This window comes from Agromyces excoecariae, from assembly GCF_051715505.1.
In the GTDB taxonomy this organism is placed as follows: Bacteria; Actinomycetota; Actinomycetes; order Actinomycetales; family Microbacteriaceae; genus Agromyces.
In genome coordinates this window covers 57672-276519 of the sequence record NZ_JBPSLA010000008.1, presented here as the reverse complement: position 1 = coordinate 276519, position 218848 = coordinate 57672, and the positions used below count along the sequence as shown (strand labels likewise).

Below are 218848 nucleotides of genomic sequence, written 5' to 3'. Positions count from 1 at the left end.
GTCGTCGGGGGGGGGGCCGCCCCCCCCCCCCCCCCCCCCGGGGCCCCCCCCCCCCCCCCCGCGCCCCCCCCCCCCCCCCCCCCCCGCCGGTCTCAGTGGGCGGGTGCTCCGTGCGCGGGCATGTCCGCCGGTCGGCGCACCAACGTCGCGCCGACGATCGCGAACAGCGAGACGATCGCGCCGACGAGGAACGCGCTGCGCACGCCCGCGGCCTGCGCGACGATCGCCTCGGCACCGCCGGCCGACGCGCCCACCGCGGTCGCGGTCATCACCGTGATGAAGAGCGCGGTGCCCGCCGCCCCGGCGACCTGCTGGAGCGTGCCCACGATCGCCGACCCGTGCGAGTACAGGTGCGGCTCGACCGACCCGAGGGCGGTGGTGAACAGCGGCGTGAACATGAAGGCGAGCGAGATCGAGAGCACGACGTGCGCGGCGAGGATCATCCACGGCGGCGTGGTCTCGGTGACGAGCGTGAGCGACCAGAGCACCGCGCTCACGCCGATGCTCGCGGGGACGAGCAGCGGCGTGGGGCCGACCCGGTCGTAGAGCCGACCGACCGTCGGCCCGAGCAGGCCCATGACGAGGCCGCCGGGCAGCACGAGCAGGCCGGTCGCGAGCGGCTCCAGGCCGAGCACGTCCTGGAGGTAGATCGGCAGCAGGATGATCGTGCCGAAGAGCGCGGCCATCATCACCGCCATGAGGGCGATCGAGACGGCGAAGTTCCGCGAGCGGAAGGTGCGGAGGTCGAGGAGTGCCCGATCGCCGCGCTGCAGGAACAGCTGGCGGACGATGAACGCCGCGATGCCGATGGCGCCGACCCCGAGGGCGACCCACATCGCGACGGCGTCGCCGGGCGCTCGGCCGCTCGCGACCTCGCCCACGAGGCTCAGGCCGTACACGAGGCCGCCGAAGCCGAAGGCCGAGAGCACGACCGAGAAGACGTCGATGGGGAAGACGCGCGTCTCGCTGACGTTCTCGACGCGGCGGAGCCCGATGACGAGCATCGTGACCGCGATCGGCAGCACCAGCCAGAACATGTAGCGCCAGCCGAGCGTGTTGAGGATCAGGCCCGAGATCGCGGGACCGACCGCGGGCGCGACCGACATCACGATCGACACCCGACCCATGAACCGGCCCCGGTCGGCCGGGGCGACCACGGTCATGAGCGTGGTCATGAGCAGCGGCATCATGATCGCGGTGCCGGTGGCCTGGATGATGCGACCGCCGAGCAGCACCTCGAACCCCGGTGCGAGCGCGGCGAGCAGCGTGCCCGCGGAGAACAGCGTCATGGCCGCGCCGAAGATCGGCCGGGTGGGGAACCGCTGCAGCAGGAAGCCCGTGATCGGGATCACCACGGCCATGGTCAGCATGAACGCCGTGGTCAGCCACTGCGCGGCGGAGAGCGTCACGCCGAGGTCGTCGACGAGCTCGGGGATCGCGACGCTCATGATGGTCTCGTTGAGGAACACCGTGAACGTGGCCGCGAGCAGCAACCAGATGACGCGGGTGTTGCGTGCGCCGTGCTCGGGGCGCGCCGCGGCGATGTGCTGGTCGATGGCGCGGTCGGCCGCCTCGGCCTCGGCGGCGGACGAGACGTCGGGGTCGGGCACGGCGATCGAATCGGTGTCGGGTGCGGATCGTTCGCTCACGGTGCGTCCTGTCGTCGGTTCGTCTCGTCGTCGTCGTTGCTCGGTTCGCCGGGCACGGCAGTGCCGCCCCCGGCTGGGCGAACGAGGAATGCAACCCGCGGTCGTGCGAGCGCTATTCCCGATCCGACCGTTGCATGCGAATGCATGCACCGTCGCGGACCTCCCCCACGGGCCGGGGGCGTCGCACGAGCCCGATCAGGGGACGATACCGCGGACCGCCGACACCGCCTCGGCGAGGGCGCCCGCCGCGGTCGTGGCATCCGCCTCGGTCACGTCGCCGCCGAACGAGAACCGCACGGCCGTCCGCGCCACGTCGGGTGAGACGCCCATGGCGGTCAGCACGTGCGAGGGGTCGTCGCTGCCCGCGGCGCACGCCGACCCGCTCGAGACGATCACCCCGCGCCGCTCGAGCTCGAGCAGCACCGCCTCGCCGCCGGTGCTGGGGAAGACGTACGAGACCGTGCCCGGCAGGCGACGGTCCGGATGACCCGTCGGAACCGCCTCGGGCACCGCCGTCGCGACGAGTCCGCGGAAGCGCGCCGCCGCCGCGGTCGCGCGAGCCGCGGCATCCGCTCGCTCATCGTCGGCGAGCCGCAGCGCCGTCGCGAAGGCGACCGCGCCGGCGACGTTCTCGGTGCCCGAGCGGCGTCCGCGCTCCTGCCCGCCGCCATGCAGGACCGGCTCGATCGGCAGGCGGCCGCGCACGATCAGCGCACCCGTGCCCTTGGGCGCCCCGACCTTGTGCCCGGCGAGGGAGAGTGCGTCCACGCCGAGGTCGTCGATCGCGAGCGGCAGCCATCCGGCCGCCTGCACGGCGTCGGTGTGCATGAGGGCGCCCGAACCGTGAGCGACCCCGGCGAGCTCCGCGACAGGATTCACCGTGCCGACCTCGTTGTTCGCGAGCTGCACCGAGACGAGCGTCGTGTCCGGGCGGATGACCCGAGCCAGCGCGTCGGGGACGACGGCCCCGGCGGCGTCGACCGCGACCTCGTCGACCTCGAAGCCGTGGAGGCGATGCAGCGCGTCGGCGGACCCGAGGACCGCCTCGTGCTCGACGGGGGAGACGACGACGTGCCGGCCGCGCGGGTTCGCGAGTGCGAGTCCGAGCACGGCGAGGTTGTCGGCCTCCGTGCCGCCCGAGGTGAACACGACGTCGCCCGCGCGGCATCCGATCACCGATGCGACTTCGTCGCGCGCCCGGGCCAGCGCTCGCGCGGCCTCCTCGCCGACGCCGTGGCGGCTCGACGGGTTGCCGAACGCACCCGTGAGGTACGGCCACATCGCCTCGAGCGCCTCGCGGCGGACGGGCGTCGTCGCGGCGTGATCGGCGAAGATCACGTGCGACCCGATTCGATGACGACGTCGAGTCCGAGGTCGAGCGCGCGCGCCGAGTGCGTCAGCGCGCCCACCGAGATGACGTCGACGCCCGTCGCGGCGATGCCGGCGACCGTGTCGAGGTTCACCCCGCCCGAGGCCTCGACGATGGCGCGGCCGTCGATGAGCGCGACGCCCTCGCGCAGGGCGTCGAGGTCGAAGTTGTCGAGCATGATCGTGTCGGCGCCGCCCGCGAGCACGGCGGGGATCTGCTCGACCCGGTCGACCTCGACCTCGAGGTGCGCGGTGTGCGGCATCCGCTTGCGCGCGGCGCGCAGCGCCTCGGCGAGGTCGGTGCCGCCGGCCGTGAGCACCGCGAGGTGGTTGTCCTTGGCCATGATCGCGTCGGAGAGCGAACGCCGGTGGTTGCGGCCGCCGCCGTCGCGCACGGCCTGGCGCTCGAGGCTGCGAAGGCCCGGCGTCGTCTTGCGCGTGTCGACGATGCGCGCGGCGGTCCCCTCGATCGCTGCGACGTACCGGGCGGTGAGGGTGGCCACGCCCGACATCCGCTGCACGAGATTCAGCGCCACGCGCTCGGCGCGCAGGATGCCGCGCGCGGGACCCGCGACGCGCGCGAGCACGTCGCCCGGCCCGAAGCGGTCGCCGTCGGCGGCGAGCACCTCCACCTCGATGCGCGGGTCGACGAGCCGGAACGTCGCCTCGACGACGCGCGCGCCGCTGAAGACGCCGGATTCGCGGGCGACGAGCTCGGCCGTCGCGGTGGCCGACTCGGGGATCAGCGTCTCGCCCGTGAGGTCGCCCCACGGGGCGTCCTCGTCGAGCGCCATCAGCACGATCCGCTCGATCTCGCGGGTCTCGGTCATCAGGCGGCCTGCCTCTCCGTGGTCGGTCGGTGCGTGCTGCGGGCAGCCGCGGGCGCCGACGGTGCGTCGGTTCGCGTGTGGGCGCCGACGCTCTCGGTGCGGGCGAGGGCGGCGGCGACGGTGAGCCGTGCGAGGTCGAGGAGGTTGCGGTCCTCGGCGCTCCGCCGGTCGACGGGATCAGGGGCCTGCCAGCCCTCGAGGCGGGCGGATGCCTCGGCGAGCCCGGCCGCGTCGCGTTCGAGCCCGACGTGCTCCCACATCAATCGCCGCAGCTCATCGCGGTCGACGACCCGCCGTACGGTCGCAGCGGAGGAGATTCCCGCCGACGCGCCGGCCGCGGAGTGGGTCCGCTCGGCGTGTCGGGCGGATTCTCCTCCCGAAGGCCGTGGTGCCGGGGCGAGGCCGGATGCCGCGTGGGCGATCGAGGCGGCGGCGCGCTCGGCGAACACCGCGCCCTCGAGGAGCGAGTTCGAGGCGAGACGGTTCGCGCCGTGCACGCCGGTGCGCGCGGCCTCGCCGACGGCCCAGAGGCCGGGGAGGCTCGAGCGGCCGTCGAGGTCGGTGACGATCCCGCCCATGGCGTAGTGCGCGGCGGGCACGATCGGCACGGGCTCGCGCGACCAGTCGAAGCCCGCGGCCCGGCACGCCCGGTCGAGCGACGGGAAGCGCCGGGCGAGGAACTGCGCACCGAGCGCGGTCGCGTCGAGGTGCACGGGCGTTCCGCCCTGCTCGGCCATCCGCCGCCAGACCGCTCGTGCGACCACGTCGCGCGGTGCGAGCTCGCCCCGCGGATCGACGTCGAGCAGGAACCGGCGGTCGTCAGCATCGCGGATGACCGCACCCTCACCGCGCACGGCCTCGGAGATCAGCGGCGTCCCGGGCACCGCCAGCGCCGTGGGGTGGAACTGGACGAACTCGAGGTCGGCGATCTCAGCGCCCGCGCGGGACGCGGCGGCGACGCCGTCGCCGGTCGCGACGTCGGGGTTGGTCGTGTGGGCGTACAGCATGCCCGCACCGCCCGTCGCGAGCACGACGGCGTCGGCTCGGAGCTCGACGACTCGCGCGGCGTCGGCGGCGGCGCCCGTCGGGTCGGCGGCGCCCGTCGGGTCGGCGGCGTCCGTCGGTTCGGTGCCATCCGCCCCGCCCTGCACGAGCACTCGCGCCCCGACGACGCGGCCGCCCTCGACGACGAGGTCGACGAGCGTCGTGTGCTCGAGCACGCGGATGCCGCGCCGACGGACCGTCGCCACGAGCGCCGCCTCGATCGCCGCACCCGTCGCATCGCCGCCGGCGTGCAGGATGCGGGCGCGCGAGTGCGCCGCCTCGAGGCCTCGTGCGATGCCGGACTCGTCGCGGTCGAATGCGACGCCGAATCGGATCAGGTCGCGGATGCGCGCCGGGCCCTGCGTCGTCAGCACCTCGACCGCCTCGGCGTCGCCGAGTCCGGCGCCCGCGGCGAGCGTGTCGGCGGCGTGGCGTTCCGGCGCATCGCCCGCGAAGACGGCGGCGGCGATGCCGCCCTGCGCCCACGGCGTCGAGCCCTCGTCGACCGCGGCCTTCGTCACGACGGCGACCTCGCAGCCCGCCTCCGCGGCGCGGATCGCCGTCCAGAGCCCGGCGATGCCGGAGCCGACGACGAGCACGGCGGTCATGTCAGGCCCCGGTCGTCGCGGCGGCGGGGGAGGCGGAGACGGCGGAGGAGCGCGCGGCCGCGGCGTCCGTCGCCGCGGCGATCGTCGACCCGGCCGGGACCGGCACCGAGGCCGGGGGCTTCGCCGCCAGCATGCGCTCGAGCGCGAGCCGCGCGGGCACCGCGACCTCCTCGCCGACCGAGATGCGGTTGACGACGCGACCGGCGACGAGCTCCTCGAGCACCCAGGCGAGGTAGCCCGGGTGGATGCGGTACATGGTCGAGCACGGGCAGACCACCGGGTCGAGGCAGAAGATCTCGTGCTCGGGGTGCTCGGCCGCGAGGCGCTGCACGAGGTTGATCTCGGTGCCGATCGCGAACGTCGACCCGGCGGGCGCCGCCTGGATCGCCTTCACGATGAAGTCGGTCGAGCCCGCGGCATCCGCCGCATCGACGACCGGCATCGGGCACTCGGGGTGCACGATGACCTGCACGCCGGGGTGCTCGGCTCGGGCGCGCTCGATCTGGTCGACCGTGAAGCGCTTGTGCACCGAGCAGAAGCCGTGCCAGAGGATCACGCGCGCGTCGGTGAGCTCGTCGGCGGTGTTACCGCCGAGGGCCCTCCGCGGATTCCACATCGGCATGGCCTCGAGCGGAACGCCCATCGCCTTCGCGGTGTTGCGGCCGAGGTGCTGGTCGGGGAAGAACAGCACGCGCTGCCCGCGCGCGAACGCCTGCTCGAGGACGGTCGTCGCGTTCGACGAGGTGCAGACGATCCCGCCGTTCCGGCCGACGAAGCCCTTGAGCGCCGCCGACGAGTTCATGTACGTGACCGGGATGACCGGCACGCGGCCGTCGGCGTCGGTGGCGGTCAGGTCGCCGTACACCTCCTCGAGCTGCTCCCAGCACTCCTCGACGCCCGACTCGTCGGCCATGTCGGCCATCGAGCAGCCCGCGGCGAGGTTCGGCAGGATCACGGCCTGGTCGGGGCGCGAGAGCATGTCGGCGGTCTCGGCCATGAAGTGCACGCCGCAGAACACGATCGCCTCGGCCTCCGGGCGCGTCATGGCGGCGTTCGCGAGCTGGAACGAGTCGCCCGTGAAGTCGGCGTGCTGCACGACCTCGTCGCGCTGGTAGAAGTGGCCGAGGACGACGACCTTCTCGCCGAGCGTCGCCTTCGCCGCACGGATCCGGTCGTGCAGCTCGGCGTCGGACGCCTCGCGGTACTCTGCGGGCAGCGCACCCTGGCGCGGCGACCCGGTCGGGATCACGTCGCCCATCGACGAGCCGGGGCCGTAGCCGGCGGGTCCGGCGTCGAACTCCCACGGTCCCTTGGCGAGGTCGGGCGTGCAGGTCTCCCCTGACGCCCTGCCGGTGGTGATGAGCCGGATGGTGCGATCGACGGATGCCGCGAGGCGGACCTCGCGCTCGGGCGTGGTTGCGATGGTGCTCATTGCGGTTCCTTGCTGTGCGTTCCGGGCCTGGTGGGGGATGCGGTGGCGGATGCCGCGAGCGGCGGCGCCGCCGGCGCCGGTGAGGGCGACGCCACGGGCGAGTGTGCGGGGTCGAAGCGGTAGAGCGCGGGCGGGCGGTGCCGCGTGCCGGCGAGGCGTTCGCCGGTGTCGATGAGGGTCCCGGACGCCTCGATCGTGCGGCGGAAGTTCGCGGGGTCGAGGCGTCGCCGGAGGACGGCCTCGTGCACCCGGCGGAGCTCGGCCATCGTGAAGCGCTCGCCGAGGAGCGCGTGCGCGATGCGCGAGTAGACGAGCTTCGTGCGAAGGCGCCGGAGCGCGTAGTCGATGATCGCGGCGTGGTCGAAGGCGAGCTCGGGCAGCGCGTCTTCATCGAACCAGCGGACGTTCTCGTCGGAGACGGCGCGCTCGACCTCGTCGGAGTGCACGAGCGCCCAGTAGACCACCGACACCACGCGCTCGCCGGGGGAGCGGTCGGGGTCGCCGAACGTGTAGAGCTGCTCGAGGTACTTCGGCGCGAGTCCCGTCGTCTCGTTGAGCGTGCGAGCCGCGGCGCCGTCGAGCGCCTCGCTCACGGGGAGCCAGCCGCCGGGGAGCGCCCAGCGGCCGAGGCCGGGCTCCCTGAGCCGCCGGACGAGCGGGATGCGCAGGCTCCCGGGGCGCTCGCGATCATCGGCGACGCCGTCGGCCTGGTCGGGGGCGAGGGCGAAGATGACCGTCGAGACGGCCAGGCGCGCGTGCGCGTCGTGCTGCGACATCCGCTCCTCCTCCCGATGATGCGACTTAGAGTCACTGTGACGCGAAGTCGATGTGGCCCAGCTTACAGTCACCATGACACGAACGCGAATCGCGTGACGCAGGGAGTGCTGCGCGCACGTGGCGACCGGCCGTAGACTCGCGCCCGGATGGACCTGCTGGAGCGCGAGGGCGATCTCGCCGCGCTGGAACGCGCGGCGAACCCGGCGGTGCGCGCACACGGCGGAGCGGTCGTGCTCGTCGGCGGGGAGGCCGGCATCGGCAAGTCCGCACTCGTCCGGCAGTTCGCCGATCGCCTGCCCGGGCGAGTGGCGTGGGGCTGGAGCGACGCGCTCGAGACGCCGACGCCGCTCGCGGCCGTGCGCGACGTCGCCGCCGCCCTCGGCCTCGACCACGCGCTCCTCGAGACGGGCGATTCCGCGCGGATGTCACTCGCGCTCGCCGAGGCCCTCGGCGGCGCCGGCGCGCCACGGGCCGTGGTCTTCGAGGACGTGCACTGGGCGGATGCCGCGACGCTCGACGTCATCCGATACCTCGCCCGGCGCGCGGCCCTCCTTCGGACCGTGCTGGTGCTCACCTTCCGCGATCAGCCGACGACGCCCGAACTGCGCGGCCTGTTCGGCGACCTGGCGGGCATGCCCGGCGTCGTCGGCATCTCGCCGGCACCGCTCTCGGTGGACGCGGTCGCCGCACTCGCCACCGGAACCGGCCTCGACCCGGAGCGTCTGCACGATCGCACCGCGGGCAATCCGTTCTTCGTGACCGAGCTCGTCGCGGCACGCGCGGACCTCCCGTCGACGGTGCGCGACGCGGTGCTCGCCCGCGTCGGCCGACTCCGGCCCGCCGCACGCAACATCGTCGAGATCGTCGCCGTCGGCGGCATCCGCCTCGAACGCGGAATCGTCGCGACCGCGGCCGGCGCGGAGTTCGACGCGGCGGACGACGCCGTGGCCGCGGGCGTGCTGTCGGTCGACGGGGATTCGCTGGCCTTCCGCCACGAGCTCGCGCGTGCCGCCGTGCGATCGGACATCCCGCCGGCTCGACTCGCCTCCATCCATCGACGACTGCTCGACGCCGTGCGGGTCGCGCCCGCCGGTCACGACCTGGCCCGGCTCGTGGCCCATGCGATCGGCGCGGACGACCATGCCGCGGTGCTCGAGCTCGCACCGCGCGCCGCCGCCGAGGCCATCGCCGCCGGGTCGCACCGCGAGGCCGCGGCCCACCTCCGATCGGCGCTCGCGGTGGCGGGGGGCGAACCCGAGGACCGCCGTGCGGTGCTCCTCGAGGACTACGCCCGCGAGGCCGACCTCACCGACGATCCCGGTGCCGCCCGGTCGGCGATCCTCGATGCGCTCGAGCTGCGCCGCGCGCGGGGCGAGGACCTGCGCGTCGCCGACGACCTGGACCGGCTCGCCGCCATCGACTTCGCACTCGGGCGCACGGGAGAGGCGGATGCCGCGAGCGCCGAAGCCGTCGCGCTCGCCGAACGGCACCCGCCCGGACGCGAGCTCGCGTCGGCATACCGCCGCCGCGCCTCGCTGCGCATGCTCACGCGCGACACCGACGAGGCCATCGAGTGGGGTGAGCGCGCGCTCGCGCTCGCCCGTCGGCTCGGTGACGACGCCCTGCTCGCGGGGGCGCTGAACGCCACCGGGTCGGCGCGGATCGTGCGATCGGAGTTCGAGGCGGGCGTGGCCGAACTGCGTGAGAGCCTCGACGTCGCCAGGCGAGCGGGGCTCGCCTCCGACGTCTGCGCCGCCTTCGCCAACCTCGGCAGCGCCGCCGGTGAGATCGGGCGGTTCCGGTTCGCCGACGCCGTGCTCACCGAGGGCATCGCCGAAGCCGGCACGGCCGACGTCGACCGGTCACGGCACTACATGCAGGCCTGGCGCGCGCTGACCCGGCTGCACCTCGGCGACGCGACCGGCGCCGCCGAGGACGCGCACGCCGTGCTCGCCCTCGACGGGACCGCCGCGATCAGCCGGATCATGGCGCTGCTGGCCCTCGGCCGGATGCGAGCGCGACGGGGCGACCCGGGGGCCGGGGAGGCGCTCGACGAGGCGCTCGCGCTCGCCGAGTCCTCCGAGACGCTCCAGCGCATCGCCCCGGTGCGTGCGGCGCGGGCCGAGGCGGCGTGGCTGGCCGGCGACGACGAGCGCGCAGCCGCCGAGGCCGGATCGGTGCTGCCGCTCGCGATCGCCAAGCGCCACCCCGTCTTCACCGCCGAGCTGTCGTGGTGGCTGCGCGCCGCAGGCGGGGCGCCGACCGTGCCCGACTGGGCCGACGGACCCTACGCGGCCATGGCCGTCGGAGACTGGGCGGCGGCCGAGCGCGGATGGACCGAGCGCGGAGCCGTCTTCGAGGCGCGGTTGGCCGACGGCTTCGCCGACGCCGCCACGGCGATCGAGGCGGTGCGGGCGCTGGAGGCCATGGGCGCGTCGCCGGCGGCGGAGGCCGTGCGCCGCAGGCTCCGCGCAGCCGGGGTCGGCAACCTGCCCCGCGGTCCGCGGGCATCGACCCGCACCGATCCCTTCGGGCTCACCCGTCGGGAGTCGGAGGTGCTCGCGCTGGTCGCGGAGGGTGCGTCCAACCCGGACATCGCGCAGCGGCTCAGCCTGTCCGTCCGGACGGTCGACCACCACGTCTCGTCGATCCTCGCGAAGCTCGGGGTCGCGACCCGCGGGGCCGCGGCGGCGCTCGCGCGAGGCGACGCGCACGGGAGTGCGTAGTCGCCCTCCCAAGATGGGCGATCCCGCCCATGTCCCGTCGCCGCGCCCGACCGTAGCGTTCCGGCATCGGACCTCGGGGCGAACCGCCCCACGGCCGGCCACGAACACGAGGAGATGCTCATGCCCCGATACATCGTCGAACGGACCTTCCCCGACGGGCTGTCCGTGCCGCCCGACGCCGACGGCGCCGCCGCGATGCTGCGGGTGGTCGAACGGAACGCGGAGCGCGGCGTCACGTGGCTGCACTCGTACGTCACGGGCGACACCGTGCACACGTTCTGCGTCTACGACGGACCCGACCCCGAGTCGATCCGGGCGGCGGCGGAGCTCAACAGCTTCCCGGTCGACCGCATCACCGAGGTGCGCGTCCTGGATCCGTACTTCACGTACTGAACGAACCGCCGTGCCCGCCCGACCATCGACGTCGGGCGGGCGCGCGCGTGCCGCCGAGCACCGCGCGCGACGCGCTCGCCGCACGCCGCGCGGATGCGTCGGCGCGCATTGCTAGACTGCCCACGACAACCGCATACCGGGCCATCGACGCATCGCGGGAGAGCCGGAGGTTCCCTCACCGGAACCGGACGGCACCGAAGGAGCAAGCCTCCCCGCCAATCTCTCAGGTCGCATCACCGCGATGACGAGGCCGACTCTGAAAAGCGGATGCCGCAACGGCGGCTTCCCGCCGAAGGTGAAAGCACAGCTCCCCCGGAGCGTCGCGAAGCTCTCAGGCCCATGACAGAGGGGGAGTTCTTCCGCGGCGACCGCCGCGTGATCCGCGCGATCCTGGAGAACTCGTGACCGACGCACCCGGAACCACCGAAACCGGCCCCACCGAGCGCCGCAGCCCCCTCGACGAGGTGCACCGCGCCGCGGGCGCGTCGTTCACCGACTTCGCCGGCTGGCAGATGCCGGTCCGCTATTCCAGCGACCTGGCCGAGCACCACGCGGTGCGCGAGCACGCCGGCCTGTTCGACCTGTCCCACATGGGCGAGATCGTCGTCGTCGGCCCCGAGGCATCCGACGCCCTCGACTACGCGCTCGCCGGCAAGCTCTCGGCGATCGTCGAGGGGCAGGCGAAGTACTCGCTCCTGCTCGGCCGCGACGGCGGGGTCATCGACGACCTCGTGATCTACCGCACCGGCCCCGACCGCTACATGGTCGTCGCGAATGCCGCGAACCGCCACGTCGTCGCCGAGGAGCTCCGCGCGCGCACCGCGCCGTTCGAGGCCGACGTCTTCGACGAGTCCGACGACATCGCGCTCGTCGCACTGCAGGGCCCCGATGCGCTCGAGGTGCTGCAGCAGACCCCCGGCTTCGGCATCGAGGGGCCGGGCAACGACGAAGAGGACTTCGTCGCCGCCGTCGCCGCCCTGAAGTACTACCGCGCGATCGCCGCGACCTGGGAGGGTGCGCCGGTGCTCGTCGCCCGGACCGGCTACACCGGGGAGGACGGCTTCGAGCTGTACGTCGCCCCCGAGCGTGCGAAGGCGCTGTGGGAGGCGCTCCAGGAGACCGGCGGGCCGCGCGTCGTGCCGTGCGGCCTCGCGAGCCGTGACACGCTCCGCCTCGAGGCGGGCATGCCGCTGTACGGCCACGAGCTCTCTCGCGACATCTTCCCCGTGCAGGCCGGCCTCGGCCGCGTCGTCGCGCTCACCAAGGACGGCGACTTCGTCGGCCGCGCCGCGATCGAGGAAGGCCCCGCCGAGGGCGCGCCCGTGCTCGTCGGCCTCACCGCCGATGGGCGTCGGGCGCCGCGGGCCGGCTACGCGGTGTTCGACGGCGCCGGCGAGGACGCGCGCGAGGTCGGCGAGATCACCTCCGGCGCACTCTCGCCCACGCTCGGACACCCCGTCGCCATGGCGTTCGTCGCGCCCGACGTCTCGGAGGTCGGCTCGTCGCTCTTCGTCGACGTCCGCGGCACGCGCGTCGCGGCATCCGTCACCGCACTGCCCTTCTACAAGCGCGGCGCCTGACCCACGATCCCTCCGGCGGAGGCACCGCCGGGCCCGCACCACACCACCACCACGAGGAGCACCCCATGACCGACCGCAGCGACCTGAAGTACACCGCCGAGCACGAATGGGTGCTCGTCGACGGCGACACCGTCACCGTGGGCATCACCGACTACGCCGCCGAGAAGCTCGGCGACGTCGTCTACGTCGACCTGCCCGACGCGGGCAGCACCGTCGTCGCCGGCACGGTCGTCGGCGAGATCGAGTCGACGAAGTCGGTCGGCGAGCTGTTCGCGCCGGTCGACGGCGAGGTCGTCGAGTCGAACCAGGCCGTCGTCGACTCGCCCGAGCTGGTCAACAGCGACCCCTTCGGCGACGGATGGCTCCTGAAGCTCACCACCACGTCGCTGCCCGCCCTGCTCAGCCACGACGAGTACCGCGCCCTGACGGGCGAGTAGTCCCACCCCGAGGAAGACGATGACCACCAGCACCTCAACGGCCTTCGACGTCGACGCCTTCGGGCGCCGGCACATCGGCACGACCCCGCGCGACCACGAGTGGATGCTCGCCGCGCTCGGCTACGACTCGCTCGACGCGCTCATGGACGCCGCCGTGCCGAGCGCCATCCGGATGCACGAGGTGCTCGACTCGGTCATCCCGGCCGCGGCGACCGAGCGCGAGGCGCTCGCCGAGCTCCGCGAGCTCGCCGACGCGAACACGGTGCGCGCGTCGATGATCGGCCTCGGCTACTCGGGCACGATCACGCCGGCCGTGATCCAGCGCAACGTGCTCGAGAACCCGAGCTGGTACACGGCGTACACGCCATACCAGCCGGAGATCTCGCAGGGCCGCCTCGAGGCGCTCATCAACTTCCAGACGATGGTCACCGACCTCACCGGGCTCGACACCGCCAACGCGTCGATGCTCGACGAGGGCACGGCGGTCGTCGAGGGCATGCTGCTCGCGCGCCGCGCCTCGAAGTCGAAGTCGAACCGCTTCGTCGTCGACGCCGACGCACTGCCGCAGACGCACGCGCTGCTCGCCTCGCGTGCGGAAGCCGTCGGCATCGAGCTCATCGTCGCCGATCTCGACGAGTCCACGGACGTCGCCGCGCTCGGCGAGCACTTCGGCGTCTTCGTGCAGTACCCCGGCGCCTCGGGTCGCGTGTGGAACCCGGCTGCGGTCATCGCCGCGTCGAAGGCGCAGGGTGGGCTCGCGGTCGTCGCGGCCGACCTGCTCGCGATGGCGCTGCTCACGAGCCCCGGCGAACTGGGGGCGGATGTCGCGGTCGGCACCTCGCAGCGCTTCGGCGTGCCGATGGGCTTCGGCGGCCCGCACGCCGGCTACATGGCCGTGCGCTCGGGCCTCGAGCGGCAGCTGCCGGGTCGCCTCGTGGGCGTCTCCCAGGATGCCGCGGGACACCCCGCCTATCGGCTCAGCCTGCAGGCGCGCGAGCAGCACATCCGGCGCGAGAAGGCGACGTCGAACATCTGCACCGCGCAGGTGCTGCTCGCCGTGATGGCGTCGATGTACGCGGTGTACCACGGGCCGCGGGGCATCCGGCACATCGCGGTGACGACCGCGGCGAAGGCGAAGGCGCTGGCCGACGCGCTCGCCGGGTACGGCCTGACCCTCGCGCACGAGGCCTACTTCGACACGATCCGCGTGCACGTGCCGGGACTCGCTGCGAACGTCGTGGCGCGCGGCCGCGAGCTCGGGGTGAACCTCTGGGAGGCCGACGAGGCGACCGTGCACGTCGCCGTCGACGAGACGACGACCGAGGCCGAGCTCGCGCTCGTCGTCGAGGCGTTCGGGTTCGACCCTCGCACCGAGGTGCCGGTGATGCTGCGCGAACTGCCGGCGAGCCTGCCCGAGGCGCAGCGGCGCACGTCGTCGTACCTCGAGCACCCGGTGTTCAACACGCACCAGTCCGAGACGCAGATGATGCGGTACCTGAAGACCCTCGCCGACCGCGACTACGCGCTCGACCGCGGCATGATCCCGCTCGGCTCGTGCACCATGAAGCTCAACGCGGCGACCGAGATGCAGGCCGTCACCTGGCCCGAGTTCGCGAACCTGCACCCGTTCGCGCCCGAGGCCGACGTCGTCGGCTCGCTCGGCCTGATCGAGCAGCTCGAGAGCTGGCTCGCCGAGGTCACCGGGTACGACACCGTGTCGCTGCAGCCGAACGCCGGCAGCCAGGGCGAGCTCGCGGGCCTGCTCGCCATCCGCGGCTACCACCTCGCCAACGGCGACGTCGAGCGCGACGTCTGCCTCATCCCCTCGAGCGCGCACGGCACCAACGCGGCGTCGGCGGTGCTCGCGGGGATGAAGGTCGTCGTCGTCGCCACCGACGAGCTCGGCAACGTCGACCTCGACGACCTGCGCGCGAAGATCGCCGCGAACGCCGAGCACATCGCGGCCCTGATGATCACCTACCCGTCGACCCACGGCGTCTACGAGCACGAGGTGAAGTCGATCACGCAGGCCGTGCACGACGCCGGCGGCCAGGTCTACATCGACGGCGCGAACCTCAACGCGCTCCTCGGCTTCGCCCGCTTCGGCGACGTCGGCGGCGACGTCTCGCACCTGAACCTGCACAAGACGTTCTGCATCCCGCACGGCGGCGGCGGCCCGGGCGTCGGCCCGGTCGCGGCGAAGGCGCACCTCGCGCCCTACCTGCCCGGCCACCCGATGGCCCAGCGCGCCGACCACGCCGGCGGCGTCGAGCACGGCGGCGGCCCCGTGTCGGCGGCGCCGTACGGCAGCCCGTCGATCCTGCCGATCTCGTGGGCATACGTGCGCATGATGGGCGCCGAGGGCCTGAAGCAGGCGACCGCGACCGCCGTCCTCGCCGCGAACTACGTCGCCGCGCGCCTGCGCGACCACTTCCCGGTGCTCTACACCGGCGAGAACGGGCTCGTCGCGCACGAGTGCATCCTCGACCTGCGCCCGCTGACCGCGGAGACGGGGGTCACGGTCGACGACGTGGCGAAGCGCCTCATCGACTACGGCTTCCACGCCCCGACCATGTCGTTCCCGGTCGCGGGCACGCTCATGGTCGAGCCGACGGAGTCGGAGGACCTCGCGGAGCTCGACCGGTTCGTCGAGGCGATGATCGCGATCAAGGCCGAGGCCGACGCGGTCGGCCGCGGCGAGTGGCCGGCCGAGGACAACCCGCTCCGCAATGCCCCGCACACCGCCGAGTCGGTCATCGCGGGGGAGTGGACCCACCCCTACACGCGCGAGCAGGCCGTCTACCCGGTGCACTCGCTCGTCCGGAACAAGTACTGGGCTCCGGTGCGCCGCATCGACCAGGCGTACGGCGACCGCAACCTCGTCTGCGCCTGCCCGCCGATCGAGGCATTCGCCTAGGCGGTCGGCCCGGGCACGATGGTCGGGCGGGCACGGTCGTGGTCGACCGTGCCCGCCCGCGTCATCCGAACAGCCCGCTCCAGACCGCCCGCGCTCCCGAATCGCCCGCGAGGACGACGGCGACCACGCTGCCGGTCCCGACGACGGCGACCGCGACGCCCAACGTGATCGACCCCGCCAGGCGCGGGCCGCGACGCTCCGGCAGGGCGGGGACGGCGAACCTGAACCACGCCCATTGCGCAGCGGCGACGACGAACATCGCGGTGGTCCAGACGGGCACCGCACGGCCGAACTGCTCGTGTTGCGCCGTGCCGGAAAGCGGCCCGAGCCGGGCGAGCAGCGCGGCGCCGGCCTGCACCGTCAGGGGCACGAGCACCGCGACCGCGAGCGCCGCGAGCGGGGTGACGATGCCGAGCCGGCGGCGGGCGGCCGGCCACCACTGACCGAGCAGCAGCGCGAGCGCGGTGAGCGGGACGAGCACGACGACGGCGTGGACGAGCAGCGGATGCAGCGGCAGCCCGATCAGTTCGGAGATATCGTCCATATCGAGGGCACGAGACCCGTCGGCCGCCGGTTCACCCCAGCGGTGAACCGATCGGGCTCCGGCCTCGTGGTCCCGGTGGAGGTCCCATGCCGAGCGACGACGACTCCGCGCTGCGGGCGCTGCACGACGCGCACGCGCCGGCGATCCGCCGCTACGTCATGCACCTGACGGGCGGCAGCGCGAGCGTGGACGACGTCGTGCAGGAGACCCTGCTGCGCGCCTGGCGCACACCGCGGATCATGGCCGAGGGCCCCGAGCGCACCCGCGCCTGGATGTTCACGGTCGCGAGGCACCTCGTGGTGGACGAACAGCGCAGCGCACGGCGACGTCATGAGCTCGGCACCCCCGACCCGCCGGAGCTCGCGGTCGACGACCGGACCGACGCGCTCTTCGAGCGGCTGATCGTCGAGGAGGCGCTCGCCTCGCTGAGCGAGGACCACCGCGCCGTCATCGTCGAGGCGTACTACGGCGGTCGCAGCACGGCGGAGCTCGCCGAGCGGTTCGGGATTCCCGAGGGCACGGTCAAGTCGCGGCTCCACTACGGGTTGCGTGCGCTGCGGCTCGCGCTGCAGGAGAAGGGGGTGACCCGGTGAACGACGACCACGAGCGGTACGCCGACTGGGATGCCGCGTACGTGCTGGGCGCGCTGGTGCCCGCCGACCGGCGAGCCTACGAGGGGCACCTCGAGGACTGCGATCGCTGCCGCGCCGCGGTCGCGGAGCTCGCGCCCATGCCTGGCCTGCTCGCGCGGCTCGATGCGGAGTCGGCCGCGGCCGTCGAGGCGACGGATGCCGAGGCGCTCCTCGGCACGGGAGACCTGCCGGCGTCCGCGCCGGACGACTCGGCGCGGCGCGGGACCGCCGCAGCGCGCGGCGCCGAGCACCGCGACCCGGCCGGTCGCGCGGAATCCACCGTTCCGCGACGGCACGCGCCGCGCCGGCCCCGCCGTCTGCGTGTGCTCGCGGCGATCGCCGCTTCCGTGCTGCTCGTGGCGGTCGCGGTCGTCGGGGTCGTGACGGCGACCCTGCAGGGGGACGACGCCGAGGTGGTCGCGATGGAGCCCGTCGGCGACACCCCGCTGACCGCCTCGATCGCGATCTCGAGCGTGCCGTGGGGGACGCGGCTCTCCATCACGTGCCGGTACGGGACCGGCGAGTGGACGGGCGAGGGCGAGACCTGGGAGTACGGCCTCTACGTCACGGACGCCGCGGGGGAGCAGACGCAGGTGTCGACGTGGCACGCGGGCGAGGGCCAGGTCGTGCGACTGGACGCCGGGACCGCGCTGGAGCGCGACGACCTCGTCTCGATCGAGGTGCGCGCGCTCGGCACGGGCGAGGCGCAGCTCGAGGCCGATCTCCCCTGAACGACCGGGAGCGCCCCCGGCGTTCCGGCGCCGATCGCCGCCGCTTCGGGCCCAGGCGGTGAACCGCGGCGGCGCGCGCCTCGTGTCACGGGTGATCGCACCTTGCGATCCTCGAACGGAGGGTTCCCATGGATTCCAGGATCATGCTCGGCGTCGCGGTCGCCGCGGCGGCACTGCTCGGGCTGGCCGGATGCTCCGGCGGAGACGCGTCGACGTCCTCGAGCACCGGCGCGGCCTCGAGCGCGGAGGCGAGCGCGCCGGCGACGGACGACTCGTCGTCGGGGTCGTCCGACGACGGCGGCATCACCGGCCTCGCCACGGCCGAGACCGACCTCGGCACCATCGTCGTCGACTCCGCCGGCAACACCGTGTACCAGTTCGACAGCGACACCCAGGGCGGCGACGCGTCGACCTGCACGGGCCAGTGCGCCGAGAACTGGCCGGCCGTGCACGGCGACGACGGCGCCGTCGAACTCGACGGCGTCACGGGCGAGGTCGGATCCATCACGGGGATCGACGGGCAGCCGCAACTCACGCTCGACGGCTGGCCGCTCTACTACTTCGCCGGCGATGCCGCTGCCGGCGACACCGCGGGCCAGGGCGTCAACGGCGTGTGGTGGGTGCTCACTCCGGCGGGCGAGCCCGTCCGCGGCTGACGGCGATGGCTGCCGCCCGGCCGTCGTGACGGGCCGGCCGGGCGGTCAGGCGGGCCGGGGCGCGACGTGCCGCCCGCGCTCGGCGTAGGCGATCGAGCGTTGCTCGACGGCGGCGGCGCGGCGCCGTGCGACGCGGCGCTCCGCCTCGCGGATCTCGGTCTCGTCCGTGGTGAAGCGATGATCGGTGCGGCGGCCGGCGAGGCCGCCCGCGTTGACGGCGTGTGCGAGGTCCATGCTTCCTTCTCCCGTGGTCCACCGGGCTGATGAGCTCCGGCATCGATGATGTTCCGCGCAGCCGCGAGTGGCGGCATCCGGGCGGCCCCCTCGACCGTCCCCGGGAGTACACTGAGGATCACTCGCACAATGGGGGTGCGCATGATTCCGATGGACGTCGTCGCCCTGCTCGCCACGCTCGGCTTCGCGGGGCTCATGGTCGGCTGCACGCTCGCCGGCGCGCGCGGGCTCGGACTCGAGCAGCGGGCCGGCCTGCTCGATCGACGCAACCCGCAGCTGGCGGATGCGCTGCGTCGGGCCGAGTCCTTCAGCGATCTGTCGCGCGGCGGGTTCTACGGTGGCGCCGAGCAGTTCTCATCGGTCTGCACGCCGGGACGCCGGAGCTGGATCGACGGCGCACTCGTGCGCTCGAACGACTCCGACCTGCGCGTGGAACCGCCGGAGGAGACGCTGCCGCCGATGCCCGTGACCGTCGTCGCGCTCGCCGGGGCACGCCACGTCGCCGACGTGCCGCGCCCGCGGCATCCGTCCGTCCCGCCCGTCAGGCCGGACGCGCCCGTCGGTCAGTCGGCGGGCGGCGCGAAGAGCGCGGGCCACCAGCCCAGCGCGAGCGGATAGGCGACGAACGACACGATGTCGAGGAGCCAGTGCGCGATGACGAGCGGCATCGTGCGGCCCCAGCGCATGTAGGCCCAGCCGAACACGACGCCCATGAGGGCGTTGCCGATGAACCCGCCGAAGCCCTGGTAGAGGTGGTAGCTCCCGCGGAGCAGCGCGCTCGACAGGATCGTCGCCCAGGGGCCGACGCCGAGTTCGCGCAGGCGCGTGAACAGGTACCCGACCGCGATGAGCTCCTCGGTGAGCGCCGCCTTCAGGGCCGCCAGCACGAGGATCGGGATCGTCCACCAGTAGGTGTCGAGCGGTTGCGGCACGACGGCGACGGTGAACCCGAGTGCGCGCCCGGCCGCGTAGAGCGCGAGTCCGGGCACTCCGATGACGGCGGCGAGCAGCAGGCCGGATGCCGCGTCCCGACCCGGTCGCGTCAGGTCGAAGCCGATACGGCGGAAGGGGCTCCGACCCGGCTGCCAGAGCAGGTACAGCACGAGGGCGACGACCGCGAGTCCGAAGACGACGTCGAGGAACTGGTACGTGAAGTCGAGCCATTCGCGAGACGACCGTGACTGGTTCAGCGCGGCGCTCTGCTCGCCCAGGGGCCGCTCAGCGGTGAGGCGAGCGATGATCGCCACGATCGAGTAGACCGCCGACGCCCCGAGCGAGAGCGCGAGCACGATGGCCACCTCGATGCGGAGACGTCGGGCCGCGGGCATGCGGCAATCCTCGCACGCGCGCTCCGGGCGCAAGAATCGTGCGTCGGCGGCTGCTCATCTGCGCACGGACCACTCGCAAGATTGCGCCTCGGTAACGGTTCCGCCGTGAAGTTTGTTCGGCGTTGACCCGCTTATAGTCTCGATTCACCTACCAGCGCCCCCCTGCTCGACCACGAATCGCGCAGTCGTGCGCTCATCTCACAGGAGGAACATTGAAGATCAAGAGAATCGGCGTTGCCGCCATTGCTCTTGCGGCGGCCGGTGCGCTCACGCTCGCCGGTTGCTCGTCCAGCAACGAGCCGACCGCTCCGGCCGGCGACTCGACCGCGATCATCACGACCAACGGCTCTGAGCCCCAGAACCCGCTGATCCCGACCAACACGAACGAGACCGGTGGAGGCAAGATCCTCGACTCGATCTTCGCCGGCCTGGTCTACTACGACGGCGAGGGTGCTCCGCACAACGACATGGCGGAGTCGATCGAGACCGACGACGCGCAGACGTACACCATCACCGTCAAGGACGGCCAGAAGTTCACGAACGGCGAGGACGTCACCGCCGAGTCGTTCGTCAAGGCCTGGAACTACGGCGCTGCGCTCGACAACGCGCAGCTCTCGAGCTACTTCTTCGACTCGATCGAGGGCTTCAGCTACGACGAGAACGTCGACGAGCTGTCGGGCCTCGAGGTCGTTGACGACAAGACCTTCACCGTGACGCTGAAGCAGCCGGAGTCCGACTTCCCGCTGCGACTCGGCTACTCGGCGTTCTTCCCGCTGCCCGAGGCGGCGTGGGAGGACCTCGACGCCTTCGGTGAGAACCCGATCGGCAACGGCCCCTACATGCTCGACGGCGAGGGCGCTTGGAAGCACAACGAGCGCATCGACCTCGTGAAGAACGAGGACTACCAGGGCGACCGCCAGGCCGTCAACGGTGGTCTCTCGATCATCTTCTACGCCACGCAGGACGCGGCCTACGCCGACCTCCAGGGCGGCAACCTCGACGTCCTCGACGCCATCCCGGACAGCGCGCTCTCGACCTTCCAGGACGAGTTCGGCGACCGCTCCGTCACCCAGGGCGCGGCGATCTTCCAGTCGTTCGTCGTTCCGGACCGTCTCGCTCACTTCGGTGGCGAGGAGGGCAAGCTCCGCCGCGCCGCGATCTCGCACGCGATCAACCGCGAAGAGGTCACCGACGTGATCTTCTCGGGCACCCGTACCCCGGCCCACGACTTCACGTCGCCGGTCATCGACGGCTACTCGGAGGACATCCCCGGTAGCGACGTCCTCGAGTACGACCCCGAGGCCGCCAAGGAGCTGTGGGCCGAGGCCGACGCCATCAGCCCGTGGGAGGGTTCGTTCCAGATCGGCTACAACGCCGACGGCGGCCACCAGGGCTGGGTCGACGCTGTGACCAACCAGATCAAGAACGAGCTCGGCATCGACGCCTCGGGTGCTCCGTACCCGACGTTCGCGGAGTTCCGCACCGCCATCACCGACCGCACCATCCAGACCGGCTTCCGTACCGGTTGGCAGGCCGACTACCCGTCGCTCTCCAACTTCCTCGGCCCGATCTACGTGACCGGTGCCGGTTCGAACGACGGTGACTACTCGAACCCCGAGTTCGACGCCCTCATCCAGGAAGGCCTCAGCGAGACCGAGGTCGACGCGGGCATCGAGAAGTTCCAGCAGGCGCAGGAGATCCTCTTCGAGGACCTCCCCGCGATCCCGCTCTGGTACTCCACCGTCAACGGCGCGTGGGGCGAGCAGGTCGAGAACGTCCAGTTCGGCTGGAACTCGGTGCCGCTCTACTACGAGGTCACCAAGAGCGAGTAATTCTCGATCAGGGGTTTCAGGGGGTTAGACTCTCTGACGCCCGTGGGGCGGCGGTCCGGTGGATCGCCGCCCCACTCCCACGTATCCGGGGTGTGCCGAGGCGCGTAACATCGTGTGTGCGCACTCCCATAACGGTGAGGTTTCTTCAACAATGTCAACACACGCAGAACGCGGGGCCTGATCCATGGCCGGCTACATCGCGCGCCGACTGCTCCAGGCGATCCCTGTGCTGCTCGGCACCACCTTCCTGATCTACTTCATGGTCTTCGCCATGCCGGGCGACCCCGTCGTCGCCCTGTTCGGCGACAAGACCCCTCCGCCCCAGGTGCTCGAGGCCGTCCGAGAGCGGTACAACCTCGACAAGCCGTTCATCGTCCAGTACCTGCTGTTCCTGGCCGGCATCTTCCAGGGCGACTTCGGCGTCTCGTTCTCCGGCCAGCCGGTCTCCGAGATCCTCGCCGAGACCTTCCCGGTCACCCTCCGGCTCGCGGTCCTCGCAGTGCTCATCGAGATGGTCTTCGGCATCACGATCGGCCTCGTCTCGGGCCTCCGCAAGGGCGGGATCTTCGACGCGAGCTTCCTCGTCGTCAGCCTGATCCTCATCTCGCTGCCGGTTTTCGTGGTCGCCTTCGTGGCGCAGTACGTGTTCGGCATCCAGCTCGGATGGTTCCGCACCACGGTCGGCCCGGGCGCGCCGATCCAAGACCTCATACTTCCAGCCATCGTGCTGGCGACGATCAGCTTCGCCCAGATCGTTCGACTGACAAGGGCGTCGGTCATCGACACGGGAGGCCAGGACTTCGTTCGCACCGCCGCGAGCAAGGGCCTGTCCAGGAACCGCATCGTCCCCGTCCACATCCTCCGCAACTCGCTGATCCCCGTCGTGACCTACCTCGCCGTCGACTTCGGCGTGCTCATGGTCGGCGCGACCGTCACCGAGGGCATCTTCAACGTCCCCGGCGTGGGACGAACCCTGTACCAGGCCATCATCCGCGGCGAGGGACCGACCGTCGTCTCGTTCGTGACCGTGATGGTGCTGATCTACCTCGTCATCAACCTGCTGGTGGATCTGCTGTACGCCGTTCTCGACCCGAGGATCCGCTATGCCAAGTAACACCCGCCCCACTCAGGCGCACTTCGTCGCGCCGATCGACGAGACTCCGCTCGTCGCGATCGACTCGGTCAAGGCCGAGGGCAAGCCGACCAACCTCTGGACCGACGCGTGGCGCGACGTGCGCAAGCGTCCGATGTTCTGGATCTCGTCGGCGCTGATCGTCCTGATCGTGATCGTGGCCCTGTTCCCGACGCTCTTCACGAGCGTCGACCCGCGGTACTGCCAGCTCTCGCTGAGCAACCAGGGCCCCGGGGACGGCAGCGTGCTCGGCTACAACCGCCAGGGCTGCGACATCTACTCGCGGATCATCCACGGCACGTCGACCTCGTTGTCGGTGGGCCTCATCGTGACGTTCCTCGTCGCCTCGCTCGGCATCCTGTTCGGTGCGCTCGCGGGCTTCTACGGCGGCTGGGTCGACGCGGTCCTGTCCCGCCTCGGCGACATCTTCTTCTCGATCCCCTACATCCTCGCGGCGGTCGTGATCATGTCGGTGCTCTCGCAGTACGCGAGCGTGTGGACGATCTCCCTCGCGATCGGCATCTTCGCGTGGCCCGCGACGGCCCGTGTCTTGAGGGCCGAGATCCTGAGGGTCAAGAACTCCGACTTCGTCATGGCGGCGACCGCCGTCGGCGTCACGCGGTTCCGGATCCTCGTGCGACACGTGCTGCCGAACTCGATCGCACCGGTGATCGTGATCACGACGATCTCGCTCGCGTCGGCGATCGTCGCCGAGGCGACCCTGTCGTTCCTCGGCGTCGGACTGCCTTCGAGCACGATGTCGTGGGGCAATGACATCAGCCAGGCCCAGGTCGACCTGCGCACGAACCCGCAGACCCTGATCCTGCCCTCCATCGCGCTGTCGGTGACCGTCCTGAGCTTCATCATGCTCGGCGAGGTCGTCCGCGATGCGCTCGACCCGAAGGCGAGGGCGCAGCGATGACCTCCACCGTGAACGGAAGCGACGTGCAGCACACCACGCCCGATGGCGAGGAGCGGCCGCTCCTCGACATCAAGGACCTCGAGGTCGAATTCACGACCCAGGAGGGCAAGGTCACGGCCGTCGACGGCGTGAACATCACGCTCTACCGCGGGCAGAGCCTCGCGATCGTGGGCGAGTCCGGTTCGGGCAAGTCCACCACGGCGCACGCGATCATCAACCTGCTTCCCGGCTCCGGCCGGATCGCTGGCGGCCAGATCCTGCTCGACGGCCAGGACATCTCCAAGGCGTCGAAGAAGGAGATGGAGTCGATCCGCGGTCGCAAGATCGGCTTCGTGCCGCAGGACCCGATGTCGAACCTGAACCCGGTCTGGTCGATCGGCTTCCAGGTCGAGGAGGCCATCAAGGCCAACGGCATCGCGACCGGGCGCAAGGAGGTCCGTGCCCGCGCGATCGAGGTGCTGAAGCAGGCCGGCCTGCAGGATGCGGACCGCCGCCTCAAGCAGTTCCCGCACCAGTTCTCGGGCGGCATGCGCCAGCGCGTGCTCATCGGCATGGGCCTCTCGGCCGACCCGCAGCTGCTGATCGCCGACGAGCCCACCTCGGCGCTCGACGTGACGGTGCAGCGGGTGATCCTCGACCACCTCGAGTCGCTGACCCGCGAGCTCGGCACGACCCTGCTGTTCATCACGCACGACCTCGGCCTCGCCGCCGAGCGCGCCGAGCAGCTGGTGGTCATGTACAAGGGCAAGGTCGTCGAGTCGGGCCCCTCGCTCGAGATCCTGCAGAACCCGCAGCACCCGTACACCCAGCGGCTCGTCGCCGCGGCACCGAGCCTCGCCTCGCGCCGCATCCAGTCGACCGCGCACGCGGTCGAGGCCACGCACGAGCCGGGTACCGAGCCGGCGACGACGACCGACACGATCGACCTCATCGCGACGGCCGAGGCTCGGGCCGAGGCGCACGAGGCCGCGGCGGCGCAGCCTCCGGCGATCGTCGTGGAGGACCTCACCAAGGTCTTCAAGATCCGCGGTTCCGGCGACTTCACCGCGGTCGACAAGGTCTCGTTCGAGATCCCGAAGGGCACCACGACCGCGCTCGTCGGCGAGTCCGGCTCGGGCAAGTCGACCGTGGCGAAGATGCTGCTGAAGCTCGAGGATGTCACCAGCGGCAAGATCCTCGTCGGCGGCAAGGACCTGGCGAAGCTGACCGGCAAGGAGCTCTTCGACCTCCGCAGCCGCATGCAGCCCGTGTTCCAGGACCCGTACGGTTCGCTGAACCCCCTGCGGAACATCGGCAACACGATCTCGGAGCCGCTGGTCACCCACGGCGTCGGCGACCGCGCGTCGCGACGTGCCCGCGTGTTCGAGCTGCTCGACCAGGTCTCGCTCCCGCGGACCCTGGTCGGCCGGTACCCGAACGAGCTCTCCGGCGGACAGCGGCAGCGCATCGCGATCGCGCGCGCGCTCGCGCTGAAGCCCGAGATCGTCGTGCTCGACGAGGCCGTCTCGGCGCTCGACGTGCTCGTGCAGGCCCAGATCCTGCGCCTGCTGGCCGACCTGCAGGGCGAGCTCGGACTCACGTACCTCTTCATCACCCACGACCTCGCGGTCGTGCGCGTCATCGCCGACCACGTCTGCGTGATGCAGAAGGGGCGCATCGTCGAGGCTGCAGCGACCGACGACGTGTTCGAGAACCCGAAGGAGCAGTACACGAAGGATCTCCTCGCGGCGATCCCCGGTGCGAACCTCCAGCTCGGCGCCTAGTCGCTCGATCACCCGGACGCCCGGTCTCCGCTCGCGGAGGCCGGGCGTCCGCCGTTTCCGCCCGACACGGTAGGCTGGACGGGCGCGAACCGTGACATCGGCCCATCGCGCTCCCACCGACTCCAATCCAGCGCCTCGGCGCTGCCGATCCGCGCCCCGGAGCCCGCAGGCGACCGGAGGCCACTCGAGGACCACACCATGGCGAAGGCCACCCGCAACGACCTGCGCAACGTCGCGATCGTCGCCCACGTCGACCACGGCAAGACCACGCTCGTCGACGCGATGCTGCAGCAGACCAACTCCTTCGACGCGCACGCGCACATCGAGGAGCGCGCGATGGACTCGAACGAACTCGAGCGCGAGAAGGGCATCACGATCCTCGCCAAGAACACGGCGATCTCGTACAACGGCGTGCACGCCGGAGGGTCCCCGGTGACCATCAACGTGATCGACACCCCCGGCCACGCCGACTTCGGCGGCGAGGTCGAGCGAGGCCTGTCGATGGTCGACGGCGTGGTGCTGCTCGTCGACGCGAGCGAGGGCCCGCTCCCGCAGACCCGCTTCGTGCTCCGCAAGGCGCTCGAGGCACGCATGCCGGTCATCCTGCTGGTCAACAAGACCGACCGCCCCGACGCCCGCATCGACGAGGTCGTCGCCGAGAGCCAGGACCTGCTCCTCGGCCTCGCGTCCGACCTCGCCGACGACGTGCCCGACCTCGACCTCGACGCGATCCTCGACGTGCCCGTGGTCTACGCCTCGGGTCGCAACGGCGCGGCGAGCCGCACCCAGCCCGAGAACGGCGCGCTGCCCGACAACGACGACCTCGAGCCGCTCTTCGAGGCGATCCTCGAGCACATCCCGGCTCCGACCTACGACGACGAGCACCCCCTGCAGGCGCACGTGACGAACCTCGACGCGTCGCCGTTCCTCGGCCGCCTCGCGCTGCTCCGCGTCTTCCAGGGCACCATCAAGAAGGGCCAGACCGTCGCGTGGGTCAAGCACGACGGCTCGGTGCAGAACGTCCGCGTGACCGAACTCTTCCTCACGAAGGCGCTCGATCGCTACCCCGCCGAGAGCGCCGGTCCCGGCGACATCGCCGTGGTCGCGGGCTTCGAGGACATCATGATCGGCGACACGCTGGCCGACCCCGAGGACGTGCGTCCGCTGCCGGTGATCGAGGTCGACGAGCCCGCGATCTCCATGACGATCGGCACCAACACCTCGCCCCTCGTCGGCAAGGTCAAGGGCCACAAGCTCACCGCGCGCATGGTGAAGGACCGCCTCGACCGTGAGCTCGTCGGCAACGTCTCGCTCCGTGTCGTCGACATCGGGCGGCCCGACGCGTGGGAGGTGCAGGGCCGCGGCGAGCTCGCGCTCGCGATCCTCGTCGAGCAGATGCGCCGCGAGGGCTACGAGCTCACGGTCGGCAAGCCCCAGGTGGTCACGCGGCAGGTCGACGGCAAGCTGCACGAGCCGTTCGAGCACCTCACGATCGACGCGCCCGAGGAGTACCTGGGCGCGATCACGCAGCTGCTCGCCTCGCGCAAGGGCCGCATGGACAACATGTCCAACCACGGCACCGGGTGGGTCCGCATGGAGTTCATCGTGCCGAGCCGCGGCCTGATCGGCTTCCGCACCGAGTTCATGACCACCACGCGCGGCACCGGCATCGCGAACGCGATCTCGCACGGATACGACGAGTGGGCGGGGCAGATCGTCACGCGCAACAACGGCTCCATCGTGGCCGACCGCGCGGGCGTCGTGACGCCGTTCGCGATCATCGCGCTCCAGGAGCGCATGACCTTCTTCGTGAACCCCACCGAGGAGGTCTACGAGGGCATGGTCATCGGCGAGAACTCGCGCAACGACGACATGGACGTCAACATCACGAAGGAGAAGAAGCTCACGAACATGCGTTCGTCGACGGCCGACACCTTCGAGTCGATGACGCCGTCGCGCCAGCTCTCGCTCGAGGAGTGCCTGGAGTTCGCGCGCGAGGACGAGTGCGTCGAGGTCACCCCGACCGCGGTGCGCATCCGCAAGGTCGAACTCGACGCCACGGCTCGCGCGCGGGCCGCGTCGCGCCTGAAGAAGCAGGGCTAGCTCCGACCCGGAAGGGGGATGCCGCGGGTCGCCCGCGGCATCCCCCTTCGTCGTCTCGGTCACGGTCTCTCACGGTCGGATCGCGCATCGGCACCGCGGATTGAGGAACCTCACAGAAACGACCTCGTATGGTTGTCGGGTTCTTCGAAACCCGAGTTTGTCGTTACGCAACCGTTACCTGAGTATCAACTTCCCCCGCTTATGAACTTCCCCCAGCCCCAGCATGGCCGTCGTGCGGCCGGACGCCCCCGCTACCGCCGCGGTGCCCCCGCAACCCCCATCACCCCGGCGCGCTCCGCCGCCCCGGAGTCGACCGAGCATGCCGCCCGGCCCGCCGGCCGGCGACGTGCCGCGGCCGCCCTGCGACCCATCATGACGATCGGCGCGATGATCTTCGCCGGCGGCATGCTCCTCTCGACGAGCATCCCCGCGCTCGCGGTCACGGCGACCGACACCGTGGAGCGCGCCTCCGTCTACGCGCCCGCCGAGGACTCGGTCTCGTACCGCTCGCAGACCCTCGAGGTCGGATCCGAGGTCGCCCTCGAGCCCATCGAGGTCGGGGGCTGGGACGTGGAGGCGGCACCGCCGCCCATCGAGTCGAGCGTCGCGGGCCTCGGCGACGTCTCACTGCTGCAGGCCGACCGCGTCGTCTGGCCGGTCGACCCCTCCCGCACGTCCGACGGCTTCGGACCGCGCAACGCGCCCTGCGGCGGCTGCTCCACCTTCCACGACGGCATCGACTTCAACCCCGGTGTCGGCGCGACGATCTCATCGATCGCCGACGGCGTCGTCGTCACGGCGACCGAGTCCGGCGGCGGTCTCGGCGTCTACGTTGAGGTCCAGCACAACATCGACGGCGCGGTCGTCACCTCGCTCTACGCCCACATGCAGTACGGCTCGCTCGCGGTCGCTCCCGGGCAGCGGGTCACGGCCGGGCAGCCGCTCGGCGCGGTCGGAACGACCGGGCAGTCGACCGGACCCCACCTGCACCTGGAGATGTACGGCGCCGACGGCGTCCGCTTCGACGGCATGGGCTGGCTCGCCTCGCACGTCACGGGCTGAGCCCAGGACGACGCCCGTGCCGGGGCGCCCGGCCGCGGCATCCGTCATCGTCGCCCGTCGACTCAGCGACCCGCGAACTCGGGCTCGCGCTTCTCGATGAACGCGGCGACGCCCTCGCGCATGTCCTCCGTCCGGAAGGCATCGGCGAAGCCGGCGATCTCGAGTCCGGTCGCGGTCTCCGTCGTGGTACCCGCCGCCTCGACCAGCACCCGCTTCGCGAGCGCGACCGCCGTCCAGGCGTTCGCCGCGACCTCGTCGATCGTCGCCCGAGCACCGGCCAGCAGCGCCTCCCGGTCGGCGAAGCGCCTGGCGACGAGGCCGGCGGACTCGGCCGCCGCGGCGTCGATGCGCCGACCCGTGAAGATCAGCTCCTTCGCGAGCGAGAGCCCGACCGCGCGGGGCAGGCGGACCGTGCCGCCGAACCCCGGGATGAGGCCGAGACGGACCTCGGGCTGGCCGAAGGAGGACGCATCCGTTGCGTAGATGACGTCGCACGCGAGTGCGAGCTCGAGCCCGCCCCCGAGCGCGAACCCGTCGACGCACGCGATGACGGGCGCTGGGAAGGCCTCGATCGCGGCGGCGACCCGGTGTCCGAGACGGGACGACTCGGCGCCTTCGTCGGGCGTGAGCGTCGCGAGCGAGCGGATGTCGGCTCCGGCGACGAACGCGCGTCCGCCCTCGCCGACGACGATGACGCCGCGGACCGCGTCGCCCTCGGAACGAAGCTCGTCGAACGCCTCGGCGAGCGCGCGGAGCACGTCGGGTGAGAGCGCGTTGAGCGCCTTCGGCCGGTCGATCACGACGGTGGCGACGACCCCGTCGCGCTCGATGCGCACCGGTGCGCGGTCCACGTCGGTTCCGGGCTGTTCGGTCATCCTCGATCGTCCTTCCCGCGGCGTTCGGCCGCACCGCGACCACGCTACGGCATGGTGCCGGTCCGTCGGGCCGCGGCGCCGCGGCGGTCCCAGCCGCGGCGGATAGACTCGCGCCCATGCCTCTCCTCACCAGGCGCGCGCGCGCCACGGCCATCGCGCTGAGCCTCGTGGCCGCCGGCCTGCTCTCGGGTTGCACCGGCACCGTGCAGGAGTACGTCGAGCGCGGCGTCGAGGACGCCGTCGACGGTGCGACGGGTGGCGAGGTGGACCTCAGCGGCGAGCTTCCGTCCGACTTCCCGCCGTCGGTGCCGATCATCGACGGCACCATCGAGCTCGCCGGCGGCGCCGCGGGCGCGGACGGGTGGGTCGTGGTGCTGAGCTCCGTGGCGGAGGACCCCCTCGGTGACGCGCGCGCGGCGGTCGTGGGTGTCGGGTTCCGCGAGGACCCGACGATGGCGCAGGCCACGGCGGCCGGATCGGTGTACACGGATGGCGAGTACCTCGTCATCCTGGCGGGCGACGGCGGCACGGTGACCTACACCGTGACGGCGGCGCCGTGAGCGCTGCCGCCGAGCGGGGATCGCTCGGCTCCCGGATCGGCACGCTCGCGATCGCGTTCGCGGTCGGCGTGGTCTACGGCACGATCGCCACGATCGGGCACCGTCACGCGCTGGAGGTCGCAGGGATCACCATCCCCTGGGGAGTCGTGGCCGGACTCGTCGGCGTGGCCGCGCTGCTCATCGGCATCCGTCTCGTCGCCGGGGGGAGGGGTGCCGCGACGGCTGCCGCAGTGGGCGTCGTCGCGACGGTGGCCGTGCTCTCGCTTCCGGGTCCCGGCGGATCGGTCCTCGTGGCCGACGGCGTCGTGGGCATGATCTGGGCGATCGGCCCCGCGATCGTTTCGGTATTGGTCGTCGCGTGGCCCTCGCTGCCGTCGCGCGCGGCGCGACGCGCATAGACTGGCAGTCCAGCATCACCGAAGGGACAGCGACCGACCGTGACCTATGTCATCGCCCTGCCGTGCGTCGATGTGAAGGACCGTGCCTGCATCGACGAGTGTCCCGTCGACTGCATCTACGAGGGTGAGCGATCGCTCTACATCCACCCCGACGAGTGCGTCGACTGCGGAGCCTGCGAGCCGGTGTGCCCGGTCGAGGCGATCTACTACGAGGACGACCTCCCCGACGAGTGGTCCGACTACTACAAGGCGAACGTCGAGTTCTTCGACGAGGTCGGCTCGCCCGGCGGCGCGGCGAAGGTCGGCGTCATCCCGAAGGACCACCCGCTGATCGCCGCGCTGCCCCCGCAGGGTCACTGACCATGGCGCTCGGGGCCCTGCCCGAGTATCCATGGGACCTCATGGTCCCGTACCGGGACCGTGCCGCGGCGCACCGCGACGGCATCGTCGACCTCTCGATCGGATCGCCGATCGATCCGACGCCGGCGCTCGTCCGCGAGGCGCTCGCGGCGGCGACCGACGCGCACTCGTATCCCACGACCGTCGGCACCACGGCACTGCGGCGTGCGATCGTCGACTGGTTCGCGCGCCGGCGTGGTGTCGAGGGCCTCGAGGCGGATGCCGTGCTGCCGACGATCGGCTCGAAGGAACTCGTCGCGCTCCTGCCGTTCTTCCTCGGCGTGGGCGCCGGCGACGCGGTCGTCCATCCGCGCGCGGCGTACCCGACCTACGAGATGGGAGCGGTCTTCGCGGGCGCCGAGGCCGTGGCATCCGACGACCCCGCCGAATGGCCGGCGAACACGCGGCTCGTCTGGCTGAACTCGCCGGGCAATCCCGACGGTCGGGTGCTCGACGTGCCCGAGCTCCGTCGAGCGGTCGAGCGGGCGCGCGAGCTCGGCGCCGTGATCCTCGGCGACGAGTGCTACGCCGAGCTCGGCTGGGAGGAACCGTGGAGGGACGGGGCCGTCCCGAGCGTCCTGGACCCGGCGGTGACCGGCCCGGACCGTCGCGGCGTGCTGGCGATCTACTCGCTCTCGAAGCAGTCGAACATGGCCGGGTACCGAGCCGCGTTCGTCGGCGGCGACCCCGAGCTGATCGCGCGCCTCACGACCGCCCGCAAGCACGCCGGGCTGATGGTGCCCGCCCCGCTCCAGTCGGCCATGGCGGTCGCGCTCTCCGATGACGCGCACGTGCAGGAGCAGAAGGCGCGCTACCGCGCGAGACGCGATCGGCTGCGCCCCGCCCTCGAGGACGCCGGCTTCCGCATCGACCACAGCGAGGCCGGGCTCTACCTCTGGGCCACGGAGGGCCGGGACGCGTGGGAGTCCATCGGGCGACTCGCCGACCTCGGCATCCTCGGCGGGCCCGGGCACTTCTACGGGCCGCACTTCCCGCAGCACGTGCGCCTGTCGCTCACGGCCACCGACGAGCGGATCGAGCGGGCCGCGGCCCGCTTGCAGGCGACGGCGGTGCGCTGACGGCGCCGATCGTCACCGAATCGTCGCCATGGCTGTGGCACCACGCCAATCGATCGCGTGATCCATTGGCGGATGCGACAGTGTGCGCCCGACCCGTCTAGGCTGTAGTCGGGCCGCGCGCGCCGACCGGTGCCGGACCGGAGAGCAGGGAACCGCGAGACAGTGACGATCACAGGAGACGCCGTGAGCAACGTCGTGAACGAATCCGTCGGGGTCGACTCCGACACCGCGACGCTGAACTTCCCCGGCGGAACGGCCGAATTCCCGATCCACCGCGCTTCGCAGGGCAACGCGAGCATCGACCTGTCGACGCTCACCCGGCAGACCGGGCTGACCGCGCTCGACTACGGGTTCGTGAACACCTCCTCGACGCGATCGGCCATCACCTACATCGACGGCGAGCAGGGCATCCTGCGGTACCGCGGCTATCCGATCGAGGAACTCGCGGAGCACTCGACCTACCTCGAGGTCGCCTGGTTGCTGATGTACGGCGAGCTGCCCACGGCCGACCAGCTCGCCGAGTTCGACGAGAAGATCCGTCGCCACACGCTCCTTCATGAAGACCTCAAGCGGTTCTTCTCCGCGCTGCCGCACACCGCGCACCCGATGGCCGTCCTCTCCAGTGCGGTCGCGGCGCTCTCGACCTACTACGAGGACTCGTCCGACCCGCACGACCCCGACCACGTCGAGCTCACGACCATCCGCCTGCTCGCCAAGATGCCGGTCATCGCCGCCTACGCGCACAAGAAGAGCATCGGCCAGGCGTTCCTGTACCCCGACAACTCGCTGAACTTCGTCGAGAACTTCCTGCGGCTGAACTTCGGCAACATGGCCGAGCCGTACGGGATCGACCCCACGCTCGCGAAGGCGCTCGACCGTCTGCTGATCCTCCACGAGGACCACGAGCAGAACGCGTCGACCTCGACCGTCCGCCTGGTCGGCTCGACCGGTGCGAACCTGTACGCGTCGATCTCCGCCGGCATCCAGGCCCTCTCCGGCCCGTTGCACGGCGGGGCGAACGAGGCCGTGCTGCAGATGCTCGCGCAGATCCGCGACTCGGGCGAGGGTGTCGGCAAGTTCGTCGAGCGCGTCAAGCGCAAGGAGGACGGGGTCAAGCTGATGGGCTTCGGCCACCGGGTCTACAAGAACTACGACCCGCGGGCGAAGATCGTGAAGACCAGCGCCGACGCGGTGCTCGAGGGCCTCGGGGTGAACGACCCGCTGCTCGACATCGCCAAGGAGCTCGAGCAGTTCGCGCTCGAGGACGACTACTTCAAGCAGCGGCGCCTCTACCCGAACGTCGACTTCTACACCGGCGTCATCTACAAGGCCATGGGCTTCCCGACCCGGATGTTCACGGTGCTCTTCGCCATCGGCCGCCTGCCCGGGTGGATCGCGCACTGGCGCGAGATGAACCTCGACGGGGCCACGAAGATCGGCCGGCCGCAGCAGCTGTACACGGGATCGCAGGAGCGGCACTACCCGACGCACTGATCCCTCGCGCGCCGGGCGCACCCGCACCGGATCGATGAACCCCGAACGGCCCGTCCTCGGACGGGCCGTTCGGCGCATTCCGACGGAGTGGACGGGTCAGAGCGCGGCGATCTCGTCCGCTGCTGCATCGTCCACCGGCACCGAGCGGTGCTCGACGAGGCCCGGCCGCGGGTCGAGGTGCACGCCCGCGAGCATGCAGCGGACCGACCCGCCGGCGAGCTCGATCGTCGGAACGTCGAGCGGCAGGAGGCGCGCGGAGCGCTCGATGCGCGCCCGCTGGTCGGTGGTCAGCGCATCGAACGCGGTGCGCGAGAGCGCGAGCACGCGACCCTCGGTGGACCACAGCTCGAGCGCGTTGCCGGCGAACGCGTCGACCTGCGCGTTGTCGAGCGCGATGACGTCGCGTCGACCGCGGGCGCTCAACCGGCTGAGCACCTCGTCGCGTCGCGCGGGGGAGACGAACATGTCGGCGGCGACGAGCGCGAACTCGGTCGCGATGCTGAGGATGACGTTGGTGTGGTACACCGCGACGCCCCGCCCGTCGATCGCATCGAAGACCATGGGCTCGTAGCCGAAGTTCGTGCAGAAGCGCTCGAGCGCGATCGGATCGGCGCGGTTCGACCGCGCGGCGTACGCAATGCGCGACTCGTGGTCGAGGACCATCGCCCCCGTGCCCTCGAGGAAGACGTCGTCGTACTCGAGCCCCGAGTAGTCGATGACGTCCTGCACGCGATAGGTGGTCTTCAAGAGCTCCACGATGTCGCTGCGGCGCTCGGTGCGACGGTTCGGCGTGAACATCGGGAAGAGCGCGATGTGCCCGCCGGAGTGCGTCGAGATCCAGTTGTTCGGGAAGACGCTGTCGGGTCGATGCGCCGTCTCGTCCTCGAACAGGTGCACGGTCACGCCCGCGGCTTCGAGTGCGGCGGCCGCGCGCGTCACCTCGTCGTACGCCGACGAGGCGAGGCGAGCCGGGTCGAGTCCGTCGACGGAGGGCTGGAAGCCGTTGTCGGCGAGCGTGTGCGGGTTCGGCGCGAAGTGATGCGGCCGCACCATGACGACCGCAGCGGGGGATTGGACCGACATCCGCTCAGCCCACCGGCGAGAAGGCGCCGACGAGCCCGAAGAGGTCCTTCGGGTCGTCCGGATCGGCGACGAGGTCGATCCGCTGCTCGTAGCGCGTGCCGGCCACCTGGTCGCGCGCGTAGCGCAGGGCCGAGAAGTCCTCGACGGCGAAGCCGACCGAGTCGAACACCGTGATCGCGTCGGCGCCCGTGCGACCGGACCGAAGGCCGGCGAGGACCTCCCAGAGCTCGGTGACGGGGAAGTCGTCGGGCTTGGCCTGGATCTCGCCCTCGATGCGCGTCTGGGGCGTGTACTCGACGAAGACGTCGGCACGATCCAGGATCGCCGGGTCGAGCTCGGTCTTGCCGGGGCAGTCGCCGCCGATCGCGTTGAGGTGCATGCCCGGGCGGACCCACTCGTCGGCCACGACGGTCGCGCGTGCCTTGTCGGCCGTGCAGGTCGTCACGATGTCCGCACCCTCGAGCGCCTCCGCCGCGCTGCCGGCGACCTCGATGGTGAAGCCGAGCGGCAGCATGTTGCGGACGAACTTGGCGATCGCGTCGGGGTCGACGTCGAACACCCGGAGCGTCGTGATGCCGAAGGCGTGGCGGAACGCGAGGGCCTGGAACTCCGCCTGGCTTCCGGTGCCGATCATCGCCATGACCCGGGAGTCGGGGCGCGCGAGCAGCTTGGCCGCGAACGCGGAGGTCGCGGCGGTGCGGAGCGCGGTGAGCACCGTCATCTCGGCGAGGAACGTGGGGTACCCGTTGTGGACGTCGGCGAGCACGCCGAATGCGGTGACGGTCTGGTAGCCCCGGGCGGGGTTCGAGGGGTGGCCGTTGACGTACTTGAAGGCGTAGGACTCGTGGTCGCTCGTCGGCATGAGCTCGATGACGCCGAACGGCGTGTGGCTCGCCACGCGGGGCGTCTTGTCGAAGCTCTCCCAGCGTGCGAAGTCCTGCTCGAGGTACTCCATGATCCCCGCGATGATGCGCTCGGGGCCGGTAGCGGCGACCCATCCGACCATGTTGCGTACGTCGACGAAGCTCGTCATCTCGATCCCTTCAGTTCGGTGATTCGAGGGTACGATCCGTCGATATGCAACAGCAACGACCGCCCTGATCACGGATCGTCAGCCAGATGAGCAGTTTGCGACATGCGGCTGTACCATGTGCTCATGGAGCCCCTCGACGACCTCGACCGTCGCCTGCTGGCGCTGCTCCGTGAGGACGGGCGGACGCCGGTGGCCGAGCTGTCGCGCCGGCTCGGGGTCGCACGGGCGACCGTGACGGGGCGGATCGACCGGCTCGTGGCATCCGGCATCATCGTCGGTTTCTCGGTGCGCGTGCGCGATGAGACCGATCCGCTGTCGATCCACGCGATCTCTTTCATCGAGGTCGAGGGGCGCACCACCGACGACGTGATCCGGCGCCTACGGGGGTTCCCGGAGATCATCGCACTGCACACGACGAACGGCGGGTGGGACCTCGTCGCCGAGCTGCGGACGGAGACCCTCGGCGAGTTCGACCGCGTCCTCGGGCGCATCCGCTCGATCGACGGGGTGGTCAACAGCGAGACGAGCCTGCTGCTGAGCTCGGTGCTGCGCTGAGTCCGCGGTGCCGCGTCAGCTGCCGGGCTGCAGCACCAGCGCGTCGGTCGCGGCTCGCCTGACCGCCCGGGTCGAGAACGGCCACTCGCGCGACTGGCCCGCCTGCCACAGCTCCGCCTGGTCGTCGTAGTGCGGATGGAAGGCGTGACCCGACGCCCCGGTCAGGTTCACCCAGGTCGAGTCGTTGAAGTTCTGGAGGTCGACGACCATGCGCATCGAGGGCACCCAGTCGACCTCGTAGCCGACCGTCGCGTCCCACCCGTTGGCGTTCACGATCGCCGACCCGCCGCCCGTCTCGTACGGCCCGCGATTGAATAGCCACTCGATCGGTCCGATGCCGGACTCGCCGAAGGTCTGGTTCGTCAGCGTCAGCGTGTGCAGCTCGCCCCACCGCCAGGAATCCGGGTCGTCGCCCATGAGATCGGATGCCTCGGCCCACGCCGCGTCGAGGGCGGCGGCGATCACGGCATCGCGTCCGGTCGCCCCGGACGCACGATCGGACCACCACGCGTCATCCGGCTGGCCGAGCAGGGTCCCGACGACCGAGAACCAGCGGTCGCCGCCGACGGGGCGAGTCGACTCGGGAAGGCCGCCGAACATGTTGTCGAGCAGGTTCCGCCAGAAGACCGCGAAGTACGCCGCCTGGGCGCTGTCCGCGTCGGCCGACGCATCCCAGTCGGCGAGGAGGCGAGCGCCGCGCGCGGCGTCGCCGTCGAGGTCGAGCTCCGCGATCACCGGCAGGAACGCCTCGGCGTTCGCGTCGCGCGTGTCGAACTGGATCTCGCTCATCTTGCCGACCGTGATCGGCTCGCCCGCGGCGATGAGCTCGCCCAGGCGTCGTTCGATGCCCTCGGCGCGGTACCCCAGGTCCCAGTCGCGCGTGAGCATCGGGCCGTCCTTCTCGACGGCGTTGTTCGCGGTCACGATGTAGCCGCGGTCGGGGTTCAGCACCGACGGCAGCTCGTCGTAGGGGACCGTTCCGGTCCAGCCGTTCTCGCTGGTCCATCCCGGCAGCGGCACGGTCCCGTCGCCCGAGGCGCGCACCGGGATGAGGCCGGGCGCCTGATAGCCGATGTTCCCGTCGACGTCGGCGTAGACGAGGTTCTGCGAGGGCACCTCGAAGCGTTGGGCCGCGTCGCGGAACTCCTGCCAGTCCGTCGCGCGATTCATGGCGAAGATCGACTGCGGAGTGCGACCCGGCTGCAGCGCGGTCCACTGGAGGGAGACCTCGAGTTCGGACCCCTCGTCCACGGCGGGCTCCTCGTCGTCGGCGGCGGCGTAGCCCTCGGCGACGGCCGCGAAGTCGGAGCCGATGTCGGTCACGATCGGCCCCCGCGCCGTCGAGCGGACGGTGATCGTCACGGGGTCGCCGCCGGCCACGTCGATGACCTCCTCGCGCGTCGTGAGCGGCTCGAGCGCGCCGTCGAACTCGTACGAATCCCCGGTGACGCGCTCGAGGTAGAGGTCGGCGACGTCGGGTCCGAGGTTGGTGAATCCCCACGCGATGCGCTCGTTGTGGCCGATGATGATGCCCGGGAGCCCCGCGAACCCGTAGCCGGCCACGTCGTAGTTGCAGGCCGGCGTCAGCTCGGCGCACTTCAGCCCCATCTGGACCCAGATCGACGGCATGGCCGGCCCCAGGTGGGGATCGTTGGCGAGCAACGGCTTGCCGGTGTCGGTGAGCGCGCCCGAGACGACCCACGAGTTCGAGCCGATGTCGCCGCCCTCGGGGCCGAGCAGGTGCGGCAGGGCGGCGAGTCGGGCGGCGAGGTCGCCGAGCACGCTCGCCGTCTCCGGGTCGGCTGGGGGTGCGGCGGACGCCGCGGCTGGTGCCGTCGCGCCCGCGACGGCGCGGACGTCGAGGCCGGCGGGTGCCGCCGGGACGGGACCGCCGACGATGGTCGGCTTCGCCGACCACGGGAAGTCGGGGTGCAGCTGCGCGACCTGCTCCGAGGTGAGCCCGGAGGAGAGGAGGAGGGCTCGGTCGATCTCGTCGCCGAGGTTCGACCTCAGGTCCCAGGCCATGGCCTTCAGCCACGCGATCGAGTCGACGGGGGTCCACGGCTCCGGCTCGTAGCCGGGGTTCTGCAATGCGAGCACGCCGTACTCGAGCGAGAGCTCCACTCCCGATCGCTCGGCGAGGTAGGCGTTCACGCCGTCGGCGTACGCCTGGTAGAGCGCCCGGGAGTCGACATCGAGCATCTCGAACTCCTGCTCGGCGATCCCGCGCCAGTCGAGCGTGCGGATGAACGCGTCGGTCGCGACCTGCGACTCGCCGAAGAGCTCCGCGACCCGGCCCGCGGTGACGTGCCGACGGAAGTCCATCTCCCAGAAGCGGTCCTGCGCGTGCACGTATCCCTGCGCGAAGAGCAGGTCGTGGTCGGTCTCGGCGACGAGCTGGGGGATGCCGGCGTCGTCGCGGTAGACCGTCACCGCGCCGTTCAGCCCGGCGACCGAGATGCGCCCCGATTCGACGGGGAACGAGCGGTGCACCGTCCACCAGCCGAACCCGACCGCCGCGACCCCCAGCACGAGCACCGTGACGAGGGCACCGACGAGGAACTTCGCCCAACCGGTCCGTCGGGTCCTCGGCGCGTCGGTTCCCACGTCACTCCTTCGTGTCGCCGCATGGCTCGGGCCGCCCGTCCGAGCGGCCCCGGGTCATCACTGTACCCCGCGAGCCGCGGCGCATCGGCGCGCGTCGCCGGGCGCCGCCTCAGGCGTGCAGCGCGGCGTTCAGCGCGACGCCCTCGCCAGTGCGGGAGAGCACCTCGACGCGCCCGTCGAGGGAGTTGCGACGGAAGAGCAGGTTGGGCAGGCCGGAGAGCTCGACCGCCTTCACGATCCGGTCGCGCTCGCCCGGGCCGCCGCGGAGGACCACCTTCGTGCCGGCCGTGACGTAGAGGCCGGCCTCGACGACGGAGTCGTCGCCGATCGAGATGCCGATGCCCGAGTTCGCGCCGAGGAGCGCCCGCTCGCCGATCGCGACCCGTTGCGTGCCGCCGCCCGAGAGCGTGCCCATGATCGACGCGCCGCCGCCGATGTCGCTGCCGTCGCCGACGACGACCCCCTGCGACACGCGCCCCTCGACCATCGAGGAACCGAGCGTGCCGGCGTTGAAGTTCACGAAGCCCTCGTGCATCACGGTCGTGCCGGGAGCGAGGTGCGCGCCGAGGCGGACGCGCGACGCGTCGGCGATGCGCACGCGCTCGGGCATCACGTAGTCGAGCAGGCGCGGGAACTTGTCGAGGCCGGTCACGTGGATGCCCGCGCGCTGGAGCACGGGACGGAGGCGGTCGAGGTCGTCGGGGTGCACCGGTCCGGCGTTGGTCCACGCGACGTTCGGGAGGTGCCCGAACACGCCGTCGAGGTTCAGTCCGTTCGGCCGGACGAGCAGGTGCGAGAGGAGGTGGAGCCGGAGGTACGCGTCGGACGTGCCCGCCGGTGCGTCGGCGAGGCGGATGGCGACGCGGACGGCCTCCACGCGGACCCCTCGCCGTTCGTCCGGACCGACCGATCCGACGGGCGGCTCCCACGCGGGCGCGTCGGCGGGCTCGCCGAGCTGCGGCGCGGGGAACCACGTGTCGAGCACCGTGCCGTCGCCGGCGATCGTGGCGAGGCCGTCGCCCCAGGCGTTGGCGGGCGCGGTCGGGTTCGACGAGTCTGCGGGCATGCTCCAAGGGTACCGAGCGCGATCGGCGGGCGACGGCGGATGACGCGGGCGCGGGCCGCGGCATCCGCCCTCGTAGACTCTGGGCATGGCTGCACCCGTCCCGCCCACGGCCGCCCTCGACCTGTCCGCCGACGTCGTCGCCATCACGCAGGCGATCTGCGACGTCCCGAGCGTGTCGGGCGAGGAGCGGGCGCTCGCCGACCTCGTCCAGGGGGCGTTGGCCGATGCCCGGCACCTCGAGGTGCTCCGCGACGGCGACACGATCGTCGCCCGCACGAACCTCGGGCGCGACCGTCGCGTCGTCATCGCCGGCCACCTCGACACCGTGCCGATCAACGGCAACGTGCCGACCCGGTTCGAGGTCGACGGCGACCGCCAGGTGCTGTGGGGCAGGGGGACGGTCGACATGAAGGCGGGGGTCGCGGTGCAGCTGAAGCTGGCGCACGAGCTCGCCGCCCCGATCGTCGACGTGACGTGGATGTGGTACGACCACGAGGAGGTCGCCGCCGACCTGAACGGGCTCGGCCGGGTCCTGCGCTCGCGCCCCGACCTGTTCGAGGCCGACTTCGCGATCCTCGGCGAACCGACCCGCGGCGAGGTCGAGGGCGGCTGCAACGGCACGCTCCGGGTCGAGCTCCGTGCGACGGGGCGCAGGGCCCACTCGGCGCGCAGCTGGGTGGGCGAGAACGCGATCCACCGGCTGGCGCCCGCGCTCGAGCGGCTCGCGACGTACGAGGCCGAGACGGTGCGCGTCGACGGCCTCGACTACCGCGAGGGCCTGAACGCCGTGTTCGTGCACGGGGGCATCGCCGGCAACGTGATCCCCGACGACGCCGTGCTCACGCTGAACTACCGCTTCGCGCCGAGCCGCACCGTCGAGGAGGCGACCGAGCGCATCCGCGCGCTCTTCCCCGAGTACGAGCTCACGGTCACCGATGCGTCCGACGGCGCGCGGCCGGGTCTCGACGACCCGCTCGCCCGCGAGTTCGTCCGCGCCGTCGGCGCCGATGCGCAGCCGAAGTACGGCTGGACGGATGTCGCGCGCTTCAGCGCGCTCGGCGTGCCGGCCGTGAACTTCGGCCCGGGCGACCCGCTGCTGGCGCACGCCGACGACGAGCGCGTCGACTGCGACGAGATCCTCGGGTGCGAATCGGCGCTCCGCGCCTGGCTGACGGGAGCGTCGCGCTGACCCGATCCGTCGGCGAGGAGGAGACCGCGGCCGGTGGACCCGAGCCGCGGGAGGTCGACGTGCATCGGGTCGAGCGGTGGTCGCCGCGCGTGCGATGGCGCCTGCTGCCCTGGTGGGGGCGGGTCGCCGTCGTCTACGTCGCCGCACGGGTCGTCTCGATCGTCATCGTGCTGCAGTTCGCGCACGCGCAGGCGGCGAACGCCTGGACGGACGCGCGACCGGGCTACTTCGAGTACGCGAACATCTGGGACGGACGCTGGTACGCGTTCATCGCCGCCGCCGGGTACCCGACCGAGCTCCCGGTCACGGAGGACGGCCACGTCGCAGAGAACGCGTGGGCATTCCTGCCCGTGTTCCCCGGCGTCGTGCGGCTGTTCACGGCGGTCGGCGTGCCGTGGGAGGTCGCATCCGTCGCGATCGCCCTCGTCGCCGGGCTCGCGGCCGCGCTCGTGTTCCACCGGCTCATGTCGCGGTTCCTCGCCCCCGACCAGGCGCTCTTCGCGGTCGTGCTGTTCTGCGTCGCCCCCGTTTCGCCGATCATGGGGTTCGGGTACGCGGAAGCGCTCGGCTTCCTCTGGCTCGCCCTCGCACTGCTCCTGCTCGTCGACCGGCGGTACGGATGGCTCGTCCCCGTCGTCGCGGTCTGGGCCTTCACTCGACCGGGTGCGCTCGCATTCGCGCTGGCGCTGGGGCTGCATTGGATCGTGCGCTGGTCCACCCGTTCCCGCGATCCGTTCCCCGTCCGCGAGCGGGTGGTCGCGGCATCCGTCGCCCTCTTCGCCGCGGTCGTCGGCCTCGCATGGCCGGCGATCGCCTGGGCGTTCACCGGCGAGCCGGCGGCCTACACCGACACCGAGCTGGCCTGGCGCGCGCCGTACATCGGCTACGTCGAACTGGTGCCCCTCACGCCGTGGTTCCAGTCGGGGGACTGGTGGCTCGGCCAGCCGATGGGGACCCTGCTGCCGATCGCGCTCGTCGTGGGGTTCGGCGTGCTGCTGTTCACGCCATGGGTTCGGCGGCTCGGGGTCGACATCAGGCTGTGGCTCGCGAGCTACGCGCTGTACCTCCTCGCCGTCTTCTTCCCCCAGTCGAGCACGTTCCGACTGCTGGCGCCGCTCTTCCCGATCGTGGGCGCGTTCGCCGTGCCGCGCTCGCCGTGGTGGCGCGGCTCGCTCGTCGCGGCGTCGATCGCACTGCAGGTCGCGTGGCTGCGGATCGGATGGTTCATCGACGGCTACGACTGGACGCCGCCGTGATCGTCGGCCCCCGGATCCGCCCGCTCCGCCGCCCGTGACCGGCCGGTGGACGACGGACGTCGGACACGTGAACGCGGACGACGTCCTCCACAATGGGCGGCCCGGTGTCCCGGGGCGGCGTCCCGATACGAGATAATGGAGATTCAGCCACGAAAGGGGTAGCTCAATGGCGGCCATGAAGCCACGCACTGGAGACGGACCGATGGAGGCTGTGAAGGAGGGGCGCCTCATCATCGTGCGCGTGCCCCTCGAGGGTGGCGGTCGCCTCGTCGTCTCGGTGAACGACGCTGAGGCCAAGGAGCTCTACGACGTCCTGGGCGGCGTCGTCAACGCAGCCTAGTCAGGCGCCCAGCTTCACGATCTGCAGCAGGCCGTCCCCGGCCGGCGAGATCGCGGTGACGACGGCGGAGGATGCCGCGAGTTCCGAGATGAGCCCGCGGAACGCCGTCGCCACCTCGTCCCGCCGGGCCGGGTCGGCCACCCTCCCCTTCCACAGGGCCCTCGCGACCAGCACGGTGCCGCCGGGCTTGGCCAGGCGCAGCCCGTGCTCGACGTACTCGATGACCGATGCGGCATCCGCGTCGATGACGACCACGTCGTACGACCGCTCGTTCATGCGCGGCAGCACCTCGCCGGCACGACCGGCGATGAGGCGCACGCGTGCGGGGGCGATGCCCGCGTCCGCGAAGTGCTCGCGAGCGTGCTGCTGGTACTCGGTCTCGGAATCGATCGAGGTCAGGTGCGCCGAGCGCGCCGCCTGCAGCATGTAGAGGCCCGACACGCCGACGCCGGTGCCCACCTCGATGATCGCGCGCGCGTCGCTCGCGGCGGCGATCACCGCGAGCTGCGCGCCGACAGCGGGCGAGACGGGCTCGACGCCGAGCTCGAGGGACTGCTGACGGGCCTTCGCGATCGACTCCGACTCGACGACGGACTCGTCGACGTACTTCCAGTTCAGGTCGTGTTCGGACACGTGGCGGCTCCCGGGTGATTCGATCGAGCCCCAAGCCTAGGGGTCGAGGCAACGGTCGATCGCACGCCTCGCCGCCGACTATCCTTGACCGCATGGGCGGCCTCACCTTCGACAAACTCCTCATCATCGGGGTGATCGCCGTCTTCCTGCTCGGTCCGGAGCGGCTCCCTCACTACGCTGCACAGCTCGGCAAGTTCGTGCGATCGCTGCGCGACATGGCGAACGGCGCGAAGGACCGCATGCGCGAGGAGATGGGGCCGGACTTCGACGAGGTGGACTGGCGCAAGCTCGACCCTCGCCAGTACGACCCGCGTCGCATCGTGCGCGAGGCGCTGAGCGACGTCGACCCGTTCGCCGAGCCTGCGAAGCCGGTCGTCGCGCGAGCCGCGGTGAACGAGAACTCCGCGTACCTGCAGCGCAAGCGCAAGCTCGACGCGATCGCCGCGGGCGAGTCGGCGCCGTTCGACTCCGAGGCGACCTGACGACGCGTCCGGCCTGATCCGGCGGCGGTCGAACCGAATCGATCGTCGGCCGAGTCGCGCGCCGACGTGCGCCCGATCGACGCCCCGGCGCGCGGTCCGGCGCGCACCCCGCGTCAGGCGCGACGGATGGCGCGGAGCACCCGCGCGAGCACGACGAGCGGGCCGCTGAGCCGTGCGTAGTCGCGGCCGGTGTGCGGCAGGGGGATGATCCGCGTGTTCACCGAGACCGTCACCGGGTCGACGAAGCGGAGGAGCCCCTCGCGCCCGTTGCGACGCCCGACGCCCGACGCCTTGACCCCGCCCATCGGCGCGTCGACCGAGCCGAAGCTCCCCCGGTAGCCCTCGTTCACGTTGACGCTGCCCGCGTCGAGCTGGTCGGCGAGGCGGAGCGCGCGGCGGGTCGAGCCGGAGAGCACCGACGCGTTGAGGCCGTACTCCGACGCGTTCGCGGCGAAGACCGCCTCGAGGTCGTCGTCGACCACGTGCAGCGAGGCGATCGCGCCGAACGTCTCCTCGTCGAGCACGCGCATGCCCGGGGCGACGTCGGTCAGGACGGTCGGCTCGAACGCCCACGGGCCGACGTCGGGTCGGGCGCTGCCGCCGACGAGCACCCGTGCGCCCTTCGCGAGCGCGTCGTCGAGGTGGCCGCGGATCCGGTCGAGCTGGGCCGCGGTCGCGAGGCTGCCGTAGTCGGCGTCGTGGTCGAGGCCCGATCCGATCCGCGGGTCCGCCAGGCGCGCGGCGAGTGCCGCGCTGAACGCATCGGCGACGCGGCGGTGCACGTAGATCCGCTCGACCGACACGCACAGCTGGCCCATCGACGAGAAGCACGCGTGCGCGGCATCGGCCGCCGCCTGCTCGACGTCGACGTCGTCGAGCACGATCAGTGCGTTCTTGCCGCCGAGCTCGAGGGAGGCGCCGATGAGTCGGCGGCCGGCCTTCTCGCCGATCCGGCGGCCGGTCGCCGTCGAACCCGTGAAGCAGATGTAGTCGACCTCGTCGGTCAGGGCCTCGCCGACCTCGGCCGCGTCGCCCGAGACGACGGCCCAGGCGGACTCGGGCAGCCCGGCGTCGATGAACGCGCGGCGCAGGGCGAGCACCGAGAGCGTGCCCTGGTCGTCGGCCTTCTGCACGACCGCGCATCCGGCGGCGAGCGCTGGGATCACGTCCATGGCGGCGAGGCTGATCGCGTAGTTCCACGGCGTGATGACGCCGACGACCCCCTTCGAGCGGTACCGGACGCGCGTCGAGAGGGCGACGGGGATGCCGGCGCGGCGTCGGCCGCCGCGCAGCACGCGCTTCGCCCTGAGCGCGTTCCACCTGGTCACGGAGAGCGCCTGGAAGACCTCCTCGAACGCCTGGCCGCGCGTCTTGCCGCTCTCCAGCTGGGTCAGGTCGAGGAGCTCCTCCCGCCGGGCGAGGATGAGGTCGTACGCGCGGAGCAGGATCCGGCGGCGGGCGGCGAACCCGGCCCGGGCCCACGCGACCTGCGCGAGGCGTGCGCGCGAGACCGCTCCCCGCACGTCCTCGGCGCTCGAGCGCGGCAGCTCCACCAACGTCTCGCCGGTCGCCGGGGTCGGGATCGCGGCCGTGCGGCCGGTCGTGGCGATCAGGTCGGCGGCGAGGGCGTCACGTGCGGGACTCGGCGCGACGGCAGGGGTTCGGGTGGCGGCGTTGGACACGCGGCCAGTCTAGGGTGCGCAGACCGGGGGACCGTGTCCGGATCGTCCGCGCCGAGTGGGTATGCTTCCCCGCATGACTTCCCCGGAACGGCGGCTCTCCCGCGGCATCGTGGCCCGGTACGCCGTCGGCTCGATCGGCACGGGCGGCTTCGCGACCCTGCCCGGCCTCGTACTCGTCTTCTACCTCACCGACACGCTCGGCGTCACGGCCTTGCTCGCCGGGCTCGTCGTCACGGCCGCCAAGGTGTGGGACGTGCTGATCGACCCATGGATCGGCGACCGGAGCGATCACGCCCTCGCGGTCACGGGCACCCGGCGGACCTGGATGCGGATCGGCGCGGTCGCGCTCCCGGTCGCCTTCGTCGTCACGTTCGCCGCGCCCGCCGGTCTCGGCCCGGTCGTGGCCGGCGTCTGGGTCATGGTGGCGTTCCTCGCGACGGCCACGGCGTTCAGCCTGTTCCAGGTCCCCTACATCGCACTTCCGGCCGAGCTCACCGACGACTACGACGGCCGCACCCGGCTGCTCACGTGGCGCGTGGTCGTGCTGAGCTTCGCGATCCTCCTCTTCGGGGCGGGCGGCCCGCTGCTGCGTCGGGCCGGCGGCGACGACGAGGCGATCGGGTACCTCGTCATGGCCGTCGTCGCGGGCCTCGTGATCGGCATCGGCATGCTCGTGGCCACGACGACTGCGCCCGCTGGGATGGTCGTCGAGGAGCGCGAGCGACGCAGCCTCGCGGCCGGCTACGCGGAGGGCCTCGATGCGCTGCGCCGCAGTCGGCCGTTCCGCCTGCTGCTGTCGGGCTTCCTCCTGCAGGGCCTCGCCACGGGAGTGATGCTCGCCGGCGCGAACTACGTCGCCGTGTGGGTCCTCAACTCGGAAGACGCGCTGACGTTCCTCTTCGTCGCCCTCATCGGCCCCGCCGTCCTGTGCGCGCCGCTCTGGGGCAGGCTCGCACGCCGGATCGGCAAGGAGCGGTCGTTCGTGTTCGCGAGCGCCCTGTTCGCCGTGGCATCCGCCACCCTCGTCGGCATGATCTGGGCGCCGGGCGCCTGGGTGTACGCCCCCGTCGCGATCGCCGGTGCCGCGTACGCGGGCATGCAGTCGCTGCCGATGGCGATGCTCCCCGACGTCGTCGCGCACGACGCACGCACGAACGGCCCGGGCCGCGCCGGAACCTTCGGCGGCGTCTGGACCGCCGGCGAGACCACCGGGATGGCGCTCGGCGCCACGCTGCTCACGATGGTGCTCGCGGCGACCGGGTACCTCGAGTCCGTCGGCTCGGCGGTCGTCGCACAGCCCGCGGCCGCGGTCGTGGGGATCGCGCTGAGCTTCAGCGTGCTCCCCGCCGTGCTCGTGCTCGTCAGCATCGTGCCGCTGCTCCGCTACCCGCTGCGGCGCACCGACATCGACATCCCCGCACCCACCGAGGAGACCGTCCGATGAACGCCTTAGAACGCGAGCCCGACGAGGTCCTCGCGGAACTCGCCGGACTGCGCGAGGCCGACGCCCCGACGCACGGCGGCCGCGTGCTCTCCTACGTCTACGACTCGGGCCTCGCCGAACTCGACGAGCTCGCCGCCCGCGCGGCCCGGCTCGTGCAGCCGGTGAACGGCCTCGACCCGACGACGTTCACCTCGGTCGCCGCGATGGAGGCCGGCGTCGTCGGCTTCGCTCGGCGCGTCTTCCACGGCGAGACGCACGCTGGGGGTTCCGCCGCGCCGGGCGCGGAGGTCATCGGCTCCGTCACGTCCGGCGGCACCGAGAGCTGCCTGCTCGCCGTGAAGACCGCGCGCGACGTGTGGCGGGAGGCCCACCCGGGTGACGAGCGGATGCCGCGCCTCGTCGCCCCGACGACGGTGCACGCCGCGTTCCACAAGGCCGCCCACTACTTCGGGCTCACGCTCGACCTCGTGCCCGTCTCCGCAGAGACGGGCGCGCCGGCGGCAGCCGACGTGGTCGCCCGACTCGACGACGACGTCGCCCTCGTCGTGATGAGCGCGCCGTCCTACCCCTTCGCGACGCTCGATCCGATCGGGGAGGTCGCGTCGGCGACCGCCGAGCGCGGGCTGGCCCTGCACGTGGATGCGTGCATCGGCGGGTTCGCACTGGCGTTCCACGACGGCCTCCCCGACTGGGACTTCCGCGTGGCCGGCGTCACGAGCCTGTCGGCCGACCTGCACAAGTACGGGTACGCCCCGAAGGGGGTCTCGGTGCTGCTGCAGCGCGGTCGCGACCGGCAGCGTCACCAGTACTTCGCGACGACCGCGTGGCCCGGGTATCCCGTCGTCAACCCGACCATGGCGGGCTCGAAGCCCGCCGGTCCGCTCGCCGCGGCGTGGTCGATCGTGCAGGTGCTCGGCGAGCGCGGCTTCGCCGAGCTCACCGCACGGGCGATGTCGGCGACCGCCGTGCTGCGGGACGCGATCGACGCGGTCGAGGGGCTCGAGGTCGTCGGGGATCCCGTCGGCCCGCTCTTCGCCGTCCGCTCCGATGGTTCCGTCGCCCCCGAGCGTCGCGTCGACCCGCACCACTGGGCCGACGCCGCGCGCAGCGCCGGGTGGCACCTCCAGCTGCAGCCGGGCATGCTCCAGGCCGACGGGACGGTGCTCCCGCACACGACGCACCTGACCGTCACCCCGGTCACCGACCACGTGGTCGGCGAGCTCGTGCCGGCGCTCGAGGCCGCAGCCGACGCCGTGCGGGGCGTGCCCGCCGTCGACGGCGGGGCGCTCGTGGAGGGGCTGGCCGGGCAGTTGCCGGGCGGCGCGGAGGCGCTCGCCGCGGCATCCGCCGGGCTCGACTCGGACGGCGCAGCCGGACTCCTGGGCGCCTTCGGCCTGCTCGGCGGCGAGGGGGCCGGGGGAGCGCTGCCCGAGCGGATGGCGCCCGTCCTCGCGCTCGTCGAGGCGCTCCCCGGCCCGCTCACCGAACGGCTCCTCGTGGAACTGCTCGCGCGCGTCGTCGAGCCGCGCGACTGATCGCAGGCGCCGGGCCGCGCGTGGCGACGCCCGCGCTCAGAGCGCGAGCATCCGGTCGGTGTCGCCGAAGACCTCGAGGCCCGCGCACTCGGCGACCCCGTCGAGGAGCGTCGTCCCGTCGGGTGCGACGTGCCGGAGCGTGATGCGGGCGTCGAGCGTCTCCTCGACCCGCTGGTGCATGGCGGTGCGCAACGGGGCGTGCAGCAGGCCTCCGCGCACGCGCTCGGCCACGAGGTCGAGCGTTCCGTCGGGGCCGTCGAGCGTCCAGCGGACGTGCGTGTCGTCGATCTCGAGTCGTCGTTCCTCCGAGCGGTTGTACGTCGTCCACCGGTGCAGGCGACCGCCGTGCTCGAGCCCGACGATCGAGCCCCGGAAGGTGCCGCCGAGCCAGGGGATGATGGCGACGGACGCGATGAGCGACGCATCCGGATGCTCTCCGTCGGCGCGATCGACGTGATTGCTCGCCATCCAGACGTAGCCCGACGGAAAGGCGCGGCCCCAGTCCTTCTCGATGTAGCCGCGCCCGCCGTCGAACGTCACGGGCGCGCCTTCGACCTCGAGCGTGCCCCGGAGGTCGTGGCCGAACGACACGATGCCGTGGAAGCACTCCATGAACGGCACGAGCCCGTACCAGCCCATGATGCCCGGCTCCCGGAGCGTCACCGGCCACGGCCGGAACGGGCCCACGTGTTCGAGGCGCCCGCGCAGCTGCGGGAGGTCGAGCGTGACGCCGCGCACGTCGAAGCGGTTCGCCCCGACCTCGACATCGAACCCGTGGGCGGACGCTCCGAAGGCCTCGACCGGGAACCGGTGGTACCAGGAGCGACCGGTGAGGCCGTCGAGGACCTGGACGAACGCCTCGTCGCGTCCGCCCCCGTCGGCGTCGTCGATCCCGCGGAACACGCCGGGGATGACCGCCCAGCGGGCGGCGCGGTCGGGCGAGACGAGCTTGACGTACCAGCCCTCGAAGAAGCCGCGCCGCACCCCGTGGCCGTGGAACGCCTCGGGGTGACGCACCCCGCGCAGCCATTGGGCCGGTGTCCGCATGGGCCCAGCGTACTGGTCGGTACCCGCGCGCTACAGGCCGCAGCGCTCGGCGTAGTAGGCGTACAGGTCGGCCTTCAGGTCGGCACCCGACGGGATCTCGAGGCGACCCTCGCGTCCGTCTCCGGTCGCGACCGTGAACGGCAGGATGGTGCCGCGCTTGTCGTCGGCGAGCGCGTGCGCGTCGCACCGGGCCGGCCGGACGGCGAGCGCGACGTCCACCGGTTCGTCGCCCGCATCGACGTCGATGCCGATCGGCCAGTCCTGGCCCTCCTCGTTGCCGATGAGCGTCGTCGCCGACACGCGGTCGATCGAGAGGGTGCCGTCGCCGGATGCCGCGGGCGCGACGGTCACGTCGATCCACGCGCGTCGGTCGGCGCCCGTGCCCGTCGTGCGGAGGCGCTCGGGCAGCTCGATCGCCGCGACCGCGGCGACCGACTCGGCCAGGCAGTCGGCGTCGGCGATGCGCGCCATCGTGTCGAACGGGTCGTCGGGTTCGACGGTGCCTGCGCGCTCCGTGCCGTCCGCCCCGGAGACCCGCAGGTCGACCTCGATCGCCGTCGGGTCGCCGTCGCAGACGCTGCCGGGAAGGTCGAGGCGGATGTCGATCGCATCGCCCGCGCCGAGTTCGAACGGCTCGTCGCGGTCCATGCCCGGTTCGAGCGCGGGCGAGTGGACCGAGAGGGAGGTCACGGTGACCGGGTCGCCGGTGTTCTCGACGTGCACGACGAGCCGCCCCTGCGGCACGTCGAGCCGACCCTGCTGCACCGTGACGGAGAGGCCGTCGGGCAGGCCGTCGTCGTCGCCGCCCGCGGCCTGGGTGCACGCGGAGAGCGCGCCGAGCGCGAGGGTCGCGACGACGAGGGCCGCGGGCCGGACGAGTGCCGCGCGCACGGACCGGTCGGGGGAGCGGGCGGCACGCGGCATCCGTCTCACCGCACCGAGACGTCGAGGCGTCGGCCGGAGAGCGAACGCGGGCGACCGGCGAGGAACGCCGCCGCCGCCTCGATCGAGCGCGCCGCGGGATCGTCGGGCTCGGCGAGCGCGACCGGCAGCCCCTCGTCGCCACCGCGCCGGAGCGCGACGCTGAGCGGCACCGCGGCGATGAGCGGCACCGGCTCGTCGACCCCCTCGGAAAGCCGTCGGGCCACCTCGGCGCCGCCGCCCGACCCGAACAGCTCGAGGAGCGAACCGTCGGCCTGGGCGAAGCCGGCCATGTTCTCGATCACGCCGATGACGCGCTGGCCGGTCTGCCGGGCGACGAGACCCGAACGCTCGGCGACGTCTGCGGCGGCCGGTTGCGGCGTGGTCACGACGACGACCTCGGCATTCGGCAACAGCTGGCCGAGCGAGATCGCGACGTCGCCCGTGCCCGGTGGCAGGTCGACGAGCAGCACGTCGAGGTCGCCGAAGTACACGTCGGTGAGGAACTGCTGGATGGTGCGATGCAGCATCGGGCCGCGCCAGGCGACCGCGACCGAGGATCCACGCCCGCCGGGCTCGGTCGGCTCGACGAACATGCCGATCGAGATGACCTTCACGCCGAAGGCGACCGGCGGCAGGATCATGTCGTCGACGCGCGTCGGACGAGCCGCGGTGCCCTGCTCGTCGACCAGGCCGAGCAGGCCCGGGATCGAGAAGCCGTGGACGTCTGCGTCGACGAGGCCCACCGACATGCCGCGTGCGGCGAGCGCGACCGCAAGGTTCGCCGTAAGCGTCGACTTGCCCACGCCGCCCTTGCCGCTCGTGACCGCGATGACGCGCGTCAGCGTGCCCGGGCCGAACGGGTTCCCGCGCGCCGCGCGGCCGCCGCGGAGCCGCTCGGTGAGCGCGGCCCGCTGCTCGGGCGTCATCACGCCGAGCTCGACGACCGCGTTGCCCTCGCCCACGACCTGCTCGGCCGCGGCGCGGACGTCGCGTTCGATCCGGTCGGATGCCGGGCAGCCGACGATCGTGAGGCGCACGCCGACCTCGACGCCGGCGTCGGTCGCGACCACGCGCTCGACCATGTCGAGTTCGGTGATGGGGCGGCGGATCTCCGGATCGATGACGCCCTCGAGCGCGGTGCGGACGGCGCGCTCGATGCCGTCCGCGTCAGGACGGGGCATTCGCGGCATCCTCCTCGTCGCGCCGGTCGAGCTCGTCGAGCACCTGGCGCAGCTCCTGCCGGATGAACTCCTTCGACGCGAGGTCGCGCACCGCGAGCCGGAGCGCCACCACCTCGCGGGCGAGGTACTCGGTGTCGGCGAGGTTGCGCTCGGCGCGCTGGCGGTCCTGCTCGATCTGCACGCGGTCGCGGTCGTCCTGGCGGTTCTGCGCCAGCAGGATCAGGGGCGCGGCGTACGAGGCCTGGAGCGAGAGCACGAGCGTCAGCGCGATGAAGCCGAGTTCGACCGAGTCGAACCGCCAGGCCGGCGGGGCGAGCGTGTTCCAGAGGATCCAGAACGCGACGAAGAGCGTGAGGCCGAGCAGGAACCACGGGGTGCCCATGTTGCGGGCGACCCATTCGGTGAACCGGCCGAATCGGTCCCGATCGCCGGAACGGCGCAGGGGCGGCGCGGGTCGGCGGATGCCCTTCGGGGTGTCGAACCGACGGTCGTCGGCGGCGTCAGCGCGTGCCATCTCCTGCCCTCCTTCCGGGTGCGATCGGGATGCTGCCGGTGGCCAGCTGTGCGCGGGCGGTCGCGCGTCTGCTCACCTCCGACTCGTCCTCGGGGTGACTCCTCCAGTCGTCGGGGAGCAGGTAGTCGAGCACGTCGTCGATCGTGACCACGCCGACGAGGCGGTGCTTCTCGTCGACGACGGGCACCGAGACCAGGTCGTAGCTCGCGAGGATGCGGCTCACCTCGGCGGCCGACGTCTCGGCCTTCACGGGTTCGAGGCCCTGGTCGATGAGCGAGCCGAGCCGCTCGTGCGGCGGGTAGCGGAGCATCCGCTGGAAGTGCACGATGCCGAGGAACCGGCCCGTCGGCGGCTCGTAGGGCGGCAGCGTGACGCAGACCGCCGCGCCGAGCGCAGGCGGGAGGTCGTGGCGCCGGATGAGGGCCAGGCCCTCGGCCACCGTGGCATCCGCCGACACGATGATCGGCTCGGTCGTCATGAGGCCGCCCGCGGTGTCGGGGCCGTACGACAGCAGGAAGCGGACGTCCTCGGCCTCCTCGGGCTCCATGAGCTCGAGGAGGTGCTCGCCGCGCTCCTCGGGCAGCTGGGCGATCAGGTCGGCGGCGTCGTCGGGCGACATGTGGTCGAGCACGTCGGCGGCGCGATCGTCGCCGAGGACCGCGAGGATCTCGACCTGGTCGGCCTCGGGCATCTCCTCCAGCACGTCGGCCAGCCGGTCGTCCGGCAGTTCGGCGGCGACCTCCTGGCGTCGCTGCGTCGGCAGGTCGAGCAGCGTGTTGGCGAGGTCGGCGGGCTTGAGCTCGGAGTAGGTCGCGATGAGCTGCTCGGCCGACTGCGCCTCGCCCGCCTCCGTCGTCTCGCGCACCTCGCGCCAGGTGACGTACGCGGACGGACCCTTCGCGAACGGCGAGGCACTCGTCTTCGGGCGACGCACGAACAGCTGGTCGACCTCCCACTCGCCGGGATCGCGCTCCTCGATCGCGACGTCCTCGATGCTCGCGGTGCCGGAGCCGTCGTTGAAGGTCACCTTGCGGCCGAGCATCTCGGCGATGACCCGGACCTCGCCGCCGCGCTGTTCGAAGCGGCGCATGTTGATCAGGCCCGTCGTGATGATCTGGCCGCCGCCGATCGAGGTGACGCGGCCGATCGAGACGAACACGCGGCGTTTGCCGGGGATCTCGACGATGAGGCCGACGACGCGCGGAGGGTCGTCCTTGCGGTACACGACGAGCACGTCGCGCACCTTCCCGACGCGGTCGCCCGCGGGGTCGAACACGGCGCACCCGGCGAGTCGGGCGACGAAGACTCTCGTGGCGCTCACGCCTCCCAACTTACCCCGCGGCCCGGGCATCGGGTCGGGCGGCGGAGCCGCGTGGAAGAATGGCGGGGTGAGCACCCAGTCGCCGTTCGGCGGTCGCATCGGCCGCGCCTTCCCGACCCTGCCGAAGGGCGAGACGGTCGCGAGCTACGAGACCTACCAGGAGGCGCAGGCCGCGGTCGACCAGCTCGCGAAGGCCGAGTTCCCGGTGAAGGAGCTCTCGATCGTCGGCCACGACCTCACGAGCGTGGAGCGCATCACGGGCACGCTGAGCTGGGGGCGCACGGCCGCAGCCGGGGCGCTCTCCGGGGCGTGGTTCGGCACGTTCCTCGGCCTGCTGTTCTTCATCTTCTCGCCGTCCGGCACCTCGCTCGGGATCCTCGGTGCCGCGGTCCTCATCGGCGCCGGCTTCGGCATGATCTTCAGCCTCGTCTCGTACTCGGTGAACCGTCGCCGTCGCGATTTCACGTCGGTCATGCAGGTGCTCGCCACGCGCTACGCGATCATCGCCGAGCCGGCGCACGTCGTGCGCGCCCGCCAGGTGCTCGGAGTGACGGACGCCGCGGCCCCGCCCGCCCCCGCGGCGACGATCGTGCGCCCGCCGGCCTCCCCGGCGGCCGATGCGGGTGCGGATGCCGCGGCCGAGCCGCCCGCATCCCACGGCGAGCCGCCCACCGAGCCCGAGCCGCGTGAGACCGACCCGTCGCGTCCGCTGACCTACGGCGAGGCGCAGGACGCCCGCCGCCGGGCGGCGCGCGAGCGCGGTGAAGAATAGCCCTGTTCCGCCCGGGTGCATTCGCCCCCCGGCCGGCTCCGCGGCGAGTCGCGTCGCACCTGCACCGGCGACTCCCAGCGAGCCCGCCTAACGTGACCACCATGCCCGATGCAGCACGTCCCGAGAGCGCGCCGACGCCGCTCGAGCGGACGGTGCGCGCCGAGATCGCCGCGGCCGAGCGGCCCGACCGGCCCATGCGCCGGTGGCTCCGCGGCATCCGCCACTGGATCGAGAACCACCCGCGCCTGCGGTTCGCCTACCGGACCGGGGTGGGCGTGCTCGGCGGCGTGATCGCCGTCGCCGGTCTCGTGCTCGTGCCGCTCCCCGGCCCCGGCTGGCTCATCGTCTTCCTCGGCCTCGCCATCCTCGGCACCGAGTTCGCCTGGGCGCGCCGCCTCGCGGCGTGGGTCAAGCGCATGCTCGACCGGTTCTGGGCCTGGTGGACGGCGCGCCGTGCGGCGAGAACGGCCCGCGCCGACGTCGGCTGACGCACGGCGCCCACAGGGCCCGCGCCCGAGACGCCCACCGGCCGGATCACCCGAGGTCGAGCCGGCCGACGACTGGTACGGCGTCGGCCGGCTCACCGTCGAGTGAGCCGGCCGACGATCGTCGCTCAGCGCTGCGCGCCGCGCACCCAGGCCTCGACCTCGTCGGCCGTGCGCGGGATGCCCGCCGAGAGGTTCTCGGCGCCGTCGGCGGTCACGAGGATGTCGTCCTCGATGCGCACGCCGATGCCGCGGAACTCCTCGGGCACGGTGAGGTCGTCGGCCTGGAAGTAGAGGCCCGGCTCGATCGTGAAGACCATTCCCGGCTCGAGCACGCCGTCCATGTACATCGAGCGTCGCGCCTGCGCGCAGTCGTGCACGTCGAGGCCGAGGTGGTGGCTCGTGCCGTGCACCATGTAGCGGCGGTGGAACTGGTTCTCGGGCTGCAGCGACTCCTCGGCGGGGACCGGGAGGAAGCCCCACTCGGCGGTGCGCTTCGCGATGACCTCCATCGCGGCGGCGTGGATCTCGCGGAACACGGCGCCGGGCCGCACGATGCGGAACGCGGCATCCGCCGCCTCGAGCACGGCCTCGTAGACCTGCCGCTGCACGGGCGAGAACGTGCCGTTCACCGGGAACGTGCGGGTGATGTCGGCCGTGTAGTAGCTGTCCATCTCGACGCCCGCGTCGAGCAGCACGAGGTCGCCGGGCACGACGGCGCCGTCGTTCCGGGTCCAGTGCAGGATGGTCGCGTGGGGGCCCGCCGCGGCGATGGAGGCGTAGCCGACGTCGTTGCCGTCGAGGCGGGCACGGGTCGCGAAGACGCCCTCGATCACCCGCTCGCCGCGCACCTCGCTGGTGATGCGGGGCAGCTCGGCGAGCACCTCGGCGAAGCCGCGCTCGGTCGCGTCGACCGCCGCGCGGAGCTCGGCGACCTCGAAGTCGTCCTTCACGAGCCTCAGCTCGGAGAGCACACGCGCGAATTCGGCGTCGGGTTCGTGCTCGGCGTTCACCTCGAGGCTGAAGGGCGCGTCGGACGCGTTCGTCGACAGCGCCTCCTCGGCCGCGAAGCGCAGGCGTGCGTGGTCGATGCGCTCGGTGATCGACGCATCGGCCTCACGGACCACGAGCGTCGCGGTGTCGGTCGAGTCGACGACCGAGTCGAAGTCGGCGATGCCCCCCGTGGCGAGCTGCAGGTCGGCGGCGACGTGCGCGAGCGAGGGGCGCGGGCCGATCCAGAACTCCCCGATCGCGGGGTTGGCGTAGAACTCCTCGCTGTCGCGCCCGGCACGCTCGCGGAAGTAGACGGTCGCCTCGTGACCGGCGTCGCCGGCCGGCTCGAGCACCAGCACGGCGCCCGGCTCGGAGTCGGAGCCCCACCCGGTCAGGTGCGCGAAGGCGGAGTGCGCCCGGAACGGGTAGTCGGTGTCGTTCGCGCGCTGCTTCATGTCGCCGGCGGGGATCACGAGCCGCTGCCCCGGGAACTCGGCGGAGACCTTCGCCCGCCGCGCCGCCGCGTGGGCCGCCTGCGGACGCGCCTCGGGCAGCCGCTCGTCGCGCTCGGCCCAGCCGCCGCCGATGAAGTCCTTGAAGCCCTCCGACGCGGGCGTGGTCGAACGGTTCGCGTTCCGGCCGGTCTCCTCTGCGGTGGTCTCGTCGGTGGGGGCCTCGTGGGCCGTCGCGGTCGCGTCGCCGGTGTTCGTCATGGTCTCCATTCTCGCACCGCCCCGCCGACCCGCCGAGCGGCGGGGGATCAGCCGCCGGCTCGCGAGAGGGTCGCCACGATCGGCCGGTGATCGCTGCCGGCGCCGTCGAGCGCGTCGAGCACCCGGAACGCGTCGACCGACCAGCCGGGCGTCGCGAGCACGTGGTCGATGGGGCTGCCGAGCAGCTCCGGCAGGCTCGTCGGCCACGTGCCGATCCCGCCGGCTCCGCCCGCGACGGCGGCATCGACGCACCGACCGAGATCGCCGCCGTCGACCCCCCGCCCGGCGAAGTGGTCGACCGTGGCGTTGAAGTCGCCCGCCATGATGACGTCGTCGCCCGCGCACTGCTCGGCGAGCCAGTCGAGGTCGCTCCGCCAGTTGCGCAGCTCCCAGCGGATCGGGGCCACGGCGTGCACGGCGACGATGCGCGGCCCCTCGCCGCTCGTCGGTTCAGCGACGACCGTGGGCAGCGTGTTCGTGTTGCCGGGCGGCCCGGGCCACGGGTCGTTCACGACGTCGTAGTCGCCGAGCTCGGGCGAGATGAGGATGGTCGTGGAGCGCGCCTTCGCGATCTCGTCGAAGGCCTGCGTGTGCACCCACATCGGGCGGCCGCCCTCGCGCATCGCGATCGCCACCTCCTCGCCGAGCGACTCGGTCGTCTCGGGGAGCACCAGCACGTCGGCCCCCTGCTCGATGGCGAGGCCCGCGATCGTCGATGCATCGGGCACCTCGCCGAGGGTGTTCCACGAGAGCACCGTGACCGAGTCGGATGCCGCGGCCGCGTCGTCGCCGCCGAGCCCGCGCAGCGCGAGCACGCCGAGGTTGCCGAGCGCGAACAGCACCAGGATCGCGGCGACGGCGCCGATCAGGCGTCGCCCCGGCCCGAGGAGCAGCGCGATCGCGAGCACGGCGGCGAGGGCGCCCGCGCCGGCGGCCGCCACGCCGCGCAGCGCGACGACGTGCGCGGCGATCCACTGGTCCTGCAGGCCGAACGCCTGCGGCCACAGCAGCACGGAGGCGACGGCGGCGATGCCGAGCACGACGGCCCAGCCGAGGATGCGGGGGAGCATTCACCCCAGCGTAGGCGAGCAGGCGCGCACCGCGCGGAGCATCCACAGGGCGTCGGCTGGGAGTCTGCGGGGAAGCGGCTGACCAGGCGAGCCTACGATGGGGGCATGGTCGACGCTCCGTTCGCCGTCGCAGCTGACCTGCACGCGCACACCACGGTCTCCGACGGCACGGACACGCCTGCGGAGCTCGTCGCCGCGGCATCCGCCGCGGGCCTCGGCGCGCTCGCGATCACCGACCACGACTCGACGGCCGGGTGGGCGGAGGCGATCGGCGCCGCACGCCGTCACCGGATCGCCCTCATCCCGGGCATCGAGTTCTCGACGCGTGAGCAGTTCACGAGCGTGCACGTGCTCGGCTACCTGATCGACCCGACCGACGCCGCGCTCCTCGCCGAGACCGAGCGCATCCGCGACTCCCGGCTCACCCGTGCCGAGGCGATCGTGCGGCGCATCGCCGCCGACTACGACCTCACATGGGACGACGTGCTCGCGCAGACGAGCGACGGCGCCACGATCGGCCGGCCGCACATCGCCGACGCGCTCGTCGCCCGCGGGCACGCCTCGACGCGGTCCGACGCCTTCGCGGGCATCCTGCACTGGCGGTCGGGCTACGCACAGCCGCACTACGCCCCCGACCCGCTCACCGGCATCCGCCTCATCCGCGCCGCCGGCGGCGTGCCGGTGCTCGCGCACCCGGGCACGCGCGGCGCCGAGGACGTGGTGCCCGATCGCCGGCTCGCCCGGTTCGCCGCCTCGGGCCTGTTCGGCCTCGAGGTCGACCACCCCGAGAACACGGACGCCGCGAAGCCGCGCCTCCGCGACCTCGCACGCCGGCACGGGCTGGCGATCACCGGCTCGAGCGACTACCACGGACGTGGCAAGGTCAACCGCCTCGGCCAGTACACGACCGCGCCCGAGGTCGTCGCGCGCATCCTCGCCGAGGGGCACGGGAGCGAACCGGTCCTGCCCTGAGTCGACGAACGGGCCGGATGCCCCGCGGAGAGGCAACCGGCCGTTCGTCGTGTCGCTGGACGGTTCGAGCTCGAACGTGCCGCGTCAGGCGGTCGGCGCGGTCGACGGGGCGCCGGCCGCGTTGCCGCCCGAGCGGCCGCCGCGGCGGCGGCGGCGACGACGCGGCGCCGCGTTGCCGTCGTGGTGCTCCTTGCCCTTGCCGTCGTGCGTGCCCGCGCCCGGCTCCTTCTCCTCCGGGGCACCGGACGCCGGGGCGGCGGACTCACCCGTCGCGTCGCCCTCGCCGACCGGCCGGCCGGAGCGCGTGCGACGGCGCGAGCGCGAACCGCGCTCGCCGGAGGCATCCGCCGGCCCGCTGCTCTCGCGACGACCCGCGGTGCTCGACCGCGACGGCGTTGCGGCCGGGGCCGCCGGCTTCAGGCGGCCCTTGGTGCCCTCGGGGATGTCGAGGTCGGTGTAGAGGTGCGGGCTCGACGAGTAGGTCTCGGTCGGCTCGGGCTGGCCGAACTCGAGGGCGCGGTTGATGAGCGCCCACTTGTGCAGGTCGTCCCAGTCGACGAAGGTCACCGCGATGCCGGTCTTGCCGGCACGGCCCGTGCGGCCGGCCCGGTGGAGGTAGGTCTTCTCGTCGTCGGGGATCGTGTGGTTGATGACGTGCGTCACGTCGTCGACGTCGATGCCGCGCGCGGCGACATCCGTTGCGATCAGCACGTCCTTCTTGCCGGCCTTGAACGCGGCCATCGCGCGCTCGCGCTGGTCCTGGTTCAGGTCGCCGTGCACCGCGGCCGCGTTGAACCCGCGGTCGTTCAGCTCCTCGACGAGCTTCGCCGCCGCGCGCTTGGTGCGCGTGAAGATCACGGTCCTGCCGCGGCCCTCGGCCTGCAGGATGCGCGAGATCACCTCGTCCTTGTCGAGCGAGTGCGCCCGGTAGACGAGGTGCTTGATGTTCGCCTGCGTGAGGCCCTCGTCGGGGTCGCTCGCGCGGATGTGGATCGGGCGGCTCATGAACCGGCGCGCGAGCGCGACGATCGGGCCGGGCATCGTGGCCGAGAAGAGCATCGTGTGCCTCGTCGGCGGGGTCTGGGCGAAGAGCTTCTCGATGTCGGCGAGGAAGCCGAGGTCGAGCATCTTGTCGGCCTCGTCGAGCACCATCTCGGAGACGTCCTTCAGCGACAGCAGTCGTTGCGAGGCGAGGTCGAGCAGTCGACCGGGCGTGCCCACGACGATCTGCGCGCCGGCCTTCAGCTGCTCGATCTGACCCTCGTACGCCTTTCCGCCGTAGATCGAGACGATCTTGGTGGGGCGGTTGGAGGTCGCGAGCTCGAGGTCTTCGGTCACCTGCACGCACAGTTCGCGCGTGGGCACCACGACGAGCGCCTTGACGCCCGGCTCGGGGTCGTCGCCGAGGCGCTGGATGAGCGGGAGGCCGAACCCGAAGGTCTTGCCCGTGCCGGTCTTCGCCTGGCCGATGATGTCCTGCCCGGTGAGGGCGAGGGGAATGGTCTGCTCCTGGATCGGGAAGGCATCGACGATGCCCTTCCCGGCGAGGACCTCGACGATGTCGGGCGCGATGCCGAGTTCGGTGAAGGTGGTCAAATGTCTGCCTGTCCGTGATGCGGAAACGGGTGCGCCCAGTTCCGATCGACCGGCGCACGGCCGCGGTTCCATCGCCCGCGGCGGGTCCCAGCCTATCCGAGTGGGCTGCGAGGCCCCGGATATGCTGTGCTCGTGGTCAATTGGTCGATGTCGCGCCGTCCCCGTCCGGAGACCCCGAGGCTGCGGCCGAGGGTCGCGCCGACCGACCTCACCCGTGTCGACTTCACCGAGTTCACGCCCGACCCCGTGCCGTTCCTGGGCCAGGCCGCGTACATCCAGCTCGAGTTCTTCGAGAGCTTCGCGAAGGCCGTGGCCACGGCACCCGACCTGGCGTCGAAGGAGGGGCTGAGCGCCGCGGCCGGCGTCGCCCTGCGCAAGCACCACGAGCTGATCGCCGAACTCCGCCGCCTCGGCGCCGACCCTGCGGAGGTCATGGCGCCGTTCGCACCGGCGGCCGACCGCTTCCGCCAGGTCACCTCGGGCGCCGACTGGTACGAGCTGCTGCTCGGCATCCACATCACGTCGGGCATGCTCGACGACTACTTCATCCGCCTCGCGGAGGGGCTGCCGCACGAGCTCCGGGTGCGCGTGCGCGCCATCCTCGGGGAGTCGCGCTCGGCCGAGGTCATCGAACGACAGCTCGAGCGAGCGATCGCGGCCGACCCGACGCTCGACGACCGGCTCGCGCTGTGGGGCCGGAGCCTCGTCGGCGACACCCTCCTCATCGCCCGTTCCGCGGTGCGTGCGACCGGATCGGGAGGACACGGCCCCGACGTCGAACCGGTCTTCACCGAGCTCATCGCCTCGCACACACGGCGCATGGACGCGCTCGGGCTCACCGCCTGAGCGGCTCCGGGCCGATCATCGACGGCCCGGCGGCCGCGCCGCGCTCAGCCGCGGGCGAGGCCGAAGCGCGCGAGGTGCGCGAAGGTGCGGGCGTCGTCCTCCTGGCGGCGACGGCCGAGGAGGAAGGCGGCCCCGGCCGCTGCAGCACCGGATGCCACGAGCGAGATCACCCAGATCCATCCGCCGTCCCACGGCATTCCGAGCCAGGTCAGGGCGACCCACACGATCGCGGCGACGCCGGCGCCGACGGCCGGGACGAGCAGGACGCCGTGGAACTCGCGACGCGGGAGCGCGTAGCGCGCGGCGAGGCCGAGGATGGCACCGCCCAGCGTGATGAAGAGGAGTTCCATCAGCCGACGAAGCCGATCTTGCGCGACTCCTCCGTGCCGATCTCGACGTACGCGAGCGCCGCGGCGGGCACCACGTAGACCGTGCCCTTCGCGTCGGTCAGGCGCAGCACGGGCGACTGCCCGCTGAGCGCCGCCGAGACGGCCTGCTCCACCTCCGCCGCCGTCAGCGAGGTCTCGAACGAGAGCTCGCGGGGGGAGTTCTGGATGCCGATACGAAGGTCCACGGTGCGCCTTTCTGTCGTTGACAGCACCCTACGACACGCGGGGCTCGGGCCCGGACGCGTTCACTGTCGGCGGACACGGATACCGTGGGCCGCATGCAGCACGAAGCGACCACCGCTCCCGCCGTCGTCGACCTCGTGCCGGCCATCGCGGCGGGCGGCCATGCGGCGGTCTTCGGGGCTCCCGGGTCGGGCAAGACCCGGCTCGCGATCGAACTCGTCGCGCACCGCGTCGAGCGCGGGCTCGACCCGTCCGAGGTGCTCGTGCTGGCCGCCACCCGCCGCACGGCGGCGGCCCTGCGCGATGCGATCGCGCTCCGGCTCGACCGCACCACTCGCGGCGCGCTCGCTCGCACGGCGAACGCGGTCGCGTACGACCTCGTCCGCGCGCGGACCGGGCGGTCGGTCACGCTGCTCACGGGCGCGGAGCACGACCAGGTGATCGGCGAGCTGCTCGAGGCGCAGGCGATCGACGGCGGCGGCCCGACGTGGCCCGAGGCCCTCGCGCCCGACGTCCGCGAGCTGCGCGGGTTCCGCTCCGAGTTGCGCGACCTGATGATGCGCTCGGTCGAGCAGGGCGTGGGCCCCGACGAGCTCGCGCGACTCGGTGCGGTCGCGTCCCGCCCCGAGTGGGTGGCGGCGGGCGCGTTCCTCGCGGAGTACGCCGAGGTCAAGGAGCAGCTGCGGCCGACGCAGTTCGACTCCGCCGAGCTCGGTGCGTTCGCCGCGTCGATCGTGCGCCGCAGCGTGCACGACCCCGACGACGCACGAGCGCTCGGCGCGCTCGGGGCGCTCCGGTTGATCGTCGTCGACGACGCGCAGGAGGCCACCGAGGGCACGGCCGCGCTCCTCGGCGCGTTCGCGGCGCGCGGCGTCGAGATCGTCGCCCTCGGCGACCCGGATGTCGCGAGCAACGGGTTCCGCGGCGGCCGGGCCGACCTCCTCGGATCACTCGGCCGGGTGCTCGGCGGTGCCGAGGTGCGACGCATCGAACTGCCCCACGTCCACCGTGGTCGCACCGCGCATCGCGAACTCCTCGCGCAGGTCACGGCGCACGTCGGCACCGCGCTCGGCGGCGCGCACCGTTCCGCCGCGGTCGCACACGACCTCGACGACGATCCGCTCGAGGCGATCCTCGGCATCGAGGCGCCGTCGCCGGGGGCCGAGGGCGCCGCGATCGCCGGCCTGCTCCGTGAGCGTCACCTGCTCGACGGCATCCCGTGGTCCTCGATGGCGATCGTCGCGAGATCGGGTGCCGAGCTGCCGGCGCTCGCGCGCGCGCTCGCGGCGGCCGAGGTGCCGATCTCGGGCGGCACCGCGCGAACGGCCCTGCGCGATGCACCGGGCTCGGCGGGCCTCCTCGCGGCCGCGGCGGTCGTGCTCGACCTCCAGCTGCTCGACGCCGACCGGGCGACCGCGCTCCTGACCGGCCCGCTCGGCCGGCTCGACCGCGTCGGCCTGCGTCGGCTCCGTCTGGCGCTCCGCCACGAGGAGCTCGCCTCGGGCGGTGCCCGGAGCGCCGATGAACTGCTCGTCGAGGCGCTCGGGGCCGCGGGCGGGTTCGCGACGATCGATGCACCGGCCGGCCGGCGCGCGGCGCGCCTCGCGCGACTCCTCGACTCCGCCCGGCGGGCGGCGGCGCGGGGCTCGACCGTCGAAGAGCTGCTCTGGCTGCTCTGGCACGACAGCGGGCTCGAAGCCGAGTGGGCTTCGCAGGCCGCCGGCTCCGGCGTGCTCGCCGACGAGGCGAACCGCTCGCTCGACGCGGTCGTCGCGCTCTTCGCCGCGGCGCGGCGGTTCGTCGAACGCGAACCCGGCGCCCCGGCCCGGCGCTTCGTCGACGAGGTGCTGCAGAACGCCCTCCCGGAGGACTCGCTCGCCCCGGAGCGCGGGTCCGAGTCGGTCGTCCTGGCGACCCCGCCCGCCCTCATCGGCCGCGAGTTCGACGTGGTCGTCGTCGCCGGCCTCCAGGAGGGCGTCTGGCCGAACCTCCGCCCGCGCGGCACGCTGCTGCACGCCGCGGCGCTGCCGCGGGCGGTCGCGGCGGCGCGCGCGGGGGAGCCGGTCGGCGAGGAGGAGCCCGCCGCATCCGTTCGGGCGTCGGTGCGCGCCGACGAGTTGCGCCTGTTCGCGCTCGCGGTGTCGCGCGCCTCACGGCAGGTCGTGCTCGCGTGCACGGCGAACGACGACGAGCAGCCCTCGGTGCTCATGGGTCTCGCACCCGCGCGGCGCGCCGCGCGGCGGCGGCGCCCACTGCACCTCAGGGGCATGGTCGGCGCGCTTCGGCGCGACGCGGGGGCCGGCGATCGCGAGGCCGCGGCCGCGATCGCGCTCCTCGCCGAGCACGGTGTCCCCGGAGCGCACCCCGACGAGTGGTACGGCATGGCCGAGCCCACCACGACCGCGCCGCTGGTCGACCTCGACGGCGACCCCGAGGCGCTCGTGCCGGTCTCGCCGTCGCAGATCGACCGTGTCGAGGAGAGTCCGCTCGGCTGGTTCGTCGACCACGTCGCCCAACCGCCGTCCGGGCTCGCCGCCTCGATCGGGACCATCGTGCACGCGGTCGTCGAGGAGGCGGCGCAGCAGGCGGGCGACCTCGACGTCGAGACGCTGTGGGCGTCGGTCGAGCGGCGGTGGCGCGACCTGAGGTTCGAGGCGGGCTGGGTCGCCGAGCGGGAGCGGCGCGGCGCGCGCCGGATGACGGAGGGCGCGGCCGACTACCTGCGCAATGCGGAGGACGACGGCGTGGTCGTGCTCGGCGCCGAGGGCCGCTTCACGCTCGTCAGCGGCCGCGTGCGCATCACCGGCACCATCGACCGCGTCGAGGCGTCGCCAGACGGCACGACCGTGATCGTCGACCTCAAGACCGGTCGCACGCCGCCGAGCGCCGCCAAGACGGCCGAGCATCCCCAGCTGGCGGCCTACCAGCTGGCGGCGCGCGCCGGCGCGCTGCCGAACGAGGGTCGGCTCGGCGGGGCAAAGCTCGTCTACGTCGCGCGACCCGTGGGCGGTCGGCTCTACACCGAGCGCGCCCAGCAGCCGTTCGACGACGAGGCCGAGGCAGCGTTCCGCGAGCGTCTGGAGGAGGTGGCCCGCGTGATGGCGGGGTCGCGCTTCGACTCGCCCGTCGAGTTCGCGCACGGGTCGCGATTCGGCGACTGGCAGTACCGCGTCCACCTCGTCCCGGCGGTGTGCGCGTGAGCGCGGTCCGGATCGGCGCCGACGAGATCGCGTCGCGTCTCGGCCTGCACCCGCCGACGCCTGAGCAGCGCGCGGTCATCGAGGCCGATCCGCGCGGGCGGAGCATCGTCGTGGCCGGCGCCGGCAGCGGCAAGACCGAGACGATGGCGAACCGGGTGGTGTGGCTGCTCGCCAACGGCGCCGTCGACGTGCCCGAGGTGCTCGGCCTCACCTTCACCAGGAAGGCCGCCGGCGAACTCGCCGAGCGCGTGCGCGAGCGCGTCGGGCAGCTCGTCGCGGAGGGCATCGCCGACGTGCGGCTCGATCCGCTCGAGTCCGCCGCGGTGTTCACGTACAACGCGTTCGCGGGTTCCATCTACCGCGAGCACGCGCTCCGGATCGGTCGCGAACCGGATGCCTCGATCCTCGGCGAGGCCGCCGCATGGCAGCTCGCGCGCGGGATCGTCTCGGCCTCGGCGGACCCGCGACTGGTCGAGCTCGACGCGTCGCTCGATCGGGTCACGGGCGCCCTGCTCTCGCTGAGCCGGGCCCTCGCCGAGAACGTCACCGACAGTCGAGACGTTCGCGCCTTCGCTCGCGAGTTCCTCGCGATGCACGACCTGCCGATCGAGGCGCCGCGCAAGCGCACCCCGTTCGACAGCTTCGTCTCGGCGCTCGGGGTCGTCGACGCCCTGCCGCCGCTCCTCGACCTCGCCGACGCGTACGCCGCCGAGAAGCAGCGTCGGGGGGTCGTCGAGTTCTCCGACCAGGTCGCGCTCGCCCTGCAGATCTGCACGACGCACCCCGAGGTGGCCGCCGAGCACCGCGAGCGCTACGCGACGGTCCTGCTCGACGAGTACCAGGACACGAGCGTCGTGCAGACGCGCCTGCTCTCGACGCTCTTCCGCGACCACGCCGTCATGGCGGTGGGCGACCCCGACCAGTCGATCTACGGATGGCGCGGGGCGAGCGCCGCGAACCTGGCGCGCTTCGGTCGCGACTTCTCCGACTCCGGCGAGGCGGTCGCGTACGACCTGTCGACCAGCTGGCGGAACCCCGTCGTCGTGCTCGAGGCGGCGAACGCGCTCATCGCCCCGCTCGACGGCGGCATTCCCAAGGCGCCGCTGCGTCCGTCGCCGTTCGCCGGGACGGGCCGCCTCGACGTCTCGTGGTCCGAGACGATCGACGCCGAGGCCGCGGCCGTCGCCGAGTGGCTCGCCGAGCGGATGCGATCGGGCGCACGCACGGGCGCCCTGCTGTGTCGCACGTTCGCCCACGTCGACCTCTTCGCGACCGCGTTGCGCGAGCGCGGCGTCCCGGTGCACGTGCTCGGGGTCTCGGGACTGCTCGACCAGCCGGTGATCGCCGACCTCGTGTGCGCGCTCCGCGTCGTGCACGACCCGACCGCGGGATCGGAGCTCCTGCGCCTCCTCGGCGGTGCCCGGTGGCGCATCGGCACCGCCGACCTCGCGGCGCTCGGCGCGCTCGGCAGGTGGCTGGCCGATCGCGACCTCTCGACGAGACGCCTCGCCGACGAGGTGCGCCGCGGCATCCGCGGGTCGATCGCACCGGACGAATCGCCGTCGATCGTCGACGCGCTCGACTTCGTCCTCACCGCGCCCGACGACCATCGGGCGCTCGCCGCGATCAGCGAGGAGGGCCTCACGCGGATGCGTCGCGCGGGCGCGCAGTTGCAGGCGCTCCGCCGTCGCGCCGGGCTCGGCCTCGTCGACTTCGTGACGCTCGTGCAGCAGGAGCTGCTGCTCGACATCGAGGTCGCGGCGAACCCCGCGCAGCCGCTCGGTTCGGCGAGCCTGGAGTCGTTCGACGACCTGGTGACCGGATTCGCGGACTCGGCCGAGCATCCGAACCTCGGCGCGTTCCTCGGCTGGCTCGCCGAGGCCGAACAGCGCGACCGGCTGAGCCCCCGACAGGACGAACCCGAGCCCGGCGCGGTGCAGGTGCTCTCGATCCACGGGTCGAAGGGGCTCGAGTGGGACGTGGTGGCGATCCCGCGGCTCGTCGACGACGAACTGCCGTCGAAGCCGCGGAGCAATCGCGGCTGGCTCGCGTTCGGCACGCTGCCCGACGAGTTCCGGGGCGACGCCGACGAGATCCCGCAGCTGATGTGGCGCGGCGTGCAGAGCCAGTCGGAGTTCGACGAGGCCGTGAAGGCGTACTCCGAGGAGAATCGGGAGCGCCATGCCGAGGAGGAGCGCCGCCTCGCCTACGTCGGACTCACGCGCGCACGCTCGGAGCTCCTGCTCTCGGGCTCGTGGTGGGCCACGCAGCGGGCGCCGAGGGCGCCGAGCCCGTTCCTGCGCGAGCTCGTGATCGCCGGGGTGGTCGAGGCGTCGGCGCTGCCGACGGCGCCGGCCGACGCCGAGAATCCTCGCGCGTCCGATGCGGTGCGCGTGAGCTGGCCGCTCGATCCGCTCGGCGCTCGCCGGCCCGCCGTCGTGCGCGCGGCCGACGCCGTGCGCGAGGCGGCGGCCATGCCGACCGGCGCCGGGATCGGACCGGCACTCGCCGACGAGCTGCGGATGCTCCTCGAGGAGCGCCGACGCAGGGGTGAATCGCGCGGGGCGGCCGCCGTGCCCACCCGAGTGCCGGCCTCGCGCTTCAAGGACTACGTCGACGACCCCGACGCCGTCGCCGCCGAACTCGCACGGCCCATGCCCCAGCGCCCGTATCGCGCCACGCGCATCGGCACGCTCTTCCACACCTGGGTGGAGGAACGCTCCGGCGGCTCCGCCGCGCGTCCTGCCGGTCCAGGCGGGGCGCCAGGGACGACCGGATCGATCGGGTCGGCCGGCGCGACGACCGACCTCGACGCACTCGACTTCGCGTTCGACGACGCGCCCACGGCCGACGAGGTCCTCGTCGACCCGGTCGACGCCCGCCTCGAACGACTCCGCGCGACGTTCGCGGCCTCCGAATGGGGTGATCGCCGGCCCGTCGCGGTCGAACTCGAGCTGCACCTGCCGCTCGACGAACAGGTGTTCGTCTGCAAGCTCGACGCGGTGTTCGACATCGAGCCCGATTCCGAGCTCGATCGCCGGGGCATCCGCGCGCAGGTCGTCGACTGGAAGACCGGCGCCGCTCCGCGAGACCCGCGTGAACTCGAGCTCCGGCAGACCCAGCTCGCGCTGTACCGACTCGCGTACGCCCGCTGGTCCGGGCTTCCGCCCGAGCAGATCGATGCGGTGTTCTACTACGTCGAGGACGACCTCGTGCTGCGGCCCGACGAGCTGTACGACGAGGCGGCCCTCCGCCGTGCCTGGGCGAGCGTGGCGGCACGGGCCGGTCGCCGGCGGTCGACCGCCGGCGAGACCTCGGCGGTTCCGGACGAGGTGCGGACGGCGATCGCGCGAACGTGACGCCGGGTGCGCACCGCGCGTCGAGCGGCGATCGCCGCACCGGCGACGGCTACGCGGAGCGGTCGCGACTCCCGGTCCGGTCGGCCGACTCGGCCGAGGAGCGCGGGGAACCCGCGGACTCGGGCGCCGCGTCGCCCCAATCGCTGAGATCGAGCGGGATGGGCGCGGTCAGTCCGGGGTCGTGCTCCTCGTTCGCATCGTCGCCGTCCGCGAGGTTCCGGCGCAGCTCCGAGACGTCGTAGCTGTCGGTCAGCATCGTCGCCCCTGGCTCGCGCGGCAGGTCCTGGCGGGGCGTCTGCTCGAGCATCCGCTCGACGTCGGCGAGGGCGAGCACGGGGCCCGTGTCGGTCGTGAGCGACTCGGACGAGTGGTCGTGCACGCTCGCCACGAGCCCGTCGAGGAGGCCCACGGCATCCTCGATCACCTCGTCGTCGTGCGTGTCGATCCCGTGCAGGAGCCAGCGTGCCAGTTCGAGCTCGCCGTAGAGGAGCGCTCGGCGGGCGAGTTCGGAGTCGGCGCCGCCCGCGCGTGCCTCCAGGTAGGCGTCGAGGGTCTGCTCGGCCGACATCCCGGTCGAGGTCAGGACCCAGTGCAGGTCGTGCGCCGGGTCGTCGTGTGCGAGTCCCGACCAGCCGATGACGCCGCTGACCCGGTCGCCCTCGACGAGGAACGAGTCGGCGCCGAGCTGGCCGTTGACGACCGTCGGTGCGAACCGCCACAGGGTGTCGTCGTCGGTCGCCTCCTCCCAGCGGCGGACCAGCGCCGCGGGGAGCCGCCCGGTGTCGGCGGCGCGGTCGATGATCGCGACGGCGGCTTCGCGCGCCTCGTTCGCCGTGCGACGGGGGAGCCCGGCGTCGCCGATGAAGCCCGACGGCAGCGCGTGGACGGCGGCGATCGCGCGCCCCACCGCGGCCGCGAGGGAGGGGTCGCCGGTCAGCTCGTCGGCCGTGCGGCCCGCGCCGGGGATGAACTCGGTCACGACGGCCCGGGTCGGGCCGATGGGCGCCTGGCCGACGAACTGCGGCACGGCGAACGGCAGCCGGGAGCGGATTCCCGGGGTCAGCGCACGGAGCGCCACGAGGTCGGCGGACTGCTCGGTCTCGGCGGTCTGCGAGCGCGGCGCGCGGATCAACAGGCGGCGTCCGTCGGTCGATTCGAGCTCGACGGCATCGAACGCACCGCCGGTTCCGCGAGCGTGCGCCCGGGCCGCCCGCACCTCGAGTCCGGCCACCGCGGCCGTGGCCAACGCGGCTAGAGTGAGTGGGGGTCTGGCCATGGCACACAGCCTAAGCAGGTCATCCGGCCTGCCCGGCGACCGCCACGCCTTCCCGACGACTCCGGCTCCGACGAGAGGTGCACCGTGCTCCACCCCGACGTGCCGACCCCCGAGGACTCCACCCGCACCCGGCCCGCTCCGCCGCTCGCGCGCGAGCACCTCGACCGCGACGCGGTCTCGCGCACGCTCGAGGGTCGCGCCGACGCCTTCCTCGTCGACCCGCACGCACGCGTGCTCGCCGTGCACGACGGCCGGGTGCTCGTCGCGGAGCCGGCCGGCGGCGACGATGCGCCGCGACTCGAGCTGCGGCATCCGTCGGCCCTGCCCGAGCCCGACGTGCGCTGCTACCTCGGTCGCACGCTCGATGCGGGGGCGGATGCCACGGGCGCGGCGCTGCCCGTCGGCGTCCCGATCGAGGCGTGGGTGTACGGATCGGAGGCGATGCCGTCGGTCGCCGACGAGTCGCGCTGGGTCGGCCTCCGGCGAGTCGCGACCGCACTCGACGACCGCGACGCCGGCCTCGCCATCGAGGCGGTCGGCCTCGCGAACTGGCACGCGACGCATCGGTTCTGCCCGGGTTGCGGCAGCCCGACCGAGGTCGTGACCTCCGGGTGGGCTCGTCGATGCCTGGCCGAGGACCGGCTCCGGTTCCCGCGGACCGATCCGGCCGTCATCGTGCTCGTCACCGACGACGAGGGTCGGGTGCTGCTCGGCTCGAACGCCATGTGGGAGCAGGACCGCTTCTCGGTGCTCGCGGGCTTCGTCGAGCCCGGCGAGTCGCTCGAGGCGGCCGTGGTGCGCGAGATCGGCGAGGAGGCCGGCCTCGCCGTCGACCGGGTCGAGTACCTGGGGTCGCAGCCGTGGCCGTTCCCTGCGAGCCTGATGTGCGCGTTCCGGGCGCGCGTCGCGCACGGCGAGCCGACGACGGTCGTGCCCGACGGCGAGGAGATCCTCGAGTTGCGCTGGTTCGACCGCGACGGGCTTCGCGACGTGCTCGGACGGGTCGCGCTGCCCGGCGATACGTCGATCGCGCGCTGGATGCTCGAGGGGTGGTACGGCGGCCCGCTCGACTCGTCCATGCCGTGGTCGACCTCGTGACGACGGATCCGCTCCTCGCGGCACTCGACGACGAGCAGCGCGTCGCCGCCGAGGCGCTCATCGGCCCGGTGTGCGTGCTCGCGGGTGCCGGCACCGGCAAGACGCGCGCGATCACCCACCGCATCGCCTACGGCGTGGCATCCGGGTCGTACGATCCCGCTCGGGTGATGGCGCTCACCTTCACGTCCCGCGCGGCCGCCGAGCTCCGCTCGCGGCTCCGGGGCCTCGGCGCGGGCACCGTTTCGGCGCGCACCTTCCACGCCGCCGCACTCGCGCAGCTCAACCACTTCTGGCCGATCGTGGTCGGCGGTCCTGCGCCGCGCGTGCTCGAGTTCAAGGGGCGCGTGCTGGGGCTCGCCGCCGAGCGCTGCCGGGTGAAGGTCGACACCGCGACGCTGCGCGACGTCGCCGCGGAGATCGAGTGGAGGAAGGTCGGTCTCGTCGGCATGGACGACTACCGGGCGCGACTCGCCTCCCGGGGCGCGCCGGGTTCGCTCACGCCCGAGCAGATGCTCGCGCTCGTCGAGGCCTACGAGGAGCTGAAGGACGAGCGGCGCGCCATCGACTTCGAGGACGTGCTGCTCGCCACCTCCGGCATGATCGAGTCGGAGCCGGCGGTGGCCATGCAGGTGCGCGAGGCGTACCGGCACTTCGTCGTCGACGAGTACCAGGACGTCTCGCCGGCGCAGCAGCACCTGCTCGAGCTGTGGCTCGGCGGGCGGCGTGACGTGTGCGTCGTCGGCGACGCGAGCCAGACGATCTACTCGTTCGCCGGCGCGAGCGCCGAGTACCTGCTCGACTTCGAGCGTCACTACCCGGATGCCACGATGGTCCGGCTCGAACGCAACTACCGGTCGACGCCCGAGATCGTCGAGGTCGCGAACCGGCTCATGCGCGGGCGGCCCGGTGCGCTCCGCCTCGCGGCGGCGGCCCCCGACGGGGGCGATCCCGCGGTACCCGACCGGGCGGCGCACGACCCGTCCGCGCGCGATGGGGCGGCCCCGGATCCGTCCATGTCGGCCCCGTCCGCCCCGGACCCGTCCGCGCCCGCGCGGCCCGCGCCGGAACCGCCAGCGACCGACGACGCCGTCGACGCCTCCACGTCCTCCCGCGGCGGACGCGCCGGTGCCGACCGCGTCGCGCACGGCCCGGCGCCCGAGGTCCTCGAGTACCCCGACGAACTCGCCGAGGCGCGGGGCGTCGCCGCTCGCGTGCGCCAGCGCATCGACGCCGGCACCCCGCCCGAGTCGATCGCGGTGCTGCTGCGCGTCAACTCGCAGTCCGCCCTGTTCGAGCAGGCGCTCGGCGAGGTCGGGGTCTCCGTGCGGGTGCGCGGCGCGCAGCGCTTCTTCGACCGGCCGGAGGTGCGCGAGGCCGTGCACGCGATCCGCGCGGCCGCGCTCGCGATCGCCGACGAGCCGCTGTTCAAGTCGGTGAGCGACGTGCTGCGTTCGCTGGGCTGGACCGTCGAACCGCCCGCAGGGCCCGGCGCCGTGCGCGACCGCTGGGAGTCGCTCAACGCGATCGCGCGGCTCGTCGACGACCAGCCGGCGGGCACGAGCTTCCGCAGGTTCGCCGACGACCTCAGGACGCGGGCGGAATCGCACCACGAGCCGGCGGTGGCGGCCGTCACCATCGCGACGCTGCACTCGGCGAAGGGCCTCGAATGGGACGAGGTCCACCTGCCCGGCCTCGCGGAGGGCATGCTCCCGATCGCGTACGCGACCGGCTTGGCGGCGATCGACGAGGAGCGCCGACTGCTCTACGTCGGCATCACGCGGGCACGGCGACGGCTGACGCTGAGCTTCTCGCGCTGGTCGTCCGGCCGGCGAGCGGAACGGGAGCCGTCGCGCTTCCTCCGGGAACTCGACATCCGCACTGCGGGTGCAGCCCGACCGGCGTCGGCCGCGGGGGCTCCGGCGCGGGCACGTCGCTGACGATCACCGTCGCCGAGTCGAGCGCCGAGCGCCCCGTGCGCACGAGGTCGTCGACGACGGATGCCGCGAGCGCGAGCGCCTCGTGCCTCGCCCGCCCGCGGTGCGGGGGTGCGGGCGCCACCGCGAGCTGCGCCGAGATCGCCGGCCAGGCGGGATCCGCATCGCGTCGCGCCAGGTGGATGCACCGCAGGCACGGTCCGGAGCCGGGACGCACGAGCGGACCCACCTCGGCGCCGCGTTCGTCGAACACCACGGCGAGGTGCGGGACGTCGGCCGCGAGCCACGGCAGGTGGGTCGCGGGCGGGATGATGCGGGCGGCGAGCAGCACCGCGGCATCCGTCGTCGTCGGATCGGCGTCGGACGCGAGGACCGGGCGGTGACCGAGGCGGAGGAGCGCGGTGCCGAGGTCGTCGACGAACGACGCGGGCCCGGAGAGCGCGACGACGCCGGAGGCCGGGGGAGTCGGGTCGGCCCGGCAGGCGGGTTCGAGCCGATCGAGCAGGGCGTCGATCCGCTCCGCGTCGCCGCCGAGCGCGGTGCCGATCGTGTGCAGCGTCGCGCGCGACGCCCCCGCAGACAGGGCGCTCAGCAGGCCGGACTCGAGCCCCGCGGGGTCGTGGAGCACCGCGATCGGGCGGATGCCGCCGAGCTGCAGCGTGGTGGGCGAGCGCCACACCTGGGGGAGTGCCGGATCGAGTCGGGGCGTCATGCGGGCAGCATGCCGCACGCCCCGGCGACGCGACGGCGCGCCGCCACAGGCCGCCCGGCCCGCGCGGCGGCCGGCGCGCGGCCGCCGCGACCAGGAAGCGGCGAGCGCGACCTGGGAACGTCGGGCGTGGTCAGGCCGAGCGCGGCCCGCCCTCGGCCCCGCCGCCCGCCCCGTCCTCCGGGGTGTCGTCGTCAGTGGCATCCGCCGGGGGCAGGTCGCCCCGGAGCAGGGCCTCGAGCGCCTCGTCGAACTCCGCATCGGCCTCGCCGCCGGCTTCCCCGCCCGCGGCCAGTCGCGCGGCGAGCGGTGCCGGGTCGTCGAGGTCGGCGGCCGTCGGCAGCAGGTCGGGATGCGCCCAGAGGGCGTCGCGACCCGCGATGCCGACCGCGTCGGTGACCGCGCGCCACATGGCCGCGGCGTCGCGAAGGCGACGGGGGCGCAGCTCGAGCCCGACGAGCGTCGCGAGCGCGGACTCGGCCGGCCCGCCGGTCGCACGGCGACGGCGGATGGTCTCGGCGACGGCGTCGGACTTCGGCAGGCGGGCCGTGGCATCCGCCGTCACGACGTCGACCCAGCCCTCGACGAGCGCGAGCATCGTCTCGAGGCGACCGAGGGCCGCCTCCTGCTCGGGGCTCTTCGGGCGCAGCAGGGCGCCGTTCGCGACCGCGTCGCGCAGTTCGTCGGTGTTCGACGGGTCGAAGCCCTCAGCGAGCTGCTCGAGGCGCTCGACGTCGACGTCGATGCCGCGGGCGAACGCGGTGATCGCCGTGATGAGGTGCAGCCGCAGCCAGCGGGCGTGCCGGAAGAGGCGGGCATGCGCGAGTTCCCGCACCGCGAGGTAGAGCTCGACCTGGTCGGTCGGGATGTCGAGGCCCTCGCCGAACTCGACCACGTTCTCGGGGAGCAGGGCCGCACGGCCGTCCTCGAGCAGCGGGAGCCCGACGTCACCGCCCGAGACCACCTCGGTCGAGAGCTGGCCGACGACCTGGCCGAGCTGCATCGCGAACATCGCGCCGCCGATGCCGCGCATCATGCGGCTCGCGCCCTGGATCATGGAGCGCAGCTCCTCGGGCGCCTGCTCGCTCATCACGCGGGTGAGGGAGTCGGCGATGCTCGTCGCGACGGGCTCGGCGAGCTGCGTCCAGATGGGCATGGTCGCCGCCGCCCACGAGCGCCGCGTCAGCAGCTCGGGCGTGCCGGGAAGTGCCGAGACCTCGACGGCCTCGTCGAGCCAGAGCGCGGCGAGGTCGAAGGCGCGGTCGAGTCGTTCGGTCTCGGCGGCCGCGATCTGGCGCTGACCGGTCGAGGCCCGCTGCTCGGCCTGTCGCAGCGCGAGGGACCAGTCGATGCCCTCCTCCTCGGAGCGCTGCATCGCCTGCTGGAGCTGGCTGAAGAGGGCCGCGAGGCTCGCGGGATCGTTCGGCAGCCCGGCGGCCCCGGCGAGCTTCGACGGGTCGATGCCGCCCGAACCGGACAGCAGTTCCCGCAGCATGTCGCGGAACTCGTCCTTCGGGTCGCGGTCGGGCTCCTGGTCGCGTTCGGCCACTCGGGCCACCTCCCTCGCTTCGCGCTCAACGCTACCGTCGGTCATCTGCGTCCTCGCCGGGAAATGGCCTAGGCTGACCCCTCGGGTGTCCGCCCGTCGCGAACAGTGCCGGGTTCCCCGCGGGCGCTCGGGAAGGACCACGGCGGATGACGCTCTTCGGCGGCCCTGGCGACGATCGGCCGGTGCCCTCGGCAGTGCCCGACGACGGCGCCGCACCCCGACGATCGCGTCGCGAGCGGATCGGGTGGACGGCCATCGCGATCGCCGCCGTCATCGGCCTCGGCATCGCCCTCCTGCCCACCCCGTACGTCATCCAGCAGGCCGGGCCCGTCTACGACACGCTCGGCACGACCGAGGTCGACGGCGAAGAGGTCCCGCTCATCGAGGTCGCCGACGCGGAGACCTTCCCGACCGAGGGATCGCTCGACCTGCTCACGGTCTCCGGGATCGGCCGTCCCGGGCGCACGCCCGGCTGGCTCGACGTCGCCGCGGCCTGGCTCGACCCGCGTCGCGCGGTACTGCCGCTCGAAGTGCTCTACCCGCCCGGTCTCAGCAGCGAGGACCGCGACGCGGTGAACGAGGCGCAGATGGTCGACTCGCAGCAGGACGCCATCGCGGGCGCCCTCGTCGAGCTCGGCTACGACTTCCCGCGCGACGTGGTCGTGCAGAACGTCAACGAGGGGACTCCGGCCGAGGGCGTGATCGAGGTGGGCGATGTCATCCGCTCGGTGGACGGCGCCGAGGTGAACTCGGTCGACGAGCTGCGCAGCACGCTGCGCGAGCACGGAACGGAGACGCCGGCCGAGATCGGCGTCGTCCGCGACGGCGAGGAGCTGACGGTCGAGGCGACGCCGGTGGCCGACGGCGACAACGCCGTGCTCGGGGTCGGCGTCCGCATGCGGTACGAGTTCCCGATCGACGTCGAGATCCAGCTCAACGACGTCGGCGGTCCGAGCGCGGGGCTCATGTTCGCCCTCGGCATCGTCGACACGCTGACGCCCGGGGCGATGACGGGCGGCGAGAACGTCGCCGGGACCGGGACCATCGATTCGGACGGCACGGTCGGCCCGATCGGCGGCATCCGCCAGAAGCTGTGGGGTGCGCTCGACGCCGACGCCCCATGGTTCCTCGCACCCGAGGCGAACTGCGACGAGGTCGTCGGCAACGTGCCCGACGGGCTCGAGGTGTTCGCGGTCGGCACGCTCGACGAGGCGCGCACCATCGTCGAGACGATCGGCGAGGGCGGCGACACCTCCGGATTCCGGAGCTGCGACGTCGTCGTGGGCTGACCGACGTCCCCGAGGCATCCGCTCGGATGCTCGGTGACGGATGCCGCGGCCGGCGTTCGCCCGGAGCGGAGCCGCGCGGCCCGCCTCGCCAGCCGTTTCCAAGAGAGCCGACCATAGGATGGGAATCCGATCCCGTCCCGACCCGAATGAGGCCGAGAGTGTCCACAGCACAGTCGCAGGAACCGAGGACGACGCGCCGACGCGCGCCGATCGCGATCACGATCGGCATCGTGGGTGCCCTCGTCGTCGCGTTCTTCGTGTTCGCCGGTATCTACGCGGACATCCGGTGGTACGACCAGCTCGGGTTCCTCGAGGTCCTGACCACCGAGTGGATCACGCGCATCGTGCTCTTCTTCGTCGGGTTCATCGCGATGGCGCTGCCGGTGTGGCTCTCGATCCAGATCGCCTACCGGACCCGTCCCGTGTACGCGAAGCTCAATTCGCAACTGGATCGTTACCAGGAGATCTTCGAGCCCCTGCGCCGCCTCGCGATGTACGGGATCCCGGCGGTACTGGGCATCTTCGCCGGCGTCTCGACCGCGAGCCGATGGGACTCGGTGCTCGCCTGGCTGAACCGCACGCCGTTCGGCTCGACCGACCCGCAGTTCGGCTTCGACATCGGCTTCTACGTCTTCGAGCTGCCGTTCTACCGTTCCGTCGTCGGCTTCGCCTCGGCCGTGCTGCTGCTCTCCGGCCTCCTCGTCATCGCGACCAACTACCTCTACGGCGCGATCCGAGTGAGCGGGCGCGAGGTCGTCATCTCGAAGGCCGCACGCATCCAGATCGCGATCACCGCCGGCCTGTACCTGTTGCTTCAAGCCGTGAGCATCTGGCTCGACCAGTACGCGACCGTCACCGAGACCGGCTCGCTCATCACCGGTGCCTCCTACACCGACGTGTTCGCGACGATCCCCGGCCGGCAGATCCTCTCGGTCATCGCGGCGGTCGTGGCGGTGCTGTTCTTCATCACCGCGATCCTCGGCCGGTGGCGGCTGCCGCTCGTCGGAGCGGTGCTGCTCATCGTGTCGAGCCTGCTCATCGGCTCGCTCTACCCATGGGTCGTGCAGCGCTTCCAGGTCGACCCGAGCGCGCGTGCCCTCGAGGCGCCGTACATCAAGAAGAACATCGACGAGACGCGCGACGCGTTCGGCGTGGCCGACATCGAGGAGATCCCCTACGAGGCGAAGACCGACGCGGAGCCGGGCGCGCTGCGCGCGGACGCGGGGACGACCGCGAGCATCCGCCTCATGGACCCGGCCGTCATCAGCCCGGCGTTCCGCCAGCTCGAGCAGTTCCGCCAGTACTACCAGTTCCCCGAGATGCTCGACGTCGACCGGTACGAGATCGACGGGCAGTCGCAGGACACGGTCGTCGCGATCCGCGACCTCAACCTCGAGGGCCTGAACGACGCGCAGACGTGGTTCAACTCGCACCTCGTCTACACGCACGGCTACGGCCTGGTCGCCGCAGCAGGCAACCAGCGTTCGAGCGACGGCCAGCCCGTCTTCATCGAGTCGGGCATCCCATCGAGCGGCACGCTGCCCGAGTTCGAGCCCCGCGTCTACTTCGGCGAGAACTCGCCCGACTACTCCATCGTCGGTGCGCCCGAGGGCGCGTCGCCGATCGAGCTCGACTACCCGGCCGGCGGCGAGGGCGAACCCCAGCAGACGACCTTCACCGGCGACGGCGGGCCCGTGCTCGACAACGTGTTCACGAAGCTCGTGTACGCGCTGAAGTTCCAGTCCGAGCAGATCTTCCTCTCCGACCAGGTCTCGAACGATTCGCAGATCCTCTACGACCGGAACCCGATCGATCGCGTGCAGAAGGTCGCGCCGTACCTGACGCTCGACAGCGACACCTACCCGTCGGTGGTCGATGGCCGCCTCGTCTGGATCGTCGACGGCTACACGCTCTCCGACCAGTACCCGTACTCGAACAAGGTCAGCTACAGCGAGGCGATCTCCGACAGCGAGTCGGTGCAGCAGCCCCTGGCGTTCGACGAGGTGAACTACATCCGCAATTCGGTGAAGGCCACCGTCGACGCCTACGACGGCAGCGTGACGCTGTACGCGTGGGACACCGAGGATCCGATCCTGCAGACGTGGCAGAAGGTGTTCCCCGAGGCGATCAAGCCGATGAGCGAGATGTCGGGCGAGCTCATGGCCCACGTGCGCTACCCCGCCGACCTGTTCAAGATGCAGCGCGCGGTCCTCGGCCGATACCACGTGACCGACCCGGTGACGTTCTACTCGCGGGAGGACGCGTGGACGACGCCGCTCGACCCGACGCAGAGCGCGGCGACCTCGTTCCTGCAGCCGCCCTACTACCTGACCATGCAGATGCCCGGCCAGGAGGCGCCGACCTACTCGATCTACTCGACGTTCATCCCCGAGGCGCGCGGCAGCGCGAGTCGCAACGTGCTGCGCGGGTACCTCGCGGTCGACTCCGATGCGGGCTCGACCGACGGCGAGCGCGCCGACGGCTACGGAAAGCTCAGGCTGCTCTCGCTGCCCGAGGACGACAACGTTCCCGGACCCGGTCAGGTGCAGAACACGTTCAACTCCGACCCGACCGTGTCGCAATCGCTGAACCTGCTGAAGCAGGGCCAGTCCGACGTGATCAACGGCAACCTGCTGACGGTGCCCGTCGGCGGCGGCCTGCTCTACGTGCAGCCGGTCTACGTGCAGTCGACCGGTGAGACGAGCTACCCGCTCCTGCAGAAGGTGCTGGTCGCGTTCGGCGACGAGATCGCGTTCCAGGACACGCTCGACGAGGCGCTGAACGTGCTGTTCGGCGGCGACTCCGGCGCGGCCGCGGGCGACGAGGAGGTGGAACCGACGACTCCGGACGGCGGCGAGACCGGCGGTGAGGGCGAGACGCCGCCCACCACGACCGACACCGAACTGCAGTCGCTGCTCAACCGCGCCCGCCAGGCGATCGAGGACAAGCAGCAGGCGCTGCAGGACGGCGACTGGGTGGCCTACGGTGCGGCCGACGCCGAGCTCGCCGAGATCATCTCGGAGCTCATCGTCCTCGCGGACGACGGCGCGAGCACAACGGACACCCCGTCGACGGAGGCGCCCTCGACCGAGGCGCCCTCGAACGGCTGATGTCCATCGAGCTCGATTCGGGCGACTGGCTCGAGGAGAACCGCGCGAACTGGGATGAGCGCGTGGCCCTCCACGTGGCGTCGCCCTTCTACGACCGGTCGCGCCTTCGCGCGGGCGGCAGCGTGCTCGACCCGATCGCGCAGGCCGGCATCGAGCGGATGTTCCCCGAGGGTCTCGAGGGCGTGCGCGTGCTGCACCTGCAGTGCCACTTCGGCTCCGACACGCTCTCGCTCGTGAACCTCGGCGCGACCGCCGTCGGCGTCGACTTCTCCCGCCCGGCCGTCGAGGAGGCGCGACGCATGGCCGCCGAGCTCGGCGTCGCCGACTGCGCGCGATTCGTGGAGGCGAACGTCTACGACGCGCGCCACCGGCTGCCCGACCCCGAGTCGTTCGACCTGGTCTTCACGACCTGGGGCACGATCGGGTGGCTTCCGGATGTCGCGGAGTGGGCGCGCATCATCGCGTGGTTCCTGAAGCCCGGCGGTCGGCTGTTCTTCGCCGACGGGCACCCGGCGGCGTACGTCTTCGAGGGCGACGCCGGGCCTGGCGGCATGCCCGCGTTCGCGTACCCGTACGTGAGCACCGGCCCCGACATCATCGAGGACCCGAGCGACTACGCCGACCCCGAGGCGCGGCTCGTGAACGCGCGGACCTGGGAGTGGATGCATCCGCTCGGCGAGGTCTTCGCCGCCCTGCGCGACGCCGGTCTCAGGGTCGACGAGTTCGCCGAGCACTACGAACTGCCGTGGCGGATGTTCCCCGTCACGGTGCCGAAGGGCGACGGCATGTTCGGCTGGCCCGACCACCAGTGGCTGCCGCTCGGGTACGAGCTCGTGGCCTCTCGCGCGGCGACGTCGGCCGTCGAGTAGCCGCTGGAGCGGCGGCTCGAGACCCCGACCCGCCCGGGATGCGGCCTCGATTCGACCGCCCTCGGAACCCGTGCTAGTGTTATCTCTTGTGCCGCGGGGTGGAGCAGTTCGGTAGCTCGCTGGGCTCATAACCCAGAGGTCGTAGGTTCAAATCCTGCCCCCGCAACCAAATCGGAAGGCCCCGGTCCAGTCGGACCGGGGCCTTTCGCATGTCCGCGTCGCATTCGGAGAATCAGGTTCTGTTCTTCCGGATATCGCGCAGAAGTGGCCGGTATCGGAGGAATCCGATGCCGGCCTCTTGCGTTTCCCGGAGAGCCAGCGTCTGAAGCGCCTGGGCGGCGGGTCCTTGCGACTGTTCGAGCGCCTCAGCCGGCGGGTTGCACTTCGGCGTAGAAGAAGGCGCTGATGCGGAGGATGTCGCGAGACCGCGGCGGGGCGTCCGCGAGGTAGGTGAGCGCGTAGCCGCGGCGCGACCGCTGGCCGGCGTCGACTCGAATCGCTTGAAACACCCGGGGTCATCGCGGGTCGCGCGCTGAATGCGCTTCCAGCGCGAAACGCGCCGAGCCGCTTTCGCGACCCATGAGGCGTATCGTGAGGCCATGGGCGGGAGGGGCCCGGGTAACGTCGAGACCTCGTTGTCAAGCCGTCGGCAGCGCGGCGGGAGCCTGCTGTGATCCCGAGCACGAGCTACGTCCGAAGCGGCGACGCGGACATCGCGTACAAGGTCTGCGGGGAGGGCGAACGGGACCTCCTGATTTCGTTCTCTTTCGCATCCAATATCGACGCACTGTTCGAGCTTTCGGAGAACGTCGAATTCATTGAGCGGATGATGAGATTCGGCCGGGTCATCCTGTTCGACAAGCGTGGAACAGGCCTTTCGGAACGAACCACTGATCTCGTGTCGATCGAACAGCGCAGCGACGACGTGATCGCCGTACTCGATGCAGCGGGAAGCACGAGTGCCGCGCTACTCGGTTACGGCGACGGTGCTGCCGTATGCCTCGCGACGGCCGCAAGGCATCACGATCGGGTGGAGTCCGTCATCGCGGGCGAGGTGCTGGTTGTCGGGCATCGCGACAAGGAGTTTCCTTGGGGATTGCGGGCGAAGTTCATTGGCCCGGTGATGCGAGCGTTGGTGAGTGCCGGGTGGGGCAACGGGCAGGTCGTGAAACTACTCGCGCCATCGTGGACAGCGGATCGCCGGTTGTTCGAATGGTGGATGCGATACGAACGCCTGGCCACGACCCCGAGCGGTGCCTCGAGGCTGCTCGAGGAGATTGGAGGCATCGACATCCGGCCCTACCTGCCTGATGTCCGCGTGCCGGTGCTCGTCGTGCATGACGTCGGCATGAAGATGCTGCCGACAGCGGCGTTCCGTTGGCTCGCCGATCAACTCTCCGACGGCAGGCTGACGCTCATTCAAGACAGTTCGACACCGATCTTCATTCCCGGGGACGCTTTCGTAGACGAGGTCGAGGAGTTCCTCATCGGGACGAGGACGGGCGGTCGACGCGAGATCGCGACCCTCGTGGTCACCGATGTCGTCGGTTCGACCGACTCGCTCGCTCAGTCTGGTGACGCCGTCTGGCGAGATCGCCTGGTGGCGCATCGCGAATCGGTGCGACATTCCCTGGCGAGGTACTCCGGCCGCGAGGTCGATACGGCGGGGGACGGTTTCTTCCTGTCGTTCCCCCTCCCCTCGTTGGCACTTCGTTTCGCTGAGGAGGCCGTCACGGATGCGTCGCGACTCGGCATCGGACTGCGCGTCGGCGTGCACATCGGCGAGGTGCTCGTGAGAGACGCCGACGTCATCGGTATCGCTGCCCACATCGCCGCGCGCGTGGAAGCCGCAGCGATTCCCGGCTCCGTATTCGTCACGGATGCCGTTCGCGTGCTGGTGTTGGGCTCGCGCCTACGATTCGAACCGGCGGGAGAGTTCCCGCTCAAAGGGGTTCCGGGCACATGGCCGCTCTTCCGACTGGTCGTAGGCGTTGATCCCGGCGCCGCCGTCTGAGTCTTCCCCGAGCTCGGATCGCGGTCTCGCGCACGTGTCCCGTCTCACGCCTTCGAGCGTTCGAGCGCCGCGACGAGTGCGTCGAGCTGCGGCTTCTCGGTCTCCTCCACCGTGAGCGACATGAAGGAGGCCATGGCGAGCAGGACCTCGTAATGGCCCGGTCGACCGCGCTTCGCTGGCTTGTGGATCACCCGGATCTCGCGGTACGTCGAGATCGGGTTCCGAGCCGCCTCATCCATGCCGTTGTGCCGGAACTTCGCGACGGTGGCGCCGTCGTAGACGAGTCGTTCGCCGTTGGCGCCCTTCACCTCGATGCCGTCCATGTCGCATCCCTTCAGAAGTTCCGGCGGGCCTGCCGGCCGGTGAGGCCGTTCTCGATGCCCTCGAAGACGGCCGAGAGGTCTCCGGTGACGAGCCATTGCGCGAGGGCGAGGCCGGCGGCGAGGACGACGACGCCGAGGACGACGAACGTCGAGATCTTCGTGCGGCGCGTTCGGGTGGCAGGTGGCTGTGTGCTCATGCCGAAGACGCTACGAACGGCGTACCGGGGCGACCTGAGTAGTCGTTGCCCATTTCCGGCACGGGGCGGTCGGATGGAGCGGAAGGCCCCGGTCCACTCGAGACCGGGGCCTTCCGCCACCCTGTACGGACTAGCCCTTCTTGCCGTTGCCGTTGCCGATGCCGGTGTTCGTCACCGTGAGCTCGTACCCCGCGTCGAGCGTGTCGAGGTCGCCCGTGGGCAGGTTCGACACGAGGGTCGTGAAGTCGCGGTTCTTGCCCTTGGCGCACGACGTGTCGAGGCCAGCCATGGTGATGTCGTCGCCCTCGAGGCGGTAGACGTGGTTGCCGGCCTCGTCGACGATCTCGAAGTCCGACTCCTCGCCGGGGGTGAGGTCGCAGCTCGCCACGACCTGCAGGGTCCAGTTATCGTCCTGGAGCCCCGTCGTCTCGATCCACTCGCCGTCGGCCGACGAGAGCGTCGCCGCCTCGCCGTCGACCATCACGTCGTCGACGAACCATCCGGTGTCGAGGTAGGCGGCGTCGGTCGAGTAGCGGAAGCGCACGTCGGTCGTCCCCGCAGGCAGGTCGGCCGAGAGGTGCACGTACTCGGGGTCGTCGACGAAGTACTCGCCGCCCGAGGTGCCCGTGAGGCCGTTGCCCTCCTCGTTGTTGCCGTGCGGGTCGTCGTCGGTCGTGACGACGGCGCCCGAGTCATCCGTCAGCGGCACCGTCACCCAGTCGCCGCCGACGAGCGCCTCGACGAACCCGTAGTCCCAGCCCTCCTCGATGAAGCTCCAGCTCCAGAAGTCGAGGGTCGAGGCCGAGCCGTCCGCCACGTCGACGTCGAGGACGTTGTCGGACTGGCTCTCGTACCCGCCGTACCAGTGCGTGTCGCCCGTGTGCGGAGCGATCTGCGTGGTGTCGTCGCCGTCCAGTGCGACCGTGACGGTCGGCCCCGGGTTGCGGAACCGCTCGATCTGGATGCCGTACGGCAGGGCCGTGTCGGCCTGGCCGTTCTTGCGGCGGTCCCACTTCGCCTCGGGCTGCGCGCCCTGGTTCGACCCGCGGCCGTCCCAGAACTGGTCGTCGGCGATGTCGATCGTCCAGCTCGTCGACGCCGGGTCGCCGAAGTCGACGGCCTTGATGTCGAAGCGCTCCGAGTCCTCGTCGTCGAGGTACACGGCCACGGCCCAGTCCTCGTAGAGCTCGGTCGCCGAGCGCAGGTCGCTGCCGGTCGCTGCCTTGAACTCGGCGATCGCGGCATCCACCCCGGCCATGCCGTCGGCCTGGTTCTCGAAGATCAGCTTGATCAGCAGGTCGCCGCCGGCGCCGTCGTACTGGAGGTCGGGCTCGTAGGTGCCGTCGCCGTTGCCGCCGGCCTGCTCCCAGAGGTACTGGAAGAAGGTGTACGAGGCGCCGTAGTTCTCGAGGCCGCCCGCCCAGCGGGTCAGCGACGTCTCGGCGTAGAACACCTGGTGGTAGGTCAGGTGCGAGCCGCCCACGTCGTAGCCGTTCAGGAACACCGCGAAGTCGGCGAGGCCCTCGTCGACCCAGCTCAGCTCGCCCGGGTCGCTGTAGTTGTGCAGCAGGTGCTCGAGCTCGTGCGCGATGACGCCCTCGTAGAGGGTCGCCTGGTCGTTCGCCGGGTCGTCGTCGCGCCACTCCGAGTCATCCGGTCCGACGCGGTTCGCCCAGTCGTACGCGTCGATGACGATCGTGTTCATGCCGGCCGACTCGATGAAGTCCGGCGCGAAGTAGCCGGCGGTGTAGCTCGTGACGTCGCAGTCGTAGTACTGCTCGTCCTGCACGTTGTAGACCACCATGACGAGCGAGTCGCTCTCGGGCACCGCCGGGTCGGCGGCATCCATCGGACCGAAGTGCTCCTCGTCGACGGCGACGATCTGGTTCGCGAGCTGGTCGCCCATGTAGTCGATCTGCGCCTGCGTGATCGTGTAGTCGGCGACGTCGGCGTCGGCGCACGGCACGAACTCGTCGTCGGGCGCGGTGTGGTCGAACGCCGGGTCGAGGCTGTCGACGCCGACCGGCGCGCTGCCGTCGAGCGGGGTCCCCTCGGGCACGTAGATGTAGACCGGGGTGCCGTCGGGCGTCACGCCCGCGTACACGCGCGTGAAGTCCTGGTCGTAGGTGCCGCCGGCGGCGCTGTCGTTGATCGGCAGCGTGATGGTCGGTTCGCCCGGGAGGTTCTCGTGGTCGTCGGCCGAGGCCGGCGCTGCGGTCGCCGCGAGGAAGCTCGCGGCGAGGGCTCCGACGGCGAGGGCGCCGAGGGAGCGTCGGGGTGCTCTGAGCACAGGGTCTTCCCATCTGTCGTGGCCCCGGGCCGGAGCGAGGTGTGCCTGGTCCGACGGCGTTGGGACCGGTCGTGCGCGGCGGCCGGTCCGGTCGCGCGCGTGAACCCCACCAGTCCAACAGGCGTGGCGGATCGACGGGAGGCACTTGTCATCGCGGCCGGGATCGGCTTGACTACGCCCCCGGATTCTCGGCGCGGCAGGCGCGGCCCGGCGGCGAGGGCCGTAGAGTGCGGCACATGCCCGCCGACGCGGCCACGTTCCCCGCATGGGTGACGGCGATCGCCTGGATCTCGCTCGTCATCGGCTTCGCATGCGCGGGCTGGGTCTGGCTGGACGTGCGGCGACGCCCGCAGCGGATGTCGGTGATGAACATCGTCTGGCCGGTGAACATGCTCTTCGGCGGCATCCTCTGGCTGGTGGTGTACCTGCGGATCGGGCGGTCGGCCGCCCGGGGCGACGATCGACCGCCGCCGAAGCGCAGCATGCGCCAGGCCGTGGCGATCAGCACGAACCACTGCGGCGCGGGGTGCACGCTCGGCGACATCGTGGGGGAGTTCCTGCTCGTGCTCGTCCCCGTGCTCGCGGTGGTCACCGGCTACGGATGGCTCTTCCAGGAGCGCATCTTCGCCGTCTGGGTGTGGGACTTCGTCTTCGCGTTCGCCATCGGCATCGCGTTCCAGTACTTCGCGATCGTGCCGATGCGCGGACTGGGCTTCCGCGACGGGCTGAAGGCGGCGGTGACGGCCGATGCGGCATCCATTTCCGCCTGGCAGGTCGGCATGTACGGCACGATGGCGATCGCCCAGTTCCTGCTCGCCCCGCTGTGGTTCGGCGGGATGATCCCGGTGCTCACCCCCGAGTTCTGGTTCGCGATGCAGATCGCGATGGTCATCGGCTTCTGCACGAGCTACCCCGTCAACTGGCTGCTCATCCGGGCCGGGGTCAAGGAGCGGATGTGACGGCGGGCCGCCGCACCGGCCCCGGGGCTGCCGCACCGATCGGGTTGACCACGCCCCCGTGAGAGGTGGACACGCGGCCGCGCGTGCCGACGTCGTCGCGGCATCGTGCCCGCGAACCGACGGATGTCACGCCCGACGGTCTACCGTCGAGCCATGGAACGCAGACTGACGGCCGACGAGCCCATCTCCGAGTGGCTGCACGCACTGGCGTCCACCGGCGCCAACCCGGGCGGAGGCGCGGCCGCCGCCCTGATGGCCGGGATGGCGGCGGCCCTCGTCGAGATGGTCGTGGCGTACCGCAAGCCGCACGCGTCGCGCGAGGAGGAGATCCGTCGACGGTGCGTCGAGGCGTTCTCGGCCGCGATGCGCGAGACCGCCCCGGGAATGGCGGACGAGGACGAGGCCGCGTCGTCCGGCTTCGCGGCCGCGAGCCTGCAGGCCGACGCCGAGCGCAGGTCGGCCGCGATGCGCATGGCGAGCCTCGCCGCCGCCGAGTCGTCCGCCGCGCTCGGCCGATTCGCCGCGGACCTCGTCCCCGTCCTCGAGGAGCTCGTCGACGACACCGGCACGCTCCTGCTGGCCGACGTCGGCACGGCCGCGGCGACCCTCGCCGCGAGCACGCGCGCCGCCGCGCTGAACGTCGGCACCGACCTCCGGCTCTCCGGCGTGGACGGCTCAGGCCGGTCGGACCTGGTCGACGCGTTCGACGACTTGGAGGCGACGACGCGCGAGCTCGAGGCGATCGTCGATCGGGTCCGCGAACGGATCGCGCCGTCTCGCGGATAGCACCGCGTTCCCCGCACGCGTCCACCGCCCACCTAGGCTTGGGGGCATGCAGACGGATGCCGCGGGCTTCCCGCTCGCCGTGGCCCAGTTCGCGCCGACCGAGGATGCCGATGCGAACCTCGCCGAGATCGGCCGGCTCGCCGAGCTCGCGGGCGCCCGCGGCGCGCGGCTGGTCGTCTTCCCCGAGTACTCGAGCTGGTTCACCGCCACACCGTCGCAGGAGTGGCTCGATGCCGCCCAGCCGGTGGACGGCGCGTTCACGGCTGGCCTCCGCGAGCTCGCCGACCGGCTCGGCGTTCACCTCGTCGCGGGCATGATCGAGCGGCTGGAGGGGCAGCGCCGCGTCGCGAACACCGTCGTCGCGGTCGCACCCGGCGAGGGCGTCGTCGCCCGCTACCGCAAGCTGCACCTCTACGACGCGTTCGGCCAGCGGGAGAGCGAGTGGGTGGCCCCGGGCGAGATCGCCGACCCGGAGACGTTCGAGGTCGGCGGCATCCGATTCGGGCTGCAGACCTGCTACGACGTCCGCTTCCCCGAAGTGTCGCGACGCATCGTCGACGCCGGCGCCGACGCGATCTGCATGCCGGCCGAGTGGGTTCGCGGGCCGCTGAAGGAGGCCCACTGGCGCACGCTCACGACCGCGCGCGCGATCGAGAACACCGTGTACGTGCTCGCCGCCGACCACGCTCCGCCCGTGGGAGCGGGCAACAGCATGGTCGTCGACCCGATGGGCGTCGAGGTCGCGACGATCGGCGAGCAGACGGATGTCGCGGTCGCCTGGCTCTCGACCGACCGCATCGCGGAGGTGCGCACGCGCAATCCCGCGCTCGCGCTCCGCCGGTTCGCGGTCGTCGAGCGCGAAGACGCCTGAGCGACGCCGCCGCCGAGGTCGTCGGCCGCTAGCCCATCGCCGCGAGCCGCTCGGCCGCCGTCTCGAGCACCTCGCGGCGCTTGCAGAACGCGAAGCGCACGAGGCTGCGCACCTCGTCGCGGCGTTCCGGGTGCACGAACGCCGTGACGGGAACGCCGACGACACCGGCGCGATGGGGGAGCTCGCGGCAGAACGCGTCCCCGTCGTGCGCACCGAGCGGGGCGGCATCGGCCACCACGAAGTACCCCGACGCCGGGACCGACGTCGTGAAGCCCGCGCTCGCGAGGCCCGCGACGAGCAGGTCGCGCCGGGCGGCGAGCTCGGACGCGGCGTCCGCGAAGAACCGGTCGGGCAGGCCGAGCCCGGCGGCGATCGCCGGCTGGAACGGCGCGCCGTTGACGAACGTCAGGTACTGCTTGACGGCGAGCACGGCCGTCACGAGGTGCGCGGGGGCGGTGACCCAGCCGATCTTCCACCCCGTCGTGTTGAAGGTCTTGCCGCCCGACGAGATCGAGATCGTCCGGTCCCACCCGCCGGGGCGCGTCGCGAGGGGCACGTGCTGTCCGTCGAAGACCAGGTGCTCGTACACCTCGTCGGTGACGATGAGCGCGTCGTGCCGGTGCGCGAGCTCGATGACGAGGTCGAGGGTGTCCTCGTCGAGCAGGGTGCCCGTCGGGTTGTGCGGCGAGTTGACGAGGATGACGCGCGTGCGGTCGCTCACGGCCGCCCGCAGCTCGTCGTGGTCGGGCCGCCAGTCTGGGAAGCGCAGCGGCACGGTGCGGTGGATGCCGCCCGCACGGGCGATGACCGCCCCGTAGGCGTCGTACGACGGCTCGAACGTCACGACCTCGTCGCCGTCGTCGACGAACGCCAGAAGCGTCGCGGCGACCGCCTCCGTCGCGCCGGCCGTGACGAGCACCTCGCGGGCCGGATCGACCGAGAGCCCGTACCAGCGGTGTTGATGCCCTGCGATCGCCTGGCGGAGCACGGGCATGCCCGGCCCGGGCGGGTACTGGTTGACGCCGGTCGCGATCGCCTCGCGAGCTGCGTCGAGCACCTCGCGCGGGCCGTCCTCGTCGGGGAACCCCTGGCCGAGGTTGATCGCGCCGGTCGAGACGGCGAGCGCGCTCATCTCGGCGAAGACCGTCGGGGCCACGCTGCCGTCGGCGGCGAGGAGTCCGGCGCCGGCGGCGGTCCGCTGCCACGGTGCGAGCGGTCGTGATGGGTTGGCGTCCACGCTCACACCGTATGCCACGGTGCGACGGCTACGCTGTCTGCGGCGCCCGGGCGGTTCACGGTGGCGGCATAGCTTCGCCATAGGGACCGCCGACTCGCCGCACAGCTTGGAGCGGGATGCTGGCATCCGCTGGAAGGAGCGAAGATGACCGAGACCAACACCGGCGGGATCGAGCAGAACCCGGAGAACCACCCCGAGCCGACGGCCGAGGGTGCGGATGCCGCGGAGGCCACCGCCCAGGTCGAGACCCCCCGGGCCGAGTCGTCGCCCGAGCCCGTGACCGAGTCGGTCGCGCCGGCGGCGCAGGCCGCTCCGGCCGCGTCCGCTGAGACCCCCGCCCCGGCCCCGGCCGCGCCGGCTGCACCTGCCGCAGCGGCTGCACCCGTCGCGTCCGCCGCGCCCGCGCAGACCCCGTCGCCGGTGGCACCCGTCGAGGCCCCCGCCTCGGCCGCGCCCGCACCGCGTCCGACCGGCACGGTCTACACGCCGGGCCAGGCCCCGCAGCCGTACGTCGCGGGCCAGTACCGCCACGAGCCCGCCGTCGCGCCGACCTCCGGGCAGACCCAGCCGACCACGCCGGTCGCCGGTGCGCCCGGCACGCCGCAGGCCGGTGGCGCCGGAACCGTTCCTCCCGCCTTCGGCGGTGCTCCGGCGCCGGCCCCGGCCCAGGAGCCCGCACCCAAGCAGCGTCGTGTCGGCTTCGGCGTCGCGGCCGCGATCGTGGCCGCCGCGCTCATCGGCGGCGCATCGGGCGCCGGCATCACGGCCCTCCTGACGAACGACGGCGACAGCGCCGTCGAGCAGACCTCCTCGGGCACGCAGCGCATCGTCGTGAACGACGACGGCTCCGTGAACCAGGTCGCGGCCGTCGCCGCGGCTGCGAGCCCGAGCGTCGTCACCATCGAGGTGAGCGGCGGCCAGTCGGGCGGCACAGGCTCGGGCGTGATCCTCTCCGAGGACGGCTACGTGCTCACCAACACCCACGTCGTCACGCTCGACGGCGCGACCGGCGACCCGACCATCCAGGTCAAGGCCGACGACGGCACGCTGTACTCGGCCGAGCTGATCGGCACCGACCCGCTGAGCGACCTCGCCGTCATCAAGCTGGCGGATGCCTCGGGCCTCACGCCCATCGAGTTCGCCGACTCGAGCGAGCTCAACGTCGGCGACACGGCGATCGCCATCGGCGCGCCGCTCGGCCTCTCCGGCACCGTCACGAACGGCATCGTCAGCGCGCTGAACCGCAGCATCGACGTGGAATCGTCGGCCGCGCCCGAGACCGCGCCCGACAGCGGCGAGGGCGACCAGGGCGGGTCCGGCGACAGCCCCTTCGACTTCTGGAACTTCGACGGCGAGCAGGGCGGCGGCTCGGGCTCCTCGGGCGGCGGCGGCCTCATCTCGATCCCCGTGATCCAGACGGATGCCGCGATCAACCCGGGCAACTCGGGCGGCGCGCTGCTCGACGGCGAGGGCAAGCTCATCGGCGTGAACGTGGCGATCCTCTCGGCGGGCGGCAGCTCGGGCGAGGCGGGCAACATCGGCGTCGGCTTCGCGGTGCCCTCGAACCTCGCCGAGCGGATCTCGAGCGAGATCATCGAGAACGGCTCGGCCACGCACGGCCTGCTCGGCGCCACGGTGACCTCGGCGCAGGCGAGCGGAGAGAGCTCGACGGTCGGCGCGCTCATCTCCGAGGTGAGCTCGGGCGGCGCGGCCGAGGCGGCCGGCCTCCAGTCGGGCGACGTCGTGACCGAGCTGAACGGCATCCCGATCACCGACCAGACCGACCTGACCGCCCAGGTGCGCGCCCTCGCGGGCGGCGCGGAGGCCGACCTGACGTACACGCGCGGCGGCGAGTCGAACACCGTGACGGTGACGCTCGGCACGTTCGAGGGCTGACCTCGGGCGCACCGCACCGACGGGGGCCGGACCGACAGGTCCGGCCCCCGTCGTCGTGCCCCGGAAACCCGGGCCGGCGACGGCGATCGCGGGGGTCCCTGCTGCTAGGCTCGATCGACCCAGTGCACGAGTGAGGACCATGCCCGAGCAGCACCATCCGGCGGAACTGTCGCCGCCGATCGGCGTCTCGTATGTCATGCCCGTGTTGAACGATGCGTCCCACGTGCGCGCCGCGGTGGAGTCCATCCTCGAGCAGGAGTACGACGGGCCCGTCGAGGTGCTGATCGCCCTCGGTCCCTCGATCGACGGAACGACCGAGCTCGTCGAAGACCTCGCCTCGCGCGACGCGCGCGTGCACGTGCTCGAGAACGAGGTCGGGTCCACGCCCGCCGGCCTCAACATCGGCATCCGCGCGGCCGTGCATCCGGTCGTGGTCCGCGTCGACTCGCACTCCATGCTCCCCGCGGAGTACACGCGCATCGCGGTCGACACGCTCGTGCGCACGGGCGCCGACAACGTCGGCGGCATCATGGACGCACGAGGCGAGACCTCGTTCGAGCGCGCGGTCGCGCTCGCCTACACGACGCCCGTCGGCCTGGGCGGCTCGGCGTTCCACGTCGGCGGCCGCGAGGGCCCGGTCGAGACGGTCTACCTCGGGGTGTTCCGGCGGAGCGCCCTCGAGCGGGTCGGCCTCTTCGACGAGACGATCAAGCGCGGGCAGGACTGGGAGCTGAACCGCCGCCTGCGACAGACCGGCGGAACCGTCTGGTTCACGCCCGAGCTCGCGGTCACCTACCGACCGAGGTCGAGCCTGGAACGCCTCGCGCGGCAGATGTTCTCCACCGGGCTCTGGCGCGGCGAGCTCGCCCGCCGCTTCCCCGCCGCGAACGGCTTCCGCTACTTCGTACCGCCCGCCATGGTGGTCGGCGTCGTGCTCGGCCTGATCGTCGGGATCGTCGGCGTCGTCCAGGCCGGGATGGGCGAGCCGCCGTGGCTGTTGATCGGCTTCGCGGTGCCGCTCGTCTACCTGCTGTTCGTCGTCGTCGCGACCCTCGCGTACGCACGCGGCCGCGGCGGAGCGACCGCAGCCTGGTTCCTGCTCGTCCTGCCGTGCATCCACGTCGCGTGGGGAACGGGCTTCGTGCTCGGCTACCTCTCGCTCACGAGCAACATCGCCGAGCACACGGGAAGGTGAGCATGTCGGAGCCCATGCCGGATCGGGGGATCCCGTCGAGCCTCGCCGAGCAGCGAGCGGTCACGCAGCCGCCCGAGGTGCGCGGACGAAGGAACGCGGAGCACTGGACCGCGTCGCTGTACCTCCGCGACCTCTCGCCCTACCTGACCTGGTTGCTCCTGCACACCCGCATCTCGGCGAACGGCGTCACCGGGCTCATGATCCTCGTCGGCTGGTCCACGGCCGCCGCACTCCTGATCCCCGGCATCTGGGGTGCACTGCTCGCCGTGGTCCTCGGCCAGCTGCAGATGCTCGTCGACTGCTGCGACGGCGAGGTCGCCCGCTGGCGCCGCACGTCGAGCCCCGCGGGCGTCTTCCTCGACAAGGTCGGCCACTACTCGACCGAGGCGCTGATCCCGCTCGCCCTCGGCATCCGCGCAGCGGCCTACCCGCTCGAGTTCCCGGCCGACTTCCTCTGGACGACGATCGCGGCGCTCCTCGCCCTGGTCATCGTGCTGAACAAGGCGCTGAACGACATGGTGCACGTGGCCCGAGCGAACGCCGGGCTGCCGAAGCTGGCTGACACGCACGGCGAGACGGCGCCTCGCGGCGGCCTCGTCGCGACGCTCCGCAAGGCCGCCCGGTTCGTCCCGTTCCACCGCCTGTACCACTCGGTCGAGCTGACGCTCATCGCGTTCGCCGCGGCCGTCGTCGGGCTCTTCGTCGGCCAGCCGGTCGTCGATCGCGTCGTCGTCGCCGCCCTGCTGCCGCTCGCCGTGCTCGCCCTGCTCGGCCACTTCCTCGCGATCATGGCCTCCCGCCGTGTCCGTGCCTGATCCGGGGCCGACAGGTCGGCGGCCCCGTGTCGGGGTCGTGGTCCTGACGATGGGGCGGCGTCCCGTCGAGCTCGCGCGCGGCATCCGGAGCATCCTCGACCAGGAGGGCGTCGACGTCGACGTGGTGTGCGTCGGCAACGGCTGGGACCCGGCGGCCGCCGACCCGCCGCTCCCGCCGCAGGTGGGCACGCTGCACCTGCCCGAGAACCTCGGCATTCCGGCCGGGCGCAATCGCGGCGTGCCCGAGGTCGCGGGCGAGGTGCTGTTCTTCCTCGACGACGATGCCTACCTGCCGAGCCCGAACTTCCTCGCCGAGGGATGCCGCCTCCTCGCCGCGAGTCCCGATCTCGGCCTCGTCCAGCCGCGGGTGGTCGACCCGACCGGGCTGGCGTCGCCGCGACGCTGGATCCCGCGCATCCGCAAGGGCGACCCGGCGCACTCGGGCCCGGTGTTCTCGTGCTGGGAGGGCGCGGTGCTCATGCCGCGGCGCGCATTCGAGGCATCCGGAGGGTGGGCCGACCCGTTCTTCTACGCCCACGAGGGCATCGAGCTCGCGTGGCGGGTGTGGGATGCCGGGTACCGCGCCTGGTATGCCGGCGAGCTGGAGGCCGCGCACCCCGTGATCGACCCCGCGCGACACGCGTACTACTACCGGCTGAACGCGCGGAACCGGGTCTGGCTCGCGCGCCGCAACCTGCCGGCGATCCTCGTCCCGTGCTACGTCGGCTCGTGGACGGCGATCCAGGTGCTGCGCTGGTTCCGCCGGCCCGCGGCGCTGCGGGCGTGGTTCGCGGGGTGGCGGGCCGGGTGGCGGGAGGATGCGGGGGAGCGCCGCCCGATGTCGTGGAGCACCGTCCGGCGGATGACGCTCGCCGGACGCCCACCGGTCGTCTGACGCGGGTCACGTGCCCGCGCCGCGGCGGCTACCCTTGGACGGTGGAACTGAGGAGAGACGCGCGACGTGCCGTGAAGCTCGTGCAGAACGTGCTCCGTTCGCGACGAGCGCAGCGGATGCTCGTCGAGAAGCTCGCCGAGCGGGGCCAGCTCGAGCCGCACCGATTCCGCGTGGGAGTGTACTTCGCCGACGGCAAGGTCAACCTCTACCAGCTGCGGCAGTGGTACAAGCCCCTCGAGAAGCTCGCCGAACGTCACCCGGTCCTGATCCTCAGCCGCGCCTCGGGGGCCGCGCTCGCCCTGCTCGACGAGTCGCCCCTGCCGGTCGCCTACGTCCGGCGTGTGGCCGACCTCGAGCACGTCATCCACGAGCAGGACCTGCACGTGGTCTTCTACGTCAACCAGAACGCCAAGAACTTTCAGATGATGCGCTACGGGCGCCGCTGGCACGTGTTCATCAACCACGGCGAGTCCGACAAGATGTACATGACCACCAACCAGTTCAAGGCCTACGACTACGCCCTCATCGCCGGCGATGCCGCGCGTGCGCGCCTCGAGAAGGTGCTGTGGGACTACGACTTCGACAAGCGCGCCATCCCGATCGGCCGCCCGCAGGCCGACCACTACCTCGACGGCCGACCGCTGCCGTACCCGGAGTACGACCGCGAGGTCGTGCTCTACGCGCCGACCTGGGAGGGCGACCGCGGCGCGGCGGCCTACGGCTCGATCGCGTCGCACGGCGTCGACCTGGTCCGTGCGTTCGTCGCGACCGGACGGCACCGCGTGATCTACCGGCCCCACCCGCGATCGGGCGTCGTCGACCACGACTACGGCGCCGCGAACGCGGAGATCAAGCGCATGCTCGTGCAGGCCAACGCGAGCGACCCCTCGGCGCACCACGTCGTCGACGAGGGGAAGGACCTCGGCTGGCAGCTCGCCGCCGCCGACGTCGCGATCGTCGACATCTCGGCGATGGTCTACGACCGTCTCGCGGCCGGCAAGCCGCTCCTCGTGACCCGCCCGGTGAACCCCGATGCGCAGATCGACACCGGCGGGTACCTCTCGGCGTGCGAGTGGCTCGACCGTGCCGACGGCGCCGCCATGCTCGACCGGGTCGACGAGGTGGCGCACGACGCGCTGGCGCTCGAACGCCTCGGCTACTGGGTGGAACGGTACTTCGGCGACACCACGCCGGGCGTGACGACGGCACGCTTCCACGGCGCGGTCGACCACCTCATGGCCGAGTGGGAGCGGTTCGCGGCGCTGCATGCGACCGACCCGGAGGTCGACGAGCACGACGCCGAGGGTGAGGCGGCCGAGCAGTCCGACGAGATCGAAGTCGACTGACCACGCGTTGCACCCGATGCGGTCGGGCGATGCGGAACGTATGCTCGGGCCCATGGCGCAGCTGATCACCGAGGCCGAGCTCGACGACGTCGAGCTGCGCGTCGCCGACGGACGGGGTCACGTGGAGCGCGCCGAGCTGCTCGAGCGATGGGCGACGGATGCCACGGCCTACGAGCTCGCCGACGGGATCCGGCGGGCGCACCTCCTCCTGGTCGCGGCCGAGCACCTGGAGATGGCGGGCGAACTCGAGCGGGCGCTCGCCGCCGCGCGACGCGCCGCCGAGGCATCCGACGCCGAACCGCACGAGGCCACCGGCACGATCGTCGCGGCCCTGCTCGCGCTCGGCCGGCGAGACGACGCCGTCGGCGAGGCCGACGCGTTGCGGGGCTCCGGCAGCGGGGACTGGTGGCGGCATCTCCACGTCGCCGAGGCGTTCGAGCTCGCCGACGAGCTCGAGCTCGCCGAGCGGTGGTTCGTGATCACCCTCCGGATCATCGAGCGCGACCCCGAGCACGACGTGGCGGATCGGCTCATCGCGCTGAGCGGTCGCTTCCGGGTGCGACGCGACGCCGGCAAGCCCGAGGACGTGCTCGACGCCGAGACGACGCAGCTGCGCGAGCTGCTCGGCTACGAGCCGATCCGGTAGCCCGGCGCTCAGTCCGTCGGGCGCGCGGCCGCGGGGCCGTCGGCCTCGCTCGCCGAATCGGCCGGGACCGGCGTCTCGACCTCGGGCGCGCCCGCCTGCTCGGTGCCGCCATCGTCGGCGGAGGCATCCGCCTCGTCTCGTCGCGACGCCGCGGCGGCGAGTCGACCGAACGGCCGGCTCGCGACGCGCCCTGCGGTCGAGACCGCCCGCGCGAGCCGCCTGCCGGCCGACGCGACGGCCGTCTCGTCGCCGCGCGGCTCGAGCTCGACCGGAAGGGCGTACGGCGCCGGGCCGAATGCCAGGCGCGACTGCTGCAGCACCCGGCGACCGAGCACGTGGTTGCCGATGCCGCCGATCGCCGCGCCGATGCCGAACGGGATGGCCCGGCCGACGATGCCCGCGCCGCCGCGGACGGCGAACTGCTTGACGAACACGTGCCGGAGCCGGTCGACGACCGACCCCATGACCGCGCGGGGGAGCGTGCTCGTGATGATCTCGCCGAAGTAGGCGTTGCGCGGCACGCCCGACCCGGTCGCCTGGGCGGCGAACTGGCGAACCAGGTCGGCGCCCTCGCGGCCCATCATGAGCGTCATGACGAGCGCCCGCGCCCGATCGGGGTTCTCGACGTGCAGTCCGTGCACCTCGGCCACCGACTGCGTGAAGAGCGCCGTCGCCTCGAGGAAGCCCGCGGTCTCGACACCGGACAGGGCCAGCGTGATGCCCGTGGTGATGCCGGGCACGACCGCGGTCGCGCCGACGGCGGCTCCGCCCGTGGTGACTGCGGTCAGGTAGCGTCGCTCGAGCACGCGCACGAGCTCCTCGGGCGTCGCCGTCGGGTGATGGCGGCGGATGGCGCGCAGGTGAGCCAGCACGATGGGACGCTGGATCGACAGCAGTCGATCGAAGCCGCGCTCGAGGCCGACGGCGCGGTCGGCGGGATCGGTGGGCGGCGGGCCGGCGTGCTCGGCATCCGGGCCGGGCCCGGCGCCGTTCGACTCCTCCGGGCCCATCGGCTGCCCCTCCTCGGGCGCACCGCGGCCCAGGCTGGTGATCCGGTGGACGCGTTCGGACATGACGTCGATCCTAGGCGGCGCACCTGCGAACGTCGCCGGGGCCCCGCCGCCGCGGCTGGGGCTTGACGTCCGCGTCAGCGCGTGCCGTAGTCGGCGTTGTACCGGTCGAGCACCTCGTCGATGCTCGCGTCGAGCACGAGCGCGCCCTTGTCGAGGTAGAGGCCCCGCGTGCAGAACCGGCGGAGGTCTCGCTCGTTGTGCGAGACGAAGAAGAGCGTGCGCCCGCCCTCGAGCAGTTCCTCGATGCGGCGATAGCACTTCTCGCGGAACGCCTTGTCGCCGACGGCGAGCACCTCGTCGACCAGCATGATGGGCTCCTCGAGCTGCGAGATGACCGCGAACGCGATGCGGACCTTCATGCCGCTCGACAGGTGCTTGTAGGGCGTGTCCAGGAAGTCGCCGATCTCGGCGAAGTCGATGATCTCGTCGAACTTCGTGTCGATCTGCGCCCGGCTCATGCCGTGCAGGCCCGCCGTCAGGTAGACGTTGTCGCGCACCGTGAGGTCGTCGACGAATCCGCCGGTGATCTCGATGAGCGGCGCGACGCCGCCCGTGATGCGAACGCTGCCCTCGTCGGGGATCATGACCCCTGCGACGAGCTTCAGGAGGGTCGACTTGCCCTGGCCGTTCCGGCCGACCACGCCGATCGCCTCGCCGGGGCGGACGTCGGCGTTCACGTTGCGGAGCGCCCAGAACTCGTCGGGTCGCGTGCGGCGCCTGCGGCCGGCGAGGAGGTCCTTGAAGGATCGCCGACCCCGGCGGTTGCGTCGGAAGCGGACGCCGAGTCCGTCCACGCGGATCGCGAACTCGTCCGTCGGGGGTGCCGAAACGGGTGCTGCTCCTCCCATCAGATCTCCTTCAGCACCTGCCGCTCGGACGAGCGGAAGATCCAGAGCCCGATGGCGAGCAGCGCGAGCGACATCACCGCGGATACGCCGACGTCGAACCAGTTGAGCTCCTCGGGGTAGAAACCGGCGCGGTAGAGGCTGAACACTCCGCTCAGGGGATTGAACGCGGCCCAGAACGAGAACCCGTCGGGCAGGTCGCTCGTGCCGTAGATGATCGGCGACGCGTAGAAGAGGAACCTCAGGGCGAGCTTCACCGCCCGCTCGAGGTCGCGGAAGAACACGACGAGCGGAGCGACGATGAGGCTGGCGGCGGCGGTGAGCACGGCCTGCAGGATGATGCCGAGCGGGAAGAGCAGGATCTCCCACGACACCGTGGCGCCGAACACGATCGCGAAGAACGCGAGCACGGGCAGCGCCAGCACGAACTCGATGCCCTTCGACAGCACGATCCGGTTCACCCAGATGGTCCGCGGGATCATGGTGGACCGGACCAGCTTCGCATCCTTCAGGAAGGCGCGCGTGGAATCGGAGACCGCCCCGTTGAACCACATCCATGGCAGCAGTGCCGCGAGCAGGAAGACGATGTACGGCTGCTGGCCCACCGTCCGGTCGAACACCTGCGTGAAGACGAACCAGTAGATGCCCGCCATGACGAGCGGATCGAGCACCGACCAGACGTAGCCGAGCGCGGAGGTCGAGTAGCGGACCTTGAGGTCGCGCGTCGTGAGGAGCCACAGCGAATGCCGATAGCCGTCCCATGGCGTCCGCCTGAACGGATGCGAGTCGGCGTAGCTCATCACGCTCTCATCGTAGATGGCCGGAGGCGGCCCTCCGAACCGCCGGGATCGGCGTGCTGGCGCGGAGTTCGCCCGGAGATGCGAGAAGCGGATGCCGCTGCCGGCATCCGCTTCCCACGCTGTGTGGTGCGCAGGTCACACGAAGTGGTTCGCGCGCTCCAGGTCCTCCGCGAAGTCGATCTCGACCGCGTACAGGTCGGAGACGTCCATCGGCTCGACGAGCAGGCCGTTCTTCTCGATCGCGAGCTCGAGTCCGCGCTCGAAGTAGTCCTGGTCGCCGACGCGCTGCAGGTGCGCGAGGAAGGTGCCCTTGTCGCGACTGGAGATGTAGTTGATGCCGACGGCCTCGCCGAGGCCGCCCTTGACGGTCTTGGAGAGCTCCTTGATGTAGCCCTCGGCCGTGGTCGTGTACTTCACCTCTTCGTCGGACACCTTCGCGGTGTTGACGGTGACGAACGACTGGTCGCGCGCGATGAACGCGAGCGCGCGGTCGAGGATCGCCGGGTCGAAGACCACGTCGCCGTTCATCCAGAGCACGCCGCCCGGCTGCGACGCCTGGAGCGCGCGCATGAGCGACTTCGAGGTGTTCGTCTGGTCGTACTCCTCGTTGTAGACGAAGGACGCCTGCGGGAACGCCTCGATGATGTGCTCGAGCTTGTAGCCGACGACGATCGTCACGGCGGCGTTGCGGCCGAACGCGTGCTCGATGTTGTCGAACTGCTGGCGCATGATCGTGCGGCCGTCGTTGAGCTCGGTCAGCGGCTTGGGGAGGGAACGCCCGAGCCGGCTCCCCATGCCGGCTGCGAGGATCACGATCTGCGTGGTCATGACATCTCCTTCGTCGATCGGATGCCGCTGCCCTCGATTCGGTTCGAGTTCACCGGGTCTTCATCCGCAAGTTCTCTTCTGGACACGCCGTTATGCCGTGCTACAGGATACCGGACAGTGGCCGTCGCCGCTGGGGGTTGCGCCGAAGCCGTAGTGCGATCGTGATGCGACGCACGGGTTGCGCCCAGCCCGGGCTTCCGCTCGCCGCACGTGAATTCGCTGTGAAGGCTCCACGGCTGCGGGCGAGGTGGTTGGTAGGTTGTCGTGGTGACTTCCGTTTCGCGATCAGGTCCTGAGGACGAGACTCCCGAAGGCACGGACACGGGGGTGTCCGATCGTCGGGGGGAATCCGTCGCGTCCGAACAGGGGCGTGGCGAGTCCGGCCGCGCCGGCGGGAAGACCGCCGGCCGTGCCACCGCGGCGAAGTCCGCGGCCGCGCGTTCGAACGCCGCCAAGGCGTCGGCGACCAAGTCCGCGGCGACGAAGTCATCGACGAGGAGCGGCTCGGCGAAGTCGACGGCGACGCGATCCACCGCAGCCAAGCGGGCCTCCGCGGCGCGTGCGACGACCGCCGCCGACGACGCGATCGAGACGACGGCGGCCGAACCGGCCAAGCCCGCCGCGAAGCGCTCCACCGGTACGAGGAAGCCCGCCGCGTCGTCGGGCGCGGCCAAGCGGCCGGCGTCCGATGCCGCCGCGAAGCGGGCGTCGGCGAAGTCCGGCTCGTCCAAGGGCGGGTCCACGTCGTCGGCGAGCCGATCGACGAAGGCCGCGGCCGCCGGTGCCTCTGAGACCTCCGCGAAGGCCGGCGCGCCCGCCGATGACGTGGAAGCCGCGCCCGGGACCACCGCGTCCGCGCCGAAGCGTGCCGCGGCGGCCCGGACCGAGTCCGCGAGCACCTCCGCGGCGAAGGGGCAGACGGCACGGTCGGCCCGAGCCGCATCCGCCGCGGCCGCCCGCGCACGCGCGGCAGAAGCTCGGAAGACGGCGGCATCCGCCCGACAGCGCGTGGCCGCCTCGGTCACAACCGACACGACGGAGGCCGAGCCGAAGCCGCGACGCTCCACCGGGCCGATCGAACCGATCGTCGCAGACCCCGAGGTCGCGGAATCCCCGATCGAATCGTCCGCGGTCGAGCCATCCGAAGCCGCCGCCGAGGTGACTCGCACCTGGCATCCGGGCGGACCCGACGAGACACCGGCGACCGCCGACCAGGGCGACTCGGAGCGCGCAGCCGCGGCCGAGACGGATGCGTCCGGCGACGGTGCGGGCACCGCGGCCGGAGCCGAGGCGAGGACCGACCTGACGGCCGACGCCATCCTGCTCGTGGGCGACGACACGGCCGCCGAGCCGGTCGCGATCGCCGCGGAGATCGAGCCGATCGCGACCGTGGAGACCACCGGATCGGACGCGGAGTCCACGGCGGACGTCCAGACGATCGACCCGGATGTCGAGACGGCGGCGACGGTCGAGACCGCGGCGGACGTGGAGGCGATCGACGCGGACCACGAGACGACCGCGCCCGTCGAGGCGCCCGCGGCACCGGAGGCCGAGGCTCCTGCCGATGACCACGAGGGCGAGCGAGGCGTCGCGGTCATCCCGCTCGCCGTCGTCGCCTCCGGCGCGAGCGCGACGGTGCGGAAGAAGCGCACGATCCGCGTCGCCCGCGAGGCCCCGGCACCCGAGGCCCCGACGGTCCTCGCGATCGACGGGCTCGTCAAGCGCTTCGGCGACACGACCGCGGTCGACGCGATCAGCCTCGGGATCCGGGCCGGTTCGTTCTACGGCATCGTCGGGCCGAACGGTGCGGGCAAGACCACGACGCTCTCGATGATCACCGGCCTCCTGCGGCCCGACGGCGGATCGGTGCACGTGAACGGCATCGACGTGTGGAAGGAACCGCGAGCAGCCAAGCGCATCACGGGCGTCCTGCCGGACCGGCTGCGCCTCTTCGACCGGCTCACCGGCGCCGAGATGCTCTACTACGCCGGCTCGCTCCGCGGCCTCGACCACCGAACGGTGCTCGATCGCAGCGCCGACCTCGCCGACGCGTTCGGACTCGAGGACGCGCTGGATCGGCTCGTCGCCGACTACTCGGCCGGCATGACCAAGAAGATCGCCCTCGCCTGCGCGATGATCCACTCGCCCCGCGTCCTGGTGCTCGACGAGCCGTTCGAGTCGGTCGATCCCGTCTCGGCGGCCAACCTGACCGACATCCTCGAGCGCTACGTCGCCGGCGGCGGCACGGTCCTGCTCTCGAGCCACAGCATGGACCTCATCGAGCGCGTCTGCGACTCGGCCGCGATCATCGTGGGCGGTCGGGTCCTGGCATCCGGAACGCTCGACGAGGTGCGCCGGGGCGACACCCTCGAGGAGCGGTTCGTCGAGCTCGCGGGCGGGCGCAAGGCAGCGGAGGGCATGGAATGGTTGCACAGCTTCTCCGACTGAAGCTGCGGCTGCTCGGGAACATCTTCAAGCGGAGTGCGTGGCAGGTCGTCGGCCTCTCGATCGCGATCGTCTACGGACTCGGCATCTCGGCGCTGCTGTTCCTGATCCTGGTCGGGCTCCGTTCGGTCGACGACGTCGCGCTCGTGCGCGACGTGCTTGTCGTCGGCGGGGCCGCCACGGTGCTCGGGTTCCTCGTCGTGCCGCTCGTGTTCGGCATCGACGACACGATGGACCCGCGCCGGTTCGCGCTGTTCGGCATCCCCGACCGCACCATCGCGCTCGGGCTCGCGCTCTCCGCAGTGATCGGGGTGCCCGCGATCGCGCTCGCGATCGTCCTCACGGGCACGGTCGTGACCTGGTCGCGCGGGTTCGGGTCGACGGTGTTCGCGATCCTCGGCGCGGTGCTCGCGTTCGCGACGTGCCTCCTCGCGGCTCGCCTCACGGCCGGCATCGCCGGGCTGCTGCTCGAGACGCGCCGAGCGCGAGACGTCGGAACCGTGCTGGGCGTGCTCTTCATCGTCATGCTCGCCCCGATCGCCGTCGCGTTGACCACCGTCGACTGGGCGGCCTCCGGCCGGCGCGCGATCGGCGCGATCGCTGCGGCGCTGTCGTGGACGCCACTCGGGGCCGCGTTCGCCGTTCCCGGCGAGGCGGCATCCGGTGCCTGGGGGATCGCGGCCCTGAAGCTCTTGATCGCGGCCGCGAGCGTGTGGCTCGGATGGCTCGCCTGGAAGGCGCTCGTCGCCAGGATGCTCGTCACCCCCGGCCGCGAGGCGAGCCCGCGCAGCTATCACGGGCTCGGCTGGTTCGGCCGGACGACGGGCGGCCCGACCGGGGCGATCGCGGCGCGGAGCACCACGTACTGGTTCCGCGACTCGCGGTACTGGGTCTCGCTGCTGATGGTGCCGGTCGCTCCGGTCCTCGTCATGCTGCCGCTCGGCATCGCCGGGGTGCCGTCGATGTACCTCGGCCTCATCCCCGTGCCGCTCATGTGCCTCCTGCTCGGCTGGAGCCTGCACAACGACACGGCCTTCGACAACACGGCGATCTGGCTGCACGTCGCGTCGGGCGTGCGCGGAGCGGCCGACCGCTTCGGCCGACTCGTGCCGGTGCTGGTCGCCGGCATCCTCGTGATCGGGCTCGGCAGCGCCGTCACCGTGTTCGTGCTCGACGACTGGCGCCTCCTGCCGTCGCTGCTCGGCGTGAGCACCGCGCTCCTGCTCGCCGGGCTCGGCGTCGGGTCGATCACGTCGGCCGCCATGCCGTACCCCGTCGTGAAGCCCGGCGACAGCCCGTTCCAGCAGCCGCAGTCGACCGGGGGCGTCACGGCGCTCGTGCAGTCCGTCGCGATGTTCGCCGCTCTGGTCATCGCGGGGCCGGCGATCTGGTTCGCCGCACTCGGCATCTTCGACGACCCGGCCTGGCACGCGGCATCCCTCGCGGCGGGCGTCGGGCTCGGCCTGCTGGTGCTCGTGGTCGGCGTGTTCGCGGGCGGCCGCGTCTTCGAGCGCCGCGCTCCCGAGATCGTCGCCGCGGCCGTACGCGCCTGATCGCGGCGTAGACTTCTCGGCATGATCCGACCCGTGCAGGCGAGCATCGCCGACCCCGACGCGCCCGGCGGCGGCACCTCGGTCCTCGACCGAGAACTCGAGAAGCTGCTCGAAGAGGAGAGCATCGAGCCCGGAGACCACGAGCGGTTCTCGCACTACGTGAAGAAGGAGCAGATCCTCGAGTCGGCGATGACCGGCAAGCCGGTCCGCGCGCTGTGCGGCAAGAAGTGGACCCCGGGCCGCGACCCGGAGAAGTTCCCGGTCTGCCCGACGTGCAAGGAGATCTACGAGCGGATGAAGAAGGGCTGACGCCCGCTCGCGCTCATCGGTAGGTCGTCGGGATCACCGGCTCGCCGCGACCCAGGCGGAACGCCTCGATCGGCAGTTCCTGCATGACCTCGGCGCGATGCGCGCGTGCGGACTCGACGCCCGCGTGGCCCGTGAACGCGGCATCCGCTCGCCCTTCGTGCATGAGTCGCACCATGAGCGGCCGCAGCTCGTCGTCGTCGGCGAACTCATCCTCGCCGTCGGGTCCGTCGCCGACGAACACGAGTTCCTCGCGTGCGGTGCGCGTCGAGTCGATGCGGCGGGCGGCGTTCTTGCGGCCGCCGACGCTCAGTTTCTTGGTGGACGCCTTCGCCACGTTCACCCACTCGCCGTCGTCGCCGCGACGTGCGACGAGCTTGAAGACCATGCCGGCCGCCGGGAAGCCGGATCCCGTGACGACCGAGGTGCCGACGCCGTAGGCGTCGACGGGTGCACCCGAGAGGGCGGCGAGGGTGAACTCGTCGAGGTCGCTCGTGACGGTGATGCGCGTGTTCACGGCGCCGAGCCCGTCGAGCTGCTCGCGCACCGCGGCGACCACGGTCGGCAGGTCGCCCGAATCGATGCGCACCGCGCCGAGCCCGGTGCCGGCGACGCGGACGGCGGTCTCGACGCCGGTCGGGATGTCGTAGGTGTCGATGAGGAGGGTCGTGCCCGGGCCCATGGCCTCGACCTGCGCCCTGAACGCGTCCTCCTCGCTGTCGTGCAGCAGCGTGAAGGCGTGCGCGGCCGTGCCCATCGTCGGGATGCCCCAGGTGCGGCCGGCCTCGAGGTTGCTCGTCGCGTCGAAGCCCGCGATGTACGCCGCGCGCGCGGCGGCGATCGCCGACCCCTCGTTGGTGCGGCGCGAGCCCATCTCGGCGATCGGGCGGCCGAGCGCGACCGAGACCATGCGCGCCGCGGCGCTCGCGACCGACGAGTCGTAGTTCAGCACCGAGAGCACGAGCGTCTCGAGCATGACCGCCTCGGCGAACGACGCCTGGATCGTCACGAGCGGCGAGCCGGGGAAGTAGGCCTCGCCCTCGCGGTAGCCCCAGACGTCGCCGCGGAACCGGTAGTCGGCCAGCCAGTCGAGGGTCTCGTCGCGCACGACGCGGTGCTCGCGGAGGAACTCGAGCTCGGCGTCCTCGAAGCGGAAGCGCTCGATGAGCTCGAGCAGTCGCCCGGTGCCCGCGACGATGCCGTACCGGCGGCCATCGGGCAGGCGCCGGGCGAAGGCCTCGAAGAGGCTCTCGCGGTGGGCCGTGCCGTCGAGCAGGGCGGCGTCCACCATGGTGAGCTCGTAGCGGTCGGTGAACAGCGCTGCAGACCCGGTCACCCGGCCAGCCTAGTGCGAGAGGGTCGGGATGCCGCGGCGGCGAGCACGGCGGCCGCCGGGTGCACGCGCTGCAGGACGGCGAACCGCTCCCGCGGCATCCGTCGCAGGTGCGCCTCGCGTGGCCCCGCAACCCTCCTCATCCGTCCTCGGGCCGCATCGCCCGCGTCGTGCGGGCGGCGTACGCCGCGACCGGGACGAGCCCGGACGAGGGTGGAGCCGGGCCGGCCTGATCTAGGCTGGTGCCTCGTGAGTGATGCACCGATCGGGATCTTCGACTCGGGGGTCGGCGGCCTGACCGTCGCCCGCGCGGTGCGCGACCAGCTCCCGAACGAGTCGATCCTCTACGTCGGCGACCTCGAGCATTCGCCCTACGGGCCGAAGCCGATCGCCGACGTGCGCCGCTACGCGCTCGCCGTGCTCGACGACCTCGTCGCGCAGGGCGTGAAGATGCTCGTGATCGCGTGCAACACCGCCTCGTCGGCCATGCTCCGCGACGCACGCGAGCGCTACGACGTGCCGGTCGTCGAGGTCATCCAGCCCGCGGTGCGGCGTGCCGTCGCGACCACGCGCACGGGGCGCGTCGGCGTCATCGGCACGGCCGGGACGGTGCAGTCCCGCGCGTACGACGATGCGTTCGCCGCCGCGCCGCACCTGGAACTGTCGTCGGCCGCGTGCCCCCGGTTCGTCGAGTTCGTCGAGTCGGGCGTCACGACCGGGCCCGAGGTGCTCGCGGTCGCCGAGGAGTACCTCGCCCCGCTCCGCGCCGCAGGCGTCGACACGCTGGTGCTCGGCTGCACGCACTACCCGTTCCTGAAGGGCGCGATCTCGTACGTCATGGGGGAGGGCGTGAGCCTGGTCTCGAGCGACGTCGAGACCGCCAACGACGTCTACCGCGTGCTCGTGTCGCAGGGGCTCGAACGTCGTTCGCCCGAGCCGCCCGTGCACCGCTTCGAGGCGACGGGCGGCTCGAGCGCCGCCTTCCTCGACCTCGCCCACCGCCTCATCGGCCCGGAGATCTCGCAGGTCGAGCTCGTGCAGACCGGTGTGCTCACGCTTCCGGCCGCGCCCGCGGCATCCGTCACCCACAGGAGGACCCAGTGACCGAGACCCCCGACCTCGTGCGTGCCGACGGCCGCAGCCCCGACGCGCTCCGCGACGTCGTCATCGAGCGCGGATGGAGCGCGCACGCCGAGGGCAGTGCGCTCATCTCGTTCGGGAACACCAAGGTGCTCTGCACCGCGAGCTTCACGAACGGCGTGCCGCGCTGGATGACCGGCAAGGGCAAGGGGTGGGTGACGGCCGAGTACGCGATGCTGCCGCGGTCCACGAACACGCGCAACGACCGCGAGTCGGTCAAGGGCCGCATCGGCGGCCGCACGCACGAGATCAGCCGGCTCATCGGGCGGAGCCTCCGGGCCGTCGTCGACATGAAGTCGCTCGGCGAGAACACCATCCAGATCGACTGCGACGTGCTGCAGGCCGACGGCGGCACGCGCACCGCGGCCATCACGGGCGCGTACGTCGCGCTCGCCGATGCGATCGAGTGGGCGCGCGGGAGGAAGTTCATCGCGCAGAAGGCGACGCCGCTCATCGACACCGTCTCGGCGGTCTCGGTCGGCATCATCGACGGCACCCCCATGCTCGACCTCGCCTACGTCGAGGACGTACGTGCAGAGACCGACATGAACGTCGTGGCGACCGGCCGGGGCCTCTTCGTCGAGGTGCAGGGCACCGCCGAGGGGGCGCCCTTCGACCGGCGCGAGCTCGACGAGCTGCTCGACCTCGCGCTCGCCGGCACGGCCGAGCTCACCTCGATCCAGCGGGCCGCGCTCGAGGCTCAGCTCGGCGGCGCCGCAGCGGGCGCGGCGGGCTGATCGGGGGCCGACGGATGCCGCAGCCGCTCGAGGTCGTCCTGGCGACGCACAACGCCCACAAGGTCGCCGAGTTCCAGCACATCCTCGGCGAGGCGCTGCCGGGTCTCACCGTGCTGCCCTACGACGGACCGGAGCCCGTCGAGGACGGCACGTCGTTCGACGAGAACGCCTTCATTAAGGCGCGCGCCGCGGCATCCCACACCGGGCGCATCGCGCTCGCCGACGATTCGGGGATCGCGGTCGACGTCATGGGCGGCTCGCCGGGCATCTTCTCGGCGCGCTGGGCGGGGCCGGGGCGCGGCGCCGAGGCGAACCTCGGGCTGCTGCTCGCCCAGCTCGGCGACATCCGCGACCCGCGCCGGACCGCGCACTTCCACTGCACCATCGCCCTGGTGGTACCGGATGCCGCGGGCGGCGAGCCGCACGAGTTCGCCGCCGTCGGCACGTGGCCCGGGCGCATCGCGACCGAGCGCGCGGGCGCCAACGGGTTCGGGTACGACCCGATCTTCCTGCCGGACGGCTTCGACGTGTCGGCCGCGGAGCTCGCGCCCGAGGTGAAGAACGCGCACAGCCATCGCGCGCGCGCCTTCCGGGCGCTGCTGCCCGAACTGGAGCGCGTGGCACGGTTCGGCTGACGCCGGCGCCCGACCGCCCGGTCGGGCGCGTGAGAACGGGTCTCGTTCCCATCAACGGCGAGCCGCGCGATCCGTGCCTACGCTTGAGGGGATGGGACACTCGCACGACCACGCCGCCGACGCGCACGCCGCCGGCCGACGCCGCCTCGGGATCGCGATCGCGATCATCGCGGCGTTCGTCGTCGTGCAGGTCGTCGGCGGCGTCCTGACCGGCTCGCTCGCGCTGCTCGCCGATGCGGGCCACATGACGAGCGACCTGCTCGGCCTCGTCGTCGCGCTCGGTGCGGCGATCGTCGCCGCGCGGCCGGCGAACGACCGGCAGACCTACGGCTTCCGGCGCTTCGAGGTGTTCGGGGCGCTCTTCAACGGCGTGCTGCTCGTCGTCGTCGCGGTCGCGGTGACCGCGAGCGCGATCGGGCGGCTCACCTCGGGCGCGTCGGGCGAGGCGCACGAGATCGCCGGCGGCCCGATGCTCGTGATCGCGATCGTCGGGCTCCTGGCGAACGTCGCGGCACTGCTCGTGCTGCGCGGCGGCGCGACGCAGTCGATCAACCTTCGCGGCGCCTACCTCGAGGTGCTCGGCGACGCGATCGGCTCGGTGCTCGTGATCGCCGCGGCGATCGTGATCCTCGCCACGGGGTGGGACGCCGCCGACCCGATCGCGTCGCTGCTCATCGCCGGGCTCATCGTGCCGCGCGCACTGGTGCTGCTGCGCGACGTGATGCGCGTGCTCAGCCAGTCGGTGCCCGTCGAGACGGATGTCGCAGAGATCCGCGACCACATCCTCGAGACCGACGGCGTGGTCGCCGTGCACGACGTTCACGTGTGGGCGATCACGACCGGCGCCCACGTCTTCAGTGCGCACGTCGAGGTCGAACCGGCGGTCTTCGCCGAGGGGCGGGTCGGGGCGCTCCTCGACGAGCTCGGCGGATGCCTCGACGAGCACTTCGACGTCGAGCACTCGACCTTCCAGCTCGAACCGTCGGGTCGCGGGCGCCACGAATCGGCGACGCACGCCTGAACTCCGCGGGTCGCGATGCGTGACGTGCGTCGCGCCGGCCGGTCCCCATCGGGACCGACCGGCGCGCGGGATCCGCACCCTCAGCAGGACAGCGACGGATTGAACGGCACGTACAGGCCGCTCGGGTTGTGCTTGCCCGTCCAGACGTGCAGGTCGTAGTGGACCGGCATCCCCGGGTCGTGGCCGGGCATCGGGCCGTCGAACACCACGGTTCCGAACACGGGCGTCGGCTGGCCGACATCCGGCTCGAAGAACTCGACGCCCCAGAGCTCGAGGTCGCCGGAGGCCGACGGGCCGTACATCAGCACCGGCGGCCGGGTCGGGTCGACCGGGGCACCGGGCGCGATGAGGGTCGGGTTGACGAAGTGGATGCCCATGGCGCCGTCGGGGCTGCTCGCGCACTCGTGGGTGTCGACGTAGCCCGCGGCGAGGGCGGCATCGACGTCGTGGAAGCGCGCCGTGGCGGCGCGGACCTGCGCGACGAGTGCGGCCTGGCTCGCGTGGTCGGGTCGGTCGGTTTCGCCGGAGGGTGCGGCCTGCGCGGGGAGGGTCGGGAGGGCGACGGCGAGCGCGACGAACGCGCCGGCGGCCGCGACACGGCGGATGGACATGGTGGTGAGCTCCTTCGGCTGGGTGGTGTCGGTGGTTGTCGGGGTCATCGGCCGTCGCCGATCGGGTGGGCGGCCGCGAAGACGCCGTGGGGGTCGACGCTGTGGCGGACCTCGACGAGTCGTGCCCAGGCGTCGGCGTCGAATCCGGTGGCGACGTCGATCCCACGGTCGGCGAAGTTCAGGAACATGCCGCCGTTCGCCCAGGGGGCGAGCGCGGCCGCGACCGCGCTCGTGACCGACTCGCCGATCGACGCCATCTCGGGCGTCGGAGCGGGCGAGAGGGCGAACAGCGCGTACGCGCCGTCGAGGCGCGCGAGCGCCCCGTCGCCGGGCCGCGCGAGCGCGCCGCCCAGGTGGCGCAGCTCGGCGCAGATGAGCGGGATCTCCACGCCGGCACCCGCGACGGCCACGAGCGCGTCGATCGCGGCGTCGGGCAGTTCGGCGAGCATCGCGTGGTCGCTCACCGCGGGGACCGGCCCCGGCGGGTCCATGTGCACGTCGACGAGGCCGGCGGCCGGCATGCGCGCGAACGTGTCGACCTCGGGTGCGAGGGCGCGGAGCGGAGCGAGGAGTTCCGCCGCCCGGTCGTCGTCTTCGAGGATCGCGCCGTCGATGACGACGAGGCTCCGCCCGCTCAGGAACGGCGGCATGGCCGGGTCGGGCGGGAATCGGAGGAAGCGCAGCGACGTCGTCACGGAGTCCGGCACCTCCGCCGTCCACCGTGCCCACGCCCGGGTCACCTCGGGCCCCTTCGAGAGGTCCCAGAGCAGCATGCCGGCGACCACGTCGGGCACGGGGATGAGGTCGATCTCGACCGCGACGACGACGCCGAAGTTGCCGCCGCCACCTCCGCGGAGGGCCCAGAACAGGTCGGTGCGCTCGTCGCCGCTCGCGCGGACGATCGTGCCGTCGGCGGTCACGAGCTCGACGGCGCGGACGTGGGAGGACGCGAGCCCGTGCGCGCGGCCGTAGAACGACAGGCCGCCGCCGAGCGCGTAGCCGGCCACCGCGACGTCGCCGGCGCTGCCGTGGAGTGCGGCGAGGCCGTGCGGGGACGCCGCCGCGACGACGTCGCGCCACAGCGTGCCGCCGAGCACCCGTGCGGTGCGGGCGACGGGGTCGATGCTCACGCCGGTCAGCTCGTGCAGGCGCATGAGCACGACGTCGTCGAGCGAGCCGGCCGCGAGTGCGGCAGCGCCGTGACCGGTGCTCTGCGGTGCGACCCGCAGCCGGAGCGCGGTCGCCGCCGTCACGACGCGGCTGACCTCGTCGACGGTGCGCGGCACCGCGACGGCCGCGGGGCGCTGCACGACGGCGAGGTTCCATGGGATCGTCGCCGCCTCGAAGCCGGGATCGCCCGGCAGGTGCACGGTGCCGGCCTCGCGGAGCGTGGAGATGTCGGTGTCGGTCGGTGAGGGGTTCATGTCGGTCCTTCGGTTCACTGGGCGGGTGGGTTCGGTACTCGGGTCGGTGGGGTGACCGCCACGTCCGCCGCGAGGCGCACGAGCATCCCCGGAACGTCCTCGCGAGCGTCGGAGACCCAGGCGACGACCGGGGCGGCCCTGCCGGCGCCGAAGCGCTCGAGCACGAGCTCGACCAGCTCCGACGCGGACCCCGGCTCGGTCGCGTGGATGCGCACCTGCGTCACCGCTTCGAGGCCGAGGCCGCGCTCGACGAGCGCCGCCTCGAGCCGGACGAGCGAGAGGCACAGTTGCGCGGTCGCGTCGTCGGCGTGCATCAGCTCGCCGCGGTCGTCGACGGACCGGGTCTCGATGGTGGTGGTGGTCACGACGGACATCGTGCGCGGCCCGCCGCGCCCCGCGGTATCCCGATCGACCGGGGAATCGGCGATCCCACCGAGCGGGTCCGCGGGACTCCCAGCGATCTGGGATACCGGTCCGGCGGTCGTGGGCGCATACTGAACGCGTGATTCCCCAGCTGACCGGGGCCCGCGTGCGGGGCGACCTCGACGTGCTCGCGCGCGCCGGGCTCGATCTCGACGACTTCATCGGCGAGGCGACGGACTCGGTGCGCCGCGCGGTGCCGTGGGTCGGCGCGTGCGTCGGAACCCACGATCCGGCCACCATGATGCTGACGAGCGCCCGCAAGTACGGTGCGCTCGAGGCGCACAACGAGCACGACCGCCTCTTCGGGATCATCGAGTACGGCTCGGAGGAGCCCACCTCCTTCCGATCGCTCGCGCTCGGCGAGCACCGCGCGATCGGCATGCACGCCACCGCCGCCGACGTGATCGACCGGTCCGAGCGGATGACGCGGCTCATGATGCCCGTCTACGGCTTCGCCGACGAGGCCCGGCTGCTGTTCCGCGACGGCGCCGCCGTCTGGGGATGCCTCGCGATCTTCCGCGGCAGCGACGATCCGGCGTTCACCGCCGATGAGGTCGAGTTCCTGGGCTCGTTGTCCGAGTCGTTCGCACGCGGCGTCCGTTCGGGCATCCTCACGCGCCTCGCGCACGACACCGTGCCGCTCGGCGAGACCAGCGGACCCGCCGTCGTCATCGTCGATGCAGACGACGAGGTCGCGCAGATCAGCGTCGGCGCCGAGGAACGGCTCGAGCAACTGCGCGGCACCGCCCACGGAGGCGACCCGCTGAGCCTCGTCACCTCGCTCGTCGGCGCCGCTCGTCGCACGCTGGCGTCACCCGAGACGCCGCCCGCCCGCGCCCGCGTCCGGACCGCCTCCGGCATCTGGCTGCTGCTGCACGCCTCGCCGCTGCGCGGCGCCGCGGGCGCGACCGGCGACGTGGTCGTCACCATCGAGGAGGCCCGGCCGCCCGAGATCGTCTCGCTCGTCGTCGCCGCGTTCGGGCTCACGCCGCGTGAGCGCGAGGTCACCCGCCTCGTGCTGCAGGGCGTCGAGACGAAGGAGATCGCCTCGACGCTGCACGTGTCGGCCTACACCGTGCAGGACCACCTGAAGTCGGTGTTCGACAAGGCGGGCGTTCGCAGCCGACGGGAGCTCATCTCGAGGGTGTACTTCGACCAGTACGTGCCGCGCATGGGCGAGACCGTCGGCGCCACGGGGTGGTTCGCGGGCTGATCAGTCCAAAGCGGCCGGCCTCGTCCGACGACGGGGCCGGAGCGTGCGGCGCCGCGCCGCGGCATCCGCCCTCGGTGTCAGCGGCCCTCGTGCGGAGGACGGTCGTCGCCGTGCCCGTCGCCGTGGTGCGGGTGCTCGCCGTCGAGGTGCGGCGGGCGATCGAACACGTCGGGGTCGAGGACGAGCTCCTCGGCCTCCTCATGGTCGGTGATGACGTCTTCTCCGGCGGCCGCGGCCTTCTTCGCCTTGCGGCGCTCGCTGAAGTAGTGCCACGCGGTGACGAGCGCGGTGCCGCCGACCGCCACGAGGAGGATCAGGTCGATGTACTCGCGCACGAGGTACGCGACCGGCGGGATGAAGCTGACCGCGTATCCGAACATCGTGAGGCCGAAGCCCCAGAGCACCGCGCCGATGAAGTTGTACAGCGTGTAGCGGCCACGGTTCATGTGGCCGACGCCCGCGGCGACCGGCGCGAACGTGCGCACGATGGGCACGAAGCGGGCGAGGATGATCGTGAGCCCGCCGAACCGTTCGAAGAACGCGTTCGTGCGTTCGACGTTCTTGACGCTGAAGAGCCCGCTCTCCTTGCGTTCGAACACCTTCGGGCCGCCGCGATGGCCGATCTCGTAGCCGACCTCGCCGCCGACGAACGCCGAGAGCCCGATGAGCAGGGCGACGAGCCACACCGAGACGCCGAACACGCCGTTCGGCGGCACCAACTCGGGGTTCGAGAGCAGGCCCGAGATGACGAGCAGCGTGTCGCCCGGCAGCAGGAAGCCCACGAGCAGGCCGGTCTCGGCGAAGACGATGAAGCAGACCACGAGCAGCGCCCACGGCCCCGCGCCCTGGATGATCGTCTCCGGGTCGAGCCAGGGGATGAGCGCGGTGTGGATCACGGCGTGGTGCTCCTGTCGTCGGACGCGGCGGCGGCCGGCCTCGGTGGGCTGGGGTGTTCGAGCAGTCTAGCGAGCGGATGCCTCGCGGCGATCGGGGCAGCCCCCGAATCCGCCGTGAGGATGAGGTTCCCCACGGGCGGCCGCGCCGCGGCATCCGCTCGCCGTCAGTCGACGCGCCGAAAGCGGGGGACGAGCCGTCCGTCGACCTCGACCTGCTCGGCGAACATGCCGGCGGGCCGCACCCAGACGCCGAAGTCGCCGTAGAGCTGGCGGTAGACGACGACCCACTCCTCGGTCTCGCTGTGGCGGGCGAGCGTGAGCACCTCGTAGCGTGCGCCCTTGTAGTGCTCGTAGGTGCCCGGCGCGACGGCGGGCGGTTCGTGCGGATCGATCACCGGTCCAATCGTACGGATCCGAATCCGCGTCGTGCCGGCCGAGGCGTTCGGCCTCGACGCGACGCTGCGGGTCGGCACCCGTCGGACTACGCCTGAGCGCTCGCGCCCGTCAATCCCCTTCACCGGCCACGCCGACCGGCCGAGACTGGGCACGTGGTGACGGCACTCTGGTTCGGGCTCGTGGCGTCGAGCGCGCTCGTGATCGGCGCGATCGTCGGTGCGCGCGTCCGCCTGCCGAAGCGCGTCCTCGCGATCCTGCTGTCGTTCGCCGCCGGCGCGCTCATCACCGCGCTCGCGTTCGAGCTGTTCGAGGACGCGTACGAGCGGGGTGGGATCGTCCGAGCGGCGGTCGGCCTGCTCGCCGGCGCGGTCGTGTTCGCGGTCCTCAGCGCCCTGCTCGACCGCTGGGCGCAGCCGGGACGGCAGGCGCGACCCGCCGCGGAGGTCGAGGGCAGCGTCAAGCTCGACACGGATGCCGCGGCGTCCGATCGGCCGGCGTCAGCGGCGACCACCCGTGGGGCCGCAGGTCTCGCGCTGCTCGCCGCCGTGACCCTCGACGGCGTGCCCGAGAACCTCGCGCTCGGCGTCTCCCTCGGCGAAGCCGGGACCGGCGGCTTCGCCCTCCTGGCGGCGATCTTCGTCTCGAACCTGCCCGAGTCGCTCGTGGGGGCATCATCGATGCGGAGCCAGGGGCGGTCGACCCGGAGCATCGTGCTCCTGTGGAGCGCCTGCGCCGCGCTGCTCGTCCTCGCCGTCGTCATCGGGGCGGGACCGCTCGCCAACTCCGACCCCGAGACGATCTCGCTGCCGCTCGCGTTCGCCGCCGGCGCGGTGATCGCCTCGCTCGCCGACACCCTCATGCCCGAGGCGTACGAGCACGGCGGCCCGGCCGTGGCGCTCAGCACGGCCGCAGGCTTCGTGCTCTCGTTCGTGCTCTCGCTCGCCTGAGGCGACGGACAGGTCGCTCGCGCTCGTTCGAGGGAGCGGGGGCAGCGGGCGATGGCGAAACGCGCACGGCCACTCACGAGGTACGGTGAGTGAGCCGGGCCCGATCTCCGAGCCGATTCGAGCCGAGTGCGGAAGGAGGGACTCGAACCCTCACGCCCGAAGGCACAGGAACCTAAATCCTGCGTGTCTACCGGTTTCACCACTCCCGCGAGTGCCCGTTCAGTCTAGGCGGCGGCAGGACGCCGGCCCGGCACGGGTTCCGGCGCCATCCGACCCTTGTCGTCGTCGGCGCGCTCGGCCAGACTGCCGCCCATGGGGGCAACGGATGACACGACCACGCGTCGCGACGTCATGGTGATCTTCGGCATCACCGGCGACCTCGCACGAGTGAAGACCTTCCACTCGCTGTACCGACTCGAGGAGCGGGGGCTGCTCGACTGCCCGATCGTCGGCGTCGCGTTCGAGGACTGGACGAAGGACCGGCTCGCGCAGCGCGCTCGCGAGAGCATCACCGCGGAGGAGGGCGACCTCGACGAAGCCGTGTTCCGACGGCTCATGGACCGCATGTCGTACGCGCACGGCGATTTCGGGAAGCCCGAGACGTACGACGGCGTGAAGCAGGCGATGGGCGAGGCGCAGCATCCGCTCTTCTACCTCGAGGTGCCGCCGAACCTGTTCGCGACCGTCGTGAAGGGCGTGGCCGGCGCGGGGCTCGCGACGAACGCGCGATTCGTGATCGAGAAGCCGTTCGGGCACGACCTCGCCTCTGCGAAGGCGCTCGCCGCCGAGCTGCACTCGGTCGTCGACGAGTCGCAGCTGCTGCGCGTCGACCACTACCTCGGCAAGGTCGGGCTCGAGGAGATCCCGTTCCTGCGCTTCGCGAACACGCTCCTCGCGCCGACGTGGAACCGCGACCACATCGACCACGTCCAGATCTCGATGACCGAGGCGTTCGGCGTCGACGATCGCGGGCACTTCTACGACCCGGTCGGAGCGCTCCGCGACGTCGTCGTGAACCACCTGCTGCAGGTCGTCGTCGCGATCGCGATGGAGGCGCCCGAGCCCGGCGACCGCGCGTCGATCGGTCGCCGTCGCACCGAGCTGCTGCGCGAGATCGTGCCGGCCGATCCCGCTCGGTACGTCCGCGGCCAGTACGAGGGCTATCGCGACGTCGACGGCGTCGCCGCCGACTCGACGACCGAGACGTTCGCCGCGCTCGAGCTCCGGATCGACAATCCGCGCTGGTCGGGCGTGCCGTTCTTCATCCGCACCGGCAAGCGGCTCCACGAGACCGAGACCGAGGTGCGCGTCGTCTTCCGCGAGGCGCCGTCGCTCGGGTTCGGGCTGCGCGGCGAGCACCCGCCGTCGAACGAGCTGGTCGTCCGCCTCGGGCCGACCTTCGGGGTGCGGGTCGCGCTCGCGGCGCAGCGGGTGGACGCGGCGGCGCCGCAGCTCGCGGAGCTCGACGTGGGATTCGAGGCGAAGCCCGGCGAGGTGCCGACACCGTACGAGGTGCTCTTCGAGGCGGCGCTCGCCGGCGGCGGGATGCGGTTCGCCAGCCAGGACACGATCGACGCGGAATGGCGGGTCATCCAGCCGCTGCTCGACGCGCCGCCCGAGGTGCAGGCGTACGCCCCCGGCACATGGGGTCCGGCGGCGGCCGATTCGCTCGTCTCCGAGCGGGGCGGATGGCGCGAGCCCTGGATCGACGGCTGACCCGCGCCCCGGCGCGACCCGCGGTGGCCCCTCGGTCCGCCGAGCTCAGCTCGCCATGCCGTCGCGGTGGTCGGCGAACCGCTGGACGAGCTGCGCCTTCCGGCGGATCGCCTGCTCGTCGGTCGGCAGATCCCAGATGACGACGTGGTCGTCGGGGCCGACGGTCTCGACGCCCATCGAGGTCACGATCTCGATCTCGTCGTGCACCACGCCGAAGAGGTCGGCTCCCGTGCGCGCGCCCCAGCGCACGATCGTCCCGAGGGGTTCGCCGTCGGGACGAGCGAGCACGTGGCCGACGTGCTGCGGCCCGAGGCTCTTGGCCGAGAGCCGACGGAGCGGTCGCGGCTCGCCGCCCGTCGGGTTCGGCCAGCACGCCCGGCACGAGCGCACTCCCGAGAGGTCGCGGGCGGCCTGCCGCGTGATGAGCGTCGGCATCGGGATCCGGTAGGCCGGGTTCGACGCGAGGCGACGCCGATGCGGCTCGGTCCACTTCGACGTGCGGTCCAGGTGCGATTCGATCGTGGAGCACTCGAGCCGGTGCAGCATCTGCTCGCGCGAGGAGGCGCCGCGGGTCACGGCGAACTCGGCGCCCGAGGCGAAGCCGCGTCTGAGCTCGGCGTCCTCTTCCGCCACGATTCGGGCGACGAGGGCGTCGACCTTTTCGGGGCGGTAGTCCGCGCCGTCTTCGGTCGGGACGGCCCCGATCTCCGGGGTGGGTGCAGGTTCGGTTCCGGTCATTCGCGTTCGCTCCGTTCTCGGCGCCCCCCGCGGCCGTGTCTCGTGGCCGAATGTAGTCAGCCATTCCGTCCGTGAGGGCCGCGACGCGCTGGCGTGTCGGTGCGGTGGCACCCGAACGCGGGGCACTGCGGCGTCCCGCGGATGCGTCGGACCTGCGATCGGCCGCGGCATCCGCCGAGGCGCGAGCCGCGGCATCCGTACGCCCCGGGTGGGAATGCGGTTCACTGGGTGCATGGCGGATCGACGGCGTGCACCACGGGAGAGCGCGAGGTGAGCGGGGGGATCGGCGGCCGCTCGGGGTCGGGCCGAGGGATTCCCGACGACGCCGAGCCGACGCGCCGGCCGTCGCTCGCGGCGATCTTCGGCATCGCGCTCGCCGTGATCGCGTTCCTCCTGCCCTCCTGGTGGGCGCTGCCCGTCGCCGCGATCGCGATCGTGCTCGGCATCGTCGGACGCCGGCAGTTCCGCGCCGACCCGATCGCCGGGCCCGGGTGGCTCTCGATCACGGCGATCGTGCTCGGCGCATTCGTGCTCCTCGGCCAGGTCGCGATCCTCGTCGCCGCACTGCTCTCGACGTCGGCCTGAGGCCGGCCCGGCACCCATTCGGGGGACAGTCCCGCTCCCGGCCCCGTCGATAGGGTTGCGGGACACGACCAGCGACGACGAAGCGGACGACGGGGAGGAGGCCTCCGTGGCCCAGCTCGGCTCGATCCTCGTGATCTCCGACGACGCCGGTGCGATCGCCGACCTCAGCGGCATCCTCGAGGAGGACCGCTACACGGTGCTCACGGCGGAGGGCGATCCCGCGCACGCGCACGCCGCGGCCGCACGCGGACCCGACCTGATCGTGCTCGACGCCGGGCTCCATCACGCCGACCCGTTCGCCCTCGCGGCCGAGCTGCACGGCGCCGCCGACACCCACGACCTGCCGCTCATCTTCATGGCCGCCGACGCCGACGTCGAGACGCGCGTGCGCGGACTCGAGGCGGGCGACGACCTCATCGGCATCCCCTTCGACGCCCGCGAGGTGCTCGCCCGCATCGAGCGGCAGGTCACGGTGTCGAAGGTGCGGATGGCACTGCGCGAGTCCGAGGCGAAGTTCCGGTCCGTCATGGAGTCCGCGATCGACGCGATCATCTCCGCCGACGCCGAGGGCGTCATCCGCAGCTGGAACAGCGCGGCGACCGCGCTGTTCGGCCACAGCGAGGACGAGGCGATCGGACAGCGGCTCGAGCTCGTGATCCCCGAGCGCTTCCGCGACCTGCACCGCACGGGCATCCACCGCGTCAGCACGGGCGGCGAGACCCACGTCATCGGCTCGACCGTCGAGCTGGCCGCCATCCGCGCCGACGGGTCGGAGTTCCCGATCGAGCTGTCGCTCGCGACCTGGTTCCTCGACGAGGACCGCTACTACACGGGCATCATCCGAGACATCAGCGAGCGCAAGCAGGCCGAGCAGAAGTTCCGCTCGGTGACCGAGTCGGCCATCGACGCGATCATCTCGGCCGACCACACCGGACGGATCGTGTCGTGGAACTCGGCCGCGTCGCGCATCCTCGGCTACTCCGAGGAGGAGGCGGTGGGGCAGCAGCTCGAGCTCGTGATCCCGCCCGAATTCCAGGACCTGCACCGCGCCGGCATGAAGCGGTACACCGAGACCGGCGAGGCCCACGTCATCGGTACGACCGTCGAGCTGTCGGCGATCACGAAGTCAGGTGATCAGATCCCGATCGAGCTCTCGCTCTCGACGTGGACGGTGCACGACGACCGGTACTACACGGGCATCATCCGCGACATCGGCGAGCGGAAGGCCGCGGAGGAGGCGCTGCGCCAGAGCGAGCAGCAGCTGCGCGAGCGCACCGAGGAGCTGCGCGGCAAGAACTCCGTGCTCGAGGACACGCTCGCCCAGATCGGGCAGATGCAGGACCAGTTGATCCTGCAGGAGAAGATGGCCTCGCTCGGCAAGCTGAGCGCCGGCATGGCGCACGAGCTGAACAACCCGGCGTCCGCCGCGCAGCGCGGTGCCTCGCAGGCGATGGTCGTGTTCGCGAAGCTGCAGGAGGCGCAGCTCCAGCTCGGCCGGCTCGGCGTCTACGGGTCGAAGCTCGAGCAGCTCCGCGACCTCGACCGGCTCGCGGTCGAGCGGGCCGACCAGCCGATCGAGCTCGGCGCGCTCGAGCGCAGCGATCGCGAGGCCGAGGTCGAGGACTGGCTCGACGCGCACGAGGTCGACGACGGGGGCGAACTCGCCCCGGCCGTCGTCAGCCTCGGGATGTCGGTCGGCGACCTCGACGACCTCGCCACGACATTCGACGCCGACGAGGCGCCCGTCGTCGTCGAGTGGCTCGGCCTGAAGTTCCTGATCTACACGCTGCTCTCCGAGGTCGCCGTCGGCACGACGCGCATCGTCGACCTCGTGAAGGCCCTGAAGACCTACACGTACATGGACCAGACCCCCGTGCAGGACGTCGACGTGCGCCGCGGTCTCGACAACACGCTGATCATCCTGCACAACAAGCTGAAGGGCGGCGTGCACGTCGTCCGGGAGTACGACGCCGATCTGCCGACGATCCAGGCGTACGCGAGCGAGTTGAACCAGGTGTGGACCAACCTCATCGACAACGCCATCGACGCCATGCACGGCGCCGGCACGCTGACGGTCCGCGCGCGACGCGACGACGACGTGGTCGAGGTGCAGATCGAGGACGACGGCCCCGGCATTCCGCCCGAGAACCTCGGGGCGCTGTTCGACCCGTTCTTCACCACGAAACCGGTCGGCGAGGGCACGGGGCTCGGGCTGCCGATCTCGCGGAACATCGTGGTGAAGAAGCACCACGGCGACATGACGGTGGAGTCGGTGCCGGGGCGCACGCGCTTCACCGTGCGACTGCCGATCGACTCGACGCCCGGTGACGCCGTGCCCGACGTCGGAGAGGGCTGAGCCGTGGCCAAGCCGGTGATCATGACGGTCGACGACGAGCCGCAGGTGCTCAACGCGATCGCCCGCGACCTCCAGGCGCGCTACCGCGCGGACTACCGGGTCGTGAAGGCGTCGTCCGGTCAGGAGGGCCTCGACGCGGTGGGGGAGTACCTCAAGCGCGGCACGCCCGTGGCGCTGTTCATCGTCGACCAGCGGATGCCGGGCATGACCGGCACCGAGTTCCTCGAGCAGGCGCTGAGGCTCGTGCCCGACGCCAAGCGCGTGCTGCTCACCGCCTACGCCGACACGAACGCGGCGATCACCTCGATCAACGCGCTCGACCTCGACTACTACCTGTTGAAGCCGTGGGACCCGCCGGAGGAGCGGCTCTACCCCGTGATCGACGACCTGCTCGACGACTGGCGAGCCTCGGCGCCGCCCGTGTACGAGGGCATCCGCGTCGCGGGCACGCTGTGGTCGCCGACCACGCACGCGGTGAAGGACTTCCTGGCGCGCAGCCAGATTCCGTACCAGTGGCTCGACATCGAGAAGAACGAGGGTGCGCGCGAGCTCGTCGAGGCCTCCACGAGCGGGGCGCGCAAGCTGCCCGTGGTGTTCCTGCCCGACGGCACGACGCTGTTCTGCCCCGACCTGCACGAGCTGGCCGAGCGCATCGGCCTGCGGGCGCCCGCGCAGCAGCCGTTCTACGACCTCGTCGTCGTCGGTGCCGGCCCCGCCGGGCTCGCGGCCGCCGTCTACGGCGCCTCGGAGGGCCTGCGCACCGCGGTCGTCGAGCGCGAGGTTCCGGGCGGGCAGGCCGGCACGAGCTCGCGCATCGAGAACTACCTCGGCTTCCCGAACGGCATCAGCGGCGCCGACCTCGCCCGACGCGCGGTGACGCAGGCGAAGCGCCTCGGCGCCGAGATCCTGAGCCCGCAGGCGGTGACCGGCATCCGCCTGGAGGACTCGTACAAGATCGTCACGCTCGACGACGGCAGCGAGCTGCGCTGCCGTGCGCTCGTGCTCGCGACGGGCGTGTCGGCGCGCACGCTGGGCGTGCCCGGCGAGGAGCAGCTCCTCGGGGCATCCGTCTACTACGGCGCGGCCGCCTCCGAGGCGGTGGCGTACAGCGGATGCCGCGTGGCCGTCGTCGGCGGCGCGAACTCGGCCGGCCAGGGCGCGATGTTCCTGTCGCGGTACGCGGCCGAGGTCACGATCCTCGTGCGCGGCGACGGGCTCGAGTCGTCGATGTCGCGATACCTGATCGACCAGATCGCGTCGACGCCGAACATCACGGTGCGCCCGCACTCGCGGGTCGTCTCGTTGACCGGCGAGGACCGCCTCGAGTCGGTCACGGTCAGCGACATCGCGACCGGCGGGGAGCAGGACCTGCCCGCCGACGCCATGTTCGTCTTCATCGGCGCCGTGCCCGGCACCAACGTCGTGCGCGACCTCGTCGAGCTCGACGACCACGGCTTCGTGCTCACCGGCCAGGACCTCGTGCGCGACGGTCGCCGCCCACGGGGCTGGACGCCGCAGCGCGACCCGTTCCTCCAGGAGGCGAGCGTGCCCGGGATCTTCGCCGCCGGCGACGTGCGACACGATGTCATGCGACGCGTGGCGTCGGCCGTGGGGCAGGGCTCGGTCGCGGTCAGCCTCGTGCACAAGTACCTCGAGACGGTGTGAGGCGGGCGGGCGGGCGTGGCGCCCGCGCACACGCGGGTTCGGCTCGGCGCGCCGAGGTCGCAGGATGAGACGCCGCATGCGTCCGCTCGCGCGGAGACGACCCGCCTGATCCTGCGAACTCGGGTGCGCGCGCCCTCCGGCGCGCGATGATGGACGCATGGCGACCGACCCGGTGGCGGAGGCGGCCGATGCGCTCTACTCGCTCGTGCCCGAGGAGTTCACGGCGGCGCGCAACGCGCGTGCGGCCGACGCCCGGACCGGCGGCGACGTTGCCTCGGCCAAGGCCATCGGCGCGCTGCGCCGCCCGTCGCCCTCGGCGTGGATCGTGAACCGCCTCGCGCGCGACGAGCCCGACCGCGTCGGCGACCTCGTGGGCCTCGGCGGCGAACTCGCCGACGCGCAGGCCGCTTGCGACGGCCGCGCGCTCGGCGCGCTCGTCGCGGAACGGCGCGAGCTCATCGGCGACCTCGTGCGACTGGCGACCTCGACGGCGGGTGACGCGGACCGCCCGCCGTCGCGCGCCGTGCTCGACGAGGTCGAGCAGACCTTCGTCGCCGCGAGCGTGTCCGAGGAGGCGGGTGCCGCCGTCGCCAGCGGACGCCTCGTGCGGAGCCTCCGCGCGGTCGGTGTCGAGGTCGATCTCGCGGGTGCGGTCGGCGGCGGCGAGCCGGGCCCGCCGCGCCGGCTCGGCAAGCGCCCGTCCGAGCGGCCCGACGCGCGGAACGAGCGGCGCGCGGGGCGGGCGGATGCGTCCTCCCGCGGCGCTTCGCGTGCGCCCGACGTCGACCGGGCCGCCGAGGCGGCTCGCCGGGAACGCGAGCGGCTCGACGAGGAACTGCGGCAGGCGCGCGAGCGCGCCGAGGACGACGAGCAGACGGTCGCCGAGGCATCCGCTCGCCTCGAGACCGCGGTGCGCCGGTTCGACGACCTGGAGACCGAGCGCGACGAGCTCGAACGACGCCTGTCGGAGGTGCGCGACGAGCTCCGCCCCGCCGAGCGGGAGGTGCGCATCGCGACGCGCGCCAGGGAATCGGCGGCCGCCGAGGCGGCGAGGTCGGCACGCGCTCGTGACGAGGCGCGGGCCGCGCTCGACGAGCTCGACGGGTGACCGACCACGCAGGTGCGGCACCGGGCCCGGAGGAGTATCTTGTCGGTCGGTTCCCCCAGACCCGGAGACGGGAGCGGACCATGGCTGAGAAGAACTGGGAGTGCCGGATCGGCATCCACAAGTGGGTGCTGCAGCACGAGCCGGAGAGCGGAACGGCGTACTACTCGTGCGGCCGATGCGGGAAGGAGCGCTCGCCCGACGGGCCGAGGGTGCCGCCGATCGCCGGCATGTGACTGCTGGAGTGCTCGGGCCGTGCCCCGCGGACTGGGGGCCGCCGCGCGGGTCCGGATCGGCTAGCTTCGAGGTGCCGCGGGCCGTGGCCGGATGCCGTAGGAGGCACCATGCGATCCCACCTGCCCGCCACCCGAACGACGACCGCCCCCGGTCGCTCCGACGCCCGATCCGGTGCCTCACCCGGTCGTCCGCCCACCCCACCGCGACGCCGACGAGGGATGGCGGCCGCGGCCGCGGCGGTCGCGCTCGTCGTGTTCGGCGGGATGATCGGCGCCGCGCCCGCATCGGCGGCTCCGGGGTCCTCGAAGCCGGTGGTGGAGTTCGCGGAGCCGGTCGTCGCGACCGGATCCGCCACCGTCGGGTACACGATCAACCGCGCACCGAAGGCGATCGTGTCGATGTCGTGCGCACTCACCGCGCCCGACGGCTCGATCGGCCCGGTGGGGTGCGGGTCGCAGGTCGGCGCCGCGGCGAAGTCGACGGACTTCGAGGCGACGCTCGCCGACCTCGCTCGGGGGGAGTGGACATTCTCCGTCGAGCTCCGGCTCAGCGACCGCGGTTCGGCCTCCGGCTTGGTGGCGGTCGTCCTCGTCAACGAACCGCCCGTCGCGGTCGGCGAGGGGTACGCGACGGACGAGGATGTCGTGCTGACGGTCGCCCCGTCGGGCGTCCTCGCCAACGACACCGATGCCGACGGCGACGTGCTCATCGCAGAACTCGGCGTCGCGCCGACGCACGGCACGCTCGCACTGAACGCGGACGGGTCCTTCCAGTACGTCCCGGACGAGAACTTCTCGGGCGGTGATTCGTTCGAGTACCTCGTCGACGACGGGAACGGGGCGCTCACGCCCGCGACCGCCACGATCTCGGTCGCATCGGTGAACGACGCCCCCGTGGCGACCCTCGATGAGTACTCGGTCGACGAGGATGCGATCCTCGTGGTCGCGGAGCCGGGGTTCCTCGGCAACGACGTCGACGTCGACGGCGATGCGCTCTCGGCGACGGGCGTGGAGGGCACCGGAACCGGTGAGCCGGGGGACGAGGTGCTCGAGTTCACGGCCGGCGGTGGCCTGACCTACACGCCGCCGCAGGACTTCAACGGCACGAGGACGCTTCCCTACGTGGTCTCCGACGGGCTGGCCGATGCGATCGGCTCGATCGTGGTCACGGTCGTGCCGGTCAACGACGCCCCGGTCGCGGGCGACGACGCGGTCCAGGCGGTCGCCGGCGACCCGGTCGTCATCCCGGTCGCCGACCTGCTCGCGAACGACTCCGACGTCGACAGTGCGGACCTCGCCATCACCGCGGTGTCCGATGCGACGTCGGGCAGCGCCGTGTTGAACGGCGAATCGATCGAGTTCGCGCCGGATGAGGCGGCGGAATCCGCCGGATTCGTCTACACGCTCTCCGACGGCGAGCTCACCGCCGTGGGCCAGGTGACGATCACGTTCACGCCGCCGCCGCCCACGGTGCAGGAAGCCTGCGCAGGGGCTGGAGGAGCGTACTTCGCGACGTTCACCTCGCTCGGCTGCCGGTGGATCGAGTACCAGGGCAGCGAGTTCACCCTGAGGTCGGCGCTCGCGCCGGCGTGCCCGGCCGAGACGGCGGTCTGGGACGTCGTGACGATCCCGAACCCATTCCGTGGCGGTGACGACCTGAACGTCACGGTCCTCTGCGCCCGACCGGCGACGGTCGCCATGGGCACGGTCTGCGACGGACTGCCCGGCGTCGAGTTCGCGTTCGCCTCCAGCCAGGCCACGTGCGGTGACTTCTTCTCGGAGCCGTCGCCGACCGTGAAGTCCGGCCTCGACGAGCATTGCGAAGCCCTCGGCGGCGTCTCGGCCGTCATCGACCTGCAGAACGGCCCCATCATCGGTCCGCCCCTGCCGGGGCCGTACCGGTACGTGTGCTCGCCGGCGACCTGAGTCGCGGATGCCGCGGCGCCCGTTCCCGCTGAGGCGGTGAGCGGGCGCCGCGAGCGTCGGTGTGGATAACCGCGCGGGCCATCCGCCCGGCTTCTCCATGATGGGAGCCATGTCGGACCCCGTGCGCACCATCGCCGAGCGGGTGCGCGGTCGGGTGCTCCGCGAGGGCGTCGACCTCGCACGCGACGACGCGGCTGCCGCGCGTTTCGCGGCCGAGGAGGTGCGCCGGTACTCCGAGCGAGCACTCGCCGGGGCGCACGCACCGCTCGTCGACGAGCAGGGCGCTGCGCGCGAGGTCGTGGCATCCCTCACCGGCTACGGGCCGCTGCAGCCGTTCTTCGACGACCCGACGGTGGAGGAGATCTGGATCAACTCGCCCACTCGCGTGTTCGTCGCGCGCCGTGGCGTGGCCGAACTCACCACGGTCGTGCTCGCCGATCGCGAGGTGCGCGACCTGGTCGAGCGGATGCTGCAGCACTCGGGCCGCAGGGTCGACCTGAGTTCACCGTTCGTCGACGCGTCGCTGCCCGACGGCTCCCGCCTGCACGTCGCGATCCCCGACGTCACGCGCGCACACTGGGCCGTGAACATCCGGAAGTTCCAGCAGCGCATCCGGTCGCTGCCGCAGCTCGTCGAACTCGGCTCGATCACCCGCCAGGCCGCGGAGTTCCTGCGTATGGGCGTGCTCGCCGGTGCCAACGTGCTCGTCTCGGGTGCGACGCACACCGGCAAGACCACCATGCTCAACGCGCTGCTCGCGGCGACGCGCACGGGGGAGCGGGTCGTCACCGTCGAGGAGACGTTCGAACTCGACCTCGACGTCCGCGACCTGGTGGCGATGCAGTGCCGCCAGCCGAACCTCGAAGGCTCGGGCGAGATCACGTTGCGGAGGCTCGTGAAGGAGGCGCTGCGGATGCGGCCCGATCGACTCGTCGTCGGCGAGGTTCGCGAGGCGGAGAGCCTGGACCTGCTGATCGCGCTGAATTCGGGCCTGCCCGGCATGTGCACGATCCACGCGAACTCGGCCCAGGATGCGCTCGCGAAGCTCTGCACGCTCCCGCTCCTCGCGGGCCGGAACATCGACTCTGGCTTCGTCGTGCCGACCGTGGCCTCCTGCATCGACCTCGTCGTGCACCTCGCCATCGACCGCGACGGACGCCGCCGCGTCGCCGAGATCGCCGCGACCACGGGGAAGGCGGTCGGAGCAGGTGTCGAGGCCGAGGCGATCTTCCGGTACGACCGATCGACGGGCGTTCTCGCGCGCACCGGCGCCTACCCGAGCAGGTCCGAGAAGTTCGAGGCGGCCGGGCTGGATCCCGCGATCGTCCTGGGCGCAGCGGCGTGAGCCTCGTCCTCGGCACGACGCTCGGCGTCGGGCTCCTGCTGGCGCTGTCGCCGTGGCTGTGGCCCGCGAGCGCTCGTACGGGTGGCGGAACGAGCGCACGCGGCGGGCGGCGCGGACCGATCGAGGCCGTTCGCGACGAGTTCGCACTCGCAGGCCTCCACGCGGTGCCGATCGTCGTGGTCGTCGCGCTGTGCATCGTGCTGGCGGCGATCGCGTCGGCGGTCGCGCAGGCCGTGTTCGGGGTCCCGCTGCTCGCGCTGATCGCCGGGCTCCTCGCGGCGGTCGTGACTCCCGTCGTCATCAGGGCACGCGCGAATCGGCGCCGGGCGACGAATCGCGCGATCTGGCCCGACGTCGTCGACCACCTCGTCTCGAGCGTGCGCGCCGGCATCAACCTGCCCGATGCGATCGCCGCCCTCGGTGACCTCGGTCCGGCCGCGACGCGAAGCGCATTCGCAGGGTTCGACGACGAGTTCCGCCGCACAGGCGACTTCGGCGCGGCTGTCGACATGCTGAAGACCCGGCTGGCCGACCCGGTCGCCGATCGCATCCTCGAGACCCTCCGCATGGCGCGCGAGGTCGGCGGCACCGACCTCACCGCGGTGCTGCGAGGGCTCGCGAGCCACCTCCGAGAGGATGCCGCGCTCCGGGCCGAAGTGCTCGCGCGCCAGGGCTGGATCCGCAACGCGGCTCGACTCGGTGTCGCTGCGCCATGGCTCCTGCTCTGCGTGCTCGCGACTCGCCCCGAGACGCTGGTCGCGTTCGACTCCGCTGCGGGCACCGCGCTCATCCTCTGCGGCGTCGCCGTCACGATCGTCGCCTATCGGGTCATGCTCGGGCTCGGCCGCCTCCCGGAGGAGCAGCGATGGTTCAGCTGAGTACGACTCCGTTGGTCGCCGTCGCGCTCGGCGCGGTCCTCGGCCTCGGGCTCTGGCTGGTCGCGGCATCGGTTCCACGCATCGGCCGCGCACGCCTCGTCGAACGCGTGGCGCCGTACATCACCGACTTCTCCGCCGAGGCGCGCGCCATGCGAGCCCGGCCGGCATCCGATCCGAGCTCGGTCATCGGGATGCTCGTCCTGCCCGCGTCCCGGCGGGCCCGTGGCATCCTGTCATCGATCCTCGGGGGCAATGACGCCATCGCGCGGCGGCTCAGGCAGGCCGGGGTGGATGCCACGGTCGAGCGCTTCCGCGGACGTCAACTCGCCTGGGCGGCCGTCGGCTTCGCCCTCGCCGCCGTGTTCGCGCTGTTCGCGCCCGCGCTGGAGTCGGCGCCGGACGTGCTGCGCTGGGCGGTGCCGCCGTTCGGGGCCGCGGTCGCTGCGGTCGCCGCCGACTGGATGCTGCAACGCGCCGCGCGACAGCGGCTCGCGCGCATCACGAGCGAACTCCCGACGGTGCTCGAGTTCCTCACGTTGAGCCTCACGGCAGGCGAGGGCCTGCTGGACGCGCTCCGTCGGATCGCGCGGACGGGGTCCGGTGAACTGGCTCGGGAGTTCTCGGGCGTCGTCGCGGCGGTCGGCACGGGAGTGCCGCTCGGCATCGCCCTCGCCGACGTCCGCGACGGTCTCGAGCATCCGGCGCTCTCACGCGCGATCGACCAGGTACTCGGCGCACTCGATCGCGGCACGCCGCTCGCCGAGGTGCTGCGTGCGCAGGCCGGAGACGCGCGCGCGGAGGCCAAGCGCACGATCATCGAGCTCGCCGGGCGCAAGGAGATCGCGATGCTCGTGCCGCTCATCTTCCTCATCCTGCCGGTCACCATCGCCTTCGCGCTGTTCCCCGGCTACCTCGTTCTCCAGGCGGGCTTCTGATGCACCGCCGAACCTCGTCCCCCGACGGAAGGACTCCTCATGCCCCGATGGATCGCCCGACGACTCGCCGAGGAACGTGGCGACGTGCCCGGATGGGTGCTCATCACCCTCATGACGGCGGGACTCGTCATCGTGATCTGGGGCCTCGCCGGCCCGGCCCTCGCAGGCGTCTTCGACCAGGCGATCGATCGCGTCGTCGGCTTCTGAACCGGCTCGGCGATGATCGAGGGTCCGCGGTCGCAGAGTTCTCGCTGGTCGGCGTGCTGCTCACGGCGCTGCTGCTCGCGGTCGCGCAACTCGCCCTGGCGCTGCACGTGCGCAACACGGTGCTCGACGCGGCGGCCGAGGGCGCGCGATACGCCGCGCTCGCCGGATCCTCGCCCGCGGCGGGTGTCGAGCGAACTCGGCAGCTCATCGATGCGGCCATCGCCGCCGAGTTCGCCGGGGAGGTCTCGACCACCACGACCGATGTCGGAGGCGTCCCCGCGATCGCCGTCACGGTCCGAATCTCGCTCCCCGTCATCGGCCTGCTCGGACCCGAACGCGCCATGGAGGTGACCGGCCATGCCGCGATCGAGATGCTCGACTGACGGCCGGCGTCGCGGGTTCGCGGAGCATCGACGGTACCGGTTCGACGGCGCGCGCCGAAGTCCGCTCACCCACGAGTCCGGCTCGGCCTCGCTCGAGTTCCTCACGGTCGCAATGATCCTGCTGGTTCCGCTCGTCTACCTCGTGCTGGCGATGTCATCGATCCAGGCGGCGGCCCTCGGCGTCGAAGGCGCGGCGCGACAGGCGGCCCGCGTCGCGGTGCTGCGAGCGGATGCCGGCGGGCCCGCGGCATCCGTCGAGCGCGCCGTGCGCGTGGTGCTCGCCGACTACGGGATCGACGTGGATGCGGCATCCGTCGCCGTCGACTGCAGCGGTCCGTGCGGCACGGCGGGCACGCGGGTGACCGTCGTCGTGGGAGCCTCGGTGGCGTTGCCCATGGTGCCGCAGGTGCTCGCGTCGAGCGGGATCGGGACGGTGCGGCTCGAGTCGCAGGCGATGCAGACGGTCTCGCGGTTCGCGGGTGCACCGTGAACGGCCGGGTCGCGAAGGACCTGCGCGATGAGGATTCGGGCTCCACGCTGCTGCTGGCCATCTTCTATGGCGTGCTGGCACTCGCCCTGATCCTGGTCGTGACCTCGGCGACGTCGCTGTACCTCGAACGCAAGCGGCTCTTCACCTTGGCCGACGGCGCCGCCCTCGCGGCCGCCGAGGCGTGGCGGCTCGACGAGGTCCGGATCGAGGGTGACGCGCTCGTGTTCGGCCTCGATGAGGCATCCGTCGCCGACGCGGCTGCCGACTACCTCGCCGGTTCCGAGCACTCGTTGCGTGGGCTCGAGCTCGTGCGAGCCGACTCGGGCGACGGCCGCAGCGCGAGCGTGACGCTCCGTGCCGTGTGGCACGCGCCGATCTCGACGGATCTCATACCGTTCACCGTGCCCATCGAGGTCACAGCCGACGCCAGGTCGGTGTTCCACTGATCGGCGTGGCCGACCGTATCGTCGTGGCACCGGTTCTGGGGGTTGAGGGATCCTCGTGAACTCGGAATCGTGTGCCGCGGGTGCGTCGCGCGTCGTCCACCGGCGGGCGTCCCGATCACGCACCGGGTTGGATCTTGTGATGTCCGGATCGTGGAACCGCCGCTTCACCGTCCTCGGAGTCACCGCAGCACTCGTGCTCGGCGCTTCGCTCACCGCGGCGGGCGCCAATGCCGAGCCGGTTGCCGGCGGACCTGACGACCCGGATGCCGTCTCGATCGTCACCCTGACCATGGCGGACGGCGACCTTCTCGGCGCCGTCGTGAGCGGGGGCTACGACCTCGACCACGACGTCGCGCGCACCGCCGACGGGTTCGCCGTGACCGGCATCGTCACCAACGCGCAGATCGCGGAACTCGAGGCGATGGGCGTCGGCGTCCAAGTCGTGGCCGACGAGGCGCAGATCGAGGCGACGCGCGCGGCGCGGATGGCCGAGCGAGACGCGGCGATCGACGCTGCCGCTGAGACCGAGGCCGAGGCGGACCTGCTCACGACGGACGAGGTCGTCATCGCCCGCGCCGACTACTTCACGTCGACGGATGACACGGAGTTCCTGTCGGTCGAGGCGAAGAGCAGCGACGCCGACGCCGCCGACCTGACCGTCGAGTGGGATGCCGGACCGGGCACCGCGATCGGCGACGGCGGTAGCGCCACGATGGAGGCCTTCGTCGACGCGGGGGAGTACCTGTACCACCGTGTGCAGGTCGAGCTCAGCAACCGTGCGGCGCTCGTGATCGCGGGCGGCTCGGCGGCCGGCAGCTACACTGCGATCGGGTCCGCGTTCGGCACTCCGCTCGACGTGACCGGCGTGGCGGGTGCCGTCGAGCTCGCGCAGAGCGCGGGCGGATCGACCCTCGCGTGCGATCCGCTGATCGGATTCCCGGCGGGGAGCATCGCGCTGGTCGATCGCGGCGCCTGCGCCTTCGTCGTGAAGGTCGCCAACGCGCAGGCCGCCGGCGCTTCGGCGGTCGTCGTCGCGAACAACAATGCCGGCGCCCCGTTCGCGATGACGGGCAGCGACCCGTCGATCACCATCCCGTCGGCGATGATCTCGCAGGACGACGGCACGATCATCCGCAGCGGCCTTCCGGCCGTCGGCATCATCGGGCTCCTTCCGTCGATGCCGCCGCCCGCCACGGTGCGCGTGACGAGCTCCGGCGGCGGGTCGGCCGAGGCCGACGTGACCGAGTGGCTCGCCGATACGGAGCCCGGCAGCGCGCCGGGCCACGCCCCGGGCGCCGGGTACGAGTCGGGCTTCCTCGACCACTACCCGGACGCGCACGAGCTCATGGACATCATCGAGCAGATGCACGCCGAGTTCCCCGCGCTGACCGAGATCATCGACCTGCCGTACGAGACGAACGGATATCGCCGTGCCGCGATGCACCTCTCGGGCGGGGCGAACTCGCAACGCGTCGTGCTGACCTCGCTCGCATGGGGCCACGAGGGAGGCAACGACCTCACCATCGAGTACGCGGCGACCGGGCCGAACGCGACGCTCGACGTGGCAGTGAGCGGCAACGACATCCGGGTGCGGTTGGCGACGGATGCGACGGGCACGGCAACCTCGACCGCGGCCCAGGTGGCCGCTGCGATCAACGCCGACGCCGACGCCTCGCTGCTCGTGCAGGCGAGCACCTACCGCGGAAATGCCGGCGGCGGCGCCGTGGTCGCGGCCGGGGCGGAGCCCCTCGACGACCAGCTGAACGCGCCCGAGAGCATCCCGCGCGAGCCGTTCCAGGTGAAGGCGCTGCGCATCGGCAAGCACCGCGACGGATCGAAGACCGGCGTGCTCACCTACTCGCAGGAGCACGCGCGGGAGTGGCAGACGCCGCTCGTCAACATCGAGACCGCGTACCGGATGCTGCACAATTACCAGACCGACGCCGACACACGCCGACTGGTCGACAACCTCGACATCTTCATCGTGCCGACGGTGAACCCGGACGGGGCGCTGTACAGCTTCTACGACTCCGCGTTCCAGCGGAAGAACATGACCAACTACTGCGGCCCCGGTGAGCCGAACGACGTCAACGCGCGCAACAACTGGGGCGTCGACGACAACCGGAACCAGGCCTACGGGTCGATCTTCGACGGCTACGAGGGCGCCTCCGACGACTGCACCTCGGCGGTCTACGCCGGTCCGTCAGAGCAGTCCGAGCCGGAGTCCCGAAACCTCGACTGGATCGCGAGCACCTACCCGAACATCGACTTCGCGATGAACATCCACAGCTCGGGCAACTACTTCATGTGGTCCCCGGGCGCGTACTCGATGCCGGGCCGGATCACCCTGCCGCGACCGAGCCTCGGGACCGAGCAGTACTTCTATGAGTCCTCGGAGCGCATCCTCTCGGCGATCAAGGAGTGGCGCGGCCTCAGCGTGACGCCCGCACGGACCGGTCCCATCGCGGACGTGCTCTATTCGGCCGCCGGCAACTCGGGCGACCAGCTCTGGTACGTGCACGACATCTACGCGTGGAACTTCGAGGTCGGCACCTCCTTCCAGCCCGAGTGGAGCGAGGCGTACGACGAGATGATGGAGTTCTCCAACGGCGTCGTCGAGCTCTACCAGGTCGCGAAGGACTGGTCCGACGACCGCGCGAAGCCGCGGTCGTGGTTGGTACAGCCCGGCACGAGCCCGTACTCGGGCCCCGTCGCGGTCGAGTTCGACGCCAGCGAGCCCGTCACCATCCACTACACGCTCGACGGCTCGAACCCGACCTACTCGTCGCCCGAGTACCGATCGGCGGGAATCCGCGAGGGCGGCGAGGCGATCCTCATCGACGCCACCACCACCGTGAAGTGGTTCTCCGTCGACGAATCCGGCAACGTCGAGCGCAACTACAAGCCCGGCAAGAAGGGTGCGAACCAGGAGCGGATCGTCATCGCCACGGGGTAGGCCGCTTCGCGTGACCGAACCGTGACTTCCGCTTCCTACGGTGGACGGATGTCCCAGCAGTCCTGGCAGAAGCTCGTCGAATGGCCCCTCCTCGTCGCCGCACTCCTGTTCCTCGCGGCGTATTCGTGGGAGGTGATCGCCCAACTCGACGGACCGGACGCGCTGCTCGCCGAGTCGATCATCTGGGGCACCTGGGCGCTCTTCGCACTCGACTACGTCGTGAACCTCGCGCTCGCCGAGGACCGGCGCCGGTGGTTCCTGCGGCACCTGCTCGACCTCGCCGTGGTGATGCTGCCCGTGCTGCGTCCGCTCCGGCTGCTCCGGGTGGTGACGATCCTCACCGTGCTCGGCCGCACGGCCGGCGCGATGCTGCGCGGCAAGGTGATCCTGTACGCCGCAGCGGCGTCAGTGCTGCTCGTCTACGTGGCGGCGCTCGCCGTACTCGACGCGGAGCGGGGCAACGGCGGGTCGATCGAGGGGTTCGGCGAGGGGCTGTGGTGGGCGTTCGTCACGATCACCACCGTCGGCTACGGAGACTTCTTCCCCGTCACGCCGACCGGGCAGCTCGTCGCCGTCGGCGTCATGATCGGCGGCATCGCGCTGATCGGCGTGGTGACCGGCACGCTCGCGTCGTGGATCGTCGAGCGCGTGAGCGAGACCAACGAGGCCGAGCAGGTCGCCACCAAGGCCCACATCGACCAGCTCACCGCCGAGATCCGCGAGCTGCGCGAGGAGATCCGCCAACGCGCCTGAGTCGCCGAGGCGGTCCGCTCGTGAAGCGCGGCTCAGCGCGGGTCAGTGCCGCTCCTCGCCTCGGGCGTCCGAAGCGGATCGCCGCGCACGGAGTCGCAGGAACCCCCAGCGGAGCGCCGCGATCACCAGCACGCAGACGACCATGAGCAGCACCGTCGACGGGCTCGAGGCGAGCTGCTGCACGACGAGCGTCGCGAGGGCGGCGAAGCATGCCAGCGCGCCGACGCCGCTGACGGTCCGGGTGAGCGCGCCGCGCAGCACCACGAAGGCAAGCGCGTTCGTGACCCCGAAGACCATCAGGAACATCGCCGACCCGAAGGCCAGCAGCGACCCGATGTCGGGCAGCATGGCGAAGGCGGCGCCGAAGACCGCGAGCAGCACCAGCGCCGACACGGGCAGGCCGTTCCGGGATCGCGCGAAGACGGAGGGAAGTTCGCCCGCCGCGGCGACCTCGTGCATCTGCCGTGCCGTCGAGAAGAGCGTCGCGTTGATCGCCGAGCTCGAGGCGAGCAGCGCCCCGAGCGTCGCGATCCAGTAGCCGGCCGTGCCCAGCGCGGCCTGGCCGGCGGTCGCGAACGCGACCTCGCGCTGCGCCACGATCTGGTCGTCGCTCACGAGCATCTGGGTGCCGATCGTCACGACGACGTAGATCACGGCGACGAGTCCGACCGAGAGGTACAGGGCCCGGGGGAGCGTGCGCCGCGGGCGCTCGATGTCGTCGTAGTCGTACGAGAGGAGCTCGAAGCCCTCGTAGGCGACGAAGATCGAGCTCGCCGCGACGAACACGCCTGCGGCGGTGACGTCGGCCGCCGGGGCGAGGCGTTCGGGTGAGAAATGCGCGAGCCCGACGCCGGCGATCAGGGCGAGCACGAGCAGCTTGACCGCGACGACCAGGTCCTCGGACCAGGCCGACGCTCCGACGCCGCGCAGGTTGATGAGCAGGAAGACCGCGAGCACCAGCACCGAGCCGGCGTCGGCGGCGAGCTCGGGCAGCCCGAGCACGTTCGCGGCGTAGTGCCCGAAGGTGAAGCCGTACACCGCGAGCGCGATGACGTAGCCGAACATGAGCAGCCACGACAGCATCGCGCCGAGCCCGCGGTGACCGGCATCGTCGAGGAACACGAACAGCCCGCCCGAACGCCCCGCCCGCATCGAGAGCGCGCCGAAGGAGTGCGCCGTCATCAGGGCGATCAGCCCGCCGATGGCGAAGGCCACGAACGCCAGGTGCCCGGCGAGCCCGACCGTGACGCCGAGCACGCTGAAGATGCCGCCGCCGATCATGCCGCCGACCGCCATCGCCGTCGCGTCGCGGAGGTTCAGCCTGCGCTCGCCGCGGCGGGTCGCGGCCGCCCTGGGGTGGAAGGCGAACGTGCGCGGAAGAGTCACCCGGACCGGCCTCCTCTCCGCGTGCGGGTTGCTCGGCCATCCTCCCACCGCGCCGCGGCCGTTCGCCCGCTCGTCATGCGCTCCGCGCGGTCGACGTGCATGCACAGCGCTCAGGCGCGCGTCGCCGCCATGACGAGGACGACCGCGACGAGCACGATGGGGACGCCGATCATGCCGACGATGACCGCCCGGCGCAGCCGGAACATCGGGTCGTGGTCCCACATCGCGTTGGGCTGCATCCCCGTCCGGTTCACGCGCCGATAGCGGGCACCGCAGTCGAGGCATTCCCAGATCGTTCCCGCCGGGTGGGCGTTCACCGAGGGCAGGGAGCATCGGTGCGGAGTCACGGATGACGAACGGTCGGCGGTCGGCATGCGGCCCACGATAGGGCTCGACGGGTGGATGCCGGGGCGTGATCGCGCGACCTGTGGATGAAGCGGACCGGATTGCTCCACTGACCGTCCTGGTTCGCGGACGGGGCGGACGCGCCCAGTTGCGGCTCCGCAGGTCACTGCGGGGTGAGGGTGAACCGGGCGAGCTCGCATCGCGGCCCGGGATCCAGGGTGCATGGCAGGAGCTGGTGCCAGAGGAACCGGTAACCGTACTCGTGGCCGTCGTCGCCGACCAGGTCGGCGGTACCGCTGAATCGATCGAGCGACGCCGCGCGCAGGCCCTCGCCGAAGAAGTCGGTGACCATCGCCCTGACGTCCGCCGTCCCGACCGCGAACCGTTCGCTCCGGTCGTCTGTGTCGAGGCACGCCCCAACGCCGGGGGCGTCAATCTCGTCGTCCAGCCACCAGAGCTCGATGACCTGGTCTGATACGGACAGACGCCCGATGGTCCCCTTCGGCGTGGCGATGAGCTGGGGCGTCCACGTCTCGATGCCGGCGGGCCGTTCGAGCGCCCACTCGGGGAAGGGATCGACCATCCCGCCCTCGATCCAATCGACGATCGCCTGTTCCCGCGCGACCTGCTCGGAGGTGCAGAACTCGTCGCGTGTGGTGTTGATGAAGACGACGAACCCGTTCGTGAAGTCCGGACCTGTGAACGCGAACGGGTCATCGAACGCTTCCGGCGGCCCCCCGACGGCGGCGGCCGGGGCGGCCGGCGCGCTGAGGAGCAGCGCGGCCGCGGCGAGCGTGAGCAGTGAACGGATGGCTGACATGGCTTCCCCCCGGGGATGTCGATGCCGATGCCGTTCGGTGGACGGGCACCGACGTGCCGCAGAGGCTACCCCGGTGCCGTCGGACCCGCAACGTGCGCGGGCGGACACGGCCGACGGGCGCGGGCGGCGACGAACGACGACGCGGAGCGGCCGGCGACCCGAAGGTCGCCGGCCGCCCGGTGCGGTGCTCCGAACCGCGGGTCAGTCCAGCAGGTGGTCCAGCGCGCGTCCCATCCACTCCGCCCGGGTCGCGGCATCCGTGATGCCCTCGAACCCGAAGCCCGCGTAGAGCGAGCCCGGCGTGGCCACGACCGCGGCCTCCGGGAACCCGCCCGCCGTGATGCGGACGAAGTTGTTCGGGTTCGGCGAGCTGCCCGCGGGGGGGCCGGTGATCGACCAGCCGTCGAGGTCCTCCGTCTCGAACGAGGTCGACCCCTCGCCCGTGGAGACCACCACGTCGTCGAAGAACACGCCCAGGCCCTGCGTCGCCCAGTCGCTGGCGTACGACAGCGCGACCTCGACCTGGCCGCCGGCATAGGGCGTGAGGTCGATCGACCACTGCTGCCAGCCGCCCGAGTTGCCGGACGCGGCGTTCCACACGCCGTCGCCCGACCCGGTCGGGCTGCAGGTGCCGTCGGCGTTCAGCGTCTGGTAGTGGTCGAGCTGCGGGTGCAGCTGATCACCCCACCCGGCCGGACAGCTCTGACCCGTGTCCTGAGACGTGTGCCCGTTCGCGTCGGGCAGCGTCGTCCAGTCGTCCATGCCCGGCGTATGCGCCTCGACGAACGTGTAGTCCCAGTCCGCCTCGGTGTCGTACGACGTCCAGAAGTCCAGCGTCGCGCCGCCGGCCGGCACGTCGATCGTGCGCATCACCTGCTTGTACGAGACGTCGCCCAGCTGCGAGTACAGGTAGTAGTCGCCCGTGTGCGGCGCGTAGGGTCCGCCCGGGCGATCCCACTTGGCCGCGACCCAGCTCTCGAACTGCGGGTAGTCGGAGACCGGCAGCACGCCGCTCGTCGTGATGAACGAGTTCGTGTGGAACTGGTTCTCCGCGCTGTCCGTGCCGTTGAAGCCCCAGCTGAGGCCCTCGAGCGGCACATCCACGCCGAGTGCGTCGAGCGCATCGCCCTGGTCGTCGAGCCCGGCCGAGTCGACCGCCACGTAGGCACCGAGCCAGTACTGCAGCACGTCGTTCGTTCCGTCACCGGAACCGCCCAGCGGCTTGCATCGGTCGATCACCTGGACTCCGCCGGCCACGCACTGCCCGTTCGCCGACGTCGGGTCGTAGAGCTGCGTACCGACGTTCGGCGTGAACTGGCTGCCGGCCCAGTCGCCCGTGTAGAGCACCTGGCCGCCCTCGTTCATGAAGTCGCGCACGTTCAGCAGTTCGTCCATCGCCAGGCGCTGGCCGTTGCCACCGGGCCGCCCGGCGTCGCGCGTGACGATGTCGTCGCCCGTGTACCAGATGACGGCGTCGTAGTGCGAGAGCACGCCGAGCGCGTCTGCGGCGACACGGCCTCGGGCGTCGACGTCGTAGACGTCGTAGCTCGTGCCGTTCGCCTCGAGTGCGTCGGTGTAGGACTCGAGGTACGCCGGACCGGGGTGCGGCGCGCCCGGCGAGGCGCCGGTGTAGTCCTCGGCCGCGAGCACCAGCACGTCGGCGTCCGACTCGGAGACGGCCTCGTAGGTGAACGAGTCGCTCACCTCGCCGCCGCCCTCGAACCAGACCTCGACGGAGTCACCGGGATTCGTTCCCGTCACCATGCCGCTCATCACGTGGTAGTACACGTCGGTGTTGCCGCCGTAGCGGTCGCCGCCGTTCCACTCCGACGTCGATGCGCTCTGCGCGCCGCCGCCGTTGATCGCGTACTTCACGGTCACGTCGCCGAGGCTGCGCTTCGCGAGGACGCGCACCTCCTGCGGGTCGCCGTACGAGTACTCGAACGTGAAGTTCGACTGCGGGAGCCCGACCTTGTAGTCGTCGTCGCTCTCCAGGTAGAACGGCTTCGTCTCGTTGCCGAGGTGCGACACCGGGTTCGCCGGGTCCTTCGCCGACTTCGCGACATCGGTCGAGAACGGCAGGATCCGCTCGAACTCGGCCTGCACCTGCGCCTCGTCGTCGGGGAACACGAAGCCGCCGCCGGCGTCGCCCTCGCCGAGCTCCGGCGTCCACGCGAGCGTGCCGTGCGACACGTGCGCGAAGTCGGTCGTCTCACCGTTCGTCACGTAGAGCACGTCGGATGACAGGCCGGGCTCGAAGTCGTCGACCGCCGGGTTGTCGAGGTTGCCCGACAGCGCGTAGTAGATGGGATCGTCCGCACTCGGCGTGCCGATCTGCCATCCCTCCGGGTACAGCAGCCACTGCCCGAAGGAGTGGTAGTTGACCTGGAACTCGGGGTGCGCCCGGTCGAACAGCGCCATCATGGCCTGCGTCTCCGGCTCGGAGCCCGGCGACGGGCCGCGGTAGGTCTCGCTCGACGTCTGCGCCGATGAACCCTCCTCGTCGTACCCGAAGTGCTCCGGGTAGTTGCGGTTCGGGTCGACGCCGTCACCGCGCGTGATCTCGCCGTTGCCGTCGTTGTCGCGGAGGTTCTTCCGCCACAGTCGCTCGTGGTCGAACGTGTACTGGTAGCCGTCGGGGTTGGCCACCACCAGGAACCAGAGCTCGGTCGTCTTCAGGAGGTCCTTGACCTCCTTGTTGTTCGACCGCCACCCGTCGACGTACCAGTTGAGCAGCCGTCGGTTGGTCTCGGCCGCGATCCACTCGCGCGCGTGCTGGGTCGAGCTGTAGACCACCGCCGGTCGCGAGCCGTCCTTCTGGCCCTTCGCACCCTGCGTGAGCTTCAGCGCGATGATCTCGCGGCCCTCGTAGGTCTCGCCGAGCACGACGAGCTTGACGAGCTGCGGGTTGTCCTTCGCCAGCTTGTACATCTGGTCGCGGATGCCGCCCGGCTCGTCGTAGGACCGCCAGACGTCGTAGCCCGACGCGGCCTGCTCCTCGGCCATCTGCTTGGCCGACTTGCCGCCCTTGCCCTTCGTCACCTTGACGTCGATGCCGCGCGCGGAGAGCCCCTTCGCCTCCTCCTCGGACAGGATGAGCTGCAGCTCGACGCCCTTCCCGGACGCCTTGCTTGCCGCGATGTCGAGTCCGGAGGCCGCCATGTCGGCCGCCTCCTCCGCGCTGACCTCCGCGGTGTACATGTCGAGCGAGCCGACATCGTCCTCCGCGGCGTTCGCGCCGATGGGACTCAGCATCGCGGCCATGACCGCGGCCGCGGCGGTTCCGAGGGCGATCCGGGTTCGGGTGGAACGGTTTCCAGTCATGACGACCCCTCCGGTCCGGCTGCCGGCCAGAGGGGAGTGGTGACGACGACGTCGTGCGTACCAGATCGCCACACTTCTGGCGCGTGCGGACCCTACGGGCCACCTTGGCCGCGGGCCGCTCGCGGTGTCAAGGTTCAGGTCGAGGATTCGTCGAAACCGTCGTCCGACGCCCGATTCCGCCACCATTCGGGCAGCTCGGCGATGGAATCGAGCACCGCATCGGGTTCGACCGCGCCACCGAGGTCGCTCGGCTCGAACTTCCCGGTCCTGACCAGCACTCCGGCCAGTCCGGCGCGCTGCGCGCCCTCGACATCCGACCGGATGTCGTCGCCGACCATGACCGCCTCGTCGGGGGACTCGGCGAGCGAGTCGACGGCGGCGCGGTAGAAGGCCGGGGCCGGCTTGCCGAGCACCACGGCCTCGCGCCCGACGGCGTACTCGAGGCCCCGGACGAAGGCGCCGACATCGAGGCGCAGCCCGTCCTCGGCCCGCCAGTACCTGGTGAGCCCGAGGGCCACGAACGGGATGCCGGGATCCTCGGCGAGCAGCCGGAAGGCCCGGTTCATTGTCGCGAAGTCCCATCCGCTGCCGAGATCGCCGACGACGACGGCATCCGCGGCCGTGGACCCGGACGCCGTCACCCCGGTCACGCCGAGCTCCGCGAACTCCGCCGCGGTCGCCTCGGGCACGAAGAGGGCGGGATGACGGCAGCCCTCCGCCGCGAGCCAGGCCGCCGCCGCGACGATCGGCGTGAGCACCTCGTCGACGTCGACCCGCACGCCCATGGCCGCCAGCTTCGCGATGATGTCGCGCCGCGGGCGCGAGGTCGTGTTCGTCACGAACCGGTGGGGGATTCCGCGCTCGACGAGCCACGCGACCGTTTCGGCACCGCCGGGCACGGGCCGGTCGCCGACGTAGAACACGCCGTCGAGGTCGAGCAGCACGCCGTGGACGCTCACACTCCGGTCCCGCCCTTCAGCCCGGTCCCGCCGGCGATGGATCGCATGACCAGCCGGTCGATGACGGGCAGCGACGACGCGCGCAGCGCCCACCGCCGGAGCAGCAGCCGGAACCGGTCGGGCGGCAGGAACGTGTTCGCGGCGCGGCGTCCGGCCGCCTGCTTCTCCTCGACCACCGGTCGCCACCGGCGCTCGTACTCGCCGAGCGCCGCCTCGATCGCGGCGGCATCGCGGCACGGCCCCACGAGTCCGCCGAGCAGTTCGGCGCCGGCGATCGCCATCGACGCGCCCTGCCCGGCGAGGAGCGAGACGGCCTGGCATCCGTCGCCCGCGAGCACGGTCGAGCCGCGGTGCCAGCGCGGCAGGACCACCTGCGCGACCACGTCGTCGTACGGGTGCGGCGGGCAGCGCTCGAGCAGTCGGTCGATCGGATGCCACAGCCCGCCGAACACGCGACGCAGGCGCGTCGGCGCGTCCTCGTGCGGGTCGACGCCGGCGTGCGCCTCCTCGCGGTAGGCGAGGAACGCCGCGACCCGCCCGTCGCGCAGGCCGTAGATCCCGGCCTGGCGGTCGACCGTGTCGGTCAGCACGAACCGGCCGTCGAACTGGGCGTGCAGGTCGGGCGCCCCCTCGATCACGTACGCCGCCGCCCGGAGCCCCAGCGGCCGGAGGAACTGCGACTCGTCGCCGAACAGCGCCTGCCGCACGCTCGAGTGGATGCCGTCGGCGCCGATCACGAGGTCGGCGCCCGCGAGCCGCCCCCCGAGCCCAGTGCCGCCCTCGCGTGCCTCGGCCACGTCGTACGGCGCGCCGTAGTGCACCCGCACCGAGTCCGCAGGAGCGTCGGCGAGCGCCTCGATCAGGACGAGTTCGAGGTCGGGGCGCATGAGGCTGAGCAGGCGCCCGTCGACGGCCTTCGCGAACTGGTCGTAGTCGATGCTCGCGGTCCGCTTCCCCGACCGGGCGTCCACGTACTCCACCGCGCCGATCCGGTAGGCGACCCCGCGCAGCCGCGGGAGGATCCCCATCCGCTCCGCGGCGTCGAACCCGAGGCCGAAGAAGTCCATCATGTACCCGTCGGCACGGGGACCCCGTGCGCGTTCGAGCACGTCGACCTCCCACCCCGCGAGCGCCAGCTGCCGCGCGCTCGCGAGCCCCGCCATCCCCGCTCCGATGACCACGGCCCGCACGCCGCCCCCGTCCCGGCGCTGGCCGACCCACCGCCTCGATCGCGACGCTACCCCGTGGGTGCGTGCGGTTCCGGGCCATCCGGCCCGCGCGGAGCGATCGAGCCGCGGCTCAGACGTCGGCGGCCGGAGTCCACGCCGCGTCGGGCTCGGGCGGCTCGGGCGACGGATGCCGCGGCGCGCGCGGCACGTACCGCGGGATCCACCGCCACAGCATGCCCGCGCCCACGAGGCCGAGCACGCCCATCGCCGCCGCGGCGGCCACCAGCGAGAGCGCCGATGTGATCGCCGAGATCGCGAGCGGCGCCGCGGCGCCGCCGGCGTCGGCGATGGTGCGGAACGCGCCGAGGAACGGCGCCGGGTTCGACGCGGGAGCGAGGTCGGCCCCGAGCGTCAGGATGACGCCCGACGAGAGCCCGTTCGCGACGCCGAGCAGCATGGTGGCCCCGATGAACCAGGCGACCGCACCCGGCACGTCGTGCGTGGCCGACAGCACGAGGTGGCCGGCCGCGAGGCCGACGAGCCCCGGGATCGCGCTCCAGAGCCGGCCGTGCCGATCCATGACGTGGCCGCTCACGTAGAACAGCGCGAAGTCGACCGTCGCCGCGATGCCGATGACGAGGGCCGCGGCGTCCGGGCGCATCCCGAGTGAGACCGCCCACAGCGGCACGATCACGGTGCGGCTCGCGCGGAGCGCGGCGAGCAGCCCGACCCCGGTGCCGATCCGCCCGAGCACGCCGCGATACGCGACGATGGCATGACGGATGCCGCCCGCGGCATCCGCTCGGCCCTGCTCCACGGTCGCGGCGTCGTCGCCATTCCCCGCGGACGCGGCACGCACCCGGAGCGCCGCGCCGAACACGCGCTCGGGGTCGGGGAGGACGAGCAGCACGGCGACGACCGCCGCGCACGCCGCGATGAGGACCCAGAACACCGCCGTCGCGGATCCGGTCCACGCGATGATCGCGGCCGCCGTGAAGGGGCCGATCGCCCAGCCGCCCCGGAACACGCCGGCGAGCGTGGACAGCGCGCGGGCGCGCACGCGGGCGGGCACGTAGCTCGTCAGGAACGCGTGTCGGGCGAGCCCGAACACGGCCGTCGCGAGTCCGAGGAGGAAGACGCCGACCGCGAGCGCCCACCCGGTCGTCAAGAGGAGCGCGAGGAGCGTGCCGGCCACGGCGAGCGCCGACGCCCCGATCATCGCGGCGCGTTCGCCGACGCGCGCCACGAGCCATCCGGCCGGGAGGTCGCCGACGAGCTCGCCGACCATGAGCATCGCCGCGATGAGGCCCGCCAGTGCGAGCGAGGCGCCACGGTCGACCGCCACGACCGGGATCACGGGGATGAGCGCCCCCTCGCCGAGTGAGAAGAGCAGCGTCGGCAGGTACGCCGGGAGGACGATCGACCGCCACGAGAACGGGTCGGCGGTGTCGGCGGTCATCGCCTGCGATCGTACGCCCGCCCGCCGTCATCCGCCGCGCAGGCCGCTCACGGCCCGGCCCACTAGGCTGGACGGGCCATGTTGGATCTTGACCTCACGCAGGAGATCTCCGCCCTGCGAACCACCTTCAGCGACATCCGCGCCGTCGTCGACGTCGACGCCCTCCGGGCCGACATCGCCCGGCTCTCCGAGGAGGCCGGTGCGCCCTCCCTCTGGGACGACCCCGCCAATGCGCAGAAGGTGACGAGCGCGCTCAGCCATCGCCAGTCCGAGCTCAAGCGCGTCACCGAGGTCGAGCGTCGCATCGACGACCTCGAGGTGCTCGTCGAGCTCGCGAACGAGATGGAGGACGAGGAGTCGGCCGTCGAGGCGCGCAAGGAGCTCGCCGCACTCGAGGAGACCGTCAGCCAGCTCGAGGTGCAGACCCTCCTCGACGGCGAGTACGACGCGCGCGGCGCGGTCGTCACCATCCGCTCGGGCGCCGGCGGCGACGACGCCACCGACTTCGCCGAGATGCTCATGCGCATGTACCTGCGCTGGGCCGAGCGTCACAAGTACCCGGTCAAGGTCATGGACACCTCCTACGCCGAGGGTGCGGGCATCAAGTCCGCAACGTTCGAGATCGACGTGCCGTACGCCTACGGCACGCTCTCGGTCGAGGCGGGCACGCACCGCCTCGCGCGCATCAGCCCGTTCGGCTCCGCCGACAAGCGCCAGACGAGCTTCGCCGCCGTCGAGGTCATCCCGGTGATGGAGGAGGCCGTCGAGGTCGACATCCCCGAGAACGACATCCGCGTCGACGTCTTCCGCTCGTCGGGCCCCGGCGGGCAGTCGGTGAACACGACCGACTCGGCCGTGCGCCTCACGCACATCCCGACCGGCATCGTCGTCTCGATGCAGAACGAGAAGTCGCAGATCCAGAACCGCGCCGCGGCGATGCGCGTCCTGCAGACCCGCCTGCTCCTGCTCAAGAAGGAGGAGGAGGCCGCGAAGAAGAAGGAGCTCGCCGGCACCATCACCGCGAGCTGGGGCGACCAGATGCGCTCCTACTTCCTCTACGGCCAGCAGCTCGTGAAGGACCTCCGCACCGGCTACGAGGTCGGCAACCCGGCGACCGTGTTCGACGGCGATCTCGACGGCCTCATCGCGGCCGGCATCCGCTGGCGCAAGCAGAAGGTTGACTGATCCGCTGACGCGCCGGCCCGGGCGCGTGCGCGCCGTGGCGCGGGCGCGGGCGCGGGCGCGGGACCTTCGGCACCGCTCGCGCGAGAGCGCGCGGTCTAGCCTCACCCCTGTGGGACGACGGGCGTTCCACCGGGGGGAGTGAGCATCATGCGCGTGCTGGTCGCGTACTCGAGCAAGTACGGCGCGACGCGGGGCATCGCCGACCGGATCGCCGATCGGCTTCGCGACGCCGACCACGAGGTCGACATCGAGCACTGCGACGACGTCGAGTACCCCGAAGGGTTCGATGCCTTCGTCATCGGCAGCGCCGCCTACCTCGGCAAGTGGCGGAAGGAGGCGCGCCAGTTCGTCCGCCACAACCACGAGCTGCTCGAGCGCCGACCGGTCTGGCTGTTCTCCAGTGGCCCGCTCGGCACGGAGCGCGTCGACAAGGACGGCAACGACGTGCTCGCCGGCGCCGCCCCGAAGGAGTTCGCCGAGTTCGAGGACCTCGTCCACCCGCGGGGGACGATGGTGTTCTTCGGCGCGCTCGACACCGAGCACCTGCGTGGTCCCGACCGCATCGTGAGCTGGATGCCCGCGAACGACGCGCTGCCCGAGGGCGACTTCCGCGACTGGGACGCGATCGATGCCTGGGGCACGAAGGTCGCGACCGAGCTCGCCGCACTGCCCGCCTGACTCGGGCGCATCGGCGCGCGGCCGGACGTTTTCCGGTGTCGCTGCCCCGTTTCGAGCGGATGCCGCCTACGCTCGAACGCGATGATCCGCTTCGACTCCGTCACCAAGTCCTACCCCGGACAGGCTCGACCCGCGCTCGACGACATCACGGTCGAGATCCTGCGCGGCGAGTTCGTGTTCCTCGTCGGTGCGTCGGGGTCGGGCAAGTCCAGCTTCCTCCGCCTGATCCTCAAGGAGGACCGACCGACGGCGGGTCGCATCCACGTGCTCGGCCAGGACCTCCGCTCGATCTCGACGCGCAAGGTCCCGTACTTCCGCCGCAACCTCGGCGTCGTGTTCCAGGACTTCCGGCTGCTGTCGAACAAGAACGTCTTCGAGAACGTCGCATTCGCCCTGCGGGTCATCGGCAAGTCGCGCGGGTTCGTCCAGTCCGCGGTGCCCGAGACGCTGAAGCTGGTTGGCCTCGACGGCAAGGGCAAGCGGATGCCGCATGAGCTCTCCGGCGGCGAGCAGCAGCGCGTGGCCATCGCGCGAGCCATCGTGAACAAGCCGCAGGTCCTGCTGGCGGACGAGCCGACGGGCAACCTCGATCCCGTCACGAGCGCGGGCATCATGACACTGCTCGAGCGGATCAACGCGTCCGGCACGACCGTCGTCATGGCCACGCACGAGGCGGGCATCGTCGACCAGATGCAGCGTCGCGTGATCGAGCTGAGCTCCGGCGAGGTCGTCCGCGACGAGCGCAGCGCGGGCTACGCCGTCGGCGGCACGCTCGCGCCCCCCGTCACGTCGGTCGTCGGGGCGATCCCGGCGGGTGATGCGGCTCCGTCGGACCGCGCGACCGACGCAGCCGGCCCGGAGCCGTCCGATGAGCGGGCCGGAGCCGAGCCGGCTCCGGTCGCCACCACGACGGGGGAGGCGACGGCCGTCGCGGTCGTCGCCTCGATCCGCGCGGAGGAGGCACTGCACGAATCGGGGCTGGCGTCCCCGGAGACGGGTTCGACGGAGTCGACGGATGCCGCGGCATCCGTCGCCGAGACCGCACCGGCGACGGCGAAGCGACCGACGGCCAGGAAGAAGCGCGCGACCAAGCGCTCCCCGGCCACGGCCGAATCGGCGGCGCAGGCCGCTGAGGAGGCATCGACCGGCACCCCGATGGACACGGGCACCGTCGGCGTCGCCGCGCCGAAGGTCACCCGCAAGGTCATGCAGGAGGCCCCGCCGCTGTACGTCGAGCCCGAGGAGCGCGACGCGGTCACCGACGAGGCGGCGGAGATCACGGCCGCCGCGACGATGCCGGTCGAGCCGCTGACGACGAAGGTCCGGGCGGGTGAGGGGGCGTCCGACGGCGACGACTCCGACGGGGACGGTCGCGACGGCCCACCCGGAAGGCCGGCCGCACCCGCGAGCACGAAGTCCGCGCACCTCACGCTCGCCGAGCGCCTCGGCCTTCGCAGCCCTGCCGGCCCGCGCGCCGGCGACGACGACCAGGAAGTGGGGCCGGTGAAGTGAGGTTCGGTCTCGTGCTCGCCGAGGCGGCGAACGGCCTGCGCCGCAACGCCACGATGGTCATCTCGGTCGTGCTCGTCACGTTCGTCTCGCTCACGTTCGTCGGCACGGCGGCCCTGCTGCAGCTGCAGATCGCGCAGATGCGCGGCTACTGGTACGACCGGGCGCAGGTCGCGGTGTACCTGTGCACGGCCGTGTCGACCACCGAGGGCTGCGTCGACGGCGAGGCGACGCCCGAGCAGAAGGAGGCCGTCGAGGCCCAGCTTCGCGGCGACACGCTCGCGCCGTTCATCGACGAGTACTACTTCGAGGACCGCGACCAGGCGTACGCGAACTTCCAGGAGCAGTTCGCCGGCACCCCTGCGGCCGATTACGTCACGCCCGACGTGCTCAACGAGACCTTCTGGGTCAACCTCACCGATCCGTCGCAGTCGGCGGTTCTGGTGGAGAGCCTCGCCGGAATGTCGGGCGTCGAGCAGGTCGTCGACCAGCGCCGCTACCTCGACCAGATCTTCGACGTCCTGAACGCCGCGAGCTACACGGCGATCGCGGTCGCGGCGGTCATGCTCGTCGCCGCGGCCCTGCTCATCGCCACGACGATCCGACTCTCGGCGTTCTCGCGACGCAAGGAACTCGGCATCATGCGGCTCGTCGGCGCCTCGAACCGGTTCATCCAGACGCCGTTCGTGCTCGAGGGCATCTTCGCCGGGCTGCTCGGATCACTGCTCGCCGGCGGGGCGGTGGTCGCGATCGTGACCTTCTTCGTGCAGGGCTACCTCGCCGACTCGCTCTCGTTCACGTTCGTCGGACTCGATGACGCGTTGCTTGTGGTGCCGCTGCTCGTCGCGGTCGGGGTACTGCTCGCGGCGGTGTCCGCGGCGATCGCGATCCGGCGGTACCTGCGGGTCTAGGCCTCACGCGGGCGGCCCTCCTCCGACCGACGTCGGCCCGCGGCCGTCCTCAGGCGACGGATGCCGCGACCGCCGCTAGACTGAAGGGCTTGCCGGCGCTCGCCGGCGGCATCCGTCATCGAAGCGAGGAGTGGACCGTGCCCAGGGAACGCGGTGAGAAGGTCGTGGCGACCAACCGCAAGGCGCGCCACGACTACCTGATCGAGGACACCTACGAGGCCGGCATCGTGCTCTCGGGGACCGAGGTGAAGTCGCTCCGGCAGGGTCGGGCGTCGCTCGTCGACGGGTACGCCTTCATCGACGGCGGCGAGATCTGGCTCGACGCGGTGCACATCCCCGAGTACACCGAGGGCACGTGGAATAACCACGCGCCGCGACGCAAGCGCAAGCTCCTGATGCACAAGCAGGAGATCGTGAAGATCAGCCACAAGACCAAGGAGGGCGGCTACACGCTCATCCCGCTGTCGCTGTACTTCAAGGACGGGCGCGCGAAGGTCGAGCTCGCGGTGGCCAAGGGCAAGCGCGAGTACGACAAGCGGCAGGCGCTGCGCGAGCGCCAGGACAAGCGCGAGGCCGATCGCGCCATGGCCAGCCACCGTCACCTGGGGGAGTAGGCCGCCGGGCGATCAGCCCGCGATCTCGCGCAATGCGGCGAGGTGGGCCGAGAACGCGGCCCGTCCCCGAGTCGTCATCGACAGCCACGTGCGCGGGAACTTGCCGACGAAGCCCTTCCGGATGCTGACGTAGCCCGCAGCCTCGAGCGCGGACGCCTGCTTGCTGAGCGCGGAGTCGCTGAGTTCGACCGAGTCGCGCACGAAGGCGAACTCGGCCTCGTCGGCGGCCGCGAGCAGGGCCGCGATCGAGAACGGCACGGGGCGCTGCAGCAGCGGATCCAGGCGATGTCGCGGGTGCCCGGCATCCGCCGCGTCAGGCACGGACGACCACCAGTTCGCGCAGCGAGCCCCACAGCGGCGGGATCGCCGTCGCGATCGCCGCGACCGCGAAGTAGACGGGGGCGCCGGGGAAGGCGAGCAGGCCGATCGTCAGCGACGTGCCGAAGACCGCGCCCCACCCGCCCACGGCGAGCCCGAAGCGTCGCGAGAACCCGAGGCTCGCGGCGCGCATGCGCCGCAGGTGGACGACCGAGAGCACGCCGAGCACGAGCGCGAACGCGATCGAGAGGGCGAGGATCGGCGCCTCGTCGCTGCGGTCGTACCACCCCAGCGCGAAGAGGTACATGGCGGATGCCGCGGCGAGCCCGGTCAGCCACGCGGAGGCCGATGCCGAGCCCTCGACGGCGACCCGCCGGACCGCCGTCTCGGCCTCGCGAACGAAGGCGGCGGCATCGGCGGGCCCGGGAAGTTCTGCGTCGGTGGGATCGATGGAGGACATGCGATCACCATAGCAAGTACTTGCCACTCTGGAAAGTACTTTCGTGGATTCGATCCACCCGGCTCCTCACGGCCTGCTGACGGCAGGGCGGGCTAGACTCCGCCGGGTGGAGATCTCGACGCGCATCCCGGTGCCGGGCACCTACAACTTCCGCGATGTCGGCGGTCTGCCCGCGCGCGGCGGTACGGTCCGCTCCGGGCGGCTCTTCCGGTCCGATGGGCTGCACCGGCTCGGCGACGACGGGCGCGATGCCCTCCGTCGACTCGAGGTCGGGGTGATCGTCGACCTGCGCGACGACAACGAGGCGCGGGCGATGCCCGACGACCTCGTCGGGCTCGACGTCGAGGTGCTGCGGCTGCCGGTGTTCGAGGGCTCCGGCGCGTCGCAGGGCGGGCGAGGCATCTCGCTCGAGGCGCTCTACCACCGCATCGTCACCAAGCACTCGGCCGTGGTCGTCGAGGCGCTGCGTGAGATCTCGGGCGCCGGCGACCGCGCGGTCGTCGTGCACTGCACCGCAGGCAAGGACCGCACGGGCATCGTCGTCGCACTCGCCCTGCTCGCCGCCGGCGTGGAACGCGAGGCCGTCATCGTCGACTATGCGCTCACCGAGGGGCACCTCGCCGGCGAGTGGCTCGAGGAGATGGTCGAGCTGATCGGCCGTTACGGCGTGCCCGACACCCCCGAGTTGCGCGTGCTCATGGGCGGAAGCCCGCGCGAGGCGCTCGAGTCGGCGCTCGACGAGGTGGAGCGCAGCCACGGCACCGTGCGCGAGTACCTCATCGCGTCGGGCCTCGGGCGGGACGAGCTGGCCGCGCTCGAGGCGTGGCTCATCGCGCGCGACTGAGTCCCGGCGCGACGGCGCCCCGGTTCGTCAGCCGGCGGTGAAGCGCGCGTCGACGGATGCCTCGACCACGAGCTTCGCCGGAGCGAACTCCGGCGTCGGCCCGGCATCCGCGACGTCCATCGACATGGCGCGCATCGCGGTCGCCTTGTGCGCCCGCGGGATGGGCTGCGCCTGGAGCATGCCGTGGTCGGCCAGCTCCGTCGGCGCGGGCGCCCCGAGCCCGAGCGCCTCGGCGTAGACCGCCGCCTTGCGGACGGCGTCGGCGATCGCCGCGCGCTGCGCCGCCTCCTGCACGCGATCCCGCGTGACGTCCGTCAGTCGCCAGTCGATGCCCTGCACGGTGACGTCCGCGGTCGCGGAGATCGGCCCGACCCAGGCGCCGAGCGCGTCGAGGTCGCGGAACACGACCTCGACGTCGGCGGAGGCCTGGTGCACGAGCGGCAGCCGACGGCCCTGGTCGTTCCACGGGCGGTGCGACCACACGCGGAGCTGTCCGGCCGACCACGACTCGAGCGCGCCCGCGGACTCCTGTTCGCGGATCGCGGCGAGCAGTCGCTCGTGCGTGTCGCCCACCGAGGCGAGCACGTGGTCGCGGTCTGCGCCGCTCGACGCGACGGCGAGCGACACCGCCCCGAGCTCGGGGTCGACGCGCTCCTCGGCGCGACCGGTGACGGCGATCGTGGTCGGCATGCGGGACCTCCCGGCGGTTCGGCCGCGCGGGACGCGGCGTCGGTCGGCCGCGCCCCGGCGCGGCCGACCTCAGCATACGTCTGCCCGTCCGACGTCGGACGGAGCCCGACGGCGGACTCGCGCCGTCGACTCAGGCGATCGCCCGCTCGGGCAGCACCCCCGCTCCGTCGAACAGGCGGTCGAAGACCGTGCCCCGATCGAACTGGAGTGCGTACGCTCGCGCGCGCTCGGCGCGGTGGGCGCGCTCCTCCGGAGTCAGCGCGAGCGCCCCGTCGATGGCCTCCGCGATGGCGTCCGGGTCGTCGACCGGCACGATGATCGCGTGCTCGCCGACGGCCTCGCCGATGCCGCCGGTGTCGGTCGTGATGACCGTTCCACCGCCCGCGAGCATCTGCTCGGCGAGCGCGATGCCGAAGGTCTCGACGAACTCGGGCCGCGGCTTGCTGGGCAGCACGTACGTCGCGCACCCGGCCATAAGGTACGGCTTCTCCGCGTCGTCGACGTCGTCGAGGAACACGATGCGGTCGGCCACCGGTGATGCGGCCGCCCTGGTGCGGAACTTCTCGGCGGCCGGGCCCCGACCCACGATCACGAGCTTCAGACGGTCGTTCGCCGCCGTGCGCTCGTACCCCGCGATGAGGTCGTCCACGCCCTTCGCCTCGGTCAGCCGCGACAGGAACAGCACGTACCCGTCGGGCTCCAGGCCGCGCGCGGCGAGCACGCCGCGCACGATCGCCGGGTCGAGGTCGAGGTACTGCGACGTGTCGATCGCCGGGTACGAGATCCGGATCCGGTCGCGGCACTGCTCGGCGAAGCGAGTGCCGTGGAAGGCGTCGATCTCGGAGGCCGCGGCGACGATGAGCTGCCGCGTGTACTCCGAGACCGCGACGCAGTGGTCCTGGGCGAGGTAGCTCGAGAGGATGTGCGCGGCCGCCCCGAAGCGGCCCTCCTCGACGCACGAGCGCACGACATTGGTGACATCCGACCCGACGGCCTCGGCGATCGTCGTGACGTTCACCGGAAGGCCCGTGCTCCACGCGGCGCGCACGGCGTCGGTCACGGCGACCGTGTGCGGGCTGAGGTAGAGCGACAGGCACACGGTGGGCACCCCGTCGGTGAACAGCTCGACGAGCCGGCCGGTGATGCCCGCGAGGTACCGGCCGTCCGGCACCTTGTAGTCGCCGACCGGTTCCGGGCGCTCGACGATGATGCCCGGGCTGTACGGCAGCATGCGGTCCAGCGGTTTCAGCGGCAGGCCGGCCGCCTCGAGCCGGTCGATCGGCCAGGTCACGATGCGCACCTCGTCGAACCCGCGCTGCAGCGCGGCTTCGGCGAGGTTGCGACCTTCGACCGAATGGCCGCAGATGACCGGATCGGCGCGGTTGACGATGACGAGGCGGTTCCGGGGCGGAGCGTTCACGGCTCCTCCTTTCCTGGTGGGGCGCGGGGCGCGCGTCCTGATCGGGCAGGTCTGGTGGCGGGGATGCCGCGGGTCAGCGCCCCGGCGAGGAGGGCGGGCGCGACATCCGCCCCCATTCGCTCGGTTCGGGGCCGAGGCGCAGCAGCAGGCTGCCGCCTCGGTGGAGTTCGTCGCCGCGGAGCCACGTGCGCTCGAGCGGGTCGCCGTTGAGCTCGGCCGACTGCACGTACTGCGCGGGGCCGTCGCGGCGTGGCTCGACGAACCCGCTGGTCTCGATGCGGAAGGCGTCGCCGCCGACGCGCAGCTCGGATTCGGCGAACGCCGGGGCGTTGACGAGGAAGAGGTTCTGGCCGGCCGCGGGGAACAGGCCGAGGCTCGCCCACACGTACCAGGAGCTGATGCCCCCCGAGTCGTCGTTGCCGGGGAGGCCCCCGCGGCCCGTGCCGAACTGCTGGTGCACGGCGGCGTGGACGATCTCGGCGGTCCGGTCCGGGCGGCCGGCGTAGTGGTAGGCCCAGGGCGCCTCCATATCCGGCTCGTTGTTGAGGCCCTCGAAGCGCCCGAGCGCGTACCCGGCCGCGAGCTCCTCGAGGCCGGGCGCGACGCCGGGCTGCCGGACCGGCTCGGCACCGAAGCCGAAGAAGGCGTCGAGCGCCGCGACGAAGCCGTCGTCGCCCCCGGAGAGCTCGATGCGGCGGCGCATGTCGGGCAGCAGCCGGAACGAGTAGTTGAAGCGGCTGCCCTCGTAGAACGTCGAATCGCGCAGGAGGCCGGTCTCCTCGTCGAACGCGTTGACCCACCTCGTCGAGAGCGCCGTGAACTCCTCGACGAGCGCACGGTCGCCGACGCGGGCCGCGACCTTCGCGGTGCACCAGTACCCGTAGGCGAGGTCGAGCGTGTGGCTGATCGGGTGCGCGTGGCCGCGGAGCAGGAAGTCCTCGCCGTACGTGCGGCGGAGGTCGGCGTGCATGTGCACGAGCGCCCACTCCCAGTCGATGCCCGGGAGGCCGAGCTGGCAGAGGTCGGCCAGGAAGGTCTGCGCGAGCGCGCTGCCCTGTCGGGAGAACCGGTCGCTGCCGCGGGCCATCCGGTAGCCGATCGGGAAGTTGCCCTCCTCCTCGCAGATCGTGAGCAGCGCGTTCGCGAGCTCGACCGCGCGCTCGGGGAACAGGGTCGTGATCAGGGGAAGCTGCGTGCGGTAGATGTCCCACATCGTGCAGAGGTCGAACACGAACGGGCCCTCGGTCGGCCAGAACGGACTCTCCTCGGGCGCGAGGCAGGGCTTGATCAGCGAGTGGTAGAGCGCCGTCGAGAACACCGTCTGGCGCTCGGTCGACGGGGTGTCGACGGTGACCGCCTTGAGGTGCTTCCGCCACGCCTTCTTCGTGCGGTCGCGGCGGTGCGGGAACCGCGCCGGACCGGGACCCTCGTCGGTGCGGAGGTTCGCCCGCGCCTGCTCGACGCCGCGCAGCGAGAACCCGATGCGCACCTCGATGCTCTGGCCGGGCTCGCTGGGGCCCGCCCACATGAGCCCGAACGGGCGCAGTGTGGTCGGCCTGATGTGGTCGAACGCGAGGCGGGTGCCGCCCGGCATCAGCCGCCGGTCGTACCAGAGCATCTGCCGCCAGGTGTGCGCGTCGCACTCGATGTAGACCGCGAGCGGCGCGCCCTCGACGACGATCTCGCCCTGCGCGATGCCCGGTGCGACCTGCTCGAGCTTCGCGCGCAGCGGGATCGTCTCGCCGTGCGGGATCGACAGGCCCCCGAGCGAGAAGTCGATGACGATCCGCGCGTTCTGGTTCTTCGGGAAGGTGTAGCGGTGCACCGCCGACTTCGGCCCGACGGTGAGCTCGGCGCGGATGCCGGAGTCGAGCGTCGCAGCGTAGTACCCGGGTTCCGCCGCCTCCTCGAGGAGCTCCCAGGTGCGGCCGAGCACGTCGAGCGGCTCGAGCATGGGCGTCACGCGGAAGTAGTTGTAGTACTTGCGGATCGCGCCCGTGCCCGACTGCTGGAAGTGCGTGAAGCCGGATGCCACCCCGCCCTCGTGGATCTTCGGCGGCACGCCCTCGGTCGCGAGGTCGTACCGTCCGTACCCGGTCGGGTACGCCCCGGAGTACGCGCACGCCGACACCATTCCGAGCGGATACGTCGCCCCGGGATGCGTGTTGCCGACCTGCGGCTTCGGCCACCACCAGGTCGCGGCCAGCCCGGTCTGCGGGGGAAGGTCGACGGCCTCGGTGCCGATGAACGGATCGACCCGCGCGATCATGCGGCTCGCATCGTGTCGGAACGTCCCATGCGGGGACGCTACGTGCTGACGGAGCCCCGCGGGTTACAGCCACATGAACGATTCCGCAGCGACAGCCGGAATGCCCTCGGGGGTGGTCCTGTTGTATCCTGTAGGGCCGCGCACCCTTCGGGCTCCAGCGCGGTTGGCAACTCCACAGCGTGCGATGACGACCCGCCTTCCGACCTCCGGTCGGAGCGCGTCTCACGGGGATGATCGGTTTCGACATCGCCTGCGAGACCACGAGAAGCGGGCCGAGGATGCAGGGTTATCTCGTGAACGCTCCCTGCGAAACAATAACTGCCAATAAGTCGCAGAACGACTACGCCCTCGCTGCCTAAGCGAGTCCGTTAGTCCGTCAGCCCGGGTTCGTTCCCGCCCCGGTCGCTGGCGTCATCTAGGGAACTCGCTGTACGACGTCGCCTGAGCGTCGTACGGGACTTTCTTCAGGCTGGGCCCGTCGACCTGGCTGCCTGTGGCAAGGGTCGGGGCCGAGCAGAACGCTTCACAGGATGCGCCCGGAGAAACCGTGGAATCCCAGCGATGGACGGGGGTTCAATTCCCCCCATCTCCACCACCGGTCGTCATCGCACGCTGTGCCCGCCTTCGATCGCCGCGCCCCGCACGGGACGCGGCGATCGGCGTCTGCAGGCGCTGTCGCGTGTCGGCCCCGGCCGTCACCTCGGACGGTCGGCGCGCGAGCGCCGAACTCAGCTCCGCGACGCGTTGACGTGGGCTCGCGCGGCGAGCCGCTGAAGCCAGGAGCCGCGGGCGGGCTCCGGTTCGGCAGGCTGGACGTCGTCGTCGGCCGGCGCCTCGGCGGCGTCGAGTGCGGCCGCTTCGGCCTCCCGCTCCGCCTTCCAGATCAGGTACGCGGCGTACGGATCGTTCTCAGGATCCAGCGGTTCCGGATCGACGAACTCATGTCGTCGACGTGCAATCGCCCGCATCTCTTTCCCCCTCGAGGCCCCCCGGCCCTCACGACAAGGGTACGCGACGCCGCCGACGTTCGACGCACGATGACGAGGAAAGCTCGCTCAGGGCAGGTGCGGGAGCACCTCGGTCGCGATGAGCTCGACGTGGTCGAGGTCTCGCTGGTCGACGAGTTGGAGGTAGACGCGATCCGCGCCGAGGTCGGCGAGTCGCCGGATCTTCTCGACCGCGACCTCGGGAGTGCCGGCGACGTTGACCTCGGCGAACGTGTCGGGGTCGGCGTGGATCGCGGCGAGGCGCTCGAGGTAGGACGAGGCATCCGCCGCGACGACCGTCGGCAGTGCGACGCTCAGGCGCATCGTGTCGGGGTCGCGGCCGATCGCCTCGCACGCGGCGCGCACGCGCGCGAACGACGCGGCGATTTCGTCCTCGTCGGAGAAGCCGCGGTTGAACTCCGTCGCGAACCGGGCCGCGAGTGCGGGCAGTCGCGTGGGCCCGCCGCCGCCCATGATGAGCGGCATCGGCGTCTGGACGGGCTTCGGCAGCCCCGGCGCGTCGACGAGATCGTAGTGGGTTCCCGCGAACGAGAAGCGCTCGCCGGGCGGCGTCTGCCAGAGGCCCGTGACGACCTGCAGCTGCTCCTCGAGGAGGTCGAAGCGCCGGTCGGGGAACGGGATGCCGTACGCGGCGTGCTCGGCGCCGAACCAGCCCGCGCCGAGGCCGAGCTCGACGCGGCCGCCGGACATGTCGTCGACCTGGGCGACCTGGATCGCGAGCAGCCCGGGATGCCGGAACGTGACCGGGGAGACGAGCGTGCCGAGCCGGATGCGTTCGGTCTCGCGGGCGATGCCGGCGAGCGTCGTCCAGGCGTCGGTGGGCCCGGGCATCGGGTCGCCGGGCCCCATGTGCAGGATGTGGTCGCTGCGGAACCAGCCGTCGAAGCCCAGGCGCTCGGTCTCCTGCGCCTGGGCGAGCTGCTCCTCGTAGCTCGCGCCCTGCTGCGGCTCGGTGAAGATGCAGACCTCGAGATCGCGGCTCACTTCAGCGCCTCGAGGACCGCGTCGTGCAGCAGTCCGTTCGTCGCGAGCGCGCTGCCGTTGCCGGCGCCCGGCTCGCCCGTGACGGAGGTGAACCGCCCGCCCGCGGCCTCCACGATCGGGATGAGCGCCGCGAGGTCCCATGCCTTCACGTCGAACTCGGCCACGATGTCGACGAGTCCCTCGGCAAGCAGGCAGTACGACCAGAGGTCGCCGTACGCTCGATCGCGCCACACGCGCTCGCCGAGTGCGAGCAACCGCCCGAGGTAGCCCGCGTGGCGCCATTGCGCGATGCTCTGGAAGCTGAGGGATGCGTCGGCGAGGTCGGCCACGTTCGAGACGCGGATCTCCCGGGGCGGCGCGCCCGGGGCATCCGTCGTCTGCGCGCCGACGCCCGGAGCACCCCACCAGCGTCGCCCGAGCGCGGGCATCGAGGCGACGCCCACGACCGAAGCGCCGTCGACCGTCAGCGCGATGAGCGCCCCCCACACGGGAACGCCGCGGAGGAAGTTCGACGTGCCGTCGATCGGGTCGATGATCCATCGCCGCGCGCCCGTGCCCTCGGTGCCGTACTCCTCGCCGAGGATGCCGTCGTCGGGGCGGCGCTCCGCGAGTACTTCGCGCACCGCGCGCTCGACCGCCAGGTCGGCCTCGGTCACGAACGTCCGGTCGGGTTTCGTGTCGATCCGGAGGTCGACGGCGCGGAATCGGGCCATCGCGGCCGCGTCGGCGAGATCGGCCAGTTCGAGGGCGAGGGCGAGGTCGTCGGCGTACGAGGCATCCGTCACCGGTTCAGCCTATCGACCGGTGGAGACCGCCTTCCGGTGGACGGCGCGCCCGGGCCGACCTCGATTTCGCGTTCGAGCCGGTCACCTGATACCGTTGTTCCTCGGTTCGGGGTTCGAAGGAAACCGGCCGAAACGCACCTCTAGCTCAATCGGCAGAGCAACTGACTCTTAATCAGTGGGTTCAGGGTTCAAGTCCCTGGGGGTGCACCAGGCAGAAGCCCGGTACCACGCGGATCGCGTGGTACCGGGCTTCTCTCGTCGGTTCGTGCGGTGCTGCGATCCCCTGCTCGCCCCGTTCTCCCTTCGCCACGCCGCCCTGCTCGACGTGGCTCCGAAGGGTCGCGAGGTGACCGGGCTGTGCCGGTCGGCCGACCGCCGTAGCATGGTCGTGGGCATCCCTCACCCGGGCGCCCGCTCCGACACACCGGTATCCGGGAGCAGGGGAATGACCGCCGAAGACGATGTGCGAGCCGCCTCGAAGGCGTTCTACGCGGCGTTGAACCGCATGCTGTCCGGGGACGCCAGTTCGTTGAGCGATGTCTGGGTGCACAGCCCCGAGGCGACGACGATGCACCCGATCGGCGATCGTCAGGTGGGATGGGACCAGATCAAGGGGTCGTTCGAGCGCGTGGCCCGGTCCAGCACAGGCGGTCACGTGGAGATCACGGATCAACTCGTTCGTGTTCACGGGGACACGGCATACGAAGTCGGCGTCGAACACGCCGGATTCGGCGTCGGTGGCACGCAGCTCACGGTGGACTCCCGCGTCACCAACATCTACTTCCGTGAGGGCGACGGGTGGAAGCTCATCCATCACCACGGTGACAAGTCGCCGGGGATCTCCGAGGCTCTCGACGAGGCGGAGCCGGCCTGATCATCTGTCGACCCGTCGACGTGAGCGCGGTCCCGAGATGACGCCGAGACGGCATCGGCGAGCCAGGTCCGCCTTCGCCGTTCGAGCAGGGCCGACCGAGCGTCGGCCGGCTTCGCCGGCGCGGTCCGTCACCAGAACGAGAACGGGTCGACGCCGATCAGCCGGAGCACCTCGTACGTCGAGCCGATGAAGCAGTAGGTGCCGAGCAGCGCCCCGAGCATCGTCTCGCGGAGCGATCCCGTGTCGCCGAGGACCGGGAGCGACACGTAGCCGTTCGGGAGCCAGACGCGGTTGAGCACGGGGACCGGACGGAGCGCCCGGGGCGGGCGGATGCGCCACGGCCAGACGAGCCCGGGCAGGCCGCCGGTGGTGAGCAGGTCTCCCGCGAGGTGCGCGACGAAGCCGACGAGCACCGCGAGCGGGAACCACGCCACCTGCTCGGGTGCGAAGACGACGATGAACGCGCCGAGCATCGCCCCGATCGCCCATGCGGCGGGCCACGAGCGGATGAGGCCGCGCGCCTTCAGCCCGAACGCCGTCAGTGCGGCCGTGCCGGCGCCGGCACCGATGGCGAGCGAGCCCAGCGGATCGACGGGCAAGGCGACGAGGGTCAGCGCCCACGCCGCCGCGAACGTCACCAGCACGCCCACGGGCGAGTGCGCACCCTGCCGGTGACCGCCGGATGCCGCTTCGACGACGCCCGTCGTGAGCTTGCCGAGCACGGGCACCGAGTGCGCGATCGTGGCGCTGTGGTGGTCGGCGTCGGGCAGCAGCGCGGCGCCCGCGCACACCGCGGTGCCGGCGAGCACGCCGACCGGGTCGAGGGGGTAGGCGCCGGCAGTGACGATCGGCATGGTTCCGGTGATCGCGAGCCAGGCGGCGGCGCCGCTCGTGGCATGGGTGATGCCCATCATCGGGTCGAGAGGCTCCTGGGGTCGGGGCGAGGCTCGGCCGAGGGCGGCCGGGCCGAGGGCGGGGAAGGGTCCGCGTGGACCAGTGTGCCCGGACCCGGGGACACCGGAGCGCGAGCTCCCGGCGAGGCCCGAGATCCGGTGTCGCGCCGGTGCGGCACGCCCGCGAAGGGTCATAGACTGCGGCGTGAATGCGCCGGCCGGACCGAGCGATCCGAGTCGGCTGAGCGACGGGGGAGAGCTGATGCAGATCGCGATGGTGGGACTCGGACGGATGGGCGCGAACATCGTGCGCCGTCTCATGCGGGACGGGCACGAGTGCGTGGTCTTCGACGTCGATCCCGGCGCCGTGAGCGCGCTCGCGGCGGAGGGTGCGACCGGCGCGGAGAGCATCGCCGACCTGGCGACGAAGCTCGATGCGCCGCGTACCGTGTGGCTGATGGTCCCGGCGGGGATCACCGGGAAGCTCGTGGACCAGGTCGCCGCGGTGCTCGATGCCGGCGACATCATCATCGATGGCGGCAACTCCAACTACCGCGACGACGTGCGCCGGGCCGAGGCCCTCGCGCCATCCGGCATCCACTACGTCGACGCCGGCACGAGCGGCGGGGTCTTCGGCCTCGAGCGGGGCTACTGCCTGATGGTCGGCGGTCCGGATGAAGCGTTCGCGCGCATCGAGCCGATCCTCCGATCGATCGCGCCGGGACCCGGCGACATCGAGCGCACGCCGGGCCGCACGGGGGAGCTCTCACCGGAGGAGCGCGGATACCTGCACTGCGGGCCCTCCGGGTCGGGGCACTTCGTCAAGATGGTCCACAACGGCATCGAGTACGGGATCATGGCCGCGCTCGCCGAAGGGCTCAACATCCTGAAGAACGCGGACGCCGGGCTCCGCCCCGAGGAGCACTCGGCCGAGATCGCCCCGCTCGAGGAGCCCGAGTTCTACCGCTTCACGATCGACACCCCGGCCGTCGCCGAGCTCTGGCGGCGAGGGTCGGTGATCTCGTCGTGGCTGCTCGACCTGACCGCGGCAGCACTCGTCGAGAACCCGACGCTCGACGGCCTCGCCGGCCGGGTCTCCGACTCGGGGGAGGGGCGGTGGACGGTCAAGGCCGCGGTCGACACCGGCGTGCCGGCGCCGGTGCTCGCGGCCGCCCTGTTCGAGCGCTTCGCCTCGCGCGAGGACGACCGCTACGCCAACCAGCTGCTCTCGGCCATGCGGCTCCAGTTCGGCGGGCACCGCGAGCTTCCGGCCGGCGACGTCCTCGAGACGGGCAGCGCGAGCGCCGACGCCTAGTCGTCCACTCCACGCGCCATGAGCGCCTCCCCGAGGTGGTCGGCGGTGCGCAGCGTGCGCACGATGACCGGCACCGCGAGCGCGGTGAGCGAGCCTTCTGCGCCGCGCGCCCTGCGCGCCTCGAGCACCTCGCGCACGAGGTCGGCGAGCAGGGGCACGCAGCGGATGGCGAGGGCCAGCGCCAGCCCGACGCGATCGGGGTCGATCCACCGAGCGAACGGGCGCAGCACGACCTGCATCGCGTCGAGCGTCGCCGTGACCGGGGTGGTCAGCGTGTAGACGGCCGCGAGGGCCACGGCGAGCACGAGCCGCACGCCCATCGTCGCGGCGGCCTCCCACCCGGCGAAGATCCACTGCACCGGCACCGCGAACGCGAGCACCCAGAGGATCGGCGAGACCTGGCGCCAGGCCACGCGCACCGGGATGCGGGCGAGCGCGAAGAGCCCGATCGTCGTCGCGGCGACGATGCCGAGCACCGGCAGCGAACCGACGAGTGCGGTCGCCGTCACGCAGACGGCGAGTAGTGCGAGCTTCGCGAGCGCCGGCATCCGATGGAGCGCGGATGAGCCGGGGTGGTACACGCCGATCATGGCCGCCTCACCCGATCAGGGCCCGGTAGACGTCGAGCGCGTGCTCGGGCGGGCCGTCGGCGACGATCCGGCCGGCCTCCATCACGATCACGCGGTCGAACGACTCGAGGAGCTCGAGCTGGTGGCTCACGACGACGAGCTGCTCGTCGAGCGTCGCGAAGTGCTCCGCGATGCGGCGCGCGTTGCGGGCGTCGAGCAGGGTCGTCGGCTCGTCGGCCACGACGATCGCGGGTTCGCCGACGAGCACGGCGGCGAGGGCGAGCAGCTGCTTCTGCCCGCCCGAGAGGCGGTGCGCGGGGCGGTCGGCGAGGTCGGCGAGCCCGAACCGGTCGAGCACGGCGTCGACGCGTGCGGCCGCGGTCGCGGCATCCAGCCGGTGGCGACGCAGCGTGAACGCGACGTCCTCGCGGACGGTCGGCATCACGATCTGCGTGTCGGCGTTCGTGAACACGAACCCGACGCGACGGCGCACCTCGCGACCGTGCCGGGCGACGTCGAGCCCGTCGACCGTGACCGTGCCCGACGTGGGCGTGACGAGCCCGTTGACCATGCGAGCGAGGGTCGACTTGCCCGAGCCGTTGGCGCCGACGATGCCGATCCGCCGTTCGCCGAGCTCGAGGGTGACGTCGTCGACGACGAGCTCGTCGTCGAATCGGTGGCTGACGCCGTCGAAGCGGATGGCGCTCATGCGACGCGCTCCACGATCATCGCGACGCCCTGCCCGCCGCCGATCGAGCACGCCGCGAGGCCCGCACGCGCGTCGTCGGCCGCCGCCATGCGGGCGGCGAGCCGCACGAGGAGGATCGCCCCCGATGCGCCCCACGGGTGGCCGAGGGCGATCGCGCCGCCATCGCCCGACAACGTCTCCTCGTCGAGGCCGAGCTCGTCGCTCACGGCGAGCACCTGCGCGGCGAACGCCTCCGTGATCTCGACGAAGCCGAGGTCGGCGGGTGTCATGCCCGCGCGGTCGAGCGCGCGTCGACCCGCCCACGCGGCGCCGAGGCCCGGCAGGGCGGGGTCGCCGGCGGCGACGGCCGTCGCGCGGACGCGGAGCGCGGGCAGGCCGAGCTCGCGCGCGAGGTCGGCGGTGGTCACGGCCATGGCGGCCGCGCCGTCGGAGAGCCCGCACGAGTTGCCGGCGGTGACGGTGCCCGCCGGGTCGGCGGCGGATGCCCCCGGGTCTCGGTCGAACACCGGTGCGAATCGCGCGAGCATCGCGGCATCCATGGCGGCCCGCGGCCGGTCGTCGCGGGCGACGCCGTCGAGAGGCACGACCTCGGCGTCGAACCGACCGGCCTCGCGCGCCGCGGCGCCTCGGGCGTGCGATCGCGCGGCCCAGGCATCCTGCCGTTCGCGGGTGATGCCGCGCACCTGCGCGAGGAGCTCCGCCGCCGGACCCATGTCGGGGTCGGGCACGCCGGCCGGAGCGAACGGCGCGCGCATATAGCGCTCGCCCGTCTCGGGCCACAGTCGGTGCGGGGCGGTCGACGCCGACTCGGCGCCGCCCGCGAGCACGAGCCCGGCATCGCCCGCGCGGATGCGGGACGCCGCCTGGATGACCGCGTCGAGGCCCGATCCGCACTGCCGGTCGACGGTGACGCCCGGCACGTGCGCGCCGAGCCCGGCGCGCAGCACGGCCACGCGTGCGAGATCGCCGCCAGGACCCATGCAGTTGCCGAGCACCACGTCGTCGACCTCGACGCCCGCGGGCGCGACCTCGGCGGCGACGGCGGCGAGCACGGGCGCCGCGAGCGCGTCCACGGTGTGCCCGGCGAAGCCGCGCCCGGCAGTGCCGATCGCCGTGCGTCGCGCGGCGAGGATCACGGGTGCATGGTCGCGGGTCATGCGCTCCTCCCGTCGGTGAAGGGCCGCGGATGCCCCGTCCCGAGCCGCCCGGCGACGATCTGCTCGCGCAGCCGCCCGCGGGCGGGCTTGCCCGACGCCGTGCGCGGCAGGTCGGCGGCGAACCAGCGCCGCGGCAGCTCGACCGGCGAGAGCGCCGCGCGCGCGGCATCCGCGACGGCCTCGAGCCGAGTGCCGGGCTCGAGTTCGACGACCGCGACGATGCGCTCGCCGAGCAGCTCGTGGGGTTCGCCGACGACCGCCGCGTCGCGGACGCCGGGGAGCGCCGCCAGGTGCGCCTCGACGTCTTCGGCGATCACGGTCGCGCCGGCGGTGATGATCGCCGAATCCCCGCGACCGAGCACCCGGATCCCGCCGCCCGGGGCGCGCTCGACGAGATCGCCGACCGTCGCGAACCCGTCGGCGTCGCGACGCATCCGCCCACCGACGACGTCGAGCGCGAGGTACGGCGATCGCGCCCACAGCTCGTGTCCGGAGTCGACCGGCCGGAGGTCGACCTCGACGCCGGGGAACGGCGTGAGGCCGGCGTCGACGCTCGGTTCGTGGCGGGCGGCGAGCACGAACGACAGCTCGGCGGCACCGTAGTACTCCACGAGACGGATGCCGCGGGCGGTCGCCTGCTCGCTGAGCCGGGGCGGGAGCGCCGCGCCCGCGACGATCGCCGTGCGAGGCGGTGCCGCATCGGCGGAGACGATCCGCGCGAGGCGCGTCGGCGTGGCGTGCACCGCGGTCGCCGTGCCCGGGTCGTCGGTGACCGTCGCCCCGATCCAGAGCGCGTGCAGCGCCGCGTAGAGGTGCATCGATACGGAGAGCGGGCCGGTCACGGCGATGCGGTCGTCGGGCCCGAGTCCGGCCAGCTCGGCCAGCGGCTCGGCGGACGCGAGCCACGACTGCACGGTGCGCGCGATCACGCGGGGCGAGCCGTCGGCGGCGGTCGAGCCCGAGGTCGTGAGTGCGAGCGCGGTGCCCTCCGGGAGGTCCTCGGCGATGCGGTCGGCGTTGGCCCGGGTTCCGCCGACGAGCACCGGCCGGCCGCGGTCGAGGCAGGCGAGGACGGTCGTGACGGCGGCGACGGGGTCGGCGTCGGCACGGCATCCGACGGGGCCGCGCCCTGCGGGCAGCTCGGCGCGGGCGACCGCACGCGCGAGCTCGTCGGAGCGGACGGTCCGTCCGCCGAACGAGAGCGCGATGCGGTCGCCGGATGCGCCGAGCAGGTCGATCACTTCGCGGCGGCCTCCGCGGCGGCGCGCTTCCACGGCCACGGGCGCGGCTCGATGAGCCCCGGCCAGGCGCGGTGCACGCCCTTCGCGACCACGACGGTCACGATGACCTTCACGACGTCGCCGGGGAGGAAGATCGCGGAACCGGCGATCGCGACGCCGAGCGGCGTGCCGGTGATCGCGGCGAAGACCGGGACGCCGACGAGGTAGATCGCGACGATGCCGCCGAGCGCGGTCGCGCCGAGCGCGGGCACGACGCGGTAGCGGGGGAGCAGGCGGGCCGTGAACCATCCGATGACGAGCGCACCGAGGATCCAGCCGATCAGGTAGCCGACCGACGGGCCGACGAAGACGCCGAGGCCGCCCCGCCCGCCCGAGAGGAGGGGCAGGCCCGCAGCGACGAGCACGAGGAGCAGGAGCACGCTCAGCGCGCCCTTGCGCGCGCCGAGGATCGCGCCGGCGAGCATGACGCCGAGCGTCTGGAACGTGATCGGCACCGCGGTGCCGCCGAGGTACAGGGCGCCGGGCAGCCTGAGCGCGGCGATGAGCGCGGCGAACACGGCGATCTGGGCGAGGTCGCGGGCGGAGGTGCGGACGCGGCGCCGTTCCGGCGCGGCGACGGGGCTGGGGGCGGCGGTCATGCGGTTCCCATCGGTCGGCGTGAGGGGGCGGGGATGCCCGTGTGGTTCACGCTACGAACCGCGGGGGAGGCGCCGCGCGAGGTGGCCGTACAAGAAACGCCGACCGATTTTGGAGTGCCGAGGTCGCCGCCGGACGCGGGTCCCCGCCATTCGAGGGTGTCGTCACGATTGGCGGGTGCGAAGCCTGTTGCACCCGCCGAAACCGACGACAACCGCCGCCGCGCACCGTGAGCTTCGGCGTCGCTCCGATTGGGCTACCGGGGTGTGCCGCGATTCCAGCCCGGCTCGAGGATCAATCGCTCGTCGTGCAGGCGCCGTCGGCACTCCTCCGCGAACGCGAACGCCAGACTCGGATCGGCGGCGAAGGCCGCGTACTCCTCGTCGCCCAACGCGTAGTACTCCTCGTAGTCGGTGAGGTTGCTCGACACCGGGATCGAGAGGTAGGCGGTGCCGGAATCCCGCTCGACGCCGAGCGAGTAGCGCTCGGAGCGGTCGACGAACGAATCCACGAACCTCATCGAACGACGGCGCCGGTCACGCGGTCACGCGGCGCGCGCGGGCTCCTCGACCGCCAGCTCGGCGACGTTGTCGGCGTCGACCGCGGACTCCGCGGCATCCGTCTCGCTCGCCTCGACCGGGTCGGCCCACATCACGAGCGGGGCCGGCGTCCAGCTGAGCGCGTGCGACGTCTCGTCTGCGGGCACGACGACCGCGACCTGCTCGCGTTCCTCGAGGATGGCGCGCGTGACCTCGGCGGCGATCTGGTGGGTGAGCATCGCTTGGAAGATGCGATCGGAATCGCCCGCCTGGCGGCGGACGAGGGACCATTGGCCGTCCGGGCCGATGAATCGCGAGAGGCGGGCGTTGACGAGCTCGAAGATCTGCTCGCCGCGGAGGTCTGCGGCGGTGGCGCGGGGCGAGGGCGCGGGTGCGGTGTGGGCTGCGGCCTGTGCGGCGAGCCGTGCGCGGCGCCAGCGGCGGAACATCGGTGTCCTCTCGGTCGGAACTGGTGGCGGACTACGTCGGACGGCGTTTCGTCCAGTGTCCGTCACGCGGCGACCCCCCGGGCTCGGACACGCCGCGAGGGCGCCGAGCCGTCGGACGCGGACGGTACGGGGCGGCCGAGGCTACTCGGCCAGCTCGCGGCGCTTCTGCTCGTCGGCGACCGTTCCGATCGCGATGGCGAGCGTGGCGGCCCACGAGACCCACATGAGCACGAGCCTCCAGTCGCGAGGCCCTGCCTGCGTCGCACGGATGACTCCGACCGCGCCGAACAGCGAACTCAGGACCGCTCCACTGAAGAGGTACTTGCGCATTCCGCAACGCTATCGCGTCGAAACGCGCCCGCGCGACCGGTTGACGCGCGCGGCGCAGACTGGGAGAACGCCCCGAGTCTGACCGATCGTGCAGTCTCTGACCGATCGGTCAATTAGCGTCGATCGCATGCCCACCGATGCGAGGACGACGACGCGCGTGCGCGCCGCCGACGAGTTGAAGCATGCCGCCCTCGAGCAGTTCTCGACGGTCGGCTTCGCCGGCACGTCGCTGCAGCACATCGCCGACGAGGCCGGCTATTCGAAGTCGAGCGTGCTGTACCACTTCACGTCGAAGGAAGCGCTGCTCGAGGCGGCGATCGAGCCCGCCGTGGAGGGCTTCGAGGACGTGCTCGAGGACTTCCTCGCCGGCCGAGGCAGCGGCGCGCGGGCGACCCGCCGCCGTGGGCTCGTCGACCGGGTGGTCGACCTGCTGCTCGAGCACCGCGAGGCCATCCACGTGTTCCTCACGCAGGGTCAGAGCCTCGCGGAGCTGCCCGTCATCGCCCGCGCCAACGTCGCCGTCCGCCGCCTCGCGGCGGCCGTCTGCGAGGAGCGGGAGAGCGTCGACGACCAGGTGCGGTTCGGCATCGCACTCGGGGGCGCCGCATTCCTGCTCACCGCCGGCCGGACCTTCGCCGACGAGTCGACGCTGCCGAGCGACGACGAGCTGCGCGACGCGCTCCGTCGCATCATCGCCGACATCCTCGCCCCCGCCCCGACCCCCGGCGACTGAGAGAGAACCGTGGCCCTCCTCCTCCACCGAATCGGACGCTTCGCCTATCGCCGAGCCTGGATCGTCATCGTCGCCTGGGTGATCGCCCTCGGCGGTCTCGTCGGCGGCGGCATCGCCCTCGGCGGCCAGCTCCAGGAGTCGTACGCGATCCCCGGCACCGAATCCCAGGACGCGATCGACCAGCTCGCCGCCGTCTTCCCGCAGACCGCCGGCGCATCGGCGAAGGCCGTCGTCGAGGCGCCCGAGGGCGACTCCGTCGAGAACGCCCCGTACCGCGACGCCATCGACGACATGGAGTCGCAGCTCGAGGAGCTCGACGGCGTGGCGAGCGTGCTCGGCCCATTCGACGAGTACGCCGGCGACCAGGTCTCCGGCGACTCGCGCTCCGCGTACATCCAGGTGCAGTTCGACGGCCAGGTGACGGATGTCACCGAGGACCAGATCGACGCCGTCCTCGCGACCGGCGACATCGGCCGCGACGCCGGGCTCGAGGTCGCGTTCGGCGGCGAGGTCTTCCAGGAGACCACGTTCGGGCTCACGATCACCGAGGCGTTCGGCGTGATCTTCGCCGGCGTCGTGCTCCTCATCACGTTCGGGTCGCTGCTGTCGGCGGGGATGCCGCTGCTCACCGCGCTCGTCGGGGTCGGCACCGCCTTCGGCGGCATCTCGGTCGTCGCGGCGTTCGCGACCGTCTCGAGCACCGCGCCCATGCTCGCCGTGATGATCGGCCTCGCCGTCGGCATCGACTACGCGCTGTTCATCCTGTCTCGACACCGAACCCAGCTCGCACGCGGCATGGACCCCGAGGAGAGCGCGGCCGAGGCCGTCGCGACGGCGGGCGGCGCGGTCGTGTTCGCGGGCCTGACCGTGATCATCGCGCTCCTCGGCCTCCTCGTCGTCGGCATCCCGTTCCTCAGCGTCATGGGCGTGGGCGCCGCTTTCGCGGTGCTCGTCGCCGTCTTCGGCGCGACGACGCTCCTGCCGGCACTGCTCGGCCTCGCGGAGGGTCGACTCGCCCCGAAGCCCGGCGGCCGGGCTCACCGGCGCGCCGTCGCATCCGACGACTCGGGCACGCGCACGATGGGCCGTCGCTGGGTCGACACGGTGCTGAAGGCACCCGTCGTCTTCGTGCTGCTCGTCGTGGGCTTGCTCGGGGCCGCCGCGATTCCGGCGGCGAGCCTCGACCTCAACCTCCCCGGCGGGCGGGGCGAGGAGGGCACGAGCCAGCGCGAGGCGTACGACATGATCGCCGAGGGGTTCGGCCCCGGCTACAACGGCCCGCTCATCGTCACGGTCGACATCACCCAGACCACCGACATCTTCGACGACCTCGACGCGATCGGCGCGCGATTGGCCGACGTCGACGGCGTCGCCTACGTCGGCCAGGGCCTGCCGAACGAAACCGTCGACACCGCGATCATCCAGGTGATCCCCGAGTCGGGCCCGACCGATCCCGAGACCAAGCAGGTCGTGCAGGACATCCGCGCCCTGGAAGGCGACATCGTCGACGAGTTCGGAACGCCGATCGCGGTGACCGGGTACACGGCGGTGTCGATCGACATCTCGCAGCGGCTGAACGACGCCCTCGTGCCGTTCGCGCTCATCGTCGTGGGCCTCTCGGTGATCCTGCTCCTCATCGTGTTCCGCTCGCTGTTCGTGCCGATCAAGGCGGCGCTCGGCTTCCTGCTGTCGGCGTTCGGCGCGATCGGCCTCACCGTCGCGGTCTTCCAATGGGGATGGCTCGCCGACCTCATGCACATCGAGCCCGGGCCGATCCTGAGCTTCCTGCCGATCCTGCTGATGGCCGTGCTCTTCGGCCTCGCCATGGACTACGAGGTGTTCCTCGTCTCGGGCATGCGCGAGGAGTTCGTGAAGACGCGCGACGCGCGGAACTCGATCGTGCACGGCTTCCAGCATGCGGCGCGCGTCGTCACGGCGGCGGCGCTGATCATGTTCTTCGTGTTCTTCGCGTTCGTGCCCGAGGGCACGGGGGTGATCAAGGGCATCGCGTTCGCGCTCGCCGTGGGCGTCGCCTTCGACGCGTTCCTGGTGCGGATGACGTTGGTGCCCGCCGCCATGGCGCTCGCCGGTCGTGGGGCGTGGTGGCTGCCGAAGTGGCTCGGCCGGATCCTGCCCGACGTCGACATCGAGGGCGAGGGCCTGCGCGCCCACCTCGCGGAGTCGGAGTGGGCGGCCGCGCGGAACGCCGACGTGCTCGCCGAGGACCTCCTCGTCGGCGACCCGGCGGCGCCGATCGGCCCGATCTCGGTCAGCGTGCCGCGCGGCGGCGCCCTCGTCGTCCTCGGCGAGCCCGCCGAGCGTCGACTGGTCGCCGCGACGCTCGCCGGGCGCGTCCTCCCCGCCGGCGGTCGCCTCGCCGTCCTCGACGCACCGCTCCCGATCGACGCCGGCACGGTCATGCGCCGTGTCGCGATCGCCGACGGGGCGCATGATGCCGCGGCCGCGGGCAGCGCGGGCGAACTCATCGCCGCCCGAGCGGACGCGACCCGCGCGTGGTACCGCCTCGACTCGACCCGGTCGGCGGTCGAGGCGGCCCTCCGCCGCGTCGGCGACGCGCGCGTCTCACCCGGCGACGAGCGCTCGCGTCGGTCGCGCACCATCGACCCCGACACCCCGATCGCGTCGCTCGACGCGCTCGATCGCCTGCTCGTGACCGTGTCGGCGGCGCTCGCCGAGCACCCCGGGGCCGTGGTCGTCGACTTCGACGGGCTCTCCCGGTCGGCCGCGGCGTGGGCGGCCCTGCATCGCATCGTTCCCCGCGGCGTCGTGCTGATCGCGACCGCCGACCCCGACGCCGACCTCGACGCCGCAGGCACTGCGCTCGAGGCCCGCGGCATCCGCTCGATCGACCTCGCCACCCGCCCGATGGAGGCACTCCGATGACCCGCACCGACGCCCCCGCCCAGGTCGCGCCCGCGGCCCGCCGCCGAGGCCGCCGCGCCGCGCTGCTCGCGGCCGTGATCGCCGTGCCGCTCGCCGTCGCCGGCCTCGTCGCCGGCGCGATCGGCGGCGCCGACGAGCGCATGGACGCGATCCCCGCGATCGTCGTCAACAACGACGAGATGGTCACCACGACGACGCCCGACGGCGAGGAGCAGCCGGTGCTCGCCGGTCGCCTGCTGGTCACCGAGCTCACGGGCGACGGCGACACCGGCTTCGACTGGACGATCTCGAACGACGAGGAGGCCGCGGCCGAGCTCGCCGACGGCGAGGCGTACGCGGTGCTCACGATCCCCGCGGACTTCTCGGCCTCTGTGACCTCGCTCGCGGGCGACGCCCCGACGACGGCGGCCCTCGACATCCGCACCGATGACGCGCACAGCTACCTGGCCGGCACGATCGGGTCCGCGGTCGGCGACGCGATCGCGACGACCTTCGGTCACGAGCTCACGACCCAGTACCTCGAGGGGCTCTACGGCAACCTCGTCCAGGTCGGCGGCTCCCTCGGCGATGCGGCGGACGGCGCTGGGCAGCTCGCCGACGGCGCCGACTCGCTCGCCACCGGGCTGGACCAGCTCGCGGGCGGCATCGGCTCGGCGGCCGACGGCACCGCGCAGGCGGCCGACGGCGCCGCCGCGTACGCGTCGGGTGTCGGCCAGTACACGTCGGGCGTCGAGCAGCTCGCGGGCGGGCTCGGCACCCTCGACGCCGAGGCGGGCGGCCTCGACGGCATCACCTCCGGCGTGTCGCAGTACGTCGGCGGCGTCGCGCAGGCCGGGTCCGGCATCGACGACGGCATCGCGCAGTACGTCGCGGGCGTGCGCTCCGCGGGAACGGGCGTCGACGCGGGCATCGCAGCCTACGTCGACGGGATCGGGTCCGCCGGCGACGGCGTGTCGCAGGGCACGTCGGACTACGTCGACGGCATCGGCGCGCTCGCGACGGGCGGCGACCAGCTCGCGGCATCCGTGCCCGCGCTGCTCGCCGCCGACCCGAGCGGCGCCGCGCTCGAGGCGGCGATCGCGCAGTACGTCGCGGGCGTGCACGCCGCCGCCGACGGCGGAGCCGACCTCGTCGTCGGCACCGACGCGGCGTTCGACCAGCTCGTGGCCGGCGGCGACCAGCTCCGGACCGGGACCGCCGACGGCTTCGCGAAGCTCGGGGCCGGCGGCGACGCGCTCCGTGCCGGCACCGCGAGCGGGTTCGACGAACTCGCCGCAGGCGGCGCGGCCCTCGTCTCGGGCACCGGGTCCGGCATCGACGGCCTGCAGTCCGGCATCTCGCAGCTCTCGGGCGGCGCGTCGCAGGCCGCGGCCGGGTCGCCCGCGCTGCGGGAGGGCGCCGACGGCCTCGCGTCGGGCGTGAGCGGCATCGCCGGCGGCCTGACGCAGCTGAGCGACGGCGCCGCGGCATCCGCCGACGGAGCGGCCCGGCTCGCCGACGGCACGGGCGAACTCGCCGACGGCCTCGCGCAAGGTGCAGAGGGCACCTCGTCGCTCGAGGGGCTCGATCCGGAGGAGACGGCGGGCGTCGTCGCCGAGCCCGTCATCACCGAGGCGACGCGCGCCAACGAGATCTCCACGTTCGGCGAGGTCGTCGCGATGCTCATCGGCCCGATCGGACTCTGGCTCGGCGCGATGGCGATGTTCCTGGTCTTCCGGCCGCTCGGGCGCGAGGCGCTCGGGACGACCGCGCCGACCGGCCGGCTCGTCGCGCGCACCCTGTTCCGCGGCTCGCTCATCGGGCTCGCGCAGGCGGCCGCCGTGGTGGCGCTGATGCACACGGTGCTCGGCGTCGACTGGTCGCTGCTGCCGCAGACGCTCGCGTTCTCGGCGCTGCTCGCGGTGGTCTTCACGGCGATCCACGCGTTCCTCAGCGCCTGGCTCGGACGGATCGGCACGATCGTCTCGCTCGTGCTCGTGGTCCTCCAGCTCGCGGCTTCCGGCGGGGTCTACCCCCTCGAGATCGTGAGCGGGCCGTACCAGGTGATCAGCCCGTTCCTGCCGCTGACCTGGGCGGTGCAGGGCATGCAGCTCATCGTCTCGGGCGCCGGCGGCTCCGGGGTCTGGGCCGCGGCGGGCGCGCTCGTGCTCTTCGGCGTGGTCGGGGTGGTTGGCACCGCGCTCGTGCTCAGCCGGCGTCGAGGCATCCGCACCGCCCCCCGTCTCGTGCCGACCACGAGCTGATGCGGGCGGCGGCGGCGACTCGCGCCCGGCGCCGCCGCCCGCATCGCGGGCTCAGGGCCCACCGAGACGGATGCCGCGGCCCGAGCACGAACGCGCTGCGCTACGAGTGGCGACCGGGGATGATCGCGTCGATCACGCGCCGCAGCGGCGACTCGTGCTGCGGCTCGGACGAGGCCACGGCGGACTCGACGGCGGTGTGCTCGCGCGCGAAGGCGACGGTCTCGCGAAGCATCTCGAGCCGCTCGGCCTCGGTCTTCGCCTTGCGCGTGTTGACCTCGGCGACGATCGAGCCGTCCCAACCCCGGTCGGCGAGCATGCGGAGCACCTCGGCCACGGGCTCACGGCCCTTGCCGGGCAGCAGGTGCTCGTCGAAGATCTGGCCCTCGCCGATCGCCCCCGACCCGTCGCAGAGGTGCACGTGACGCAGGCGCTCGCCGAGGTCGGTCGCGAGCTGCATGCTGTCGGTGCCCGAGAGCGCGGCGTGCGAGAAGTCGAGCGTCACCGCGTCGCAGTCCATCTGACGCGGGTCCCAGCCGGGCGCGTACGCCTTCATGTTCCGCCCGGCGGCACGCCACGGGAACATGTTCTCGACCGCGATCTCGACGCCGTGCTCCTCGGACAGCGTGCGGACGATCGAGAGGAACTCGAGCGCGTAGCTCGCCTGCCACCGGAACGGCGGATGCACCACCACGCTGCCCGCCCCGACCGCCTTGGCGAGCTCGGCCGTGCGGGCGAGCTTGACGCGCGGATCGCGACCCCACACGAAGTGAGTCAGCAGCAGCACCGGCGCGTGGATCGAGAGGATCGGCAGGCCGTAGCGCTCGGACATCTCGTTCAGCGCCACGGGATCCTGGGTCGTCGCCTCCTGCGAGACCATGATCTCCACGCCGTCGAACCCGGCATCCTTCGCGATGCGGAAGGCCTGCTCGGGTTCGAGTGGGTACACGCAAGTGGTGCTCATACCGATTCGGATCATGAGGCTCGAAGTCTAGCCCCGGCGGCTGAACATCGGGTGGGGACCTTCGACTGTTAGCCTGATTCGCGAGCCGCCAGGAGGATCCGACGACGTGAAGCCCGCCACCGACTCCGAGACAGAGCCCGACATCGAGCCCATCTACGACATGGTCGTGGTGAGCAACCGCCTGCCCGTCGACTACGTCGGCGGCGAAGGTGCTGAGACGCAGTGGAAGTCCTCGCCGGGCGGTCTGGTCACGGCGCTCGAACCGGTCATGCGTGCGAACGAGGGCGCGTGGGTCGGCTGGGCCGGCGTCGCAGACCGCGAGTTCGCCCCGTTCGAGCACGACGGCATCTCGATCGTGCCCGTCCCGCTCTCCGCGCAGGAGATCGAGGAGTACTACGAGGGATTCTCGAACGACACGCTCTGGCCGCTCTACCACGACGTCATCGCGCCGCCCAGCTTCCACCGCGAGTGGTGGGAGGCGTACATCGCGGTCAACCGCCGGTTCGCCGAGGCGGCCGCGGCCGCCGCCGCTGAGGGCGCGGTCGTCTGGGTGCAGGACTACCAGCTGCAACTCGTGCCGCGGATGCTCCGCGAGGCCCGACCCGACCTCGTCATCGGCTTCTTCAACCACATCCCGTTCCCGGCCTATGGGATCTACTCGCAGCTGCCGTGGCGTCGCCAGGTCGTCGAGGGACTGCTCGGCGCCGACGTCATCGGCTTCCAGCGGGCGGCGGATGCCGGGAACTTCTCGCGGGCGGTCCGCCGGCTGTTCGGCTACAAGACGCGCGGCACCGTGATCGACGTCCCGGGCGAGGACGGCGCGGTGCGACACGTCGTCGCGCGCCACTTCCCGATCTCGATCGACGCGGCCGCCTTCGAGGACCTCGCGCGCATGCCCGAGGTGCAGGAGCGGGCGCGAGCCATCCGCCGGAGCCTCGGCGACCCCGACGTCGTGATGCTCGGCGTCGACCGGCTCGACTACACCAAGGGCATCCGGCACCGCATGAAGGCGTTCGGCGAGCTGCTGCGCGACGGTCGTCTCTCGGTCGAGCACGCCACCCTGGTGCAGGTCGCGAGCCCGTCGCGAGAGCGGGTCGAGACCTACCGCCAGCTGCGCGACGAGATCGAGCTGATGGTCGGGCGCCTGAACGGCGACTACTCGACCCTCGGGCACCCCGCCATCACCTACCTCCACCACGGCTACCCCCGGCAGGAGATGGCCGCCCTGTACCTGGCTGCCGACGTCATGCTCGTGACGGCCCTCCGCGACGGCATGAACCTCGTCGCCAAGGAGTACGTCGCGAGCCGGTACGACGACGACGGCGTGCTGCTGCTCAGCGAGTTCACCGGGGCCTCCGACGAGCTCCGTCAGGCGATCCTCGTGAACCCTCATGACATCGAGGGCCTGAAGGACGCCATGGTCGAGGCGACGAAGCTCTCGAAGCGCGAGCGGGCCCGACGGATGCGGGTGCTCCGCAAGCGCGTGAAGGAGAACGACGTCGCCAACTGGTCCGCGACCTTCCTCGAGACCCTCACCGGGGTGGGGAAGATCGAACCGGGCGTGCCCGACGGGCTGCGCAGTGCCGTCGCCAAGCTCGCCGAGGCGCCGCGACTCCTGGTCGCACTCGACTTCGACGGCACCCTGGCCCCGATCGTCGACCGCCCTGAGGATGCTCGCTCGACGGCGCGCGCCCGGAATGCGATCGAACGGATGTCGGAGCACGAGGACACCCGGGTCGCGCTCGTCTCCGGGCGCGCCCTCGACAGCCTCAAGGAGGTCGCGTCGCCCCCCGTCGCCGCGCTCCTCAGCGGATCGCACGGCGTGGAACTGCAGCTCGACAGCGGGGGAGAGGTGACGATCGACCTGCGGGAGGGTGAGCTGACGCGCCTCGAGCAGCTCATCGAGATCGTCGAGCAGGCGGCATCCGCTGCGGACGGCGCGTGGGTCGAACGCAAGCCCGCCGGGATCGCACTGCACACGCGCAAGCTCAGCGCTCCCGCCGGTGCGGCCCTCCAGCGCAGCGCGCGCGACCAGGTCGAGCAGGCGCTGCCGGGTCTGTCGACCCGGTCGGGCAAGAACGTGCTGGAGTTCGCGGTGCGCGCGAGCGACAAGGGCGAGGCGCTCCTGCGACTGCGCCAGCACGCCGGAGCGGACGCGGTGATCTACGTCGGCGACGACGTCACCGACGAGGACGCCTTCGCCGTCCTCGGCGGCGAGGACGTCGGCGTGAAGGTCGGCCAGGGCAAGTCGCTCGCCGCCTACCGGCTGAACGGACCCGATGACGTCGCCGAGCTTCTGGAGCTGCTCGCCGACGTCCGCGACGCCGCCCGCTGAGCCGCCCTGCGCGGCATCCGCCCGGCGCTCGACGCGGCGGCGAACGGATGCCGCTCCCGGCGCCGCCGACGCGGCGCAACGCTTCCCGCACGGCCCGTAGACTCGACCCATGTCGGAGATCGATCCCAAGCCCCGCAGTCGCGTCGTCACGGATGGCATCGAAGCCACCACCAGCCGGGGCATGCTCCGTGCGGTCGGGATGGGCGACGCCGACTGGGACAAGCCGCAGATCGGCATTGCGAGCTCGTGGAACGAGATCACGCCCTGCAACCTGTCGCTCGCCCGCCTCGCGCAGGCCGCGAAGGAGGGCGTGCACGGCGGTGGCGGGTACCCGCTGCAGTTCGGCACCGTCTCGGTCTCCGACGGCATCTCGATGGGCCACGAGGGCATGCACTTCTCGCTCGTCTCGCGCGAGGTCATCGCCGACTCGGTCGAGGTCGTCATGCAGGCCGAGCGCCTCGACGGCTCGGTGCTGCTCGCCGGCTGCGACAAGTCGATCCCGGGCATGCTCATGGCGGCCGCGCGACTTGACCTCGCCTCGGTGTTCCTCTACGCCGGATCGATCGCTCCCGGCTGGGTGCGCCTCTCCGACGGCACCGAGAAGGACATCACGATCATCGACTCGTTCGAGGCGGTCGGCGCGGTCAAGGCCGGCAAGATGAGCGAAGAGGACGCCAAGCGCATCGAGTGCGCGTTCGCGCCCGGCGAGGGCGCGTGCGGCGGCATGTACACCGCGAACACGATGGCCTCGGTCGCCGAGGCGCTCGGCCTCTCGCTTCCGGGTTCGGCGTCGCCCGCGTCGGCCGACCGCCGCCGCGACTACTACGCGCACCGCTCGGGCGAGGCGGTCGTCGGCCTGCTGGAGCGGGGCATCACCGCCCGCCAGATCCTCACCAAGAAGGCGTTCGAGAACGCCATCGCGGTCGGCATGGCGCTCGGCGGCTCGACGAACATCGTCCTGCACCTGCTCGCCATCGCGCGCGAGGCCGAGGTCGAGCTCACGCTCGACGACTTCAACCGCATCGGCTCGAAGGTGCCGCACATCGGCGACCTCAAGCCCTTCGGCAAGTACGTCATGAACGACGTCGACCGCCGCGGCGGGCTCCCCGTGCTCATGAAGGCACTGCTCGACGCGGGCCTCATGCACGGCGACGCGCTCACCGTCACCGGCAAGACGCTCGCCGAGAACCTCGCCGAGATGGACATCCCGCCGCTCGACGGCGAGGTGCTCCGCACCCTCGACGACCCGATCCACGAGACCGGCGGCCTCACGATCCTGCACGGCTCGCTCGCGCCCGAGGGAGCGGTCGTGAAGACCGCCGGCTTCGACGCGGCGACCTTCGAGGGTCCGGCGCGGGTGTTCGAGCGCGAGCGCGCGGCCATGGACGCGCTGACCGCGGGCGAGATCAAGCACGGCGACGTGGTCGTCATCCGCTACGAGGGGCCGAAGGGCGGCCCCGGCATGCGCGAGATGCTCGCCATCACCGCCGCCATCAAGGGCGCTGGGCTCGGAAAAGATGTACTACTCTTGACGGACGGTCGATTCTCAGGCGGCACAACCGGCCTGTGCATCGGCCATCTGGCACCCGAGGCGGTGGACGCAGGTCCGATCGCCTTCGTGCGCGATGGTGATCTGATTCGGGTCGATATCGCGGCTCGTTCCATCGACCTACTGGTCGACGAGTCCGAGCTGGCAGCCCGCCGTGACGGCTGGGCTCCGCTTCCCCCGCGCTACACCCGAGGCGTCCTCGCGAAGTACTCCAAGCTCGTGCGCTCCGCTGCCGAAGGCGCGACGACGGGCTGAGGCTCTCGCCTGTCCCGAACACTCCATCACCATGAACAGGAATCGAATGACCACGGAAGCCAACCCCGTGCCATCGCCCGCCACCCTGTCGCAGTCCCAGAACGGGCCCGAGATGCTCACCGGAGCCGAGGCGGTCGTGCGATCGCTCGAGCTCATCGGCATCACCGACGTGTTCGGACTGCCCGGCGGTGCGATCCTGCCCGTCTACGACCCGCTGCTCGACAGCCGCCGCCTGCGGCACATCCTGGTCCGCCACGAGCAGGGTGCGGGCCACGCCGCCGAAGGGTACGCGTCGTCGACCGGCAAGCTCGGCGTCGCGATCGCGACCTCGGGCCCCGGCGCCACGAACCTCGTCACCGCGATCGCCGACGCGCACATGGACTCGGTGCCGCTGCTCGCGATCACCGGCCAGGTGTTCTCGAACCTCATGGGCACCGACGCCTTCCAGGAGGCCGACATCGTCGGCATCACGATGCCGATCACGAAGCACTCGTTCCTGGTCAAGCGTGCGGAGGAGATCCCCGCGACGATCGCCGCCGCGGCGCACATCGCGTCGACCGGTCGCCCCGGCCCGGTGCTCGTCGACATCACGAAGGACGCGCAGCAGGCCACGTTCGCATTCTCCTGGCCGCCGAAGCTCGAACTGCCCGGCTACCGCCCGATCACGAAGGCGCACGGCAAGCAGGTGCTGGCCGCGGCGCAGCTGATCGCCGAGGCCAAGCGGCCCGTGCTCTACGTCGGCGGCGGCATCATCCGCGCCGGCGCCTCCGATGAGCTCCTCGCGCTCGCCGAGGGGACGAACGCTCCCGTCGTCACGACGCTCATGGCGCGCGGCGCGTTCCCCGACTCCCACCAGCAGCACCTCGGCATGCCGGGCATGCACGGCACCGTTCCCGCCGTGCTCGCGCTGCAGGAGTCCGACCTGCTCATCGTGCTCGGCGCGCGCTTCGACGACCGCGTGACCGGCAAGGCCGCGCTCTTCGCGCCCGAGGCCAAGGTCGTCCACGTCGACATCGACCCGGCCGAGATCGGCAAGATCCGCGCTGCCGACGTGCCGATCGTGGGCGATGCGAAGGAGGTCCTCGTCGACCTGCTCGCCGCCTACCGCGAGGTGACCAAGGCGGGCGCACCCGACCTCGACGAGTGGTGGGCGACGCTCGACGGGCTCCGCACCGAGTACCCGCTCGGCTACTCGCCGACCTCCGACGGGCTGCTCGCCCCGCAGTACGTGATCCAGCGCATCGGCGAACTCACCGGGCCCGAGGGCGTCTACGCCGCGGGCGTCGGCCAGCACCAGATGTGGGCCGCGCAGTTCATCAAGTACGAGCGGCCGAACTCGTGGCTGAACTCCGGCGGCGCCGGCACCATGGGCTACGCGGTCCCGGCGGCCATGGGCGCGAAGGTGGCCGAGCCGAACCGCACGGTCTGGGCGATCGACGGCGACGGCTGCTTCCAGATGACCAACCAGGAGCTCGCGACCTGCACCCTGAACGAGATCCCGATCAAGGTCGCGGTCATCAACAACTCCTCGCTCGGCATGGTCCGCCAGTGGCAGACGCTGTTCTACGACGGCCGGTACTCCAACACCGACCTGAACACGGGGCACGACACCGTTCGCGTGCCCGACTTCGTCAAGATGGCGGAGGCGTACGGCGCCCTCGGCATCCGCGTGACGAAGGAGGAGGAGGTCGACGACGCGATCAAGCTCGCGCTCGAGACGAACGACCGGCCGGTCGTGATCGACTTCGTCGTCTCGGCCGACGCCATGGTGTGGCCCATGGTCCCGCAGGGCGTCTCCAACAGCTACATCCAGTACGCCCGCGACCACGCGCCGGCCTTCAGCGAGGAGGACTGACATGTCGACCCACGTGCTCTCCCTCCTCGTCGAGGACAAGCCCGGCCTGCTGACCCGCGTCGCGGGGCTGTTCGCCCGCCGCGGCTTCAACATCGAGTCGCTCGCGGTCGGCCACTCCGAGATCGACGGCCTCAGCCGCATCACCGTCGTGGTCGACGTCGAGGACCTGCCGCTCGAGCAGGTCACCAAGCAGCTGAACAAGCTCGTCAACGTGATCAAGATCGTCGAGCTCGACCCCGCGCAGTCGGTGCGGCGCGAGCACCTGCTGATCAAGGTCCGGGTCGACAACACGACGCGCTCGCAGGTGCTCGAGGCCGTGAACCTCTTCCGCGCCCGTGTCGTCGACGTTTCGACCGACGCGCTCGTGATCGAGGTCACCGGCGACTCCGGCAAGACCACCGCGCTCCTGAAGGTCCTCGAGCCCTACGGCATCAAGGAGATCGCCCAGTCGGGCCTCCTCGCCATCGGCCGCGGCGGCAAGTCCATCACCGAGCGCGTCTTCAAGAACTGACCAGCGGATGCCGCGGCGGCGCGCCGAGGCATCCGTCACCTGAACCCCACCCAAGGAGAAAGAACAGCAATGGCTGAGATCTACTACGACAAGGACGCCGACCTCTCGCTCATCCAGGGCAAGAAGGTCGCCGTCATCGGCTACGGTTCGCAGGGCCACGCGCACGCGCAGAACCTCCGCGACTCGGGCGTCGAGGTCGTCATCGGCCTCAAGGAGGGGTCGAAGTCGACCCAGAAGGCCGAGGAGGCCGGCTTCGAGGTCAAGAGCGTCGCGGATGCCGCGGCCTGGGCCGACGTCGTCGTCATCCTCGCGCCCGACCAGTTCCAGCGCCACATCTACGCGGAGTCGGTCAGGGACAACCTGAAGACCGGCGACACGCTCGTGTTCGGCCACGGCTTCAACGTGCGCTTCGGCTACATCGAGGCGCCCGAGGGCGTCGACGTGATCCTCGTCGCGCCGAAGGCGCCCGGGCACACGGTTCGCCGCGAGTTCGTCGCGGGCCGCGGCATCCCCGACATCATCGCGGTCGAGCAGGACGCCTCGGGCAGCGCCTGGGACCTCGCCAAGTCGTACGCCAAGGCGATCGGCGGCACCCGTGCCGGCGTCATCAAGACGACCTTCACCGAGGAGACCGAGACCGACCTGTTCGGCGAGCAGGCCGTGCTCTGCGGCGGCGTGTCGCAGCTCGTGCAGTACGGCTTCGAGACCCTCACCGAGGCCGGCTACCAGCCCGAGATCGCCTACTTCGAGGTGCTCCACGAGCTCAAGCTCATCGTCGACCTCATGTGGGAGGGCGGCATCTCGAAGCAGCGCTGGTCGGTCTCCGACACCGCCGAGTACGGCGACTACGTCTCGGGCCCGCGCGTCATCGACCCGCACGTCAAGGAGAACATGCAGGCCGTGCTCGCCGACATCCAGTCGGGCGCGTTCGCCAAGCGCTTCATCGACGACCAGGACAACGGCGCCAAGGAGTTCCTGGAGCTCCGCGCCAAGGGCGAGGGTCACCCCATCGAGACCACGGGCCGCGAGCTGCGCAAGCTCTTCGCGTGGACCCAGGTCAGCGAGGACGACTACGTGGACGGCGAGGTCGCTCGCTGACGCGCGCGTCCTGACGTTCCCGGATGCCCCGGCCCGCATGGGACGGGGCATCCGGCGTCTCCGGAGTCAGCCACCGAAACCGCATGCGGCGTCGCGCGGGCCGAGGTCGCCGACGTAGGTCGCCCACTCCTCGGAGGTGAGATCCCGACCCGCCAGCGCGCACGCGGCCTCGGCGTGATGGGCGGGGTCGAGGTCCCACACCAGCACGCCCTCCGCCGTGTTCGTGAGCATCGACCGCCCATCGGCAGCGAGGAATCCGGCTTCCGAGTCCGGCGCGTCGGCGACGATCGGATCGCCGAGCCGAACTCCGCCGTCGAGGTCGTAGAGCCAGACCGTGCGGTCCCATGACGCGACGAGCAGTGTCGCGCCGTCGTCGCTCACCTGCATCATCCGACCCACCGACCCGGGCTTCGGGAGCGTCGAGGTGGGCTCGAGCGTGCCGATCGGGCTGCGGGCGAGGCGCTCGTCGGCCCCGCTCACGACCTCGCCGTCGGGCGTGGCGACCGTGACGCCGTCGCCCAGCAGTCCGCGGCGGACCTCCTCGCCGTCGGAGAGGTCGAAGACCGACGTCATCGCGGCATCCTCGGTGTTCGACCACCAGGTCACCACGATCTCGGCCCCGGTCGCGGTCTCGCTGATCGACGTGATGCCCTCGCCGCGGGCCCGGGTGGGAAGCGTGATGGTCGGTCCCGCGACGGCGCCGGTCCCGGGGTCGATCGGGATGATCCAGTCCGGACCGAATGCGAAGGCGAGCGGTCCGGTGCCACCACTGGCCACTCCCGCCTCGTCCTCGTCGAATCGCACGCTCGCGTCGAGCTGCGAGTCGTAGGTCCGGCCGGTGGCGGTGTCGACGAGGGTCAGGCCGGTGCCCTCCGACCACGCTCCGAGCACGCTCGCCGAGAGCCAACCGAGCCAGGTCGCGCGTTCGCCCAGTTCGACGTCGCGGGAGAGATCCCAGAGGATCCGTTCTCCCGTCGCCTGGCTCGGTTCCCGGCGGGTGACCACGGCGGCGCCGGTCTCGCCGGGCCCGTCGGTGGCGACGTGGCCGCGGGCCACGAGCCTCGAGGCGGGCCCGCCGCCATCGAGTCGCCAGTGCAGGAACACCGGCAGCGAGCGGTCGATCGCGACGAGCTCGCCGCCCCCCTCCGTCACGATCGGGAGGACGACACCGCCGCGCCGGGTGGTGAAGGCACGACCCGTGGACTCGCCCGTGGCCAGTGAGAACTCGTCGACGTTGCCGTTCCAGTCGCTCGCGTACATCGTTCCGCGCTCCGGGGCGACGTCGAGGTCGGCGTAGCCGTACACGCGTTCGGCGGGCCGATGCCACGAGACCGAACCCGATGCGAGGTCGACCCGGGCGATCCCCTGGAAGCCCACCGACACGAGTCCGCCGCGCCCATCCGGCCGCAGGCCGCTCTCCGAGGTCTCGGGCGGCACCTCGATGCGCCGGATCGCGCGGAGCGTGGCGTGGTCGTGGATCGTGATCGCCTCCGGGCCCCCGACCGCCAGGTTCCCGTCGTCGAGGATCGCGATGGCGTCGGTCATGCCGTCCACGCCCTCGGTCTCGTCCGGATCGACCGGGCTCGAGCTGCGGACGAGCCCGCTCGCGGTGTCGACGGCGATCACGCCGCCCGTCACGGGGTTGACGAGGTAGGCGATGGAGCCATCCGTTCCGAGCTCGATCTCGGCGCCGGTGCGCGAGTCGAGCAATTGCGACCCGGCGAGCTTCGCACCGGTGTCGAGGTCGTAGAAGTCGAGCCGGTTGGCGCAGCACGAGTCCGGGTCGTCGGAATCGCGCAGCACCCCGCTCTGCACGACCGCCACGCGTCCGTCGCCGCTGACATGGACATCGCGCCCCAGCTGCTCGTCGAACGGGATCAGCCCCGGGTCCGGCACGTCGCCGACGACCTCGCCCGAGTCGATGTCGAGGACCACGAGGTCCGTGGTCCAGTCGGGGGATCCGTCATCGGAGCCGGCGTGATCTCGCACGACCAGCGCGTGGCGCGTGCCGGGGATCATCGCGGACGACGCGACGTCGACGTCGGGGATCGTGGTCGTGCCGAGCAGTCCGCCCGCTGCCGTCATCGTCCCCCACAGCGCGGAGCGCACGCGAGGATCATCCGGCCAGCGCCGATGGGCCTCGGCGGCGAGCAGCGCCGCGACGTCCGGATCGGTGGACCGCAGGGCGAGGGAGGTCGAGGTGATCGCCTCGATCCGCGCGTTCTCGGCGTTGCGAGCGGCTTCGCCGCCTCGGACGACGGCGACCGAGCCTGCCGTGGCCGCCACCACGAAGAGCACGGCCGCGCTGGCGAGGGCGGCGCGCAGCCGCCGGTTCTGCCTCGCGTCGCGCTGCTGGCGCGCCGTGAGCTCGCGCAGTTCGGAGGTCGCGAACTCGGCCGACGCGTCGATGAACGCGGTCTCGCCCTCGGTGAGGTCGGGGCGAGCGGCCTCCCGCCAGTCGAGCACGGCCTGCAGGCGGCCGCCACGGTAGAGTTCGTCGTCCGGACGCCCGTCCGCGTTCCACGTCTCCGCCGCCGCCGTGATCGCCGCGAAGATCCGCGCGCCCTCGGCGTCCTCCTCGAGCCAGGTGTGCAGTCGTGGCCACGCCGTGGCGAGCGACTCGTGCGCGACGGCGACGGAGTCGGCCTCGGCGCTGACGAGTCGTGACCCGGCGAGCATCGCGAGCACCTCGTCGCGCGCGGCATCCGCTCGAAGCGCCTTCGCCGGAGCCTGCCGCCGGACCGGGCTGCCGTCGGGGGCGAGGGCGACCAGGCGCAGCAGCACCGACCGGCAGAGCGCCCGCTGGTGGGCGTCCATCGAGAGGTACAGCTGGTCGGCGGACTGCGCGATCGCTCCGGCGATGCCGCCCGACGCCTCGTAGCCGGCCACCGTCAGCGTGCCTCCCTCCCGCCGCAACCACGTCTCGACGAGGGCGTGCGACATGTGGGGCAGTGCGCCCGCCTCGCCCGCGGCGTCGCGCAGGATCACCTCGACCAGTCCGGGCTCGAGTCGGAGCCGCGCGCGGCGGGCCGGCTGCTCGATGGCCTCCCTCAGCGACTCGGCGGCCATCGGCCCGACGAGGTGGATGCCCTCGGTCACGAGTCGCGCGAGTTCGGGGTGCGCGGCGCAGTCGTCGAGGAAGTCCGACCGGACCACGATGAGCACGTTCGCACCTCCGGCGAGGGCATCGGCGATCGCACGCACGGTCGCGTCGAGGTCGGAGCGCCCCGAGTGGAAGACCTCCTCGAACTGGTCGATCACGACGACATCGGCGCGGGAAGCGGCACCGACCGCGTCGCGCACGTGAACGTCGAGGTCGTGCTCCGGCGTGAGGATCGCGACCCGTTCGCCGCGCCGCTGCAGCGCGGGGACCACCCCAGCGCGGACCAGCGAGGACTTGCCGCTGCCGGATGCGCCGGCAACGGCGAGGAACGGCGACCTGCCGAGCCGCGCGAGCGCCGCGGCGATGTCCTCGTCCCGCCCGAAGAACTCCTCGGCGTCGTCGACGCCGAACGGCTGGAGTCCCCGGTAGGGGCACGACGCGCTCGCCGTCTCGGTGACCTCGGGCGGCGCGAGCGTCGGGTCGTGCCGGAGGATCGCGAACTCGAGCGACTCGAGTTCGTCGCCGATGTCGATGCCGAGTTCGTCCGCGAGGCGCTCCCGGGCCGCGCGGATGGCGCTCAACGCGTCGGCCTGGCGACCGCTCCGGTAGAGCGCCGTCGCGAGCAGGACCCATCGCGACTCGCGCAGGGGGGCCTCGCGCACCAGTCGCTCGGCGTCGGGGACCACGGCGCGGTGGTCGCCGAGACGGAGGCGCTGGGTCGCGCGTTCCTCCTCCACGTCCGAACGAACGAGCGCCAGGCGCTCGGCCTCCGCTGCTCCGGGCGGCCAGTCGGCGAGGTCCGGGTACGCGCTTCCGCGCCAGAGCGCGAGAGCCCGGTCGAACGCGTCGATCGCGCGTGCGGGGTCGCCGTCGCCAGCGTGCCGACGTGCCGCGGCCACCAGTCGCTCGAAGCGCACGACGTCGATCGAGTCGGGATCGAGGTCGAGCCGATAGCCGCTCGGGGCGGTCACGATCGTGCGGGGTCCGATCGCGCGACGCAGCCGCGTGATCGTCGCCTGCACCTGCTTCGGCCACGTGCTCGCCGGTTCGTCGCGCCAGAGCGCGTCGGCGAGTTCGTCGAGTCCGACGATGGCGCCGGCGCGGAGGATCAGCACCGAGAGGACGATGCGTTCCCTCGGGCTGATCGGACCTTCGTCGACCTCCAGCGGGCCGAGCAACCGGACGCCCATCTCCGAAGTGTCTGCCCGCCCACAGGGTGTGTCAATCGCCCGGTTCGAGGGGTATACCCGCTGTATACCGCTCGCATCTCGGGGCTATACCGCGCGGCGGGAACCTGCGGTCATGAACACGAACACCCGCATCAGGAACAGTGTCGTCGCCGCGTTGGCGGCTGCGACCCTCATCGCCCCGCTGGCCGGCTGCGCCGGTGAGCGAACCGGGGTCTCGACCTCGGTCGAACAGCGTTCCCTCACCGACGTCGCCGAGCGGCGTCTCGCCCTCCGCGAGTCGTCGCGAACGGATGTCGCCGGGCGTCGCCTCTGGATGGGGACCTCCGCATCGGCGTCCTCCTCATCCGTCGACGCACTCGCCCCGACGACCGTCACGCCCGATGTCGTCGAGCGGCGGCAGTGGATGAACGCGTCGGAGACCGGACCCATCGACCTCCCGGACGTCGCCGAGCGACGGCTGTGGATGGGACCCCGAGGAAGGGGGTGAATGAAGATGAACACGACATCCGGAGCACTCCGGGTCATCGCGATCGCGTCGGCCCCGCGTGCGGGATGATCGGGCGCCATCCGGCCCGCGTTTCGTCCGACTCGGCGCACGGGGATGGACCGGCCTCCGCCGGTCCATCCCCATGCGCGAATGAGCACGCTCGAATCGCCGCGCACCCCTTGTCCCGGCTGCCCCCGTTGTGATCACATCTGATCCCATGACCCGACACACCCACTCAGACCCCGAACCCACTCCGCGCTGGTGCTCGTGCGCCGTGCCCGACGAGGAGGTCGTGCCCGCGCCATCCGGCGTCAGCCGACGCAACCTGCTCATCGGCGCATCCGCGGCGAGCGTGCTCGCCGCGGCCGGATGGCCCGGGGCAGCCCAAGCCGCGCCGCGCGACGGCACGGTGAAGATCACGATCATGGGCACCTCCGACCTGCACAGCAACGCCGTGAACTGGGACTACTACAAGGACGCGACGTACAGCGACAGCGCCGGCAACGCGATCGGCCTCGCACGCGTGTCGAGCGTCGTGAACCAGGTCCGCGCGGATCGCGGGCGCGAGCACACGCTGCTGTTCGACGCGGGCGACACCATCCAGGGCTCGCCGCTCGGCTTCTACTACGCCCTCGTCGATCCCGTGACCGAATCCGGTGCGGTGCACCCGATGGCGGCCCAGATGAACGCGATCGGCTACGACGCCGTCGCGCTCGGCAACCACGAGTTCAACTACGGCCTCGACTTCCTCGACTACTGGATCGGCCAGATGGATGCCCCGGTGCTGGCCGCGAACGCGGTCAAAGCCGGGACGAAGGTTCCGGCCTTCAAGCCGTACACGATCAAGACCATGCCCGTGAAGGGGCGACCGCCCGTCCGGGTCGGGGTCCTCGGGCTCACGAACCCCGGCGTCGTGATCTGGGACAAGGCCAACGTGAGCGGGAAGATCGAGGTGCAGGGCCTCGTCGAAGCGGCCGCGCGCTGGGTTCCCGTGATGAAGCGGGCCGGCGCCGACATCGTCGTCGTCAGCGCGCACTCGGGTGACACTGGAACGTCGTCCTACGGCGATGAGCTCCCCGTCGAGAACGCCGCAGCGCTCGTTGCCGAGCAGGTGCCCGACATCGACGTCATCCTCTTCGGGCACGCGCACAAGGACGTGCCGCAGCGCATCGTCACCAACGCGACGACCGGTCGGCCCGTGATCATGAGCGAACCGAAGAACTGGGGCCAGCGGGTCAGCGTCTTCGACCTCGAACTCGAGTCCTCGGGCGGAAGTTGGAGCGTCGCGAGCGGTTCGGCGATGACGGTCGACACGAAGACCGTCGTCGACGACCCGGCGCTGGTGGCCGTCGTCCGCGCCCAGCATGACGCGGTGGTGACGTACGTGAACACGCCGGTCGCGACCTCGACCGAGGTGATGTCGGCGGCCGAGGCGTGCTGGAAGGACACCGCGATCCTGGACTACGTCAACGCCGTCCAGACGGCGACGGTCGCGGCGGCGGTGGCCGGCACGCCGGAGGCGTCGCTGCCGATCCTCTCGATCGCCGCGCCGTTCAACCGCGCGGCGACGTTCCCGGCCGGCCAGGTGACGATCAGGGATGTCGCGGGGCTCTACATCTACGACAACACCCTGTTGGCGTCGGTGCTCACGGGCGCGCAGATCAAGGACTACCTCGAGTACTCGGCGAAGTACTTCAGGCAGGTGGACCCTGCGGCGCCGGTCGACCCGGCAAGCTGGACGAACGCCCCCTGGCCGAACCCCGGCTCGCCGACGGTCCCCGACTACAACTACGACCAGTTCTCGGGAGTGGTCTACGACGTCGACCTCTCGCAGCCCGTGGGCTCGCGCATCGCGAACCTGTCGTACGACGGCGCGCCGGTGGCATCCGACCAGCAGTTCCTCGTCGCGGTCAACAACTACCGGCAGTCCGGCGGCGGCGGCTTCCCCCACATCGCGACGGCGCCGGTCGTGTACAACGCGCAGGTCGCCATCCGCGAGGCCATCGTCTCGTACGCGACGGAGTCGGGCGTGATCGACCCGGCCGAGTTCCACGTCGAGAACTGGCGACTCACGCGGGCCGGGACACCCGTGTTCTGAGTCGCCGCCCATCGGCCGTGCCCGTCGACGCGTTCGGCGGGCACGGCCGTCGATAGGCTGAGGGCATGGCCCGTGACGGCGACGATGAGGAGGCCCTCCGCTGGGAGGGCGATGACGACGCGACGCTCGCGCCGGGGTGGAAGCGGGTCGGCGAGCCGTCGACGCCCGGCGATTCGTCGAGCGACGATGAGGTGGCGGATGCCGCGGCATCCGCTCGCACCGACGGCGACGCGGCGGCCGGCGCCGACGCGACCGACGCGGCACCGCAGGTCGGCTCGGCCGAACTCGTGCTGCTCGGCGTCTTCGGCGGCGCATTCCTCCTCTACACGCTCGGTTGGATCCTCACCGCACTCCGCGTCACGAATTCCGCGGCCGACCCCGTCGGGCAGTTCATGTTCGCGCTCGGGCTGTGGCTCGCGGTGCTCGCCCCGGCGCTGTGGTTCGGCGTGACCTTCGCGCTCACGCGCGGGCGGGTGCCGCTCCGGTTCACCTGGCTCGCGGTCGGCGCCGTCGTGCTGCTGCCCGTGCCGTTCGTGGCGGGAGTGACCGCATGAGCGGCGGGACGGCGTCGACCGACCCGACCGCCGGGTCGGGCGCGACCGGCGCGACCTCGACCGCGATGTCGACCCGGCGCGTGCCGTTCTGGCTCGAGCTCACGCTGGCGATCGTGTTCGGCCTCTTCTTCGCCTACGACGCCTGGGAGGCCGTCGGCAACCTGGTGGGCATCGCGGGCGTGGCCGCCGCACTCGGCACGTCGGTCAGCGCCACGGGTTGGATCGTGCTGATCGTCGCGATCCTCGTGCCGGTGGCGCTCTTCGCGATCGCGTTCCTCCTCGGTCGGCGACGCAGCGCGGTCGTGCAGGCCGCGCTCTATCTCGCGGGGCTCGCGGTGTCGGCCGTGCTCTACCTCGACATCCTGCTCATGTTCGGGCCGGGGGCGCTGCTCGCCTGAGCAGGCTCGATCGCTCGGGGCGCTCGTCTGCGCGCGTCACACGATTCGGGCGGCGCGATACCCCTGAAGTATGCTGGCCGCGTCATCCGCGCCCCGACGATGCCGGCGCGTCCTTCCGCGGTGCGCGCACCGCATCCCCAATCGCAGTGAGGATCCGTCCGTGACCAAGCCGGTCGTGCTGATCGCCGAAGAACTCTCGCCCGCCACCGTCGACGCCCTCGGGCCCGACTTCGAGGTCCGCAACGTCGACGGCACCGATCGCCCGGCGCTGCTGGCCGCGCTCGCCGACGCGAACGCGATCCTCGTCCGCTCGGCCACGAAGGTCGATGCCGAGGCGATCGCCGCGGCGCCGAAGCTGCAGGTCATCGCCCGCGCGGGCGTCGGCCTCGACAACGTCGACATCAAGTCGGCCACGACGGCGGGCGTGATGGTCGTCAACGCGCCGACCTCGAACATCATCTCGGCCGCCGAGCTCACGGTCGGCCACATCCTGAGCCTCGCGCGCCACATCCCGGCCGCACACTCGGCGCTCTCGCAGGGGGAGTGGAAGCGCTCGGCCTACACCGGCACCGAGCTCTACGAGAAGACGGTCGGCATCATCGGCCTCGGCCGCATCGGCGCGCTGATCGCCGCGCGCCTGCAGGCGTTCGGCGTCGAGGTCATCGCCTACGACCCCTACATCACGGCCGCGCGCGCGCAGCAGCTCGGCGTCCAGACGGTGACGCTCGACGATCTGCTCGCGCAGAGCGACTTCATCACGATCCACATGCCGAAGACGCCCGAGACCACGGGCATGATCGGCGCCGAGCAGCTGGCGAAGATGAAGCCCACCGCATTCGTCGTCAACGTCGCGCGCGGCGGCCTCATCGACGAGGAGGCCCTGCACGACGCACTCGTCGCGAAGACGATCGCGGGCGCCGGGCTCGACGTCTTCGTGCAGGAGCCGCCGAAGGAGTCGCCCCTCCTCGCACTCCCGAACGTCGTCGTCACGCCGCACCTCGGCGCCTCGACCGACGAGGCCCAGGAGAAGGCGGGCATCTCCGTCGCGAAGTCGGTGCGCCTGGCGCTCGCGGGCGAACTCGTGCCCGACGCCGTGAACGTCGCCGGCGGCGTCATCGACCCCTACGTGCGCCCGGGCATCCCGCTCGTCGAGAAGCTCGGCCAGCTCTTCGCCGGGCTCGCGCAGGGCCCGCTCGAGAGCCTCGACGTGGAGGTGCACGGCGAGCTCGTCGACTACGACGTGAGCGTGCTGAAGCTCGCCGCGCTGAAGGGCGTCTTCACGAACGTCGTCAGCGAGTCGGTGTCGTACGTCAATGCGCCGCTCCTCGCCGAGCAGCGCGGCGTCGCCGTCCGGCTCATCGCGGATGCCGAGAGCCCCGAGTACCGCAACGTCATCACGCTGCGGGGCGCGCTCGCCGACGGCACGCAGGTGTCGGTCTCGGGCACGCTGACCGGAACCAAGCAGACCGAGAAGCTCGTCGGCATCAACGGGTACGACGTCGAGGTGCCGATCGCCGACCACCACATCGTCATGCTGTACACCGACCGCCCCGGCATCGTCGCGGTCTACGGCAGCGAGTTCGGCGAGGCCGGCATCAACATCGCCGGCATGCAGATCGCGCGCCGCGAGGCGGGCGGCCAGGCGCTGTCGGTGCTCACGGTCGACTCGCCGGTGCCGTCCGAGGTGCTCGACCGCGTTCGCGACGCGATCGCGGCCGACGTGCTCGTCGAGATCGACATCACCGAGTCCTAGTCCGAGACGGATGCCGCGGGGCGGCGGGTCGCACGCGCGACCTGCCGCCCTTCGGCGTCCACCGGCGATTCCGAGGGAGGTCGGTCGGATTCAGCCGGTCGAGGCGGCGGCGACGCCGAGGCTCGCCCGACGTTCGGCCAGGTCGAGGTACTCGGACGCACGCCGTTCGGCGAGCATCCTCGACGTCTCGGCGCGGGACTCCGCGAGTGCCCGGTAGCCCGCCGCGTCCCGGGCGGCGGCGTCCGAGCGGGCGGCGTCGGCGGCGGCCCTCGCGGACTCGACGCGTGCCTGCGCGAGTTCACGGTTTCCGGCCGACCGCGTCGCGGCGTCGGCGCGCGCCGATTCAGCGGCGGCCCTGGCCGCCTCGACCCTCGCCTGCGCGAGCTCGCGGTATCCCCGGCTCAGCTCGGCGGAGCGTGCGGAGTCGACGGACCCGGAGGAGCCGTCGACGCTGCGGAGCGTGGCGCACGAGGTGCATGCGGCGGCCGCGATCACTGCGATCACGACGGCCGTGGTGGACTTCTGGATGCGGGTTGCGGTGTTCATGCCCGCAGGTTCGCTCGCCGCGGTATGCCCCCGTCGCACGGTCGGTATGCATCCGGAATGCATCGTGGCGACCGGTCGTCGAGCACGCGCCCCGGATCATCCGCGACGACGGCCCGACCGCGTCATCCGCTCCTCGAAGCGCCGTGGGCCAGCCGTTCGAGGAACGCGACCAACGCATCCATGTCGGCGCCGTGCGGCGCATCGACGCCGATCTCGGGGTCGACGCCGTGCAGTGCGGAATCGTAGTAGAGCCCGTCGCCGATGAGCGTGACGGCGAGCGCGATCGTCGGGTCGGGCACGTGGCGACGGATGGCGAGCAGCCACCGGTCGCGCACGTCGCGGATCATCCGCACCGCCGGTGCGCTGCCGGCCTGGGCGAGTCGCGCGGCCGCCACGCCCGCTCGTTCGAGGGGGCTGTCCTGCGAGACCGAACTCCGGACGTAGTACGCGATCGCCCCCTCGGGCGCGCGTTCGAGCACCTCGATGTCCTCGTCGATGAGGCGTGAGAAGCGCTCGAGCACGCCGTCGATGAGCGCGTCGCGGCTGGCGAAGTGGTAGAGCAGCCCGCCCTTCGACACGCCTGCCGCACGGGCGGTCGCGTCGAGCGTCGCCGCGCGCACGCCGCCGTCGATGAGCAGTCGCTCGAAGGCGTCGAGGACGGCGTCGCGTGCGGCGGGAGGTCGGCTCATGGCTCCGATGGTAGCGAGGGGGATCGGTCGGCGGCATCTGATACTCTACCGTCCAGCCGGTACAGTAATAGGACTCCGACATGACGAACGACACGAACACCAGCACGATCGACCCGACCCGCCGCAACGCAGCCCTCGAGGCCGGTGCGACGACGGATGCCACGGCATCCGCACCGCGCCCCGACCCCGGCCGGTCGACGACCCCGGCCGGCCGCCGCGCGGCGACCCGTCGCTGGGTCGCACTCGCGGTCCTCATGCTGCCGGTGCTGCTCGTCGCGGTCGACAACACCGTCCTGAGCTTCGCGCTGCCCGAGATCGCGCGCGACCTCGGCCCGAGCGCCGCCCAGCAGCTCTGGATCATCGACGCCTACCCCCTCGTGCTCGCCGCGCTCCTCGTGGCGATGGGCAGCGCCGGCGACCGGTTCGGCCGAAGGCTGATGCTGCTGATCGGCTCGGTCGGCTTCGCCGTCGTCTCGATCGGCGCAGCCTTCGCGCCCACGGCCGAGACGTTGATCGCGGCGCGTGCCGCACTCGGCTTCTTCGGGGCGATGCTCATGCCCTCGACGCTGTCGCTGCTTCGCTCGGTCTTCACCGAGCGCGAGGAGCGGCGGCTCGCGATCGCCATCTGGGCGTCGGGCTTCGCCGCGGGTGCCGCACTCGGCCCGATCGTGGGCGGCCTGCTCCTCGAGCACTTCGCCTGGGGCTCGGTGTTCCTCCTCGCCGTGCCGGTGCTCGTGCCGCTCGTCGTGCTGCTGCCGATCCTCATCCCCGAGAGCCGGGACCCGGCGCCCGGCCGGATCGACGTGCCGAGCATCCTGCTGTCGTTCGGCGCGATGGGCGCGACCGTCTACGGCATCAAGCACCTCGCGACCGAGGGCGTCGACGCGATCGCGATCGCGTCGGTGCTCGGCGGCCTCGCGCTCGGTGCGTGGTTCGTGCGGCGGCAGTTGCGGGCACGCACGCCCATGCTCGACATGCGGCTGTTCCGCGTCGGCGCCTTCGGCGGCGGCGTGGTCGTGAACCTCCTCAGCGTCATCGCGCTCGTCGGGTTCCTCTTCTTCGTCTCGCAGCACCTGCAGCTCGTCGCCGGGCTCTCGCCCGTCCAGGCCGGGCTCGCGCTCGCGCCGGGGCTCGTCGCCATGATCGCGGCGGGGCTCTCCGTCGTGCCGCTCGCCCGACGCATCCGCCCGCGCCTGCTCGTGCCGTCGGCGCTCGCGGTCTCGGCCGCCGGCTACCTGACCGTTGCGCTCACGGCGGGGGAGCAGGGCATCGCGGGCGTCGTCGTGGCGTTCGTGCTGCTGGGGCTCGGGATCGGGATGGCCGAGACCGTGTCGAACGAGCTGATCCTCTCCGCGGCACCGCCCGCCAAGGCCGGCGCTGCCTCGGCGGTCTCCGAGACGGCGTACGAGCTCGGCGCGGTGCTCGGCACGGCGCTTCTCGGCAGCATCCTCGCGGCCTGGTACCGCGCGTCGCTCGAGCTGCCCGCCGGCCTCACGGCGACGCAGGCGGATGCCGCGCGCGAGACGCTGGCCGGAGCGGTGACCGTCGCCGAGGCGCTGCCGTCCGCGGCGTCCGCCGAGCTGCTCGCCTCGGCCGCGCACGCGTTCGACGGGGGCGTGGTCGTGACCTCGTTCATCGGCGTGCTGCTCATGGTCGGCGCGGGTGTCGTCGCCGCGCTCACGCTGGACGACGCGAGGGGCGCCGCCTCGGAGTGAGGCGGCGCCCCTCGCGGGCGTTGCGTGCGGCGCGGGTCAGATCGCCGTGGTGTCGTCCGGACGCGACGTCTCGTTGCGGGTCACGCGGTCGCCGGTCGCCGGGTCGACCGTCGTGCGCGACGTCGAGACCGAGCTCCGGCGCCGGGCCATCAGGATGATGCCGATGATGATCACGACGGCTCCGGCCGCCATGAGGATGTAGCCGACCATCTGAAGGTTGATCCAGTCCACCGCCAGGTTGAGGGCGAACGCCAGGACGGCGCCGATGGCGAAGAGGACGATTCCGAGGCCGATGCTCATTGTGGGGTGCCTGCTTTCACTCGGGCGGCGCGGGGCCGCGCGGGGAGGGGCGGGATGCCGCCCCGATGCCGCCGAGTGTAGTGATCGCCGCTCGCGGCGGACAGTACGCTGGGAGGGCTGGCGTACGAAGGAGTGTTCATGGTAACGACGGTCAGGCTCGCGGTCATCCCGGGCGACGGCATCGGTCCCGAGGTGGTGGGCGAGGCGCTGAAGTCGCTCGAGGCCGCCACGGCCGGCACCGACGTGGTGTTCGAGCAGACGCACTTCTCGCTCGGCGCCGCGCGCTACCTCGAGACCGGCGACACGCTGACCGACGACGACCTCGCGGCCATCGCCGGCCACGACGCGATCCTGCTCGGCGCGGTGGGCGGTGTGCCCGGCGACCCGCGCCTCGCAGGCGCGAACATCGAGCGCGGCCTGCTGCTGAAGCTCCGGTTCGAGCTCGACCACTACGTGAACCTCCGCCCGAGCGTGCTGTACCCGGGCGTCGCGAGCCCGCTCGCCGCGCCGGGCGACGTCGACTTCGTCGTGGTGCGCGAGGGCACCGAAGGGCCCTACGTCGGCAACGGCGGCGCGATCCGCGTCGGCACGCCCGCCGAGGTGGCGAACGAGGTGTCGGTCAACACCGCGTACGGCGTCGAGCGCGTCGTGCGCTACGCGTTCGCCGCGGCAGCGGCCCGACCCAAGAAGAAGCTGACCCTCGTGCACAAGACGAACGTGCTCGTCTTCGCCGGCTCCCTCTGGAAGCGGCTGGTCGACGCCGTCGCCGTCGAGTACCCCGAGGTCGCCGTCGACTACCTGCACGTCGACGCCGCGACGATCTTCCTGGTCACGGACCCTGCTAGATTCGACGTCATCGTCACGGACAACCTCTTCGGCGACATCCTCACCGATCTGGCCGGCGCGATCAGCGGCGGCATCGGACTCGCGGCCTCGGGCAACATCAACCCCGACGGCCGGTTCCCGAGCATGTTCGAGCCGGTGCACGGTTCGGCTCCGGACATCGCCGGGAAGGGCCTCGCCGACCCGACCGCCGCCATCCTCTCGGTGGCGCTCCTGCTCGACCACCTCGGTTACGGAGCCGCCGCCGACCGGGTGCGCGACGCGGTCGCCGCCGACATCGCCGACCGCGGCGACGCTCGACGTTCGACCTCCGAGATCGGCGACGCCATCGCCGCACGCATCGGCGCCACCGTCGGCGCCCACTGACTCGCACCATTTCCGAAGGAGGATCCCTTGACCACCTCGAACCTCACGCTGAAGACCCCGTCGCCTGCCGGTCTCGTCTGGCAGGTCACGAACAACGAGACCGCGAAGTCGGCCGAGGAGCGCGCCGCGGTCCTCGCCGACCCCGGCTTCGGCAACCACTTCACCGACCACATGGCCGACATCTGCTGGTCGGAGAAGGGCGGATGGCACCGTCCGCGGGTCTCGCCGTACGGCCCGATCCAGCTCGACCCGGCCGCGGCGGTGCTGCACTACGCGCAGGAGATCTTCGAGGGCCTGAAGGCGTACCGCCACGCGGACGGCTCGATCCGCACCTTCCGCCCCTACGAGAACGCCGCGCGCATGCAGCGCTCGGCGAGGCGCATGGCGCTGCCCGAGCTGCCCGTGGAGATCTTCATCGACTCGCTGAAGCAGCTCATCGCGGTCGACGCCGACTGGGTGCCGAGCGCCCCCGAGACGAGCCTCTACCTGCGTCCGTTCATGTTCGCGAAGGAGGCGTTCCTCGGGGTGCGCCCGGCGAAGAAGGTCGCGTACTACCTCATCGCGAGCCCGGCCGCGGCCTACTTCCCGGGCGGGGTGCAGCCCGTGAACATCTGGCTCTCCACGCAGTACGCCCGTGCGGGCAAGGGCGGCACGGGTGCGGCGAAGACGGGCGGCAACTACGCCTCCAGCCTGCTGCCCCAGGCCGAGGCGCACGAGAAGGGCTGCCAGCAGGTGCTGTTCCTCGACGAGGGGAAGTACCTCGAGGAGCTCGGCGGAATGAACGTCGTACTCGTGAAGAAGGACGGCACGCTCCTCACGCCCGAGTCCGACTCGATCCTCGAGGGCATCACGCGCGACTCGATCCTGCGGCTCGCGGCCGACCGCGGCCACCAGATCGAGCAGCGTCCGATCACGCTCGACGAGTGGCGCGAGGGCGCGGCATCCGGTGACATCGTCGGCGCGTTCGCGTGCGGCACCGCCGCCGTCGTGGTGCCGATCGGTCGCCTGCTCGGCGAGGACTTCGAGATCGTCCACTCCGGTGCGCAGTCGGAGGAGCTCGCGCTCTCGCTCCGCGAGGAGCTCACGGGCATCCAGTACGGGCGTCTCGAGGACCGCCACGGCTGGATGGTCCGACTCGACGCGTGAGCGGTGCGGTGCGGGCGGCGGGGAGGCCCCGCCGTCCCGACCGGCGCCGATGCGGCGGAATAGGCTGGGCGCATGAAGATCGCGCGCTTCTCCCACGGTGAGACCATCTCGTTCGGCATCGTCGACGAGGAGGAGCACGACCTCGTCGTGCTGAAGGCCGACCCGATGTTCGCCGGCTACGAGCCGACGGGGGAGCGCGTCGCGCTCGCCGACGCGAAGCTGCTCGCACCCGTGATCCCGCGCTCGAAGGTCGTCGCCGTCGGCAAGAACTACCACGAGCATGCCGAGGAGATGGGCGGCGAGGCGCCGGCCGAGCCATTGCTGTTCCTGAAGCCGAACACGTCGGTGATCGGCCCGGGCGACGCCATCGTGCTGCCGCCCGAGAGCGCGCGGGTCGAGTTCGAGGGCGAGCTCGCCGTGGTCATCGGGCGCGTCGCACGTCGCGTGAGCGAGGCGGACGCGGCATCCGTCGTCTTCGGCTACACGATCGCGAACGACGTCACGGCGCGCGACCTGCAGCGCCGCGACGGGCAGTGGACGCGCGCGAAGGGCTTCGACACGTTCTGCCCGCTCGGCCCCGTGATCGAGACCGACGTCGACCTCGCCCACGGCGAGCTCACGACGAGCGTCAACGGCACGCGCCACCAGCACGGCCGGTTCGCCGACATGGTGCATTCGGTCGCGAAGATCGTCTCGTACGCGTCCGACGTCTTCACGCTGCTGCCGGGCGACGTGATCCTCACCGGCACGCCGGCCGGCGTCGGACCGATCGTCGACGGCGATTCCGTCGAGGTCTCGGTGTCGGGCCTGGGCTCGCTCGTGAACCCGGTGCGCCAGGCTCCCGTGCGCTGATCGCCCGTGAGCTGATCGCCCGTGCGCTGGTCGCAGAGGCGGTCAGCGACGCACGCGGTACCGCAGGTGGAGCACCCGGTCGCCCTGGATCACCACGTCGGGATCCTCCAGCAGGTGCTGCGCGTCGACCGACCCGAAGTAGCGCTTGCCCGAACCGAACACGACGGGTGCGACGTCCATGCGCACCTCGTCGACCAGGCCCGCGGCGAGCGCCTGGCCGCCGACGTCGCCGGCGGCGACCTCGACGATGCGGTCGCCCGCGAGCTCCCGCGCCGTGGCCACGGCCGCCTCGATGCCGTCGACGAAGTGGAAGGGCGCCGCGGGGTCCCACCCCTCCGGCGGCGGCCGGTGCGTGACGACGACCACGTGATCGATACCGCTCGGCGGCGTGCCGTCCCAGCCGTCCGTCTGGTCGAACACGCGTCGGCCGCAGATCGTCACCCCGATCTGCTGCCAGTACGAGCGGATGACGTCGTGGGATGCCCGCGACACCTTCAGCACACCGCTCTCGTCGAGCGGCACGTCACCGCTCGTCAGCCAGTCGAACAGGGGACCGGGCTGGTCGTGCTCGTCGGCGATGAAGCCGTCGACCGACACCGAGGCGTACATGACCACTCTGCCCATGGGTTCTCCTCCGCGCCGCGTCGGGATTCGCCCACGGTAGCGCGCGACGAGCCGTCGCCGTCGCCCGATCTCGATCGGTCGGGGTCAGCTCCGCGTCGACCGCACGGCCGATGCCGCGAGCTCGACGTCCTCCCCGTCGTTCCACACGTGGAAGGCGACCCGGGCGCGCCCGGCGCGCCCGGACGCGACGAGGCCCGCCGCGGTCAGCGCGGCGAGGTCGTCGCCGTCGGGGTCGGGCCACGTGACGATCGCGCTGTCGGATGCCTCGAGCCCGACTCGCGCGCGGAACGCGTTCGCGAGGCCGAGGTCGTGCGCGAGCACGGCGGCGGCGTCTCGGCCGGCCGCGAGCTCGAGCGCCACCCCGGCGCCCGCCCAGGCGTGCCACGCGGGGGAGACGTCGAACCGCCGGGCGCCGGCGGACAGGTACAACTCGGGCCCGTAGCACGACGCCCACGGGTCGTCGCCCGAGTACCACCCGGCCGTGAGCGGGGTGATCTCGTCGAGCGCGCGCTCGCCGGCCGACATGAAGGCTGCGCCGCGTGGCGCGGAGAGCCACTTGTATGCGTGGCAGACGACGAGGTCGGCTCCGAGGTCGGTGGTGGGGAGCCATCCGGTCGCCTGCGTGGTGTCGACGAGGGTGAGCGCGCCCGCCGAGCGGGCCGCCGCGACGACGGATGCCGCATCCGCGACCTCGCCGGTCGCGGACTGCACGAGGGAGAACGCGACGAGCCACGTGCTCCGGCGCACCTCGTCGGCGAGGTGCGCGAGCGGCACGTGGCGCACGTTCAGGTCGCCACGGGCGAGGAAGGGGGCGACGACCGAGCTGAAGTCGCCGTCGACGCAGAGCACCTCGGCGCCGGCCGGGGCCGACGCGGCCACGAGTCCCGTGAAGACCGAGACCTGCGAGCCCACGGCGACGCGGTCGGCCGAGGTGCCGAGGAGCGTCGCGGCGTGGCCGCGGGCGCGTTCGACGAGACCGGTGTACTCCGCCGCCGAGGCGCGGCCGTCGCGCCAGCGCTCCAGGTCGCGGGTGACGGCGGCGACCGTGGGCGCCGCGGGGATGCCGAGCGTGCAGGCGGCGAGGTAGCCGCGCCCCGCGCTGAATCGCGGGTCGGGGAGGGCCGCCGTCGCGGCGGTCGCGGCGGTCGCGCCGGGCGCAGCGGACGAGGCGTCGGCGTCGGCGCCGGTCGAGGCGAAGGTGGTCGCGGTCATGTCTCCAGCGTGCTCGGTCCGTTTCGATCCGTCGAGAGCAGGTCTGCGATCCTTCACATAAGGCCGGCTTATGATCAAGGCATGGATGCATCTCCAGCCGAGACCTCGGGCCTCGCCGACCTCGACGCCACCAGCCTCCTCGTGCTCCGCGAGATCGCCGAGCGCGGGTCGATCACCGCGGCCGCGAGCGCCCTGGGCTACAGCCAGCCGGCGCTCAGCCAGCAGGTGCGCCGGGCCGAGGCGCGCGCAGGCGTCGCACTCGTGGAGCGGACCGGCCGCGGCATCCGCCTCACCCCCGCCGGGCGCGTGCTCGCACGCCACGGCGGCGCGGTCGCCACCGCCCTCGAGGCGGCCCGTGGGGAGCTCGCCGACCTGCGCGGCCTCCGGTCCGGCCGGGTGCGGCTCATGGCGTTCCCCTCGGCGTCGCCCAGCATCGTGCCCGAGTTCATGGCCGAGATGGCCCGCCGGCACCCCGGGGTGCAGGTCAGCTTCGTCGAGGCCGAGCCGCCCGAGGCCGTCGCCGCCGTGCGCGAGGACCGCGCCGACCTGGCGCTCACGTTCAGCTACCCGGGCGACCACACCGATCCGCACCGCGAGAGCGCGCGGGGCCTCGAGGTGACGACGATCGGCAGCGACCCGATGCACGTCGTGCTGCCGGCGACGCACCCGCTCGCGGACGGCGACCGGGTCGATCTCGCCGGCCTGGCGGGGGAGCCGTGGATCGCCGGATGCCCGCGCTGCCGCGGCCACCTGCTCGAGCTGTGCGACACCGCGGGCTTCGCGCCGCGCATCGCCGTCGAGACCGACAACTTCGTCGCCGTGGAGGAGCTCGTCGCGAGCGGACTCGGCGTCGCCGTGCTGCCCGCGCTCGCGATCGAGTCGGCGGGCAAGCGCACGGGCGTGGCGGTGCGCGGCACGATGAACGGCGACCGTCGCACGCTGCATCTCGTGACCGCGCGGGGCGGCCGCGGTGTGCCTGCCGTCGCGGTGGCCGCCGAGGCGCTCGCGCGCCTCGTCGCCCGACGCGGCGGCACCCCCGCAGACACGGCCCCGCCCCGTACCATTGAGGGCGATGTCTGACACGACCCACCCCACGACGACCGCCACCGGATCCGACATCCGCGTGCGGTTCTGCCCCTCGCCCACCGGAACCCCGCACGTCGGCCTCGTGCGCACGGCCCTCTTCAACTGGGCGTACGCGCGCCACACCGGCGGCACGTTCGTCTTCCGCATCGAGGACACCGACGCCGCGCGCGACAGCGAGGAGAGCTACGCGCAGATCATCGACGCGCTCACCTGGCTCGGCCTGCAGTGGGACGAGGGCGTCGACGTCGGCGGCCCGCACGAGCCGTACCGTCAGTCGCAGCGGGGCGAGATCTACGCCGACGTCATCGAGCGGCTGAAGGCCGCCGGGCACGTCTACGAGAGCTACTCGACCGCCGATGAGATCGACGCGCGCAACGAGGCCGCGGGCCGGCCCAAGCAGTTCGGCTACGACAACTTCGACCGCGACCTCACCGACGAGCAGCGCGCGGCGTTCCGCGCCGAGGGGCGCCAGCCGGCGCTGCGCCTGCGCGTGCCCGACGTCGACCTCGGGTTCGACGACCTCGTGCGCGGCCGCATCGACTTCGCGGCGGGCTCGACGACCGACTTCGTCGTCGTGCGCCCGAACGGCGCCCCGCTCTACACGCTCGTGAACCCCGTCGACGACGCGCTCATGGGCATCACGCACGTGCTCCGCGGTGAGGACCTGCTCTCGTCGACCCCGCGCCAGATCGCGCTGTACCACGCGCTCATCGAGATCGGCGTCACGAGCTTCGTGCCGCGCTTCGGCCACCTGCCCTACGTCATGGGCGAGGGCAACAAGAAGCTCTCCAAGCGCGACCCCGAGTCGAACCTGTTCCACCACCGCGACCGCGGCTTCATCCCCGAGGGCCTCGTCAACTACCTGGCGCTCCTCGGCTGGGGCTTCTCGGCCGACCGCGACGTGTTCAGCCGCGACGAGCTCATCGGGTCGTTCGACGTCGAGAACGTGAACCCGAACCCGGCCCGCTTCGACCAGAAGAAGGCCGACGCCATCAACGGCGACCACATCCGCCTGCTCGAGCTCGCCGACTTCACCTCGCGCACCGTGCCCTACCTCCAGGCCGCCGGTGTCGTCTCGACGCCGATCACCCCCGGCGAGGAGGCGCTCCTGGTCGAGGCCGCGCCGCTCGTGCAGGAGCGCATCACCGTGCTCGGCGAGGTGCCCGGCCTGCTCGGCTTCCTCTTCACGGATGCGGCGAGCCTCGAGTTCGACGAGGCCGCCGTCGGGTCGCTGCCCGCCGACGCGCCCGCCGTGCTCGCCGCCGCCCGCGAGGCCCTCGAGCGCATCCCCGGCGAGGCATGGACGCACACCGAGATCGAGGAGGCCCTCCGCTCGGCCATCATCGACGGCCTCGGCCTCAAGCCCCGTGTCGCGTTCGGCCCGATCCGCGTCGCGGTGTCGGGTCGCCGCGTCTCGCCGCCGCTGTTCGAGTCCATGCAGATCCTCGGTCGCGTCGAGTCGATCGACCGCATCGACCGGCTCGCAGCGCTCGTCGGCTGACCCCGACGGATGCCGCGGCCGCGCCCCGCACGGCGCGCCCGCGGCATCCGCTCGAGAGGCCCCTCGATTTGGACCGCACCCGGCGATCGGCTACAGTTACATGTCGGCCCGGAACCCCGGTTCAGGGCCATTGGGGTATGGTGTAATTGGCAACACGGCTGATTCTGGTTCAGTTGTTCTTGGTTCGAGTCCAGGTACCCCAGCCATAAGAGGCGCGGAATTCCGCGGCAAAGTCACCCTTTGCCCCTCCTTCCATCCGGTCGCGTTTCGGGTCGAAAGACCAGAAACGGGACCAGAAACTCGGCGCGACGCGCCATCTTCGCTCGGACGTACCGGTCGGTACGGGGCCGTCCCGACGCCGTCGGGTTGCTGCGGGCTCGGCTCGTGCACCTGCTCGGTATGAACGAGTCGATGACGCAGACCGCCCCCGCCTTCCTCACGCAGCACGAGCTCTCGGAGCTGCTCCGGCTCCCGGAGCGCACGCTCGAGGACTGGCGATTGACGCACTCCGGGCCGCCCTTCCTCAAGCTCGGCCGGCACGTCCGCTACGACATGGCCGACGTCCTGAGATGGGTGGGCGATCAACGGCATGGGTAGACCACAGACCCCAGCCGGCGAACTGGGCAAGATCAGCGTCACCCGACTCGAGAACGGCCGCTACCAGGCCCGTGGCGCCACCCGGGACGACAGCGGCGCGCTGCAGCGGCTCCGCGCCAGCGGCGACACCGACGAGGCCGCCCGTGATGCCTTGCAGCGCAAGGCGACCCGGCTCAGCACCGGCGCCGGCACTGGGCTCACCCCGGACAACACCATCGCCGAGGGCGTCGACAGCTGGCTCAAGCAAGTCCACACCCGCGCCAAGGCCGGCAGCATCAGCTTCTCGACGTACGAGTCGTACGAGACGGCGGCGCGGATGATCCTCGTGCCGCGCTTCGGCGCGGTGCGCTTCGAACAGCTCACCGTGGGCCGCTGCGATCGAATGCTGCAGGACATCCTCGCGACCGAGACGCTCTCGAAGGCCCGTCGCGCGCGCACGGTCCTGGGGCTGCTCTGCGGGTACGCCGTGCGTGACGACGCCCTGCCGCGCAACCCGGTTCGGGACGTCCAGCGTCTGCCGATATCGCCGAAGAAGGAGTCCGTGCTCACGCGGGCGCAGATCACCGACATCCGCAAGCTCATGCGGAGCTGGCGCCGCAAGCGCCCAGACGGCGGTCCGAGGCCGAACTACCGAGCCCTCCTCGACGGCATGGACATCATGCTCGGCACGTCATTGCGGATCGGCGAATGCCTGGCCCTTCGTCGCTGCGACGTCGACATCACGACCAGCCCGCCGACGCTTGTCGTCAACGGCACGATCGTCAGCAACAAGGCCGAGGGGATCCACCGGAAAGACACACCCAAGCGAGCGCGGCAGCGGCGGACGATCGCGCTCCCGACGCTCGCGGCGGAGGCGGTCCGACATCGACTCGCCCTGGCGAAGTCGGGTCCGGAGGCGTTCCTGTTTCCGACCTCGACCGGCAGGGCGATGAGCGTCAGCAACTACGAGCGCCTGCTCCGGTCGTTCATCTCGGACCGGCGTGAAAGGCTCACGAGGATCGGTGTCGACGTCGACGAGTACACGACGCACATCTACCGACGAACCGCCGCGACGCTCGTCGAGCGAGCTGCCGGCCTCACTCTCGCGTCCCGACTCCTCGGGCACGCCAACGAGCAGACCACACGGGCGAGCTACGTGGTAAGTGCAGAGCAGGTCGATCCGGTGACGGCAGAAATCCTGGACGAAGTGCTCGGTGGATAGTCCCGCCTAGTTACGGTCGAGACGATGAGTATCGCATTGTGTTGCACCATGCCGCGCCGCCAGACTGGTGGGCGGTTGTGCCGAGGAGGAGTTTTGTGTCAATTCGTATTGCGCCCGGCGACGAGCCGGAAGTACCGCGCAAGTTCCGGGGCAGATGGTACAGGTCGGGAAAGCCGGAGGAGGCTGTGTCGGGAACGCTGGACATCGGAACTGATGCTCTTCCCTCGTTGGACGTCAACGGCACGCTCCGACCAACGGACGGCCACCACGCCAAGGTAATCCTGGGATTGGCGCATGACGGCACGAAGCTCTCGCTCTCGAGCGCGTACTTTCGGTCGCAGCGCATGGCGCACTACTTGGACGATGATCGAGCAAATCCACCCCCCGTCGCATGGGAGGAATGGCAATGCTTGGCGGTCGCTATTGGCGCGCACGTTGAAGATGGCACAGACACAAGAGTCAGAGAACTTCGCTTCAGGTCAAAGATGCTTGAAGAATGGACGACGGAACTCCGACCCGCCTTCGAACGCGATCGCCGACGGCGGACAGTGGGCGGGATCGTAAAGCTGCCCGAGACCGTCTCCGTGAGCGTTCCTCTCGGACTGCTCCATCTCGAATGGGACATCGGCGGCAGCGTTGAGACCGAGGTGGGAGCGGACTATCGCATCTATCCTGAACTGCGAATCGAGTTCGCGGAGCCGATCACGATCGAAGCCAGTTGGGACTCTGTCGTTGTGCCCCTACTTCAGATGCTCACTCTTTTCGTTGGCGCTGGCGATTGGATTCAGTCGCTCCGATATACGCCCGGAGGTGCGCAAGAGGAACACTACTCCTCCGGTAGGGACCTATTTGGGGCGCCCCTTTGGGGCGGTCAGTTCCAATGGGTCACGTCCTCGTGGATGGCTCGGTCGCGTAGTCGAGTGAATCTGAATACATGGGAGCATGTGGTTCAGGCGAAGGATGCCGTAGGTCGCCTCGCGGAGATGGTGCCGGCATGGTTTGAAGTCCAGAGAACCTTGAGCGGCGCATTGCTCGACTATTTCTCGATCCAGATGTGGCCCGAAATGACCGTCAACGAACGCTTTTATCGTGTTGTTCGCGCACTTGAGGTTGTCCACGGCGCGCTCGACCCTTCTCCCCGAATCTCGAAGACGGAGTTCAAGGCAGTGAAGCGTTCAGTGATGGCGGCGCTAGAGACTAGCCCGCACAAGGACTTCATTATGGCGAGGCTGTCCCATGCCGACATGCCGAGCCTTCGGGAGCGTTTGATCAGTTTGTTCCTGCAGGCGGGCCCGCGCTTGCGGTCACGACTGCCCGGCAGCGTCGAGAACTTCGTCCGAGATGTTGTACGTACGCGGGACGCGATGACACACACTGGAACCGGCGGTCCACTGGAGAGCACCCTGGACCGGTCCTTTCGGCTGCTGGATCTGTTGATGCGCCAGATTCTTCTCATCCAGATTGGCTTCAGCCCGGAAGAGGCTGACGTCTGCGTTCTGCGCGCACGGGACGCTCGAGCAACTGCATACCCGCCAAGTCGCGAGACACGTCAATAGTCGCGAAGCGCTCGCTGGCGCGACGTCAGCTGGAATTGAGTCCCGCGAGGCCAGCAATGGACGCCTTTCGGCGGCGCGCAACATCGTCAATCACGAACTGGAGGAAATCCGCCTCACGATCGTTGACCGGGAAATCGTCGTGCACATCAGGTCGGGGCTCGCCCGGCCAGGCAGTCTGCCTGGTCGGCCGGTCGCGGTCGAGGCGCGTGCCCGAGATCGCGACCCAATCGTGGAGGCGCTGGCGGGCGTCGGCGAAGTCGCGGTGCCAGCCGAACGGGGCCGAGCCGTGCTGGTCGGGGTCGTAGGCGCTGAGCCAATGCAGGTGGAGAGCGGAGAGCTCCCAAACGAGTTCTGGGTGGCGGTGCCAGAGCGGCGGCACGACCGACGCCGGCAGGCCGTAGGTGCGGCGGAGCCAGTTGACCCAACGGTTGAGCTCCATCCACTCGATCTCGGCTTGCTCGGCGGTGAGGAGGTTCCAGTTGATCGGGTGCGGCGGCTCGGGGGTCAGCGGTCCGTCGAGGTCGTCGAACCCGTCGGCGCCGAGGGCGTCGTCATCGACCTGCCAAGGGAAGGAGGCATCCGCCATCGTAGGCTCACAGTCCGATGCCGGAGCGGTCGTCGCGCACGAGGGCGGGCCGGCGGGCGGCGAGCGCATCGGGTGCGGGGTTCTCGATGGTCGGGCCGCGTCGGTGGGAGCGGTCGACGTCGTAGTTGGTCCGGGCGAGGTCGTGGCCGATCTTCTTCGCGACGAACTCCTCGCGCTCGACGATCGCGCCCTCGCGCTCGACCTCGAAGGTGCGGACGTAGCCCTCGGCGACGAAGCTGTCGCCTTTCGCGAAGCGGGCGAGGGCGCGCTCCGCGGTGGCCCGGTAGGTCACGAGGTCGTGGAAGCTCGGCTCGAGCTCGCTGAAGGTGCCGTCGTCCTCGCGGCGGAAGTGTGGCTGGCCGATGCGGACGTAGAAGCGGGTGTCGCCGTTCTCGGTGACCGACTGCTGCGGCTCGGAGGCGATGAAGCCGGAGAGCGATTGCTGCGTGTGAAGAGCCATGGGACTCGACCTCCTGATCGTTCGACGGACCGCGCGGCCCGCTCGAAAGGCAGGTGTGCCGGTCGACTCACGGCCGCGGCAGGGAGTGCGGATAGAACGGCGCGCGCGGGTGTTGCGCCATCCGGACGTGCGCGAGGTGGACGTTCTCGACCGCGGTCCGGAGCCGGCCGAATCGGCCGATCGGATTCCCTCGGTACTGGGCGAGGTAGTAGATGTCGGCGCCTTGGCGGGTGATTCGGATGCCGCCGTAGGCGTGGCCGTCCGAGTCGCGCAGGGTCCAGGAGCCCGGGCGGTTCTCGTCGGCGTTGAGGAGGGGGTGCCACTGGCCGGGGCTGGTCTGCTTGGCGTTCATCGTGGTGTCCTTCGGCGGGGTCGAGATGGCTTCCTGGTAGAGGCTCCAGACCATCTCGGCGCAAAGGCGGAGCTCGTCGATGGGGAAGTAGCCGATGAAGTCCCGCGCGACGTCATCCGCTGCCCACGTGTCGGCGCGGAGCAGCGGTCGCGGCGGGTAGCCGGCGCTGACGGTGCGGATGACGGCAATGCGCTGGCTGCCGTCGAACTGCAGCCAGGTGCCGGGCCGGATGACCCGGAGTTTCGGCTGCCAGTACCGCATACCTCGAACATACATTCGAAGACGGATGTCCGGAACTCAGTCGTCATCAACGGGCGGCGGCTCAGCTGTCACCGCGCGTGGGGGTACCCGCAGCAGCCGCTCGATCTCGTTTCGATGTGCCCGCAACTGCGCGGCATCCGCTCGGTTCGTCCACATGCGGAGCTTGGCGATGACCGGGGGAGCTGCGCGCAGCAGGATGAGCCCGGTGCCGAAGGGGAGCGTTCGGATGGTGTCGGGCGGCATGGTCGCGACGCGGCGGATCGAGCGTTGCGAGGATCGGGATCCTCGGTCGCCGATCGTGGTGGAGTCGGTTGCTTCGTCGCGCTCACCGATGAGGGTTGAGAGGTCATGCAGGTCGCGAGAGTTGGATGCGCCGCCGAGGACGATCTTGACGATTGAGGCGTCCCAGATCGCGTTGGCTGCGTTGTCGCTCCATTTCGTGCGGGCCTGTGCCAGGGATTGCAGGACGGGCATCGTCGTGATGCCGGTGCCGCCGCCTTCGGCCATCAGGCTCGGGAGGGAGGGCAGGGGGGCGAGGTTGCCGATCTCGTCGAGCGCGAGGAGGAGTGGGGGGTCGAGGCGTGCGCCGGCGTTGCGGGCGGCCATTCGGCGGGTGGTCTCGATGAGGTCTTCGACGAACGCCGAGACGAGGGCGGCGGAGTTGTTCGCACCGGCGCCGGTGGCGAGGAGGTAGAGGGTGCCGTTGCTGCGGAGGAACTGTTCCGGGTCGAAGGCTTCGCCGTCGCCGGGGGAGACGGCGTCGAGCACCCGGGGGTCTGCGAGGGCGCCGAGCGAGAGCGAGACGCCTTGCCAGATGGAGTCGCGGGTGCGGGGGTCGGCTTCGAGCATGGCCTGGAGCGAGTCACCCCAGCCGGTTGCGGCGTTCGGGTTGCCCAGCAGGATGGAGACGGCGTCGTGGGCCGCGGATGGATCGAGGGTCCAGCGGAAGAGCTCGGCGGGTGGGCGGCGGTCGAGCGCAGCGGCGTGCAGCAGCGATTGGAGGGCGGTGCGGGTCTTGGCTTCCCAGAATCCGCCGGCGTCGACGCCGCCTGCGGAGAGGCCGGTTCCGGCGGCGAGCCCGGTTGCGCGGATCATGGCGGTGAGTGGGTCTTCGCAGCCGCGGATCGGTGACCAGCGCAGGCCGGCGGGGACGCCTGCCGCGAGTTGCTGCGGGTCGAACACCGCGACGGGTCCGATTCGTTGCCGGGCTCGGATGGTGACGGTGAGGTTGTCGGGTCGGGTGGAGGTCGTCACGACCGGGCCGGGCGCGTCGAGGATCGCGTTGATTACTATGTGCGCGCCCTTGCCGGATCGTGGTGGGCCGATGACGAGCATCGAGTCCTCGACGCTCGCCCAGACCGTGGTGCCGCGGGCGTGGCCGAGCGCGTAGCCCACGTCGGTCGGGCGTGCGTCCGTCAGGGAGGGGCGCAGGTGTGCGGCGCGTTTCATGAGTGACGCGCGGGAGGCGGCGCGGGTGACCTCTGAGCGTGTCGCAATCCCGGCGATCCGATGCGGGTCGAGCTTCCGGGTGCGAGAGGTGCTGCGAAGCATCCGCCACACCCACACCGCCGCGGCCGCGGCGCCCGAGATGAGCACGACGGCGGTGAGCCAGAAGGCGACGGGCTGCAGTCCGGGGGCCTCGAGCGCAGCGGATGGATCGGCCGGGTTCAGGAGCACGGCGAGCCCGGCCTCGGGACCAGCTGCCGGCTGGGAGAGCCCGGTGGCCCAGGCGGCGATCGTGCCGGCGATCCGGAGCAGCAGGGCAAGTCCGGTCGCTCCGATCAGCAGCGCGATGCCGAGGTTGGCGAACTCGTCGCCGAGCGTGCCCGTTCGCGTCGCGGTCATGGGTCGAGTCTCGGTGGCCGGGTTCAGAGCACGAGGCCGGGGCCGGCTCGATCGAAGCGTCGGGTGGGGGAGTAGGCGAAGATGCGGTCGCCGGAGAAGCCAGAGGTCGAGTCGAGCAGGTCGGTGACGTCCTGTGCGTCGGTCACGAGGCTCGCGACGCCCTCTTGGATGAGTCGGTGGCATCCGGCGCTCGCGGCGCTGGTCACCGGTCCGGGCACGGCGCCGACGGGCCGGCCAAGCGAGTGTGCCTGTCCGGCCACGCTGAGGGATGCTGACCGGTGCCCGGCCTCGACGACGACGGTCGCGCTCGAGAGCACGGCGAGAATCCGGTTCCGTTGCTGGAACCGCCAACGGGTGGGCGCGGCGCCCGGGGGCAGCTCGCTGACGATCAGGCCGCCGGTCTCGGCGATCCGGTCGAAGAGCTGCTCGTTCCCGGCGGGGTACGCACGGTCGAGGCCGCTCGCGAGTACGGCGACGGTGGATCCGGGGGATGTCGCGGTCGCGGCGCGGTGTGCCGCCCCGTCGATGCCGTACGCCCCGCCGGAGATCACGACGCGTCCCTGCGCGGCCAGGTCGGAGACGAGTTCGGTCGCGACGTGATCGCCGTAGCTGGTCGATGCGCGTGCGCCGACGACCGTGACTCGTCTGGGCAGCGGTGAGGCGAGCAGGCTCGGGTTGCCCTTGAGCCAGAGCGCGATCGGCGCGCCTGCACCGAGTTGCTGGAGTTCGCCGGGCCAGTCGACGTCGTCCGGGGTGAGCAGCCGGAGATCGTGGCGTTCCATGTCCGCGCGAATCCGCTCGAGCTGGCCGGGATTGAGTCGTGGCGCGAGCCGTCGCCGCCACAACTCGCCTTCGGCGGGATCGACACCGTTCGGCAGCCGGTCGCCGGTCGTGACGAGTTCGACGGTGGCGGTCGCACCGACGCGGGCGACCAGGGTTCCGGTGATGATGTCATTCGGCTCTGACAGGGCGGCGAGCATCATCCTCGCTTCGCGATCCTGCGTTACGGGCTCGGCCATCTGGGGTGCCTCCTCGGGCTGGGTGTCATCGGCTCGCGGTCATCCGGGCTGTCGTGTCGAACGCGGCGAGCTCGTCGGGATGGAGCTGGTGCTGGACGACGAAGCTGCGGTCCTTGACCCGCCAGAGCCCCTGGCCCGTCCCGAGTGCTGGCAGGAGTCGCTGCTCGGTTCCGCTGAGTCCGAGAGCAGTCGCGGTGGAGCCGAGCTGGTCGGGCTCCTGCCGGTACACGATCCGGGTCTCCGCGTTCGCGAGCAGCGAGGACGCGAGGGCGCGCATGGCGGATCCGGAGTCGCCGACGTTGTCGAGGTCGCTGAGCTTGTGGAAGATCAGCATGTTCGCGATGCCGAAGTGGCGGGCGAGCCGCCACTGGGCGTCCATTCGGCGAAGCAGCGCCGGGTAGGCCATCAGTCGCCAGGCCTCGTCGTACACGACCCAGCGTTGGCCGCCGGCGGGATCGGCGAGAGCGGATTCCATCCACGCCGACGAGCACGTCATCAGCACCGAGATGAGAGTCGAGTTCTCCGCGACCCGGGAGAGATCGAGCGAGACCATCGGCAGCGACGGGTCGAAGCGGACGGTCGATGGTCCGTCGAACAGGCCGGCCAAGTCGCCGGCCACGAGCCGACGCAGCGCGTGGCCGACGAGCCGGCCGTCTTCCGCGAGCCGGCCGTCGCGGTCGTCGTCGGCGGTGGGCTCGAGGATGCGGTCCACGACCATCGGCAGGATCGGCACCTCCGCGCTCCGCACCGCATCGGCGAGGGCGAGATCCACGGCGGTGTGCTCGAGCGGGGTCAGCCCGCGGTCGAGCACGGTCTCGGCGAGGGCGCCGATGAGTTCGCGGCGCCGTGACGCGAGTTGGGCGGCCCATTCGGAGTCGGACGCGGATGCCGCGCGGTGGCCTTCATCGAGCGGGTTGAGGCGGTTGCGGAGGCCGTGGCCGAGGATGATGGCCTTGCCGCCGACGGCCTCGGCAACGGGCGTGTGCTCGCCCTTCGGGTCGCCGGGCACGTAGACGCGCCGGCCGAACGGCAGCGACCGGGTGTAGAGCGACTTCGCGAGCGATGACTTGCCGGAGCCGACGATTCCGGCGAGCACGATGTTCGGGGCGGTGATCATCCCGCGCTGGTAGAGGACCCAAGGGTCGTAGACGAAGGAGCCGCCGGAGTAGAGGTCCTGCCCGACGAAGACGCCGGCCGATCCGAGCCCGGCCTCGGCGAGGAAGGGGTAGTGCCCGGCGAGAGTTGCCGAGGTGTCCTGGTGCTTCGGAAGCTTCAGCCGGCTCGGCATCCGGAGCTGCTCCGGGCCCGCGTCGCCAGCGGCGGGGAGGTACGCGGCAGACCGGGCCTCCGCGCGCTCGGCCTGCCAACGCTGGCGTGCCTCGAGGGACTTCGTGCGCCGCGCGTCCGCTTCGATCTGCGATGCCGTGCGCTTGCGTGCGCGCCGGTCGCCGCGGTGCTCGTCGTGTGGCACGGCGAGTGCCGCGGTGTGGAGCCGCTCGTCGACCGTGTTCACAGTGCGATCGCATGCCTGGAGCGGTGTGCCGACAGTGCCGGGTCGGCGTCCCAGTGGTGCGGGACGGTGTCGCGGAATGGTGCGGATGTCTCGACGGATGCGCCCGCCGCGACCGGCTCGGCATCCACCGAGGCTTCATAGCGGCGCAGGAGTGAGACGTAGCCGTAGAGCTCGCTGTAGGTGAGCGCGTACGGCGAATCGGGATCCTCGACGGTGCGATCTGCCGATCCCTCGGGGATTCGGTCATAGACGTAGCCGTTCACGAGCGCGGCATCCATCGTCTCGTCGCCGACGTCCCACTGCTTCAGGTACTCGATGGCGGCGGCTTCGCCCTCGCGATCGATCAGCGCGAGGAGCTCGCCGGCATCCTCGTCCTGGAGGAAGACGACGCTGATCCATCGGGACGGCGCGGCGCCCCGTCGTTCGTCGATCATGATGACTCCAATCGGATGGATCGCACGGAACGTGCTTCGCACAGGAGGTGTGCCCGCCTCACACGCTGCGGCAGAGCGGCAGTGCTGCGGCGGTGAAGGCCTGAGCTTGCTGGCCAACGAGTCGGCGGACTTCGCACGAGGCTTGGATCGCGGCCTGCTCGATCGTGGACACCGCGGCGTCGAGGTCGTCGATCGTGGGTGCGGTGACGCAGACGAGACCGGTCGTCCGCAGGACGCCGTGGCCGGCGGTGAGGTCGGCCTCCTGCTGCAGCACGTCCTCGTACTCGGCGCTCGAGGTGGCATCCTCGATCTGGCCGATCCGTCGTCGCTGGTGGGCGTCGCTGATCAGTTCGGTCTTCTTCTTGCGGAGGTCCCGCGCTGCCTGGTCCGCGCGCACGGGGAGGTAGTGGAGTGAGACCGTGCGGAGCACGCCGTTCGTGAAGACGAGCGGCGAGAGAAACCCGGGGTAGACCTGCGAGCGCGGCCACTCGCTGATCCAGAGCACTGCGTGGAACGCGCTGTCGCTCCGGAGCCGATCCCAGCGTTCGGCGACGGCGACCGGGCCAGCGGCGTCCAGCGAACGTCCGACGTCGGGATGGCGGTCGAGCTCGACGCCGACGGCCGGGTCGTAGGCGGTGCGCAGGATGCTTGCGAGTTCGTCGGCGGTGAGCCATCCGCCCACGGTCAGGTCGGCGGCGCGGAGCGCGCCCGTCAGCGCTGCCATCTCCTGTCGGAGCACGGTCGCCGCGCCTCGCATGCCGCCGCCGGAAGTGCGCACCTGCCGGGAGGCGGCCTTCAGGTCGAGGGAGAGGCTGATCGTGGTCGCGTGGCGTTCGCCGGCCGGTCCGGCGCGCTCGATGAGGTCGCGGTAGGTGGATGACGCCCAGCTGTCGTCTTCGATGCCGTGGCGTTCCCACCACTCCGCGAGCCCGGTGCCCGAGTCGGGGAGCGTGCGCTCGGTGACCTGAATGCGGCCGATCCGGCCGGATTGGCAGGCGCCGGCGAGCACGCGTCCCCAGCCGGCGACGCGGCGATGCTGTTCGCCGGGGTCGAGGAGTGCGAACGCCGGGTGCGACACGGTGACGATCGCGGTCAGTGTCTGCGCGTGGGGATCGTGGATCATGACGGCGCCCGATTCGGGGTCGTTCCACTCCCGCAATGCGGCGGCGTCGCCCGGCAGGGCGAGGGTGCCCGCCGGCCGCGGCCTCACGATGCGCCGACGGTAGGTGAGCTGGCCGTGTGCGGCCCGCCACACCCAGCGGCTGACGATCGGCACCCACTCGACGACCTTCCGACCGCCGATCGGGACCGTGGCCAGTGCAGCTGAGGTCACCCAGATCGGGCTCGTCCAGGCCACTCCCGAAGCGCCGGCGGAGTACAGCGAGACGACGAGGGTGAGCACGGCGATCGAGAGGGCGACGAGCTGGGGGAGTGACAGGCCGAGCAGGATGCCTCGTCGGGTCAGCCGTGAGAACTGCACCGGGGCGAGCTGGAAAGCGGCGTTGGTGTCGGCGCCCATGGCTAGACGTCCTTTCGTGCGCGGCCGGCCGCCGGGGAAGCAGCATCCGGCCAGGGTTCGGGAGTCGTCGGCTTCGTGGGGCCGAGGACCGGCGGCGGCGCGCTCGGCGGCATGGTCGTACCGGGGTCACCGGCGGCAGCCGAGTGCGCGTCAGCGGTATCGCCGACGGCGTGGCCGACGGATGACCCAGCCTTCGCCGTCGACGACACAACGGCAGCCCCAGCCGCGACGCCAGTGCCCACTCCGCCCGCGGCCGCTCCCGCGGTGGACGCGCCGGCGCCTGCGGATGCGCCCTGCGTGGCCGGTCCTGCCGGGCCGCCGCTCGGAGGCGCTGACCCGCTGGGTCCGACACCGCCCGGCGATCGCGCTGCGGATGTCCCGCCACGACCAGACGCGGAGGCGGGGCCCCGACCGCCGACGCTCGCGCTCGCGCCGCTTTCCTCGGATGGCCCGAGGATCTTCTTCGCGCTGTCGGTCATCGGCCCACTTGGCACCGGGACCGGGCGGTTCAGCGCGGACTTCGCCTCCTGTTCGCTGGACATCGCGTGGTACATGTCCAGGCCGACGAAGTTGAGGAACTTGTACGTGATGTACGGCGCGAACGCGGCGATGAACATCAGCACGATCCCGGCGATCGGGTCACCGATCGACGCCAGATCCGCATCGATCGGCGCAGAGACCTGCGCGACCGCGACCAGGAAGATCACGACGAGCACGAGCTTGGACAGGATCAACGCGATCACGAACGCGACCCACTTCGAGAACCATCCCTTCGCGGCATCCCACGTCGCACCAGCGAGCGCGACCGGACCGAACACGATCGCGACGAGCAGCAGCGCCTTGCGGATCAGGAGCGAGAACCACACGATCGCCGCCGCACTGATCGCGAGGGCGGACAGGAAGATCGTCACGATCGCACCGACACCCGGTGCGCCGATGTTGATCGCCGCCAGTCCGGACGCGAGCAGGGCGATCCGGTCGCCCATGCCCTCCATCGTGTTGCCGCTGGCCTGCACCACCCCGATCGTCAGCTGGTCGGTGATCTCGAGCAGGAGCCCGGTGATGGTCACGATGATGAAGGACCCGAGCACGGCTTTCGCGAGGCCGAGCGCGGCGCGCGAGAGCGCGCCGGCATCCCGGCGCACGAGGCCGGTGATGAGCTGCAGGCAGAAGAAGATCAGGGCGAGGAGCACGGCCACGCCGAACAGCACGTTGAAGACGGCGATGTAGCCGGGGTCCGTGAGGTCGACGAGGGTCGTCGTGTCGAACGCGTCCCACACGGCCTCGAACAGCCACGCGGCCGCCGAACCCATCGCGTGGGCGAGCCAGTCGAACGGCGCCGCGATCAGCGACGCCGTGCCCTCGCCCACCGTGCCGCAGACCTCGGCGATCACCGGGATGTCGCAGACGCTCATCGGCGCTCACATCACGCTTGTGTTAGTCCAGGATCAGACGGCCTGGCCGACGTTCCAGAAGAAGTTGATAAGCGTGACGGCCCCGCCACAGATGATCGCCGCCCCGCACGCCACGAGCACGCCGAGCTTGCCGCGCGAGGCGAGATGCGGGTTCGAGGAGTTCGCGCCGAAGCCCCACACGATCGCGGAGACCAGCAGCGCGAGCACGCTCAGGATCAGCCCGACCGTCATCACCGCGCCGACGATGATGCGCAGCTGGTCGATTCCTGGAAGGCCGGTGCCGTTCGGATCGATGTCGATCACTGGAAGCTCCCTCGTCGCGCGGATGGGTTCGAGAGGGAGGTGCGCATCGGCCGCCCGAACCACCGGTCCCGCCGTAGGACGGCTGATACCGTTCTGACGGATGCGCCCGCGACTGGCGGATTACGCGTGGACGGGGAGGGGCGTGAGATCAATCGAAGCCCGGGTACAGTGCAGGCGGCTCGAATGGACACATGCGGTCCAGGAGTTTGGTCCGAGAATGTCGCTTGCGACGGGTTTACCCCTTCCTGCGGGTGATGCATGATGTGGATCACCGGAGACGTTGAACTGCCGCAGGAAGTACTCGATGCCCAGGCAGAAGGGCGGCTCGTGTTCTTTGTCGGCGCCGGTGCTTCTGTTGACCCGCCATCGGGGCTCCCGCTATTCGGTAGCCTCGCCAAGAAGCTGGCAGGGATTGCGCGGGTGCCGTATGACGCCAATGTAGCGATCGACTACTTCCTCGGGTCGATGCCGGCGGGCTTCGATACTCACGCGCATACGCGCGGCATTCTCACGGACGGCAGATCAGAACCAAACTCAACTCACACGGCTCTCGTACGACTGGCAGCGACCATCGGCCCGCTCAGGATCGTCACCACTAACTTCGATGACCACCTCTCGTCGGCCGCGGCGAGCGAGGGGATTTTGATCGCCGACAAGTGGGTTGGTCCGGCGCTCCCGTTAGGGGATGACTTCGAGGGGCTGGTACACCTCCACGGCTCGGTGCTTCGCCACCCTCGAGAACTCGTACTCACCGACCAGGACTTCGGTCGGGCGTACCTTACCGCGGCCTGGGCGACAAGGTTCCTCTTGCCGATGTTCCAAAGATTCACCGTCGTGTTCGTCGGTTATAGCCACGACGACCCGATCATGCGCTACCTGGCCCTGGGACTACCTTCCGGCACTCCTCGTTTCGTCATCACCAGTACCGACAGTGCCAACGATCTGAAATGGGCCCGACTCGGGGTACAGCCGGTCGCCTATCCCGTAACGGGGACTGACCACAGCGCGCTCGTGCGTGCTCTCCAGGCTTGGGATGCTCGCGCTCGGATGAGACAACTCGACCACAGCGCTCGCATTCAGGAGATTGTGGCCGCAGGCCCCGTACTCACGCCAGTCGATAGCGACTATCTGATTGATCGTTTGCTCACGAACGACGGCGCGCGCGACTTCGCCCGTACGGCGGCCGGCGTCTCGGACGAGCTCAAGATCGATTGGCTTCGCTGGCTGGAGAACGACGCGGGGTTCAGGCAGCTCTTCGCCTCCGCCGAAGTCCCCGACGCGGTAGCGATCTTGGGCAACTGGTTTTGTCGCACATTTCTCACCGTTCCCGAACTGCACGGGGCCGCACTTCAGACAGTCCAGCGCCTCGGCCAGTCGCTGAGTGGCGCCCTATTTGGCGCAGCGAGCATGGCGACCAACGAGCTCGCGGCGCAAGATCCTGCATCAGGTCGGAGGTGGAAGGCGTTCTTGGCCACCTCTGTGTTTGGCCTCACGGCGCCCCCGCGCACTGACCTCCTATTGCCTTCCGGGCCGGAGGGGCAGGCAATCGGTTTACCACTCTTGCGCCTGGCGCTTCGACCCTTCCTAGTTCTCAAGCGACGGTGGTTCGTCGTTGAGGAAGAAACGCCCGCAGCTGTCCCAGAGGCGGACGTTGCCTGGAACGTGGACGAGTACGTGCTGACCCAACTCGTCGCGAGTTTGGTGGGAGCGAGGCCACCCGGCGAGCAGTCATTGGGGCTCGTTCTCGAGGAGGCACTCAATTCTGCGTATGACCTGCTGGAGGACTACCGAGGAGAGTCGGCTTGGGATTCGCTCTCGTTCCGAAGATCTGCCATAGAACCGCATCAACAGGACGAGATCCGTGAACCGATCGACGCGATCGTCGACGGCCTGCGCGACTACGGCGAGCGAGCGAGGCTCGTTCGACCGGGCGTACCTGAACGCTGGTGGAGGTTCGGCCGGCCTCTCTTCCAGCGGATCGCCCTGCATCTGATCGCCACCGATCCTGTTCGGAGCGCTGACGAGAAGATCGAATGGGTTCTGGATCGGGACCTACTCTTCGCGGCGAACCTCAAGCACGAAACGTACCAGGTGCTGGGCGGCAGCATCATCGACGCGTCCGATGGGATACGTGTCCGGGTACTTGAGGCCGTGCGCCGCGGGCCCGGGCTTCCCGCAGACACGCCGGATCTGGACGAACACGTGGCATATTCCAGATACAACCTGCTGGTTTGGCTTACCGAGAAGGCACCCGAATGGGTCGATGCGCTCACGGAGCTCAAGAGCTTGCATGAGGAGTATCCAGCCTTCGGTCGTCGGGAGCATCCGGACCTCGACAGTTGGGTTACGACCGGTACATGGGGTGGCAAGCTGCCAATGGATCCCGAGGAGTTCGCTCAGTCCGTTCGGGCGGATGCCTCCGGCGCACTTGGCGGGTTGCTTGCCCGGGACTACTCAGAGCGCACATTCGATGAACCGGAATGGGATGATGCGCTGTCGCTCGTTGCGCAAGTCGTCGGGGCCGAACCCGAGCTAGGCGTTGCCCTTTGGAGTTCAGTCGAAGCCGTCGGCGCGGACGGCGGGCAGCAATCTGACCTAAGGACTTCGGTGGTTTCTGGATGGTCGCGAGCTGACCTGCATGGCATCAGCAGCAAAGCTGTCGAGCTAGCGAGCCGGCTTGTGGGCGACCCCGCTGCTGCACACGTGCTTGGGCGCTTCCTCCTCGAACAGGTGCGAAAGCGGATTGAGGATGAAGACGATGCGGCCCTCGCAGGGATGCGCGCGCTCGCGACGGCTCTTTGGCATGAGCACGCGAGCACTTTCACACACGCTGAGGATGCCAACCTCCTATCGATAGCACCGCTGTACCTCAATTCGTGGCCGGGCAGCGTGGCGTTGTATTGGATGAGCGAGGTCGACCGGCGATGGAGGAAGCATCGGGACGACTGGGCCGGGCTGAACAACGAGGAGCGAAGCGCGCTCACCGAACTTCTTAGCGGGCCACCCCATGCGCTTGATGCGACGCGGCCCGCGTTGTCTAGCCAACTTTTCTTCCTGTTTTCAGCGGATGCCGACTTCACCACCGCGCATGTTCTTCCTCTTTTCCAGATTGACGAAACATCGGCTTTGGTTTGGGACTCATACCTGCACCACCCGCGCTACAACGACCGGTTGCTTGCCGCAGGTCTCCTGGAGGCAACAATTGCGCAGTGGGATCGCCTCGAAGCCATCGGTGGCGACGCGCTTCAGCAGCAGTTTCTTGGCGTCGTTTCGTCTATCGCATCGTTCGCAGGGATTACGAACGAGCAAAGACAGGACCTTCTCGATCAGAGCGTGCTCGCACAGGGTGGAGCATATGCGGCTCGCTTCGCTGAGGCGGTGGTTCGATTTCTTCGTGCCGACGGAGTCGAAGGCAACGAGGTTTGGAAGCGGTGGCTCGGTCAACATGTGCGCAATCGCCTGGAGGGAATCCCTCGAGACGCTAGCGAGGAGGAGCTAGCTTGCTGGGCTGACGTGGTCCCATACGTCGGAGATTCGATCCCAGACGCGATCGCACTGTTCGGCCCCGATCCTGTCGGAATCGGTGACAGGTTCCTGCCACCGACCTTTCCTCCAGGAGCTCTAAGCGGACACGGCCGAGCGCTGGTCGAGCACTTCGCTCGCCGCGTGAGGAACGCGTTCGGTGTGGGATCTGCGGTTACGTACCGAGTCCGTCAACTAGTAAACGCAATTCGGTCTGAGCTGGGTGATGTCGCCGTGCTCCCGCTCGTCGAGGCCGCAAAGGCGAATGGACTGATGGACTAGAACCTGAGCTAGCCGCGCTGAATGTTGAGCATGCGATGCGATGGCGTTGCTCGACATCGACATCGACATCGACATCGCCAATCCAGGTTCGGCGTGCTTCGTACTTCGGCGATCAGTATCAGCCAAGGCGCGTTTGCACCTAGAGCCGAGATCCGACGTCGAGAAGGAAGTTGGTCCACGCGACGCCCGCGCCTGCGAGCGCCGCCGCACCGCATGCGATCCAAAGTCCGATTCGCGCGCTCGAGGCCCTCTGGAAGTGCCCGTTCGCGGAGGCGAGTGCCCATGTCACTCCGCTGATGATCATCATCAGCACCGCGACGATGAGCACGAACGTCAAGAGCGCGCCAGCGATGCTCTCGAGTTCGGCGGCGCCGCCGACGGCACCGAAGTCGGGGAAGATGTCCATCTCATGCCGCCTTTCCTGGCCGACATCCGGCCGTCGCGATCTCGGCACCTGCCAGGCCGGCCGCGCCGTGCTGGGCAAGCCAGACGAGGGCGTCGACCGCGGGCTCGTCGGCTCCGCCGGGGTGGATCTCGAGGTGGAGGTGCGGACCCGTCGACTTGCCGGCCGAGCCGACGTCGCCGATGTGCTGCCCCGCGGCCACGGTGTCGCCCTGCGCGACGTGTATGCCGTTGTCGAATATGTGGGCGTAGTACGAGGCGACGCGTTCGCCGCCGACGGTGTGCTCGAGGATGATCAGGCCGCCGTAGGTGCCGCGTTGACCGGCGAAGGTGACGACGCCGTCGGCCATGGCGAGAATGGGCGTGCCGGCCGGTGCGGGTAGGTCGCTGCCGGCGTGGAAGCGCTGCTCGCCGGTGTACGGGTCGATTCGCGGGCCGAAGCTGTCCGACGTCGTGTACGTGCCGGCGGGGAGAGGGAAGACGACGCGGGACGTCTCAGGTACCGATGGTGCGCCGGCGCGCGTCACGCTCGCTCCCTGACGCGTGAGCGCGTCGACGATCGCCTCGGCGACCGGTTCGTAGTTCTGGTAGCGATCGGGATAGGCGCTGACCTCGACCGCCTGCGCAGCTTCGCCCGGATGGAGCAGCTGCCAGCCAGAGACGTCCAGCAATCCACGAGGGGACCCGCCGTTCGGACCTGACGGTCCGCCGAAGAAGGCTCGCGCCTGATACATGGGATCCATGAGCTGGGAGACGCTGCCCCAGCCTGACGCGGGGCGCATCTGGAACAGTCCCAGTGAGTCGTGATCGGATCCGACGCCATCGTTGGGATAGCTCATCGATTCGGGGTATGCGCTCGGGTTCGCGAGCATGCGCAGGGATGACTCGGTCAGCGCCGCCATCAGCGCGATGACGACGCCCTCGCGGCCTACGCCTGCGGTTCGGCTGCCGATCGAGATGATCGTGGCGGCGTGCTCGAGCTGACGCCGGTTCAGGGCGATCGATCCGCCGTCACGCGTCTTTGCGGTCAACGAGTCCGGGATCGCGCCAAGGAGGAGCGAGCCGGAACCGCACGAGATCGCCGCGGGGTTGATGATGGCGGCGACGCTCACGAGCGACGCCGGCGGTGCGATGAACACGAGGATCACGAGCAGTCCGATGAGCTTCTTCATTGCCCGGCCTCACTCAAGCGGGGAGTCCGGGCGCGAGAGCCGGAGGATCGCGCAGTCGCCGCCGACGGGACACGAGACGAACACCGTGAATGCGATGCGTCGACTCGTGCGGATGTCCTGCTCGCCCCACGTTCCGAGCCGCTCGCTGACGCCGAAGACCGTGAAGGCTGCGGCGCCGTCGGGCAGCTGGCCGGAGGCCGCCTGTGCGAGCGCAGTCGACCATGTATCGGGCACGACGATCGACTCCACCTCGATCGACTGCCGCGTTCCGTAGTCGCCGAGCCGTGTCCAGTACTCGGGGGCGGGTAGGTAGTTGCGGATGTCGGCGGCGACGGCGGATGCCTCGTCCGCATCCGCGGCATCCACGAGGACCTGCGCCCATGCGGACACGCCGCCCGGGTGCCTCGTGTCCCATGTGAACAGTGCGCGAGCCACGGCTTGCGCGAACCGCTCAGGATCGGACGTGGCGAGGATCGGCCGCGGCCGGAGGACCGGCGCAGCGACGCTGACCGAAGCGGAGGCTTCGGGCGATCGGGGCGGCGCGGCATGATCTGCCTCGCCGGGGCCGCGGAGCAACCCGAAGATGCCGACCGATGCGAGCAGCAACAACGCGCCGCCACCTGCGACGGCGGCGATCACCACCCTGCGCCCACGCAAGGCGAACATCACGGCCTCCCAACTGCCGCTGCGCGATGCGACTCGAGCCGCAAGGAACGAAGCGTCTCCGCGAATGCGATCGTTCCGGCGAGCGTCGATTCGAACTGTTCCCATTGCTCATCGGTGAGCGCAGCCGCGAGTTCGTGGACGTCGAAGCGCAGCCACCACTCGTGAAGGTCGGTCCACTGGAAGACGAAGGCGCGAACCGGGAGCATCGCCTCGGACTCGTCGACGACGGCGGTCGCGGGCCTGACGGCACTTGTGCCGGTCGTCCGTGGCCCGCTCTTCACTCTGGCAAGGGCCTCCCGTGCGAGTTGCTCGAGTTCGGCTGCGCTCGCCGTCTGCTCCACCGCGTGCAGGCGCGCCGCTCCG

General features: G+C 71.7%; 194 protein-coding genes, 4 tRNA genes, 1 other RNA gene and 2 riboswitches (1 of these 201 running past the window's edge). Of the genes, 108 read left to right on the top strand and 91 right to left on the bottom strand.

Annotated elements, in window-relative coordinates; translation table 11 throughout:
* Positions 1 to 92: 92 nt before the first annotated feature.
* The 6 genes from ACSJD1_RS09400 to ACSJD1_RS09375 form a co-directional block, all read right to left on the bottom strand.
* The gene (locus ACSJD1_RS09400; RefSeq protein ID WP_438855041.1) at positions 93 to 1649 is read right to left on the bottom strand and encodes an MDR family MFS transporter; all 1557 of its coding nucleotides are present in this window, start codon (positions 1647 to 1649) and stop codon (positions 93 to 95) included.
* 195 nt (positions 1650 to 1844) lie between these two features.
* On the bottom strand, positions 1845 to 2987 hold the full coding sequence (locus ACSJD1_RS09395) for a cysteine desulfurase family protein (protein WP_438855040.1): 1143 nt from the start codon (positions 2985 to 2987) through the stop codon (positions 1845 to 1847).
* Positions 2984 to 3847, bottom strand: a complete 864-nt coding sequence (gene nadC / locus ACSJD1_RS09390) for a carboxylating nicotinate-nucleotide diphosphorylase (RefSeq protein WP_438855039.1) — start codon at positions 3845 to 3847, stop codon at positions 2984 to 2986. Before nadC ends, ACSJD1_RS09395 begins: the two co-directional genes overlap by 4 nt.
* The gene (locus tag ACSJD1_RS09385; RefSeq protein ID WP_438855038.1) at positions 3847 to 5499 is read right to left on the bottom strand and encodes an L-aspartate oxidase; all 1653 of its coding nucleotides are present in this window, start codon (positions 5497 to 5499) and stop codon (positions 3847 to 3849) included. Before ACSJD1_RS09385 ends, nadC begins: the two co-directional genes overlap by 1 nt.
* Before the next feature lies 1 nt (position 5500).
* On the bottom strand, positions 5501 to 6931 hold the full coding sequence (gene nadA, locus ACSJD1_RS09380) for a quinolinate synthase NadA (protein ID WP_438855037.1): 1431 nt from the start codon (positions 6929 to 6931) through the stop codon (positions 5501 to 5503).
* A complete protein-coding gene (locus ACSJD1_RS09375; protein ID WP_438855036.1) occupies positions 6928 to 7707 on the bottom strand; it encodes an NUDIX hydrolase in 780 nt (259 codons plus the stop codon). Before ACSJD1_RS09375 ends, nadA begins: the two co-directional genes overlap by 4 nt.
* 147 nt (positions 7708 to 7854) lie before the next feature.
* Here ACSJD1_RS09375 and ACSJD1_RS09370 point away from each other — a divergent pair, with 147 nt between their 5' ends.
* From ACSJD1_RS09370 to gcvP, 5 genes are all read left to right on the top strand, one after another.
* Positions 7855 to 10434 carry an ATP-binding protein gene (locus tag ACSJD1_RS09370; RefSeq protein ID WP_438855035.1) on the top strand — a complete coding sequence of 860 codons (2580 nt, stop codon included), beginning with the start codon at positions 7855 to 7857 and terminating at the stop codon, positions 10432 to 10434.
* Between the two features lie 120 nt (positions 10435 to 10554).
* Positions 10555 to 10827, top strand: a complete 273-nt coding sequence (locus ACSJD1_RS09365; protein WP_438855034.1) for a DUF4242 domain-containing protein — start codon at positions 10555 to 10557, stop codon at positions 10825 to 10827.
* A gap of 145 nt (positions 10828 to 10972) precedes the next feature.
* Positions 10973 to 11076, top strand: a riboswitch (glycine riboswitch).
* A gap of 1 nt (position 11077) precedes the next feature.
* A riboswitch (glycine riboswitch) is annotated at positions 11078 to 11183 on the top strand.
* Positions 11184 to 11228: 45 nt separating this feature from the next.
* Positions 11229 to 12407 (top strand): glycine cleavage system aminomethyltransferase GcvT, encoded by a 1179-nt coding sequence (gcvT, locus tag ACSJD1_RS09360; RefSeq protein ID WP_438855033.1) that lies wholly within the window; start codon positions 11229 to 11231, stop codon positions 12405 to 12407.
* A gap of 65 nt (positions 12408 to 12472) precedes the next feature.
* On the top strand, positions 12473 to 12844 hold the full coding sequence (gene gcvH, locus ACSJD1_RS09355; protein ID WP_438855032.1) for a glycine cleavage system protein GcvH: 372 nt from the start codon (positions 12473 to 12475) through the stop codon (positions 12842 to 12844).
* Between the two features lie 19 nt (positions 12845 to 12863).
* A complete protein-coding gene (gcvP, locus tag ACSJD1_RS09350; RefSeq protein ID WP_438855031.1) occupies positions 12864 to 15761 on the top strand; it encodes an aminomethyl-transferring glycine dehydrogenase in 2898 nt (965 codons plus the stop codon).
* A 61-nt stretch (positions 15762 to 15822) separates the two neighbouring features.
* Here gcvP and ACSJD1_RS09345 read toward each other — a convergent pair whose 3' ends face one another.
* The gene (locus tag ACSJD1_RS09345) at positions 15823 to 16305 is read right to left on the bottom strand and encodes a DUF2231 domain-containing protein (protein WP_438855030.1); all 483 of its coding nucleotides are present in this window, start codon (positions 16303 to 16305) and stop codon (positions 15823 to 15825) included.
* An 86-nt stretch (positions 16306 to 16391) separates the two neighbouring features.
* Between ACSJD1_RS09345 and ACSJD1_RS09340 the strand changes: the two genes are divergently transcribed.
* The 3 genes from ACSJD1_RS09340 (at position 16392) to ACSJD1_RS09330 (ending at position 18324) form a co-directional block, all read left to right on the top strand.
* The gene (locus ACSJD1_RS09340) at positions 16392 to 16898 is read left to right on the top strand and encodes a sigma-70 family RNA polymerase sigma factor (protein WP_438855029.1); all 507 of its coding nucleotides are present in this window, start codon (positions 16392 to 16394) and stop codon (positions 16896 to 16898) included.
* Positions 16895 to 17668: an anti-sigma factor family protein gene (locus tag ACSJD1_RS09335; protein WP_438855028.1), complete on the top strand. Its 774-nt coding sequence runs from the start codon at positions 16895 to 16897 to the stop codon at positions 17666 to 17668. Before ACSJD1_RS09340 ends, ACSJD1_RS09335 begins: the two co-directional genes overlap by 4 nt.
* Before the next feature lie 128 nt (positions 17669 to 17796).
* Entirely contained in the window at positions 17797 to 18324 is a 528-nt protein-coding gene (locus tag ACSJD1_RS09330) for a COG4315 family predicted lipoprotein (RefSeq protein WP_438855027.1), read from the top strand.
* A gap of 45 nt (positions 18325 to 18369) precedes the next feature.
* On the opposite strand, the gene ACSJD1_RS09325 is transcribed toward ACSJD1_RS09330, so the two are convergent.
* Positions 18370 to 18558 (bottom strand): hypothetical protein, encoded by a 189-nt coding sequence (locus ACSJD1_RS09325; protein ID WP_438855026.1) that lies wholly within the window; start codon positions 18556 to 18558, stop codon positions 18370 to 18372.
* Positions 18559 to 18699: 141 nt separating this feature from the next.
* Between ACSJD1_RS09325 and ACSJD1_RS09320 the strand changes: the two genes are divergently transcribed.
* Entirely contained in the window at positions 18700 to 19176 is a 477-nt protein-coding gene (locus tag ACSJD1_RS09320; RefSeq protein WP_438855025.1) for a hypothetical protein, read from the top strand.
* Here ACSJD1_RS09320 and ACSJD1_RS09315 read toward each other — a convergent pair.
* Positions 19122 to 19886: a CPBP family intramembrane glutamic endopeptidase gene (locus ACSJD1_RS09315; protein ID WP_438855024.1), complete on the bottom strand. Its 765-nt coding sequence runs from the start codon at positions 19884 to 19886 to the stop codon at positions 19122 to 19124. The two genes, ACSJD1_RS09320 and ACSJD1_RS09315, sit on opposite strands and share 55 nt — an antisense overlap.
* A gap of 212 nt (positions 19887 to 20098) precedes the next feature.
* Between ACSJD1_RS09315 and ACSJD1_RS09310 the strand changes: the two genes are divergently transcribed.
* From ACSJD1_RS09310 to ACSJD1_RS09285, 6 genes are all read left to right on the top strand, one after another.
* Positions 20099 to 21718 (top strand): peptide ABC transporter substrate-binding protein, encoded by a 1620-nt coding sequence (locus tag ACSJD1_RS09310; RefSeq protein ID WP_438855023.1) that lies wholly within the window; start codon positions 20099 to 20101, stop codon positions 21716 to 21718.
* Between the two features lie 184 nt (positions 21719 to 21902).
* On the top strand, positions 21903 to 22832 hold the full coding sequence (locus ACSJD1_RS09305) for an ABC transporter permease (protein WP_438855022.1): 930 nt from the start codon (positions 21903 to 21905) through the stop codon (positions 22830 to 22832).
* Positions 22822 to 23772 carry an ABC transporter permease gene (locus tag ACSJD1_RS09300; RefSeq protein ID WP_438855021.1) on the top strand — a complete coding sequence of 317 codons (951 nt, stop codon included), beginning with the start codon at positions 22822 to 22824 and terminating at the stop codon, positions 23770 to 23772. The genes ACSJD1_RS09305 and ACSJD1_RS09300 overlap by 11 nt, the downstream gene beginning before the upstream one ends.
* A complete protein-coding gene (locus tag ACSJD1_RS09295; protein WP_438855020.1) occupies positions 23769 to 25535 on the top strand; it encodes a dipeptide ABC transporter ATP-binding protein in 1767 nt (588 codons plus the stop codon). Before ACSJD1_RS09300 ends, ACSJD1_RS09295 begins: the two co-directional genes overlap by 4 nt.
* A gap of 198 nt (positions 25536 to 25733) precedes the next feature.
* A complete protein-coding gene (gene typA, locus ACSJD1_RS09290; RefSeq protein WP_438855019.1) occupies positions 25734 to 27638 on the top strand; it encodes a translational GTPase TypA in 1905 nt (634 codons plus the stop codon).
* A 372-nt stretch (positions 27639 to 28010) separates the two neighbouring features.
* Positions 28011 to 28700 (top strand): M23 family metallopeptidase, encoded by a 690-nt coding sequence (locus ACSJD1_RS09285; RefSeq protein ID WP_438855018.1) that lies wholly within the window; start codon positions 28011 to 28013, stop codon positions 28698 to 28700.
* Positions 28701 to 28762: 62 nt separating this feature from the next.
* On the opposite strand, the gene ACSJD1_RS09280 is transcribed toward ACSJD1_RS09285, so the two are convergent.
* Complete coding sequence (locus tag ACSJD1_RS09280; protein ID WP_438855017.1) at positions 28763 to 29575, bottom strand: enoyl-CoA hydratase/isomerase family protein; 813 nt, start codon at positions 29573 to 29575, stop codon at positions 28763 to 28765.
* A 116-nt stretch (positions 29576 to 29691) separates the two neighbouring features.
* Here ACSJD1_RS09280 and ACSJD1_RS09275 point away from each other — a divergent pair, with 116 nt between their 5' ends.
* The 5 genes from ACSJD1_RS09275 (at position 29692) to ACSJD1_RS09255 (ending at position 33505) form a co-directional block, all read left to right on the top strand.
* On the top strand, positions 29692 to 30135 hold the full coding sequence (locus tag ACSJD1_RS09275; RefSeq protein ID WP_438855016.1) for a hypothetical protein: 444 nt from the start codon (positions 29692 to 29694) through the stop codon (positions 30133 to 30135).
* Complete coding sequence (locus ACSJD1_RS09270; protein WP_438855015.1) at positions 30132 to 30533, top strand: histidinol dehydrogenase; 402 nt, start codon at positions 30132 to 30134, stop codon at positions 30531 to 30533. The genes ACSJD1_RS09275 and ACSJD1_RS09270 overlap by 4 nt, the downstream gene beginning before the upstream one ends.
* 39 nt (positions 30534 to 30572) lie before the next feature.
* Positions 30573 to 30893: a ferredoxin gene (gene fdxA, locus ACSJD1_RS09265; protein WP_438855014.1), complete on the top strand. Its 321-nt coding sequence runs from the start codon at positions 30573 to 30575 to the stop codon at positions 30891 to 30893.
* A 2-nt stretch (positions 30894 to 30895) separates the two neighbouring features.
* The gene (gene dapC / locus ACSJD1_RS09260) at positions 30896 to 32011 is read left to right on the top strand and encodes a succinyldiaminopimelate transaminase (RefSeq protein ID WP_438855013.1); all 1116 of its coding nucleotides are present in this window, start codon (positions 30896 to 30898) and stop codon (positions 32009 to 32011) included.
* Between the two features lie 195 nt (positions 32012 to 32206).
* Positions 32207 to 33505, top strand: a complete 1299-nt coding sequence (locus tag ACSJD1_RS09255) for a citrate synthase (RefSeq protein WP_438855052.1) — start codon at positions 32207 to 32209, stop codon at positions 33503 to 33505.
* A gap of 96 nt (positions 33506 to 33601) precedes the next feature.
* Here the strand turns inward: ACSJD1_RS09255 and ctlX are convergent, their stop codons facing one another.
* Together ctlX and ACSJD1_RS09245 are read right to left on the bottom strand one after the other, a co-directional pair.
* On the bottom strand, positions 33602 to 34588 hold the full coding sequence (gene ctlX / locus ACSJD1_RS09250) for a citrulline utilization hydrolase CtlX (protein ID WP_438855012.1): 987 nt from the start codon (positions 34586 to 34588) through the stop codon (positions 33602 to 33604).
* 4 nt (positions 34589 to 34592) lie between these two features.
* Entirely contained in the window at positions 34593 to 35621 is a 1029-nt protein-coding gene (locus ACSJD1_RS09245; RefSeq protein WP_438855011.1) for an ornithine cyclodeaminase, read from the bottom strand.
* Between the two features lie 123 nt (positions 35622 to 35744).
* On the opposite strand from ACSJD1_RS09245, the gene ACSJD1_RS09240 reads away from it, so the two are divergent.
* Positions 35745 to 36176, top strand: coding sequence for an Lrp/AsnC family transcriptional regulator (locus ACSJD1_RS09240; RefSeq protein WP_155051607.1), 432 nt, complete (start codon positions 35745 to 35747; stop codon positions 36174 to 36176).
* 15 nt (positions 36177 to 36191) lie between these two features.
* Here the strand turns inward: ACSJD1_RS09240 and ACSJD1_RS09235 are convergent, their stop codons facing one another.
* On the bottom strand, positions 36192 to 38783 hold the full coding sequence (locus tag ACSJD1_RS09235) for a penicillin acylase family protein (RefSeq protein WP_438855010.1): 2592 nt from the start codon (positions 38781 to 38783) through the stop codon (positions 36192 to 36194).
* A 109-nt stretch (positions 38784 to 38892) separates the two neighbouring features.
* A complete protein-coding gene (dapD, locus tag ACSJD1_RS09230) occupies positions 38893 to 39849 on the bottom strand; it encodes a 2,3,4,5-tetrahydropyridine-2,6-dicarboxylate N-succinyltransferase (RefSeq protein ID WP_438855009.1) in 957 nt (318 codons plus the stop codon).
* An 85-nt stretch (positions 39850 to 39934) separates the two neighbouring features.
* Here dapD and dapE point away from each other — a divergent pair, with 85 nt between their 5' ends.
* The 3 genes from dapE to ACSJD1_RS09215 all read left to right on the top strand — a co-directional run bounded on the left by dapE (position 39935) and on the right by ACSJD1_RS09215 (position 42634).
* Entirely contained in the window at positions 39935 to 41038 is a 1104-nt protein-coding gene (gene dapE, locus ACSJD1_RS09225) for a succinyl-diaminopimelate desuccinylase (protein WP_438855008.1), read from the top strand.
* The gene (locus ACSJD1_RS09220) at positions 40993 to 42294 is read left to right on the top strand and encodes a hypothetical protein (RefSeq protein WP_438855007.1); all 1302 of its coding nucleotides are present in this window, start codon (positions 40993 to 40995) and stop codon (positions 42292 to 42294) included. Before dapE ends, ACSJD1_RS09220 begins: the two co-directional genes overlap by 46 nt.
* 166 nt (positions 42295 to 42460) lie before the next feature.
* Complete coding sequence (locus ACSJD1_RS09215; protein WP_019179788.1) at positions 42461 to 42634, top strand: DUF3117 domain-containing protein; 174 nt, start codon at positions 42461 to 42463, stop codon at positions 42632 to 42634.
* Here the strand turns inward: ACSJD1_RS09215 and ACSJD1_RS09210 are convergent, their stop codons facing one another.
* A complete protein-coding gene (locus tag ACSJD1_RS09210; protein ID WP_438855006.1) occupies positions 42635 to 43267 on the bottom strand; it encodes an O-methyltransferase in 633 nt (210 codons plus the stop codon).
* Between the two features lie 92 nt (positions 43268 to 43359).
* Here ACSJD1_RS09210 and ACSJD1_RS09205 point away from each other — a divergent pair, with 92 nt between their 5' ends.
* Positions 43360 to 43749: a twin-arginine translocase TatA/TatE family subunit gene (locus ACSJD1_RS09205; RefSeq protein ID WP_438855005.1), complete on the top strand. Its 390-nt coding sequence runs from the start codon at positions 43360 to 43362 to the stop codon at positions 43747 to 43749.
* 113 nt (positions 43750 to 43862) lie between these two features.
* Here the strand turns inward: ACSJD1_RS09205 and ACSJD1_RS09200 are convergent, their stop codons facing one another.
* Positions 43863 to 45431, bottom strand: coding sequence for a succinic semialdehyde dehydrogenase (locus ACSJD1_RS09200; protein WP_438855004.1), 1569 nt, complete (start codon positions 45429 to 45431; stop codon positions 43863 to 43865).
* 73 nt (positions 45432 to 45504) lie between these two features.
* On the opposite strand from ACSJD1_RS09200, the gene ACSJD1_RS09195 reads away from it, so the two are divergent.
* Positions 45505 to 46875 (top strand): MFS transporter, encoded by a 1371-nt coding sequence (locus ACSJD1_RS09195; RefSeq protein ID WP_438855003.1) that lies wholly within the window; start codon positions 45505 to 45507, stop codon positions 46873 to 46875.
* Entirely contained in the window at positions 46872 to 48410 is a 1539-nt protein-coding gene (locus ACSJD1_RS09190) for a pyridoxal phosphate-dependent decarboxylase family protein (protein WP_438855002.1), read from the top strand. The genes ACSJD1_RS09195 and ACSJD1_RS09190 overlap by 4 nt, the downstream gene beginning before the upstream one ends.
* Before the next feature lie 36 nt (positions 48411 to 48446).
* Here ACSJD1_RS09190 and ACSJD1_RS09185 read toward each other — a convergent pair whose 3' ends face one another.
* Genes ACSJD1_RS09185 through ACSJD1_RS09165 form a run of 5 tightly spaced genes read right to left on the bottom strand, consistent with a single transcriptional unit; the run spans position 48447 to position 53397 of the window.
* A complete protein-coding gene (locus ACSJD1_RS09185; protein WP_438855001.1) occupies positions 48447 to 49457 on the bottom strand; it encodes a tocopherol cyclase family protein in 1011 nt (336 codons plus the stop codon).
* A gap of 30 nt (positions 49458 to 49487) precedes the next feature.
* Entirely contained in the window at positions 49488 to 50381 is an 894-nt protein-coding gene (locus ACSJD1_RS09180; RefSeq protein WP_438855000.1) for a hypothetical protein, read from the bottom strand.
* Positions 50382 to 50386: 5 nt separating this feature from the next.
* Positions 50387 to 51562 carry an Mrp/NBP35 family ATP-binding protein gene (locus tag ACSJD1_RS09175; RefSeq protein WP_438854999.1) on the bottom strand — a complete coding sequence of 392 codons (1176 nt, stop codon included), beginning with the start codon at positions 51560 to 51562 and terminating at the stop codon, positions 50387 to 50389.
* Entirely contained in the window at positions 51549 to 52076 is a 528-nt protein-coding gene (locus ACSJD1_RS09170) for a DUF1003 domain-containing protein (RefSeq protein ID WP_438854998.1), read from the bottom strand. Before ACSJD1_RS09170 ends, ACSJD1_RS09175 begins: the two co-directional genes overlap by 14 nt.
* The gene (locus ACSJD1_RS09165; RefSeq protein ID WP_438854997.1) at positions 52063 to 53397 is read right to left on the bottom strand and encodes a magnesium transporter MgtE N-terminal domain-containing protein; all 1335 of its coding nucleotides are present in this window, start codon (positions 53395 to 53397) and stop codon (positions 52063 to 52065) included. Before ACSJD1_RS09165 ends, ACSJD1_RS09170 begins: the two co-directional genes overlap by 14 nt.
* Positions 53398 to 53464: 67 nt before the next feature.
* On the opposite strand from ACSJD1_RS09165, the gene ACSJD1_RS09160 reads away from it, so the two are divergent.
* Both ACSJD1_RS09160 and ACSJD1_RS09155 read left to right on the top strand, forming a co-directional pair.
* Positions 53465 to 54169, top strand: a complete 705-nt coding sequence (locus ACSJD1_RS09160) for a YflT domain-containing protein (RefSeq protein ID WP_438854996.1) — start codon at positions 53465 to 53467, stop codon at positions 54167 to 54169.
* A gap of 101 nt (positions 54170 to 54270) precedes the next feature.
* Entirely contained in the window at positions 54271 to 54657 is a 387-nt protein-coding gene (locus tag ACSJD1_RS09155; RefSeq protein WP_438854995.1) for a TIGR02611 family protein, read from the top strand.
* A 125-nt stretch (positions 54658 to 54782) separates the two neighbouring features.
* Here the strand turns inward: ACSJD1_RS09155 and ACSJD1_RS09150 are convergent, their stop codons facing one another.
* Both ACSJD1_RS09150 and ACSJD1_RS09145 read right to left on the bottom strand, forming a co-directional pair.
* Positions 54783 to 56360: an aminopeptidase P family protein gene (locus tag ACSJD1_RS09150; protein ID WP_438854994.1), complete on the bottom strand. Its 1578-nt coding sequence runs from the start codon at positions 56358 to 56360 to the stop codon at positions 54783 to 54785.
* Positions 56361 to 56407: 47 nt separating this feature from the next.
* Positions 56408 to 57430 carry an endonuclease/exonuclease/phosphatase family protein gene (locus ACSJD1_RS09145; protein ID WP_438854993.1) on the bottom strand — a complete coding sequence of 341 codons (1023 nt, stop codon included), beginning with the start codon at positions 57428 to 57430 and terminating at the stop codon, positions 56408 to 56410.
* 105 nt (positions 57431 to 57535) lie between these two features.
* Between ACSJD1_RS09145 and ACSJD1_RS09140 the strand changes: the two genes are divergently transcribed.
* On the top strand, positions 57536 to 58402 hold the full coding sequence (locus ACSJD1_RS09140; RefSeq protein ID WP_438854992.1) for a PHP domain-containing protein: 867 nt from the start codon (positions 57536 to 57538) through the stop codon (positions 58400 to 58402).
* Positions 58403 to 58486: 84 nt separating this feature from the next.
* On the opposite strand, the gene ACSJD1_RS09135 is transcribed toward ACSJD1_RS09140, so the two are convergent.
* Entirely contained in the window at positions 58487 to 59998 is a 1512-nt protein-coding gene (locus ACSJD1_RS09135) for a DEAD/DEAH box helicase (RefSeq protein WP_438854991.1), read from the bottom strand.
* A gap of 132 nt (positions 59999 to 60130) precedes the next feature.
* Between ACSJD1_RS09135 and ACSJD1_RS09130 the strand changes: the two genes are divergently transcribed.
* Complete coding sequence (locus tag ACSJD1_RS09130) at positions 60131 to 60844, top strand: ferritin-like fold-containing protein (RefSeq protein WP_438854990.1); 714 nt, start codon at positions 60131 to 60133, stop codon at positions 60842 to 60844.
* A gap of 44 nt (positions 60845 to 60888) precedes the next feature.
* On the opposite strand, the gene ACSJD1_RS09125 is transcribed toward ACSJD1_RS09130, so the two are convergent.
* Together ACSJD1_RS09125 and ACSJD1_RS09120 are read right to left on the bottom strand one after the other, a co-directional pair.
* Complete coding sequence (locus ACSJD1_RS09125) at positions 60889 to 61194, bottom strand: hypothetical protein (protein ID WP_438854989.1); 306 nt, start codon at positions 61192 to 61194, stop codon at positions 60889 to 60891.
* Entirely contained in the window at positions 61194 to 61418 is a 225-nt protein-coding gene (locus tag ACSJD1_RS09120) for a DUF3107 domain-containing protein (RefSeq protein ID WP_328288998.1), read from the bottom strand. The genes ACSJD1_RS09125 and ACSJD1_RS09120 overlap by 1 nt, the downstream gene beginning before the upstream one ends.
* A gap of 93 nt (positions 61419 to 61511) precedes the next feature.
* Between ACSJD1_RS09120 and ACSJD1_RS09115 the strand changes: the two genes are divergently transcribed.
* Positions 61512 to 64616, top strand: coding sequence for a PD-(D/E)XK nuclease family protein (locus tag ACSJD1_RS09115; RefSeq protein ID WP_438854988.1), 3105 nt, complete (start codon positions 61512 to 61514; stop codon positions 64614 to 64616).
* Positions 64613 to 67975, top strand: coding sequence for a UvrD-helicase domain-containing protein (locus ACSJD1_RS09110; RefSeq protein ID WP_438854987.1), 3363 nt, complete (start codon positions 64613 to 64615; stop codon positions 67973 to 67975). Before ACSJD1_RS09115 ends, ACSJD1_RS09110 begins: the two co-directional genes overlap by 4 nt.
* A gap of 49 nt (positions 67976 to 68024) precedes the next feature.
* Here the strand turns inward: ACSJD1_RS09110 and ACSJD1_RS09105 are convergent, their stop codons facing one another.
* Complete coding sequence (locus ACSJD1_RS09105; RefSeq protein ID WP_438854986.1) at positions 68025 to 69251, bottom strand: phosphotransferase; 1227 nt, start codon at positions 69249 to 69251, stop codon at positions 68025 to 68027.
* 84 nt (positions 69252 to 69335) lie between these two features.
* On the opposite strand from ACSJD1_RS09105, the gene nudC reads away from it, so the two are divergent.
* Positions 69336 to 70349 carry an NAD(+) diphosphatase gene (gene nudC / locus ACSJD1_RS09100; RefSeq protein ID WP_438854985.1) on the top strand — a complete coding sequence of 338 codons (1014 nt, stop codon included), beginning with the start codon at positions 69336 to 69338 and terminating at the stop codon, positions 70347 to 70349.
* Positions 70334 to 72286 carry an ATP-dependent helicase gene (locus ACSJD1_RS09095; RefSeq protein ID WP_438854984.1) on the top strand — a complete coding sequence of 651 codons (1953 nt, stop codon included), beginning with the start codon at positions 70334 to 70336 and terminating at the stop codon, positions 72284 to 72286. The genes nudC and ACSJD1_RS09095 overlap by 16 nt, the downstream gene beginning before the upstream one ends.
* 839 nt (positions 72287 to 73125) lie before the next feature.
* Here ACSJD1_RS09095 and ACSJD1_RS09090 read toward each other — a convergent pair.
* Positions 73126 to 74487, bottom strand: a complete 1362-nt coding sequence (locus tag ACSJD1_RS09090; RefSeq protein ID WP_438855051.1) for a zinc-dependent metalloprotease — start codon at positions 74485 to 74487, stop codon at positions 73126 to 73128.
* Positions 74488 to 74687: 200 nt separating this feature from the next.
* Here ACSJD1_RS09090 and ACSJD1_RS09085 point away from each other — a divergent pair, with 200 nt between their 5' ends.
* From ACSJD1_RS09085 to ACSJD1_RS09070, 4 genes are all read left to right on the top strand, one after another.
* Complete coding sequence (locus tag ACSJD1_RS09085; protein WP_438854983.1) at positions 74688 to 75830, top strand: YlbL family protein; 1143 nt, start codon at positions 74688 to 74690, stop codon at positions 75828 to 75830.
* Between the two features lie 146 nt (positions 75831 to 75976).
* A complete protein-coding gene (locus ACSJD1_RS09080; RefSeq protein WP_438854982.1) occupies positions 75977 to 78940 on the top strand; it encodes a UPF0182 family membrane protein in 2964 nt (987 codons plus the stop codon).
* On the top strand, positions 78940 to 79809 hold the full coding sequence (locus ACSJD1_RS09075) for a class I SAM-dependent methyltransferase (protein ID WP_438854981.1): 870 nt from the start codon (positions 78940 to 78942) through the stop codon (positions 79807 to 79809). Before ACSJD1_RS09080 ends, ACSJD1_RS09075 begins: the two co-directional genes overlap by 1 nt.
* 92 nt (positions 79810 to 79901) lie before the next feature.
* A tRNA-Met gene (locus ACSJD1_RS09070) sits at positions 79902 to 79978 on the top strand.
* 196 nt (positions 79979 to 80174) lie between these two features.
* On the opposite strand, the gene ACSJD1_RS09065 is transcribed toward ACSJD1_RS09070, so the two are convergent.
* On the bottom strand, positions 80175 to 80318 hold the full coding sequence (locus tag ACSJD1_RS09065) for a hypothetical protein (RefSeq protein WP_438854980.1): 144 nt from the start codon (positions 80316 to 80318) through the stop codon (positions 80175 to 80177).
* A 161-nt stretch (positions 80319 to 80479) separates the two neighbouring features.
* Between ACSJD1_RS09065 and ACSJD1_RS09060 the strand changes: the two genes are divergently transcribed.
* Positions 80480 to 81823, top strand: coding sequence for an adenylate/guanylate cyclase domain-containing protein (locus tag ACSJD1_RS09060; protein WP_438854979.1), 1344 nt, complete (start codon positions 80480 to 80482; stop codon positions 81821 to 81823).
* Positions 81824 to 81867: 44 nt separating this feature from the next.
* Here the strand turns inward: ACSJD1_RS09060 and ACSJD1_RS09055 are convergent, their stop codons facing one another.
* The 3 genes from ACSJD1_RS09055 to ACSJD1_RS09045 all read right to left on the bottom strand — a co-directional run bounded on the left by ACSJD1_RS09055 (position 81868) and on the right by ACSJD1_RS09045 (position 84633).
* On the bottom strand, positions 81868 to 82146 hold the full coding sequence (locus ACSJD1_RS09055; protein ID WP_438854978.1) for a hypothetical protein: 279 nt from the start codon (positions 82144 to 82146) through the stop codon (positions 81868 to 81870).
* An 11-nt stretch (positions 82147 to 82157) separates the two neighbouring features.
* On the bottom strand, positions 82158 to 82343 hold the full coding sequence (locus ACSJD1_RS09050; protein ID WP_438854977.1) for a hypothetical protein: 186 nt from the start codon (positions 82341 to 82343) through the stop codon (positions 82158 to 82160).
* A 130-nt stretch (positions 82344 to 82473) separates the two neighbouring features.
* On the bottom strand, positions 82474 to 84633 hold the full coding sequence (locus ACSJD1_RS09045) for a hypothetical protein (RefSeq protein WP_438854976.1): 2160 nt from the start codon (positions 84631 to 84633) through the stop codon (positions 82474 to 82476).
* A 236-nt stretch (positions 84634 to 84869) separates the two neighbouring features.
* Here ACSJD1_RS09045 and ACSJD1_RS09040 point away from each other — a divergent pair, with 236 nt between their 5' ends.
* The 3 genes from ACSJD1_RS09040 (at position 84870) to ACSJD1_RS09030 (ending at position 87249) form a co-directional block, all read left to right on the top strand.
* Positions 84870 to 85592, top strand: a complete 723-nt coding sequence (locus tag ACSJD1_RS09040) for a DUF4396 domain-containing protein (RefSeq protein ID WP_438854975.1) — start codon at positions 84870 to 84872, stop codon at positions 85590 to 85592.
* Between the two features lie 153 nt (positions 85593 to 85745).
* On the top strand, positions 85746 to 86378 hold the full coding sequence (locus ACSJD1_RS09035) for a cyclodeaminase/cyclohydrolase family protein (protein ID WP_438854974.1): 633 nt from the start codon (positions 85746 to 85748) through the stop codon (positions 86376 to 86378).
* 46 nt (positions 86379 to 86424) lie between these two features.
* Positions 86425 to 87249, top strand: a complete 825-nt coding sequence (locus ACSJD1_RS09030; RefSeq protein WP_438854973.1) for a carbon-nitrogen hydrolase family protein — start codon at positions 86425 to 86427, stop codon at positions 87247 to 87249.
* 28 nt (positions 87250 to 87277) lie between these two features.
* On the opposite strand, the gene ACSJD1_RS09025 is transcribed toward ACSJD1_RS09030, so the two are convergent.
* Positions 87278 to 88486 carry an aminotransferase class I/II-fold pyridoxal phosphate-dependent enzyme gene (locus ACSJD1_RS09025; RefSeq protein WP_438854972.1) on the bottom strand — a complete coding sequence of 403 codons (1209 nt, stop codon included), beginning with the start codon at positions 88484 to 88486 and terminating at the stop codon, positions 87278 to 87280.
* Between the two features lie 144 nt (positions 88487 to 88630).
* On the opposite strand from ACSJD1_RS09025, the gene ACSJD1_RS09020 reads away from it, so the two are divergent.
* The 6 genes from ACSJD1_RS09020 to ACSJD1_RS08995 all read left to right on the top strand — a co-directional run bounded on the left by ACSJD1_RS09020 (position 88631) and on the right by ACSJD1_RS08995 (position 95279).
* A complete protein-coding gene (locus ACSJD1_RS09020; RefSeq protein WP_438854971.1) occupies positions 88631 to 90382 on the top strand; it encodes a S1C family serine protease in 1752 nt (583 codons plus the stop codon).
* Between the two features lie 139 nt (positions 90383 to 90521).
* Positions 90522 to 91577, top strand: a complete 1056-nt coding sequence (locus ACSJD1_RS09015) for a glycosyltransferase family 2 protein (RefSeq protein ID WP_438854970.1) — start codon at positions 90522 to 90524, stop codon at positions 91575 to 91577.
* A 2-nt stretch (positions 91578 to 91579) separates the two neighbouring features.
* The gene (locus ACSJD1_RS09010; RefSeq protein WP_438854969.1) at positions 91580 to 92392 is read left to right on the top strand and encodes a CDP-alcohol phosphatidyltransferase family protein; all 813 of its coding nucleotides are present in this window, start codon (positions 91580 to 91582) and stop codon (positions 92390 to 92392) included.
* Between the two features lie 49 nt (positions 92393 to 92441).
* Positions 92442 to 93287 (top strand): glycosyltransferase family 2 protein, encoded by an 846-nt coding sequence (locus ACSJD1_RS09005; protein ID WP_438855050.1) that lies wholly within the window; start codon positions 92442 to 92444, stop codon positions 93285 to 93287.
* A gap of 41 nt (positions 93288 to 93328) precedes the next feature.
* Positions 93329 to 94633, top strand: coding sequence for a CDP-glycerol glycerophosphotransferase family protein (locus tag ACSJD1_RS09000; RefSeq protein ID WP_438854968.1), 1305 nt, complete (start codon positions 93329 to 93331; stop codon positions 94631 to 94633).
* A gap of 52 nt (positions 94634 to 94685) precedes the next feature.
* A complete protein-coding gene (locus ACSJD1_RS08995; RefSeq protein ID WP_438854967.1) occupies positions 94686 to 95279 on the top strand; it encodes a hypothetical protein in 594 nt (197 codons plus the stop codon).
* An 8-nt stretch (positions 95280 to 95287) separates the two neighbouring features.
* Here the strand turns inward: ACSJD1_RS08995 and ACSJD1_RS08990 are convergent, their stop codons facing one another.
* The 5 genes from ACSJD1_RS08990 to ACSJD1_RS08970 all read right to left on the bottom strand — a co-directional run bounded on the left by ACSJD1_RS08990 (position 95288) and on the right by ACSJD1_RS08970 (position 99994).
* Positions 95288 to 96352 (bottom strand): hypothetical protein, encoded by a 1065-nt coding sequence (locus ACSJD1_RS08990; protein WP_438854966.1) that lies wholly within the window; start codon positions 96350 to 96352, stop codon positions 95288 to 95290.
* A 74-nt stretch (positions 96353 to 96426) separates the two neighbouring features.
* Complete coding sequence (locus ACSJD1_RS08985) at positions 96427 to 97200, bottom strand: ABC transporter ATP-binding protein (protein ID WP_438854965.1); 774 nt, start codon at positions 97198 to 97200, stop codon at positions 96427 to 96429.
* On the bottom strand, positions 97200 to 97997 hold the full coding sequence (locus tag ACSJD1_RS08980) for an ABC transporter permease (RefSeq protein ID WP_438855049.1): 798 nt from the start codon (positions 97995 to 97997) through the stop codon (positions 97200 to 97202). Before ACSJD1_RS08980 ends, ACSJD1_RS08985 begins: the two co-directional genes overlap by 1 nt.
* A 135-nt stretch (positions 97998 to 98132) precedes the next feature.
* On the bottom strand, positions 98133 to 98825 hold the full coding sequence (locus ACSJD1_RS08975; RefSeq protein ID WP_438854964.1) for a phosphocholine cytidylyltransferase family protein: 693 nt from the start codon (positions 98823 to 98825) through the stop codon (positions 98133 to 98135).
* Positions 98822 to 99994, bottom strand: a complete 1173-nt coding sequence (locus ACSJD1_RS08970; protein ID WP_438854963.1) for a hypothetical protein — start codon at positions 99992 to 99994, stop codon at positions 98822 to 98824. Before ACSJD1_RS08970 ends, ACSJD1_RS08975 begins: the two co-directional genes overlap by 4 nt.
* A gap of 427 nt (positions 99995 to 100421) precedes the next feature.
* Between ACSJD1_RS08970 and ACSJD1_RS08965 the strand changes: the two genes are divergently transcribed.
* The 3 genes from ACSJD1_RS08965 to ACSJD1_RS08955 are packed head-to-tail and all read left to right on the top strand — an operon-like array spanning position 100422 to position 103132.
* Positions 100422 to 101273, top strand: coding sequence for an ABC transporter ATP-binding protein (locus tag ACSJD1_RS08965; protein WP_438855048.1), 852 nt, complete (start codon positions 100422 to 100424; stop codon positions 101271 to 101273).
* Complete coding sequence (locus ACSJD1_RS08960) at positions 101249 to 102823, top strand: hypothetical protein (protein WP_438854962.1); 1575 nt, start codon at positions 101249 to 101251, stop codon at positions 102821 to 102823. Before ACSJD1_RS08965 ends, ACSJD1_RS08960 begins: the two co-directional genes overlap by 25 nt.
* Positions 102824 to 102844: 21 nt before the next feature.
* Positions 102845 to 103132, top strand: a complete 288-nt coding sequence (locus tag ACSJD1_RS08955) for a DUF3039 domain-containing protein (RefSeq protein WP_438854961.1) — start codon at positions 102845 to 102847, stop codon at positions 103130 to 103132.
* A gap of 13 nt (positions 103133 to 103145) precedes the next feature.
* On the opposite strand, the gene ACSJD1_RS08950 is transcribed toward ACSJD1_RS08955, so the two are convergent.
* Entirely contained in the window at positions 103146 to 104465 is a 1320-nt protein-coding gene (locus ACSJD1_RS08950) for a nicotinate phosphoribosyltransferase (protein ID WP_438854960.1), read from the bottom strand.
* Between the two features lie 246 nt (positions 104466 to 104711).
* On the opposite strand from ACSJD1_RS08950, the gene murI reads away from it, so the two are divergent.
* The 4 genes from murI (at position 104712) to ACSJD1_RS08930 (ending at position 107995) form a co-directional block, all read left to right on the top strand.
* On the top strand, positions 104712 to 105566 hold the full coding sequence (murI, locus tag ACSJD1_RS08945; RefSeq protein WP_438854959.1) for a glutamate racemase: 855 nt from the start codon (positions 104712 to 104714) through the stop codon (positions 105564 to 105566).
* Positions 105563 to 106339 (top strand): ribonuclease PH, encoded by a 777-nt coding sequence (gene rph / locus ACSJD1_RS08940; protein WP_438854958.1) that lies wholly within the window; start codon positions 105563 to 105565, stop codon positions 106337 to 106339. Before murI ends, rph begins: the two co-directional genes overlap by 4 nt.
* 14 nt (positions 106340 to 106353) lie before the next feature.
* Positions 106354 to 106974, top strand: a complete 621-nt coding sequence (gene rdgB / locus ACSJD1_RS08935; RefSeq protein WP_438854957.1) for an RdgB/HAM1 family non-canonical purine NTP pyrophosphatase — start codon at positions 106354 to 106356, stop codon at positions 106972 to 106974.
* 91 nt (positions 106975 to 107065) lie between these two features.
* Positions 107066 to 107995, top strand: coding sequence for a cation diffusion facilitator family transporter (locus ACSJD1_RS08930; protein ID WP_438854956.1), 930 nt, complete (start codon positions 107066 to 107068; stop codon positions 107993 to 107995).
* Positions 107996 to 108075: 80 nt separating this feature from the next.
* On the opposite strand, the gene ACSJD1_RS08925 is transcribed toward ACSJD1_RS08930, so the two are convergent.
* From ACSJD1_RS08925 to ACSJD1_RS08915, 3 genes are read right to left on the bottom strand one after another with little or no spacing between them, the layout of a single operon-like run.
* The gene (locus tag ACSJD1_RS08925) at positions 108076 to 108654 is read right to left on the bottom strand and encodes a hypothetical protein (RefSeq protein ID WP_438854955.1); all 579 of its coding nucleotides are present in this window, start codon (positions 108652 to 108654) and stop codon (positions 108076 to 108078) included.
* Positions 108651 to 110030, bottom strand: coding sequence for an FAD-binding oxidoreductase (locus tag ACSJD1_RS08920; protein ID WP_438854954.1), 1380 nt, complete (start codon positions 110028 to 110030; stop codon positions 108651 to 108653). Before ACSJD1_RS08920 ends, ACSJD1_RS08925 begins: the two co-directional genes overlap by 4 nt.
* A gap of 14 nt (positions 110031 to 110044) precedes the next feature.
* Complete coding sequence (locus ACSJD1_RS08915) at positions 110045 to 110395, bottom strand: RidA family protein (RefSeq protein WP_438854953.1); 351 nt, start codon at positions 110393 to 110395, stop codon at positions 110045 to 110047.
* 137 nt (positions 110396 to 110532) lie between these two features.
* On the opposite strand from ACSJD1_RS08915, the gene ACSJD1_RS08910 reads away from it, so the two are divergent.
* On the top strand, positions 110533 to 111666 hold the full coding sequence (locus ACSJD1_RS08910) for a response regulator transcription factor (protein WP_438854952.1): 1134 nt from the start codon (positions 110533 to 110535) through the stop codon (positions 111664 to 111666).
* 77 nt (positions 111667 to 111743) lie between these two features.
* Here ACSJD1_RS08910 and ACSJD1_RS08905 read toward each other — a convergent pair whose 3' ends face one another.
* The gene (locus ACSJD1_RS08905; RefSeq protein ID WP_438855047.1) at positions 111744 to 112559 is read right to left on the bottom strand and encodes a DedA family protein; all 816 of its coding nucleotides are present in this window, start codon (positions 112557 to 112559) and stop codon (positions 111744 to 111746) included.
* A 167-nt stretch (positions 112560 to 112726) separates the two neighbouring features.
* Positions 112727 to 112957, bottom strand: a complete 231-nt coding sequence (locus ACSJD1_RS08900; RefSeq protein ID WP_438854951.1) for a DUF1653 domain-containing protein — start codon at positions 112955 to 112957, stop codon at positions 112727 to 112729.
* A gap of 153 nt (positions 112958 to 113110) precedes the next feature.
* On the opposite strand from ACSJD1_RS08900, the gene ACSJD1_RS08895 reads away from it, so the two are divergent.
* Complete coding sequence (locus tag ACSJD1_RS08895) at positions 113111 to 113905, top strand: ZIP family metal transporter (protein ID WP_438854950.1); 795 nt, start codon at positions 113111 to 113113, stop codon at positions 113903 to 113905.
* A 127-nt stretch (positions 113906 to 114032) separates the two neighbouring features.
* Here ACSJD1_RS08895 and ACSJD1_RS08890 read toward each other — a convergent pair.
* Positions 114033 to 114114 (bottom strand) — tRNA-Leu (locus tag ACSJD1_RS08890).
* Between the two features lie 103 nt (positions 114115 to 114217).
* Between ACSJD1_RS08890 and zwf the strand changes: the two genes are divergently transcribed.
* The gene (zwf, locus tag ACSJD1_RS08885; protein ID WP_438854949.1) at positions 114218 to 115621 is read left to right on the top strand and encodes a glucose-6-phosphate dehydrogenase; all 1404 of its coding nucleotides are present in this window, start codon (positions 114218 to 114220) and stop codon (positions 115619 to 115621) included.
* A 45-nt stretch (positions 115622 to 115666) separates the two neighbouring features.
* On the opposite strand, the gene ACSJD1_RS08880 is transcribed toward zwf, so the two are convergent.
* Positions 115667 to 116359 carry a hypothetical protein gene (locus ACSJD1_RS08880; RefSeq protein ID WP_438854948.1) on the bottom strand — a complete coding sequence of 231 codons (693 nt, stop codon included), beginning with the start codon at positions 116357 to 116359 and terminating at the stop codon, positions 115667 to 115669.
* 270 nt (positions 116360 to 116629) lie between these two features.
* On the opposite strand from ACSJD1_RS08880, the gene ACSJD1_RS08875 reads away from it, so the two are divergent.
* The 15 genes from ACSJD1_RS08875 to ACSJD1_RS08805 all read left to right on the top strand — a co-directional run bounded on the left by ACSJD1_RS08875 (position 116630) and on the right by ACSJD1_RS08805 (position 132625).
* The gene (locus ACSJD1_RS08875; RefSeq protein ID WP_438854947.1) at positions 116630 to 116944 is read left to right on the top strand and encodes a hypothetical protein; all 315 of its coding nucleotides are present in this window, start codon (positions 116630 to 116632) and stop codon (positions 116942 to 116944) included.
* A 106-nt stretch (positions 116945 to 117050) separates the two neighbouring features.
* On the top strand, positions 117051 to 119300 hold the full coding sequence (locus tag ACSJD1_RS08870) for a PAS domain S-box protein (protein ID WP_438854946.1): 2250 nt from the start codon (positions 117051 to 117053) through the stop codon (positions 119298 to 119300).
* A gap of 3 nt (positions 119301 to 119303) precedes the next feature.
* Positions 119304 to 120965 (top strand): FAD-dependent oxidoreductase, encoded by a 1662-nt coding sequence (locus tag ACSJD1_RS08865; protein WP_438854945.1) that lies wholly within the window; start codon positions 119304 to 119306, stop codon positions 120963 to 120965.
* A 157-nt stretch (positions 120966 to 121122) separates the two neighbouring features.
* Positions 121123 to 122073 carry a hypothetical protein gene (locus tag ACSJD1_RS08860; RefSeq protein ID WP_438854944.1) on the top strand — a complete coding sequence of 317 codons (951 nt, stop codon included), beginning with the start codon at positions 121123 to 121125 and terminating at the stop codon, positions 122071 to 122073.
* An 80-nt stretch (positions 122074 to 122153) separates the two neighbouring features.
* Positions 122154 to 122306, top strand: coding sequence for a hypothetical protein (locus ACSJD1_RS08855; RefSeq protein WP_438854943.1), 153 nt, complete (start codon positions 122154 to 122156; stop codon positions 122304 to 122306).
* A 219-nt stretch (positions 122307 to 122525) separates the two neighbouring features.
* Positions 122526 to 124232 carry a cadherin-like domain-containing protein gene (locus tag ACSJD1_RS08850; protein ID WP_438854942.1) on the top strand — a complete coding sequence of 569 codons (1707 nt, stop codon included), beginning with the start codon at positions 122526 to 122528 and terminating at the stop codon, positions 124230 to 124232.
* Positions 124233 to 124341: 109 nt separating this feature from the next.
* Positions 124342 to 125577 (top strand): CpaF family protein, encoded by a 1236-nt coding sequence (locus tag ACSJD1_RS08845; protein ID WP_438854941.1) that lies wholly within the window; start codon positions 124342 to 124344, stop codon positions 125575 to 125577.
* Complete coding sequence (locus tag ACSJD1_RS08840; protein WP_438854940.1) at positions 125574 to 126455, top strand: type II secretion system F family protein; 882 nt, start codon at positions 125574 to 125576, stop codon at positions 126453 to 126455. Before ACSJD1_RS08845 ends, ACSJD1_RS08840 begins: the two co-directional genes overlap by 4 nt.
* Entirely contained in the window at positions 126443 to 127390 is a 948-nt protein-coding gene (locus ACSJD1_RS08835) for a type II secretion system F family protein (protein WP_438854939.1), read from the top strand. The genes ACSJD1_RS08840 and ACSJD1_RS08835 overlap by 13 nt, the downstream gene beginning before the upstream one ends.
* A gap of 39 nt (positions 127391 to 127429) precedes the next feature.
* Entirely contained in the window at positions 127430 to 127597 is a 168-nt protein-coding gene (locus ACSJD1_RS08830) for a hypothetical protein (RefSeq protein ID WP_438854938.1), read from the top strand.
* A 53-nt stretch (positions 127598 to 127650) separates the two neighbouring features.
* Positions 127651 to 127980 (top strand): TadE/TadG family type IV pilus assembly protein, encoded by a 330-nt coding sequence (locus ACSJD1_RS08825; protein ID WP_438854937.1) that lies wholly within the window; start codon positions 127651 to 127653, stop codon positions 127978 to 127980.
* Positions 127955 to 128470: a TadE family protein gene (locus ACSJD1_RS08820; RefSeq protein ID WP_438854936.1), complete on the top strand. Its 516-nt coding sequence runs from the start codon at positions 127955 to 127957 to the stop codon at positions 128468 to 128470. The genes ACSJD1_RS08825 and ACSJD1_RS08820 overlap by 26 nt, the downstream gene beginning before the upstream one ends.
* Positions 128467 to 128916, top strand: a complete 450-nt coding sequence (locus tag ACSJD1_RS08815; protein WP_438854935.1) for a pilus assembly protein TadG-related protein — start codon at positions 128467 to 128469, stop codon at positions 128914 to 128916. The genes ACSJD1_RS08820 and ACSJD1_RS08815 overlap by 4 nt, the downstream gene beginning before the upstream one ends.
* Positions 128917 to 129055: 139 nt before the next feature.
* Positions 129056 to 131872, top strand: coding sequence for a M14 family metallopeptidase (locus tag ACSJD1_RS08810; protein ID WP_438854934.1), 2817 nt, complete (start codon positions 129056 to 129058; stop codon positions 131870 to 131872).
* 48 nt (positions 131873 to 131920) lie between these two features.
* Positions 131921 to 132625 (top strand): potassium channel family protein, encoded by a 705-nt coding sequence (locus ACSJD1_RS08805; protein ID WP_438854933.1) that lies wholly within the window; start codon positions 131921 to 131923, stop codon positions 132623 to 132625.
* A 42-nt stretch (positions 132626 to 132667) separates the two neighbouring features.
* Here the strand turns inward: ACSJD1_RS08805 and ACSJD1_RS08800 are convergent, their stop codons facing one another.
* From ACSJD1_RS08800 to ACSJD1_RS08770, 7 genes are all read right to left on the bottom strand, one after another.
* On the bottom strand, positions 132668 to 134011 hold the full coding sequence (locus ACSJD1_RS08800) for an APC family permease (RefSeq protein ID WP_438854932.1): 1344 nt from the start codon (positions 134009 to 134011) through the stop codon (positions 132668 to 132670).
* Between the two features lie 110 nt (positions 134012 to 134121).
* The gene (locus ACSJD1_RS08795) at positions 134122 to 134385 is read right to left on the bottom strand and encodes a hypothetical protein (protein WP_438854931.1); all 264 of its coding nucleotides are present in this window, start codon (positions 134383 to 134385) and stop codon (positions 134122 to 134124) included.
* A gap of 134 nt (positions 134386 to 134519) precedes the next feature.
* Positions 134520 to 135176, bottom strand: a complete 657-nt coding sequence (locus ACSJD1_RS08790) for a hypothetical protein (RefSeq protein ID WP_438854930.1) — start codon at positions 135174 to 135176, stop codon at positions 134520 to 134522.
* Between the two features lie 201 nt (positions 135177 to 135377).
* Entirely contained in the window at positions 135378 to 138500 is a 3123-nt protein-coding gene (locus ACSJD1_RS08785; RefSeq protein WP_438854929.1) for a M14 family metallopeptidase, read from the bottom strand.
* Between the two features lie 134 nt (positions 138501 to 138634).
* Positions 138635 to 139459: a TIGR01458 family HAD-type hydrolase gene (locus ACSJD1_RS08780; protein WP_438854928.1), complete on the bottom strand. Its 825-nt coding sequence runs from the start codon at positions 139457 to 139459 to the stop codon at positions 138635 to 138637.
* Entirely contained in the window at positions 139456 to 140640 is a 1185-nt protein-coding gene (locus ACSJD1_RS08775) for an FAD-dependent monooxygenase (protein WP_438855046.1), read from the bottom strand. Before ACSJD1_RS08775 ends, ACSJD1_RS08780 begins: the two co-directional genes overlap by 4 nt.
* 118 nt (positions 140641 to 140758) lie before the next feature.
* On the bottom strand, positions 140759 to 142087 hold the full coding sequence (locus ACSJD1_RS08770; protein ID WP_438854927.1) for an MFS transporter: 1329 nt from the start codon (positions 142085 to 142087) through the stop codon (positions 140759 to 140761).
* A gap of 78 nt (positions 142088 to 142165) precedes the next feature.
* Here ACSJD1_RS08770 and prfB point away from each other — a divergent pair, with 78 nt between their 5' ends.
* From prfB to smpB, 5 genes are all read left to right on the top strand, one after another.
* Complete coding sequence (gene prfB / locus ACSJD1_RS08765) at positions 142166 to 143272, top strand: peptide chain release factor 2 (RefSeq protein ID WP_438854926.1); 1107 nt, start codon at positions 142166 to 142168, stop codon at positions 143270 to 143272.
* A 147-nt stretch (positions 143273 to 143419) separates the two neighbouring features.
* Positions 143420 to 143950: a flavodoxin domain-containing protein gene (locus tag ACSJD1_RS08760; protein WP_438854925.1), complete on the top strand. Its 531-nt coding sequence runs from the start codon at positions 143420 to 143422 to the stop codon at positions 143948 to 143950.
* A gap of 81 nt (positions 143951 to 144031) precedes the next feature.
* The gene (gene ftsE / locus ACSJD1_RS08755) at positions 144032 to 145462 is read left to right on the top strand and encodes a cell division ATP-binding protein FtsE (RefSeq protein ID WP_438854924.1); all 1431 of its coding nucleotides are present in this window, start codon (positions 144032 to 144034) and stop codon (positions 145460 to 145462) included.
* Positions 145459 to 146370 (top strand): permease-like cell division protein FtsX, encoded by a 912-nt coding sequence (ftsX, locus tag ACSJD1_RS08750; protein WP_438854923.1) that lies wholly within the window; start codon positions 145459 to 145461, stop codon positions 146368 to 146370. Before ftsE ends, ftsX begins: the two co-directional genes overlap by 4 nt.
* A 137-nt stretch (positions 146371 to 146507) precedes the next feature.
* Positions 146508 to 146984 (top strand): SsrA-binding protein SmpB, encoded by a 477-nt coding sequence (gene smpB / locus ACSJD1_RS08745; protein WP_438855045.1) that lies wholly within the window; start codon positions 146508 to 146510, stop codon positions 146982 to 146984.
* Between the two features lie 12 nt (positions 146985 to 146996).
* Here the strand turns inward: smpB and ACSJD1_RS08740 are convergent, their stop codons facing one another.
* Both ACSJD1_RS08740 and ACSJD1_RS08735 read right to left on the bottom strand, forming a co-directional pair.
* Positions 146997 to 147305, bottom strand: coding sequence for a transcriptional regulator (locus ACSJD1_RS08740; protein ID WP_438854922.1), 309 nt, complete (start codon positions 147303 to 147305; stop codon positions 146997 to 146999).
* On the bottom strand, positions 147298 to 147762 hold the full coding sequence (locus ACSJD1_RS08735; RefSeq protein ID WP_438854921.1) for a hypothetical protein: 465 nt from the start codon (positions 147760 to 147762) through the stop codon (positions 147298 to 147300). The genes ACSJD1_RS08740 and ACSJD1_RS08735 overlap by 8 nt, the downstream gene beginning before the upstream one ends.
* 106 nt (positions 147763 to 147868) lie before the next feature.
* Here ACSJD1_RS08735 and ACSJD1_RS08730 point away from each other — a divergent pair, with 106 nt between their 5' ends.
* A complete protein-coding gene (locus tag ACSJD1_RS08730; protein ID WP_438854920.1) occupies positions 147869 to 148606 on the top strand; it encodes a tyrosine-protein phosphatase in 738 nt (245 codons plus the stop codon).
* 27 nt (positions 148607 to 148633) lie between these two features.
* Here ACSJD1_RS08730 and ACSJD1_RS08725 read toward each other — a convergent pair whose 3' ends face one another.
* From ACSJD1_RS08725 to ACSJD1_RS08715, 3 genes are all read right to left on the bottom strand, one after another.
* Positions 148634 to 149296: an SIMPL domain-containing protein gene (locus tag ACSJD1_RS08725; protein ID WP_438854919.1), complete on the bottom strand. Its 663-nt coding sequence runs from the start codon at positions 149294 to 149296 to the stop codon at positions 148634 to 148636.
* Positions 149297 to 149426: 130 nt separating this feature from the next.
* Positions 149427 to 150716 carry a glycosyltransferase gene (locus ACSJD1_RS08720; protein WP_438854918.1) on the bottom strand — a complete coding sequence of 430 codons (1290 nt, stop codon included), beginning with the start codon at positions 150714 to 150716 and terminating at the stop codon, positions 149427 to 149429.
* A 73-nt stretch (positions 150717 to 150789) separates the two neighbouring features.
* Positions 150790 to 152985: a glycoside hydrolase domain-containing protein gene (locus ACSJD1_RS08715; protein ID WP_438854917.1), complete on the bottom strand. Its 2196-nt coding sequence runs from the start codon at positions 152983 to 152985 to the stop codon at positions 150790 to 150792.
* 226 nt (positions 152986 to 153211) lie between these two features.
* Between ACSJD1_RS08715 and ssrA the strand changes: the two genes are divergently transcribed.
* Positions 153212 to 153580, top strand: a transfer-messenger RNA (tmRNA) gene (gene ssrA / locus ACSJD1_RS08710).
* 133 nt (positions 153581 to 153713) lie between these two features.
* Here ssrA and ACSJD1_RS08705 read toward each other — a convergent pair.
* The 3 genes from ACSJD1_RS08705 to ACSJD1_RS08695 all read right to left on the bottom strand — a co-directional run bounded on the left by ACSJD1_RS08705 (position 153714) and on the right by ACSJD1_RS08695 (position 155761).
* Positions 153714 to 153953 carry a hypothetical protein gene (locus ACSJD1_RS08705; protein ID WP_438854916.1) on the bottom strand — a complete coding sequence of 80 codons (240 nt, stop codon included), beginning with the start codon at positions 153951 to 153953 and terminating at the stop codon, positions 153714 to 153716.
* 87 nt (positions 153954 to 154040) lie between these two features.
* Entirely contained in the window at positions 154041 to 154976 is a 936-nt protein-coding gene (locus ACSJD1_RS08700; protein WP_438854915.1) for an LLM class F420-dependent oxidoreductase, read from the bottom strand.
* Positions 154973 to 155761: an inositol monophosphatase family protein gene (locus ACSJD1_RS08695; RefSeq protein WP_438854914.1), complete on the bottom strand. Its 789-nt coding sequence runs from the start codon at positions 155759 to 155761 to the stop codon at positions 154973 to 154975. The genes ACSJD1_RS08700 and ACSJD1_RS08695 overlap by 4 nt, the downstream gene beginning before the upstream one ends.
* Before the next feature lie 134 nt (positions 155762 to 155895).
* On the opposite strand from ACSJD1_RS08695, the gene ACSJD1_RS08690 reads away from it, so the two are divergent.
* A tRNA-Lys gene (locus ACSJD1_RS08690) sits at positions 155896 to 155971 on the top strand.
* A gap of 235 nt (positions 155972 to 156206) precedes the next feature.
* Positions 156207 to 156635 carry a YybH family protein gene (locus tag ACSJD1_RS08685; RefSeq protein ID WP_438854913.1) on the top strand — a complete coding sequence of 143 codons (429 nt, stop codon included), beginning with the start codon at positions 156207 to 156209 and terminating at the stop codon, positions 156633 to 156635.
* A 128-nt stretch (positions 156636 to 156763) separates the two neighbouring features.
* Here the strand turns inward: ACSJD1_RS08685 and ACSJD1_RS08680 are convergent, their stop codons facing one another.
* Positions 156764 to 157549 carry a metal-dependent hydrolase gene (locus ACSJD1_RS08680; protein WP_438854912.1) on the bottom strand — a complete coding sequence of 262 codons (786 nt, stop codon included), beginning with the start codon at positions 157547 to 157549 and terminating at the stop codon, positions 156764 to 156766.
* A gap of 241 nt (positions 157550 to 157790) precedes the next feature.
* Here ACSJD1_RS08680 and gnd point away from each other — a divergent pair, with 241 nt between their 5' ends.
* Positions 157791 to 158843 (top strand): phosphogluconate dehydrogenase (NAD(+)-dependent, decarboxylating), encoded by a 1053-nt coding sequence (gene gnd, locus ACSJD1_RS08675; protein WP_438854911.1) that lies wholly within the window; start codon positions 157791 to 157793, stop codon positions 158841 to 158843.
* Here the strand turns inward: gnd and ACSJD1_RS08670 are convergent.
* The 8 genes from ACSJD1_RS08670 to ACSJD1_RS08635 all read right to left on the bottom strand — a co-directional run bounded on the left by ACSJD1_RS08670 (position 158840) and on the right by ACSJD1_RS08635 (position 164473).
* Positions 158840 to 159433, bottom strand: coding sequence for an energy-coupling factor transporter transmembrane component T family protein (locus tag ACSJD1_RS08670; protein ID WP_438854910.1), 594 nt, complete (start codon positions 159431 to 159433; stop codon positions 158840 to 158842). The genes gnd and ACSJD1_RS08670 overlap by 4 nt on opposite strands.
* 7 nt (positions 159434 to 159440) lie before the next feature.
* Positions 159441 to 160121 carry an energy-coupling factor ABC transporter ATP-binding protein gene (locus ACSJD1_RS08665; RefSeq protein ID WP_438854909.1) on the bottom strand — a complete coding sequence of 227 codons (681 nt, stop codon included), beginning with the start codon at positions 160119 to 160121 and terminating at the stop codon, positions 159441 to 159443.
* Positions 160118 to 161278, bottom strand: a complete 1161-nt coding sequence (locus ACSJD1_RS08660; protein WP_438854908.1) for a thiolase family protein — start codon at positions 161276 to 161278, stop codon at positions 160118 to 160120. Before ACSJD1_RS08660 ends, ACSJD1_RS08665 begins: the two co-directional genes overlap by 4 nt.
* A complete protein-coding gene (locus ACSJD1_RS08655; protein WP_438854907.1) occupies positions 161275 to 162519 on the bottom strand; it encodes a class I adenylate-forming enzyme family protein in 1245 nt (414 codons plus the stop codon). Before ACSJD1_RS08655 ends, ACSJD1_RS08660 begins: the two co-directional genes overlap by 4 nt.
* Positions 162516 to 163157: a biotin transporter BioY gene (locus ACSJD1_RS08650; RefSeq protein ID WP_438854906.1), complete on the bottom strand. Its 642-nt coding sequence runs from the start codon at positions 163155 to 163157 to the stop codon at positions 162516 to 162518. Before ACSJD1_RS08650 ends, ACSJD1_RS08655 begins: the two co-directional genes overlap by 4 nt.
* 254 nt (positions 163158 to 163411) lie before the next feature.
* Positions 163412 to 163666: a hypothetical protein gene (locus tag ACSJD1_RS08645; protein ID WP_438854905.1), complete on the bottom strand. Its 255-nt coding sequence runs from the start codon at positions 163664 to 163666 to the stop codon at positions 163412 to 163414.
* Positions 163667 to 163699: 33 nt separating this feature from the next.
* Entirely contained in the window at positions 163700 to 164143 is a 444-nt protein-coding gene (locus ACSJD1_RS08640) for a hypothetical protein (RefSeq protein ID WP_438854904.1), read from the bottom strand.
* Between the two features lie 141 nt (positions 164144 to 164284).
* Complete coding sequence (locus ACSJD1_RS08635) at positions 164285 to 164473, bottom strand: hypothetical protein (protein WP_155049931.1); 189 nt, start codon at positions 164471 to 164473, stop codon at positions 164285 to 164287.
* A 127-nt stretch (positions 164474 to 164600) separates the two neighbouring features.
* Between ACSJD1_RS08635 and ACSJD1_RS08630 the strand changes: the two genes are divergently transcribed.
* From ACSJD1_RS08630 to ACSJD1_RS08620, 3 genes are read left to right on the top strand one after another with little or no spacing between them, the layout of a single operon-like run.
* A complete protein-coding gene (locus ACSJD1_RS08630) occupies positions 164601 to 165206 on the top strand; it encodes a TetR/AcrR family transcriptional regulator (protein ID WP_438854903.1) in 606 nt (201 codons plus the stop codon).
* Between the two features lie 9 nt (positions 165207 to 165215).
* On the top strand, positions 165216 to 168110 hold the full coding sequence (locus ACSJD1_RS08625) for an MMPL family transporter (protein WP_438854902.1): 2895 nt from the start codon (positions 165216 to 165218) through the stop codon (positions 168108 to 168110).
* Positions 168107 to 170353: a YhgE/Pip family protein gene (locus ACSJD1_RS08620; RefSeq protein WP_438854901.1), complete on the top strand. Its 2247-nt coding sequence runs from the start codon at positions 168107 to 168109 to the stop codon at positions 170351 to 170353. The genes ACSJD1_RS08625 and ACSJD1_RS08620 overlap by 4 nt, the downstream gene beginning before the upstream one ends.
* 100 nt (positions 170354 to 170453) lie before the next feature.
* Here ACSJD1_RS08620 and ACSJD1_RS08615 read toward each other — a convergent pair whose 3' ends face one another.
* A complete protein-coding gene (locus ACSJD1_RS08615) occupies positions 170454 to 171299 on the bottom strand; it encodes a sugar phosphate isomerase/epimerase family protein (protein WP_438854900.1) in 846 nt (281 codons plus the stop codon).
* A gap of 175 nt (positions 171300 to 171474) precedes the next feature.
* Between ACSJD1_RS08615 and ACSJD1_RS08610 the strand changes: the two genes are divergently transcribed.
* The 5 genes from ACSJD1_RS08610 to ilvC all read left to right on the top strand — a co-directional run bounded on the left by ACSJD1_RS08610 (position 171475) and on the right by ilvC (position 178917).
* On the top strand, positions 171475 to 173649 hold the full coding sequence (locus tag ACSJD1_RS08610) for a bifunctional alpha,alpha-trehalose-phosphate synthase (UDP-forming)/trehalose-phosphatase (RefSeq protein WP_438855044.1): 2175 nt from the start codon (positions 171475 to 171477) through the stop codon (positions 173647 to 173649).
* Between the two features lie 109 nt (positions 173650 to 173758).
* Positions 173759 to 175453, top strand: coding sequence for a dihydroxy-acid dehydratase (gene ilvD / locus ACSJD1_RS08605; protein ID WP_438854899.1), 1695 nt, complete (start codon positions 173759 to 173761; stop codon positions 175451 to 175453).
* Positions 175454 to 175499: 46 nt separating this feature from the next.
* On the top strand, positions 175500 to 177308 hold the full coding sequence (locus ACSJD1_RS08600) for an acetolactate synthase large subunit (protein WP_438854898.1): 1809 nt from the start codon (positions 175500 to 175502) through the stop codon (positions 177306 to 177308).
* 1 nt (position 177309) lies between these two features.
* Positions 177310 to 177819 carry an acetolactate synthase small subunit gene (gene ilvN, locus ACSJD1_RS08595; RefSeq protein ID WP_438854897.1) on the top strand — a complete coding sequence of 170 codons (510 nt, stop codon included), beginning with the start codon at positions 177310 to 177312 and terminating at the stop codon, positions 177817 to 177819.
* Positions 177820 to 177888: 69 nt separating this feature from the next.
* Positions 177889 to 178917 (top strand): ketol-acid reductoisomerase, encoded by a 1029-nt coding sequence (gene ilvC, locus ACSJD1_RS08590; protein WP_438854896.1) that lies wholly within the window; start codon positions 177889 to 177891, stop codon positions 178915 to 178917.
* A 66-nt stretch (positions 178918 to 178983) separates the two neighbouring features.
* On the opposite strand, the gene ACSJD1_RS08585 is transcribed toward ilvC, so the two are convergent.
* Positions 178984 to 183210 carry an nSTAND1 domain-containing NTPase gene (locus ACSJD1_RS08585; protein ID WP_438854895.1) on the bottom strand — a complete coding sequence of 1409 codons (4227 nt, stop codon included), beginning with the start codon at positions 183208 to 183210 and terminating at the stop codon, positions 178984 to 178986.
* A 112-nt stretch (positions 183211 to 183322) separates the two neighbouring features.
* Between ACSJD1_RS08585 and ACSJD1_RS08580 the strand changes: the two genes are divergently transcribed.
* The 5 genes from ACSJD1_RS08580 to serA all read left to right on the top strand — a co-directional run bounded on the left by ACSJD1_RS08580 (position 183323) and on the right by serA (position 188500).
* On the top strand, positions 183323 to 183697 hold the full coding sequence (locus ACSJD1_RS08580; RefSeq protein WP_438854894.1) for a hypothetical protein: 375 nt from the start codon (positions 183323 to 183325) through the stop codon (positions 183695 to 183697).
* Positions 183698 to 183914: 217 nt separating this feature from the next.
* Entirely contained in the window at positions 183915 to 185795 is a 1881-nt protein-coding gene (locus ACSJD1_RS08575) for a bifunctional metallophosphatase/5'-nucleotidase (RefSeq protein WP_438854893.1), read from the top strand.
* A 65-nt stretch (positions 185796 to 185860) separates the two neighbouring features.
* On the top strand, positions 185861 to 186349 hold the full coding sequence (locus ACSJD1_RS08570) for a DNA polymerase III subunit gamma/tau (RefSeq protein ID WP_438854892.1): 489 nt from the start codon (positions 185861 to 185863) through the stop codon (positions 186347 to 186349).
* Positions 186346 to 186747, top strand: a complete 402-nt coding sequence (locus tag ACSJD1_RS08565) for a bacitracin resistance protein (protein ID WP_438854891.1) — start codon at positions 186346 to 186348, stop codon at positions 186745 to 186747. The genes ACSJD1_RS08570 and ACSJD1_RS08565 overlap by 4 nt, the downstream gene beginning before the upstream one ends.
* A 160-nt stretch (positions 186748 to 186907) precedes the next feature.
* Positions 186908 to 188500, top strand: a complete 1593-nt coding sequence (gene serA / locus ACSJD1_RS08560; protein WP_438854890.1) for a phosphoglycerate dehydrogenase — start codon at positions 186908 to 186910, stop codon at positions 188498 to 188500.
* A 90-nt stretch (positions 188501 to 188590) separates the two neighbouring features.
* Here the strand turns inward: serA and ACSJD1_RS08555 are convergent, their stop codons facing one another.
* Positions 188591 to 189046 (bottom strand): hypothetical protein, encoded by a 456-nt coding sequence (locus ACSJD1_RS08555; protein WP_438854889.1) that lies wholly within the window; start codon positions 189044 to 189046, stop codon positions 188591 to 188593.
* Between the two features lie 122 nt (positions 189047 to 189168).
* On the bottom strand, positions 189169 to 189735 hold the full coding sequence (locus tag ACSJD1_RS08550; RefSeq protein ID WP_438854888.1) for a TetR/AcrR family transcriptional regulator: 567 nt from the start codon (positions 189733 to 189735) through the stop codon (positions 189169 to 189171).
* 80 nt (positions 189736 to 189815) lie between these two features.
* Between ACSJD1_RS08550 and ACSJD1_RS08545 the strand changes: the two genes are divergently transcribed.
* Complete coding sequence (locus ACSJD1_RS08545) at positions 189816 to 191450, top strand: MFS transporter (protein WP_438854887.1); 1635 nt, start codon at positions 189816 to 189818, stop codon at positions 191448 to 191450.
* A 36-nt stretch (positions 191451 to 191486) separates the two neighbouring features.
* Here the strand turns inward: ACSJD1_RS08545 and ACSJD1_RS08540 are convergent, their stop codons facing one another.
* Positions 191487 to 191750: a DUF6458 family protein gene (locus ACSJD1_RS08540; RefSeq protein WP_438854886.1), complete on the bottom strand. Its 264-nt coding sequence runs from the start codon at positions 191748 to 191750 to the stop codon at positions 191487 to 191489.
* A 138-nt stretch (positions 191751 to 191888) separates the two neighbouring features.
* On the opposite strand from ACSJD1_RS08540, the gene ACSJD1_RS08535 reads away from it, so the two are divergent.
* The 3 genes from ACSJD1_RS08535 to ACSJD1_RS08525 all read left to right on the top strand — a co-directional run bounded on the left by ACSJD1_RS08535 (position 191889) and on the right by ACSJD1_RS08525 (position 194957).
* On the top strand, positions 191889 to 192959 hold the full coding sequence (locus ACSJD1_RS08535) for a 3-isopropylmalate dehydrogenase (RefSeq protein WP_438854885.1): 1071 nt from the start codon (positions 191889 to 191891) through the stop codon (positions 192957 to 192959).
* A 48-nt stretch (positions 192960 to 193007) separates the two neighbouring features.
* Positions 193008 to 194105 carry a branched-chain amino acid aminotransferase gene (locus ACSJD1_RS08530; protein WP_438855043.1) on the top strand — a complete coding sequence of 366 codons (1098 nt, stop codon included), beginning with the start codon at positions 193008 to 193010 and terminating at the stop codon, positions 194103 to 194105.
* 72 nt (positions 194106 to 194177) lie between these two features.
* Positions 194178 to 194957, top strand: coding sequence for a fumarylacetoacetate hydrolase family protein (locus ACSJD1_RS08525; RefSeq protein ID WP_438854884.1), 780 nt, complete (start codon positions 194178 to 194180; stop codon positions 194955 to 194957).
* A 42-nt stretch (positions 194958 to 194999) separates the two neighbouring features.
* Here the strand turns inward: ACSJD1_RS08525 and ACSJD1_RS08520 are convergent, their stop codons facing one another.
* Together ACSJD1_RS08520 and ACSJD1_RS08515 are read right to left on the bottom strand one after the other, a co-directional pair.
* On the bottom strand, positions 195000 to 195581 hold the full coding sequence (locus ACSJD1_RS08520) for a dihydrofolate reductase family protein (protein WP_438854883.1): 582 nt from the start codon (positions 195579 to 195581) through the stop codon (positions 195000 to 195002).
* An 84-nt stretch (positions 195582 to 195665) separates the two neighbouring features.
* Positions 195666 to 196793, bottom strand: a complete 1128-nt coding sequence (locus tag ACSJD1_RS08515) for an aminotransferase class V-fold PLP-dependent enzyme (protein WP_438854882.1) — start codon at positions 196791 to 196793, stop codon at positions 195666 to 195668.
* Between the two features lie 81 nt (positions 196794 to 196874).
* Between ACSJD1_RS08515 and ACSJD1_RS08510 the strand changes: the two genes are divergently transcribed.
* The 6 genes from ACSJD1_RS08510 to ACSJD1_RS08485 all read left to right on the top strand — a co-directional run bounded on the left by ACSJD1_RS08510 (position 196875) and on the right by ACSJD1_RS08485 (position 202734).
* Positions 196875 to 197873: a LysR family transcriptional regulator gene (locus tag ACSJD1_RS08510; RefSeq protein WP_438854881.1), complete on the top strand. Its 999-nt coding sequence runs from the start codon at positions 196875 to 196877 to the stop codon at positions 197871 to 197873.
* Entirely contained in the window at positions 197866 to 199380 is a 1515-nt protein-coding gene (gene gltX / locus ACSJD1_RS08505) for a glutamate--tRNA ligase (RefSeq protein ID WP_438854880.1), read from the top strand. The genes ACSJD1_RS08510 and gltX overlap by 8 nt, the downstream gene beginning before the upstream one ends.
* Before the next feature lie 131 nt (positions 199381 to 199511).
* A tRNA-Gln gene (locus ACSJD1_RS08500) sits at positions 199512 to 199586 on the top strand.
* A gap of 205 nt (positions 199587 to 199791) precedes the next feature.
* On the top strand, positions 199792 to 199977 hold the full coding sequence (locus tag ACSJD1_RS08495) for a helix-turn-helix transcriptional regulator (RefSeq protein WP_438854879.1): 186 nt from the start codon (positions 199792 to 199794) through the stop codon (positions 199975 to 199977).
* A complete protein-coding gene (locus tag ACSJD1_RS08490; protein ID WP_438854878.1) occupies positions 199970 to 201178 on the top strand; it encodes a tyrosine-type recombinase/integrase in 1209 nt (402 codons plus the stop codon). The genes ACSJD1_RS08495 and ACSJD1_RS08490 overlap by 8 nt, the downstream gene beginning before the upstream one ends.
* A gap of 38 nt (positions 201179 to 201216) precedes the next feature.
* Complete coding sequence (locus ACSJD1_RS08485; protein WP_438854877.1) at positions 201217 to 202734, top strand: ApeA N-terminal domain 1-containing protein; 1518 nt, start codon at positions 201217 to 201219, stop codon at positions 202732 to 202734.
* 25 nt (positions 202735 to 202759) lie between these two features.
* On the opposite strand, the gene ACSJD1_RS08480 is transcribed toward ACSJD1_RS08485, so the two are convergent.
* The 10 genes from ACSJD1_RS08480 to ACSJD1_RS08435 form a co-directional block, all read right to left on the bottom strand.
* Positions 202760 to 203320, bottom strand: a complete 561-nt coding sequence (locus ACSJD1_RS08480; protein WP_438854876.1) for a hypothetical protein — start codon at positions 203318 to 203320, stop codon at positions 202760 to 202762.
* A gap of 7 nt (positions 203321 to 203327) precedes the next feature.
* On the bottom strand, positions 203328 to 203780 hold the full coding sequence (locus tag ACSJD1_RS08475; RefSeq protein ID WP_438854875.1) for a single-stranded DNA-binding protein: 453 nt from the start codon (positions 203778 to 203780) through the stop codon (positions 203328 to 203330).
* A gap of 67 nt (positions 203781 to 203847) precedes the next feature.
* Positions 203848 to 204393, bottom strand: coding sequence for a hypothetical protein (locus tag ACSJD1_RS08470; protein ID WP_438854874.1), 546 nt, complete (start codon positions 204391 to 204393; stop codon positions 203848 to 203850).
* 36 nt (positions 204394 to 204429) lie between these two features.
* Entirely contained in the window at positions 204430 to 206238 is a 1809-nt protein-coding gene (locus ACSJD1_RS08465) for a type IV secretory system conjugative DNA transfer family protein (protein ID WP_438854873.1), read from the bottom strand.
* Between the two features lie 23 nt (positions 206239 to 206261).
* The gene (gene dprA / locus ACSJD1_RS08460) at positions 206262 to 207257 is read right to left on the bottom strand and encodes a DNA-processing protein DprA (RefSeq protein ID WP_438854872.1); all 996 of its coding nucleotides are present in this window, start codon (positions 207255 to 207257) and stop codon (positions 206262 to 206264) included.
* A 25-nt stretch (positions 207258 to 207282) separates the two neighbouring features.
* The gene (locus ACSJD1_RS08455) at positions 207283 to 208770 is read right to left on the bottom strand and encodes an ATP-binding protein (RefSeq protein ID WP_438854871.1); all 1488 of its coding nucleotides are present in this window, start codon (positions 208768 to 208770) and stop codon (positions 207283 to 207285) included.
* A complete protein-coding gene (locus tag ACSJD1_RS08450) occupies positions 208767 to 209204 on the bottom strand; it encodes a hypothetical protein (protein WP_438854870.1) in 438 nt (145 codons plus the stop codon). The genes ACSJD1_RS08455 and ACSJD1_RS08450 overlap by 4 nt, the downstream gene beginning before the upstream one ends.
* A gap of 58 nt (positions 209205 to 209262) precedes the next feature.
* Positions 209263 to 210723 carry an SCO6880 family protein gene (locus ACSJD1_RS08445; protein WP_438854869.1) on the bottom strand — a complete coding sequence of 487 codons (1461 nt, stop codon included), beginning with the start codon at positions 210721 to 210723 and terminating at the stop codon, positions 209263 to 209265.
* A gap of 2 nt (positions 210724 to 210725) precedes the next feature.
* Complete coding sequence (locus ACSJD1_RS08440) at positions 210726 to 212138, bottom strand: conjugal transfer protein TrbL (RefSeq protein ID WP_438854868.1); 1413 nt, start codon at positions 212136 to 212138, stop codon at positions 210726 to 210728.
* Positions 212139 to 212171: 33 nt separating this feature from the next.
* Entirely contained in the window at positions 212172 to 212441 is a 270-nt protein-coding gene (locus tag ACSJD1_RS08435) for a DUF6112 family protein (protein ID WP_216841909.1), read from the bottom strand.
* Positions 212442 to 212699: 258 nt separating this feature from the next.
* Here ACSJD1_RS08435 and ACSJD1_RS08430 point away from each other — a divergent pair, with 258 nt between their 5' ends.
* Entirely contained in the window at positions 212700 to 216245 is a 3546-nt protein-coding gene (locus ACSJD1_RS08430) for an SIR2 family protein (protein WP_438854867.1), read from the top strand.
* Positions 216246 to 216384: 139 nt separating this feature from the next.
* Here the strand turns inward: ACSJD1_RS08430 and ACSJD1_RS08425 are convergent, their stop codons facing one another.
* The 4 genes from ACSJD1_RS08425 to ACSJD1_RS08410 form a co-directional block, all read right to left on the bottom strand.
* The gene (locus ACSJD1_RS08425; protein ID WP_438854866.1) at positions 216385 to 216651 is read right to left on the bottom strand and encodes a DUF6112 family protein; all 267 of its coding nucleotides are present in this window, start codon (positions 216649 to 216651) and stop codon (positions 216385 to 216387) included.
* Position 216652: 1 nt separating this feature from the next.
* Entirely contained in the window at positions 216653 to 217819 is a 1167-nt protein-coding gene (locus ACSJD1_RS08420; RefSeq protein WP_438854865.1) for a M23 family metallopeptidase, read from the bottom strand.
* A 9-nt stretch (positions 217820 to 217828) separates the two neighbouring features.
* Positions 217829 to 218209 carry a hypothetical protein gene (locus tag ACSJD1_RS08415; RefSeq protein WP_438854864.1) on the bottom strand — a complete coding sequence of 127 codons (381 nt, stop codon included), beginning with the start codon at positions 218207 to 218209 and terminating at the stop codon, positions 217829 to 217831.
* A 275-nt stretch (positions 218210 to 218484) separates the two neighbouring features.
* Positions 218485 to 218848 carry the 3' portion of a ParB N-terminal domain-containing protein gene (locus ACSJD1_RS08410; RefSeq protein ID WP_438854863.1) on the bottom strand. 719 nt of this gene lie beyond the right edge of the window, so 364 of the gene's 1083 nt are visible here — the last part of the coding sequence; its start codon lies beyond the right edge, outside the window; it ends in the stop codon at positions 218485 to 218487.

What these genes read in the sequence shown, in the direction of transcription:
- nadC (WP_438855039.1), bottom strand. Translation starts at nt 3,847, where the DNA reads ATGACCGAGACCCGCGAGATCGAGCGGATCGTGCTGATGGCGCTCGAC.
- ACSJD1_RS09385 (WP_438855038.1), bottom strand. Translation starts at nt 5,499, where the DNA reads ATGACCGCCGTGCTCGTCGTCGGCTCCGGCATCGCCGGGCTCTGGACG.
- nadA (WP_438855037.1), bottom strand. Translation starts at nt 6,931, where the DNA reads ATGAGCACCATCGCAACCACGCCCGAGCGCGAGGTCCGCCTCGCGGCA.
- ACSJD1_RS09375 (WP_438855036.1), bottom strand. Translation starts at nt 7,707, where the DNA reads ATGTCGCAGCACGACGCGCACGCGCGCCTGGCCGTCTCGACGGTCATC.
- ACSJD1_RS09370 (WP_438855035.1), top strand. Translation starts at nt 7,855, where the DNA reads ATGGACCTGCTGGAGCGCGAGGGCGATCTCGCCGCGCTGGAACGCGCG.
- ACSJD1_RS09365 (WP_438855034.1), top strand. Translation starts at nt 10,555, where the DNA reads ATGCCCCGATACATCGTCGAACGGACCTTCCCCGACGGGCTGTCCGTG.
- gcvH (WP_438855032.1), top strand. Translation starts at nt 12,473, where the DNA reads ATGACCGACCGCAGCGACCTGAAGTACACCGCCGAGCACGAATGGGTG.
- gcvP (WP_438855031.1), top strand. Translation starts at nt 12,864, where the DNA reads ATGACCACCAGCACCTCAACGGCCTTCGACGTCGACGCCTTCGGGCGC.
- ACSJD1_RS09345 (WP_438855030.1), bottom strand. Translation starts at nt 16,305, where the DNA reads ATGGACGATATCTCCGAACTGATCGGGCTGCCGCTGCATCCGCTGCTC.
- ACSJD1_RS09340 (WP_438855029.1), top strand. Translation starts at nt 16,392, where the DNA reads ATGCCGAGCGACGACGACTCCGCGCTGCGGGCGCTGCACGACGCGCAC.
- ACSJD1_RS09330 (WP_438855027.1), top strand. Translation starts at nt 17,797, where the DNA reads ATGGATTCCAGGATCATGCTCGGCGTCGCGGTCGCCGCGGCGGCACTG.
- ACSJD1_RS09325 (WP_438855026.1), bottom strand. Translation starts at nt 18,558, where the DNA reads ATGGACCTCGCACACGCCGTCAACGCGGGCGGCCTCGCCGGCCGCCGC.
- ACSJD1_RS09320 (WP_438855025.1), top strand. Translation starts at nt 18,700, where the DNA reads ATGATTCCGATGGACGTCGTCGCCCTGCTCGCCACGCTCGGCTTCGCG.
- ACSJD1_RS09315 (WP_438855024.1), bottom strand. Translation starts at nt 19,886, where the DNA reads ATGCCCGCGGCCCGACGTCTCCGCATCGAGGTGGCCATCGTGCTCGCG.
- ACSJD1_RS09305 (WP_438855022.1), top strand. Translation starts at nt 21,903, where the DNA reads ATGGCCGGCTACATCGCGCGCCGACTGCTCCAGGCGATCCCTGTGCTG.
- ACSJD1_RS09300 (WP_438855021.1), top strand. Translation starts at nt 22,822, where the DNA reads ATGCCAAGTAACACCCGCCCCACTCAGGCGCACTTCGTCGCGCCGATC.
- ACSJD1_RS09295 (WP_438855020.1), top strand. Translation starts at nt 23,769, where the DNA reads ATGACCTCCACCGTGAACGGAAGCGACGTGCAGCACACCACGCCCGAT.
- typA (WP_438855019.1), top strand. Translation starts at nt 25,734, where the DNA reads ATGGCGAAGGCCACCCGCAACGACCTGCGCAACGTCGCGATCGTCGCC.
- ACSJD1_RS09285 (WP_438855018.1), top strand. Translation starts at nt 28,011, where the DNA reads ATGACGATCGGCGCGATGATCTTCGCCGGCGGCATGCTCCTCTCGACG.
- ACSJD1_RS09280 (WP_438855017.1), bottom strand. Translation starts at nt 29,575, where the DNA reads ATGACCGAACAGCCCGGAACCGACGTGGACCGCGCACCGGTGCGCATC.
- ACSJD1_RS09275 (WP_438855016.1), top strand. Translation starts at nt 29,692, where the DNA reads ATGCCTCTCCTCACCAGGCGCGCGCGCGCCACGGCCATCGCGCTGAGC.
- dapC (WP_438855013.1), top strand. Translation starts at nt 30,896, where the DNA reads ATGGCGCTCGGGGCCCTGCCCGAGTATCCATGGGACCTCATGGTCCCG.
- ctlX (WP_438855012.1), bottom strand. Translation starts at nt 34,588, where the DNA reads ATGTCGGTCCAATCCCCCGCTGCGGTCGTCATGGTGCGGCCGCATCAC.
- ACSJD1_RS09245 (WP_438855011.1), bottom strand. Translation starts at nt 35,621, where the DNA reads ATGACGAGCTTCGTCGACGTACGCAACATGGTCGGATGGGTCGCCGCT.
- ACSJD1_RS09240 (WP_155051607.1), top strand. Translation starts at nt 35,745, where the DNA reads ATGGAGCCCCTCGACGACCTCGACCGTCGCCTGCTGGCGCTGCTCCGT.
- dapD (WP_438855009.1), bottom strand. Translation starts at nt 39,849, where the DNA reads ATGCCCGCAGACTCGTCGAACCCGACCGCGCCCGCCAACGCCTGGGGC.
- dapE (WP_438855008.1), top strand. Translation starts at nt 39,935, where the DNA reads ATGGCTGCACCCGTCCCGCCCACGGCCGCCCTCGACCTGTCCGCCGAC.
- ACSJD1_RS09215 (WP_019179788.1), top strand. Translation starts at nt 42,461, where the DNA reads ATGGCGGCCATGAAGCCACGCACTGGAGACGGACCGATGGAGGCTGTG.
- ACSJD1_RS09205 (WP_438855005.1), top strand. Translation starts at nt 43,360, where the DNA reads ATGGGCGGCCTCACCTTCGACAAACTCCTCATCATCGGGGTGATCGCC.
- ACSJD1_RS09195 (WP_438855003.1), top strand. Translation starts at nt 45,505, where the DNA reads ATGACTTCCCCGGAACGGCGGCTCTCCCGCGGCATCGTGGCCCGGTAC.
- ACSJD1_RS09190 (WP_438855002.1), top strand. Translation starts at nt 46,872, where the DNA reads ATGAACGCCTTAGAACGCGAGCCCGACGAGGTCCTCGCGGAACTCGCC.
- ACSJD1_RS09185 (WP_438855001.1), bottom strand. Translation starts at nt 49,457, where the DNA reads ATGCGGACACCGGCCCAATGGCTGCGCGGGGTGCGTCACCCCGAGGCG.
- ACSJD1_RS09180 (WP_438855000.1), bottom strand. Translation starts at nt 50,381, where the DNA reads ATGCCGCGTGCCGCCCGCTCCCCCGACCGGTCCGTGCGCGCGGCACTC.
- ACSJD1_RS09175 (WP_438854999.1), bottom strand. Translation starts at nt 51,562, where the DNA reads ATGCCCCGTCCTGACGCGGACGGCATCGAGCGCGCCGTCCGCACCGCG.
- ACSJD1_RS09170 (WP_438854998.1), bottom strand. Translation starts at nt 52,076, where the DNA reads ATGGCACGCGCTGACGCCGCCGACGACCGTCGGTTCGACACCCCGAAG.
- ACSJD1_RS09155 (WP_438854995.1), top strand. Translation starts at nt 54,271, where the DNA reads ATGCCCGATGCAGCACGTCCCGAGAGCGCGCCGACGCCGCTCGAGCGG.
- ACSJD1_RS09150 (WP_438854994.1), bottom strand. Translation starts at nt 56,360, where the DNA reads ATGACGAACACCGGCGACGCGACCGCGACGGCCCACGAGGCCCCCACC.
- ACSJD1_RS09145 (WP_438854993.1), bottom strand. Translation starts at nt 57,430, where the DNA reads ATGCTCCCCCGCATCCTCGGCTGGGCCGTCGTGCTCGGCATCGCCGCC.
- ACSJD1_RS09140 (WP_438854992.1), top strand. Translation starts at nt 57,536, where the DNA reads ATGGTCGACGCTCCGTTCGCCGTCGCAGCTGACCTGCACGCGCACACC.
- ACSJD1_RS09125 (WP_438854989.1), bottom strand. Translation starts at nt 61,194, where the DNA reads ATGGAACTCCTCTTCATCACGCTGGGCGGTGCCATCCTCGGCCTCGCC.
- ACSJD1_RS09115 (WP_438854988.1), top strand. Translation starts at nt 61,512, where the DNA reads ATGCAGCACGAAGCGACCACCGCTCCCGCCGTCGTCGACCTCGTGCCG.
- ACSJD1_RS09105 (WP_438854986.1), bottom strand. Translation starts at nt 69,251, where the DNA reads ATGGCCAGACCCCCACTCACTCTAGCCGCGTTGGCCACGGCCGCGGTG.
- ACSJD1_RS09090 (WP_438855051.1), bottom strand. Translation starts at nt 74,487, where the DNA reads ATGCTGCGGGAACTGCTGTCCGGTTCGGGCGGCATCGACCCGTCGAAG.
- ACSJD1_RS09085 (WP_438854983.1), top strand. Translation starts at nt 74,688, where the DNA reads ATGACGCTCTTCGGCGGCCCTGGCGACGATCGGCCGGTGCCCTCGGCA.
- ACSJD1_RS09080 (WP_438854982.1), top strand. Translation starts at nt 75,977, where the DNA reads ATGAGGCCGAGAGTGTCCACAGCACAGTCGCAGGAACCGAGGACGACG.
- ACSJD1_RS09075 (WP_438854981.1), top strand. Translation starts at nt 78,940, where the DNA reads ATGTCCATCGAGCTCGATTCGGGCGACTGGCTCGAGGAGAACCGCGCG.
- ACSJD1_RS09055 (WP_438854978.1), bottom strand. Translation starts at nt 82,146, where the DNA reads ATGGACGGCATCGAGGTGAAGGGCGCCAACGGCGAACGACTCGTCTAC.
- ACSJD1_RS09050 (WP_438854977.1), bottom strand. Translation starts at nt 82,343, where the DNA reads ATGAGCACACAGCCACCTGCCACCCGAACGCGCCGCACGAAGATCTCG.
- ACSJD1_RS09040 (WP_438854975.1), top strand. Translation starts at nt 84,870, where the DNA reads ATGCCCGCCGACGCGGCCACGTTCCCCGCATGGGTGACGGCGATCGCC.
- ACSJD1_RS09035 (WP_438854974.1), top strand. Translation starts at nt 85,746, where the DNA reads ATGGAACGCAGACTGACGGCCGACGAGCCCATCTCCGAGTGGCTGCAC.
- ACSJD1_RS09030 (WP_438854973.1), top strand. Translation starts at nt 86,425, where the DNA reads ATGCAGACGGATGCCGCGGGCTTCCCGCTCGCCGTGGCCCAGTTCGCG.
- ACSJD1_RS09020 (WP_438854971.1), top strand. Translation starts at nt 88,631, where the DNA reads ATGACCGAGACCAACACCGGCGGGATCGAGCAGAACCCGGAGAACCAC.
- ACSJD1_RS09015 (WP_438854970.1), top strand. Translation starts at nt 90,522, where the DNA reads ATGCCCGAGCAGCACCATCCGGCGGAACTGTCGCCGCCGATCGGCGTC.
- ACSJD1_RS09010 (WP_438854969.1), top strand. Translation starts at nt 91,580, where the DNA reads ATGTCGGAGCCCATGCCGGATCGGGGGATCCCGTCGAGCCTCGCCGAG.
- ACSJD1_RS09005 (WP_438855050.1), top strand. Translation starts at nt 92,442, where the DNA reads ATGGGGCGGCGTCCCGTCGAGCTCGCGCGCGGCATCCGGAGCATCCTC.
- ACSJD1_RS08995 (WP_438854967.1), top strand. Translation starts at nt 94,686, where the DNA reads ATGGCGCAGCTGATCACCGAGGCCGAGCTCGACGACGTCGAGCTGCGC.
- ACSJD1_RS08990 (WP_438854966.1), bottom strand. Translation starts at nt 96,352, where the DNA reads ATGTCCGAACGCGTCCACCGGATCACCAGCCTGGGCCGCGGTGCGCCC.
- ACSJD1_RS08985 (WP_438854965.1), bottom strand. Translation starts at nt 97,200, where the DNA reads ATGGGAGGAGCAGCACCCGTTTCGGCACCCCCGACGGACGAGTTCGCG.
- ACSJD1_RS08980 (WP_438855049.1), bottom strand. Translation starts at nt 97,997, where the DNA reads ATGAGCTACGCCGACTCGCATCCGTTCAGGCGGACGCCATGGGACGGC.
- ACSJD1_RS08975 (WP_438854964.1), bottom strand. Translation starts at nt 98,825, where the DNA reads ATGACCACGCAGATCGTGATCCTCGCAGCCGGCATGGGGAGCCGGCTC.
- ACSJD1_RS08960 (WP_438854962.1), top strand. Translation starts at nt 101,249, where the DNA reads ATGGTTGCACAGCTTCTCCGACTGAAGCTGCGGCTGCTCGGGAACATC.
- ACSJD1_RS08955 (WP_438854961.1), top strand. Translation starts at nt 102,845, where the DNA reads ATGATCCGACCCGTGCAGGCGAGCATCGCCGACCCCGACGCGCCCGGC.
- rdgB (WP_438854957.1), top strand. Translation starts at nt 106,354, where the DNA reads ATGCCGCAGCCGCTCGAGGTCGTCCTGGCGACGCACAACGCCCACAAG.
- ACSJD1_RS08930 (WP_438854956.1), top strand. Translation starts at nt 107,066, where the DNA reads ATGGGACACTCGCACGACCACGCCGCCGACGCGCACGCCGCCGGCCGA.
- ACSJD1_RS08925 (WP_438854955.1), bottom strand. Translation starts at nt 108,654, where the DNA reads ATGACCCCGACAACCACCGACACCACCCAGCCGAAGGAGCTCACCACC.
- ACSJD1_RS08920 (WP_438854954.1), bottom strand. Translation starts at nt 110,030, where the DNA reads ATGAACCCCTCACCGACCGACACCGACATCTCCACGCTCCGCGAGGCC.
- zwf (WP_438854949.1), top strand. Translation starts at nt 114,218, where the DNA reads ATGGGGGCAACGGATGACACGACCACGCGTCGCGACGTCATGGTGATC.
- ACSJD1_RS08880 (WP_438854948.1), bottom strand. Translation starts at nt 116,359, where the DNA reads ATGACCGGAACCGAACCTGCACCCACCCCGGAGATCGGGGCCGTCCCG.
- ACSJD1_RS08860 (WP_438854944.1), top strand. Translation starts at nt 121,123, where the DNA reads ATGGCGACCGACCCGGTGGCGGAGGCGGCCGATGCGCTCTACTCGCTC.
- ACSJD1_RS08855 (WP_438854943.1), top strand. Translation starts at nt 122,154, where the DNA reads ATGGCTGAGAAGAACTGGGAGTGCCGGATCGGCATCCACAAGTGGGTG.
- ACSJD1_RS08850 (WP_438854942.1), top strand. Translation starts at nt 122,526, where the DNA reads ATGGCGGCCGCGGCCGCGGCGGTCGCGCTCGTCGTGTTCGGCGGGATG.
- ACSJD1_RS08845 (WP_438854941.1), top strand. Translation starts at nt 124,342, where the DNA reads ATGTCGGACCCCGTGCGCACCATCGCCGAGCGGGTGCGCGGTCGGGTG.
- ACSJD1_RS08835 (WP_438854939.1), top strand. Translation starts at nt 126,443, where the DNA reads ATGGTTCAGCTGAGTACGACTCCGTTGGTCGCCGTCGCGCTCGGCGCG.
- ACSJD1_RS08830 (WP_438854938.1), top strand. Translation starts at nt 127,430, where the DNA reads ATGCCCCGATGGATCGCCCGACGACTCGCCGAGGAACGTGGCGACGTG.
- ACSJD1_RS08820 (WP_438854936.1), top strand. Translation starts at nt 127,955, where the DNA reads ATGCCGCGATCGAGATGCTCGACTGACGGCCGGCGTCGCGGGTTCGCG.
- ACSJD1_RS08810 (WP_438854934.1), top strand. Translation starts at nt 129,056, where the DNA reads ATGTCCGGATCGTGGAACCGCCGCTTCACCGTCCTCGGAGTCACCGCA.
- ACSJD1_RS08805 (WP_438854933.1), top strand. Translation starts at nt 131,921, where the DNA reads ATGTCCCAGCAGTCCTGGCAGAAGCTCGTCGAATGGCCCCTCCTCGTC.
- ACSJD1_RS08795 (WP_438854931.1), bottom strand. Translation starts at nt 134,385, where the DNA reads ATGCCGACCGCCGACCGTTCGTCATCCGTGACTCCGCACCGATGCTCC.
- ACSJD1_RS08790 (WP_438854930.1), bottom strand. Translation starts at nt 135,176, where the DNA reads ATGTCAGCCATCCGTTCACTGCTCACGCTCGCCGCGGCCGCGCTGCTC.
- ACSJD1_RS08785 (WP_438854929.1), bottom strand. Translation starts at nt 138,500, where the DNA reads ATGACTGGAAACCGTTCCACCCGAACCCGGATCGCCCTCGGAACCGCC.
- ACSJD1_RS08770 (WP_438854927.1), bottom strand. Translation starts at nt 142,087, where the DNA reads ATGACCGCCGACACCGCCGACCCGTTCTCGTGGCGGTCGATCGTCCTC.
- prfB (WP_438854926.1), top strand. Translation starts at nt 142,166, where the DNA reads ATGTTGGATCTTGACCTCACGCAGGAGATCTCCGCCCTGCGAACCACC.
- ACSJD1_RS08760 (WP_438854925.1), top strand. Translation starts at nt 143,420, where the DNA reads ATGCGCGTGCTGGTCGCGTACTCGAGCAAGTACGGCGCGACGCGGGGC.
- ftsE (WP_438854924.1), top strand. Translation starts at nt 144,032, where the DNA reads ATGATCCGCTTCGACTCCGTCACCAAGTCCTACCCCGGACAGGCTCGA.
- ACSJD1_RS08735 (WP_438854921.1), bottom strand. Translation starts at nt 147,762, where the DNA reads ATGTCCTCCATCGATCCCACCGACGCAGAACTTCCCGGGCCCGCCGAT.
- ACSJD1_RS08725 (WP_438854919.1), bottom strand. Translation starts at nt 149,296, where the DNA reads ATGCCGACCACGATCGCCGTCACCGGTCGCGCCGAGGAGCGCGTCGAC.
- ACSJD1_RS08715 (WP_438854917.1), bottom strand. Translation starts at nt 152,985, where the DNA reads ATGATCGCGCGGGTCGATCCGTTCATCGGCACCGAGGCCGTCGACCTT.
- ACSJD1_RS08705 (WP_438854916.1), bottom strand. Translation starts at nt 153,953, where the DNA reads ATGCGGGCGATTGCACGTCGACGACATGAGTTCGTCGATCCGGAACCG.
- ACSJD1_RS08685 (WP_438854913.1), top strand. Translation starts at nt 156,207, where the DNA reads ATGACCGCCGAAGACGATGTGCGAGCCGCCTCGAAGGCGTTCTACGCG.
- ACSJD1_RS08680 (WP_438854912.1), bottom strand. Translation starts at nt 157,549, where the DNA reads ATGATGGGCATCACCCATGCCACGAGCGGCGCCGCCGCCTGGCTCGCG.
- gnd (WP_438854911.1), top strand. Translation starts at nt 157,791, where the DNA reads ATGCAGATCGCGATGGTGGGACTCGGACGGATGGGCGCGAACATCGTG.
- ACSJD1_RS08670 (WP_438854910.1), bottom strand. Translation starts at nt 159,433, where the DNA reads ATGATCGGCGTGTACCACCCCGGCTCATCCGCGCTCCATCGGATGCCG.
- ACSJD1_RS08665 (WP_438854909.1), bottom strand. Translation starts at nt 160,121, where the DNA reads ATGAGCGCCATCCGCTTCGACGGCGTCAGCCACCGATTCGACGACGAG.
- ACSJD1_RS08660 (WP_438854908.1), bottom strand. Translation starts at nt 161,278, where the DNA reads ATGACCCGCGACCATGCACCCGTGATCCTCGCCGCGCGACGCACGGCG.
- ACSJD1_RS08650 (WP_438854906.1), bottom strand. Translation starts at nt 163,157, where the DNA reads ATGACCGCCGCCCCCAGCCCCGTCGCCGCGCCGGAACGGCGCCGCGTC.
- ACSJD1_RS08640 (WP_438854904.1), bottom strand. Translation starts at nt 164,143, where the DNA reads ATGTTCCGCCGCTGGCGCCGCGCACGGCTCGCCGCACAGGCCGCAGCC.
- ACSJD1_RS08635 (WP_155049931.1), bottom strand. Translation starts at nt 164,473, where the DNA reads ATGCGCAAGTACCTCTTCAGTGGAGCGGTCCTGAGTTCGCTGTTCGGC.
- ACSJD1_RS08630 (WP_438854903.1), top strand. Translation starts at nt 164,601, where the DNA reads ATGCCCACCGATGCGAGGACGACGACGCGCGTGCGCGCCGCCGACGAG.
- ACSJD1_RS08620 (WP_438854901.1), top strand. Translation starts at nt 168,107, where the DNA reads ATGACCCGCACCGACGCCCCCGCCCAGGTCGCGCCCGCGGCCCGCCGC.
- ACSJD1_RS08610 (WP_438855044.1), top strand. Translation starts at nt 171,475, where the DNA reads ATGGTCGTGGTGAGCAACCGCCTGCCCGTCGACTACGTCGGCGGCGAA.
- ilvD (WP_438854899.1), top strand. Translation starts at nt 173,759, where the DNA reads ATGTCGGAGATCGATCCCAAGCCCCGCAGTCGCGTCGTCACGGATGGC.
- ACSJD1_RS08600 (WP_438854898.1), top strand. Translation starts at nt 175,500, where the DNA reads ATGACCACGGAAGCCAACCCCGTGCCATCGCCCGCCACCCTGTCGCAG.
- ilvN (WP_438854897.1), top strand. Translation starts at nt 177,310, where the DNA reads ATGTCGACCCACGTGCTCTCCCTCCTCGTCGAGGACAAGCCCGGCCTG.
- ilvC (WP_438854896.1), top strand. Translation starts at nt 177,889, where the DNA reads ATGGCTGAGATCTACTACGACAAGGACGCCGACCTCTCGCTCATCCAG.
- ACSJD1_RS08585 (WP_438854895.1), bottom strand. Translation starts at nt 183,210, where the DNA reads ATGGGCGTCCGGTTGCTCGGCCCGCTGGAGGTCGACGAAGGTCCGATC.
- ACSJD1_RS08580 (WP_438854894.1), top strand. Translation starts at nt 183,323, where the DNA reads ATGAACACGAACACCCGCATCAGGAACAGTGTCGTCGCCGCGTTGGCG.
- ACSJD1_RS08575 (WP_438854893.1), top strand. Translation starts at nt 183,915, where the DNA reads ATGACCCGACACACCCACTCAGACCCCGAACCCACTCCGCGCTGGTGC.
- ACSJD1_RS08570 (WP_438854892.1), top strand. Translation starts at nt 185,861, where the DNA reads ATGGCCCGTGACGGCGACGATGAGGAGGCCCTCCGCTGGGAGGGCGAT.
- ACSJD1_RS08565 (WP_438854891.1), top strand. Translation starts at nt 186,346, where the DNA reads ATGAGCGGCGGGACGGCGTCGACCGACCCGACCGCCGGGTCGGGCGCG.
- ACSJD1_RS08555 (WP_438854889.1), bottom strand. Translation starts at nt 189,046, where the DNA reads ATGAACACCGCAACCCGCATCCAGAAGTCCACCACGGCCGTCGTGATC.
- ACSJD1_RS08550 (WP_438854888.1), bottom strand. Translation starts at nt 189,735, where the DNA reads ATGAGCCGACCTCCCGCCGCACGCGACGCCGTCCTCGACGCCTTCGAG.
- ACSJD1_RS08545 (WP_438854887.1), top strand. Translation starts at nt 189,816, where the DNA reads ATGACGAACGACACGAACACCAGCACGATCGACCCGACCCGCCGCAAC.
- ACSJD1_RS08540 (WP_438854886.1), bottom strand. Translation starts at nt 191,750, where the DNA reads ATGAGCATCGGCCTCGGAATCGTCCTCTTCGCCATCGGCGCCGTCCTG.
- ACSJD1_RS08535 (WP_438854885.1), top strand. Translation starts at nt 191,889, where the DNA reads ATGGTAACGACGGTCAGGCTCGCGGTCATCCCGGGCGACGGCATCGGT.
- ACSJD1_RS08525 (WP_438854884.1), top strand. Translation starts at nt 194,178, where the DNA reads ATGAAGATCGCGCGCTTCTCCCACGGTGAGACCATCTCGTTCGGCATC.
- ACSJD1_RS08520 (WP_438854883.1), bottom strand. Translation starts at nt 195,581, where the DNA reads ATGGGCAGAGTGGTCATGTACGCCTCGGTGTCGGTCGACGGCTTCATC.
- ACSJD1_RS08515 (WP_438854882.1), bottom strand. Translation starts at nt 196,793, where the DNA reads ATGACCGCGACCACCTTCGCCTCGACCGGCGCCGACGCCGACGCCTCG.
- ACSJD1_RS08510 (WP_438854881.1), top strand. Translation starts at nt 196,875, where the DNA reads ATGGATGCATCTCCAGCCGAGACCTCGGGCCTCGCCGACCTCGACGCC.
- gltX (WP_438854880.1), top strand. Translation starts at nt 197,866, where the DNA reads ATGTCTGACACGACCCACCCCACGACGACCGCCACCGGATCCGACATC.
- ACSJD1_RS08495 (WP_438854879.1), top strand. Translation starts at nt 199,792, where the DNA reads ATGACGCAGACCGCCCCCGCCTTCCTCACGCAGCACGAGCTCTCGGAG.
- ACSJD1_RS08490 (WP_438854878.1), top strand. Translation starts at nt 199,970, where the DNA reads ATGGGTAGACCACAGACCCCAGCCGGCGAACTGGGCAAGATCAGCGTC.
- ACSJD1_RS08480 (WP_438854876.1), bottom strand. Translation starts at nt 203,320, where the DNA reads ATGGCGGATGCCTCCTTCCCTTGGCAGGTCGATGACGACGCCCTCGGC.
- ACSJD1_RS08475 (WP_438854875.1), bottom strand. Translation starts at nt 203,780, where the DNA reads ATGGCTCTTCACACGCAGCAATCGCTCTCCGGCTTCATCGCCTCCGAG.
- ACSJD1_RS08470 (WP_438854874.1), bottom strand. Translation starts at nt 204,393, where the DNA reads ATGCGGTACTGGCAGCCGAAACTCCGGGTCATCCGGCCCGGCACCTGG.
- ACSJD1_RS08465 (WP_438854873.1), bottom strand. Translation starts at nt 206,238, where the DNA reads ATGACCGCGACGCGAACGGGCACGCTCGGCGACGAGTTCGCCAACCTC.
- dprA (WP_438854872.1), bottom strand. Translation starts at nt 207,257, where the DNA reads ATGGCCGAGCCCGTAACGCAGGATCGCGAAGCGAGGATGATGCTCGCC.
- ACSJD1_RS08450 (WP_438854870.1), bottom strand. Translation starts at nt 209,204, where the DNA reads ATGATCGACGAACGACGGGGCGCCGCGCCGTCCCGATGGATCAGCGTC.
- ACSJD1_RS08445 (WP_438854869.1), bottom strand. Translation starts at nt 210,723, where the DNA reads ATGGGCGCCGACACCAACGCCGCTTTCCAGCTCGCCCCGGTGCAGTTC.
- ACSJD1_RS08440 (WP_438854868.1), bottom strand. Translation starts at nt 212,138, where the DNA reads ATGAGCGTCTGCGACATCCCGGTGATCGCCGAGGTCTGCGGCACGGTG.
- ACSJD1_RS08430 (WP_438854867.1), top strand. Translation starts at nt 212,700, where the DNA reads ATGATGTGGATCACCGGAGACGTTGAACTGCCGCAGGAAGTACTCGAT.
- ACSJD1_RS08425 (WP_438854866.1), bottom strand. Translation starts at nt 216,651, where the DNA reads ATGGACATCTTCCCCGACTTCGGTGCCGTCGGCGGCGCCGCCGAACTC.
- ACSJD1_RS08420 (WP_438854865.1), bottom strand. Translation starts at nt 217,819, where the DNA reads ATGAAGAAGCTCATCGGACTGCTCGTGATCCTCGTGTTCATCGCACCG.